The organism is Labrys sp. KB_33_2, from assembly GCF_052114505.1.
Lineage (GTDB): Bacteria > Pseudomonadota > Alphaproteobacteria > Rhizobiales > Labraceae > Labrys.
In genome coordinates this window covers 340018-569710 of sequence record NZ_JBFREW010000001.1, presented here as the reverse complement: position 1 = coordinate 569710, position 229693 = coordinate 340018, and the positions used below count along the sequence as shown (strand labels likewise).

The 229693-nt window shown below is 64.1% G+C and carries 208 protein-coding genes, 2 tRNA genes and 2 riboswitches (1 of these 212 cut by a window edge); of the genes, 116 read left to right on the top strand and 94 right to left on the bottom strand.

The window, feature by feature from the left end; translation table 11 throughout:
- Positions 1-99: 99 nt before the first annotated feature.
- The 5 genes from AB4037_RS02685 (at position 100) to AB4037_RS02665 (ending at position 4765) form a co-directional block, all read left to right on the top strand.
- Positions 100-855, top strand: coding sequence for an ABC transporter ATP-binding protein (locus tag AB4037_RS02685; RefSeq protein WP_434957554.1), 756 nt, complete (start codon positions 100-102; stop codon positions 853-855).
- Entirely contained in the window at positions 848-1570 is a 723-nt protein-coding gene (locus tag AB4037_RS02680) for an ABC transporter ATP-binding protein (RefSeq protein ID WP_434957555.1), read from the top strand. Before AB4037_RS02685 ends, AB4037_RS02680 begins: the two co-directional genes overlap by 8 nt.
- A gap of 31 nt (positions 1571-1601) precedes the next feature.
- A complete protein-coding gene (locus AB4037_RS02675; protein ID WP_434957556.1) occupies positions 1602-2819 on the top strand; it encodes an ABC transporter substrate-binding protein in 1218 nt (405 codons plus the stop codon).
- Between the two features lie 93 nt (positions 2820-2912).
- A complete protein-coding gene (locus tag AB4037_RS02670) occupies positions 2913-3800 on the top strand; it encodes a branched-chain amino acid ABC transporter permease (RefSeq protein ID WP_441770440.1) in 888 nt (295 codons plus the stop codon).
- 38 nt (positions 3801-3838) lie between these two features.
- On the top strand, positions 3839-4765 hold the full coding sequence (locus tag AB4037_RS02665) for a branched-chain amino acid ABC transporter permease (protein WP_434959680.1): 927 nt from the start codon (positions 3839-3841) through the stop codon (positions 4763-4765).
- Positions 4766-4783: 18 nt separating this feature from the next.
- Here AB4037_RS02665 and AB4037_RS02660 read toward each other — a convergent pair whose 3' ends face one another.
- Positions 4784-5983 (bottom strand): MFS transporter, encoded by a 1200-nt coding sequence (locus tag AB4037_RS02660; RefSeq protein ID WP_441770439.1) that lies wholly within the window; start codon positions 5981-5983, stop codon positions 4784-4786.
- 123 nt (positions 5984-6106) lie between these two features.
- On the opposite strand from AB4037_RS02660, the gene AB4037_RS02655 reads away from it, so the two are divergent.
- Entirely contained in the window at positions 6107-6709 is a 603-nt protein-coding gene (locus AB4037_RS02655; protein WP_434957559.1) for a TetR/AcrR family transcriptional regulator, read from the top strand.
- A 12-nt stretch (positions 6710-6721) separates the two neighbouring features.
- Here AB4037_RS02655 and AB4037_RS02650 read toward each other — a convergent pair whose 3' ends face one another.
- Together AB4037_RS02650 and AB4037_RS02645 are read right to left on the bottom strand one after the other, a co-directional pair.
- Positions 6722-7894: a Gfo/Idh/MocA family protein gene (locus AB4037_RS02650; RefSeq protein WP_441770438.1), complete on the bottom strand. Its 1173-nt coding sequence runs from the start codon at positions 7892-7894 to the stop codon at positions 6722-6724.
- 15 nt (positions 7895-7909) lie between these two features.
- A complete protein-coding gene (locus AB4037_RS02645) occupies positions 7910-8971 on the bottom strand; it encodes a sugar phosphate isomerase/epimerase family protein (RefSeq protein ID WP_434957561.1) in 1062 nt (353 codons plus the stop codon).
- Between the two features lie 282 nt (positions 8972-9253).
- Between AB4037_RS02645 and glpD the strand changes: the two genes are divergently transcribed.
- Positions 9254-10783 (top strand): glycerol-3-phosphate dehydrogenase, encoded by a 1530-nt coding sequence (glpD, locus tag AB4037_RS02640; RefSeq protein WP_441770437.1) that lies wholly within the window; start codon positions 9254-9256, stop codon positions 10781-10783.
- A 93-nt stretch (positions 10784-10876) separates the two neighbouring features.
- On the opposite strand, the gene AB4037_RS02635 is transcribed toward glpD, so the two are convergent.
- The gene (locus tag AB4037_RS02635; RefSeq protein WP_434957563.1) at positions 10877-11665 is read right to left on the bottom strand and encodes a L,D-transpeptidase; all 789 of its coding nucleotides are present in this window, start codon (positions 11663-11665) and stop codon (positions 10877-10879) included.
- A gap of 232 nt (positions 11666-11897) precedes the next feature.
- Between AB4037_RS02635 and AB4037_RS02630 the strand changes: the two genes are divergently transcribed.
- From AB4037_RS02630 to AB4037_RS02615, 4 genes are all read left to right on the top strand, one after another.
- Complete coding sequence (locus AB4037_RS02630) at positions 11898-13718, top strand: ABC-F family ATP-binding cassette domain-containing protein (protein WP_441770436.1); 1821 nt, start codon at positions 11898-11900, stop codon at positions 13716-13718.
- Between the two features lie 117 nt (positions 13719-13835).
- Positions 13836-14306: an energy transducer TonB family protein gene (locus tag AB4037_RS02625; RefSeq protein ID WP_441770435.1), complete on the top strand. Its 471-nt coding sequence runs from the start codon at positions 13836-13838 to the stop codon at positions 14304-14306.
- Positions 14307-14373: 67 nt separating this feature from the next.
- Positions 14374-14991, top strand: coding sequence for a hypothetical protein (locus tag AB4037_RS02620; RefSeq protein WP_441770434.1), 618 nt, complete (start codon positions 14374-14376; stop codon positions 14989-14991).
- A gap of 173 nt (positions 14992-15164) precedes the next feature.
- The gene (locus tag AB4037_RS02615; RefSeq protein ID WP_441770433.1) at positions 15165-16151 is read left to right on the top strand and encodes a magnesium transporter CorA family protein; all 987 of its coding nucleotides are present in this window, start codon (positions 15165-15167) and stop codon (positions 16149-16151) included.
- 28 nt (positions 16152-16179) lie between these two features.
- Here the strand turns inward: AB4037_RS02615 and AB4037_RS02610 are convergent, their stop codons facing one another.
- The 17 genes from AB4037_RS02610 to AB4037_RS02530 form a co-directional block, all read right to left on the bottom strand.
- Entirely contained in the window at positions 16180-16476 is a 297-nt protein-coding gene (locus tag AB4037_RS02610; RefSeq protein WP_434957568.1) for a hypothetical protein, read from the bottom strand.
- Positions 16477-16602: 126 nt separating this feature from the next.
- Positions 16603-19746: an efflux RND transporter permease subunit gene (locus tag AB4037_RS02605; protein WP_441770432.1), complete on the bottom strand. Its 3144-nt coding sequence runs from the start codon at positions 19744-19746 to the stop codon at positions 16603-16605.
- Positions 19747-19753: 7 nt separating this feature from the next.
- Positions 19754-21118 carry an efflux RND transporter periplasmic adaptor subunit gene (locus AB4037_RS02600; RefSeq protein ID WP_441770431.1) on the bottom strand — a complete coding sequence of 455 codons (1365 nt, stop codon included), beginning with the start codon at positions 21116-21118 and terminating at the stop codon, positions 19754-19756.
- The gene (locus tag AB4037_RS02595) at positions 21105-21809 is read right to left on the bottom strand and encodes a TetR/AcrR family transcriptional regulator (protein ID WP_434957571.1); all 705 of its coding nucleotides are present in this window, start codon (positions 21807-21809) and stop codon (positions 21105-21107) included. The genes AB4037_RS02600 and AB4037_RS02595 overlap by 14 nt, the downstream gene beginning before the upstream one ends.
- Positions 21810-22106: 297 nt before the next feature.
- On the bottom strand, positions 22107-22415 hold the full coding sequence (locus AB4037_RS02590; protein WP_441770430.1) for a Dabb family protein: 309 nt from the start codon (positions 22413-22415) through the stop codon (positions 22107-22109).
- Positions 22416-22428: 13 nt separating this feature from the next.
- Positions 22429-24042 (bottom strand): GMC family oxidoreductase, encoded by a 1614-nt coding sequence (locus AB4037_RS02585; RefSeq protein WP_434957573.1) that lies wholly within the window; start codon positions 24040-24042, stop codon positions 22429-22431.
- Positions 24043-24139: 97 nt separating this feature from the next.
- Positions 24140-24916, bottom strand: a complete 777-nt coding sequence (locus AB4037_RS02580) for a 3-ketoacyl-ACP reductase (protein ID WP_441770429.1) — start codon at positions 24914-24916, stop codon at positions 24140-24142.
- Between the two features lie 31 nt (positions 24917-24947).
- Positions 24948-26438, bottom strand: coding sequence for an FAD-dependent oxidoreductase (locus AB4037_RS02575; protein ID WP_441770428.1), 1491 nt, complete (start codon positions 26436-26438; stop codon positions 24948-24950).
- Between the two features lie 169 nt (positions 26439-26607).
- Positions 26608-27720 (bottom strand): ABC transporter ATP-binding protein, encoded by a 1113-nt coding sequence (locus AB4037_RS02570; protein WP_434957576.1) that lies wholly within the window; start codon positions 27718-27720, stop codon positions 26608-26610.
- Positions 27721-27724: 4 nt separating this feature from the next.
- Complete coding sequence (locus AB4037_RS02565; protein WP_434957577.1) at positions 27725-28660, bottom strand: carbohydrate ABC transporter permease; 936 nt, start codon at positions 28658-28660, stop codon at positions 27725-27727.
- Positions 28660-29589 carry a carbohydrate ABC transporter permease gene (locus tag AB4037_RS02560; RefSeq protein WP_434957578.1) on the bottom strand — a complete coding sequence of 310 codons (930 nt, stop codon included), beginning with the start codon at positions 29587-29589 and terminating at the stop codon, positions 28660-28662. The genes AB4037_RS02565 and AB4037_RS02560 overlap by 1 nt, the downstream gene beginning before the upstream one ends.
- A 206-nt stretch (positions 29590-29795) precedes the next feature.
- Positions 29796-31076 carry an ABC transporter substrate-binding protein gene (locus AB4037_RS02555; RefSeq protein WP_434957579.1) on the bottom strand — a complete coding sequence of 427 codons (1281 nt, stop codon included), beginning with the start codon at positions 31074-31076 and terminating at the stop codon, positions 29796-29798.
- Between the two features lie 183 nt (positions 31077-31259).
- Entirely contained in the window at positions 31260-32789 is a 1530-nt protein-coding gene (locus AB4037_RS02550; RefSeq protein WP_441770427.1) for an aldehyde dehydrogenase family protein, read from the bottom strand.
- Positions 32786-33559 (bottom strand): enoyl-CoA hydratase/isomerase family protein, encoded by a 774-nt coding sequence (locus tag AB4037_RS02545; protein ID WP_441770426.1) that lies wholly within the window; start codon positions 33557-33559, stop codon positions 32786-32788. The genes AB4037_RS02550 and AB4037_RS02545 overlap by 4 nt, the downstream gene beginning before the upstream one ends.
- Positions 33552-35150 (bottom strand): acyl CoA:acetate/3-ketoacid CoA transferase, encoded by a 1599-nt coding sequence (locus AB4037_RS02540; RefSeq protein ID WP_441770425.1) that lies wholly within the window; start codon positions 35148-35150, stop codon positions 33552-33554. The genes AB4037_RS02545 and AB4037_RS02540 overlap by 8 nt, the downstream gene beginning before the upstream one ends.
- 4 nt (positions 35151-35154) lie before the next feature.
- Positions 35155-36198, bottom strand: coding sequence for a Gfo/Idh/MocA family protein (locus tag AB4037_RS02535; protein WP_434957583.1), 1044 nt, complete (start codon positions 36196-36198; stop codon positions 35155-35157).
- Positions 36198-37256 (bottom strand): LacI family DNA-binding transcriptional regulator, encoded by a 1059-nt coding sequence (locus AB4037_RS02530; protein WP_441770424.1) that lies wholly within the window; start codon positions 37254-37256, stop codon positions 36198-36200. The genes AB4037_RS02535 and AB4037_RS02530 overlap by 1 nt, the downstream gene beginning before the upstream one ends.
- Before the next feature lie 448 nt (positions 37257-37704).
- On the opposite strand from AB4037_RS02530, the gene AB4037_RS02525 reads away from it, so the two are divergent.
- The 3 genes from AB4037_RS02525 to mbfA all read left to right on the top strand — a co-directional run bounded on the left by AB4037_RS02525 (position 37705) and on the right by mbfA (position 40553).
- Positions 37705-38868, top strand: coding sequence for a dihydrodipicolinate synthase family protein (locus tag AB4037_RS02525; protein ID WP_434957585.1), 1164 nt, complete (start codon positions 37705-37707; stop codon positions 38866-38868).
- Positions 38869-38949: 81 nt separating this feature from the next.
- Positions 38950-39525, top strand: coding sequence for a Yip1 family protein (locus tag AB4037_RS02520; RefSeq protein WP_441770423.1), 576 nt, complete (start codon positions 38950-38952; stop codon positions 39523-39525).
- A gap of 74 nt (positions 39526-39599) precedes the next feature.
- Complete coding sequence (gene mbfA, locus AB4037_RS02515; RefSeq protein ID WP_434957587.1) at positions 39600-40553, top strand: iron exporter MbfA; 954 nt, start codon at positions 39600-39602, stop codon at positions 40551-40553.
- A 40-nt stretch (positions 40554-40593) separates the two neighbouring features.
- On the opposite strand, the gene AB4037_RS02510 is transcribed toward mbfA, so the two are convergent.
- From AB4037_RS02510 to AB4037_RS02500, 3 genes are all read right to left on the bottom strand, one after another.
- Entirely contained in the window at positions 40594-42438 is a 1845-nt protein-coding gene (locus AB4037_RS02510; protein ID WP_441770422.1) for a reverse transcriptase family protein, read from the bottom strand.
- A 409-nt stretch (positions 42439-42847) separates the two neighbouring features.
- A complete protein-coding gene (locus AB4037_RS02505; RefSeq protein WP_441770421.1) occupies positions 42848-44518 on the bottom strand; it encodes an SWIM zinc finger family protein in 1671 nt (556 codons plus the stop codon).
- Positions 44515-47679, bottom strand: a complete 3165-nt coding sequence (locus AB4037_RS02500) for a hypothetical protein (protein ID WP_441770420.1) — start codon at positions 47677-47679, stop codon at positions 44515-44517. Before AB4037_RS02500 ends, AB4037_RS02505 begins: the two co-directional genes overlap by 4 nt.
- A gap of 199 nt (positions 47680-47878) precedes the next feature.
- Between AB4037_RS02500 and AB4037_RS02495 the strand changes: the two genes are divergently transcribed.
- Both AB4037_RS02495 and AB4037_RS02490 read left to right on the top strand, forming a co-directional pair.
- Positions 47879-48595: an aldolase gene (locus AB4037_RS02495; protein WP_441770419.1), complete on the top strand. Its 717-nt coding sequence runs from the start codon at positions 47879-47881 to the stop codon at positions 48593-48595.
- Positions 48592-48804, top strand: coding sequence for a hypothetical protein (locus tag AB4037_RS02490; protein WP_434957592.1), 213 nt, complete (start codon positions 48592-48594; stop codon positions 48802-48804). The genes AB4037_RS02495 and AB4037_RS02490 overlap by 4 nt, the downstream gene beginning before the upstream one ends.
- Positions 48805-49015: 211 nt before the next feature.
- Here the strand turns inward: AB4037_RS02490 and AB4037_RS02485 are convergent, their stop codons facing one another.
- Positions 49016-49180: a DUF1127 domain-containing protein gene (locus AB4037_RS02485; RefSeq protein WP_082979645.1), complete on the bottom strand. Its 165-nt coding sequence runs from the start codon at positions 49178-49180 to the stop codon at positions 49016-49018.
- Between the two features lie 333 nt (positions 49181-49513).
- On the opposite strand from AB4037_RS02485, the gene AB4037_RS02480 reads away from it, so the two are divergent.
- Positions 49514-50347, top strand: coding sequence for an ROK family protein (locus AB4037_RS02480; RefSeq protein ID WP_441770418.1), 834 nt, complete (start codon positions 49514-49516; stop codon positions 50345-50347).
- Entirely contained in the window at positions 50344-52737 is a 2394-nt protein-coding gene (locus AB4037_RS02475) for a glucan 1,4-alpha-glucosidase (RefSeq protein ID WP_441770417.1), read from the top strand. The genes AB4037_RS02480 and AB4037_RS02475 overlap by 4 nt, the downstream gene beginning before the upstream one ends.
- An 88-nt stretch (positions 52738-52825) precedes the next feature.
- Here AB4037_RS02475 and AB4037_RS02470 read toward each other — a convergent pair whose 3' ends face one another.
- Complete coding sequence (locus AB4037_RS02470; RefSeq protein ID WP_441770416.1) at positions 52826-53449, bottom strand: LysE family translocator; 624 nt, start codon at positions 53447-53449, stop codon at positions 52826-52828.
- 131 nt (positions 53450-53580) lie between these two features.
- Between AB4037_RS02470 and AB4037_RS02465 the strand changes: the two genes are divergently transcribed.
- Together AB4037_RS02465 and AB4037_RS02460 are read left to right on the top strand one after the other, a co-directional pair.
- On the top strand, positions 53581-54720 hold the full coding sequence (locus AB4037_RS02465) for an FAD-dependent monooxygenase (protein WP_434957596.1): 1140 nt from the start codon (positions 53581-53583) through the stop codon (positions 54718-54720).
- A 37-nt stretch (positions 54721-54757) separates the two neighbouring features.
- Entirely contained in the window at positions 54758-55429 is a 672-nt protein-coding gene (locus AB4037_RS02460; protein ID WP_441770415.1) for a DUF4386 family protein, read from the top strand.
- On the opposite strand, the gene AB4037_RS02455 is transcribed toward AB4037_RS02460, so the two are convergent.
- Positions 55408-56262 carry a hypothetical protein gene (locus AB4037_RS02455; protein ID WP_441770414.1) on the bottom strand — a complete coding sequence of 285 codons (855 nt, stop codon included), beginning with the start codon at positions 56260-56262 and terminating at the stop codon, positions 55408-55410. The two genes, AB4037_RS02460 and AB4037_RS02455, sit on opposite strands and share 22 nt — an antisense overlap.
- Before the next feature lie 3 nt (positions 56263-56265).
- Complete coding sequence (locus tag AB4037_RS02450) at positions 56266-57402, bottom strand: radical SAM protein (RefSeq protein WP_441770413.1); 1137 nt, start codon at positions 57400-57402, stop codon at positions 56266-56268.
- Between the two features lie 405 nt (positions 57403-57807).
- Between AB4037_RS02450 and AB4037_RS02445 the strand changes: the two genes are divergently transcribed.
- From AB4037_RS02445 to AB4037_RS02430, 4 genes are all read left to right on the top strand, one after another.
- Positions 57808-57972 (top strand): hypothetical protein, encoded by a 165-nt coding sequence (locus tag AB4037_RS02445; protein WP_441770412.1) that lies wholly within the window; start codon positions 57808-57810, stop codon positions 57970-57972.
- Positions 57973-58056: 84 nt separating this feature from the next.
- A complete protein-coding gene (locus AB4037_RS02440; RefSeq protein WP_441770531.1) occupies positions 58057-59280 on the top strand; it encodes an aminotransferase-like domain-containing protein in 1224 nt (407 codons plus the stop codon).
- A gap of 80 nt (positions 59281-59360) precedes the next feature.
- Positions 59361-59852, top strand: a complete 492-nt coding sequence (locus AB4037_RS02435) for a hypothetical protein (RefSeq protein ID WP_441770411.1) — start codon at positions 59361-59363, stop codon at positions 59850-59852.
- Between the two features lie 264 nt (positions 59853-60116).
- On the top strand, positions 60117-61058 hold the full coding sequence (locus AB4037_RS02430) for a substrate-binding domain-containing protein (protein ID WP_441770530.1): 942 nt from the start codon (positions 60117-60119) through the stop codon (positions 61056-61058).
- A 91-nt stretch (positions 61059-61149) separates the two neighbouring features.
- Here AB4037_RS02430 and AB4037_RS02425 read toward each other — a convergent pair.
- Positions 61150-61224, bottom strand: a tRNA-Gly gene (locus AB4037_RS02425).
- Positions 61225-61446: 222 nt separating this feature from the next.
- Here AB4037_RS02425 and AB4037_RS02420 point away from each other — a divergent pair.
- Positions 61447-63054 carry a peptide chain release factor 3 gene (locus tag AB4037_RS02420; protein WP_434957668.1) on the top strand — a complete coding sequence of 536 codons (1608 nt, stop codon included), beginning with the start codon at positions 61447-61449 and terminating at the stop codon, positions 63052-63054.
- Between the two features lie 174 nt (positions 63055-63228).
- Here the strand turns inward: AB4037_RS02420 and AB4037_RS02415 are convergent, their stop codons facing one another.
- Positions 63229-64293 carry an alkene reductase gene (locus tag AB4037_RS02415; RefSeq protein WP_441770410.1) on the bottom strand — a complete coding sequence of 355 codons (1065 nt, stop codon included), beginning with the start codon at positions 64291-64293 and terminating at the stop codon, positions 63229-63231.
- Between the two features lie 144 nt (positions 64294-64437).
- Here AB4037_RS02415 and AB4037_RS02410 point away from each other — a divergent pair, with 144 nt between their 5' ends.
- Entirely contained in the window at positions 64438-64737 is a 300-nt protein-coding gene (locus AB4037_RS02410) for an ArsR/SmtB family transcription factor (protein ID WP_441770409.1), read from the top strand.
- A 253-nt stretch (positions 64738-64990) separates the two neighbouring features.
- On the opposite strand, the gene ftrA is transcribed toward AB4037_RS02410, so the two are convergent.
- From ftrA to AB4037_RS02390, 4 genes are all read right to left on the bottom strand, one after another.
- Complete coding sequence (gene ftrA, locus AB4037_RS02405) at positions 64991-65989, bottom strand: transcriptional regulator FtrA (RefSeq protein WP_441770529.1); 999 nt, start codon at positions 65987-65989, stop codon at positions 64991-64993.
- Between the two features lie 129 nt (positions 65990-66118).
- Positions 66119-66973 (bottom strand): amino acid ABC transporter permease, encoded by an 855-nt coding sequence (locus tag AB4037_RS02400; RefSeq protein WP_441770408.1) that lies wholly within the window; start codon positions 66971-66973, stop codon positions 66119-66121.
- Between the two features lie 119 nt (positions 66974-67092).
- Entirely contained in the window at positions 67093-67905 is an 813-nt protein-coding gene (locus AB4037_RS02395) for a transporter substrate-binding domain-containing protein (RefSeq protein ID WP_441770407.1), read from the bottom strand.
- Between the two features lie 235 nt (positions 67906-68140).
- A complete protein-coding gene (locus tag AB4037_RS02390; protein WP_441770406.1) occupies positions 68141-69103 on the bottom strand; it encodes a lytic murein transglycosylase in 963 nt (320 codons plus the stop codon).
- Positions 69104-69453: 350 nt separating this feature from the next.
- On the opposite strand from AB4037_RS02390, the gene AB4037_RS02385 reads away from it, so the two are divergent.
- A complete protein-coding gene (locus tag AB4037_RS02385) occupies positions 69454-70392 on the top strand; it encodes a carbohydrate kinase family protein (RefSeq protein WP_441770405.1) in 939 nt (312 codons plus the stop codon).
- Positions 70389-71288 carry a pseudouridine-5'-phosphate glycosidase gene (locus AB4037_RS02380; RefSeq protein ID WP_441770404.1) on the top strand — a complete coding sequence of 300 codons (900 nt, stop codon included), beginning with the start codon at positions 70389-70391 and terminating at the stop codon, positions 71286-71288. Before AB4037_RS02385 ends, AB4037_RS02380 begins: the two co-directional genes overlap by 4 nt.
- 323 nt (positions 71289-71611) lie before the next feature.
- On the opposite strand, the gene AB4037_RS02375 is transcribed toward AB4037_RS02380, so the two are convergent.
- The 3 genes from AB4037_RS02375 to cysQ all read right to left on the bottom strand — a co-directional run bounded on the left by AB4037_RS02375 (position 71612) and on the right by cysQ (position 74776).
- Complete coding sequence (locus AB4037_RS02375; RefSeq protein ID WP_441770403.1) at positions 71612-72784, bottom strand: hypothetical protein; 1173 nt, start codon at positions 72782-72784, stop codon at positions 71612-71614.
- Positions 72785-73006: 222 nt separating this feature from the next.
- Positions 73007-73600, bottom strand: coding sequence for a DUF1134 domain-containing protein (locus AB4037_RS02370; protein ID WP_068286233.1), 594 nt, complete (start codon positions 73598-73600; stop codon positions 73007-73009).
- Positions 73601-73969: 369 nt separating this feature from the next.
- Positions 73970-74776 carry a 3'(2'),5'-bisphosphate nucleotidase CysQ gene (cysQ, locus tag AB4037_RS02365; RefSeq protein WP_441770402.1) on the bottom strand — a complete coding sequence of 269 codons (807 nt, stop codon included), beginning with the start codon at positions 74774-74776 and terminating at the stop codon, positions 73970-73972.
- A 341-nt stretch (positions 74777-75117) separates the two neighbouring features.
- Between cysQ and chpT the strand changes: the two genes are divergently transcribed.
- Genes chpT through AB4037_RS02350 form a run of 3 tightly spaced genes read left to right on the top strand, consistent with a single transcriptional unit; the run spans position 75118 to position 76516 of the window.
- Positions 75118-75762 carry a histidine phosphotransferase ChpT gene (gene chpT / locus AB4037_RS02360; RefSeq protein ID WP_434957678.1) on the top strand — a complete coding sequence of 215 codons (645 nt, stop codon included), beginning with the start codon at positions 75118-75120 and terminating at the stop codon, positions 75760-75762.
- 10 nt (positions 75763-75772) lie between these two features.
- A complete protein-coding gene (locus tag AB4037_RS02355; RefSeq protein WP_434957679.1) occupies positions 75773-76153 on the top strand; it encodes a RidA family protein in 381 nt (126 codons plus the stop codon).
- Between the two features lie 54 nt (positions 76154-76207).
- On the top strand, positions 76208-76516 hold the full coding sequence (locus AB4037_RS02350) for a hypothetical protein (RefSeq protein ID WP_434957680.1): 309 nt from the start codon (positions 76208-76210) through the stop codon (positions 76514-76516).
- 72 nt (positions 76517-76588) lie between these two features.
- Here the strand turns inward: AB4037_RS02350 and fliJ are convergent, their stop codons facing one another.
- On the bottom strand, positions 76589-76948 hold the full coding sequence (gene fliJ / locus AB4037_RS02345) for a flagellar export protein FliJ (RefSeq protein ID WP_434957681.1): 360 nt from the start codon (positions 76946-76948) through the stop codon (positions 76589-76591).
- An 851-nt stretch (positions 76949-77799) separates the two neighbouring features.
- On the opposite strand from fliJ, the gene ctrA reads away from it, so the two are divergent.
- The 8 genes from ctrA to AB4037_RS02305 all read left to right on the top strand — a co-directional run bounded on the left by ctrA (position 77800) and on the right by AB4037_RS02305 (position 85413).
- Positions 77800-78501, top strand: a complete 702-nt coding sequence (gene ctrA / locus AB4037_RS02340; protein ID WP_434957682.1) for a response regulator transcription factor CtrA — start codon at positions 77800-77802, stop codon at positions 78499-78501.
- 167 nt (positions 78502-78668) lie between these two features.
- Entirely contained in the window at positions 78669-79451 is a 783-nt protein-coding gene (locus AB4037_RS02335) for a 5'-methylthioadenosine/adenosylhomocysteine nucleosidase (protein ID WP_441770401.1), read from the top strand.
- Positions 79452-79546: 95 nt separating this feature from the next.
- On the top strand, positions 79547-80143 hold the full coding sequence (locus AB4037_RS02330; RefSeq protein ID WP_434957684.1) for a hypothetical protein: 597 nt from the start codon (positions 79547-79549) through the stop codon (positions 80141-80143).
- A 91-nt stretch (positions 80144-80234) separates the two neighbouring features.
- Positions 80235-80340, top strand: a riboswitch (glycine riboswitch).
- A gap of 157 nt (positions 80341-80497) precedes the next feature.
- Complete coding sequence (gene gcvT / locus AB4037_RS02325; RefSeq protein WP_441770400.1) at positions 80498-81649, top strand: glycine cleavage system aminomethyltransferase GcvT; 1152 nt, start codon at positions 80498-80500, stop codon at positions 81647-81649.
- Between the two features lie 24 nt (positions 81650-81673).
- Entirely contained in the window at positions 81674-82045 is a 372-nt protein-coding gene (gene gcvH, locus AB4037_RS02320) for a glycine cleavage system protein GcvH (protein ID WP_322430885.1), read from the top strand.
- 3 nt (positions 82046-82048) lie between these two features.
- Entirely contained in the window at positions 82049-83389 is a 1341-nt protein-coding gene (gene gcvPA / locus AB4037_RS02315; protein WP_441770399.1) for an aminomethyl-transferring glycine dehydrogenase subunit GcvPA, read from the top strand.
- Positions 83389-84954, top strand: a complete 1566-nt coding sequence (gene gcvPB / locus AB4037_RS02310; protein WP_441770398.1) for an aminomethyl-transferring glycine dehydrogenase subunit GcvPB — start codon at positions 83389-83391, stop codon at positions 84952-84954. Before gcvPA ends, gcvPB begins: the two co-directional genes overlap by 1 nt.
- 57 nt (positions 84955-85011) lie before the next feature.
- Positions 85012-85413: a hypothetical protein gene (locus AB4037_RS02305; protein ID WP_441770397.1), complete on the top strand. Its 402-nt coding sequence runs from the start codon at positions 85012-85014 to the stop codon at positions 85411-85413.
- Positions 85414-85432: 19 nt separating this feature from the next.
- Here AB4037_RS02305 and speD read toward each other — a convergent pair whose 3' ends face one another.
- The 8 genes from speD to AB4037_RS02265 form a co-directional block, all read right to left on the bottom strand.
- Positions 85433-85798: an adenosylmethionine decarboxylase gene (speD, locus tag AB4037_RS02300; RefSeq protein ID WP_441770396.1), complete on the bottom strand. Its 366-nt coding sequence runs from the start codon at positions 85796-85798 to the stop codon at positions 85433-85435.
- A gap of 68 nt (positions 85799-85866) precedes the next feature.
- On the bottom strand, positions 85867-87519 hold the full coding sequence (locus tag AB4037_RS02295; RefSeq protein ID WP_441770395.1) for an FAD-dependent oxidoreductase: 1653 nt from the start codon (positions 87517-87519) through the stop codon (positions 85867-85869).
- A 42-nt stretch (positions 87520-87561) separates the two neighbouring features.
- Positions 87562-89070 carry a polyamine aminopropyltransferase gene (locus AB4037_RS02290; RefSeq protein WP_441770394.1) on the bottom strand — a complete coding sequence of 503 codons (1509 nt, stop codon included), beginning with the start codon at positions 89068-89070 and terminating at the stop codon, positions 87562-87564.
- Between the two features lie 137 nt (positions 89071-89207).
- Positions 89208-89435, bottom strand: coding sequence for a DUF350 domain-containing protein (locus AB4037_RS02285; RefSeq protein ID WP_434957692.1), 228 nt, complete (start codon positions 89433-89435; stop codon positions 89208-89210).
- Between the two features lie 9 nt (positions 89436-89444).
- Positions 89445-89630: a hypothetical protein gene (locus AB4037_RS02280; protein WP_441770393.1), complete on the bottom strand. Its 186-nt coding sequence runs from the start codon at positions 89628-89630 to the stop codon at positions 89445-89447.
- A gap of 11 nt (positions 89631-89641) precedes the next feature.
- Complete coding sequence (locus tag AB4037_RS02275; protein ID WP_441770392.1) at positions 89642-91204, bottom strand: DUF4178 domain-containing protein; 1563 nt, start codon at positions 91202-91204, stop codon at positions 89642-89644.
- Positions 91204-91884: a DUF4178 domain-containing protein gene (locus tag AB4037_RS02270; RefSeq protein ID WP_441770391.1), complete on the bottom strand. Its 681-nt coding sequence runs from the start codon at positions 91882-91884 to the stop codon at positions 91204-91206. Before AB4037_RS02270 ends, AB4037_RS02275 begins: the two co-directional genes overlap by 1 nt.
- 269 nt (positions 91885-92153) lie before the next feature.
- The gene (locus AB4037_RS02265) at positions 92154-93173 is read right to left on the bottom strand and encodes an SPFH domain-containing protein (protein WP_441770390.1); all 1020 of its coding nucleotides are present in this window, start codon (positions 93171-93173) and stop codon (positions 92154-92156) included.
- A gap of 472 nt (positions 93174-93645) precedes the next feature.
- Here AB4037_RS02265 and AB4037_RS02260 point away from each other — a divergent pair, with 472 nt between their 5' ends.
- Positions 93646-95322 (top strand): electron transfer flavoprotein-ubiquinone oxidoreductase, encoded by a 1677-nt coding sequence (locus tag AB4037_RS02260; RefSeq protein WP_434957697.1) that lies wholly within the window; start codon positions 93646-93648, stop codon positions 95320-95322.
- A 21-nt stretch (positions 95323-95343) separates the two neighbouring features.
- Positions 95344-95712, top strand: a complete 369-nt coding sequence (locus AB4037_RS02255) for a hypothetical protein (RefSeq protein WP_434957698.1) — start codon at positions 95344-95346, stop codon at positions 95710-95712.
- Between the two features lie 193 nt (positions 95713-95905).
- Here AB4037_RS02255 and AB4037_RS02250 read toward each other — a convergent pair whose 3' ends face one another.
- A complete protein-coding gene (locus tag AB4037_RS02250; protein WP_441770389.1) occupies positions 95906-96667 on the bottom strand; it encodes a DeoR/GlpR family DNA-binding transcription regulator in 762 nt (253 codons plus the stop codon).
- An 80-nt stretch (positions 96668-96747) separates the two neighbouring features.
- On the opposite strand from AB4037_RS02250, the gene AB4037_RS02245 reads away from it, so the two are divergent.
- Positions 96748-97962 carry an N-acetylglucosamine-6-phosphate deacetylase gene (locus AB4037_RS02245; RefSeq protein ID WP_441770388.1) on the top strand — a complete coding sequence of 405 codons (1215 nt, stop codon included), beginning with the start codon at positions 96748-96750 and terminating at the stop codon, positions 97960-97962.
- A gap of 49 nt (positions 97963-98011) precedes the next feature.
- Here AB4037_RS02245 and AB4037_RS02240 read toward each other — a convergent pair whose 3' ends face one another.
- Positions 98012-99835, bottom strand: a complete 1824-nt coding sequence (locus AB4037_RS02240; protein WP_441770387.1) for a tetratricopeptide repeat protein — start codon at positions 99833-99835, stop codon at positions 98012-98014.
- Between the two features lie 317 nt (positions 99836-100152).
- A complete protein-coding gene (locus tag AB4037_RS02235; protein WP_434957702.1) occupies positions 100153-101388 on the bottom strand; it encodes an MFS transporter in 1236 nt (411 codons plus the stop codon).
- Positions 101389-101660: 272 nt separating this feature from the next.
- On the opposite strand from AB4037_RS02235, the gene AB4037_RS02230 reads away from it, so the two are divergent.
- From AB4037_RS02230 to AB4037_RS02195, 8 genes are all read left to right on the top strand, one after another.
- Positions 101661-103784: a tetratricopeptide repeat protein gene (locus AB4037_RS02230; RefSeq protein WP_441770386.1), complete on the top strand. Its 2124-nt coding sequence runs from the start codon at positions 101661-101663 to the stop codon at positions 103782-103784.
- Positions 103774-104694, top strand: coding sequence for a 4-(cytidine 5'-diphospho)-2-C-methyl-D-erythritol kinase (locus AB4037_RS02225; RefSeq protein WP_441770385.1), 921 nt, complete (start codon positions 103774-103776; stop codon positions 104692-104694). Before AB4037_RS02230 ends, AB4037_RS02225 begins: the two co-directional genes overlap by 11 nt.
- Before the next feature lie 79 nt (positions 104695-104773).
- A complete protein-coding gene (gene purD / locus AB4037_RS02220; RefSeq protein ID WP_441770384.1) occupies positions 104774-106045 on the top strand; it encodes a phosphoribosylamine--glycine ligase in 1272 nt (423 codons plus the stop codon).
- Between the two features lies 1 nt (position 106046).
- A complete protein-coding gene (locus AB4037_RS02215; RefSeq protein ID WP_441770383.1) occupies positions 106047-106910 on the top strand; it encodes a patatin-like phospholipase family protein in 864 nt (287 codons plus the stop codon).
- A 139-nt stretch (positions 106911-107049) separates the two neighbouring features.
- Entirely contained in the window at positions 107050-107922 is an 873-nt protein-coding gene (locus tag AB4037_RS02210) for a TIGR01459 family HAD-type hydrolase (RefSeq protein ID WP_434957707.1), read from the top strand.
- Positions 107923-107927: 5 nt separating this feature from the next.
- Positions 107928-108887: a bifunctional riboflavin kinase/FAD synthetase gene (locus tag AB4037_RS02205; RefSeq protein WP_441770382.1), complete on the top strand. Its 960-nt coding sequence runs from the start codon at positions 107928-107930 to the stop codon at positions 108885-108887.
- A complete protein-coding gene (locus AB4037_RS02200) occupies positions 108884-109654 on the top strand; it encodes a pyrroline-5-carboxylate reductase (protein WP_441770381.1) in 771 nt (256 codons plus the stop codon). The genes AB4037_RS02205 and AB4037_RS02200 overlap by 4 nt, the downstream gene beginning before the upstream one ends.
- A 106-nt stretch (positions 109655-109760) precedes the next feature.
- A complete protein-coding gene (locus AB4037_RS02195) occupies positions 109761-110450 on the top strand; it encodes a DUF4336 domain-containing protein (protein WP_441770380.1) in 690 nt (229 codons plus the stop codon).
- Between the two features lie 8 nt (positions 110451-110458).
- On the opposite strand, the gene AB4037_RS02190 is transcribed toward AB4037_RS02195, so the two are convergent.
- From AB4037_RS02190 to AB4037_RS02175, 4 genes are all read right to left on the bottom strand, one after another.
- Positions 110459-111397, bottom strand: a complete 939-nt coding sequence (locus tag AB4037_RS02190) for a DMT family transporter (protein WP_441770379.1) — start codon at positions 111395-111397, stop codon at positions 110459-110461.
- Between the two features lie 15 nt (positions 111398-111412).
- Positions 111413-111988: a TetR/AcrR family transcriptional regulator gene (locus tag AB4037_RS02185; protein ID WP_441770378.1), complete on the bottom strand. Its 576-nt coding sequence runs from the start codon at positions 111986-111988 to the stop codon at positions 111413-111415.
- Positions 111989-112077: 89 nt separating this feature from the next.
- Positions 112078-112476 carry a VOC family protein gene (locus tag AB4037_RS02180; RefSeq protein WP_434957713.1) on the bottom strand — a complete coding sequence of 133 codons (399 nt, stop codon included), beginning with the start codon at positions 112474-112476 and terminating at the stop codon, positions 112078-112080.
- 216 nt (positions 112477-112692) lie between these two features.
- Positions 112693-114528: a glycoside hydrolase family 15 protein gene (locus AB4037_RS02175; RefSeq protein WP_434957714.1), complete on the bottom strand. Its 1836-nt coding sequence runs from the start codon at positions 114526-114528 to the stop codon at positions 112693-112695.
- A gap of 505 nt (positions 114529-115033) precedes the next feature.
- On the opposite strand from AB4037_RS02175, the gene AB4037_RS02170 reads away from it, so the two are divergent.
- On the top strand, positions 115034-115657 hold the full coding sequence (locus tag AB4037_RS02170) for a LuxR C-terminal-related transcriptional regulator (protein WP_441770377.1): 624 nt from the start codon (positions 115034-115036) through the stop codon (positions 115655-115657).
- Between the two features lie 140 nt (positions 115658-115797).
- Complete coding sequence (locus AB4037_RS02165) at positions 115798-117081, top strand: hypothetical protein (protein WP_441770376.1); 1284 nt, start codon at positions 115798-115800, stop codon at positions 117079-117081.
- On the opposite strand, the gene AB4037_RS02160 is transcribed toward AB4037_RS02165, so the two are convergent.
- From AB4037_RS02160 to AB4037_RS02150, 3 genes are read right to left on the bottom strand one after another with little or no spacing between them, the layout of a single operon-like run.
- Positions 117056-117676, bottom strand: coding sequence for a hypothetical protein (locus AB4037_RS02160; RefSeq protein WP_434957717.1), 621 nt, complete (start codon positions 117674-117676; stop codon positions 117056-117058). The two genes, AB4037_RS02165 and AB4037_RS02160, sit on opposite strands and share 26 nt — an antisense overlap.
- Positions 117663-118226, bottom strand: a complete 564-nt coding sequence (locus AB4037_RS02155) for a hypothetical protein (protein WP_441770375.1) — start codon at positions 118224-118226, stop codon at positions 117663-117665. The genes AB4037_RS02160 and AB4037_RS02155 overlap by 14 nt, the downstream gene beginning before the upstream one ends.
- Complete coding sequence (locus AB4037_RS02150) at positions 118223-118831, bottom strand: hypothetical protein (RefSeq protein ID WP_441770374.1); 609 nt, start codon at positions 118829-118831, stop codon at positions 118223-118225. The genes AB4037_RS02155 and AB4037_RS02150 overlap by 4 nt, the downstream gene beginning before the upstream one ends.
- 173 nt (positions 118832-119004) lie before the next feature.
- Here AB4037_RS02150 and AB4037_RS02145 point away from each other — a divergent pair, with 173 nt between their 5' ends.
- Positions 119005-120657: an FAD-binding dehydrogenase gene (locus AB4037_RS02145; protein ID WP_441770373.1), complete on the top strand. Its 1653-nt coding sequence runs from the start codon at positions 119005-119007 to the stop codon at positions 120655-120657.
- 47 nt (positions 120658-120704) lie between these two features.
- Here the strand turns inward: AB4037_RS02145 and AB4037_RS02140 are convergent, their stop codons facing one another.
- Positions 120705-121046 (bottom strand): hypothetical protein, encoded by a 342-nt coding sequence (locus AB4037_RS02140; RefSeq protein WP_434957721.1) that lies wholly within the window; start codon positions 121044-121046, stop codon positions 120705-120707.
- A 188-nt stretch (positions 121047-121234) separates the two neighbouring features.
- On the opposite strand from AB4037_RS02140, the gene AB4037_RS02135 reads away from it, so the two are divergent.
- Positions 121235-121549 carry a DUF6665 family protein gene (locus AB4037_RS02135; RefSeq protein ID WP_434957722.1) on the top strand — a complete coding sequence of 105 codons (315 nt, stop codon included), beginning with the start codon at positions 121235-121237 and terminating at the stop codon, positions 121547-121549.
- Between the two features lie 13 nt (positions 121550-121562).
- Here AB4037_RS02135 and AB4037_RS02130 read toward each other — a convergent pair whose 3' ends face one another.
- Positions 121563-122258 carry a GntR family transcriptional regulator gene (locus tag AB4037_RS02130; protein ID WP_441770372.1) on the bottom strand — a complete coding sequence of 232 codons (696 nt, stop codon included), beginning with the start codon at positions 122256-122258 and terminating at the stop codon, positions 121563-121565.
- A 437-nt stretch (positions 122259-122695) separates the two neighbouring features.
- Here AB4037_RS02130 and AB4037_RS02125 point away from each other — a divergent pair, with 437 nt between their 5' ends.
- The 8 genes from AB4037_RS02125 (at position 122696) to AB4037_RS02090 (ending at position 131385) form a co-directional block, all read left to right on the top strand.
- Entirely contained in the window at positions 122696-123430 is a 735-nt protein-coding gene (locus AB4037_RS02125) for a DUF969 domain-containing protein (protein ID WP_441770371.1), read from the top strand.
- 1 nt (position 123431) lies between these two features.
- A complete protein-coding gene (locus tag AB4037_RS02120) occupies positions 123432-124385 on the top strand; it encodes a DUF979 domain-containing protein (protein ID WP_441770370.1) in 954 nt (317 codons plus the stop codon).
- A 23-nt stretch (positions 124386-124408) separates the two neighbouring features.
- Positions 124409-125092: a pyroglutamyl-peptidase I gene (pcp, locus tag AB4037_RS02115; protein ID WP_434957726.1), complete on the top strand. Its 684-nt coding sequence runs from the start codon at positions 124409-124411 to the stop codon at positions 125090-125092.
- A gap of 45 nt (positions 125093-125137) precedes the next feature.
- Complete coding sequence (locus tag AB4037_RS02110; RefSeq protein WP_441770369.1) at positions 125138-125914, top strand: LamB/YcsF family protein; 777 nt, start codon at positions 125138-125140, stop codon at positions 125912-125914.
- Positions 125914-127602 (top strand): carboxyltransferase domain-containing protein, encoded by a 1689-nt coding sequence (locus AB4037_RS02105; protein ID WP_441770368.1) that lies wholly within the window; start codon positions 125914-125916, stop codon positions 127600-127602. Before AB4037_RS02110 ends, AB4037_RS02105 begins: the two co-directional genes overlap by 1 nt.
- 49 nt (positions 127603-127651) lie before the next feature.
- The gene (locus AB4037_RS02100) at positions 127652-129376 is read left to right on the top strand and encodes an acetyl/propionyl/methylcrotonyl-CoA carboxylase subunit alpha (protein ID WP_441770528.1); all 1725 of its coding nucleotides are present in this window, start codon (positions 127652-127654) and stop codon (positions 129374-129376) included.
- Between the two features lie 215 nt (positions 129377-129591).
- On the top strand, positions 129592-130263 hold the full coding sequence (locus AB4037_RS02095; protein ID WP_441770367.1) for a hypothetical protein: 672 nt from the start codon (positions 129592-129594) through the stop codon (positions 130261-130263).
- Between the two features lie 216 nt (positions 130264-130479).
- Positions 130480-131385: a S1C family serine protease gene (locus AB4037_RS02090; RefSeq protein ID WP_441770366.1), complete on the top strand. Its 906-nt coding sequence runs from the start codon at positions 130480-130482 to the stop codon at positions 131383-131385.
- 139 nt (positions 131386-131524) lie between these two features.
- Here AB4037_RS02090 and yghU read toward each other — a convergent pair whose 3' ends face one another.
- Positions 131525-132400 (bottom strand): glutathione-dependent disulfide-bond oxidoreductase, encoded by an 876-nt coding sequence (gene yghU / locus AB4037_RS02085; RefSeq protein ID WP_441770365.1) that lies wholly within the window; start codon positions 132398-132400, stop codon positions 131525-131527.
- A 311-nt stretch (positions 132401-132711) separates the two neighbouring features.
- Here yghU and ileS point away from each other — a divergent pair, with 311 nt between their 5' ends.
- From ileS to AB4037_RS02070, 3 genes are all read left to right on the top strand, one after another.
- Positions 132712-135801, top strand: a complete 3090-nt coding sequence (gene ileS / locus AB4037_RS02080) for an isoleucine--tRNA ligase (RefSeq protein WP_441770364.1) — start codon at positions 132712-132714, stop codon at positions 135799-135801.
- A complete protein-coding gene (gene lspA / locus AB4037_RS02075) occupies positions 135798-136304 on the top strand; it encodes a signal peptidase II (RefSeq protein WP_441770363.1) in 507 nt (168 codons plus the stop codon). The genes ileS and lspA overlap by 4 nt, the downstream gene beginning before the upstream one ends.
- 122 nt (positions 136305-136426) lie before the next feature.
- Entirely contained in the window at positions 136427-137056 is a 630-nt protein-coding gene (locus AB4037_RS02070) for a hypothetical protein (RefSeq protein ID WP_441770362.1), read from the top strand.
- A 91-nt stretch (positions 137057-137147) separates the two neighbouring features.
- On the opposite strand, the gene mutL is transcribed toward AB4037_RS02070, so the two are convergent.
- From mutL to AB4037_RS02040, 6 genes are all read right to left on the bottom strand, one after another.
- Positions 137148-138950: a DNA mismatch repair endonuclease MutL gene (gene mutL, locus AB4037_RS02065; RefSeq protein ID WP_441770361.1), complete on the bottom strand. Its 1803-nt coding sequence runs from the start codon at positions 138948-138950 to the stop codon at positions 137148-137150.
- Positions 138951-139233: 283 nt separating this feature from the next.
- Positions 139234-139659 (bottom strand): hypothetical protein, encoded by a 426-nt coding sequence (locus AB4037_RS02060; RefSeq protein ID WP_434957736.1) that lies wholly within the window; start codon positions 139657-139659, stop codon positions 139234-139236.
- A 217-nt stretch (positions 139660-139876) separates the two neighbouring features.
- On the bottom strand, positions 139877-141118 hold the full coding sequence (locus AB4037_RS02055; protein ID WP_441770360.1) for a M16 family metallopeptidase: 1242 nt from the start codon (positions 141116-141118) through the stop codon (positions 139877-139879).
- A 279-nt stretch (positions 141119-141397) separates the two neighbouring features.
- On the bottom strand, positions 141398-142705 hold the full coding sequence (locus AB4037_RS02050; RefSeq protein WP_441770359.1) for a M16 family metallopeptidase: 1308 nt from the start codon (positions 142703-142705) through the stop codon (positions 141398-141400).
- A gap of 411 nt (positions 142706-143116) precedes the next feature.
- On the bottom strand, positions 143117-143677 hold the full coding sequence (rsmD, locus tag AB4037_RS02045; protein WP_434957739.1) for a 16S rRNA (guanine(966)-N(2))-methyltransferase RsmD: 561 nt from the start codon (positions 143675-143677) through the stop codon (positions 143117-143119).
- Positions 143678-143688: 11 nt separating this feature from the next.
- The gene (locus tag AB4037_RS02040) at positions 143689-146079 is read right to left on the bottom strand and encodes a pseudouridine synthase (RefSeq protein ID WP_441770358.1); all 2391 of its coding nucleotides are present in this window, start codon (positions 146077-146079) and stop codon (positions 143689-143691) included.
- A gap of 130 nt (positions 146080-146209) precedes the next feature.
- Here AB4037_RS02040 and AB4037_RS02035 point away from each other — a divergent pair, with 130 nt between their 5' ends.
- Complete coding sequence (locus tag AB4037_RS02035; RefSeq protein WP_434957741.1) at positions 146210-146653, top strand: nucleoside deaminase; 444 nt, start codon at positions 146210-146212, stop codon at positions 146651-146653.
- A 39-nt stretch (positions 146654-146692) separates the two neighbouring features.
- Here the strand turns inward: AB4037_RS02035 and AB4037_RS02030 are convergent, their stop codons facing one another.
- Entirely contained in the window at positions 146693-148174 is a 1482-nt protein-coding gene (locus tag AB4037_RS02030; protein WP_441770357.1) for a sulfatase-like hydrolase/transferase, read from the bottom strand.
- 548 nt (positions 148175-148722) lie between these two features.
- Positions 148723-149628 (bottom strand): arginase family protein, encoded by a 906-nt coding sequence (locus tag AB4037_RS02025; RefSeq protein WP_441770356.1) that lies wholly within the window; start codon positions 149626-149628, stop codon positions 148723-148725.
- Positions 149629-149882: 254 nt separating this feature from the next.
- Between AB4037_RS02025 and hisS the strand changes: the two genes are divergently transcribed.
- From hisS to hisG, 4 genes are all read left to right on the top strand, one after another.
- A complete protein-coding gene (gene hisS / locus AB4037_RS02020; RefSeq protein ID WP_434957743.1) occupies positions 149883-151358 on the top strand; it encodes a histidine--tRNA ligase in 1476 nt (491 codons plus the stop codon).
- Positions 151359-151503: 145 nt separating this feature from the next.
- The gene (locus AB4037_RS02015; RefSeq protein WP_434957744.1) at positions 151504-151791 is read left to right on the top strand and encodes a GIY-YIG nuclease family protein; all 288 of its coding nucleotides are present in this window, start codon (positions 151504-151506) and stop codon (positions 151789-151791) included.
- Positions 151792-151929: 138 nt separating this feature from the next.
- The gene (locus AB4037_RS02010; protein ID WP_441770355.1) at positions 151930-153045 is read left to right on the top strand and encodes an ATP phosphoribosyltransferase regulatory subunit; all 1116 of its coding nucleotides are present in this window, start codon (positions 151930-151932) and stop codon (positions 153043-153045) included.
- A complete protein-coding gene (gene hisG / locus AB4037_RS02005; protein WP_441770354.1) occupies positions 153045-154031 on the top strand; it encodes an ATP phosphoribosyltransferase in 987 nt (328 codons plus the stop codon). The genes AB4037_RS02010 and hisG overlap by 1 nt, the downstream gene beginning before the upstream one ends.
- A 91-nt stretch (positions 154032-154122) precedes the next feature.
- Here hisG and AB4037_RS02000 read toward each other — a convergent pair whose 3' ends face one another.
- The 8 genes from AB4037_RS02000 to AB4037_RS01965 all read right to left on the bottom strand — a co-directional run bounded on the left by AB4037_RS02000 (position 154123) and on the right by AB4037_RS01965 (position 162446).
- Positions 154123-155040: a dihydrodipicolinate synthase family protein gene (locus tag AB4037_RS02000; RefSeq protein WP_441770353.1), complete on the bottom strand. Its 918-nt coding sequence runs from the start codon at positions 155038-155040 to the stop codon at positions 154123-154125.
- Positions 155037-156041, bottom strand: a complete 1005-nt coding sequence (locus tag AB4037_RS01995; RefSeq protein ID WP_441770352.1) for an ABC transporter ATP-binding protein — start codon at positions 156039-156041, stop codon at positions 155037-155039. Before AB4037_RS01995 ends, AB4037_RS02000 begins: the two co-directional genes overlap by 4 nt.
- 1 nt (position 156042) lies before the next feature.
- The gene (locus tag AB4037_RS01990) at positions 156043-157053 is read right to left on the bottom strand and encodes an ABC transporter ATP-binding protein (RefSeq protein ID WP_434959688.1); all 1011 of its coding nucleotides are present in this window, start codon (positions 157051-157053) and stop codon (positions 156043-156045) included.
- 8 nt (positions 157054-157061) lie between these two features.
- Positions 157062-158006, bottom strand: coding sequence for a dihydrodipicolinate synthase family protein (locus AB4037_RS01985; protein ID WP_434957748.1), 945 nt, complete (start codon positions 158004-158006; stop codon positions 157062-157064).
- A 17-nt stretch (positions 158007-158023) separates the two neighbouring features.
- Positions 158024-158905, bottom strand: a complete 882-nt coding sequence (locus tag AB4037_RS01980; protein ID WP_441770351.1) for an ABC transporter permease — start codon at positions 158903-158905, stop codon at positions 158024-158026.
- 1 nt (position 158906) lies between these two features.
- The gene (locus tag AB4037_RS01975) at positions 158907-159866 is read right to left on the bottom strand and encodes an ABC transporter permease (RefSeq protein ID WP_434957750.1); all 960 of its coding nucleotides are present in this window, start codon (positions 159864-159866) and stop codon (positions 158907-158909) included.
- Positions 159867-160084: 218 nt separating this feature from the next.
- Positions 160085-161662 carry an ABC transporter substrate-binding protein gene (locus AB4037_RS01970; RefSeq protein WP_441770350.1) on the bottom strand — a complete coding sequence of 526 codons (1578 nt, stop codon included), beginning with the start codon at positions 161660-161662 and terminating at the stop codon, positions 160085-160087.
- 49 nt (positions 161663-161711) lie between these two features.
- Positions 161712-162446, bottom strand: coding sequence for a FadR/GntR family transcriptional regulator (locus AB4037_RS01965; protein ID WP_434959689.1), 735 nt, complete (start codon positions 162444-162446; stop codon positions 161712-161714).
- A gap of 98 nt (positions 162447-162544) precedes the next feature.
- On the opposite strand from AB4037_RS01965, the gene AB4037_RS01960 reads away from it, so the two are divergent.
- The 3 genes from AB4037_RS01960 to AB4037_RS01950 all read left to right on the top strand — a co-directional run bounded on the left by AB4037_RS01960 (position 162545) and on the right by AB4037_RS01950 (position 165486).
- Positions 162545-163513 carry a Gfo/Idh/MocA family protein gene (locus AB4037_RS01960; RefSeq protein WP_434957752.1) on the top strand — a complete coding sequence of 323 codons (969 nt, stop codon included), beginning with the start codon at positions 162545-162547 and terminating at the stop codon, positions 163511-163513.
- Entirely contained in the window at positions 163510-164505 is a 996-nt protein-coding gene (locus AB4037_RS01955) for a Gfo/Idh/MocA family protein (RefSeq protein WP_434957753.1), read from the top strand. Before AB4037_RS01960 ends, AB4037_RS01955 begins: the two co-directional genes overlap by 4 nt.
- A gap of 129 nt (positions 164506-164634) precedes the next feature.
- Positions 164635-165486: an oxidoreductase gene (locus AB4037_RS01950; RefSeq protein WP_441770349.1), complete on the top strand. Its 852-nt coding sequence runs from the start codon at positions 164635-164637 to the stop codon at positions 165484-165486.
- An 88-nt stretch (positions 165487-165574) separates the two neighbouring features.
- Here AB4037_RS01950 and AB4037_RS01945 read toward each other — a convergent pair whose 3' ends face one another.
- Entirely contained in the window at positions 165575-166024 is a 450-nt protein-coding gene (locus AB4037_RS01945) for a hypothetical protein (protein ID WP_441770348.1), read from the bottom strand.
- A gap of 348 nt (positions 166025-166372) precedes the next feature.
- Between AB4037_RS01945 and AB4037_RS01940 the strand changes: the two genes are divergently transcribed.
- The 5 genes from AB4037_RS01940 to AB4037_RS01920 all read left to right on the top strand — a co-directional run bounded on the left by AB4037_RS01940 (position 166373) and on the right by AB4037_RS01920 (position 169489).
- A complete protein-coding gene (locus AB4037_RS01940; protein ID WP_434957756.1) occupies positions 166373-166996 on the top strand; it encodes a Maf family nucleotide pyrophosphatase in 624 nt (207 codons plus the stop codon).
- On the top strand, positions 166993-167208 hold the full coding sequence (gene yacG, locus AB4037_RS01935; RefSeq protein WP_434957757.1) for a DNA gyrase inhibitor YacG: 216 nt from the start codon (positions 166993-166995) through the stop codon (positions 167206-167208). The genes AB4037_RS01940 and yacG overlap by 4 nt, the downstream gene beginning before the upstream one ends.
- The gene (locus AB4037_RS01930) at positions 167205-168275 is read left to right on the top strand and encodes an Ldh family oxidoreductase (protein ID WP_441770347.1); all 1071 of its coding nucleotides are present in this window, start codon (positions 167205-167207) and stop codon (positions 168273-168275) included. The genes yacG and AB4037_RS01930 overlap by 4 nt, the downstream gene beginning before the upstream one ends.
- 80 nt (positions 168276-168355) lie before the next feature.
- Positions 168356-168829 (top strand): nuclear transport factor 2 family protein, encoded by a 474-nt coding sequence (locus AB4037_RS01925; protein WP_441770346.1) that lies wholly within the window; start codon positions 168356-168358, stop codon positions 168827-168829.
- A 102-nt stretch (positions 168830-168931) separates the two neighbouring features.
- Positions 168932-169489: a TetR/AcrR family transcriptional regulator gene (locus tag AB4037_RS01920; RefSeq protein ID WP_441770345.1), complete on the top strand. Its 558-nt coding sequence runs from the start codon at positions 168932-168934 to the stop codon at positions 169487-169489.
- Between the two features lie 5 nt (positions 169490-169494).
- Here AB4037_RS01920 and AB4037_RS01915 read toward each other — a convergent pair whose 3' ends face one another.
- Positions 169495-169959: an Lrp/AsnC family transcriptional regulator gene (locus tag AB4037_RS01915; RefSeq protein ID WP_434957761.1), complete on the bottom strand. Its 465-nt coding sequence runs from the start codon at positions 169957-169959 to the stop codon at positions 169495-169497.
- A gap of 182 nt (positions 169960-170141) precedes the next feature.
- Between AB4037_RS01915 and AB4037_RS01910 the strand changes: the two genes are divergently transcribed.
- From AB4037_RS01910 to AB4037_RS01900, 3 genes are read left to right on the top strand one after another with little or no spacing between them, the layout of a single operon-like run.
- Positions 170142-170861: an aspartate/glutamate racemase family protein gene (locus AB4037_RS01910; protein WP_434957762.1), complete on the top strand. Its 720-nt coding sequence runs from the start codon at positions 170142-170144 to the stop codon at positions 170859-170861.
- 25 nt (positions 170862-170886) lie between these two features.
- Positions 170887-171417, top strand: a complete 531-nt coding sequence (locus AB4037_RS01905; protein ID WP_434957763.1) for an L-2-amino-thiazoline-4-carboxylic acid hydrolase — start codon at positions 170887-170889, stop codon at positions 171415-171417.
- Positions 171414-172661: a Zn-dependent hydrolase gene (locus AB4037_RS01900; protein WP_441770344.1), complete on the top strand. Its 1248-nt coding sequence runs from the start codon at positions 171414-171416 to the stop codon at positions 172659-172661. The genes AB4037_RS01905 and AB4037_RS01900 overlap by 4 nt, the downstream gene beginning before the upstream one ends.
- 68 nt (positions 172662-172729) lie before the next feature.
- Here AB4037_RS01900 and AB4037_RS01895 read toward each other — a convergent pair whose 3' ends face one another.
- From AB4037_RS01895 to AB4037_RS01885, 3 genes are all read right to left on the bottom strand, one after another.
- A complete protein-coding gene (locus AB4037_RS01895) occupies positions 172730-174064 on the bottom strand; it encodes an SGNH/GDSL hydrolase family protein (RefSeq protein ID WP_441770343.1) in 1335 nt (444 codons plus the stop codon).
- Between the two features lie 281 nt (positions 174065-174345).
- A complete protein-coding gene (locus tag AB4037_RS01890) occupies positions 174346-175635 on the bottom strand; it encodes an NAD(P)/FAD-dependent oxidoreductase (protein WP_441770527.1) in 1290 nt (429 codons plus the stop codon).
- A gap of 113 nt (positions 175636-175748) precedes the next feature.
- Entirely contained in the window at positions 175749-177182 is a 1434-nt protein-coding gene (locus tag AB4037_RS01885; protein ID WP_434957766.1) for a glutamine synthetase family protein, read from the bottom strand.
- Between the two features lie 350 nt (positions 177183-177532).
- On the opposite strand from AB4037_RS01885, the gene AB4037_RS01880 reads away from it, so the two are divergent.
- From AB4037_RS01880 to AB4037_RS01850, 7 genes are all read left to right on the top strand, one after another.
- Entirely contained in the window at positions 177533-178720 is a 1188-nt protein-coding gene (locus AB4037_RS01880; RefSeq protein ID WP_441770342.1) for an ABC transporter ATP-binding protein, read from the top strand.
- A gap of 12 nt (positions 178721-178732) precedes the next feature.
- The gene (locus AB4037_RS01875; protein WP_441770341.1) at positions 178733-179671 is read left to right on the top strand and encodes an ABC transporter permease subunit; all 939 of its coding nucleotides are present in this window, start codon (positions 178733-178735) and stop codon (positions 179669-179671) included.
- Positions 179668-180486: an ABC transporter permease subunit gene (locus tag AB4037_RS01870; RefSeq protein WP_434957769.1), complete on the top strand. Its 819-nt coding sequence runs from the start codon at positions 179668-179670 to the stop codon at positions 180484-180486. Before AB4037_RS01875 ends, AB4037_RS01870 begins: the two co-directional genes overlap by 4 nt.
- A gap of 548 nt (positions 180487-181034) precedes the next feature.
- Positions 181035-182183, top strand: coding sequence for an ABC transporter ATP-binding protein (locus AB4037_RS01865; protein ID WP_441770340.1), 1149 nt, complete (start codon positions 181035-181037; stop codon positions 182181-182183).
- Entirely contained in the window at positions 182183-183013 is an 831-nt protein-coding gene (locus tag AB4037_RS01860) for a carbohydrate ABC transporter permease (protein ID WP_434957771.1), read from the top strand. Before AB4037_RS01865 ends, AB4037_RS01860 begins: the two co-directional genes overlap by 1 nt.
- A gap of 57 nt (positions 183014-183070) precedes the next feature.
- Positions 183071-184366: an extracellular solute-binding protein gene (locus AB4037_RS01855; protein ID WP_441770339.1), complete on the top strand. Its 1296-nt coding sequence runs from the start codon at positions 183071-183073 to the stop codon at positions 184364-184366.
- 158 nt (positions 184367-184524) lie between these two features.
- Positions 184525-185430: a carbohydrate ABC transporter permease gene (locus AB4037_RS01850; protein ID WP_434957773.1), complete on the top strand. Its 906-nt coding sequence runs from the start codon at positions 184525-184527 to the stop codon at positions 185428-185430.
- Positions 185431-185438: 8 nt separating this feature from the next.
- Here AB4037_RS01850 and AB4037_RS01845 read toward each other — a convergent pair whose 3' ends face one another.
- From AB4037_RS01845 to AB4037_RS01835, 3 genes are all read right to left on the bottom strand, one after another.
- Positions 185439-187322, bottom strand: coding sequence for an AsmA family protein (locus tag AB4037_RS01845; protein ID WP_441770338.1), 1884 nt, complete (start codon positions 187320-187322; stop codon positions 185439-185441).
- On the bottom strand, positions 187319-187633 hold the full coding sequence (locus AB4037_RS01840; protein WP_434957775.1) for a hypothetical protein: 315 nt from the start codon (positions 187631-187633) through the stop codon (positions 187319-187321). Before AB4037_RS01840 ends, AB4037_RS01845 begins: the two co-directional genes overlap by 4 nt.
- 93 nt (positions 187634-187726) lie before the next feature.
- Positions 187727-188401 carry a hypothetical protein gene (locus tag AB4037_RS01835; protein WP_441770337.1) on the bottom strand — a complete coding sequence of 225 codons (675 nt, stop codon included), beginning with the start codon at positions 188399-188401 and terminating at the stop codon, positions 187727-187729.
- 265 nt (positions 188402-188666) lie between these two features.
- Between AB4037_RS01835 and AB4037_RS01830 the strand changes: the two genes are divergently transcribed.
- The 11 genes from AB4037_RS01830 (at position 188667) to AB4037_RS01780 (ending at position 200860) form a co-directional block, all read left to right on the top strand.
- A complete protein-coding gene (locus AB4037_RS01830) occupies positions 188667-190748 on the top strand; it encodes an acetoacetate--CoA ligase (RefSeq protein ID WP_441770336.1) in 2082 nt (693 codons plus the stop codon).
- Positions 190749-190893: 145 nt separating this feature from the next.
- On the top strand, positions 190894-191295 hold the full coding sequence (locus tag AB4037_RS01825; protein ID WP_441770335.1) for a DUF2946 family protein: 402 nt from the start codon (positions 190894-190896) through the stop codon (positions 191293-191295).
- An 89-nt stretch (positions 191296-191384) separates the two neighbouring features.
- Entirely contained in the window at positions 191385-192755 is a 1371-nt protein-coding gene (locus AB4037_RS01820; protein WP_441770334.1) for a PepSY-associated TM helix domain-containing protein, read from the top strand.
- A 92-nt stretch (positions 192756-192847) separates the two neighbouring features.
- Complete coding sequence (gene copC / locus AB4037_RS01815; RefSeq protein ID WP_441770333.1) at positions 192848-193240, top strand: copper homeostasis periplasmic binding protein CopC; 393 nt, start codon at positions 192848-192850, stop codon at positions 193238-193240.
- Entirely contained in the window at positions 193240-194121 is an 882-nt protein-coding gene (copD, locus tag AB4037_RS01810) for a copper homeostasis membrane protein CopD (RefSeq protein ID WP_441770332.1), read from the top strand. The genes copC and copD overlap by 1 nt, the downstream gene beginning before the upstream one ends.
- Before the next feature lie 101 nt (positions 194122-194222).
- Positions 194223-194852 carry a hypothetical protein gene (locus tag AB4037_RS01805; protein ID WP_434957782.1) on the top strand — a complete coding sequence of 210 codons (630 nt, stop codon included), beginning with the start codon at positions 194223-194225 and terminating at the stop codon, positions 194850-194852.
- 90 nt (positions 194853-194942) lie between these two features.
- The gene (locus AB4037_RS01800; protein ID WP_441770331.1) at positions 194943-195656 is read left to right on the top strand and encodes a type 1 glutamine amidotransferase; all 714 of its coding nucleotides are present in this window, start codon (positions 194943-194945) and stop codon (positions 195654-195656) included.
- A gap of 120 nt (positions 195657-195776) precedes the next feature.
- Positions 195777-197243, top strand: a complete 1467-nt coding sequence (locus AB4037_RS01795) for an FAD-linked oxidase C-terminal domain-containing protein (protein WP_441770330.1) — start codon at positions 195777-195779, stop codon at positions 197241-197243.
- Positions 197240-198418: a glycolate oxidase subunit GlcE gene (glcE, locus tag AB4037_RS01790; RefSeq protein WP_441770329.1), complete on the top strand. Its 1179-nt coding sequence runs from the start codon at positions 197240-197242 to the stop codon at positions 198416-198418. Before AB4037_RS01795 ends, glcE begins: the two co-directional genes overlap by 4 nt.
- 2 nt (positions 198419-198420) lie before the next feature.
- Positions 198421-199716, top strand: coding sequence for a glycolate oxidase subunit GlcF (gene glcF / locus AB4037_RS01785; protein WP_434957786.1), 1296 nt, complete (start codon positions 198421-198423; stop codon positions 199714-199716).
- 106 nt (positions 199717-199822) lie between these two features.
- Positions 199823-200860 carry an alpha/beta hydrolase gene (locus AB4037_RS01780; RefSeq protein WP_441770328.1) on the top strand — a complete coding sequence of 346 codons (1038 nt, stop codon included), beginning with the start codon at positions 199823-199825 and terminating at the stop codon, positions 200858-200860.
- 165 nt (positions 200861-201025) lie between these two features.
- Here the strand turns inward: AB4037_RS01780 and AB4037_RS01775 are convergent, their stop codons facing one another.
- Positions 201026-201415, bottom strand: a complete 390-nt coding sequence (locus AB4037_RS01775; RefSeq protein WP_434957788.1) for an ArsR/SmtB family transcription factor — start codon at positions 201413-201415, stop codon at positions 201026-201028.
- A gap of 80 nt (positions 201416-201495) precedes the next feature.
- On the opposite strand from AB4037_RS01775, the gene AB4037_RS01770 reads away from it, so the two are divergent.
- Positions 201496-202944: an MFS transporter gene (locus tag AB4037_RS01770; protein ID WP_441770327.1), complete on the top strand. Its 1449-nt coding sequence runs from the start codon at positions 201496-201498 to the stop codon at positions 202942-202944.
- Between the two features lie 269 nt (positions 202945-203213).
- Entirely contained in the window at positions 203214-205406 is a 2193-nt protein-coding gene (locus tag AB4037_RS01765) for a malate synthase G (RefSeq protein ID WP_441770326.1), read from the top strand.
- Positions 205407-205453: 47 nt separating this feature from the next.
- Here the strand turns inward: AB4037_RS01765 and AB4037_RS01760 are convergent, their stop codons facing one another.
- Entirely contained in the window at positions 205454-206107 is a 654-nt protein-coding gene (locus AB4037_RS01760; protein WP_434957792.1) for a tetratricopeptide repeat protein, read from the bottom strand.
- A gap of 178 nt (positions 206108-206285) precedes the next feature.
- Positions 206286-207041, bottom strand: a complete 756-nt coding sequence (locus tag AB4037_RS01755) for a DUF3053 family protein (RefSeq protein ID WP_441770325.1) — start codon at positions 207039-207041, stop codon at positions 206286-206288.
- Between the two features lie 374 nt (positions 207042-207415).
- On the opposite strand from AB4037_RS01755, the gene AB4037_RS01750 reads away from it, so the two are divergent.
- Entirely contained in the window at positions 207416-208294 is an 879-nt protein-coding gene (locus AB4037_RS01750; protein ID WP_434957794.1) for a DUF975 family protein, read from the top strand.
- Positions 208295-208430: 136 nt separating this feature from the next.
- Positions 208431-209696 carry a hypothetical protein gene (locus tag AB4037_RS01745; protein WP_441770324.1) on the top strand — a complete coding sequence of 422 codons (1266 nt, stop codon included), beginning with the start codon at positions 208431-208433 and terminating at the stop codon, positions 209694-209696.
- Here the strand turns inward: AB4037_RS01745 and AB4037_RS01740 are convergent.
- Together AB4037_RS01740 and bluB are read right to left on the bottom strand one after the other, a co-directional pair.
- On the bottom strand, positions 209689-210369 hold the full coding sequence (locus tag AB4037_RS01740; RefSeq protein WP_434957796.1) for a TerB family tellurite resistance protein: 681 nt from the start codon (positions 210367-210369) through the stop codon (positions 209689-209691). The genes AB4037_RS01745 and AB4037_RS01740 overlap by 8 nt on opposite strands.
- A gap of 27 nt (positions 210370-210396) precedes the next feature.
- Positions 210397-211131: a 5,6-dimethylbenzimidazole synthase gene (gene bluB / locus AB4037_RS01735; RefSeq protein ID WP_441770323.1), complete on the bottom strand. Its 735-nt coding sequence runs from the start codon at positions 211129-211131 to the stop codon at positions 210397-210399.
- A gap of 43 nt (positions 211132-211174) precedes the next feature.
- Positions 211175-211355: riboswitch (cobalamin riboswitch) on the bottom strand.
- Between the two features lie 137 nt (positions 211356-211492).
- Between bluB and AB4037_RS01730 the strand changes: the two genes are divergently transcribed.
- The 9 genes from AB4037_RS01730 (at position 211493) to AB4037_RS01690 (ending at position 220122) form a co-directional block, all read left to right on the top strand.
- Positions 211493-212113 carry a cupin domain-containing protein gene (locus AB4037_RS01730; protein WP_434957798.1) on the top strand — a complete coding sequence of 207 codons (621 nt, stop codon included), beginning with the start codon at positions 211493-211495 and terminating at the stop codon, positions 212111-212113.
- A 137-nt stretch (positions 212114-212250) separates the two neighbouring features.
- Positions 212251-213192 (top strand): ABC transporter substrate-binding protein, encoded by a 942-nt coding sequence (locus AB4037_RS01725; protein ID WP_441770322.1) that lies wholly within the window; start codon positions 212251-212253, stop codon positions 213190-213192.
- An 87-nt stretch (positions 213193-213279) separates the two neighbouring features.
- Positions 213280-214098, top strand: coding sequence for an ATP-binding cassette domain-containing protein (locus AB4037_RS01720; protein WP_441770321.1), 819 nt, complete (start codon positions 213280-213282; stop codon positions 214096-214098).
- Positions 214095-215102, top strand: a complete 1008-nt coding sequence (locus AB4037_RS01715; RefSeq protein WP_441770320.1) for an ABC transporter permease — start codon at positions 214095-214097, stop codon at positions 215100-215102. The genes AB4037_RS01720 and AB4037_RS01715 overlap by 4 nt, the downstream gene beginning before the upstream one ends.
- 2 nt (positions 215103-215104) lie before the next feature.
- Positions 215105-216193, top strand: coding sequence for a phosphotriesterase family protein (locus tag AB4037_RS01710; protein ID WP_434957802.1), 1089 nt, complete (start codon positions 215105-215107; stop codon positions 216191-216193).
- A gap of 130 nt (positions 216194-216323) precedes the next feature.
- Complete coding sequence (locus tag AB4037_RS01705; protein ID WP_441770319.1) at positions 216324-217112, top strand: glutamine amidotransferase; 789 nt, start codon at positions 216324-216326, stop codon at positions 217110-217112.
- A 3-nt stretch (positions 217113-217115) separates the two neighbouring features.
- Positions 217116-218030, top strand: coding sequence for a ribokinase (locus tag AB4037_RS01700; protein WP_441770318.1), 915 nt, complete (start codon positions 217116-217118; stop codon positions 218028-218030).
- The gene (locus AB4037_RS01695) at positions 218027-218869 is read left to right on the top strand and encodes a BtpA/SgcQ family protein (RefSeq protein ID WP_441770317.1); all 843 of its coding nucleotides are present in this window, start codon (positions 218027-218029) and stop codon (positions 218867-218869) included. The genes AB4037_RS01700 and AB4037_RS01695 overlap by 4 nt, the downstream gene beginning before the upstream one ends.
- Positions 218866-220122 (top strand): Zn-dependent hydrolase, encoded by a 1257-nt coding sequence (locus AB4037_RS01690; RefSeq protein WP_441770316.1) that lies wholly within the window; start codon positions 218866-218868, stop codon positions 220120-220122. The genes AB4037_RS01695 and AB4037_RS01690 overlap by 4 nt, the downstream gene beginning before the upstream one ends.
- Positions 220123-220170: 48 nt before the next feature.
- Here the strand turns inward: AB4037_RS01690 and AB4037_RS01685 are convergent, their stop codons facing one another.
- Complete coding sequence (locus AB4037_RS01685; RefSeq protein ID WP_441770315.1) at positions 220171-220905, bottom strand: hypothetical protein; 735 nt, start codon at positions 220903-220905, stop codon at positions 220171-220173.
- Positions 220906-221101: 196 nt separating this feature from the next.
- Positions 221102-224128 carry a PAS domain-containing protein gene (locus AB4037_RS01680; protein WP_441770314.1) on the bottom strand — a complete coding sequence of 1009 codons (3027 nt, stop codon included), beginning with the start codon at positions 224126-224128 and terminating at the stop codon, positions 221102-221104.
- Positions 224129-224311: 183 nt separating this feature from the next.
- Here AB4037_RS01680 and AB4037_RS01675 point away from each other — a divergent pair, with 183 nt between their 5' ends.
- The 4 genes from AB4037_RS01675 to AB4037_RS01660 all read left to right on the top strand — a co-directional run bounded on the left by AB4037_RS01675 (position 224312) and on the right by AB4037_RS01660 (position 226464).
- Positions 224312-224692, top strand: a complete 381-nt coding sequence (locus AB4037_RS01675) for a phasin (RefSeq protein ID WP_434957809.1) — start codon at positions 224312-224314, stop codon at positions 224690-224692.
- Positions 224693-225263: 571 nt separating this feature from the next.
- On the top strand, positions 225264-225713 hold the full coding sequence (locus tag AB4037_RS01670) for a phasin (RefSeq protein WP_149253972.1): 450 nt from the start codon (positions 225264-225266) through the stop codon (positions 225711-225713).
- 130 nt (positions 225714-225843) lie between these two features.
- Positions 225844-225920: transfer RNA gene (locus tag AB4037_RS01665), tRNA-His, on the top strand.
- A gap of 346 nt (positions 225921-226266) precedes the next feature.
- Positions 226267-226464: a hypothetical protein gene (locus AB4037_RS01660; protein ID WP_434957810.1), complete on the top strand. Its 198-nt coding sequence runs from the start codon at positions 226267-226269 to the stop codon at positions 226462-226464.
- A gap of 490 nt (positions 226465-226954) precedes the next feature.
- On the opposite strand, the gene AB4037_RS01655 is transcribed toward AB4037_RS01660, so the two are convergent.
- The 4 genes from AB4037_RS01655 to AB4037_RS01640 all read right to left on the bottom strand — a co-directional run.
- Positions 226955-227164, bottom strand: coding sequence for a cold-shock protein (locus AB4037_RS01655; RefSeq protein ID WP_149253971.1), 210 nt, complete (start codon positions 227162-227164; stop codon positions 226955-226957).
- A 233-nt stretch (positions 227165-227397) separates the two neighbouring features.
- On the bottom strand, positions 227398-228390 hold the full coding sequence (locus AB4037_RS01650; RefSeq protein ID WP_441770313.1) for an FCD domain-containing protein: 993 nt from the start codon (positions 228388-228390) through the stop codon (positions 227398-227400).
- A gap of 33 nt (positions 228391-228423) precedes the next feature.
- Positions 228424-229293: a substrate-binding domain-containing protein gene (locus AB4037_RS01645; RefSeq protein ID WP_441770312.1), complete on the bottom strand. Its 870-nt coding sequence runs from the start codon at positions 229291-229293 to the stop codon at positions 228424-228426.
- A gap of 25 nt (positions 229294-229318) precedes the next feature.
- Positions 229319-229693, bottom strand: the end of a protein-coding gene (locus AB4037_RS01640) for a mandelate racemase/muconate lactonizing enzyme family protein (protein ID WP_441770311.1). Its footprint extends 738 nt past the window's final position; 375 of the gene's 1113 nt are visible here — the last part of the coding sequence; its start codon lies beyond the right edge, outside the window; the stop codon is at positions 229319-229321.

The window sequence follows — 229693 nt, the reverse complement described above, 5'->3', positions numbered from 1 at the left end:
GGAGGAATCTGCAGAATATCAAACGCTTGCAAAGTTTCCCGATATTACCCATTCGTGGGCAATATCGGGAAACTTTGCTTAGGGGAAACGCTCCGCTTGATGGCAAAAGATACAGTCCTGAAAGCCGAAGGCCTGACCAAGGACTTCAGGGGATTCCGGGCAGTCGACGGTGTCGATCTCTCGGTCATGCGCGGAACGGTCCATGCTCTCATCGGTCCGAACGGCGCCGGCAAGACGACCTGTTTCAATCTCTTGACCAAGTTCCTGTCCCCGTCGGCCGGACGCATTACCTATAAGGGCCAGGACATTACCGGCATGAAGCCGGCCGCCGTAGCCCGGCTCGGCCTGGTCCGCTCCTTCCAGATCTCGGCTGTGTTCGGCGAGATGAGCGTGAGCGACAATATCCGCATCGCCCTGCAGCGCCGGCGCGGGCATTCCTATGATTTCTGGCGCTCGCAGCGTGTCCTCGCCGATATGAACCAGGAGGCGGCCGAACTCGCCGAGAGCGTCGGCCTGTCGTCCTTCCTGGCTACGCCGGCCAAGGAACTCTCCTACGGCCGCAAGCGCGCCCTGGAACTCGCAACGACCCTGGCGCTCGATCCGGAAATGCTGTTGCTCGACGAACCGATGGCCGGCATGGGCCATGAGGATGTCGAGCGCACCACCGAGCTCATCCGCAAGATCGCGGCAAGCCGCACCATCCTGATGGTCGAGCACAATCTCTCGGTGGTCGCCACCCTGTCCAATACCATCACGGTGCTGGCGCGCGGCAAGGTGCTGGCGCAGGGCGACTACAAATCCGTCTCCGGCGATCCGCGGGTGGTCGAGGCCTATATCGGGAGTGGCCATGCCTGATTCGGCGAACATCCCTGCCCCCCTGCTCCGGGTACGCGGCCTCGAGGCCTGGTATGGCGAGTCCCATGTGCTGCACGGCATCGATTTCGACGTTAACCCCGGCGAGGTGGTGACGCTGCTCGGTCGCAACGGCGCCGGCAAGACCACCACGATGAAATCGATCATCGGCGTTATGGCCAAGCGAAAGGGCTCGATCCATTTCGGCGGGCAGGAAACCATTGGCCTCGGCTCTCGCCATATCGCCCGTATGGGCATCGGCTATTGCCCGGAAGAGCGCGGCATCTTCGCCAGCCTCTCGGTGAAGGAAAATCTCGAACTGCCGCCGGTGGTGAAGCCCGGCGGCCTGACGGTGGACGAGATCTTCACCCTGTTCCCCAACCTCAAGCAGCGCCTCGCCAGCCAGGGCACCAAGCTCTCGGGCGGCGAGCAGCAGATGCTGGCCATCGGCCGCATCCTGCGCACCGGCGCCAATCTCCTGCTGCTCGACGAGCCGACCGAGGGCCTCGCACCGGTGATCGTCGAGCAGATCGGGCACACCATCGCCAGCCTCAAGCAGCGCGGCTTCACCATCATCCTGGTCGAACAGAATTTCCGCTTCGCCTCGACCGTGGCGGATCGCCACTATGTCGTCGAGCAGGGCAAGGTGATCGACATGATCCCCAATGCCGAGCTGGAAGCCAGCAGCGACAAATTGCACGCCTATCTGGGCGTGTGACGCCAATCAAAAAGCTGAACGGGAGACGCTCATGATTTCAAAACGGACCCTGCTCGCAGCAGCAGCCCTCGCCACCATGTTCATGGGTTCGGCGCTCGGGCCGGCAAGCGCGGAGGACATCGCGGTCAAGCTCGGCATCCTCAACGATCGGTCCGGCGTCTATGCCGACCTCTCCGGCGAGGGCTCGGTGATCGCCGCCAAGATGGCGGTGGAGGACTTCAAGGCCGCCGAGAAGGGCCTTAAGGTCGAGATCGTCTCGGCCGATCACCAGAACAAGCCCGATATCGGCGCCGGCATTGCCCGCCAATGGTACGACCAGGATGGCGTCGACGCCATCTTCGACGTGCCGACCTCCTCGGTGGCACTCGCCGTCAGCCAGGTGACCAAGGAAAAGAACAAGATCTTCATCGACTCCGGCGCCGGCTCCACCGAGATCACTGGAAAGCAGTGCACGCCCAATACGCTTTTGTGGACCTACGACACCTATGCTCTGGCCAAGGGTACGGGCGGGGCCATGGTCAAGCAGGGCGGCGACAGCTGGTTCTTCATCACGGCCGACTATGCCTTCGGCAAGTCACTGGAGGAAAATGCCTCTGCCATCGTGAAGGCTGCGGGCGGCAAGGTGGTCGGCTCGATCAAGGCGCCCTTCCCGACCTCCGATTTCTCCTCCTTCCTGCTGCAGGCCCAGTCCTCCGGCGCCAAGGTGATCGGGCTCGCCAATGCCGGCGGTGACACCGTCAACGCCATCAAGCAGGCCGCCGAATTCGGCATCACCCAGGGCGGCCAGAGCCTGGCGGGCCTGTTGATCTTTATCTCCGACGTGCATGCGCTCGGCCTGCAGGCGGCCCAGGGCCTGGTGCTGACGGAAGCCTTCTACTGGGATCTCAACGACGGCACCCGCGCCTGGTCGAAGCGCTTTGCCGAACAGAGCGGCGGCAAGATGCCGACCATGGTGCATGCCGGCGTCTATGCCGGTGTCCTGCACTATCTCAAGGGCATCGAGGCCGCCAAGTCCAAGGACGCCGCGGCAGTGATGGCCAAGATGAAGGCAACGCCGACCGACGATCCCCTGTTCGGCAAGGGCGAAGTGCGCAAGGATGGCCGCGTGACCCACGACATGTATCTGTTCCAGGTCAAGAAGCCCGACGAATCCAAGGGGCCGTGGGACTACTACAAGCTGCTCGCCACCATTCCGGCGGCCGAGGCCTTCCAACCCATGGCCGAGGCCGGCTGTCCGCTGGTGAAGTAGTAATAGGGCCGTTCGGCGCATTGCGGATCATGCTATGCGCCTTTCGTTCCCTCTCGCCGATGACGAAGCAGACGACGGTGAAGGACCCATAAGGTGACGACGATATTCGGCATTCCCCTGCAGGGCATCATGGCCCAGCTCGCGCTGGGCCTGATCAATGGCTCCTTCTACGCATTGCTCAGCCTGGGCCTCGCCATCATCTTCGGCCTGCTCAACGTCATCAACTTCGCCCATGGCGCCCTTTACATGATGGGGGCCTTCGCGGCTTGGATGCTGTTCAACTATGCCGGCATCGGTTTCTGGCCGGCGCTCATCCTGGCGCCGCTCGGCGTCGGCCTGGTCGGCATCGCGATCGAACGGGTCTTCATCTCCAGGCTCTACCAGCTCGATCATCTCTACGGCCTGCTGCTCACCTTCGGCCTGGCGCTGATCATCCAGGGCCTGTTCCGCAACTACTACGGCGTTTCCGGCGTGCCCTACACCCTGCCGGCGGCCCTGACGGGGCCCGTCAATCTCGGCTTTATGGTGCTGCCGAAAAGCCGCGTCTTCGTGATCGCCTTCTCGCTGGCCATCTGCCTCGCGACCTGGCTGGTGATCGAGAAGACGCGCCTGGGCGCCTATCTGCGCGCCGCGACCGAGAATCCCAAGCTGGTCGAGGCCTTCGGCATCAACGTGCCCTTGCTGAGGATGCTGACCTACGGCTTCGGGGTCGGCCTCGCCGGGCTTGCCGGTGTGCTGGCGGCGACCACCAGCAACGTCAATCCCAATATGGGCTCCGATCTCATCATCGTGGTCTTCGCGGTGGTGGTGATCGGCGGCATGGGCTCGATCCTCGGCTCGGTGGTGACAGGCTTCGGCCTTGGGCTGATCGAGGGCATCGTCAAGAATTTCTACCAGCAGGGATCGGCCACCGTAGTCTTCGTGGTGATGGTCATCGTGCTGCTCGTGCGGCCCGCCGGCCTGTTCGGGAGGGCCTCATGATGGCCTCCTCCAGCCAGCCGGCTGCCGCGACCCGCACAATGCCCCTGATCGGGGATCGCGGCGTCATGCTGCTCATCGTCGCACTGATCGCCGTCGCGCCCTTCGTCGCCTATCCGGTCTTCGTGATGAAGGTGCTGTGCTTCGGCCTGTTCGCCTGCGCCTTCAACCTTCTGCTCGGCTATGGCGGCCTGCTCTCCTTCGGCCACGCCGCCTTTTTCGGCATGGCGAGCTATGCCAGCGCCCATGCCGCCAAGGTCTGGGGCCTGACGCCGGAACTGGCGATCCTCAGCGGAGGTGCCGTGGCCGCCATCCTCGGCCTCGCGGTCGGCTCGCTCGCCATCCGGCGCCAGGGCATCTATTTCGCCATGATCACCCTGGCCCTGGCCCAGATGGTGTATTTCTTCGCCCTGCAGGCGCCCTTCACCGGCGGCGAGGACGGCATCCAGGCGGTACCACGCGGCAAGCTGTTCGGTCTCATCGACCTTTCCGACGACAAGGCCCTCTATGTCCTGGTTGCCGTGATCGTGCTCCTGGGCCTGTTCGCCATCCACCGCATCGTGCATTCGCCCTTCGGGCAGGTGATGAAGGCGATCCGCGACAACGAGCCCCGTGCCCTCTCGCTGGGCTATGACGCCGAGCGCTTCAAGCTGATGATGTTCACCCTGTCGGCTACCCTGGCCGGCATTGCCGGCGCCACCAAGGCGCTGGTGTTCCAACTCGCCTCGCTGACGGACGTGCACTGGACGATGTCGGGCGAAGTCGTGCTGATGGCGCTGGTCGGCGGCACCGGCACGTTGTTCGGCCCGATGCTCGGCGCGCTGATCGTGGTGGCGATGGAAACCTATCTCGCCCCGCTCGGCTCCTGGGTGACGGTGGCCCAGGGCGCGGTCTTCGTCATCTGCGTGCTCGCCTTCCGCGACGGGCTCGCCGGCACTTTGGCCAAGCTGCTGCGCAAGGCCGGCTAGGCAGTATTGCCACCCTCCTCAATCGGGGCCGCGGTGCTCCAGCCGTTCCGTTGCGAAGGCGGCCAGTCCGGCGATGCCGAGAGCGGCACCGGTCGCGGCCGTAAACATCCAGCCGCCGGAGTGATAGGTCAGCGTACCCAGCACCGATCCCAGCGCCCCGCCGACGAACACCGTGGTCATATAGAGGGCATTGATGCGCCCCCGAACCGCTGGGGCGGTCGAGAAGATGGTGCGCTGGCTCACGATCTGGTTGGTCTGCACCGCTGCGTCGATCACCAGCGTCGCAACGATCAGCACCAGAAGAGACAGGATGTGCTCCCCCAAAGCCGTGGCGAGAAAGGCCAGCGCCAGAGAAGCCATCGCGCCGTAGGTCGCCATGCGCCCATGCCCATGATCGGCAAGGCGCCCCGCCAGCGGCGCTGCCAGCGCTCCACCCGCCCCGGCGAGAGCGAAGAGACCGATCGCATAGTCGGACATGCCGAAACGTTCCGTCAGCATCAGGGGCGCGGCGGTCCAGAACAGGTTGAAGGCTGAGAACAACAGCATCTGGTAGAGGGCGCGGCGGCGGAGGATCGGCGTGTTCCGCACGAGGCCCGGCAGCGAGGCCAGCACGGCCCCGTAATGGCTCGTGCCGGACGGCTGATAGCGTGGCATCATGCGCCAGAGAACAGCGCCGATGCCGATCATCAGCCCAGCGGAGACGAGGAAGACCGCCCGCCAATTCAGATAGGCCGCCACGAAAAGCGCGGCGGGCCTTGCCAGCATGATGCCGGTGATCAGACCGGCCATCACCAGGCCGACCGCGCGGCCACGCCGCTCGGGCGGAACGAAATGAGTGATGAAGGGCACCAGGATCTGGGCACCAGCCGAGAATATGCCGATGGCGAGCGATGCGAACAGGAAAGCCACGACACCTTGTGCGACAGCCGCGAGGAGCAGGCTGGCGGCCGCGCAAACGAGCGTCGCCAATGCCAGAACCTTGTTCTCGATGAGATCGGCCAGGGGGACCAGCAGGATGAGCCCCAGCCCATAACCGATCTGGGTGAGGCTGACGATGGCGCCAGCCAGATCAGGGCCGATACCGATCTCGGGTGCGATCTTGGCGACCAGCGGCTGGGCATAATAGAGATTGCCGACGATGGCCCCGGTTGCGACCGCCAGGGTCAGGACCAAGGCGGGAGCAGCCTGCCGAACGGCGGTGGGGGCAGTATTTTCCATCTGATGCATCGGGTTCACGGCAAGCGGTTTCACGGCGAGTACTCGCCGATTAATGAAACGATACGTATCGTTATGATTGAATAAAACGATACGTTTCGTTATGTCAAGATGGGGAGGCACCGCATGGAGACGACAACCACGCAGCCAAGGCGCCGCTCGATCGGCGCCCGTCGCAATCCGCACACCGAGACCGCCATCATCGAGGCCGCACGAGAGCTTCTCGCGGATCGAGGCTATGCGGGGTTTTCCATCGAGGAGGCCGCCCGGCGAGCCGGTGCCGGCAAGGCCACCGTCTATCGCTGGTGGCCGACCAAGGCCGACCTGTTCATGGCAGCCTATGGAGCCGAAAAGGCGCGGGCGATAAGCCTGCCGGACACGGGCAGCCTGGTCGAGGATCTCGTACAGCATACCGCCGATCTATGGCGCTTCTGGCGAACTCCCCCCGGCGGCGCCTTCAGGGCCCTGCTCGCCGAAGCGCAAGCGAGCGAAGCGGCGGGCTCGCGCCTGCGCAACGAGTTTCTGCCCGTGCTGTTCCGGCCAGCGCGCCGTCTCTTCGAGCGGGCAGCGGCGCGCGGCGAATTTCCTGCCCGATTGATCGATGAACGCATCGCATTGTGGGCAGGATTCAACTGGTACCATCTGCTGACCTGGCAGATCGACGCCGACGAGGCACTCCTGCGTCGGATCGAAACACTGGTCGCCTCCGGCGGAAATGGCGCCGGATAGGGTTCCGGCCGGTTACGCTTTCACCCAGACGCCACCCTTCTTGGAGGATTTCACAGCCGCCTCGATGAAGGCCATGCCGGCGATGCCGTCGTCGATGCCCGGGAAGAGCACGGCCGGATCGAGGGCTTCACCGCCGCGGGCGGCCCGGATGGCACGGGCGATCTCGGTATAGATGTTGGCAAAGCCTTCGAGATAGCCTTCGGGATGGCCCGGAGGCACGCGTGTCATCCGCGCCGCATCCTCGCCGGCTGCGGCCGAGCCCCGGGTGATGATACGGGTCGGCTCGCCGTGCGGGGTGAAATAGAGATAGTTCGGATTGTCCTGGCGCCAATGGAACCCCGCCTTCTCGCCATAGACGCGCAGCATCAGGCCATTCTCGTTACCCGGCGCCACCTGGCTTGCCCACAGCGCCCCGCGCGCGCCATTGGCATAGCGCAGCAGGATCTGCACATTGTCGTCGAGAGCGCGGCCAGGCACGAAGGAAGTCAGTTCGGCCAGCAATTCCGAAACCTCCAGGCCGCCGACAAACTGGGCCAGGTTGAAGGCATGGGTGCCGATATCGCCGATGGCGCCGCCGGCGCCGGAGCGCTTGGGATCAGTGCGCCAATCGGCCTGCTTCTGGCCGCTCTGCTCGATCGGCGTGGTCAACCAGTCCTGCGGGTATTCGACCTGGATCAGGCGGATAGGCCCCAATTGCCCCGACTTCACCATCTCACGCGCCGCGCGGATAAGAGGATAGCCGGTGTAATTATGCGTCACCGCGAAGATCACGCCCTTGTCGGCGGCGAGCTTCTTCAGGCGCAGGGCGTCCTTCAACGTGGTGGTCACCGGCTTGTCGCAGATGACATGGATGCCCGCCTTGATGAAGGCTTCCGCCGCCGGGGCGTGCATATGGTTGGGCGTGACGATGGAGACAGCCTCGATGCCGTCCTTGCGGCGCTTTTCCTTGCGCGCCATTGTCTCGAAATCGGGGTAGATCCGGTCTGCAGCGAGCCCGAGCGCCTCGCCGGAACGCTGGGCCTTCTCCGGCGTGGACGACAGGGCGCCCGCCACCAGCACGTAATCATCGTCCATGCGGGCGGCGAGGCGATGCACGGCGCCGATGAAGGCACCCTCCCCGCCACCGACCATGCCATAGCGCACGCGCCCGCCTGCCTTGCTGTCCGAACGGCCCTCGATCGCCATCGTATTTCCCTCTGCTTATCGGTTGAGGCCGAGCATGCGCCGGACCGCCTTGCGATCGGTGCCACCGCCGGCGAAATCGTCGAAGGCCTTCTCAGTCACGCGGATGATATGGGCGGCGATGAAGGGCGCCCCTTCCGCCGCACCGTCTTCGGGATGCTTGAGACAGCATTCCCATTCGAGCACGGCCCAGGAGGCATAATCATATTGCGCGAGTTTGGAGAAGACACCGGTGAAGTCGACCTGCCCGTCGCCCAGCGAGCGGAAGCGTCCTGCCCTCTCCGTCCAGGAGGCATAACCCGAATAGACGCCCTGGCGACCCGTCGGGTTGAACTCGGCATCCTTGGCGTGAAAGGCCTTGATGCGCTCGTGATAGATATCGATGAAGGCGAGATAGTCGAGCTGCTGCAGCACGAAATGCGACGGGTCATAGTTGATGTTGGCGCGCTTGTGCCCTTTCAGGCGGTCGACGAAACGCTCGAAGGTCGCGCCGTCGAACAGGTCCTCGCCGGGATGCAGTTCATAGCAGACGTCGACCCCTACGGCGTCATAGGCATCGAGGATGGGTTTCCAGCGCTTGGCCAGTTCGCCGAACGCCTCGTCGATGAGGCCGGCCGGCCGTTGCGGCCAGGGATAGGCGAAAGGCCAGGCCAAGGCACCGGAGAAGGTGACGCTGGCATCGAGGCCGAGATGGCGGGAGGCGGTTGCGGCAGCCTTCAATTGCTCCACGGCCCAGGCCTGCCGCTCTTTCGGTTTGCCGCGCACCTCCGGCGGCGCAAAGCCGTCGAAGGCCTCGTTATAGGCCGGATGTACGGCAACCAGCTGGCCCTGCAGATGGGTCGACAATTCGGTGATGGCAAGGCCATGCTTGGCAACCACGCCGGCGACCTCATCGCAATAGGCCTTCGATTCCGCCGCCTTCTTCAGATCGAACAGACGGCTGTCCCAACTCGGGATCTGTACGCCCTTATAACCCAGCGAGGCAGCCCATTTGCAGATGGAATCGAGGGAGTTGAAGGGCGCGGCGTCGCCCGCGAACTGGGCGAGAAAGATCGCCGGTCCCTTGATCGTGGCCGCCATGACTGCGTCTCCTGCGGTGATGCCTTTGGGCCGGAGAGTCCGGAGCGACTACGGATGCCGCCTCACTCTTTCGGCTTGGGACCATTTGTCTGACCCGTCCCTCGGCTTGCCTCACCATGGCAAATCCTTTTGGACTGCGCAACGGCGATTTGATGTACGTACCCCAGGAAGCAGTGATGGCTTGCCTTGCCCTTCGGGGCAGCGCAGGTTGTAGCCCACCGAGCCCCTTGGTTCGCATCACCGGGAGGACGGGAGCGGCGGCACTCGACAGGAGGCGCGAAGGTGGAAGGCGCATTCGATCTGGCCATCATCGGCGGCGGCATCAATGGCTGCGGCATTGCCCGTGATGCGGCGGGACGCGGGCTCAAGGTTTTTCTGTGCGAGCAGGACGATTTTGCCTCAGGCACCTCCTCCAAGGCCACCAAACTGATCCATGGCGGCTTGCGCTATCTGGAATATTACGAGTTCCGGCTGGTGCGCGAAGCACTGATGGAGCGTGAGGTGCTCTGGCGGATTGCCCCGCACATCATCTGGCCGCTGCGTTTCGTGCTGCCCTATCACCAGGGCTTACGCCCAGCCTGGATGCTCAGAGTGGGCCTGTTCCTCTATGACCATCTGGGCGGCCGCAAATTGCTGCCGCCCACGCGCACGCTCGATCTCACCCGCGACGTGACGGGCGGACCGCTCAAGCCGGGCGCGCAGGAAAAGGGTTTCGAATATTCGGACTGCTGGGTCGAGGATGCCCGCATGGTCGTCCTGAACGCGCGGGACGCCGCCGATCGCGGCGCCGTCATCTTGCCGCGCACCCGCGCCATCTCGGCCCTGCGTGGCCCCGACGGCTGGACTCTCACCGTAGAGGATACGCTCACCGGTTCGCGCCAGACGGTGATCACCAGAGCGCTCGTCAACGCCGCCGGTCCATGGGTCGCCGATGTACTGGAAAACAAGCTCGGCCTTGCCAGCAAGGCCCATGTGCGCATGGTCCAGGGATCGCACATCGTCGTTCCCCGCCTTTACGACCATGACCGCTGCTACATCTTCCAGAATGCCGACAACCGCATCATCTTCGCCATCCCCTATGAGCACGACTTCACACTGATCGGCACGACGGACCGCGATTATCACGCCGATCCCGCCACCGTGAAAGCGAGCGAGGAAGAAATCGACTATCTCTGCCGAGCCGCCAGCGAATATTTCACGCAAGCCGTAACGCCGCAGGACGTGGTGTGGACCTATTCAGGCGTGCGACCGCTCTATGACGACGGCGCCAGCGCGGCCCAGGCCGCCACGCGCGATTACGTGCTGGTGCTCGACGATGAGGCCGGCGCGCCGCTGCTGTCGATCTTCGGCGGCAAGATCACCACCTATCGTCGCCTCGCCGAGCATGCGCTGGAGAAACTGGAGAGATACACGGCCCCCGCCGCCAATGCCAAACGCGGCTGGTCGGCCACCGCGGCACTGCCGGGCGGCGACATTCCCGTGCTCGGTTTCGATGCCTATGTCGCGGACCTGAAGTCGCGCTTCACCTGGCTCGATGCGGACCATGCCCGGCGTCTCGCCCGTGCCTATGGCACCAAGGCGGAACTGCTGCTCGGCCAGGCCCGCTCCTACGCAGATCTCGGCCGCGACTTCGGCGGCACGTTGATGGAGGCCGAGGTCGACTATCTCATGCAGCACGAATGGGCCCAGCGCGCGGAAGACGTGCTCTGGCGCCGCTCTAAACTCGGCCTGCGCATGACGGCCGAGCAGGCTGAAGCACTCGATTTTTATATGCGGGAGCAGGAGCGAGGGCGTGCGCAAACGACATCCTGAGGATGCGGCCACATCATCCATCTCGCCAAAAGCAAAGGCCGGGCATCGACCCGGCCTCGCGTGAACGCCGCAAATCGGCGGATTTTATCTGCCTCAGGCTTCCGACATGCCCGGACCGAGGACGACCACGCGGCCACCGAGGGGCGCGCGCTTGTAAAGGTCGATCGCGTCCTGGACGATCATGCGGATGCAGCCCGAAGAGGCATTGTGGCCAATGCTGTAAGGCTCGTTGGTGCCGTGGATACGATAGAGCGTATCCTTGTTATCCTGCCACAGATACAGCGCGCGGCCGGTGATCGGATTACGCGGCCCGCCGCGCACGCCCACACCACTCTGCAATTGCGCCAGGCTGCCCCTCAGGTCGGGCCGACGGGCGATCATTTCCTTGGGCGGATACCAATCGGGCCATTCGCGCTTGTAGCGGATTTCTGCCGAGCCCGACCAGCCAAAGCCCTGCTTGCCGACGCCGACGCCGTAGCGCATGGCCCGTCCGCCACCCATGACGTAGTAGAGATAATGCGCCCTGGGATCGACAACGATGGTGCCGGCTGGCTCGCTGGTCGGATAATCGACCTCGGCTCGCAGGAATTGGGGACCGATACGCTTCGTATCCACGGCCGACACGACGAATTTACCGTCAGTCGTCTGACCGTAGATCGCCTTGTAGTCATAGGTCCCCTCGGGGGTGAGGGGCTGTTCGGGCTGCGTGATCTCATCGATCGGCCGGCCATCAACCGGCACCGCCGGCAGCGTTGCCGGATCAGCCGAAGCTACGACCACCGGCTTGATTGCGGCTGAATCGGTCACGCAACTGGCCAGGCTTAGGCCCAGTCCAGTCAGCGAAGCGCCCATGAGAAAGGCGCGGCGGGAGAGAGACGACATTACACATCCTACTGGGATCGGGAGAACCGGCACATACAATAAGCAAGACTTCAGTGTTCGGCTGTGCCTTTGCTGCAACGTTCCGAATTTCTTTATCTCGCGTTCTCGTGAACGTACCGCCGTTCACATTGGCTTCATCTACGCCCCGCAGACTGGCTGGGACGTGCTTTAGGACACAGTGCGCACCGAATGAAGGCTTGACCCGTCTCGTGCCCGCCTGCACAAGGCGCGCATGGCTCCTCCCCTGCTCTTCCTGCGCGACGTCCATCTCACCTTTGGCGGCACCCCGACCCTGGAGGGAGCCGACATATCGATCGCCCCCGGCGAGAGGCTCTGCCTCGTCGGCCGCAACGGCTCGGGCAAGTCGACGTTGCTCAAGATCGCCGCCGGCCTGATCGAGGCCGATCGCGGCGAACGTTTCGTGCATCCCGGCGCCACGGTGCGCTATCTGCCGCAGGAGCCGGATTTCAGAGGTTTTACCACCACACTCGCCTATGTCGAGGCAGGCCTCGGGCCGGGTGACGACAATTACCGCGCCCTCTATCTGCTCAACGAACTCGGCCTGACCGGCGAGGAGAGCCCCGAAAACCTTTCCGGCGGCGAGGCCCGGCGTGCGGCGCTTGCCCGGGTGCTCGCCCCCGAGCCGGACATCCTGCTGCTCGACGAGCCGACCAACCATCTCGACCTGCCCGCCATCGAATGGCTGGAAAAGGAAATCGGCTCGCTGCGCTCGGCCCTGGTGCTGATCAGCCATGACCGCCGCTTCCTCGAAAACCTGTCGCGCGCCACCGTCTGGCTCGACCGTGGCCTGACCCGCCGCATTGATCGTGGTTTCGCCTTCTTCGAGGAGTGGCGCGACCAGGTGCTGGAGGAAGAAGAGCGCGACCGCCAGAAACTCGACCGCAAGATCGTGGCGGAAGAGCATTGGGTGCGCTACGGCGTGACCGCCCGGCGCAAGCGCAATGTCCGGCGTATGGCCAACCTCAGCGCCCTCCGCCAGGAGCGACGTGATGCCCGCCGTGTCACCGGCACGGTGAAGCTGACCACGACGGAGGGCGAGGAAAGCGGCAAGCTCATCGCCGAGGCTGTCGGCGTGAACAAGAGTTGGGGCGGCCCGCCGATCGTCAAGGATTTCTCCATCCGCATCGCCCGCGGTGACAGGATTGGCATCGTCGGCCCCAATGGCGCCGGCAAGACCACCCTGCTCAACCTCTTGACCGGCGCCATCCCGCCCGACAGCGGCGTGGTGAAGCTCGGAGCCAGCCTGCAGATGGTGACGCTGGACCAGCGCCGCGAGAGCCTGGATCCGCAGACGACCCTCAGCGATACACTTACGGGCGGCGGCTCGGACTATGTCGAGGTCGGGGGCGAGCGCAAACATGTGATCGGCTATATGCGCGACTTCCTGTTTCCACCGGAGCAGGCGCGCACCCCGGTTTCGGTGCTTTCGGGCGGCGAGCGCGGCCGGCTGATGCTGGCACGCGCCCTTGCCAAGCCCTCCAACTTCCTGGTGCTGGACGAGCCGACCAACGATCTCGACCTGGAGACGCTCGATCTCCTGCAGGAGATGATCGGAGACTATCAGGGCACGGCCATCGTCATCAGCCATGACCGCGACTTTCTCGATCGGGTCTCGACCTCGATCCTGATGAGCGAGGGCGATGGGCGCTGGACGGAATATGCCGGCGGCTATAGCGACATGGTCGCCCAGCGCGGCGCCGGCGTGGCTCGTAAACCGGTGGAGAAGACCGAGGCGCCCAGACAGGCGCCGACGGACCAAGCGGCGGCCCGCTCAGCGCCGGAACGCACCGGCAAGCGCAAGCTTTCGTTCAAAGAAAAGCACGCCCTCGAAACCCTGCCCCGCAAGATCGAGCAGCTTGCCACCAAGGCTGCGAACCTGCAGGAGCGGCTGGCTGACCCTGACCTGTTTGCCAAGGATTCGAAGAAATTCGCCGAGATCGGCCAGCAACTCGCTAAGGTGGAAGCCGAGAAGACGCAGGCCGAGGAAGAATGGCTGACCCTGGAGATGCTGCGTGAGGAAATCGAGGGCTGACAGGCAATCTGCACGGCCCGCCTGCGCCGATAAGAATTATTCCATAATGAATTCAAAAGCTTGCAATCTTTCGGGAAAAGCAACAAGGGTGTTCGCCTGAGCTTTCTGGAAAAATCCATGTCTGCCTTCCAACGTCTTGCGCTGATCCTGGCTTTGCTTGGAGCGCCTCTGGCCACCTCGCCCGTTTGGGCCCAGTCCAAGCCGGCACCCACTCCTCCACCGATCACCGATGCCAAGAGCTGGCATACCGCTCTGCTCAGGCAGGTGTGGGCCAATACCCAGTTTCCTACCCTGCCTCAGCCGCCCTTGAAGGAAGGCGAAGTGCCGCCTCCTTTGCCATCCGCGCAGGTCACGGTCGGCTTTGTCCTCGATCGTGACGGACGCGTGTTGTCGGCCAGGGTGGTCCAGGGTTCAGGCAAGAGCGAGTTCGACCAGGCTGCGCTGGAAGCGCTCAAACGAGCTACGCCCTTTCCCAAACCGCCGGCCAATGTGACGGGAGAGAACTTCTCGCTTCAGCTCCCGATTCATTTCATGGGCGGGCCACAGCCACAGAATAAACCCAAGGCCAAGCCGCCCCGCGCAAATTGAGCGCGACAGCCCCGGCATCGTGCTTCATCCTGTCGGCCGCGCCGAGGACGATGCGACGGGATCGAGCATGATGGGAGCAGCGGAACCGTCCGGACCTGGGAATATCGGCCGTCGGCCGACGCAGGCCGAGCTGGACCAGGCCTTGGCGGATGTTGCGATTACACCCATCCCGCACGCGGCTCCGGCGATCGACGAGGTGCTTGCCCGGTTTCGCCAGACCTATTGCAATGGCAACGCCTTGTTCGCGGCTTTCGAAATCGGTGCCGAACCGGCTTTGGATTGGCATATCGGACGCAACCAGCTGCATCTTGATACCATCCTGGCGTGTCTCCTGGTCCACCCAGCCATCCGAGCCGGCCTCCCGGATCTGATAATTGATCCCTCGCCGCTTCCCGATATCGAATTCGAGCTCCATGACAGCCTCGAGGCGGATACGCTGCTCGCCCGGGCGCTCTATCATGGCGGCGCGTACTGGCACGCCACCGGTTCGGGCATGCCGGAAAAGGCATTGGCCTTGCGTTTTTGTGATGCCCTGTTCGAGCTGCGCTTCGACGAGATCGCATTCTATACCAGCAGCACGGCCTGGACCGACTGGTTCTACGACATTGCTTGGGACAAGACTTTCGTCGTTCTTGACAAGCGCCATCGGCGGCTCTTCCTGCTGGCTGTGACCGATACCGATTGAAATCACGCTGCCGTCATCTTTCCCATCTAGAGCAAAATGCGTTCGGGTTGACACGTTCCGTTGGCTGAACTTACTGAAAACAGAGCATTTTGCGGTTCTTGGCGATTCCGTCTAATCGCAAAAACGCTCTAGCGGGATGGGCAATCCTCCACTCCCTTATCGCAGGGCCTGTCATGATCACCACGCATCGCTTGTGCCCGACGACCAAGGACAGGCTGCTGCCCCATACACTGCAACCCGGCGAGCCCCTCCCGGGGGATGTCTTGTGGATCGACCTGCTCAACCCGACACGTGAGGAGGACCAGCAGGTCGAGACGCTGCTCGGCATCTCCATTCCCACCCATGAGGACATGGACGATATCGAGCCCTCCGAACTCATCTGGTCGGAGAACGGCACGCGCTACATGACCACGCGCCTCCTGGTGAACGTCAACACCAGCGAGCCGGCCATTTCAGCGGCAACCTTCATTCTCACTGCCAGCGTGCTGGTGACGGTACGCTACAGCGAGCCGAAGTCCTTCACCACCTATACCGGCCATGCGGTCAAGCCCGGCGGCTGCGGGGGCGGTCCCGAAGCGATCATGGCGGGGCTGATCGACGCCATCATCGACCGTGCAGCCGAAGTGCTGCAGGATACCGGCGAGCGGCTCGACGCGCTCTCCCGCAGCGTGTTCAAGGACGCCGTCAAGCAAGGCAATCGCAACGCCACCCTGCAACGTACCTTGCAGGCCCTTGGACGGCATGGCGATCTCGTCTCGAAATGCCGTGAAAGCCTGGTCTCGATCGAGCGGGTACTATTGTGGTTCTCGGCTGGCCTCAAAGCCGCCAAGGTCCCCTCGGAACTGCGCGAGGAAGTCAAGATGACACTGCGCGACCTGCAATCGCTCGAGGAACACGCGACCTTTCAGTCGGGGAAGATCCAGTTCCTGCTCGACGCCACCCTCGGCCTGGTCAATCTCGAGCAGAACAACATCATCAAGCTTTTTTCGGTGATGGCTGTGATCTTCATGCCGCCGACGCTGGTAGCCTCGGTCTACGGCATGAATTTCGAGAGAATGCCGGAACTCAAATGGGCGCATGGCTACCCCATGGCCCTGATCCTAATGGTGGTGGTCGCTATCGCCCCCTATGTGCTGTTCCGCTGGAAGAACTGGCTGTAGCGCCAGGCCATTCCACAGCGGCGATTTGCTACTTCTTTGCCACGGACCTCGCCAACGCGGCCCGGCCGCGCGAAGTGAGGCAATAGCCGATGGCGCGATAGCCTGCCTTGATCACCGCAATCGAATCCATCTGGCTGGGCAATTCCGATCGTGTCTTCTGCGAACCGTCCGGTAGATGGAACACGGCCTCGCACCAGCCGAACTTCCGGCACATATGTCCGGCCTGCCCGCTGATCGAAGGCCTCAACTCCCCCGCTTCCAGGGCCGTCAGATAGGACCGTTCACGAGGCGTCGGATCGCGGTCCGGCAAAGGCATGAAATTCATGAGATTCCCGATCGTCGCTTTCGATGATGCCGGGGCATCCCGAATCTTGGAAAACCTGGGCCTGATGACGCCGGGGCAAGCGGCCAGCGCCTCATCCAGGGCGGTGTCGAACGCATGCCATGTCCCCTATTCCGCCGCCGCGGCCGTGCCCCTACCGCCGTGACCGCTATCCAGAGCCACAGGCGCGCCGGCTTCCCCTGCCTCATCCTTCGGCCCCACCAGGGGCCCGAACAGGAAGGAAATGCCGCGCGTGAGATCGTCCATGACCGCATAGAAGGACGGCACGAAGATCAACGACAGCAAGGTGGAGACGATCAGGCCGCCGATCACGGCGATCGCCATCGGCGAACGGAACTCGCCGCCATCCCCGTGCCCCAGCGCTGTCGGAATCATGCCGGCCACCATGGCGATGGTGGTCATCACGATCGGTCGCGCGCGTTTGCGCCCGGCATCGATGATGGCGTCATGGCGATGCATGCCATGCTTGACCCGTTCGACCGCGAAGTCGACCAGCATGATGGCGTTCTTGGTGACGATGCCCATCAGCATCAGGATGCCGATCACCACCGGCATCGAGATCGAGTTGTGGGTAGCGAGCAGCGCCAGGACCACACCGAGCATCGACAACGGCAAGGAGAGCAGGATGGTGATGGCGTGGAAGGGGCTGCCGAGCAGCAGCACCAGCACACCCGCTACCATCAGCAGGCCCGTCCCCATCGCCATCGCAAAGCCCGAAAACACCTCTGCCATCACTTCGGCGTCACCAGTGGGTGCAAAGACCACGCCCTTGGGCAGGTTCTTGGCCTCCGGCAGTTCCATGGCCAGATCCAGCGCCTCGCCGATCTCCAGCCCCTTGCGCAAGTCGGCGCCGATCTTGATCTGCCGCTGACGGTCGTTGCGCTCGATCGAGGTCGGCCCCTGGCCGAACTCGACGTCGGCCACCGCGGAGAGCGGCACGCTGCCGCCCGAGGCGGTCGTCAGGCTGAGCGCCTCGATCAGGCCGAGATTGCCACGGGACTCTTCGGTCAACTGCACGCGGATCGGCACCAGCCGGTCCCCCGCATTGAACTTGGCCAGATTGGCGTCAATGTCGCCGATGGTCGCCACACGCACCGCCTCCGAGATCTGTTCGGTGGTGATACCATAACGCGCGGCATCGTCGGTTCGCGGCAGGATACGCACCTCCGGCCGCTCGAGGCCGGTATTGGCGGCGACATTGTTGAAGCCGGGCACATGGCGCATCGCGCCTTCGAGGCGCGATGCCGCCAGGGCAAGCGCCTTCGGATCATCGCTCTTCAGCGCCAGGTTGACGTCACGCTCACCATTGTCCTTGACGCGCCAGGCACGCAAATCGGGAATGGCGGTAAGGATATGGGCGATGTCATCCTGGATGGCGAGTTGGTGGCGCGCCCGATCCTCGCGCTTGGAAAGCTTGACATAAATGGCGGCCCGGCGCGGATCGAGTCCGCCGGTCGGCGAGGTGCCGCCGATGACGAAGACCTGAACGACTTCCGGAACCTTACGGATCTCGGCAACGATCTGGTCGGTCTTGGCCTGGGTGCTCTCGAGCTTGCCGCCTGGCGGAATCTCGGCGGAGATGACCACGCGTGCATTGTCCTCCGGCGGGATGAAGCCCTCGGGCAAAAAGCCCATCAGCCTGAAGGTCAGGATCAGCAGCCCAAAGCCGGCCAGGATGGTGAGATAGGGAGAGAACCAACGCGCCAGCGTCATCTCCAGGAAGCGGGTATAGGCCCGCATGATCCAGCCATCCCGCGGCTCGACATGAGCGTGCGGCCTGAGGAAATAGGCGGTCATCATCGGTGTTATCAGGCGCGCGACAAGGAGCGAGAAGAACACCGCTACCGCTACCGTCAGGCCGAACTGCTTGAAATACTGGCCGACGATACCGCCCATGAAGCTCACGGGCGCGAAGATGGCGATGATGGTCATGGTGATCGCCATCACGGCAAGACCGATCTCGTCCGCCGCCTCGATGGAGGCGCGGTAGGGCGACTTGCCCATCTTCATGTGCCGGACGATGTTCTCGATCTCTACGATGGCGTCATCGACCAGGATACCCGTGACCAGCGTGATGGCGAGCAGGCTGACGAGGTTGAGCGAGAAACCCATCACGCTCATCGCCCAGAAGGTCGGGATGGCCGAGAGCGGCAAGGCAATGGCGGCGATCAGCGTAGCCCGCCAGTCGCGCAGGAAAATCAGCACGACGATGACGGCGAGGATGGCGCCTTCCACCAGCGTCTGCATCGCCGCTTCAAAATTGCCATAGGTCGAGGCGACACCATCGTCCACCACCGCATAGCTGACCTCGGGGTGGGCCGTGTGCAGCGCCTGGATCCTGGCGGCGACCGCTGCGGCCACCACCGTGTCGCTGGCACCCTTGGACCGGAAGATCGAGAAGGCGACGATTGGCGTCGACCCATTCAGCCGGGCGAATGACGTCTGATCCGCATAGGCATCGGTGATGTTGGCGATCTCGTTGAGCCGTACCTGCCGCCCACCGGGCAGCGTGATCTTGGTATCCTTGAGTTCATCGATCGTATGGGCGCCGGCCAGGGTACGAATGGCCTGCTCACGATTGCCGACCTCACCCTTGCCGCCCGACAGATCGACCGTCGTCGCCCTCAGCACGCGATTGACGTCGGCAGCGGTGATGCCGAGCGATAGCAGCCGATCGGGATCGACGGCCACCCGGATCTCGCGTGTCACGCCGCCTATGCGGTCGATGCGGCCGACGCCGCGCAGGCTCTGCAGGTCTCGCTTCACCACATTGTCGACATGCCAGGACAATTGTTCCAGCGTCATGCCGGGTGCCGTGGCCGAATAGGTCATGATCGACTGCGACTCGATTTCGAGGCGCGAGATCACCGGCTCCTCGATATCGCGCGGCAGTTCGGTGCGGATCTTGGTCACCGCATCCTTGACGTCGTTGAGCACGCGGTCCGTGTTGGTGCCCAGCCAGAACTCGATGGCAACCGTCGAGGTTGAGTCCGTAATGGTCGACTGCACATGCTTGACGCCGGCGACGCCGGTGACGGCGTCCTCGATCTTACGCGTCACCTGCGTCTCCAGCTCGGAAGGTGCGGCACCGACCTGGGTTACCGTCACAGTGATGACGGGGATATCGATATTGGGGAATTTGGTGATCGGCAGGTTCTGGAACGAGACCCAACCGAGCGCCATCAGCACCACGAACAGGACGATCGAAGGCACCGGATTGCGGATGGACCAGGCCGAGACGTTGAACGACATCGGTGCCTCACTTGGACTCGGTCGCGGGCTGGGCTGCATCAGCCCCGTTGACGGCGCTGACCCTGTCACCGTCGCGCACGAAGGTGCCGGCAGTGGCGATCACCGTATCGCCCGCCTTGACGCCTTCGACCACCTCGGCCTGCTTTTCGGTACGCAGGCCGAGCTTGACGGGCGTGGTCGCCACGACACCGTCACGCACGACCTGCACCGTCGCGCCATCCTCGGTATAGAGCACGGCCGATTGCGGCACGAGCACGCCGGTATGACTGGCAACCGCTACGCTGGCGCGGCTAAAGGCGCCGATCGTCAGGCCCGGCGCCTGGTCGATGGCGATACGCACGCGGCCCAGGCGTGTGACGGAATTGACCTCAGGCGAAACCAGGCGCACGCGAGCCGCGAAAGGCTCCTTGCGGCCCGCCGTCGCCACCTCGGCCGTCATGCCCGGCCGGATGCGCGCCAGCGTCGCCTCCGATACGTCCGCCGCGAGTTCGATGTCACCGTCGCGAATGATGCGGAACAGGGGATCACCGGACGCCGACGCGATCGCACCGATACGAGCGACCCGGCGGCTGATCACGCCTGCCGCCGGTGCGCGCACCTTGGTGTGCTCCAGACGCACCATCAATTCGGAACGCTGCGCATCGGCGAGCTTCTTGTCGGCCCTGGCGACGGTCAGGGCATGTTCGGCCGCTCCCGCACGCGCGTCCGCCATCTTGGCGGCGGCCTCGCGCTGGTCGAGCTGTTCGGCTGTCGTATTGCCGGTCCGGACCAGCGCCTTGGAGCGCGCAAAGGCACTGGCGGTCTGTTCCCGATTGGCATTGGCTTCGGCTATGGCGCTCTCGGCCTGCGCGATCGCGGCCTCCGCCCTGGCGGTCTGAGCCTCATTCTGGGCGAGCGAGGTATCGATGGTGGTGGTCGAGAGCTCAGCCAGCATTTGGCCTTCGCTGACGCGATCGCCTTCCTCCACCATGATCTTGTCGACGGCATAGCCTTCGATCTGGGGCGACACCAGAATCTCCTCGCGCGCCGCCAGATTGCCGGTCACCACCGCCTGCTCGGTGATGGCTCCGGTCACGGCCGGCGTCACGGTGACGGCTGGCGGCTTGGCGTCCACCACAGGCGGTGGCGGCGGGTTGAGGCGGGCCATCAGGGGCTCGCGATAGGCATAGAGAGCCGCAGCCACGGCGATGACGACAAGCACCAGGATGGTAAGTTTCGTATACCAGGGAGTTCGCTGATAATCGGTCGGTGCATGCTGGGCATGCCCCGACAGACGCACCGCCGTGAGGCTCGCCTCATCGACAAAGCCCCCCTCCCGCCGCTGCCGCTCGCCATCGCGTTCGGGCCGGTTCTGCTTTTCAACCGCGGACATGGAGCTGTTCCTCTGAAACGGGCTGCTCGCCCGGAGAATCTGAAATCGCAGGCAAAGGACGATCGAGCGGGATCTTTCCCGACATCAAGGCGTCCATAACGTTCACCAACAGCCGAAAACCGTCCTCGACATCGAAATCCGGCTCCAGGGCGCGACGGGTGAACATGCCGTCTCCCATGGCCGAAAGCACGGTGATCACAGCCGCGCTGTCCACCGATGTGGGGATCTGGCCTGAGGTCTTGGCCGCCTCCAGGATCGCGACCATGAAGTCGTTCACTTCCTTGTCGACGGCCGCGCACATCTCCGCCACCTGTGGGTTGCGGCTGGCCTCCGCCCAGATTTCCATGAACTGGACGCAGCGCTCGCGCGGCGTTTCGAGGAAATGCTTGCGCCCCAGCGCGACGAAGGACCCCATGACATCGCTGGAACGCGCCACATTCATGAAATCGGCACTGAAACGTTCGCGATCGCGCTCAATCAGGCCCGACACCAAGGCCTCCTTGGAGGGAAAGTAGCGGTAGAGATTGCCGGCGCTCATGCCGGCTTCCCTGGCAACGTCCTGCATGGTGGTGCGATGGAATCCTGTGCGCTGGATGCACACCTCGAAGGCATCGAGAATGTGAGTTCGACGCGCGTCGATTCCCTTTGCCACCGCGGGTGGCGGCACCACCACCCCTGCTTCGATCGCCACTATCACAACCCCGAACGAGAATGAACGTTCATTCTCAGTATCAGAGATTGTACAAGAAACCAAGTCACACCCGTATGGACGGGCGGGATGATGCTTCCCATCCGGCGGCGGAATTAAGGCGAAAGACGTACGCCTGCGCGGAAACGGCGGCCAAATCCACGCGAATCAGCGCAAAAAGCCCCTCCGCGGTGCGAAAAGGGCTTGGCATTGCGGTTAACAATCGGTTGTGACGCTGGCACTCCGCATGGCCGGACCGAGAGGCCGACCGGAGCGCCAACAGGAATGTAACTCCCGCGGTCAGGCTTCGAAGTCGAGCACCAGCAGGCCATCGACACCGCCTTGCGTCGCGGCGACGAGCGCCTGGGCCACCTTGGCGTGATGCGGATGGGGCAGATAGGCGTCGCGGGCCGCTGCGTCGACGAAGTCCACGGTGAAGGCATGGCCATAGCCGCGCGCCAGGCCTTCGGGGCTGTTGTCGGCGCCGACTTCTATCTGCAGGATTCCCGGAATCTCGGTTTTCATGCCGCGAATGGCCGACAGCAGTGCCACGACCTCAGCTTGCGGCAGATCCGTCCGCAAACGGGCAAGAACGATATGGCGGATCATGGTGTTCTCCTGCTCAAGATCCGAAATTGACGGCGGGGAGCGGTTGCCTGCCCGCGATGAGATCGGCGCCCTTCTCTCCGATCATGATGGTGGGCGCGTTGGTGTTGGAAGAGTTGACGATCGGCATGACCGAGGCGTCGCAGACACGCAAGCCCTCGAGCCCCCTTACCTTGAGCTCGGGCGTCACCACGGCCATGTCGTCGACACCCATCTTGCAGGTGCCGGCGGGGTGGTGGTCGGTCTTGCTGGTCCGGCAGGCATAGTCACTCAATTCCGCCTCGCTGACCTTGTCCGGCCCCGGCATGCGTTCGGCCAGAATGAAAGGGGCGAGTGCCTTCTGGCGCAGGATCTCGCGCGCCATGCGCAGCCCTTCCAGAGACATTGCCTTGTCGTAGGGATCCGACCAATAATTGGGATCGATGAGGGGATGGTCGGCGGGATCGGCGGATCTGAGCCGCACGGTGCCGCGCGAACGCGGCTGCAGGAAGGCAGAGTTCAAGGTGACGCCGGCATTGCGCAGCCGGGCGACACCGGCCTCGATGCCTGAGCCCGAGCCGAGATGGAACTGGATGTCGGGCGAGCGGGCAGCCTTGTCGGCATAGGCAAAGCCACCGGTCTCGAACAGGGTCGAAGCCACCGGCCCTTTCTTGAACAGGAGATATTGCAGCCCGGCCCAGGCGGTGCGGTGGGGCTTGGCGACGTTGTCATAGGTGTGGTCGCCGGTGCATTCGGCGATGACATAGAGATCGAGATGGTCCTGCAAATTCTCGCCGACGCCGGGCAGATCGTGCACCACATCGATGCCAACCTCTTTGAGGTGGGCCGCCGGCCCGATGCCGGACAGCATGAGCAGGCGCGGCGAACCGATGGCGCCGGAGGCGACGATGACCTCGCGCTCGCAGCGTATCTCGCTCCTACCGTCCTTCCCGGCGATCTCGACACCGACCGCCCGCCCCTTCTCGACGAGGATACGCGTCACCATGCCATCGGTGCGGACGGTGAGGTTCGGCCGCTTGCCTTCGATCGGCTTCAGATAGGCGGCCGCGGCGGAAGAGCGCCGGGCATTGCGCACCGTGACCTGGTAATGGCCGACACCCTCCTGGCTGGCGCCGTTGAAATCGGCATTGTAAGGCAAGCCATATTCCTGGCCGGCACGGATGAAGGCCTCGTTGATCGGCAAGGGATTGATGGGAATGGAGACGCCGAGCGGTCCGCCGGCGGCATGGTAGCTGTCGATGAATCGCTGATTGTCCTCGGCCCGTTTGAAATAGGGCAGCACCTCGGCATAGCTCCAGCCTTGGCAGCGATGCACATAGGCCCAGATGTCATAATCGCGCGGATTGCCGCGGGTATAGATCTGCGCATTGATCGAGGAGCCGCCCCCCAGCACCTTGGCCTGGGTGTACCAGAGCACCCGTCCGTCCAGATGCTTCTGGGGCACCGTGGACCAGCCCCAACTCGCGATGCCCTTGGTCATCTTGGCAAAGCCCGCCGGCATGTGGAAGAAGGGATGGCTGTCGCGCCCGCCCGCTTCGATCAGCAGAACCTTGACTGCCGTATCCTCGCTCAGCCGCGCCGCCAGGGCGCAGCCAGCCGGCCCCGCCCCTACGATGATGTAATCGGTCATAGGACACTCCCGGGTGCGCGGACGTCCCGTCCGCTCTTCGTCTCCGCAAGTGCGCCGTTTCGACGAGCGGGCAAGGTGCCCGCGCACCCGGACGTCATCACAGCCTCGAGATCGAGAGTGCGCCGTCGCAGGCGATGGCACTGCCAGTGGCGAAACCGAAGGAACTGCCGGCAAGCGCCAGCGCCATCTGGGCGACGTCGGCCCCTTCCCCCCAGCGCCGGGCCGGCACCAGCCCCCCGTCGATGATGGCCTGGTATTTGTCGGCGACCGCAGCCGTCATCTCGGTGCGGATCACGCCCGGACGGATCTCGAACACGGGGATGCTGTCCGGTGCCAACCGGACGGCAAGGTTCTTCACCCACATGGAAAGCGCGGCCTTGGAGACGCAATAATCAGCCCGCTCGGGCGAAGCCATTTCGGCGCTGACCGAGGTGATGAACAGGATGGAGCGGTTGCGTACGGGCTTTTGCGGCGGGGGCAGCTTCAGCATGGTGCGGGCCACCACCTGGCTGAGAAACATTGCCCCGCGCATGTTGACGTTCATCACCCGGTCGAAATTGCCGGGTTCGAGATCGAGGAGGTCGCCGCGTACCGGCGAGCCGATGCCGGCATTGGAGACGAAGCAGTCGAGCCGGCCATAGCTCGACAGCACCTCGTCGACCAGCCCCTGATGGCTGGTGAGATCCGCGACGTCGTTCTGGAAGAACAGCGCCGCACCGCCCGCCTGGCCGATCGCCAGTTCGGCATCGCCGATATCGTCATTGTCGACGATGTCGGTGAAGGCGATGTCATAGCCGCCTTCGGCAAAGGCCACCGCGATGGCAAGGCCGATGCCGCGCCGGGCACCGGTGACAAGGACGACGGGACGGCTCATCGGTTCAGCTCCGTTTCACGAATATGCTTGTTCACAAATATGCTTGCTCACGAATGTGCTTGGCGGTCCGCAGGGACAAAGCCGCCACCGTCAGGGATGGATTGACGGCAGCCGAAGTTACCAGGGTCGAGGCGTCGGCGACGAACAAATTGGGATGGTCGAAGGCACGGCCGAAGGGATCGAGCGGCGCCTCTGCTGGATCGGCACCGATGCGGATGGTACCGCATTGATGCGACGGCGTCTTGCGGTCGAACAGATGGGTGAGCACGATCGGAAAACCCGCCTGCTTCAGGGCCCGGCGCATCGCCACCTTCAGCCCCTCATGCGCGGTCATGTTGGAACGCCGCCATTCCAGCACGATTTTCTCACCGTCCAGCCGGACGCGGCTGGAGGGATCCGGCAAGTCCTCGCTCATGATCAGGAAATCGATGGTCTTGCGCGCCACGGCATTCAGCACGAATTCGGGCACCTTGCGCAGGTCCGATTTCAGGATGGTGCCGGAGACACGCCCGAGCAATTGCACATTGCCGAGCGGTGGGCCGCCTTTGCCGTCACCGAGATAGAAATCATTGAGCGCGAAGGTCTTCTGGTAGATCGAATCGTTGTTGAAGCGCGGATCGATCCCGATCATCGCCGACAGATTGTGGTTCATGAAATGCCGGCCGACCATGCCTGAGCTGTTGGCGAGCCCCTCAGGCGAGGAGGCCAGCAGGATCGCCGCCGAGCGCACAGCCCCGGCCGCCAGCACGACGAGGCGCGGCGTGACGCGCTTGAGCTCGCCGCCTTCCAGATATTCCACCGCCTCGATGCGCCGGCCATCGGCGGCCGGGATCAGCCGACGAACCTCGCAATGGTTCTGCAGCCGCACATTGGCATGTTCGAGCGCCGGCAGCAGCGCGCAGGTCTCCGCATCCATCTTGCCGGTGCGGGCGTCCGGAAAGGCATCCCATGGCGTGCGGCCATGCGAGAGCCATTTGTCGATATCGACACCGAGCGGCAGGGAGAAGGGCTTCAACCCAACGCGGGAGAGGCGTTCGCGCACCTCGGCGATCGCCCGTTCGTCCGGCACGGGCGGAAAGGCAAAGTCGCCGGTGCGCGGCGGTTCCGTCGGGTCCTCGCCAGCCCTGCCCCGCACCTGGTAGAGCCGCTCGGCCTCGTCGTAATAGGGTGCGAGTTCGTTGTAGCGGAACGGCCAGGCCGGAGCATCGCCATCGGCATGGGCGATGCCGTCGAAATCTTCGGCACGATAACGCAGCAGCACCGCGCCGTAGAATTTCGTATTGCCGCCGTTGCAGTAATAATTGCCCGGATTGAACGGATTGCCGTCGCTGTCGTACCAGCTCTCCTGCGGGCGAAAAAAACCCCGCTGGAAGATCGCGCGCGCATCGCGGTTCTCCGGCCGGTCCGGCAATTGGCCGCCCTTGTCCAGGATGAGGATCTCGGCCCCGCTCGGCGCCAGGGCATGAGCCATCGTCGCTCCGCCCATGCCGGCGCCGATGATGACGATGTCAGGCGAAGGCATGAAGGCTCCTGGATCAAAACAAGGGTTGGGCGAGATGGCGAAGGCGACGAGAAAACTCTGCGCTTGTGCCCCCTCTCCCCGTAAGAACGGGGCGAAGGGGCGGCTGGCGTCGCGTTTTTGTGTCAGGGCGCCGCCCTCCTCAACAAATGAGGGAGGGGTGTAACGAGCTCTACAACCTCTTCCCGCTCGCCGGATCGAACACCACCGCCTTGTCGAGGTTGAAGGCGAAAGGCAGTTCCTGGCCCGGCGCCACCATGGCGTCGGAACGCATGCGCGCCGTGACCTCCTTGCCGCCGAGATGGGTGACGACGAAAGTGTCGGCGCCGGCCGGCTCAACCACGTCGACCACCGCATTGACCATCTCTATCGCCTTGGAGTTGCGGTCAGCGCCGTCATGGTCGGTGATCGCCTCGGGCCGGATGCCGAAGATCAGCTCGCGGCCATCCTCCAGCGACACCTCGGCGATATCCTCGGGTACCGGCAGGCTGACGCCGCCTCCGCTCTTGTTGAGGATCTTCAGCACCGTCCTGCCATTCTCCCGCGCCGCCTTGGCCTGGATCAGGTTCATGGCCGGCGAGCCCATGAAATCGGCGACGAAGAGATTGTTGGGCTTGTTGTAGATCTCGGCGGGCGTGCCGACCTGCTGCAACTCGCCATCCTTGAGCACGGCTATCTTGGTGGCGAGCGTCATCGCCTCGATCTGGTCATGGGTGACATAGACGATGGTCTTGCCCGTGGTGGCGTGCAGGCGCTTGATCTCGACGCGCATGTCGACACGCAACTTGGCGTCGAGGTTGGAGAGGGGCTCGTCGAACAGGAAGAGCTTGGGGTCGCGTACCAGGGCACGGCCCATGGCGACGCGCTGACGCTGGCCGCCCGAGAGCTGCGAGGGCCTGCGGTCGAGGAGATGGCCGATCTGCAAGGTCTTGGCGACCTGCGCCACCGCCGTGTCGCGTTCGGGCTTGGCGACGCCGCGCATCTCCATGCCGAAGGCGATGTTCTGGCCCACGGTCATGTTGGGATAGAGCGCGTAGCTCTGGAACACCATGGCGATGTCGCGCTTGGATGGATGCAGGCCGTTGATCTTGTTGTTGTCGACCCGGATCTCGCCTTCGGTGATGTTCTCCAGCCCCGCTATGGTATTGAGCAGGGTCGACTTGCCGCAGCCGGACGGCCCGACCAGCACGAGGAAACCACCCTTGTCGAGGTCAAGATTGATCCCCTTGAGGATTTCGACGGCGCCGTAGCGCTTCTTGAGATTGTTGATTTCCAGGAACGCCATTGGGTCAGCCTTTCACAGCGCCCGCCATCAGGCCACGCACGAAATAGCGGCCGGCGACGATATAGACGAAGAGGGTGGGAAGCGCCGCGATCATCGCAGCCGCCATATTGACGTTGTATTCGACCGCGCCGGTGGTGGTGTTGACCACGTTGTTGAGCGCCGCCGTCATCGGCATCACGTCGCCGGTGCCGGCGAAGGCGGAGGCGAACAGGAAGTCGTTCCAGATGTTGGTGAACTGGTAGATCACCGTGACCACGAAGATCGGGATCGAATTGGGCAGCAGGATGCGCCGGAAGATCTGGAAAAAGCTGGCTCCATCGACCATCGCCGCCCGCACGAGTTCGTTGGGGAACGCCTCGTAGTAATTGCGGAAGAACAAGGTGGTGAAACCGAGGCCATAGACCACATGCACGAAGACGAGGTTGAAGGTCGAGGAACCGAAGCCGAGCGAGGTACCGATCGTCGACTGCAGGAAGGTGCCGACGCCGCCGAACTGACCCAGTACCGTCGCCATCGGCAGCAGCACCGACTGGAACGGGATGAAGCAGGCGAACAGCATCATGGCGAAGACGATCTTATGGCCGGGGAAGCGCCATTTCGTCAGCACATAGCCGTTGAGCGCACCAAGGATGGTGGAGATCGCCACTGCCGGCACCACCATCTTGATCGAATTCCAGAAATAGCCCTTGATCCCCGCACAGGTGAGGCCGACGCAGGTCTCGTTCCAGGCCTTCAGCCAGGGCTGCACCGTCGGCGCGCCTGGTAGAGCGAGCATGTTGCCGCCCTGGATCTCGTCCATGGTCTTGAACGAGGTGGTCAGCATCACGAACAGGGGCACGAGATAGACGAAGGCGAAAATCAGCAACAGGCCGTAGATCACGACGCGGCTGACCCAATTGGAGCCGACCGGCCCCGAAACGTCCCGGGTGGCGGCGCTCATCACTTCTTCTCCCGCAATTCGGAATAGAGATAGGGCACGATGATGGCGCTTATCGTCATCAGCATGATCACGGCACTGGCCGAGCCGATCGCCATCTGATTGCGCTTGAAGGTGTACTCATACATGAAGTTGGACGGCAGCCAGGCCGAGCCGCCTGGCCCGCCGGAGGTCAGGGCGACCACGAGGTCGTAGGACTTGATCGCCATGTGGGCCAGCACGATGAAGGCGGACAGGAAGACCGGGCGCAGGATCGGGATGACGATGCGCCAATAGACCTGGAAGGTGGAGGCGCCGTCGATCTGGGCCGCCTTGAGGATCTCGCCGTCGACGCCGCGCAGCCCTGCCAGGAACATCGCCATCACGAAGCCCGAGGCTTGCCAGACGCCGGCGATCACCACCGTGTAGATCACCCGGTCCTTGTTCTTGATCCAGTCGAAATGGAAGCTGGTCCAGCCCAGATTGTGCAGCGTTGCCTCCAGGCCGAGACCGGGGTCGAGGAACCATTTCCAGGCCACGCCGGTGACGATGAAGGAAAGCGCCATCGGGTAGAGATAGATCGGCCGCAGGATGCCCTCGCCCCGGATGCGCTGGTCGAGAAGGATGGCGATGAACAGGCCCAGCACCATGCAGATGCCGATATAGAGCACGCCGAAAACAGCCATGTTGGTGATCGAATAGTACCAGCTCGACGGCGGGTCGCTTTCGAAAGTCCAGCCCCACAGGCGCTGATAGGCGAGGCCTCCCGTCAGCTCATAGCTCGGAAAGGTCTTGGAATTGGTGAAGGACAGATAGACCGTCCACAGGATGAACCCATAAACGAACACCAGGATCGCGGCGAAGCTCGGCGCCAGCACGATCTTGGGCAAGGCATCCTGAAGTTTCTCGCGCAAACCCGGGCGAGGCGGCGCGCTTGTCGTAGCCAATGTCATGAAGGTTCCCCGCTTTTTTGTTCTTGTGCCCCGAGAGCCGAGAGTGTTCTGCGATTAGACGGACTCACCAAGAATCGCAAAGACGCGCCAAAACAAGAAGTTAGAGCAAACAAGCGTTCAGTCATGAACGCTCTTTGCTCGAGTCGACCGGGCGCAATAGGGGCGCCCGGTCGGTTCGCTTCCCATGGAAACGCTTGCTTCAGCGCTTACTTGGCTTCGTCGATGGCCTTGACGAGCTGGGTGACAGCCTCGTCCGAGGTCTTGATCTGGCCGTTGAAGAACTTGTCCACCACGTCCTTGTAAGCGGTGGCGACGGCCGGCGTCGCGCCATAGCCTTGGGCGAGCGAGCCGAACAGCGTACCGCCGTCATTGGCCTTCTTCAGATCGGCGATACCCTTCTTGCCGCAGGCGTCGAAGTCGGTGTCCGGCACGTCGGTGCGGGCGGGAACCGAACCCTTGACCACGTTGAAGGACGACTGGAACGACTTGGACAGCGTTGCCTTGGCGAGCGCGAGCTGGGCTTCCTTGCGATCAGCAGGAACCGCGAACATGCCGAACATGTCGGAGTTGTAGACGACGCTGCCGTCGGTGCCCGGGAAGCGCATGCAGATATAGTCGGTGCCCGGGGTCTTGCTGGCGGCCTTGAACTCGCCCTTGGCCCAGTCACCCATCACCTGTACCAAGGCATCGCCCTTAATCACCATGGCGGTGGTCAGGTTCCAGTCGCGGCCCGAGAAGTTGGGGTCGACATAGGTCTTGAGCTTGGCCAGGTTGTCGAAGGCCTTCTTCATGGTGTCCGATTTCAGCGAGGCTTCGTCGAGGTCGTTCATCGCCTTCTTGTAGAACTCGGGGCCGCCCGTGGAGAGCACGACCGAGTCGAACATGGTGGCTTCCTGCCAATCCTGGCCGCCGAGTGCGAGCGGCGTGACGCCTGCAGCCTTGGCCTTGTCGAGCAGGGCGATGAAGTCGTCAAAGGTCTTCGGTTCGGTGCCACCGATCTTGTCCATCACGGCCTTGTTGATCCACAGCCAGTTGACCGAGTGGACGTTGACCGGGACGGCGACCCACTTGCCGTCATAGACGGCGAATTTCTGCAACGGTGCCGGCACTGCCTTGTCCCAGCCTTCCGACTTGGCGAGCTCGGTCAGGTCGCCCATCTTGCCGGCGGCGGCATAGTCGAGCACGGTATAGCCCAGCATCTGGGACGCCGTCGGATTGTTGCCGGCTGCGACCATGGCCTTCAGCGCGGTCATGGCGGCATCGCCACCGCCGCCTGCGACCGGGACGTCCTTCCAGGCATAGCCCTCCTTGGCCAGATCCTGCTTGAGGACGTTGAGCGCGGCTGCCTCGCCGCCCGACGTCCACCAGTGCAGCATCTGCACTTCCTTGGTCTGTGCCTGCGCCGCGCTGACGAGACCAAGGCTGGCGAAGCCGAGGCCGGCGGCGGCGAGCGCTACGCCTGCGATCAGTTTGGTACGAACGGTCATCTAATCCTCCCATGACCTTATGATGCCGGATACGTTCCGGCGACGTCTCATTCCAAGCCTCGAAGACGCAGATGCATCCTCGGCTTGAACACCTGCCGATTTTCTCTTCTCCAAATCAGGGATTTGAAGAAAATCGGCAGAAGGCACCAAGAGGCATTTTCAATACCTCTTGGTCTCGATCGCCTACCGCGGCAGCCACCAGGCCGTGCGCGGTCCGCAATGAAGATGCATCGTCTTTTCCTCGGTGTAATCAGCCACGGCATTGCGGCCGAGTTCCCGTCCGATCCCCGATTGCCGGAAACCGCCGAAGGGCAGCTCGGCAGCCCCGTCCATGAAGGTGTTGGTCCAAACCGTCCCGGCCTTGAGGCGCCTGGAGATGCCGACGGCCGTGTCGAAATCCCGGCTCCATACGCTGGCCGACAAACCGTAATCGACACCATTGGCGATGGAAACGGCCTCGTCGGCACTGGTGAAACGCATCACGGTCGCCACCGGCCCGAACACCTCGTCGCGGGCAATCGCCATCGAGGCGCGCGCGCCGGCAACCACCGTCGTTGCCATGAACTGGCCGGCGTCGCTTTCCAGGCGGTCTCCTCCCAGGGCTATTTCGGCTCCCTCCGCCCTGGCGGCGGCGACATGGCCCTCGACCTGGGCCAGATGCTGCGGCGAAATCAGCGCCCCGACGAGGGTTGCCGGATCCAGGGGATCGCCGACCACGACCTGGCGAGAGCGCTTGACGAATTCGGCCTCGAACTCGGCAGCGATGTCCTGATGTACGAGCAGGCGACTGCCGGCATTGCAGCATTCGCCTGCGTTGAAATAGGAGCCGAACACCGCGGCATCGAGCGCCGCGTCGAGATCGGCATCGGGGAAGATCAATTGCGGATTCTTGCCGCCGAGTTCCATGGACAGCTTCTTCAGCGTACCCGAGGCCGCCGCCATCGCCGCCTTGCCGACCCGGGTCGAACCGGTGAAGGAGACCATATCGACACGGCCATCCGTGGTCATCGGCCCGCCGATCTCGGGACCGTAGCCGGAGAGGATGTTGACCACCCCCTCGGGCAGGCCGGCCTCGGCCAGCAAATGGCCGAGCAGCAGGGTCGAGCCCGAAGTCATCTCGCTCGGCTTGACCACCGCGGTGCAACCGGCGGCCAGGGCGAAGGGCAGCTTCTGGCTGACGATCAGGAAGGGGAAGTTCCAGGGCGTGATGATGGACACCACCCCGACCGGCTCGCGCATCACCAGGCCGAGCTTGTTGGCGCCGATGGTGTTGTAGCTCTCGCCATGCAAATCGCGGGCAAGGCCCGCCGCATAGCGCCAGATGTCGACGGCTCCGGCCATCTCGCCGCGGGCCTGGCTGATCGGTTTGCCGGCTTCGAGGCTGTCGAGCGTGGCGAAGATCTCGAGCTTTTCCTCGATCAGGTCGGCGACCTTGTGGAGGAAGCGCGAGCGCTCCGCTCCGGTCAACGAGGGCCATGGCCCGTTATCGAAGGCTTGGCGCGCCGCGTCGAGGGCGCGATCGAGATCGGCAGCCCCCGCTTGCGGATAAAGGCCCACCCGCTCGCCATGGCCGGGGCTGAGTCGTTCGATGGTCCGCCCCTCGGCGGCGGGCCCGAAGGTTCCGGCAATGAAAAGCTGGTGCTCACGGGGGATGCCGGCGAGCGCGGCGGCGAAACGGGCCTTGTCGAGGCGGATGGCAATCGTCACGGTCATCTTCCCTTGAAATCGGGCGTTCGCTTCTCGACGAAGCTGGCGACGCCCTCCTTGAGATCGTCGGTGTAGGAGACCAACGATCCGGCGAGGATCTCGATGGCGGCGGCGGCATCCTCGCCTTCCGCCGCATTGATCATCTGCTTGGCGACGGCATTGGCGATCGGTGCGCGCACCGCAATCTTCCGAGCAAGTTCGCGCGCCTGTTCGAGCCCCTGCCCCTTGGGTGCGATCTCGTCGATCAGTCCGAGTTGCAACGCCCGCTCGGCCGTGACGATCTCGCCGGTCAGGGCAAGGCGGCGCACCGCGGCAGCGCCAAAGCGGGTGACGAGGCGCTGCGTGCCCGACCAGCCTGGCACCATGCCGATGCCGGTCTCGGGCAGGCCGAACTTGGCCTGTTCCTCGGCGATGCGGATATCGGCAGTCGCCGCCAATTCGAGGCCCCCGCCTAGCGCATGCCCGTTGATGGCCGCGATTAGCGGCGCGCGCAGCCGCGTCAGGCGGTCGAAGACGCGATGGCCGTCGCGCACCCATTGCTGGCCCATGTCGAGGGGCGAAAGCTTGCCCCAGGCGGCAATGTCGCCGCCCGCGCAAAAACCCTTGCCCTCACCGGTGAGGATGGCGGCACGGATGGAACCATGCCGGTCGATCCGTTCGGCCGCGATGGCAAGCCCGGATATCATCGTCTCGTCGAGTGCGTTGAGTTTTTCGGGCCGGGCCAGCGTGATGACGGCGACGCCGTCTTCGATATCGAGACGGACGGGATCAGACATCGGCCTGCCCTCCTCCGATATCCAGCCCGATCGGCTCCGGCCGGAACAAGGCCGCATCCATCACCTTGAGGTCGTCGGAGACCAGCAGCGCGAACTCGGCCTGGGCCAGGACATCGCGCTCGAGGTCAACGCCGGGTGCGATCTCCGTGACCACGATGCCCTTCTGCGTCAGCTTGAGCACGCAGCGCTCAGTGACATAGGTGATGTCCTGCCCCTGGGCGACAGCGCGGCGACCGGAGAAGGAGACATGTTCGACCGTCTCGACCAGTTTCCTGACCTTGCCTTCCTTGGCGATGACCAGCGCGCCGTTCTCGACGGCCAGGCCGGCGGCGGCCGTGAAGAAGCCGGAGAAGATGATGCGCCGGGCCCGAGCGGTGATGTCGACGAAGCCTCCGGCCCCCGCCGTCACATGCGGACGCACGCCGAGCTTGGAGACGTTGACGCTGCCCTCGCGGTCGATCTGCAGGAAGGAGAGCAGCGAGGCATCGAACCCCGCGCCCTGAAAATAGGTGAACTGATAGGGCGAAGGCATGATCGCCTCGGCGTTGGAGGCACAGCCGAACTGGAAGTCGGTGAGCGGTACGCCGCCGACGGCCCCCTGTTCGATCACCCAGGTCACCTCGCCATGACGGCCTTCCTCGATCAGGATGCGCGGCACGTTGGCCGAAATGCCGAAGCCGATATTGACGGCATCGCCGTAGCGCAATTCCTGCGCCACCCGACGGGCAATCACTTTGGAGACGCCGAATTCGGGGATCTCGAAGCTCGACAGCGGCCGGAAGATCTCGCCCGAGATCGCCGGCTCGTAGGGTGTCTGCGTCGTCTGCATCTGGTCCGGCGCGACCACGATGGCATCCACGAGCACGCCGGGCACCAGCACGTTCTGCGGCTTGAGCGTGCCGCTCTCGGCGAGGCGTTTCACCTGGGCGATGACGATGCCGCCATTGTTGCGTACGGCCAGCGCCTGGTCGAGCGGACCGAGATAGCCGCCCTCATGTTCGTAGGAGAGATTGCCGCGCTCATCGGCCGTGGTGGCTCGAATGATGGCGACCTCGGGAATGATGGTCTTGAAATACAGCCAGTTCTCGCCGTCGAATTCGACCTGGCGCACGATCGGCGCTTCCATGGCCCGCTTGTTCATGGCGCAGCCCTCGCGAGCGGGATCGACGAAAGTGTCCATGCCGATCTTGGTCAGCACGCCGGGGCGCTTGGCCGCCGCCTCGCGATGCATGTCGAACAGGATGCCGGAGGGGATGTTGTAGGCGGGGATCTCATTGCCGGTGATCATCTTCCAGATCGCCGGCGGCTCTGCCGAAGAGGGGCCGGAAGGATAGGAGCCACCCAGGATACAGGAGAGCAGACCGGGCTTGGCGATATGATCGACGCCCTTGATGCCCCACATGTCGCCTGCCGCGATGGGGTGCAGCGTGGTGAGGTTGCGCGGATGGCCGGAGGCTTCGAAGCGGCGGCCGATGGCAGCCAGCATTGCGTCCGGACAGCCGAGGCCGGACGAGGAGGAGACGGTCACCACGGCGCCGTCGGGGATGAGCGCGGCAGCCTGGTCGGCGGAGAGGACTTTCGGGAAGGCCATCGGATCAGAGCCCCGGCTCGACAGCGACTTCGCGGCCTGTTTTGGCGGATTTCAGCACGGCCAGGGCCAGCGCCATCGAGCGGATACCGTCCTCGCCTGTGGCCGATGGCGTGCCCTTCCCGCGCACGGCGTTCTGGAAATTGGCGACGCTGCGGACATAGAGGTTTTCCGGCTCGAACGGCAGCTTGTGCTCGCCGGATGCATTGCGCAGCACCACTTCGCCGACGGGCTTTTGCGTCATGCAATTGGTACCGATCAGAGAGCCTTCGCTGCCGTGCACTTCGAAGCCCGTATTGGCATAGGCCGTGGTGAAGGCGTCGTGGAACTGCGCCAGCAATCCGCTCTCGAAGCGCACCACGCCCATGACGCCGTCCTCGATGCCGGCACCACCCATGCCACCCTGCTGGGTGAAGGCCGTTGCCGCTACCGGCTCTTCGCCGAGCACGAAACGCAGCGTGTCGGCATCGTGCACGGTGATGTCCATCACCACGCCAGAGCCGGCCTTGGCATCCTTGATGCGCCAGCCCTGCAGATGGGGCGGCAGATAGACAGCGTGGAAGACCCGGGCAAACAACGGCTTGCCGATCCGGCCCGTAGCAACGGCATCGCGCATGACGCGGAACGCCGCTGCATTGCGCAGATGGTGATTGGTGGCCATGACGACGCCGGCTTCCTTGCAGGCGGCGACCATCCGATGCGCATCGGAAAGCTTGAGGGCAAGCGGCTTTTCGCACAGCACATGGATGCCGGCCTTAGCGGCTGCCAAGGTCTGCGCCTTGTGCTTCTCGTTGGTGGTGGCGATGTAGACGGCGTCGATATCCTTGGCGAGCAGCGTCGCCAGGCTCCGGGTCGAATGGGGAATGCCGTTTGCCTTGGCATAGGCCCTGCCGCGCTCGGCATCGGAAGACATCACGCTGACGACTTCGCCGCCGGTTTCGCGGATCGCTCCGATCATCCATTCCTTGGCGATCGTCGTGGCGCCGACGATCCCCCAGCGCAAGCCCCTTTTTGAAGCTGCCACGTTCTTACCCGACGTTGGCTGGGCCATTATGCCGTCTCCTTCAAGATAGTATGTCCATGAGCGCCGCAGGATTCACGCACCACCAGACGGGTCGTGCCGATGAAGGACATCGCCTCCGGATCGGCCCCATCGATCAGGCCGAGCAGGCTGCGGGCCGCGCGGGTACCCATGACCCTGGTATCGGCGTTGACGGTGGTGAGGGGGGGCGCATTGTGCTTGGCCTCGACGATATCGTCGAAGCCGATCACCGCGAAATCGGTGCCGACGCGGATGCCGCGCAAGCCCAAGGCGCGGGTCGCCCCCATCGCCACGATGTCGTTGTAGCAGAAGGCGGCCGTCGCCTTGTGGGCACTCGCCAGGGCAGCGGCGATCGCCTCGGCGCCCCCGGCGCGCGTCGGCATCGCTTCGAAGATCAGTTCGCCGCGCAGCGGCAGACCAGCGGCGATCAGGGCGTCCTGATAGCCGGAAATGCGCTCTTTCTGCGTGGTCATGGTGCCGAAGCCGCCGAGAAAGGCGATGGAGCGGTGGCCGAGATTGATGAGGTGACTTACGGCCTCGCGCGAGCCGGTGCGGTTGTCGGGACCGATATAGGGCAAGGTGCTGCCCTCGACCCGCCGCATGGTCAGCACCATCGGCAGGGAGCGCGGCAGGGTCTCGGCCAGCGACCAGACATCGGTACCGCGAGCCGGGCTCATGATGATGCCGGCGACCCCGTGCTCTCGCAGGGATTGCAGCACACGGGTCTGCCGCTCGACGTCTTCGTTGGTGTTGGCCAGGATGGGCACGAAGCCCATATTGTGCAGCCCATCCTCGATGCCGACCGCAAGCTCGGTGAAGAAGGGATTCATCAGATCGGAGATCACCATGCCCACGAAACTCGAACGGGCGGTGCGCAGACTCGCAGCCGAGCGGTTGTAGACATAGCCGAGCTGGTCGATGGCCCGCATGACGCGGTCGCGTGTGGCCGACTTGACGAGGGGAGAGTCCTTGAGCACCAGCGACACGGTCGACTTCGACACGCCGACCGCCCTGGCGATATCGACGATCGTCGTGGCCCGGCTTACGCCGCGCTTGCCTCCGCCCATCCTCACGCTCCCTCGGCTGGCCTCTTGAAGCGGGCCAGTGATCTATATTTTTGGAACGTTCCTACATCCATGTCAATACCGCTTTCGCTTGGTCAAGAACCCATTGAAATGAAAGGATAAATATCCTCATCAATGAAATATTCTTGACTTTGGAACGTTCTAATTGACATGCTTATTCCCAAGGCCGCGACGCCATGGCCACTTTTTGCCAGTATCTTGGGACGATGTGTCGGATCCTGCTTTGCAGCAGATTCCCCGCCAGGACCCAGCCATCGGGCGAAAAGTGCCCCAAGCGAATTCCTTCCGGTCGAGTCCCTGCTCGACCAGAAGGAATTCGCGGGATTTCAAAGGCTTGCAGAATTTCCCGAGAGTGCCCACGAAGGAGCACTATCGGGAAATTCTGCTGGGCGTCGAAGAAGCCGGACGAGAGAGGAACGAGGAGAGGCCGATGAGCGCGCTGATATTGCCCACTGTCGATGGCGGCCTGGAGGCCTATCATTATGGCCCCTCCTCCCCCTACCCCCTCGTCCATACCGGCAATTTCCCACGCACCCTTTATGCAGCCGCCCATGTCGTCGCCGATCCGCGGCGGCTGGACGACCCCTGGCGCAGCCCCGCCATCGATTGGGAAGCGACGTTGCGGTTTCGCCGCCATCTATGGGGGCTCGGCTTCAAGATCGCGGAGGCGATGGACACGTCGCAGCGCGGTCTGGGCCTGGACTGGGCCGCCGCCGCCGAACTGATCGAGCGCTCGCTGGCCGAAGCTCGCAGCATGCCCGGTGCGGACCTGGCCTGCGGGGCCGGCACCGACCAGCTCACCCCTGAAACCGCCACCACGCTCGACGACGTCATCCGTGCCTATGAGGAACAGATCGCCCATGTCGAGAAGCATGGCGGACGCATCATCCTGATGGCGAGCCGGGCCCTGTGCCGCCTTGCCAAGGGACCCGACGACTACCTCACCGTCTATGGACGGCTGATCGAGCAGACACGCGACAAGGTGATCCTGCACTGGCTCGGCGAAGCGTTCGACCCGGCACTCGCAGGCTATTGGGGCTCGCAGGCCTTCGAGCCCGCCATGCAGACGGTGCTGGAACTGATCCGCAGCCACGCCGGCAAGATCGACGGCATCAAGATTTCCCTTCTCGACGCCAGCAAGGAAATCACCATGCGCCGGCTGCTGCCGGAGGGCGTGGCGATGTATACCGGCGACGATTTCAACTATGCCGAACTGATGCAGGGCGACCTGCAGGGCTTCTCGCATGGATTGCTGGGCATCTTCGATCCGATCGCGCCGGCCGCCGCCGCTGCGATGGACCGCCTCGCGGCGGGCAACGCCGAGGGCTATCGCATCATTCTCGATCCCACCGTGACGCTGGCGCGCCGCCTGTTCGAGGCGCCGACCCAGTTCTACAAGAGCGGGGTGGTGTTCCTGTCCTGGCTCAACGGCTTCCAGTCGCATTTCCGCATGGTGGGCGGCGCCGAGTCGGCCCGCGGCATCGCGCATTACGCCGATATCTTCCGCCTGGCCGACAAGGCCCAGCTCCTCATCGATCCCGAGAAAGCGGCCCATCGCATGAAGCTGCTCTGTGCCCTGAACGGTATTGGATAACTCTCCAAGCACCTGCGACGGACCATGACGGCGCTGCGCCCCGTGCTATGCAAAGGGCGATCGATCGGAGTTGTCATCACCATGGTCATGGACATCGGGGCGCGGGCGCGGAACCTTTTGCTGTCGCCGTCAGCCGAATGGCGAAATATCGCTGCCGAGGCGACCAGCGTCGAGCGTATCTATCGGAACTATGTGCTCTATCTCGCCGCCATCGGCCCGATTGCCGGCTTCATCGGCACTTCGCTGATCGGCGTCGGCGGTCTGCGCATCGGCTTGGCCTCGGGCCTCTGCCTGGCCGTCCTGCGCTACCTCGTTTCCCTCGCCATGCTCCATGCCATGGCTATCGTCATCAACCGCCTGGCTCCCCATTTCGGCGGCAGACCCGACTTCCTCGGCGCCTTCAAACTTGCCGCCTACAGCATGACCGCAGCGTGGCTCGCCAACGTCTTCACCGTCATTCCGGCGTTGGGACTGTTTGCTATCGTCGGCCTCTACAGCGTCTATCTCCTCTTCACCGGCATTCCAGTGCTGACGCGAGCGCCGGTCTTGAAGGTACCGATCTATACGATTGCAGTGGTGTTGATCGGCATTCTTCTCAATTTCCTGATGGGTTCTGTGCTGGCGTGGCTGTTCGTGCCCCCGTTTTTCCCGGGATAGGGATTGGGCTCGACACAAGCCGAGGAGAGGGATAGAAGGAACTTAATTTAGAACCATTCTAATCTGAGTTCGCCATGAAACGCTTTGCCGACCTGAACGAGGCCGAGATCCTCGCGCTCGCCATCTCCAACGAGGAGGAGGATGCGCGCATCTATCTGCAGTTCGCCAATCGCCTGCGCACCGATTTTCCGGGCTCCGCCAAGATCTTCGAGGCAATGGCACAAGAAGAGCACGGCCATCGCCACCGCTTGCTGGAGACCTATACAGCCAAGTTCGGTGATACCCTGCCCTATATCACCCGCCAGGATGTCAGCGGCTTCCTCAAGCGCAACCCGATCTGGCTGCTCGACAATCTGCGCATCGACGCGGTGCGCGAACAGGCCGAGGCCATGGAGCTGGAAGCCGCCCAATTCTATGCCAAGGCGGCGGAACGGGCCCATGACGTCGAAATCCGCACCCTGCTGGCCGATCTCGCAGAAGAAGAAAAGCGCCACGAAAGCCTGGCCGAGACGCTGGAGTCCAAGCTGCCGGCCGATCAGAAACGCAGCGAGGAAGAAACCTCCCGGCGCCTTTTCGTGCTGCAGATCGTGCAGCCTGCCCTGGCCGGGCTGATCGACGGTTCGATCTCCACTCTCGCCCCGATCTTCGCCGCCGCCTTCGCCACCCTGAACTCCTGGGACGCCTTCCTGGTCGGCATGGCCGCCTCGATCGGCGCCGGCATCAGCATGGGCTTGACCGAGGCCCTGTCGGACGACGGCGAGATCACCGGGCGCGGCCATCCCTGGGTGCGCGGCGCCGCGTGCGGCGTGATGACCACCGTGGGCGGCCTCGGCCACACCCTGCCCTACCTCATCCCCGACTTCTGGGTGGCGACCGGCGTCGCCGGCTGCGTGGTCGTGCTGGAGCTCATCGCCATCGCCTGGATCCGCACCCGCTTCATGGCCACGCCCTTTACCTCGGCGATCGTGCAGGTGGTCCTCGGTGGCATCCTGGTTTTGCTCACTGGCATCCTGATCGGCAGCCAGTGAGGACAGGGCGAAGGCAACGATCGTTGTAGCCGCTCTGTCTTCAACCCTGCTTCCACAGCCAGCGCAGATAGATGAATAGGCCGATGCCGCTGATAAACGGCCCGATCACCGGGATGAGGGCGGGGACAATCAGGATCGCGGCAATCACCAGCAGGCGCTGCGGCGTGAAGCGCGGCCTCTTGCCGGCTGGCGGCTCGCGGCGTGTCTCCCGCCGGTCCGCCGTCTGGCCCACCGAAGACGCCGCCGTCTCGGCGGAAGGCCGCCGCAGGGCACTTTGCACGGCAGGCCGGGCTTCCGCCTGACGCCGGGCCTGTTCGGCCTTCCTGGCCTCTTCGCGCGCGAGAGCCGCCAGTACGGGATCGAGAGCCGGCGCTGGCCTTTCCGCCGGCAACCAATGATGGCCAGCCGGCGCGCGCCCGGCCGCGGCGGCGGCGCGGAAAGCCACTGCACCGCCCGGCTGCTTCGGTCTTGCAGCCGGGACGGCATACGCCGCGGCGATGCGGCGCGCGCGCTCCAGCAGGGCGGCACCCTGCTGCGGATCCACCATGGCCGCGAACTGGCCGAAGCCGAGCAGGGAGCGCACAACATCCTTGCCGGGACCGAAATGGCGGCCAGCCGGACCGTGTTTTTCCACCTGCTGCAGCACGGCGCGATAGCGGCGCAGCAAGGGACGGGGAACGGCGACCCGTTCGTTGACGGTCAGTCCCGTGACCTCCTGATGCCCCGAGCGGCGCATGATGCGGGTCTTGTCGGGATGGACGGTGAAGCCCTCGGCGGTGACAATGCTCTGCACCGCCTTCAGCAAGGTGCCAATCTTGCGCACCGCCTCGCCCGAGCCCGAAAAAGTAAGGTCGTCGGCATAGCGGCTATAGGTAAAGCCGAGTTCGTTGGCGAGGCCGTCCAGCCGGCGATCGAGATAGCGGCAGATGACATTGGTGATCGCGGGGCTGGTCGGCGCGCCCTGGGGCAAGAGGCGCCTGCCGTCGCCGACGAAATGGCGCTCGCCGTCGAGATGGACCTCGTCGACCATCGCCTCGGTGCAGAGCAGCGCGAGCAGGATCGCTGCTTTTTCCGCATACCCTAGGGACCGGAACATGCCCTTCACCCGTGCATAGGTGAGGGTCGGGAAGAAATCCTTGAGGTCGAGATTGACAACCACGTCCTTGCCGACATGGTTGCGGGCATTGGTGAGGATCGAACGCTCGGGCACGAAACCATGCGCCGCCTCGTGCAGGCCGACGCGAGCGAGGATGTTGTCGAGCACCCAATATTGCGCCCGCTTCAGCCTTGGCATCGGCGCCGAGATCAGGCGCTCTCCACCAGTCTTTTTGGGAATACGGAAACGCTGATAATGGCTGACGGAAGAGACTTTGCGACTGAAGGTGAGAAAGCGCAGCTCTGAAAGGGGAATACCGATGCCGTCCGCCAGGGCCTTGGCATCTGCGATATCGGGTAGTCCCGGCAGGAGCGGCCGCCTGATCGGATCGGCGCTGAGACCGGCGGAGACGCCCTCCCCCAGATAAAGCACTTCGCGCTGGCGCCGCAGATGCCAAGCCTCGGCCCGGTCCTGCCGGGCCTGGGCATGGCGGCGCCTGGTCTCGGCCCGCCGTGCCAGGGCCTCGGCCTTGCGGCGCTTGTGCATCTCCTTGATCGCCCGCTCCGGATCGCTCCACAGGGCGTTCTGGCGCTGAAGCTCACCGAGTTCGCGCAGGGCCTCGCCGCGCTCGCGTATCGCCGCGGCCGCCGGGCTCGGCGCGGCCGTGCCATCCGGCCAGAAGCCGAGCCGGATCATCTCTTCGAGAATGACCTCGTCCTTGGACGATACGCGGATGCGGTCATAGAGTTCCTGCCGGGTCAGGCTTCCCGGTGCGACGGTCTGGTTCACGTCGCCTCCCGCCATTGGGGACGAAGGAACGCGTCGGCGCGGGGAACCGGAAGGGGCGCAGGCCGGGCTGCCTTCGTCTCATCCAAGGACTGGATCAATCCACTCGAAGCGGGGACGCCTACCGGTGCGCTATTGGGTTCAAGGAACCCAATCTGCAATAGCGCACCGGTAGGCGTCCCCCGCCCAGTGAAGATTGGGCCAGTGATGCGTGAACGGTCATGTTGCAAGGACGGCGATACGCCGCCCGGGTTGCAAGGTCCTGACCGGCCCGCGCCCTTCCGATAGGTGAGGTAAGCGCATCCGCTCACCGATTTCAAGCCATGTCGCCGTTCCCGGCGGAACAGCGGCGAGAAAGCTCCAACGTGACGGCGCGCCGTCCCTGGCGACGGCTCGGTAAACAAGGGAAGCCTCATGCCGCGCCCCCCTTGTCCTGGGCCACGCCCTCGACCTCGGCATGGAAGATGCGCCTGAGCGCCAGCATGTGCTCGCAAGGCCCGCGCATCATCTTGTTGTGGCCGTAGAAATGACAGCTGCAGCGTGCCTCGACCAGGCGATCGTCAGCGTCGATCGTGAGCGCGACACTCTCCTTGCGGGCGTTGTCGAGCACGGTGCCGGTGACGACGCGGCGGCCCTGATTGCGGTCGACGCCGGCGATGGTGACGAGATTGGCCTCGACCAGGCGATCGGCGTTGGCCTCCTGCTCGCTGGCGAAACGCAGTTCCGACAGCGCCAGGGGCTCGCGCGTGAGTTCGCGCCGGCGATAGACCCCCTTGTCGAGGTCGAACATCACCCGCCCCGCCTGGGTATAGGCGGCCAGAGCGGCCTGGACGATACCCTCCTCCAGCCCGAGGTCACGGGCGAGGTCCCGCGCCGGCGCGGCATGCCGGTCTCCGAGTGCGGCGAATACGCGCCGGGCCGTATCGGCATCCACCTTGTGGCGGGGGGCCAGCAGATCGAACTGACCGGCCGAGGACCAGTCATTGGCCGTCCAGCCGGAGAGGCCGAGGGTGAAGCGGATCCCGCCGAAATCGACCACGAAGAAAGAGGGAAGCCCCGTGCCGGTGAGGTGCACGCGCACGCTGCGGGCAAGCGGCAGCACCCGTTCCAGGATGGCGAGGCGGCGCCGGCCCCAGAGCCGGATCTCGCCTCCTTCCCGACCCCGATAGATCGAGCGCCGGAAGGTGAGGCGCTCGCCCCAGGGCTCGACCAGGACCTCTACCGGCGCATCGGGCTTGAGCAGGAAGCGCAACGAGCGTGGGCCGACGCGCTCCTTCCGGCGCGCGAGGCTGGTGAGGATATTGGCAAGATCCATCGGATTGAGGTCGAAGACATGCGCCGGCAGGGTCATGGCGCTCGATACCTGCAGGAAGCCCCGGACCCAGCTATCGGGGAGGTCGATCTTCTCCTCGCGGAAGCCGTTGTCGTCGGCGGTCTGCACTTCGAAGCCGGACGGATCGATGCTCAGCGTGGTGTCGCGATAGGTCCTGATCTTCTGGAATTCGTCATAGAGCGCATGGCTGTAGTCGATATTGGTGGTGCCATAGGCCATCTCGCCGAGTTGCTCGAACACGTCGTGATCGCAGGACAGGCGCCCATAGCTGGACTCATCCAGGCTGAAGCATTCGAAGAAGATCTCGTCCGGATGCACGGTGATGACCGGATCCAGCACGATCCAGGCATCGCGATTTTGCTTGTAGAGATAGTTGAAATAGGCCTGCCGCGCCGTGAAGAATGGCTTCATCAAGCGCTGGCTCTCGTCATCGAGCGTGCGAATGCGCTTTTGCAGCGTTTCGATGCGCGGCTTCAATTCCTCGCGGCGGGTGGCCGCCTCGGCCAGCAAGGCCGCCTCGTTCTGCTTCAACCATTCGAAATAGGCCGTGCGATCGCGCGGCTTGAACCTGAGATCCGACACCACGACATGGTGCAGCGCGGAGATCGCCTCGCGAAAGGCGAGGTGGCGCGCGACCTTCCCGGTGAAGAAGGTCGGCTGGCGCAGCGTATCGGGCGCGAAGCCGAAAGTGGACGCCCCCGCATCTGTACTGGCGCGGCTTTCGCCGAGAAAACGGTAGACGAAATTCATGCCGCGCTCTCCTGCGAGGCTGAAGGAACCGCCAGACGGGCCGGTGTAAAACGAATCGGGGCTTGGGCGATCGGCAAGGCGATATCCGGCCACCGGCGGGCAATCTCGGTGAGGATGGCGAGCGCCGGCGCCCGGTCCTTGGCAACAGCGCTGAGGGTCAAATCATGTAAGAGGCGCCAGATCGCCTGCGCCCTTTCATGGCTTTCGAGCGCCTCCCGCCGGAGCGCTGCGAACACGCGGTCCTTGGCGATCCGGCCACGATTGATCTGCATCAGAATGATGCGAGCCTGCGTCAGGAAGGTCGCGAACAAGGTGGGATTCGCAAGGCTCTGTCCGGTGATCAGTTCGGTGACGAAGAGATGGAAGCTGCCCGAGGGGTGTTCGAGCACGCGCGCGAGCACCATGCCGGCATCGCCCGTATCGAGGCTCCGGCGCAGCAATTGGCGTGCACTCTCCTGCACGGCCGGCGAGGTGGAATCGGCCATCACCGCCAATGCGGCAGCCGGCAAGGCGCCATCGGGCCAGGCCAGCAGCCGCCGTGTAGCGGGCTCGCGTATGTCATCCCACTCGCTTTCGACCAGCAGCACCGCATCCTCGGGTGCTGCCAGGAAGCGGGCCTGGTCGGTCTCGAAGGCATTGAGGGCGAAGGCGCGCACCGCCGCGAAGGGATGATTGCCGAGCCGGGCAAGCTGCTTGACGGAAAAGCGCGAAGCATCGCTCTGCGTGATCGCCCGGGTGCCGAGCAGCCGCGCACCCTTGGCCCGTGCCTGCAACAGGCGCCAGAGCGTCGATGTATCGATGCCGGTGAGAAAATCGGGCAGGCTTGCGGCGAACAGCTCGACCATATCGGCCGCATGCCCGTCGGAAGGTTCGGCCCGGAACAGGCCATCGATCAGCCTGTCCCTGAGAGCCTCCGCAAAGCCGCGATTGTGCACAGCAAGCCGGGCCACCAGTGGGCGGGCCGCCGCGCGCAGATCCGCGTGGGCCCCGGTGGCGGCCGCGAGGATGGTCTGGCTTTGCGCTTCGAGTTCAGCGTCTTCGAGCCGGGCGAGCAGGCGCATGGAGGCGGACCGCACCGGCAGCGATTCGGCTGCGAGGACGGCATCCCAGAAGGGGCGCGGCAGCTCGCCAGGGCGAATCGGCGTAACGGCGAGCAGTTCGATCGCAGCCCCCTGCACCACGCTGGCCTTGTGGCCCGTCAATGCCTCGATTGCGGCCGGGGGCAGCGGGCAGTCATGGGCGGGCCATAGAGCAGGCAGCAAAGACAGGGCAAAGCGCAGGCCGACGATCTGGCACTCGTCCGGTTCGACCGGCAAGGTTCCGAGCCAGGCTGCGAAATCCTCGGTCAGGCGGACCCGCTGCTGCCGGCTCGGCGGGCGCTGTTCCAGCCAATCGCGGCTCGCCTGCTGCATGCGCGCCTGCGTGGTGAGCAGGGCCGCCAATGCCAAAGCCGGTTCGGACCAGGGCCATTCGGGACGCGCGGCGATCGCCCGTATCGCCAGCATATGGGCCTCGGCGAGGTCGGCCTGCATCAGGGCCGCGATCAAGGCGGCATCGGCCTTGTCATCGTCGACGAGGCGGCGCGCCAATGATACCGCCAGGCCCAGCACCTCGATATAGGGAGAGGTCAGCAGGTCAGGGATCGCGGCGGCATCCATCGCCGCCGGCCGCGCCGGCCCTTCCTGCAGGGCCTGGACGGCAAAGAGTGCCGCGGCCTGGTAGCGTGCCCCTGCCGCCACCCGCAGCAGGCGCTGCGGCTGGGTGTCCCACAAGGCCGGAAACGCCTCCCCGCGCCCATCCGCACCCGCTTCGTCGGCAACCGAGAAGCTCAGCCTGTTGGGACGGAAGCGCACGCCGGGTTGATTGCGGTGAAGCAGTTGGCCAAGACTCCAGATCCGCCGCAGGGCCGGATGATAGAGCGTGCGCCGCTGATACCGCCCGTCGACCTGCACGAAATGCTGCTGCTCGTAGGCCTTCTCGCCATCGGCATCGCTGAAAGCCAGCAGCAGCTCGCACGCCATCGCGGTGAAAGCGTCCTGGCCGAGTTCACCGCGCTTGCGCAGGCTGCGCCAGGCCCGGCGCTTGAAATAAAGCAGCGTCTGTTCCGACAGCGCGACGCGCGGCGTGGCGCTGGCCTGCTCCTCACTGAGCTTCAGGGGCTTGCGCTCGCCCGGGAGCCAGACCTGGCCGCGATAGGCATAACGATACATCGGCGAGGCCAGCTCGAACTGGCGGGCCGTCGCCGCAAAAAGCGGACCATCATCGGTGAGGTCGGCATATTTGAACAGGCGCCGCAGCACCTGCACGAAGGGAGGCCGGGCGGAGATGGCGGCGAGCCCCGCCAGCAGGGCCTTCCGGGCGGCGGCATCGACGAGCGCGCGATGGGCAAGGGCAATCAGGAACTGGTTGGCGAAGCCCGGCTGCATCGCTGCCACCGCAAGCAGCGTATCGACCAGGGCATGGCCATCGGCGGCGGCGATGGCGGCCTCGATGGCCGCAGCCTGCGCCGCATTGCCGGCCCTGGGCAGCGCAAGGCGCGGCGGCTGCCGGGCCGGACCGAGGAGATCGCTGGCGAGAGCGTAGGCGGCATAGTCGCGCGTTATCGCGCTGATATTGGTCTCGGCGATCCCGGCCAAAAGCCCGGCCGCATCCGGGCCGCCGCAGCGCGCCAGGGCATGCACCAGGCTGTAGCTCGCCTCGTTTGGGCCAAGCTTTTCGGTCATGGCCGCGAGCTGCGGCCAGGCGGCCCTCAGACGGATAACGCCGATGCGCCAGAACAGGCGATCGCGCTCCTTGGCGGGCCAGGGCGAACGCAGGCAGGACGCGAGCTGGTTCAGCAACTCGCCATCGCGGCCGCCCACCGGCGCCTCACCAGGCGCTTGGGAGGTCGCCACAGGCTTGGCTTCCTCGCCCATGCGGCGATAGCCGTCATTCACCTTCGAAATGACGACGCTGTCATAAAGCTTTTCTGCCGATGACAACGCGACCGGGGAAAGTGTCTTCGTACCATCTCGCAGCGTCGCCCCACGCCTGCCATATCGAAAATTGACCAGATAACGTTCTTCGACTTGCTGACGCTCGAGATCGACGAGATCCACCTCGTAGATCTTGTCGGATGTCCCCTCTTTCATCCATAGGCGGACAGAACGGACGAGTTTCATTACCACCCCATGGATGCATTCTTCGATGAAGGTGTGGCAAGTTCCGCCTCCGGCGTCAATCGGCTGCGCGCATCAGGCGATCCCGAGGAAACACTGCCGGAAAGTGCGCGCGGCACCTTCAGCGCGGCATCATGGCCGTTGCGGTCAGCCCGCCGGCACGGGATAAGAAAGCTTACCATCCCGTGATCGGACGAATGCAATGCCTGATATCGACGTCTTCCGCCGCGAACTCGCGGCCGCCTTCCGCCTTGCCGCGAAGTTCGACTTCAACGAAGGCATCTGCAATCATTTCTCGGTGCAGGTCCCGGGTGCCGACGAGCGCTACCTCTTCAATCCCTACGGTGTCCACTGGTCGGAAATGCGTCCGGCCGATCTTCTGCTCGTTGATGGACAGGGGCAGATCCTGGAGGGCGAAGGCGAGCTGGAGGCGACCGCGCGCAACATCCACATTGCCGGGCACCGCGCCAATCCACGTCATCTTTGCCTGCTGCACACCCATATGCCCTGGGCCACCAGCCTGACCATGATCGAGGGGGGGCGGCTCGAAATGGCGCATCAGACGGCGGCCCGCTTCTACGGCCGAACTGCCTATAACGATGAATTCGGCGGCTTCGCCTCGGGCAAGAAGGAAGGCGAGCGCATCGCCAGTTCCGCCAAGTCGGACCAGAAGGCCGATATCGTCTTCCTGGCCCATCATGGCGTCATCGTCGGCGGCCCCTCCGTCGCCACCGCCTTCGACGATCTCTATTACCTCGACCGCGCCTGCCGCCAGCAGGTGCTGGCGATGTCGACCGGCCGGCCGCTCAAGCTCATTCCACAGCAGGTCATCGAGAGCACGGCGCGCGAATGGACTGATGTCCTCGACCACCAGGCCAAGCTGCATTTCGAGGCGCTGATGCGGATCAACGGCCTGTGACGGCGCTACGCTGGGTGCGTATCCGCCAGAACGGCCGGGCAGAATTGTGGAAGCTCGACAAGCCGCTTACCGAGGGCGGCGTTGCCACTTTCTATCGTGGCCGGCTCTTCGAACAGAAGGGTGGTGAGCGGGTGAAGCTGGACGAGGAGGTCAAGTTTACCGAGGCCGAACCGGCCTTGGCCTGGTTTGAACGCCAGCAAGCCTCCTAGAATCACTTCTGCGCTGCGTGAGCTATGCGCTGAGCGCGGATGGCCCTACGGATGCCTCTGTATAACCAAGAGGTACGCTATCCCCTTCCTTTCGCAAGTGCAGCATAAGCGCCCCTGCATTTCCTGGGGAACCGGCTCAAGCAAGGACAAAGAAAAAGCCGCCGGGAATCATCCCGGCGGCTTTGCATTCCGTAACGGATGCTAAGCTCGATTAGCGAGCAGCGCCGCGAGCGATTTCCTCGATACGGCCGCGGAAGATGCCGAGATCAGCAAGCTCACGGTCATCGAGAGCCGAGAGAGCCTGAAGGGTACGGCGATAATTGCGATAGGCCGTGAAACGAGAAGCGATCGAAGAGACGAAACCGAAGAGAACCATGACACTTACTTTCCGAAGAGATTGATTTGTTGCAGTGCATATACTCCTCTTTTGCACCGCACGGTAAAAAATCGCACAGACCGGCGCGTATGCCCGGTATGCGGCGCTTGCATGGATTTTGTGCATAGCGCTTAGCAATAGGGCAACATTCCGCCTCAATCGAATGCCGGCGCCCAAACGGGGACGGATTCCGCCTCCGAATTGCCGCAGGGGTAACCAAGCTGGTAGGATCGCCACCAAAATAAAGCCGGCAACACAAGCCAGCCACAATTGCGCCTTTCCATCGACGAAGCCCAGTAAGGCTGGGGTCGCCGTCAATCAGGGAGCTTGCCCGTGGCCAAGGAGACATCCGACATCCTCGCCATCGACATTGGAGGCACCGGCCTCAAGGCGGCGATCATCAATCCGGGCGGCCAGATGCAAGGAGAACGGGTGCGCGTTGCCACGCCCCATCCCTGCCCGCCCGATCTATTGGTCGAGACCCTGGCGGAGCTGGTCGCGTCCCTTCCCGCCTATAGCCGGATCTCGGTGGGCTTTCCTGGCGTGATCAGGCATGGCCGCGTCCTCACCGCCCCCCACCTTGCTCCCGATGGCTGGGACGGTTTCCCGCTCGGGCAGAAACTTTCGGCACGGCTCGGCGACAAGCCGATACGGCTGATCAACGATGCGGAAGTCCAGGGCCTCGGCCTGATCAGAGGCAAGGGCATCGAGCTTACCTTAACCCTGGGCACCGGAGCGGGGACGGCGGTGTTCCGTGACGGCGAGCTGATGCCGCATATGGAGCTGGCCCACCACCCGATTACCCGCTCCAAGACCTATGACGACTATATCGGCGAGGCAGCACGGGAGAAGATCGGCAACAAGCGCTGGAACAAGCGGTTGAAGCATGTCATCGACGTGCTTTTCGTGCTGTTCCACTATGACCACCTCTATCTCGGCGGCGGCAACACCAAGCATGTGAAACTCGCGCTACCGGCCAACGTCACGCTCGGCTCCAACGATGCCGGCCTCGACGGAGGTGCGGCGCTCTGGCGCCTGAAGAATTTCCACGAATCCGAAGAAGCGCCGGTGCCCCGCAAGGCTAAACCTTCCAGCAAGACCAAGCCTCCCGGCAAATCTCGACCACCCCGCAAGGCCGAATCGATCGGCAAAAAGGGCAAGGCATGAGCGAAACCAATCCGCCCCCCGGTGCCCCGGGCGTCGAGCCACGCTGGACCTCGGCCGCCAAGAGCGGCATCGGCACTGCCGGTTCCGCGTCGAGCCGTGTCTGGTTCGCCCTCAGCCACGGCATCCTCAATGAGATCTACTATCCGCGCATCGACCTCGCCTGCATCAGGGATTGCGGCCTCCTGGTCACGGCGGCAGACTATTTTTCCGAGGAAAAGCGCGACGCCGACGGCGACATCCGCATGGAGAGCGACGGCATCCCGATCTTCGAACTCGTCAACACGGCGCAGGACGGGCGTTATCGCATCAGCAAGACTGTGCTGGCCGACCCCTTCCGCGACAGCCTGTTGCAGGACATTCGATTCGAGGCTCTAAAGGGCGAGACCGAGGATTACGGCCTGCACGTGCTGCTGTCGCCGCACCTCGTCAACCAGGGCAGCCACAACACCGCCTGGGTCGACGACTACAAGGGGCACGGCCTGCTGATGGCCAGCGGCAGCTACGGTTATTCGCTCGCCCTCGCCGCCTCGGTTCCCTGGCAGGCCCGCTCGGCCGGCTATGTCGGTTTTTCCGACGGCTGGCAGACCCTCAAACGAGGCGAAGGCGTCAACCCCACCTGGCTCCGCGCCGAGGATGGCAATGTCGCGCTGAGCGGCACGCTCGACCTTCGCGGCAGCCAGGGCCGTGTGCTGCTCAGCCTCGGCCTGGGCCTCAGGCCGGAGGAAGCGGCTCTCAACGCCATCGCCAGCCTGCAGCAAGGGTTCGAGCCCGCGCGCCGGCGCGTGCGCACCATCTGGCAGGGCTGGCAGGCGGGCCTCGAGGATCTCGACCATATCAGCCCCGCTCGAGGCACCAGCTACCGCACCAGCACCGCCGTGCTTGCCGCCCATCGCACCGGTGCCTTCACGGGCGGCGCCATCGCCAGCCTGTCGACGCCCTGGGGCTACAACAAGGGTGACAACGATCTCGGCGGCTACCACCTGATCTGGCCGCGCGACCTCGTCGAGACGGCCGGAGGGTTCCTGGCGGCCGGCAGCCCGGCCGATGCGCGCGGCATCCTCGACTATCTCGCCGCCATCCAGGAGGGCGACGGCCATTGGGCCCAGAACAACTGGACCGACGGCCATCCCTATTGGGACGGCATCCAGATGGACGAGACCGCCTTCCCCATCCTGCTCTACGACATGCTCGTGCGGGCCGGCAGTCTCGATGCCACCGATGCCAGGCGCTTCGTACCGATGGTGGAGCGCGCCGCGAGCTTCGTGCTGCGTAACGGGCCGGTCACCGACGAGGATCGCTGGGAAGAGGACGCCGGCTATTCACCCTTCACGCTTGCCGTCGAAATCGCCGCTTTGCTCGCCGCTGCCGACGCCATGGACGCGGCGGATCGCCCGGATGCCGCCGCGTTGCTGCGCGAGACGGCCGACGCATGGCATGCCGAAATCGACGACTGGACCTTTGCCATCGATACCGACCTTGCCAGGGCGCTCGGCATTCCCGGCTATTATGTCCGCATCGGCCCCGGCGACACCGAGGACGGGCCGGGCCTCGGCGGCAATGTCGCCATCAAGAACCGTTCCGCCCAGGAGGCCGTGCTCAGCGCCAAGATGCTTCTCAGTCCCGACGCCCTCGCCTTGGTGCGGTTCGGCCTGCGTGCCGCCGACGACCCGCGCATGGTGGCGACCGTGAAGGCGATCGACCATCTCCTGAAAAAGGATCTGCCCAGTGGCCCCTGCTGGTATCGCTACAACAATGACGGCTATGGCGAGCATGAGGACGGATCTGCCTTCGACGGCACCGGCGTCGGCCGGCTCTGGCCGCTCCTGACCGGTGAACGCGCCCATTACGAACTCGCTGCCGGCAGGCCTGAAGAGGCCCGGCGCCTGCTGGCAGCGCTCGAAGCCTCGGCGGGGCCTGGCGGCCAATTGCCCGAACAGATCTGGGACGGCGCCGACCGGCCGGAGCACGAACTCTTCCTCGGCAAGCCGACCGGCAGCGCCATGCCGCTGGTCTGGGCCCATGGCGAGCATATCAAGCTGCTGCGCTCGCTGCGGGATGGGGCCGTGTTCGACACCCCACCCCAGACGGTCGAGCGTTATCTGAAGCGCAAGATTACGAGCAACCGCCGCTTCTGGCGGCTCAACCACCAGCGCCGAGCCATTGCCCCCGGCCAGGTCCTGCGCATCGAACTCGCCGACCTTTCGGCAATTCGCTGGAGCTTCGACGGCTGGGCCAGCCATGACGAAGGCCGAACCCATGATGCGGGCCTGTCCCTCCATGTGCTCGACCTGCCGACCTCGGCCCTGCCTGATGGCGCCGAGATCCGCTTCCGCCTCGCGCCGATCGGCGGCCCCTGGCTGGAGGAGGACTATCGGGTGACGGTGGGGTAGAAAAAGCGCAACTTCCTCGAATGTATTTGCCCTTTACCACGAAGGCCGCGCCGCCCCTCGCTCTTACAAATGAGGCGAGCAACTGCCTTCACGAACCCACCCCCGTCAGGGCCGAGGCCAACATCCAGACAGCGACCAGCGCCAGCATGAAGGCGTAGGCAAAGCCCTGGATGCGCAAGGCCCGGGGCGAGGAGAAGCGCCGGGCCAGCCACATCGCGCCGAGTGCCCAGACGAAATGCGAGACCAGACTGAGGATGGTGAGGGCGACGGCGATGATCAGGGCATTGGCGACCAGCTCTTTATCGGGCAATTGGAACTGGGCGTAGATGATGAGCAGGAGCGTCAACCCCTTCACGTTCAGGCCCTGTACCAGCATGCCACCCCCAAACCCCATCGGCGATGCGTCGGTGGCCGTCGACGCGCTGAGTGCCGAACCCCGTGCCATCTCGAAGGCGATATAGAGAACGACCAGTGCCCCGACGACCTGCACCATGGTGAGCAGACCGGGATAGTTGACCAGGAAGCCGGTGACACCCAGGCCAACCAGGAAAGCGGGCAGGAACACCATCAGGTCCATGCCGAGGATCATCGGCACCGATCGCATCAGGCCGTGGCGGCCTCCCGCCGCCGCGCAGAGGAAATTCGTCGGCCCGGGGCTGAACATCAGCGGAAAGACCAGCAGGAACAGCTTGACGAAAGCTTCGACACTCACCGAATGGCTCCGCCGTCATCATGTCGAGAGTTCATCACCACCCCTTTTTCCGTTTTACAGCCGCCCGCGCCCATACGACAATCAACCCCGTTCAGGCCTGCGGACACCCGGTTCGAACGGATCATACAAACATGTCGGGATTTCCCGAAGTCATCATCATCGGTGGGGGCATAGGCGGACTGGCCGTCGCCAACGCCTTGACGCAGGCGGGAATGAGCTGGGAGATTCACGAGCGGTCGCCACACATCGGAATGGGCGGCACCGGCCTGACATTGTGGCCCAACGCGCTCAGGGCGCTCGGTCGGCTCGGCCTCGACCGCGGCGTCCAGACCTTGGCCGACCCGCTGGAGTTGGGCGAGATCTATGACTGGCGGCAAAGACCATTGAAAACCATCCCGCTGACGCCGGTGCGCGAGCGTAGCGGCCTGCCTCTGCTCTGCCTGCGCCGGGTCGACCTCTATGCCGAGTTGCTGCGTCCGCTCGATCCAGCCAGGATCCATACGGGCAGCCGCTGCGTCGGCTATCAGCGTCAGGCCGAGGGCGCTAGCCTGACCTTCGAGGACGGTTCGGCACGTCGCGCTCCCCTGGTGGTGGCGGCCGACGGCGTGCGATCCTTCCTGCGCGATGCCATGATCGGCTTCTCGCCGCTGCGCTATGTCGGCTGGATGACCTGGCGCGGCGTCGCCAAACTGCCTGCCGGCACCTTCCCGAAGGGCCGCTACCGCGAGTTCTTCGGCCGCGGCAGCCGCTTCGGCGTATTCTGGATCCGCGACGACTATGTCTATTGGTACGGCACGCTGAACAGCGCCGTGCACGACAAGCCTGCCATCCATCCCGCGCACAAGGCCGAGGCCCTGGCGCATTTCGCGGACTGGCCGCCCCTCGCCCATAGCGTGATCGGCGCGACCGATCCGGAGGATCTGGTGCGAACCGGCGTCTATGACACCCTGCCGCTCCCCCGCTGGACCGACGGTGCCCTCGCTTTGCTCGGCGATGCCGCTCACCCGATGACGCCCGATCTCGGCCAGGGCGCCTGCCAGGCCATCGAGGACGCCCTGGCCCTGGTGCACTGCATCAAAGCCGGCTCGGAGCTTTCGGCGGCCTTGTCGACCTACCAGGGTATCGGGCTGGCGCGCACCTCGCCCCTCGTCGCGCGCTCGCGCAAGATAGGCAAGATGCGGCAATGGCAGACGCCGGTGACGGCCACACTGCGCAACACCATCATGCGACTGATGCCGCAAGGCGCCATCCTCAAACTGTTCGAAACCTGATGGCCGATGGCGGTAACAATCGAACAGGGGCACTCGGATGAATAGAACCGCCAGCATCGTGTGCCTCATCTGCGCCCTCAGCTATGCGGCGACCGGCGCCACCTTCTTTCTCGATCCGACCTCGCAATTCAAGACCGGCACGCTGGAGTACTGGAATGCGCTGGCAGGGGCGCCGTTCGGGCGCCAGGCCTTCCTGATGGCCTTCGCCCTGGCCGGTCTCACCGCTTTCTGCGCCATGAGCGAAGTGCAGCGCCTGATAGGCCCGGCGAGCGGCCTCGCCCGGCTCGCAGCCTCGCTCGGCCAGCTCGGCTTCGGTGTCACCGCCATCAGCTATGTCCGCCTGCTCGGCGGCGAGGCCCAGCGCGCCCAGGCCTTCGCAGCAGGTACGGATGCCGTGAGGCAGTCGATCACCTCCTTCTCACTCGTCCTCGATCCGCAAGGCTGGCTGATCTTCTTCCTGAGTGGCGTAAGCCTCCTGCTGTTCGGTGCTCTGGGCTGGCGGCTCGGCACGATCCCCAAGGTCCTGGCCCTGCTCGGCATGGCCGGCGGCCTGCTCTATGTCGTCGCCTTCATCGCACGCGCCAACCAGCAGATGCTGATCGTCGATGTCGCCGCAGGCCTCGGTGGCGTCATCATCGGCCCGCTTTGGTGGGCCGGCCTCTCCCTGCGCTTCCTCAGATCCGGCGATCAGACCTCGGCGAGGCGGTAGGGCTCGAGGCCCTCGCGTTCGACCTTGCGCTGCCACTCCCTTAGGGCGCGCACATGGTAGAACGGAACGTGGCGGGACCAGATGTCGCGCCAGCGCGTAAACACCGGCCTTATGCCCCTGATTGTCCGCAGTACCGGCTCGTCACCGGCCTTGTCCCATTGCCGGGACACGGTGCAGAAGCCACCATGGGTGCAAAGCGCCAGATTGAACAGGAGGCGGTAGAGCGGCCTCGGCAGAAGACGGCCGAGATGTCGGCGCCAGGTCGGGCCGGCGTCCACTTCTGTCCCGTCGGCGAAATCGGTCAGCAGCACTTCCGCCTCGACCCGGATCCGAGCCAGGCGCGCGATGCGGACGACGAAACCCACGCAGCTCTGGTCGAGCAGATCGAAGCTGAGTTCACCCTCGCCCTTGCCGCGCTGGAGCGCCTCGATGCTGGCGCAGATGCCCGCGAAGGCCGGCCGGGACAGGATGACGCGCGTGATCAGCGGGTTCCAGGCGACACGGTCATATTTGTCCGGCAGCAGCAGCATGCCGGGCATGCGCAGGCCAGGGAAATCATCCGGCTCGATACCGGTGCTCTCATCAGGAAAGAAGCCGATAGGGCGAACACCGCCCTCTTCATCCACGAGCCGAACGAAAGCATGGCCGTGATTGCTCACCAGTCCCGGCACCTCCGACTTGCAGACGGAGACGATCTCCAGGACCGGTGTTTCAGGGCGTTCGGCCTCGGCCAGCCAGCGCACGGGTCGAAGCTCCGTCCACAGGGCCCGCTCGTCGATCGGGCCCCGCTTGCCGAGATCCAGGCGATCGGCCTTGCGCTGCCGGCAAAGCATGGTTCATTCCGCGGCCACTGCCCAATCGGCCCGCCGCAAATAGCTCCGATCGGAGACGACATGCAGGTTGCGCGCCTCGAAGCCGGCCACGAACTCCTCGTGGCTGGCGAAATAATGCATGAACTGCTCGCCCGACATCACCTCCTCGAAGGTCGGCGTCGCCTCGGCAACGCCGCGGACCCGTTCGAACATGGTGTCGAGTTCCGCCTGCTTGAAATCGAGATAGGCGCCCGGCGAGATCTGGACCAGGGTCGAGGTGAAGCAGCACGCCGTCTCGACGCAATCGGTCTGGATATCCGGCGGCACGCGTCCATTGGCGAAGACCCAGGCCATCCGATCGGGGAAGGCCAGCAGATAGATGGCGGCGATCAGTTCGAAATTGCCCTGTGTGTCGAAATCAAACTCGCTGGCGGGCCGGTTGTCGCTCGCCTGTGTCAGGATCGGATTCCAGGCCGGCATGCCGATGATCAAGGGCTCGACCGCATCGCCATAATGCTCGATCAGCCGGCGGCCATGCAGGATGACGGACAGGATATCGGCCTCGGTGACCTTCGACAGGCCGATCATCGCCCCGAGCCCGGCCTGCAGGCCGGCACGTATGGCCAATTCCTGGGAGCGCAGCCGGTGCAGGAAGCCGACGGGCTCGTCCGTCTTTTTCTGCAGGCGCAATTGTTCGTCGACACCCCAGGCTTTCGGTCCGCTCGGAATATGATAGCCGTAGAGTTCGCGGTCATAGGTCTCCTGCCAGGTCAGCACGCAATCGAGCCCCTCCTGTCTGAGATCGCGATAGTGCTGCTCATGCATCGGCACAAGGCAGACCGAGACGCGCGCCTCCGGATTGACGGCCGAAGTTTCTTCCTTGAGGCCGCGCACCAGCCCCTTGAGATGCTGCTGCAACAGGGTCAGGTCGTCGCCGCCCGCGATTTCGAAATGGGAGAAGCCCTTGCGCGCCAGAATGCGCGCCTGCTCGCGGATGGCGGTTTCGGTGATGGAAAGGCGCACCATTTCCCTGTTGTCGGCGCGCCAGCCACAGAAACGGCAGGTGCTCGCGCAAAAGGACGTCACCTCGATCGGCACCATCGTCGCCACGCTCTGGCCGAAGGTTCTCTGGCGTTGCCTGCGGGCCGCCTCCACAACCATTGCACGAAGTTTCTGATCCGGATTGCGGCGTATAAGATGAAGAAGAGTGGCCGTCTCCTCAGGCAATAGGCCTGTCGACGACTCCCTATTCTCCAAGATTCTCGAGATAAGATCGACTCTATCGACCATCTCCATATCATCAGATACTTTATTTTCTTTAAATATTTCTATCGAATTGTCAAAAATAGAGAGATAGAACGAAGAAGAAATTGGATCAATCATCAGATTCCCTCCAACTTAATTCGCAGAATTAAGATAAAATCATGAATTCGCGCGACATGCAATGTCCTCTTAATGTTGTTTTCAGCGCCAACTAGTGTTATCGCGCCAGTAAAACAAGGATAATAGTACCAGTACAGCCTTTCCATGCCGCGATTCGGCCGGCCCGAAATCTGAAACTGATCCATGATCCCGACAGAAACCCATTCGACGGATCTGGTAGGTGATCGACTGCCTCCTTCACGCGTGGTGCCGACCTGCCTCGTGCAACAAGTGAAAAAATATGTCAGCATTGTTGACATATTTTTTCCCAAGGAGGATGCTGCACGCAACATGAGCATCGCGCCCTGAAAACGGGCAGGCTTTTTCCAATTGGAGGCGATGCTCTGGTTGTGTGGCGGCATGCGTCTTGCTGCCGTTTGTCAGGAGAACAGGATCTTGGACTGGGAAGCGATCTTCGCCACGCGGGCGGGACGGATGCGTGCCTCGGAAATCCGCGAACTTTTGAAACTGCTGGAACAGCCGGACATCATTTCCTTCGCCGGCGGCATTCCCGACCCCGCCCTGTTTCCGAGCGAGGCCTTCCGGACGGCCTATGCCAGCGTGCTCGGCGATGCCAGCGCAGGCGCGGCACTGCAATATTCCACCAGCGAGGGCTTCCCGCCCTTGCGCGACTGGGTGGTCAGGCAGATGCAGCGTATCGGTGTTACCTGTGGGCCGGACAACATCCTCATCACCTCCGGTTCTCAGCAGGCGCTCGATTATCTCGGCAAGCTGCTCATCTCGCCCGGCGATACCGCCCTTGTCACCTGGCCGACCTACCTCGGCGCTCTGCAGGCCTTCAACGCCTATGAGCCGCGCTATGACAGGCTGGCGCCGGTGGAGGGCAACATGACCCCTTCCGCCTATGCCGACGCCGCCGCGAAGGCCGGCGGGCGGGTGAAATTCGCCTATCTGACGCCGGATTTCGCCAATCCGACCGGCGAGACGCTGGACCGGGCCGGGCGCGAACGCGTGCTCGATCTCGCCCGCGAACTCGACATCGTGGTGATCGAGGACACGGCCTATCAATCCCTGCGCTATGACGGCGCCGATGTGCCGTCGATCCTGGCGCTCGACATTGCCCGCGAGGGCCATATCGACGCCACCCGTACCATCTCCTGCGGCAGCTTCTCCAAGACGCTGGCGCCGGGCCTGCGCATGGGCTGGATCTGCGCCGCAGCCGGTGTAATCAAGAAGCTGGTGCTGATGAAACAGGCTTCCGACCTGCACAGCCCCACCATCAACCAGATGGCGATGCACCATGTGGCAGAACATGCCTTCCCCGCCCAGGTCGAGAAGATCCGCGGCGCCTATCGCCATCGGCGCGACCGCATGCTGGCGGCCCTCGAACGCCACATGCCTGAGGGCGTGCGCTGGTCGCGCCCCGAAGGCGGCATGTTCGTGTGGGTGACGCTGCCCGACGGCATGGACGGCGCCCGCCTCCTGGCCCGCGCCATCGAGACCGCCCGCATTGCCTTCGTGCCGGGCCAGGCCTTCCACGCCGACGGCTCGGGCGCCAACACGATCAGGCTGAGCTTCTCGCTGGCCAATGACGCTGCGATCGACCAGGGCATCGAGCGACTCGGCCGCGTCATTCGCGAAGCTGGCGCGGCCTGATCGCAGCGACCCTGTTTCCTCTGTCCCTCGCTCCGGAATGTGCTTAAATCCGGAGCGGGTACAGTCCACGGAACGGGATCATGACGGCAGAACCGACGAGACCGGCATTTTCCAACCGCCTGCTGGATTGGATCGGCCTCGGCCTGCTCTATGCCGTGCTCCTGGCCGTCCCGTTTTTCGGCGCGCGCTGGCTCGGCGAGATGCTGCCCTCGATCTTCCATCCGATTGGCCGCATCATCGCCAATGCCGTGGTGATGCCGTTCTTCTATCTGTGCCTGCATCTCATCCTCCGGCGCTTCGGCGCTCGGGTGCAGAACTTCATCATGCTAGTGGTGCTGATCTACGGCATCGCCACCTATATCGAACTCCAGCGCGCTTTGCGGACCGGCGACAACAATGCCTGGTTCAGCGCCTTCATCGCCGCGGTCTATACGCTCGGCTTCGCCGCCCTCACCATCAACAGCCTGATCGCCTGGCGGCGCGAAAAGCGGGCCGAGCGCCTGGTGGCAGAGCGTGAAGAGGCGGAACGGCAAGCCGAAGCCTTCGCCAAGGCCCGGCAGATCGGACCCTGACACGGCCCCGTGCAGGCCAGGGCCAGGCGATCGCGCCGCCCTCGATCTGCTGAAGAAGGCTCGATCCCAGGCGGCCTCGGGCGATCGAAAAACCTGCCAGCACAAGAATGATGGAATCTGCGGCATCTGGCAGTGCCCGCCGATGTAGGATGCTTCGTCGGGGATGCGCTTACCGATCTTTCAGACTGGTGGCGGCATCATCACAACAACGAACAATCACATCGGGAGGAAATGATGCGACTGAAAGTTCTGGCCGGACGGATGATGCGTTGGGGGCTCGGCGCCGGCGCCGCGCTGTGCATAGCGTTCTCGTCTGCGCCGTCCCCGGCCGAGGCGGCCTCCAAGACATTCTACTGGATCTCGCACGGCTCGGCCGCCGACCCCGTCTGGACCTATTTCCTGGCCGGCGCCGAGCAATGGGCCAAGGACACCGGCAACAAGGTCAACACCTCCTTCCACAATGGTGATGTCGCCTCCCAACAGGAAGCCATCCGCGCCGCCATCGCAGCCGGCGCCGACGGCATCGTCACGGCGAGCCCCGCGGCCGGCAGCCTGGTGCAGCCGGTCGAGGAGGCCAATGCCAAGAAGATCCCGGTGATCGCCTTCAACTCCGACGACAAGACCGTACGCTTTTCCACCTTCGTGGGCGGGGACAATGTCAAGGCCGGCGCCGACCATGCTCGCTACCTCGTCGACAAGGGACTGGTGAAATCGGGCGATTTCGTCTGGATGCCGGTGGAAGTGCCGGGCGCGACCTATGGCGCCGACCAGGAAAAGGGCATCGCCAGCGTGTTCAAGCCGCTGAATATCCGCTGGGAGATCACCGACGCCACGCTCGATCAGGCCGATATCATCTCCCGCATGAGCGACTACCTCACGGCCAACCGCAGCAAGATCAAGGCGATTCTCCCCCTCGGCGACCTCGTCTCCGGCAGCATCAAGCGCGTGTTCGACCAGGTCGGCGTGAAGCCGGGCGCGATTCCGGTGGTCGGCTGGGGCAATTCGCTCGATACCGCCAGCGAGGTGCAGGACGGCTATGTGATGGCGGCGGCCTGGCAGGACCCTCAGGCCCAGAGCTATCTCGCCCTCTCGCTCGCCGCGATGCAGGCCGGCGGAATCAAGCCCGGCTTCGACATCACCACCGGCTCCATGTACGAAAAGGACAAGGCCGCCGACTTCATCGCCCTGATGGGTGGCAAGAAGTAGGAAGTCACGGAACAACTGGCCAGCCATTGGCCCGAAAAGCAAAAAGCGGCCCCGAAGGACCGCTTTTTTGTTGTTTCCCCGAAGGGTCCACTGGAGCGGGAGAAGGGATTCGAACCCTCGACCCCAACCTTGGCAAGGTTGTGCTCTACCCCTGAGCTACTCCCGCATCCGTGGGCCGCAGATGCTCGTTGCATCGGCGTGGGCGCTCTATGCCAAAGCCCGTGACGGATTGCAACAGGCAAGTTTCAGTTTTTTTGCATTGCGTGATCAATCCACAGGCCGCGCTTATATCGCCGGGGGTGACGCGAGCCCCGTTTCGTGCCAAAAGCGCGCCAATTCCCGATGATCGCCCCCGCTTCTGGGCCTCAAACTTTTCTGCGGTTCCGCCTTGAACGATCTGTCACACACTTCGGCCATCACCCCGCTCGCCCGCGAAGTCGAGCGGCGGCGCACCTTCGCCATCATTTCCCACCCGGACGCCGGCAAGACCACGCTGACGGAAAAGCTGCTGTTGTTCGGCGGGGCGATTCAGCTGGCCGGCCAGGTCAAGGCCAAGGCAGAAAAGCGCAATACCCGCTCGGACTGGATGTCGATCGAGCGCGAGCGCGGCATTTCGGTGGTCACCTCGGTGATGACCTTCGAATATGAGGGCCTCGTCTTCAACCTGCTCGACACGCCGGGCCACGAAGACTTCTCGGAAGATACCTATCGCACGCTCACGGCCGTCGATTCGGCGGTAATGGTGATCGACGCGGCCAAGGGCATCGAGGCGCGCACGCGCAAATTGTTCGAGGTCTGCCGCCTGCGCGACATTCCCATCGTCACCTTCATCAACAAGATGGACCGCGAGGGGCGCGACCCCTTCGAGCTACTCGACGAGATCGAGAAGACGCTGGCCCTCTCCACCGTGCCGATGACCTGGCCACTCGGCCGCGGCCGCGACTTCGCCGGTACCTATGACCTGGCCGCCAGCCATGTCCGCCTGCTCGACAAGGACACCGCGCCGATTCCAGTCGAGGCTGGCGATGCGGCCGCCCTCGCCCGCGCCGTGCCTTCCATCGACGCCGAAGCAGCATCCGAGGAGATCGCGCTGGTTCAGGAAGCCTGCGGCGAGTTCGATCTCGCCGCCTTCCGCGAAGGCCATATGACGCCGGTGTTCTTCGGCTCGGCCATCAAGAATTTCGGCGTGGGCGACCTGCTCAAGGGCCTGGGCGATTACGCGCCCCAGCCGCGCGACCAGGAGGCGGCCACCCGCATGGTCGAGGCGACGGAGGACAATTTGTCCGCCTTCGTCTTCAAGATCCAGGCCAACATGGATCCCAATCACCGTGACCGCATCGCCTTCGTACGGCTGTGCTCGGGCAAGCTGACGCGCGGCATGAAGGTGAAGCAGGTGCGTACCGGCAAGTCGATGAGCCTCAACGCGCCACAATTCTTCTTCGCCCAGGATCGCGCTCTGGCCGAGGAAGCCTATGCGGGCGATGTGGTCGGCATTCCCAACCACGGTGCCCTGCGCATAGGCGACACGCTCACCGAGCGCGAAGAGATCGCCTTCCTCGGCGTACCCAGCTTCGCCCCGGAAATCCTGCGCCGGGTGCGCCTGCCCGACGCCATGAAGGCCAAGAAGCTCAAGGACGCCCTGCAGGACCTCGCTGAGGAAGGCGTGGTGCAGGTGTTCCGTCCGCGCGACGGCTCCCCTGCCCTGGTCGGCGTGGTCGGCGCCCTGCAGCTCGACGTGCTGCAGGGTCGGCTCGCCGCCGAGTACGGGCTGGAGATCCGCTTCGAGCCCTCCGAATTCGCGCTGGCGCGCTGGGTTTCGGCACCGACGAAGCAAGAGCTCGACAGTTTCCTCACTTCCCACAACTTCTCGATCGCCGACGATCTCGACGGCGATCCGGTGTTCATGGCCAAATCCGCCTTCGACCTGCGCTATCAGGGCGAAAGGTCACCGGCCATCGTCTTCGCCGACATCAAGGACGTGAAGAAGGCTAAGTAAAGGAACGCGGAGATCCTAGAGCAAAGCGCGTTTAGACGGAAACGCTGTTCTTGGTGATTCCACCAAATCGCAAAACGCTTTAGCGACATGCCTGCATGTCGCGATGTCCGCTCTTGGAAACGCTGCGCGTGCAGGACAGGAAGAGCGGACTGGAAGTCCGCGCTCCCAGGAGGATCACGCCGGCACTTCTTCCAGCGCCGGATAGTCCGTATAGCCCTCGGCGCCCTTGGCATAGAAGGTCGCGGCATTCCACGGGGTGAGTGGTGCGCCGAGCGACAGGCGCTTGGGCAGGTCCGGATTGGAGATGAAGAGCTTGCCGAAAGCCGCCGCATCGGCTGCGCCGCTCTCGACCAGGGCCTCCGCATCTGCGGCCGTCAACTTTTCGTTGGCGATGAAGACGCCCTTGAAATTGCTGCGGATCACCGGAGCAACGCTGGAACCATCGGCGTATTCGCGAGCGCAGATGAAGGCGATCCCGCGGGCGTCCAATTGCCGGGCGACATAGCCGAACAGGGCCGGCGCGTCGGAATCGCCCATCGAATGCGAATCGCCGCGCGGGGCGAGATGCATGCCAACCCGGTCGGCACCCCAAACCGAAATCACCGCGTCGGTGACCTCGAGCATCAGCCGCGCCCGGTTCTCGATCGAGCCGCCATAGGCGTCGGTGCGCTTGTTGGTGGAATCCTGCAGGAATTGGTCGAGCAGATAGCCGTTGGCGCCGTGGATCTCGACGCCGTCGAAGCCGGCCTCCTTGGCATTGGCAGCGCCCTGGCGATAGGCCTCAACGATAGCGGGGATCTCGTCGAGTTCGAGTGCACGCGGCGTGACATAGGGCTTTTCGGGCTTGATGAGGCTGACATGGCCTGCAGGCGCGATGGCGCTCGGCGCTACCGGCAGGGCCCCGTCGAGATAGACAGGATCGGAAATGCGACCGACATGCCAAAGCTGCAGGGCGATGCGCCCGCCGGCCTCGTGCACGGCCTTGGTGATGACCCTCCAGCCCTCGACCTGCTCCCGCGACCAGATACCGGGGGTATCGGGATAGCCCACGCCCATCGGCGTGACGGCGGTGGCTTCGGTCAGGATCAGGCCGGCCGAGGCGCGTTGGACATAGTAATCGCGCATCAGCGTGTTGGGCACGCGGCCTGCGCTGGCGCGGGTGCGGGTCAACGGGGCCATGACGACGCGGTTGGGCAGGTCGAGCGCGCCGATACGAATGGGATCAAGTAAGGAGGGCATTGGAAGAACCTTGTTCCAAATGGCTTTTCTGGGTGATCGATTGACACTCCTGCACCTGGCTTACACAGACTTAACTGGTGGTCGGCTCGCCGAGGCGTTAAAGTTTCAAAGTTCGATGTTCGTCGAATATAGGTAGAAGAAGCCATGAAGCAACACCCTCACCCCGATGTGAACAACATCAATCTGATCGGCGTTCTGGCCGCCCTCGGTGATCCGGTGCGGCTGCACATCGTCACCACGCTGCTCGCGGAGGGCGAGAAGGGATCGACGGAATTCGATTGCCAGGTCGCCAATTCGACGCTGAGCCATCACATCAAACAGTTGCGCGAGGCCGGCATCGTCAGCCACCGCAAGGAAGGCACGCGCTGCTTCGTGGCCCTGCGTCCGGACGTCGAGGACAAATTCCCGGGTTTGCTGCAATCCGTGCTGAAATTTGCCGACTAAACTTCTTAGATCGCAGGCTTTCAGCCCATAGGCGCTCACTTTGTGGAACTCGGTGCTTATCTGGTGGGTCGATCTCCAGATCGACCATCTTGGAAGCGCCGTGCTTGCCGGCAGGAAGATGCCGATCTGGAGATCGGCACACCTCGTTTCAGGCGCCTCCACTCGTAAAGTTAGCGCCTATGGGCTTCCAGCCTGCCTTGGACAAGCTCCGGCTAGGAAGAAGCAGGCTGGAAGCCTGCAATCTCAGGAAGAGCTACCCGCCGTAAAAGCGCGCCCGATAGGCCGCAGGACTGACGCCCACGCGACGCCGGAAATGATGGCGCATCGTCTCCAGCGAATTGAAGCCGCAGCTTGCGGCAACGTCACCGAGCGAGGCGCCGAGATTGCGCTCGAGCTGTTCCCGAGCCAGCCGCACGCGCTCGGCCACCAGCCATTCTCCCGGCGGCAACCCCGTCGTCTCCTCGAAACGGCGCTGGAAGGTGCGCTGGCTCATGCCGGAACGAGCGGCAATCGCCTCGATACGATGGGGGAGGGCCAAATTCTGCCGCAGCCAGTCGATCAACGGGGCGAGCCGGGCGGACTCGCGCTCACGTGGCACCGGCCGTTCGATGAACTGGGCCTGGCCGCCATCGCGATGCGGGGGCACCACCAGCCGGCGCGCCACGGTGTTGGCGGCATCCGGCCCGAAGTCCCGCCGGATCACATGCAGGCACAGATCCAGCGCCGCCGCGCTGCCGGCAGCGGTGAGAACGTCGCCGAGGTCGACATAAAGCCGGTCCGGGTCGAGCACGATACTGGGATGGCGAGCGCCGATATCAGCCGCATAGCGCCAATGCGTGGTCGCCTCCCGGCCATCGAGCAGGCCGCAGGCGGCGAGCACGGCGATACCGGAACACAGCGACATCAGGCGGGCACCGCGCCGATGCACGGATTTGAGACAGGCGATCAGATCCGCCGGCACCGGCGTGTCGATACCACGCCAGCCCGGCACGATGACGAGATCGGCCTCGTCCAGCAGTTCCAGGCCGGCATGCGGTTCCACCGTCAGCCCGCCTGCCGCCCGCAACGGGCCGGGCTCGATGGCGCAGGTGGCATAGCGATACCAGAAAGGCCCCATCTCGGGGCGCGGCAGGCCGAACACCTCATAGGCCACCCCGAACTCGAAGGTGCACAGGCCATCATAGACGAGCACGGCCACGAGGGGACCGGCGGGAGAGGAAACATCTGGCATGATCTTGACGGAATGTGCCAGTTCGGCCAGGACGGTGCAAGGGACTGTAGGTTTCCAACCTCCTTGGAGGGTCGATCTCCAGATCGACCTCTTTATCCGCACACTCAGCGTTTCCAAGAGGTCAATCTGGAGATTGACCCTCCAGTACCCCTAATCCTGCCGAACCTCGTTACGACGCATGCGCTGCTCCAGCCGGCGCACCAGGAGGGTCAGGCCGATGGTCATCACCAGATAGAAGAAGGCCACCACCGTATAGGTCTCGAAGAAGCGGAAGGTGGAAGCGGTATAGGTTTTGCCGTTCTGGGTGATGTCGGCGATGCCGAGCACGGACACCAGCGAGGAATCCTTCAGCATGGAGACGAGGTCGTTGCCGAGCGGCGGCGTCATCGTCTTGAAGGCCTGCGGCAGCACGACCAGGCGCATGGTCTTGAAGCGCGTAAGGCCGAGGGCCTGCGCGGCTTCGAACTGTCCTGCGGGGATGGATTGGATACCGCCGCGCACGATCTCGGCGATGAAGGCCGAATAGGCCAGGGTCAGCGCGAAGATCGCGCGCCACTCGAAACTAAAATCGCGGATGGTGATCTCCGGCATGAAACCGGCGGCGATGGCTGGGCCGAACAGCGCGACATAGCCTTCGATCAGTGCCGGGCCGACCGCAAAAGCGATATAATAGAGCAGCACGATCATGGGCACGCCGCGCATGACCTCGACATAGGCCTTGAGCGCCTCCCCGAGCCAGCGCGAGTGCGACACCAGGCCCAGCGCAAGAATGGTGCCGAGAACCAATGAAGCGGCGAAGGCGATCACGGTCACCCGGATGGTGACGAAGAGCCCCTGCCCGACCACGCCGAAGATGATGCGATATTGCTCGCTGGCCAGGCCGCCGATCAGGACGGCGGCCCCGAGCACGACGAGGATCACCAGCCACCAGGGCACTTTCGACAGGAAGGAGGGCGGCGGCGGTGGCGCATGGCGGGGCGTGCCGGCGGCGGAAGATGTCGTCATCTGCAGAAAGGAAGATCCGGAAGTGAGGCAGGCGGCCCGAGGATCGGACCGATGGGCGTTTTCGTCATCGCTTCGTTCCGCCCGCCATGACGCCATGGCACCAGACGGCCGACACCGGCTCAGTTCGCGGTCTTGTAGTCGAAGAACCACTTCTTATCGAGAGCCTTGGTCGTCCCGTCGGCCTTCATGGCAGCCAGGGCAGCGTTGACAGGACCGATGAGATCGGAACCCTGCTTGAGGATGAAGCCGAACTCGTCATGCCCAAGGCCATTGCCGACGATCTTGAAGCTGTCGGGCGAAGCGGCGATGTTGCCTTCGGCGCCGGCCTTGTCCATCAGCACCGTATCGACATCGCCCGATTTAAGCGCCTGTACCGAGGCCCCGAACGTCTCGAACAGCTTGAGGCGTGGGCTCTTGTCGTTGCCGCCAAGCAGATCGGTGACCGAGACGAAGAAATTGGTGGTGCCGGACTGGGCACCGACGAACAGCTTGTCGTCGGTTGCGAAGCCCTTGGCGTCGGTGAAGCGCTTCTCATCGGCCCGCACCAGCATGAACTGCTCGGACACCAAATAGGGGTCGGTGAAGGCGACCTGCTTCTTGCGCTCATCGGTGATGGAGATGCCGTCCATGCCGATGTCGAACTGGCCGTTCTGCACGGCCTGGATCATGGCGTCCCAGGACGAGGTCTTCCATTCGATCTTGGCATTGAGGCGCTTGCCGACCTCGTTGATCGCATCATATTCCCAGCCGATGCCCTGCCCCGTCTTCGGATCGGTAAAGTTCAGCGGAAAATAGGCGTTCTCGGTGACGGCGACGATGGTGCGGCCCTTGAGATCGGGCAGCGTCTGGGCCTCGGCCGGTCCCTGGGTCAATCCAAGGGGAACGGCCATGGCAGCGAGGGCGCCAAGGGCAAGAAAGGTGCGGCGAAGCATCGGGAAACTCCGGTGTGGCGGGCTCAAGCCGCAACCTTGCCACGCGGGTTTCATGCCGAACAGGGGATTTTCACGGTCCCACATGGAAAAGGCCGGTCTCGGGACCTAATACGGTTCACTTAAGGGACAAACGCTCCGAATTGTGATTGCCGGGTCGAGCCCGGCAATGACAAAGATCGTGCAAACTCGAAGACGCTTAAGTGAACTGCATTGGGTCTCGGGACCGGCCTTTTGCCTATTCCGCGATCTTCGTGGCCAGCAACGCCACCGTCTTGCGATAGAGCTCGCTGCCGTTCCAAGCTTTGAGGGCATCGAAATTCGGCTCGCCAGGGTTCCAGCCAGCGCCGCGCTGCCAGCGGCCTGACAGGAACTTGGCCACGGAACCGATTACGTCGGCTTGGCTCTTGACCAGATCCTTGTGGCCATCGCCGTCAAAATCCACCGCATGCTTGAGATAGGAAGTCGGCATGAACTGGACTTGGCCGATCTCGCCCGCCCAGGCGCCGCGCATTTCGTGCAGCGGCACGTCGCCCTTGTCTACGATCGTGAGGGCGGCAAACAATTCGGGGCGGAACCTGTCACCGCGGCGGCAATCGAAGGCGAGGGTCGCCAACGAGCGGATGCTCTCGAACTTGCCGACATTGGCACCGAAATCGGTCTCGAGCGCCCACAGGGAAGCGATGATCGGCGCCTGCACGCCATATTCGGCCTCGGCCTTGTCGAACACCGCCTGGTACTTCTTGATCACCTGCTTGCCGCGCTTGATGCGGTAGGCATTGACCATGCGGCCCGAGAATTCCTCGAAGGTCTGAGAAAAGGTCTTCCGTTGGGCGCGATCGAGCCCGATCACCTTGGGATCGTAGCTGACGCCGTCCAGAGCCGCCATTCCCTGAGTGCCGATGCCCCGGGCCAGCGCATCCTTCTTGAAATTCTCAAGCCAGGCCGGGAAGCCGGCGGGATCGGTGGGCGTGGTGCAAACCTGGACTTGAGTCTGGGGCTGCGGCTGTGCCTGCCCCTGGGGCTGTGCGGCGGGCTGCGTCCCGGATTGCGGCTGGGCTTGGGGAGCGAGTTGACCTTGAGGCTGCTGTTCGGCCTGAGGCTGTGGCTGGGCTTGGGGCGGCGAAGGTTGCGGCTCCGTCTGGGCCAGGGCTGGCGAGGCCATCAGCAACAGGGCAGCAAGCAGGGGGGCAGTGCGCATGAAACCATCTCGGAGGGAAGAAGAGCCACAAAAGCCAAACAAGAATGCGCAAAATGTGGCGGTTGCCGGGAAAGAGCAAGGCCTAGGCGGATTCCCTCTGGTCGAGCCCGTGGCCCGACCAGAGGGAATCTGCTGGATCTCAAACGCCTGCAGAATTTCCTGATAGTGCCCGTTCGTGGGTGCTATCAGGAAATTCTGCTCGACCGGAAGGCGCGCTTCTCATGGCTGCAATCGTGGCATGACGCAAGAGGAAAGCGGCAACCGGCGGAGCGTCGCATTGTTGCGGGCACGAATCTGTGGCACGGGAGGCGCTTTAGGGCATCTCGAAGAGCTGCCCGTCGTGAGGAAGCATGGCCTATCGTCCCGTTCTGTGTGCAGGGGGCTGCGTCATCGACCGCGTCGGCGAGACCGCCGATGCGAAGGAGCGCCTCTACACCTCGAACATCGGCTCGATGCGTACCAGCTTGGGTGGCGTTGCCCGTAACGTGGCGGAGAATCTGGCGCGCCTGGGCGTCGATGTCGGCCTCGTGTCGCTGGTCGGTGACGACCTGGAGGGGCGTCGCGTCGTGGAGGAAAGCAGCCGGGCCGGCATCGACATGACCAGCGTCACCACTGCAAGCGGGGGGACGACCGCCTCCTACACCGCCATCTTCAGCGGCGAGGGTGAGCTGGTGATCGGTCTCGCCGACATGGCGATTTTCGACAGGATCGCGCCCGAAGCCATCGCCACCCGGCTGGCTGCCTTCCCTTCGGATGGCTATGTGTTCGCCGATGCCAACCTGCCGCCAGCTGCATTGCAGGCCGTGGCAGAAGCCAAGGGTGCCCGTCCCCTCGCCTGCGTGCCCGTCTCGGTACAGAAACTGGCCAAGCTCGTACCCATCCTGGCTGCGATCGACATCCTCTTCCTCAATCTCTACGAGGCGCGCGCCCTGCTCGGGAGCGAGGACGAAGCGGAGGATCTGGCTGCCAGGCTCGCTGCCGGCCCGGTGCCGCGCGGACTGCTCACGCTCGGTCCCCGAGGGGCTCTCGCCTGGGAGGGGGGCAAGGTCACGCCGATCGTGGCGCTTCCCTCCCGCCCGACCAACGTCAACGGTGCCGGGGATGCGCTGGCCGGCGGCACGCTGGCGCGCCTTGCCGCCGGCGACACCTTTCTCACGGCAGCCCGTCGCGCCATGGCCGCCGCCGCCCTTACGGTCGAATCACCCCAGACTGTGCGCTCCGATCTCACCATGCAGGCCGTGCTGGCCCGCCACGCCCTTTCCCATCCCCTCGAAACGATAGAGCCATGACCTCCATTACCCATTCGCCCGCCGTCGCCGCAGCCCTCCGCGAGGGCAAGCCGGTGGTTGCCCTCGAGTCCACCATCATCACCCATGGCATGCCATGGCCCCAGAATGTCGAGACAGCCCGCAAGGTCGAAGCTGCCGTCAGGGCTGGAGGCGCCGAACCGGCGACCATCGCGGTGCTGGACGGCGTCATCCATGCCGGGCTCGAGGACAGCCAGCTCGAAGCCATGGGCCAGGCCACGGGCTTCCTGAAGCTCAGCCGCGCCGATCTCGGCTATGCCGTGGCCACCAGGAAGAACGGCTCCACCACGGTGGCAGCCACCATGATCGCCGCCGACCGTGCCGGTATCCGCGTCTTCGCCACGGGCGGCATCGGCGGCGTGCACCGCGGCGTCGAGAAGACCTATGACATCTCGGCCGATCTGCAGGAACTGGCGCGCACGCCGGTTTGCGTCGTCTGCGCCGGCGCCAAGGCCATTCTCGACCTGCCTAAAACCTTGGAAACGCTGGAAACGCTCGGCGTGTCGGTTGTCGGCTACGGCTCCGACGAATTCCCCGCCTTCTGGAGCCGCAAGAGCGGCCTGGCGGCGCCGATGCGCCTCGATGATCCCGCCGACATCGCCGCCCTGATCCGCGCCCGCGCCGAATTGCGCCTCGATGGCGGCGTGCTGGTCGGCAATCCCATCCCGCTGGCCGACGAGATCGCTGCCAATGAGATCAATCCCGCCATCGAGGCGGCCGTGGACGAAGCCGATGCCATGGGCATTTCCGGCAAGGCTCTCACGCCGTTCCTGCTCTCGCGCATGCTTGACCTCACCCAGGGGCGCAGCCTGATCGCCAACATCGCCCTGGTGGAAAACAATGCGCGCCTGGCGGCGAAGATCGCCGCCGCGCTTTAAGCCGAGATCATTATACCGGGTCGCGAAAAGAGTGACTCACGGCAAGCCGATACGGGAGGCGACATTTGGGGGGGCGGGTCTGATGACCACCCCTTTCAAGATGTTGAGTTCTGAAGTCCAGATAGAGCGGCGCAACCCCTCATCCGCTTGCCAGCACCTTCTCCCCTTGCGGGTATCGTCCACTCCACTTGGAGTGGACTGGGTGCCCCGAGGGGGCGGATGAGGGGTCGCAATGCCCTATCCAGCCTTCGCCGGGTTTTAGATTCGAAAGACCTTGAAAGGCGTCGGTATAACTACAAGCCGAGAATGCATGGGCAACGCCGTCAGCGGGGCGCGGCTTCCCGGCTGTCTGCAGCCTGCGGCTCGTTCGCCGCCAGATCGTTCGCCGCCTGGCGCTCTGGTCCGGGCACCACGCCGACGGCCCTGCGGGTCGCCGCCTCGCGGGCGATCTCGGCAGCGACCTGTGCCATTTCACGCCGCAGCAGGCTGTTGTCGGCTTCGATGCGCAGCCAGGATTCATGAGCCTCTTCGCGAAGAGCGGCAAGTTCGGCCTGCAAGCGAGCCCGCTCGATCTTGAGGGCACCGATTTCTTCCTCGGCCGCGCTCGGCTCCGCGCTGCGGCGCAGGCGATTGAGCTCGGCGATCAGTTCGGCCTCCCGTCCGGCCGCCAGCGCAAGCCGCGCATCGCGCTCGGCCAGCAGGGCGTCCTTGCGGCGCAGGTCTGCCTCCCAATCCGAGAACCGGACCTGACTGTCCGATTTCTCCGTTTCGGCCACCTGCCTCCTGTCGGCCATCGTCTGCAATTCGCGCTGCAACGAGGCCGTGCGCGCCTCGAGGGCGGCGATCGCAGTATCGCGCCGCATCAACTCGATGGACTGGGTGGCGAGGCGATCATCCTTGCCGGACGCCAGTTCCAGCACTTCCTGCAATTCATGCTGATGCAGAACCGCGCCATCTTCCGCCGCGGCGAGCTTGGTGCGAAGAGCGACCACTTCGATGCGCAGGCTGTCATTGCTTCCCTGCGCCGAGGCAAGTTCGCGGCCGTGATCGAGCGCTTCGTCGTCGCGTAGCGCAATGGTTACCCGCGCTGCTGCCAGTTCTGCCTTGAGTGCCGCAACATCCTGCTGGGCGGCGAGCACGCCGCGCTGGGCGTTGGCCGCACCCTCTTCCATCTGGGCGAGCCTGGCAGCATCAACTCCGAGCAGGGTTTCGAGCCGGCGCAGCCGCTCGGTCTGCCGCCCATGTTCAGCCATGAGCTGATGGCGCCGGGCTCTCTCGTTCTCGACCTTCTGCTCAAGGCGGCGATGCCGTATGGCCGCTTCCGCGCGGACGTGATCCTGAGCAGCCCGAACCTGCGCCATCGACAGGGGCAGCGCCGTTTCCATTTCACGGCGGATCAAGCGACGCGCACGGCCCCAGATCGCGGGCACCATGGCCAATGCGGCCAGGGCGGCGAGCGCTCCTCCCAGGAAAAAGGCAATCGCATAATCGAGCACGGCAGAGTCTCAGTACGGCGATATCTTCGCTGTACTATACGTCAATTCGACGACATTGCAGGGCGAAAACGCACAGCGTGCTTAAAATCGCACTTCGATGTCCCGCCAGCATCCATGACGTGCGGTTTGCCTAGATGATCTGATGGCAGCGCTGGCATCGGCATTTTTCTGCCAAGATGAAAGCCAGCAACCGCCCTCAGGATCCCGCAAGGTTGTGCGTGATCAGAAGGGATTCCACGTCGCGGACGGCGTGAATTTGAGATAACCTAGATTGATGCCGAGGCGGGCTCCGACGCCGGACTTGATGGGCACCACCATCATATTGCCATCGCCCAGCGCGGTCATGCCAAAGCCACCGATAATATAGGCTGAACCGGCGATTCCGGGGAAGCGGCTGTAGATCTCGTCGATCCGGTCCATATTGTAGACCAGCATCATGGTGCGCGCGCCGTCGCCGCCGAAATCCCACCCGACGGAGGGGCCCTGCCAGTAGACCTTGCGGTCGCCGACATTGCGGGTGAACATCGTGCCCTCGCCGTAGCGAAGCCCTCCGATGAAGGCGCCCGAGCCTTCCTGGCCGAGGATGTAGCCGTTGGGCTCACCCCAGCGCGCCACGGCCTTCTGAATGGTGAGCGCCAGGTCCCTCGACACGGTGCCGAAGAAACGATGGCCTGAATTGACGAGTTCGTTGGAGGAGATGCGCTCCGGCCGCTCCGACTGCGCAAGCGCCAGAGACGGGGAGACGAAGCCGGTCGCGGACAGAGCCATGCCGGCCATCATGGTAAGAGCCTTGCGGCGGGGAAGAATATCGTTCATCGCGAGCCTCGTTGGCTGAGGGTCTGGCCTCTGTGAGCCCTATTTTGTGGCCCATCAGCGTTAACAAATTGCTTCCAAGGGCAAAGTGCGTCTGCAAGGCAGCGCTGCCTTGCCCTCGTTCTTCGTTTCGACGCGTCCGCGCGGGTCCCGGTGAGGCCACCAGATCGCAGGAGGCTTTGGCGATACGACCATGCGATTCCAACAGGCAAAACGCCCGGAAGCATGGCTAGATTTACGCAGGATTGAGGCAAGGAGGCCTGCAGGATTGCACCGACCCGGGATCGAGCGGGGCCGCCGCAAGGGCTCGACCGTGGCTATTTACGGGGAGCGAGCTTATTTGCCAGGAGTGTCTTGCTTGGGAGGCGTGTCTTATTTGCGGGGAGTATCTTGGCCCCAGGCCACGAAGGCGACATTGCGGAAGCCGGCCTCGGTCTTGCCATAGAGAAAATCTTCGCCATCGGGCATCAGAACCTGCCCCCCAGCAGCGGAGAGCACGGCATGGCCGGCGGCGACATCCCATTCCATGGTCGGCCCGAAGCGCGGATAGACATCGGCGACGCCTTCCGCAACCCGGCAGAACTTCAGCGATGACCCCGCCTCGCGCCGGTCGGCAATGGGGTATTCAGCCAGAAAAGCCTCGCTCTTGGCGTCAGGATGCGAACGGCTGCACAGGGCCGTCAGTCCTTCGGCCGGGTAGGCCCGCGTGGAGATCGACTCTTCGACGCCGTCCTGCACGCGCCACGCCGTGTCGCCGCCAGCGTAAAGCGTATCCACAGCCGGCGCGAACACGCAGCCCGCCACCGGCCTGCCATCTTCGATCAGGGCGATGTTGACGGTGAACTCGCCGTTGCGGTGAAGGAATTCCTTGGTGCCATCAAGCGGGTCGACCAGGATGAAGCGGGTTCCGACCTCGGGAATTACGCCCTTGGCCGCGCACTCTTCCGCCACCACCGGCACATCAGGCATCACATCCGCCAGCCTTCGCAGGATGATCGCCTCGGCCAGTTCGTCGGCCTCCGTCACGGGCGAGCGGTCATCCTTGATGCGGGCAGTGCATTCCTTGGCATAGACCTGCATGATGGCGACGCCCGCTTCACGGGCAATGTCGGCAAAGACACGCGCAATGGCATCGGGCGTGGAAGCGAGCGGGGACGAGGACTGAGCGGTCTGGTTCAAAGGGGCCTCCGATAACAGGGCCTGTTTAGTCTCATGGACACCATGCCGCAAGAATATTGGGTCTGCCTTGCCTTTCCGCATCCCTTCGAGATCGCTCTTCTGGGTTGTACAAAGCGCGGAACGGAACGGCGGTATGCCCAGGCAGAGTCTCCCGATATCGCCCGCGAACGGGCGATATCGGGAAGCACGGCAACCGTTTGAGATTGTGCCGATTCCCCCTGATCGAGCCTGGCTCGATCAGGGGGAATCGGCTTAGCGCCTTCACATCCCGTGCGGCAGAGTCTATCTGAAAACCTTATTTCCGAGACCTGATTCTCTCTTGATTTACCCTGGGTGCTGCGATGACCGCTGGTTTTCAACTCGATGCGCTTGATCTGGCCGCCCTGCTCTGCTCTCGCGTGTGCCATGATGTGATCAATCCGGTCGGCGCCATCGTCAACGGGCTCGAGGTCCTCGAGGACGAGGACGATGCCTCGATGAAGGCCTTCGCCCTCGACCTGATCAAGAAAAGCTCCAGGAATGCCTCGGCCCGCCTGCAATTTGCACGGATCGCCTTCGGTGCCGCCGGCTCGGCCGGAGCCTCGATCGACCTCGGCGATGCCGAGAATGTGGCCAGGGGCTTCATCCAGGACGAGAAGGTGACGCTCAGCTGGTCGGCGCCGCGCCAGTTCATGCCCAAGAACAAGGTCAAGCTGCTGCTGAACCTGCTCGTGGTCGCCACCACCACCATTCCGCGCGGCGGCTCCATCAATGCCAAGGTGACGGGAGATCCCGAGGCTCCGACCTTCGAGGTGATCTCGCTCGGGGGCAATTCGCGCATTCCGCCCGGCCTGATCAACCTTCTCGCGGGCGAGCCGGAGAACGGCACGCTCGATAGCCATCTGATCCAGCCCTATTATACCGGGCTGATCGCCCGCGCCGCCGGCATGTCCGTCGCCGTCGAGACGATCGATGGCGGCGTGCGCATCGCGGCCACGCCGGTGTGAGGAAATATCCATGCCCCGCAAACTGATCTCGACCGGCTCCCCGCTCGAACGCAGCGCCGGCTATTCCCGCGCCGTGGTGCAGGGCGACTGGTGCTTCGTTTCAGGCACCACCGGCTATGATTATGCCAGCATGACGCTGCCGGAAGATGTCGCCGCCCAGACCGAAAACACGTTGGCGACCATCGAAAAGGCGCTGGCCGAGGGCGGCTTTGCCATGAGCGAGGTGGTGCGCGCGACTTATTATGTGACCGGCACCGAGCATGTGGAGACCGTGATGGCGGTGACTGGCCGGGTCTTCGGCGAGATCAGGCCGGCAGCCACAATGCTGATCTGCGATCTCATCAAGCCAGAGATCAAGGTTGAAATCGAGGTTACGGCATTTCGCGGCTGACGCACTTTGCTCTAGGATCCCCACCGAGAAGGCCGATTGCAGGGAGTATGTCTCATGCGCAGCGTGCTGATCCGCCTGTGTCTGGCTGCGGCCCTGCTGACCGTCGGCCAGGGATGGTGGCCGGTGCTGGCGCAGGACAATCAGGCCAAACCGGCGGAGCCTCCGGCTCCTTCCCAGCCTGTTGCCCCTGACGACCGCGTGTTTTCCTTCATCGCCGGTCACCCCGATTGTACTGAAATCACCGATGAATGCATCATTTGTGCGGTGGTGAACGGCAAGCCGATGTGCTCGACCCCGGGTATCGCCTGTGTGCGCAAGGATCTGCGCTGCACCAGTACCAAGCCGCCGACACCCAAGCAGTGAGCGGCGGCCCCGTATCATCCCGATGGTACCCAAGCCGGAGGCCGGCCGGGCCTGTACGTCCAGCGTCGGTATCTATTGAGCGGCGATGCTGCGCTCGCTTGCCTTCTCGCGGTCATCGAGCGTCTCGACCATCTTCAGATCCTCCAGGGCATCGGCGAGCGCGCTCCTGGCATCTTCCAGCTTGACCTTCAGATCATCGGCAGAGCCACGCAGATTGTCCCGACGCGCAGTCGCTGCGCGGGCATAGGTCGGATAGGCAAAATGGCTTGGATCGGTGATGCCGGCCTTGGCTTCCTCAGCCTTGATTTCGCGGTCCAGTTCGGCTGCCATGCGCTCGAACTCAGCCACCATGGTTTCGATCTGGACGACCTGGCGGCGTCTCTCGTCTGCCTGGAAGCGCTTGAGACGAATAAGGGTATCGCGCGACTTCATTACTCATTACTCCATCAGCCGCATCGGCCCGCCGCCCTATGGTGGAGGATAGGCCGCACAATCGGATCGCCAAGCCATCGGCCCGGCGAAGACCCACACCATCCGGCATGGACGTGAATTCTTCCTTACTCGCCGCAAAAAAGCCGCGAACCAAGGCGGGACAGTCGACAGTCAAGAAAATCGTGCGCCATGATTTACCAAGTCGATACATCACTTCTCCATGCGGCGGCCGCTTTTCTTAAGATTTCTCCTGGGATCGGCCGACTGCGGAAAGACTACCGGCTCCGGTCGGCACTATGCTTCACACTGGGCAGCGACGGCAGAATTAATACTGCGTTCACTTGTTTCTAACAGCTTGAAGAAGCAAGCAGATTCGATGAAGCGGCCCCGCAATGAACCGACCAGCCTCTTTCCTCGCCGATGAAGCAGCCGCCGCTCTCGCCATGGGACGGGGCACTCGAGGAAAGCTGTTGATTCGTTCTAAATCCCTAAGAACCTGCCCCGACGGTAACCATTAATTTACCTGCCTCGTTAATGATCCCTAACAACGGTCAACGAACTCACCGCCACGTTTGTCCAAATCCTGCGGCGAATGGGTGAGTCGGTTGAATCGCTTAGGCAGGTTTCTTCATGTGAATGTTGACGCTTGCTGCTCACCGAATCTGTCTTTCAGGCAATGTGTTACAGGGAGTTTTGTACCTTGTTTTCAAGTTTCGCTTGCATGAGAGAATCACAATTTGTTAACCATGCCTGCGTAGCGTCGCGGTTGATCATCGACGAGGTGACTTCACCGTGCCGTCTGCGCATTCGCGACGGCGGTCGACCCTCCGAGGCCGCAGTGGGGGATTGAGATGCGCGTACTTCTTGTCGAAGACGATAGCGCCACGGCGCAAAGCATTGAGCTGATGCTCAAGTCAGAGAGTTTCAACGTCTATACGACGGATCTGGGCGAGGAAGGTGTCGATCTCGGCAAGTTGTACGATTACGACATCATTCTGCTCGACCTGAACCTTCCCGACATGTCGGGCTACGAGGTTCTGCGCTCCCTCAGGGTGGCCAAGGTCAAGACGCCGATCCTGATTCTATCAGGCCTTGCCGGCATCGAGGATAAGGTGAAGGGTCTCGGCTTCGGCGCCGACGACTATCTGACCAAACCTTTCCACAAGGATGAGCTGGTTGCGCGCATCCACGCCATCGTCCGCCGTTCCAAGGGCCATGCCCAGTCGGTGATCGCCACCGGCGACCTCGTGGTCAATCTCGACACCAAGACGGTCGAGGTCCATGGCTCGCGTGTGCATCTGACCGGCAAGGAATATCAGATGCTGGAGCTGCTCTCGCTGCGCAAGGGCACCACGCTGACCAAGGAGATGTTCCTCAACCATCTCTATGGCGGCATGGACGAACCCGAGCTGAAGATCATCGATGTCTTCATCTGCAAGCTGCGCAAGAAGCTCGCCAACGCCACCAACGGGTCCAATTACATCGAGACCGTCTGGGGTCGCGGCTATGTGCTGCGCGAGCCCAACGAGATCGAAGAGCGCATCGCGGTCTGACGCCGCGCCTCCCCCATGAACGAGACGAGGTGGCCGGGCTCAGTCCCGGCCTTTTCTTTTGGCAAGGCCGGCGGCCGCCTCGGAATGGCTTGACATCAAGACGATGAACGAATGGCCTATGGTGCCTGTTCCCGCCTTCGCCGAACCGCCCTCCCCCGGAAGCCCCCATGACAATCTCTTCTACCTCGCCCCTCGGCATTCTCGTCCCGCTCGCCGAGGAGGCCGAAGCGCTTTTCGCCCTGATGAAGCAGGACGGCGCCACACAGACACTGCGCATCGGCGGCAGGGATTATCACAGCGGCCATCTCTTCGGCCGTCCCTGCGTGCTGACGCTCTCGCGGGTCGGCAAGGTCGCCGCCGCCACCGCCACTGCGGGCCTCATCCATGCCTATCAGGTCGGCGCCATCCTCAATGTCGGCGTGGCCGGCGGCGCGGCCCGATCGGTGAAGGTCGGCGATATCGTGGTCGGTGATGCGATGCTCCAGCACGATCTCGACGCGAGGCCGATCTTCCCGCGCTATGAGGTACCCTTGACGGGCATGTCCCGCTTTGCCGCCGATGCCGCCATCAGCAACAGCCTGTCGCGGGCGATCGAGACCTTCCTGGCCGAGGATCTGCCGCAGCTCTCCGCCGAGATTCGCGAACGGTTCGCTCTCGCCGCCCCCCGCCTCCATCGCGGCCTGATCATCAGCGGCGACCAGTTCGTCAACGGCCATGCCGCGGTCGCAGCCCTGCGCAACGACATTCCGGACGCTTTCGCCATCGAGATGGAAAGCGGAGCGATTGGCCAGATCTGCCACGACTATGGTGTGCCCTGTGCCGTGCTGCGTACCATCTCCGACAGCGCCGACGACAATGCCCATGTCGATTTTCCGGCTTTCCTCGCCACAGTCGCCAGTTTTTACTCCCATCACATCCTGCGCCGCTTCCTGCAGCACACGGACTGGTAATCGGACCGAAGGGCCTGTGCATGCGCGCGCCTGCCGGACTGGCCGAAGCCGAACGGCATGCTATAAGGACGCCGTGCATTCAGCGGAGCGTGACGATGGTTGGCAGTCAGTATGGCGTCTGGGCGGCTCGTAGCGCCCTGTTGGCAGGTGTGGTCGCCCCGGCGCTCCTTCTCGGCGGCTGCACCAGCAGCATGATCACCGGTGTCTATGGCACGCCGACGGAAACGGCTGCGCCAACGCAGACGCAGACCGCCTCCCAAGCGCCGCTGCGGGTGGATTTCGACCCCGATACCGAATGCCCGCAGATCAACATTCCTACCGGTGCTGCGGCCTATGGCCCTCCCAGCGCGCAATTCTCGATCACCAATTTCGCCCGTGAGTGCGACCTTGCCAGCGGCAATACCGTTACCATCAAGATCGGCGTGGAGGGCCATGTCGCCTCGGCCGGGGGCGGCGGCTATTCGGCGCCGGTGCGCATCACCATCCGCGACCGCGACGAGAAGCCCGTCTACACCAAGGTGATCCGCGTCTCAGCCGCGGCGACGCCTGGCGGCGGCCCGGGCAGTTTCCGGGTGGTCGATACCTCGGCACCGATCACCATCGGCCTCGAACAGCCACTCAGTTCCTATGACATCGTGGTCGGTTTCGACGGCAAGGGCGGCACGGTCACCAAGAAAAAGCGGCGGGGCTGAGCGCCTTAAAATTCCTCAGACCTTTTCTCATCGCGCCGTATTCTGTTGGGTTGACGACAGGTGAGGCCAGGGATAGCTTCCCGGCATTCGGCCGATCCCCGCGGAAGAGTTCGGTCTGATTCTCTTGGGAATCACGGACCGGCGCCGAAGGAGCAACCGCCCCGGAAACTCTCAGGCACCCGGACCGCGGGGGAACGAAACTCTGGAAAGCGGCACGAATGCGCAAGCATTCGGGCTCACCGAAGGGCGTAAGTGGTTCCCCAGGGTGCGGAATCGCGAAATCTCTCAGGTAACCGCGACAGAGGGGGCACAACCGGACATTCGTCCGGCGTGCACCCTTTTGCCGGAGTCCCCATGGCCGAGCCAGCCGCAAGCCCAGATCCGCAAACGCTCCTGAAGACTCCTCTTCATGCCGAGCATGTCGCCCTCGGCGCGCGCATGGTGCCGTTTGCCGGCTACGACATGCCGGTCCAGTATCCCACCGGAATCATCGCCGAGCACAACCACACGCGCAGCGCCGCCGGCCTGTTCGACGTATCGCATATGGGGCAGGCCTATCTCATCGCCGACAGCCATGACGCCGTCGCTGCCGCCCTGGAAACCCTGGTGCCGGCCGATATTCTCAATCTCGCCCCCGGTCGCCAGCGCTATACCCAGTTCCTGAACGATGAGGGCGGCACACTCGACGATTTGATGGTGGCGCGCTCGACCGACCCCGCCGAAGACGGCAAGCTCGCCCTGGTGGTCAATGCCGGCTGCAAGGAAGCCGATTTTGCGCTCCTGCGCGATAAGATCGGCGACAGCGCCCAACTGGTCGTCGCCGCCGACTATGCCCTGCTCGCGCTGCAGGGCCCTCTCGCTGCCGCCGTGCTGGCGGATCATTGCCCGGACGCTGCAGCCATGCCCTTCATGGCCTCCCACCGCTCGACCTTCGACGGCATTGCGGTCGGCCTCTCCCGCTCGGGCTATACCGGCGAGGACGGCTACGAGATTTCGGTTCCCAACGACAAGGCCGTTGCGCTCTGGCGCACGCTTCTCGCGGACGAACGGGTCAAGCCGATCGGCCTCGGCGCCCGCGACTCGCTGCGCCTGGAAGCCGGCCTGTGCCTCTATGGCCATGAACTCGATCCCACGATCTCGCCGATCGAGGCCGGTCTTCTCTGGTCGATCCAGAAGCGCCGGCGCGAACAGGGCGGCTTTCCCGGCGCTTCCCGCATCCAGCGCGAAATCGCGGAAGGGCCCGCTCGCATCCGCGTCGGCCTCAAGCCGGAAGGGCGCTCGCCCGTACGCGAGGGCGCGGCCCTGAAGAACCAGGCCGGCGAGACCGTCGGCATCGTCACCTCGGGCGGCTTCGGCCCCACCGTGGCCGGCCCCATTGCCATCGGCTATGTGGCCCCTGCCCTGGCGGCCGAAGGCACCGGCCTCACCGTCGAATTGCGCGGCAAGGATGTGCCGATCCAGGTCGTACCGCTGCCCTTCGCCCCGCACCGCTTCCACCGTTCCTGAGCTATCCAGAGATTGAGGAAAACCATGGCCACGATCAAGTTCACCAGCGACCACGAATATGTGTCCGTCGAGGGCGACGTCGCCACGATCGGCATCACCGACTACGCCCAGTCGCAGCTCGGCGACGTGGTGTTCGTCGAGCTTCCGGCCACCGGCAAAGTGCTCAAGCAGGGCGACGAAGCCGCGGTGGTTGAATCGGTGAAGGCCGCCAGCGAAGTCTATGCCCCGGTATCCGGCACAGTGATCGAGGCGAACGAAGGCCTGCCCGACTCTCCCTCCACGGTGAACGAGGACCCGCTCGGCAAGGGCTGGTTCATCAAGATAAAGCTCTCCAATCCGGCCGAGCTCGATGCCCTCATGGACGATGCGGCCTACAAGGCCCATATCGGAGCCTGATCCATGCGCTATCTACCCCTGACCGCCGATGATCGCAGCGCCATGCTGGCGAAGATCGGCGTCAACGGCATCGACGATCTCTTCGCCAACGTCCCCGCCGACAAGCTTCTGAAGGCGCCCCCCGTTCTGCCCAATACCAAGAGCGAAATGGCGGTCGAGAAGATCATGACCGCCTTCGCCTCGCGCAATGTGACGGCGTCCTCGGTGCCCTTCTTCGTCGGGGCCGGCGCCTACAAGCACCACGTGCCGGCAACCGTCGACCATCTGATCCAGCGTTCGGAATTCCTCACCTCCTACACGCCCTATCAGCCCGAGATCGCCCAGGGCACGCTGCAATATCTCTACGAGTTCCAGACCCAGGTCGCGTTGCTGACCGGCATGGAAGTCGCCAATGCCTCGATGTATGACGGCTCGACCGGCACGGCCGAGGCCGTGCTGATGGCCCATCGCGTCACGCGCCGCTCCAAGGCGATCCTCTCCGGCGGCCTGCATCCGCACTACACCGATGTGGTGCACACCATCTCGAAAATGGCCGGCCATCACGAAGTGGCCATGCCTGCCGACGTCGACGGCAGCGAGGATCTGATCGCTGAGATCGACGGGGAAACCTCCTGCGTGGTGGTGCAGAACCCGGACGTCTTCGGCAATCTGCGCGACCTTACTCCGATCGCCGAAGCGGCGCACAAGGCCGGCGCCCTCTTGATCGCGGTGTTCACCGAAGCGGTTTCGCTCGGCCTCGTCAAATCGCCGGGCGAAATGGGCGCCGACATCGTGGTCGGCGAAGGCCAGTCGATCGGCAATGCCCTCAATTATGGTGGGCCCTATATCGGCCTGTTCGCGACCAGGCACAAATATGTACGCCAGATGCCGGGCCGCCTGTGCGGCCAGACGGTGGACGCCGAGGGCCGGCGCGGTTTCGTGCTGACCCTGTCCACCCGCGAGCAGCATATCCGCCGCGACAAGGCGACCTCCAACATCTGCACCAATTCCGGCCTGTGCGTGCTCGCCTTCACCATCCACATGGCGCTGCTCGGCGAGAAGGGCCTGCGCAAGCTCGCCCGCGTCAACCACGCCAATGCAGTGAAGCTGGCCGACATGCTGGCCAAGGTGAAGGGTATCGAGATCATCCAGAAGAGCTTCTTCAACGAATTCGCCATTCGGGTGCCCGGCAGTGCCGCCTCGCTCTTAGAAAAGCTGGCCGCCAGGGGGATTCTGGGAGGCGTGCCCTATTCGCGGCTGTCGCCCAATGCCGAGCTGAAGGATCTGTTGATCATCGCTTCCACCGAAGTGAATACCGACGAGGACCGCACCGCCCTCGTGAGCGCCCTGAAGGAGCTGGTCTGATGTTGAACCGTCAGGGACGCCCCTCCTCCCCCGGCGATGGCGCCGAGGCTTCCCATCCCACCTTCACCGGCAACCGCGCGCTCATCATCGAGGAAGCTTTGCTGTTCGAGACCGGCCGCACCGACGTGACCGGCGTCGACGTCGAGGAGGTCGAGGAGTTCGAGCCGAGGCTCGGTTCTTTCGAGCGCAAGGATCCGATCGGCCTGCCCGGTTTCTCCGAGCCGGAGGCGATGCGCCATTTCGTGCGCCTGAGCCAGAAGAATTTCGGCATCGATACCGGGCTTTTCCCGCTCGGCTCCTGCACCATGAAGCACAATCCGCGCCTCAACGAGAAGGTAGCGCGACTGCCAGGCTTTGCCGATATCCATCCGCTGCAGCCGATCTCGACCGTGCCCGGCGCGCTGGCGGTGATCGACCATCTCGCCCATTATCTGAAGACCCTCACCGGCATGCCGGCCGTAGCGATGAGCCCGAAGGCCGGGGCACATGGCGAGCTTTGCGGCATGATGGCGATCAAGGCCGCCATCGCGGCCAGGGGCGAAGGCGGTACGCGCAAGGTCGTGCTGGTGCCCGACTCGGCCCATGGCACCAATCCGGCCACTGCCGCTTTGATCGGCTTTTCGGTGGAATCCATCCCCGTGCGCGAGGACGGCACCGTCGATCCGGCCGAAATCAAGAAGGCTTTGGGGCCGCACGTCGCCGCGATCATGCTGACCAACCCCAACACCTGCGGCCTGTTCGAGCGTGATATCCGTGCCATCGCCGATGTGGTGCACGAGGCGGGCGCCTATTTCTACTGCGACGGCGCCAATTTCAACGCCATCGTCGGCAAGGTCCGCCCCGGCGATCTCGGCGTCGATGCCATGCATATCAACCTGCACAAGACCTTCTCGACGCCCCATGGCGGCGGTGGGCCGGGCGCGGGGCCGGTGGTGCTTTCCGACAAGCTCGCGCCCTTCGCGCCCTTCCCCTATGTCGTCAATGCCCGCGTGCTGGTCGAGCGGGCCGAAGAGGTGATGAATGGCGAGACGCCCTTCGGCCGCCTCACCGCCTTCCACGGCCAGATGGGCATGTTCACGCGGGCGCTGACCTATATGCTCTCGCATGGCACCGACGGCATGCAGCAGGCCTCGGAGGACGCGGTGCTGTCCGCCAACTATATCCGCGCCAGTCTGCAGGATTTGATGTCCGCCCCCTTCGGCGACCAGCCCTGCATGCACGAAGCGTTGTTCGACGACACCTGGCTCAAGGACACCGGCGTGACCACGCTCGATTTCGCCAAGGCGATGATCGACGAGGGCTATCATCCGATGACCATGTATTTCCCTCTGGTGGTGCACGGCGCCATGCTGATCGAGCCGACGGAGAGCGAATCCAAGGCCTCGCTCGACCTCTTCATCGCCACGCTGCGCGACCTTGCTTTGGCCGCCAGGCGCGGCGAGACGGAGCGCTTCTCCGGCGCCCCCTATCACGCACCGCGCCGGCGCCTGGACGAAACCAGGGCCGCCCGCCAGCCCGTGCTGCGCTGGACGCCGCCGGAGCCGATCAAGGACGCAGCGGAATAGGATCATCATTCCCGCCGGTCACAAGTCCGGCGGGATTTTCACATCATCGGGCAAGGCATGGGCTTCTTCCAGCTCTTCATTGACCGTCATCTCGATACCGAGACGATCAAAGGCGCTGTCCGGCACTATTTCGAGCCGGACCGGACGATCGCCTATTTCGGCTCCAAGGACGAGATGATCGAGAGCTGGGATGCGGGTAGCGACACGCCGCTCGACGTCCATGTCATCGTGCGGCCCCTGAGCGAAACCTATCCTTTCCTGATGGAAATCTGGCAGCCCGGCGCTGACTCGATCGAGGAGGAGCGGCGCTTCGCCCTCTATTTTTCGAAGGCCGCGGATTGCCGCTCAATCATCACAGACGAGGAACTGAACCCCTATAGCTGGTATTGCGTGCATCCATCGGGAACGATCGAGACGATCTACCTCACCGATGCCGATATGGGCACCGAGGAGGGCTGATGCCTGCAGGGCAATTGCCCTATCCCCGCCGATGCTCGCTTACCTTCACCCGCCCTGGCGCGAAATGGGCCTCCAGCACCGGCAGGGCACGGCGGGGGTCGCAGCGCCCGCACATGAAGATGTCGAGGGCGGCATAGCCGGTCTCGGGCCAGGTGTGGATGCTGATATGGGACTCGGCGAGCAAGGCGACGCCGGTGATGCCGCCGGTGTCGCCGAAGCCGTGCAGCTTGACGCCGAGCACCGTGGCCCCGCAGGCGGCCGCGGCCTCGCGCAAGGCGTGCTCGATGCCCGCGGCGTCGATGAGGCCCTGGCAGTCCCAGAAATCGATGAGCAGATGCAGGCCGGGGGCAAAGGCCCGGGCCTGGACGGCGGCTCCGTCCGCCATCAGAGCCCTCCCCGTCTCCGAGGTTTGTGCCTGCACTGCCAATGGCTTTCCCTGCTCTGCCCGCGCCATCACAGCACCGTTTCGAAGGGATGGCCACTATAGGCCATGGCCTTCTCCGCCGCACGCACGCCATGCGTATAGGCTTCCTCGAAGATGGAAACGCCGCTCATGTCGGAATGGGCGGTGAAGATCGGCGGCCGCTGCTGCAGTCCGGCCCGCCGCTGCCCGCCCCAGATGAAGCCCGGCACCGGCCGGATCATGGCGTGTCCCCAGATCCAGACATCGGCCCGCTCGACATGGCCTTCGAGCTCGGGATGCACGGCAAGGAGTTCCTTCAGGAAGACCGCCTGCCATTCCGCCAGGGGACGGGCAAGAGCCTCGCGGCGGGCGTCCTCGGGCGGCAGATGGCTGATCGGCCAGTAATAGGTCAGCACCGTCTTGGTCGGGCGCATCTGCGTGATCTGATGGGTGGCGACGACATAGCCGAGCAGGGGGCTGTCGAATACGACATTGTCCCAGCTCAGATTGGCGCCGGTGCCGCCGGGCAGGCGGCTCAGCGTAATGTTGGCGACCGCCCAGGGCGCATAGGAGAAGCCGGCGGCAAGGTTCTGGTCGCGCAGCAGCCGCGCTGTGACGAAATGCGGCGTCGCCAGGATGGCGGCCTTCGCCTCGATGCGGAAGACCTTGTCTTGAGCCGCGTCCCAGACGTCGACGGCGACGCCGCCCTCTCCGGTCTCGACGGCGTAGGCCAGAGAGCGCGTCCGTATGCGGGGACCGAGCGCTTCGGCGAGGCGGCGCGCGAGATAGCCATTGCCCTCCGGCCAGGTGACCAGGCCCTGGTCCTCGGCATCGGCGCCGCGGCCATTGCGGGCAGCGAAATAATGGATGCCGGCCCAGGCCGACACGTCGCGCGAGCGCGTGCCGTAGTCGTCGCGGCAGCAATAGTCGACATACCAGGCCAGGGACGGCGAGCGATACCCCTCCCGCTCCATCCAGGCCGTCATGGTGATGCCGTCGAGCGCCATCAAATCGGCATCCTGCGAGCTCAGATCGAGCGGAATGGCGAAGGCGCGCCGGCCGTCACTGCCGATACGCTGGCGAAACGCCTTCATCGCGGCAAAGAAGCGCTTGCCGTCGGCCTCTTCATCGGCGTCGAGACCGATAGCGGGCATCAGGCCTTCCTGCCAGCGCCCATAGCGATAGAGCCGCTCCGAGGGATCCGCGCAGAGGGCATATTCGTCATAGATGGCCGTGCCCTTGGCGTCATAGCCGGTGATGATGCCGAAATCCCGGAACAACGCCCTGACAGCCCTCGCCTCCTCGGTGAGCAGCGGCACGTAATGGGCACCCCAGGGGAAGGCACAGACCTCGTTGCGGCCGCCGGCGGCATTGCCGCCGGGTGAAACCTCGAGATCGAGCAGCAGGAAATCGTCATAGCCGGCCTTGGCCAGGCGGTAGCCCGCGCCGAGACCTGCGATCCCCCCGCCCACGATGACGACACCCGTCCTGCGGGTCTCACGGGCAACCGCGAAGGACCCGCTTCGCAGCCTGTGGCCGATACGGGAAGACGCCCCCACCAGTTCCCCCGGCACGGGACCGCCCTCGCCGCCGCCCGGCGGGCCCCCGCCCGCCAGCAAGTCTCCGCCGACCAGGCCCGCACCGGCCAGGCCGAGCGAGGCGGCCCCCAAAGCGAGGAATTGCTTGCGGCTGATCCGGGTCACGGTGAAGGTCGCCCTGAAAGCGGTAAGCTCGAAGCCGAATGTCTAATAAATGAGGTAATTGCCCCACTCCTCGTCGAAATAGCGCACCAGCGGCTGGTCATCGAGGCGCTGGATGGCGGTGGCGACATGGGCCATGTCGGGCGGGAACTGAAACATCGCCTGCATGGTCGTGAGGTCGAGGAAGCGCAGCCCCTCGGGCAGGCGGTCCGGCTGATGATAGGGCGAGAAGGAGCCGATGATGAAGCCCCACTCCCCGAAAGAGGGCACGAAGAGGTGATAGGCCGCGGTCTGATAGCCGGCCGCCGCCAGCGTGTTGTTGACACACCAGAAGGATTTGCGCGCGACCAAAGGCGAGGTGCTCTGGATCACCACCAGGCCATCTTGGTTCAGCGCCGATTTCAAGAGGCGGTAGAAGGTGAGCGAATAGAGCTTGCCGATCGAGAAATTGGATGGGTCGGGCAGATCGATGATCACCGCGTCGAAGCGCATCTCGGCCGGTTTCTGCTCGCGCAGCCAGAGGAAGGCGTCGGCGTTGATGAGGGTTAGCTTGGGCGAGGACAGCGAACCCCCATTCAGGCCCGTCATCATCTCGTTGTGTGAGAACAGCCGAGTCACGGCCGGATCGAGATCGACCATGGTGACCGCCTCGACCGCCGGATATTTCAGGACCTCCCGCAGCGCCAGCCCGTCGCCGCCGCCGATGATCAGCACCCTGCGCGGTGCCTTGAGCGCGCTCATCACCGGATGCACCAGCGCCTCGTGGTAGCGATATTCATCGAGTGAGGAGAATTGCAGGTTCGAATTGAGGAAGAGGCGGACGTCGCGCTGCTGGCGCGTGACCACGATGCGCTGATAGGGCGTGGATTCGGCGTAAACAACCGTGCCCGGATAGGCACTCGCCTCCGCTACCGACTGGATGCGTTCGGACCAGACGAAGCCGGCGCCGAGCGCGATCAGAACGACAAAGGCAGCCACCTTGTGCGCGCCGCGGCGGAGTATCGGCGCCTTGATCGCATACAGCACCCAGATCGCCACCAGGGTGTTGAGGATGCCGAACAGGAAGGCCGAGCGGATCAGGCCGAGATAGGGCACCAGCACCAGCGGAAACAGCAGGGAGGCGAAGAGCGCACCGATATAGTCGAAGGTGAAGACCTTGGAGACCAGGTCCTTGAAGGCGAGCCGCCCTTCCAGGATGCGCAGCAGCAGCGGAATCTCGATGCCGACCAGGATGCCGATCACCCCGACCAGGGAATAGAGCCAGAGGCGGAAAGAGGCGACATGGTCGAACAGGATGAAGAGGGCAGCAGCCGAACTGCCACCGACCGCCCCGACCAGCAACTCGATACGGACGAAATGGCCGAGCAGGTCGCGCTCGATATAGCGTGAGAGCCAGGAGCCGACACCCATGGCGAAGAGATAGGTACCGATGATGGTGGAGAACTGCGTGACGGAATCGCCGAGCAGATAGCTCGCCAGCGTGCCGGCGATCAGTTCGTAGATCAGCCCGCAGGTTGCGATCACGAAGGCCGAGAAGAGCAGCAGGATTTCCACGAACGCGCCTTACCCCAATCTGCTTCGAGACTGCTTCTTCCTGGGACCACAGGAGTCTCGCCTGCTCTTTCTATCGGCCTGCCTCTGCGCTTCCAAGTGCAGGCGAGACGCCTGCGGTCCCTGGAGCATTAGGGCCATCAGCCATGGATGGCCGAGGCGATGATGATGGCGATGCCGAGCGCCACGGCGCCCAGGAAGATCGCCAGCGCCGTGTTCCGTTTCTCGCACAATTCCTTCCAGACCTGCACCTTCGGGGTCAGCAGGTCGAGCAGCCAGAAGGCGATGACGAAGACGACGAGGCCGATGCCGGAATAGACCAGCGAGGCAACCACATATTTCAGTTCGATCAGGCCCGAGACATCCATGAAAGCCCCCTATTTATGATATGAATAGCCGCCGCCGGAGCTTCTACCGCCGCCGAACCAGCCGGAGGAGCCGCCATCGTCGCTGCTCCTGATGCCGCGGCTGGTCGTCTGTTTGCCGTGCCACATAGTGGCCAGCGAATAGCCGCCGAAATTGCCGAGGGTCATGCCGAACACGACCGCAGCGGCGTAGATCATCTGCATCCTGCTCACGTGTCCTCGCTTTTGGAACTGCTGCTGGAATCATCGCTGGACGAGGAACTATCGTCGTCATCGTCGTCGCTCGACGACCACCAATTGCCGGTTCCGGAATCGGAGTCGCTGCTGGCGCCGCCGGCGATGAAGCCTCCCGCCGCCAGACTGCCGGAAACCGAGGGCGCTTCCTCTTCGATGCCACCCTGTTCCCAGCGGTTCTGTTCGAAACGCCTGTCCCGGAAGAAACCGAAGCCGGCACCAACGGCCAGGAGGCCGACGGCACCGAGATAGTTCGACCAGATCGGCACGTCGTGGCGGACCATCACGGTGAACGTCTCCGAAGGCAGGGGCTTGGGCGGTGCGGGGGCGATGGCGGGCTGCGAGGCAGGTGTACTGCCGGCCTGGCCATTGTTGCGCAGCCAGGTCTGCAAATAATCCTCCCGCGCGACCATCGGCGTGGTCTCCGCCACCTTGCTGAACAGGCCGGCATTGGCATCGATCAGCAATTTGTAGGTGCCCGCCGGCACCGGCGCCAGCAATTCGCTGGTGCGCTCGGTGACCCGCCCGCTGCTGTAATTCTCCAACCCCTGGGTGGCGCGATAGCTGCGATTGGTCTCGACATTGACCAGAGCGACGTCGAGCTCCAGCCAGTCATCCTTCAGTTCGGCGCTGGTCTCGAACTCGACATTGCCACGGCCGTCGAGGCGGAACGGCTCGGAAGCGAAGGTCTTGCCCTTGTCGGCGGAGGTCAGGGTGAAGGTCTGCGAGGCGACCTGGCGCCCGGGCGAGAGGGCGAGCGAGCCGAACTGCAGCAGCGTCGCCACGCCGAGCGCGGCGAGCGGTACCCTCAGCCAGCGCCGGTGCGGATTGGGCTGGTTGACGCCGGGTCCATGGCGTTCGTCCGCAAGCGGCAGCTTGAAGGCTTCGGCCACCTGACTGGGTTCGAGATAGATGCCTTCGGAGACGATGATTTCCTCGTCGTTGCTCTCCACCATCAGCCGATGAGGCGACGCGATATAATCAGCCGTCTCGGTGACATCCGCCGTGGAAGCCCGCCAATAGAACTCGCCGGCGACATATTTGGTGCGCGCCTGCCCCTTGCTGAAGAAGGCATAGCGGCGCCCCTCGACCGTGAGGTCGATGGTGCTGCCGGCCGCCGGCACGTCGCGGGTGAGCATCTTCACCACGGTCCAATGGCCGGCTTCCCGAACCAGGAAGCGATAGCCCCGATAGGGATTGAAGAGCAGATATTCGATCCACTCGTAATATCCCGTCCGGTCGCTCCGGCGCATATAGCCGACGACCTCCCATTCGACGTCCTGCAACCGCCCGCGGGTGCCGATCGGAATCTCCGAGGGTTCGAGCGCGGCCTCGGCCTTCTGGATGATGCGCAGATTCTCGTCGGCGACGTCGATCAGCGAGGAGCACTGGCTGCAGGTGGCGCTGATCGACTGGCCGACGGCGCGCAGCGTCACCGACCCGCCGCAATTGGGGCAGGCAAAGGTTCGCGGCCGACCGGGAGGCCGCGGCGCAGGCACGGATGGTGCCGATGGTGGCGGTGCGAGAGGCTCCTCCATCACCAGCCCTCCAGCGGCCTGAGATTGGAGAAGCGCAAGGCATCCCATTCGAGATAGCGACCCAAATAGGCACTGGCCTCCTCGCCATCATGTTCGAGCGTGGCGAATTCGCCATCGGCACCGACACAATCGATCGACACGGTGCGCCGGCCCTTGGGGGCTGCGAAAGGCAATTCGCCTTCCGAGCCCAGGCAGGTCGCCAGCTTGATGTCGACGGCCCTGAGCTGAACGCCATTCACCGACACCGAAAAGCCCGGCCTTATGTCGGCAGCGCCATTCTCGCTCGCCGTCAGCAGCGGCCGGCAGCGATCCAGCGCCTCGCGCACGCCGCCCCAGGAGGTCTCCTCCGCCTCCAAGCTCACCGAGAAGAAGCCTTGCGCCTCGCCGATCCAGCCTTCCCGGCCGTCATCCATCAGCATGTGCCATTCATTCCACAGCCCGTCGCTCCAGCCGATCTTCAGGCGCCCGATAATGGTGAAGGACTGCCCGTCGAAGACACCGCCGGTGCCGAGCTGAAGGGGGCTCATGTCGTCGGGCAGCGCCGCCATCACGCCGAGCGACGTCACGTCGACATCGGTTCGCACCACCATGGACTGGCAATAGGCACAGACGGCATAGACCGACTGCGCCGACCGGAACACGACATCCGCTCCGCAGGAAGGGCAGGCGAATTTACGCATTGGGCCTCGTATGGATCACGGGATTGACCGGCCTGTTCGGCCAGATGACCGTTCCGAAATTAGGGCTTCGTCATCCCCGGCGAGGCCATAGGCCGAGGGAAGGGGATCCAAGGGCCGATAGGTGTGATTCATGGCCCCTGGATCCCCTTCCCTTCGCTCTCCCTCGCTACGCTCGTGAGTAGCTCAGCCGGGGATGACAGGCTCTTCAATTCGTTTATCGGCAAACGGTTCTCAAGCAGAGTTTCCCGGCGAGCGGGGCGAAGTCCGGCCTATTTGATCCGTGACAGCAGTTCGGCCTTCTTGGCGTCGAATTCCTGCTGGGTCAGGATGCCCTTGGCCAGCAGCCCGCCGAGCTTTTCCAGGAGCTGGATCGGATCCTCCGCCGGCTGCGCAGGCGCGGCCGGCTGTGCGGGCGCTGACGGGGCCGGCGCCGCATTGGCAAAGCCCTGCGCCATGGCCTGGCCTATCGCCATGCCGGCGCCGAGCCCTGCCCCAGCCCCTGCGAGGCCACCCGGATTCTCGGCCGCCAGCGGGATGGATTCGGCCGTCTGGAACTGGGCGTAGCGATTGAGGTCGCCCAGCATGTTCATCGAACTCGCCTTGTCGAGGATACGCTGCAGTTCCTCCGGCAGCGACAGGCTCTGGACGTAGAAGCTCTTGACGTCGATGCCATAGTCACGCAGCGCCGGGCGGATCGCTTCCGCCAGCTTCTGCGAGAAGGCCTCCTGATTGGCGGCCATGTCGATGAAGGCGACATTGCTCTGGCCGAGCGTCGAGGCGATGGCGGTGAGCACGGCGCCGCGAAGCTGGCCCTCGATCATCTCGGAGGTGCAGCGCTCGGCCGTACCGACCAGGCGCGACCAGAACGCGCCGACATCGCCGATGGCATAGGAATAATTGCCAAAGGCGCGGATGCGGATCGGGCCATATTCCTTGTCGCGGATGGTGAGGGGCTGGGTGGTGCCCCATTTGCGGTCGATCTGATCCTTGGTGTCGAAGAAATAGACGTCCGACTTGAAAGGCGATTCGAAGAACTTGTCCCAGTTCTTCAGATAGGTCAGCACCGGCAGGGTCTGCGTGGTGAGCGTATAGGTGCCGGGGCCGAAAATATCGGCGATCTTGCCTTCGTTGAAGAAGGCCGCCTTCTGCGTCTCGCGCACCACGAGCTGGGCGCCGTTCTGGATTTCCATGCCGGACATCGGGAAGCGGTAGGCCAACAGCCCCGGCTCCTCGGCCGTCCATTGGATGACATCGATAAATTGCTTGGAGATGAAGTCTAGAATGCCCATGCCCGTATGCTCCATACCGACGGATCGCAAGCCGCAGACAGCCTACTCTACCTAGCACGCGTGGCAATGGGAAAGGGTAACCCAAGGGACAGGCATCATGCGCGTCAGTATAGAACCGGCAGGAGCCCCCACCCGAGAACGGCGCACGCCTCAATCGCCTGTTTGCGGGAGAATATGACAATCAGTGACGGATCAAGGGCATCGCCGCGGTCGATATAGTCTTTTCGTGTCTTCCTGCCTGCCGGTCTACCGGCAATGCTGATGTCATGTCGAACCCTGCGACGGGAGAAGATACCGTGACCCTGAACCCTGCTGCATGCGGATGGAACCGGCGGCGCCGGCGAACGTGACATTAACGCACCAATTGGTTACTTAATTCAGGAAACCCTGGCAGCTTTGTTTGCACCGATTCCAAAAACGTGAAAAAAGCACGGGCACTCCAAGCTATTTCAAAACCACCGGAGACTTCTCGATGACCGACAGTGCCGATCTCGGCCCCCGCGAGGCGATGGAATATGATGTCGTCGTGGTCGGCGCCGGACCTGCCGGCCTGGCGGCCGCGATCCATTTCAAGCAGCTCAACCCCGAGACCAGCGTGGTGGTGGTGGAGAAGGGCTCGGAGGTCGGCGCCCATATCCTCTCCGGCGCGGTGATCGATCCCATCGGTCTCGACAAGCTGCTGCCCGAATGGCGCGAGGCGGAGGACCGCCCGCTGGTGACGGAGGTCACCGAGGACCAGTTCTACTATCTCGGCCCATCCGGCGCCCTGCGCCTGCCCAATTTCGGCATGCCCAAGCTGATGTCGAACCATGGCAATTTCGTCGGCTCGCTCGGCAATGTCTGCCGCTGGCTGGCTGTTCAGGCCGAAGCGCTGGGTGTCGAGATCTACCCGGGCTTTGCCGCCGCCGAAGTGCTCTATGACGACAAGGGTGCGGTGATGGGCGTCGCCACCGGCGACATGGGCATCGGCCGCGACGGCCAGCCCAAATCCGGCTTCACCCGCGGCATGGAACTGCACGGCAAATACACCCTCTTCGCCGAGGGCGCCCGCGGTAGCCTGACCAAGACGCTGATCGCCAAGTTCAATCTGGCCGACGGCCGCGAACCCCAGAAATACGGCATCGGCATCAAGGAACTCTGGCAGATCGATCCGGCCAAGCATGTCCCCGGCCGGGTGCAGCATTCCTTTGGCTGGCCACTGGATTCGAAGACGGGCGGCGGCTCCTTCCTCTACCATCTGGAGAACAACCAGGTGGTGGTGGGTTTCGTCATCCACCTCAACTACACCAACCCCTATCTCTCGCCCTTCGACGAGTTCCAGCGCTTCAAGCACCATCCGCTGATCGCACCGACCTTCGAGGGCGGCAAGCGCATCGCCTATGGCGCACGCGCCATCACTGAGGGCGGCTACCAGTCGGTGCCCAAGCTCTCCTTCCCCGGCGGCGCCCTGATCGGCTGCGCGGCCGGCTTCGTCAACGTGCCGCGCATCAAGGGCAGCCACAATGCCGTGCTGTCGGGCATGCAGGCGGCCGAGCATATTTCCAAGGCGCTGGCCGAGGGCCGCTCGCATGACGAGCCTGCCTCCTATGAGGCGGCCTGGCGTTCCAGCGAGATCGGCCGCGACCTCTACAAGGTGCGCAACGTCAAGCCGCTGTGGTCCAAGCTCGGCACCATCGCCGGCGTGGTGCTTGGCGGCATCGACATGCACCTCAACGAAAAGCTCGGCTTCTCCCTGTTCGGCACGCTCAAGCATGGCAAGCCCGACTACGCCACGCTGAAGCCGATCGCCGAAAGCAAGCCGATCAACTATCCCAAGCCCGATGGCAAGCTGTCCTTCGACAAGCTTTCCTCTGTCTTCCTGTCCTCGACCAATCACGAGGAAGACCAGCCTGTTCATCTCACATTGAAGGATCCCAAGGTTCCGATCGAAAAGAACCTGCCCCTCTATGGCGAACCGGCCCGGCTCTATTGCCCGGCCGGCGTCTACGAGGTTGTCTATGGCGACGAGGCAGCCAAGAAGGATCCGCGTTTCGTGATCAACGCGCAGAACTGCGTGCACTGCAAGACCTGCGACATCAAGGATCCCGCCCAGAACATCAACTGGGTGACGCCGGAAGGCGGCGGCGGCCCGAACTATCCGAACATGTAAGCGGATCTCGGAGCTGTCTTTATGAAAACCTTCCTTTATGCCGGCCTCGGGATCGTTCTCCTGGGTGTCGGCCTCTATCTGCAGTTCGGCACGGTTGGGGTTTCCCCGGCCGACCGGTTGCGCTGCGAGCAGGCCATCGAGAAGATCTATGGCGACAGCGACGAAGCCAAATACACGCTCCTGCCCAAATGCGGCGAGCCGGGCATGGTCGCCATGATGGATGCGAGGGCCGGGGGGGCCGGCGCCGAACAGGCTGCTCAGGCGATCGCGACCGCCAATCGCAGCGATCTTATCGGCATACTGCTCAATTGCGCTCTGATCGGCGCCGGTATCGGCGCCTTGGGCGCGGCCGCCGCTGCCTCCCGACAGTCGAAAAAGCGGGCCGCATAACGGAGCGAAAATGGGGGGCGGGTCTTCATGCCCGGCTTCCTATGAAGCGGCAGCGCAGGCGGGTCCGAAGACCCGCCCCCAAGAGCAAAGCGCGTTCACGACTGAACGCTTTTTCGCTCTAACTCATTGTTTCGACGCGTCTTTGCGGTTCTTGGTGACTCCGTCGAATCGCAAAACGCTTTAGAGCAACGCCTCAAGCGTAGATGGCCTTGATGGCGGCCTTCTCCAGCAGATCGCGGGTGCGGGGCGTATCTTCGGTGACGAGCGTGTCGATCGACGATAGCGCAGCGAAATGGTGTGCCGCCGCGGTGCCGATTTTATCCGGGGTCGCCACTGCGACGATCTCGGCAGCCGCCTTCATCATGGCGGCCTTGATCGCGGCCTCGTCATAGCCGGCGGTGGTCAGCCCGAACTCCTCATGAATGCCGTGCACGCCGATGAAGCACAGATCGGCATTGATGGCGTGAAGCTGATCGAGCACGCGCGCGCCCAGGACCATCTGGCTGCGCTTGTCGAAGACGCCGCCGAGCAGGATGACCTCAAGATGCGGATGCTCGGTGGTTGATGTCGCCACCAGCGGACTGTTGGTGACGATGGTGGCCCTGAGATCGCGCGGCAATTGCCTCGCCACTTCGAGATTGGTGGTACCGCCGTCGATGACGACCACCTGATCCGGCAGCACGAGCTGCGCCGCCGCCCTGGCCAGGCGCGTCTTCAAGGCGGCCGCGATCTTGTAGCGCCCCTGGAAGGGCAATCCTCCCGGCGAGACCGGCAGGGCAGCACCGTGGACACGCTTGATCAGGCCTTCCGCCGCCATGTCCCGGAAGTCGCGCCGGATGGTGTCCTCGGAAACCTCGAAATGCGCCGAGACCTCCTGCGTCGACAGCCTGCCCTTGGCCTCCAGCTTCGACAGGACGAAGGCGCGCCTCTCGTCAGGCGTTGATTCGATGGGCAAGGCGATTCCTCAATTGCACGTTTGTGACGATATCGCTAGATACATGCATTCCTATCACAACAGCTATCGCCGGATCCAGCATGAAAGAGCTTCTCCTGAAGGGGAACGTTATCCTCGAAGATGCCATTCTCGAAGACGCCGTGATCCACTGCGTAGACGGCCGGATAGAAGCGATCGAGCCGCCTGCTTCCAAGCATGAAGGCAAGGAATGTCTGGATTTCAGCGGCCGCTACCTGTCGCCGGGTTTCGTCGACATTCACGTGCATGGCGGCGCCGGCGCCGACTATATGGACGGCACGGTGGAAGCCGTGCGGCGAACGAATATCGCCCATGCCAGGCACGGCACCACCTCGATCTTCCCGACCACCACGACGGGGTCCTTCGCCCAGCTCGATGCGATGGTGAAAGCGTGCGAAAACGTGCAAGCCTCCTGGACACCTTCGGATGGCGCCCGCATCGCCGGCATCCATTTCTACGGTCCCTATTTTGCGGAAGACAAGGTCGGCATCCACGCGCCCGAGGGCCGGCGTGATCCAGTGCGGGAGGAATATGAATATTTCCTCGGCCGGGAGATCATCAAGATCGCCACCTGCGCCTCCGAGCTGCCCGGCGCCCTCGATTTCTTCGACCATGCCCGCGAACGGGGCTGCTTCATCACCTGCGGCCATTCCAACGCCCGCTGGGATGAACTCGAGGCGGCCTTCGCGCATGGCATGCGCCATGTCGACCATTTCTGGTGCGCCATGAGCTCGGTCGCCTCCCTGCGCAAGCGTTTCGGCACGCCGATGCAGGCGGGCATGGAGCAATATGTCCTCGCCAACCCAGAGATGAGCACCGAGGTGATCGCCGACGGCATCCACCTCTCCGACGACTTGCTGCGCTTCGCCTTCCGCCTGATCGGGCCGCTGCGCTGCTGCCTCGTCACCGATGCCAACCGCGCCATGGACATGCCGCCGGGCAAATATCGCTTCGGCTCTAGCGAGGATGGCAGCTGGGTCTGGAGCGACGGCCATTCCGTCCGAGGCGAGGACGGCAGCCTGGCAAGCTCGATGCATGGCATGGACCGCATGGTGAAGACCATGGCGCACGCCGTTGGCAAGGACCTCCCCGCTGTCATCCGCATGGCCTCGCTGACGCCGGCCGAGCTTGCGGGCATCGCCGGCCAAGTCGGCAGCCTCGCGCCAGGCAAGTGCGCGGACATCGTGGTTCTGAGCGCGGAGCTGGAGGTCGAGCGGGTGTTCATCGGCGGCGAGCCCCTGCCTGCCGCATATGCGAGGCCCGATCAGGCGGCCTGAACCCGGACCACCTGCTCACGCTGCGCGCAACAGCGGGCAGCGTGAGCGATCAGGGCGAGGATGATGCCGACGACGGCTGGCTCCGCGTGCTCGTAAAGACGAAATCCTCGGGAGGCAGCGAGCCGTAGACGAAGGGTTCCTGCCGATTGTCGGTTCGCGACATCACATCGCTGGTCACGAAGCGAAACAGCTTGTTGATCTCCAGCCCTGGTTCCACCACCCGTCTGGCAAAGGCCTCGGCGAAGGCGCTGTGCTGGCTATCGCCATCCTCGGCCACCGTGCCCTCCTTGGCCGAATAGACCACCAGCGTCGCCCCCGAGGGCTCGACCCGTGAGAGACCGCGCCCGACCGAACGGGTGGGCGTGGTCATCGTCATCTGTGCGGCGAAGGGATTGTTGCGGCAGGCATCCAGCACCACCAGCTTCAGGCGCCGCGCGCCGCTCAGCGCCGACAGCACACGCTGGAGGCTGACGGTCTCGTCGGGGATATCGCGATCGGACTGCAGGCGGGCATCGACGGGTATGAGATAGTTCTGCCCCGTCAGCTCCATGCCATGGCCGGCATAATAGAGGATGGCCCAGTCGGCCGCGTCGGCCTTGGCGGAAAAGGACCGGAGGGCGTCGACCATGCCGGCGCGCCCGAGATCGTAGGCGACCGTGACGTCCTGCACGCCGGCCGTCCGCAGAGCCCCGGCGATGAGATCGGCGTCTCGCCTGGGATTGGGCAGTTGCGACACCCCCGCATAGCGCGAATTGCCGATGACGAGCGCGACCCGCCGCGAGCCTTCCGCAGCAGCCTTCTGCGTGGGTACAGGCTCATTCTTCTTGCTGGCCCCGGCCTGCTGCACCGCCTTCGAGGCACGAAAGAGCGTCACATAGCGCTGGACATTGGGCAGGTTCGGATTGATCGAGAAGGCCATCTCCATGTCGGACAGGCCAGCTTCTCTCTCCTCGAGGCGCCAATGCGCCAGCCCGCGATTGAGGTAGGCCTCGGCATAGTCGCGCCGTGCCGCGATGGCCGTATCGCAATCCGTCAGTGCCTCCCGCAGCGCTCCCTTCGCCAGATAGAGCGCGCAACGGCCCGAATGGAATTCCGCCATGCCCGAATTCAGGGCGATCGCCTTGCTGACATCGGCAATGGCTTCGTCGATCTTCCCTTTGGCGTAATGCAGGTTCGCCCGGTTGTTATAGGCATTGAAATTGCCGCCATCAGCCGCGATCGCCTTGTCGAAATCGGCCATGGCGAGGTCGTAGCGCTTGAGATTGACGTAGGAATTGCCGCGATTGTTGTAGATCAGCGAGACACCCTGCTTCAGCGCGATCGCCTTGGTATAGTCGGCGACGGCCTTGTCGTGGCGGCCGAGCCGCTGCTGCAGATTGCCACGATTGGCAAAAGCAGGCCCCATGCCCGGATCGAGATCGACTGCGCGCGAATAATCGGCGACGGCGTTTTCGACATCGTCCTGCTCCGAGCGGGAATTGGCGCGGTAGAAATAGACTTCCGCCGATCCCGGCTTGATGGCGATGGCCTTGTCGTAATCGTCGATCGCCGAATTATGGTCGCCGAGCTCGGCATAGCTCAAGCCACGAAAGACATAAGCGAGGTAGCTCTTGCCGTTATGCCGGATCGAGGCGCCGAGATCGTTGATCGCCAGACCATATTGCTTCTGCCGGTAATAAGCGCGCCCACGCTGCAGATAGGCGGTAGCCTGGCTGCCGGGCGTCACCGCGATGCGATTGATGGCGGTGGTGCAGGCAGGAATGGCAACAGCCGGATCATCCGAGGCGCAGCCGCCTTTGGGAGCTGCGAACGCCGGCGCGGCCAACCATAGGGGCATAGCAGCAACCAAGATCATCAGGCGAAATGCGTTCATGATCCCGCTCCCCGGCGCCCGTCTCGATTCTACTAGAGTAAAAGTGCGATTTCTCCGAACCGCACTTTTACTCTAACTCTTTGTTTCCAAGCCAATCCAACGGATCGGCTAGAGCGTCTTTGCGATTCCAGGTGACTCGGTCAAATCGCAAAACGCATTAGCGGCACGACGACGACATAGTCGCTCGCCTCCCCCTTGTCTGTATCGCGCCGAACATGACCGTCAACCAAACGCAGGTCGATACCTTTGTTCACCTGAAGCTGTCTCCTCGTATCCGGCATCGAGGCAGGCGCGTTTGCGAACTGCCGGCTCCTTCATCATCGCAGGCGGCTGCTCCCTAGCCGCACCGCGCATCCGATGGCGAGCCCGATCAGGAGCAGTGTGAATCCGACCACGGCCGGCCATCCTCCTACACTCCAGAACCAGCCACCGGTCGAGCCCACGATGCTGGCGCCGAGATAATAGGCGAGCATGTAGAGCGAGGCGGCATGGCCCTTGCTGTCACCGCCCAGCCGGCCGACCCAGCCGCTCGCTACCGCATGGCAGGCAAACTGGCCCGCCGTCAGCACCGCGATGCCGGCAATGATGCCGGTGAGGGTCGAGGAGAGCGTGAGGCCGATGCCAACAGCCATGGTCACGAGGCTGGCGATCAGCACCGGTGCCCGCCCCAGCCGGTCGGCCGCCATGCCGCCGAGCGAGGAAGAGATGGTACCGAACAGATAGACGGTGAAGATCAGGCTGGTCTGCGTCGGGCTGAGATCGAAGGGCGGTGCCATCAGCCGGAACCCGGCGTAATTGTAGACGGTCACGAAGCTGCCGAAACCACAAAAGGCGATGGCGAACAGCAGGGGCTTCGCCAGCACGGCGCCGGGTCTTTCCCGGCCGAAATGCGAAAGCCATGCCCTGAGGTGATAGCGAAGATCGAAGCCCTTGCGCGGTGTGAAATGCCGCGAGGGCGGCAGGAGCAGCACGAAACCGAGCGCCAGGACGAGGCCGCCGATGCCGACGATCGCCAGAGCGAAGCGCCAGGTCAGGAATTCGGCGAGGATGCCGGTCAGTACCCGGCCCGACATGCCGCCGAGTGCAGTGCCGGCGATGTAGAGCCCCATGGCGAAGCCGAGGCCATCAGGCTCGATCTCCTCGGCCAGATAGGCGATGGCGATGGCCGGCACCCCGCCAATGGCCAGCCCCTCGACCGCGCGCAAGGCGAGGATGGCGTGCCATCCCGACGTGACCGCCACGGCAAGATTGAGCAGGCTGGCGAGACCGATGGATGCGAACATCAACTCGCGTCGACCGAAGCGCTCGGACACCGCCGCAGCAGCGAAGATGGCAAAGGCGAGAGCGCCGGTGGTCAGCGATAGGGCGAGTGAACTCTGGGCTGCACCGACATGGAATTCCTCGGCCAGCAGCGGCAACAGCGGCTGTACGCAATAGATCAGCGAAAACGTGCCAAAACCGGCGAGAAACAAAGCGAGGCTGATCTTGCGGTAGGTGGCCGAACCACGTGCGACATGGGGCACGGGCGAGGAACAAGCGGCGGGAACTGACATGCCCAAGGCGTCGTCCCGTAAGGTGAGCTTGTCAAGCGCCGATCCCGGACCAACCCAAGAGGGACGGGCGATACCCCTGCACAAAGCCGCTATCTGGAGTTGTCATGCCTGGCGCCGAGGGCTGAAAGCTCGTCGGGCCCACATGCAAAATCGCGGTTTTCGAGCCCCAGACGGGTTGTTCCCTCGCCTCAAAGCAGCCATGGTAGCGGCGAATAATTCGCGACTGCGTCGCCTGTGTCGAGGCGGCCGGCTGATTCGGAGTTTTCTTAGCAGTGCCCCTGTCTTCCCGCACGTCTTTTTCCGCCGCTTTGCTGGCGATCGCCTTCTCGACGACCCTGATGGCGCCGGCATTGGCGGCCAAGGCGGTCGAGCGCCCGTTCCGGCCGACCTCCGCCTCCGGCAGCCTGTTGGCCGGGCGACTGGCCGCCAATGTGCGTGACGACGACAACGCGGCCTCCTTCTATGCCAAGGCGCTGAGCAGCGGCCTGTTCAAGGACGAACAGGCTCGCCAGGAGCTGACCAATCGTACCTTCATTGCGCTGCTGACCTCGGGCGAGATGGACAAGGCCGTCACTTTCGCCCGGCGCGTCGTGGCGATCGACAAAAAGAACCCGATCGCCCATCTCGTACTCGGTATCCGGGCGCTGAAGGGCCGGGACTACACCAAGGCCCGCGACGAACTCGCCTTCACGCTCGACAAGCCTATCCTGCAGCTGGCGACGCCCCTGATCTCGACCTGGACCTATGCGGGTGCCGGCCAGACTAAGAAAGGCGTGGTGGCCGGCGACGACATTTCGTCCAATGACGGCTTTTCCACCTTCAAGAATTTCTCCACCGGCATGATGCTCGACATGGCGGGCATGCGGGATGAGGCGATCGCCCGGCTCAAGGACGCCCATGAGCGCGACGCCAATGCTGTCTCCATCGTCGACGCCTATGCGCGCGCGCTGGTGCGTGCCGGCAAGAAGGACGACGCACTCAAGGTGCTGGACGCCTATTCGGCCAAGGTGCCGCGCCAGCCGATCGTCACGGCGCTGACCACCGACATCAAGGCCGGCAAACGCATCGGCCCGGCCGTGACATCAGCCCAGCAGGGCGCCGCCGATATTCTGGTTTCGGTCGCCGCCGGCATCGCCAAGCAAGGCGGCGCCGACTATGCTGTGGTGTTCTACCGTCTGGCGCTCTATCTGGAGCCCAACAACGCCACTGCCCTGATCGGCCTCGCCGAGCTTTACAGCGATCTCAAGCAGCCCCAGACTGCCGAAACCCTGTTCAAGGCCGTGCCTGCCTCCTCGCCGCTCAAGCGCAACGCTGAGATCGAGCTTGCCACCACGCTGGACGAGCTCGACAAAACGGATGAGGGCGTTGCGCATCTCAGGAAGATCATCTCGGCCAATCCGCAGGATCTCGACGCCATCATCTCGCTCGGCGGCATCTTCAATCAGCGCAAGCGCTGGGAAGAGGCTGCGGTAGCGTTCTCGCAGGCGGTCGACGCAATCGGCAAGCCCACCCGCAATGACTGGCCCACCTTTTACTATCGCGGCATCGCCTATGAGCGCACCAAGCAGTGGCCGAAGGCCGAGGCCGATTTCAAGAAGGCTCTCGAGCTCTTTCCCGACCAGCCATCGGTGCTGAACTATCTCGGCTATTCCTGGATCGATCAGGGTATCCATCTCCAGGAAGGCATGGAGATGATCAAGAAGGCGGTCGATCAGCGTCCCGATGACGGCTACATCGTCGACAGTCTCGGCTGGGCCAATTACAAGCTCGGCCAATATGACGAGGCGGTCGAACAGCTGGAGCGCGCCGTCTCCCTCAAGCCGAGCGACCCCACCATCAACGACCATCTCGGCGATGCCTATTGGAAGATCGGGCGCAAGCTGGAGGCGACCTTCCAGTGGCGCCACGCCCTCGACGCCAAGCCCGAACCTGACGAGAAGGCCAAGATCGAGCAGAAGATGAAGGACGGCATGCGGGACACGGCCTCGGCCGATGCCGGCAAGGCCGGTGACGCGGCCAAGTCCCCTGACGCAGACAAGTCCCCTGACGCACCCAAGCCCGTGGATGCACCCAAGCCTGCGGATGAGGCAAAACCTGCTGATGCTCCGAAGGCACCGGATGCCGCCCAACCCTCGCAGCCCGAAAAGCCAGCCGAGCCCAGCAAGCCGACCGGTGCCGACAAGCCCGTAGAAGCGCCCAAACCGGCGGATGCGCCTAAGCCCGCAGACGAGACGAAACCGGCCGACACCCCCAAGCCGGCCGACGCGCCCAAGCCGATGGAAGCTCCCAAGCCCGACGATACACCTAAGCCTGCTGACGCACCCAAGCCGACGGACGCGCCTAAGCCGGCAGAGCCCGTAAAGCCTGCCGCACCGTCCAACAACAATGGTGGCTGACGTTCCGGCGGCCGGAGAGGCGGGAGCCTCGCCTGTCCGGCTGAACGAGAAAGCCCGCGCCAAGGTCAATCTGACCTTGGCCGTTCTGGGGCGGCGCGCGGACGGCTTTCATGTGCTCGACAGCCTGGTCGCTTTTGCCGATATCGCTGACGAGCTCAGTCTCGAACCGGGCCTCGGCCTTTCCCTGGAAGTCTTTGGTCCCCGCGCGAATGAGGCCGGTACCACCACCGACAATCTCGTGCTCAAGGCCGCCAGGGCCCTCGCCGAGAGGCGTGATGGCCTCACTCTCGGGCATTTCAGACTCGACAAGCGCCTGCCGGCAGCGGCCGGCATCGGTGGCGGCTCGTCCGACGCCGCGGCGGCCCTGCGTCTCATCGCTCGAACCAACGGCCTGCCGCTGACCGACCAGAATATCCTGGCCGCCGCCCGCGCCACGGGCTCGGACGTGCTGGTCTGCCTGGAAGGTATGAGCCGCTGGATGCGTGGTGCGGGGGAAACCCTGTCCGCTCCAGTCCCTCTGCCGTTCCTGCCCGCCGTCCTCGTCAATCCGGGGGTTGCCACGCCGACGGCGGACGTCTTCCGTGCCCTTGCCCGCCCTGCAGGCTCGGTCGCTTCTGCGGATCTTTCCCTGGCCGCAGCCATAGAGGGCGAGCGCGACCCGATGGCATTGATCGACAATCTCGGCCAGGGGCGCAACGACCTCGAGCCGCCAGCCCTTGCCCTCCGCCCAACCATCGGCGAGGCGCTCGCCGCCCTGCGTGACCAGCCTGCCTGCCGCCTCGCCCGCATGTCGGGCTCGGGCGCTACCGTGTTCGGTCTGTTCCAGACGGCCGAGGCCGCAACGGCGGCAAGACAGGCGATCGCAGAGCATCGGCCGGGTTGGTGGGTGGTGGACACGGTCATCGGCTGACGCTTCGACATTGCATCACGGCGCCCGATCGGGCAAAGGTCCGGCCAATGAGTTTCAGCACTTCGAGCAGGCGGTGACGATGAACATTCTTCTGATCGGATCGGGCGGGCGCGAACATGCCCTGGCCTGGGCTGTTTCGGCGAGCCCGCTTTGCGAGAGGCTCTATGCCGCGCCCGGCAATCCCGGCATGGAGGAATGTGCGATCTGCGCCGCCGTCGACGCGACCGACCATCAGGCCGTCATCGCCTTCTGCCGCGAGAACGAGATCGACTTCGTGGTCGTGGGTCCGGAGGCTCCGCTGGTTGCCGGCCTGGTCGACGATCTCGCTGCTGCCGGCATCAAGGCCTTCGGCCCTTCCAAGGCCGCCGCCCAGCTCGAGGGCTCCAAGGGCTACACCAAGGACCTCTGCCAGGAATTCTCCATCCCGACCGCTGCCTACCGCCGCATCACCGACGCTGCCGCCGCGCGCGCCTATGTCCGCGAACAGGGTGCACCGATCGTGATCAAGGCCGATGGCCTGGCCGCCGGCAAAGGTGTGGTGGTGGCGATGACCCTGGAAGAGGCTCTCGCCGCCGTCGATGCCATCTTCGCTGGCAGCGTCGGAGAAGCCGGCCACGAGGTAGTGGTCGAGCAGTTCCTCGACGGGGAGGAGGCGAGCTTCTTCGCCCTGTGCGACGGTACCACCGCCATTCCCCTCATCTCCGCGCAGGACCACAAGCGCGCCTTCGATGGGGACAAAGGCCCAAATACCGGCGGTATGGGTGCCTACTCCCCTGCCCCCATCATGACGCCCGAGATGGAAGAGCGCGTGATGGAGACCATCATTCGCCCCACGGTCCAGGCCATGGCCGCCCGTGGCACGCCCTTCAAGGGCGTGCTCTTCGCCGGCCTGATGATTACCAAGGACGGGCCTGAGCTGATCGAATACAATGTCCGCTTCGGCGATCCGGAAACGCAGGTGTTGATGCCGCGGCTGCGCTCGGATCTCTTGCCGGCCCTGATCGCTTCGGCCGACGGCGTGCTCTCCACCATCTCGCTGCGCTGGAAGACCGATGCGGCGCTGTGCGTTGTGATGGCGACCAAGGGCTATCCCGGCAGCTTCCTCCGTGGTTCGGAAATCCGGGGCCTCGCCAAGGCGGCCTCGCTCGACGAGGTGTTGGTCTTCCATGCCGGCACCAAGCGCTCGGGCGATCACATCCTGGCCAATGGCGGGCGCGTGCTCGGCATCACTGCCAGCGGCAAGAGCGTGGCAGAGGCGCAGAAGCGCGCCTATGAGGCCGTCGATCTCGTCGACTGGCCCGAAGGTTTCAGCCGCCGCGATATCGGCTGGCGCGCCATAGGCAAGGCCTGACATGACGACCACGGTCAAGAGTTCCGCCAAGACCGTGACCAAGACCGTGGCATTGGCCCTGGGTGGTGGCGGAGCACGCGGCCTCGCCCATATCCCCATGCTGGAGGTCTTCGACGAACTCGGCATCCGGCCGGTCGCCATGGCCGGCACCTCGATGGGAGCGATCTACGCCGCCGCCTATGCCGCCGGCCTCTCGGCCGCCGAACTCCATGCCTATACGCTCGCCACGCTCGCCGACCGGCGCGGCACCCGCAGCAAGCTGATGGCGGCCCGCACCGGGCGGCTGGCCGATCTGTTCTCCGGCCTCGGCAATCCGGTGATGATCGATGCCGAAGCCTTCTGCGAAGCCTTTCTCCCTGAAGCCGTCCCCCAGACCTTCTCCGAGCTTGCCGTCCCGCTCACCATCGTGGCCACCGACTATTACGGTCGTCGCGAAAGGGCGTTCACCTCGGGCCCGTTGCGCCAAGCCGTCGCCGCCTCCATGGCGATCCCTGGCGCAATCCGGCCGGTGCGCATCGACGGCCAGGTGCTGATCGACGGCGCCACCGTCAATCCGCTGCCGCTCGACCATCTCGCCGGCAAGGCCGATATCCTCGTGGGCATCGATGTCTCCGGCGCGGCCACCATCGCCATGGAGACCGATATGCCCGGCACCTTGGAGGCGATGTTCGGCGCCCTGCAGATCATGCAGGCGGCGATCGTCGACGCCAAGGCCGCCCATTATCGTCCCGACATCCTGATCCGGCCCAATGTCGGCAGCATCCGCGCCCTCGATTTCGCCCGTTCCAGCGTGGTCTTTCGCCTGGCGCGGCCAGCCAAGGATGAATTGAAGAGACGCCTCGGCGAACTTATGGAAAGCCCATAAGGCGTAAACCGGGCCGGCGGCCCAGCGAGCGCACAAGCCTGCGCGGCCCCTTGTCTCTTCCCAGCCCGGCTTCGAGGGCTTATGTGAGGGACACCGACATCCTGCCGCCCCTGACTTCATTCGACCGAAAGGCCCTGTCTTGGCTTCCTCGCCCCGTCTCATCCATGGCTTTCGCGAGATTGCCAGCGCCTATGACCTGATCTTCTGCGACATCTGGGGCGTCATCCACAATGGCCACAGGGTGTTCGACGGCGTTGCCGATGCGCTCATCGCCTATCGCCGGCAGGGCGGCACCGTGGTGCTGGTCTCCAATGCGCCGCGGCCGGCCCAGTCGGTGATGCCGCAGCTCGACCGGCTCGGCCTGCCTCGCGAATGCTGGGATGCCATCGTCACCTCGGGCGACGTGACACGGGCGCAGATCGCCGCCGTGGCAGCCAAAAAGGTCTTCCATCTCGGCCCGGATCGCGACAGGCCGCTTTATGAGGGCCTCGGCATTCGTTTCGCCGACACGGCCGAGGCAGCCGAAGTGGTTGTGTGCACCGGCCTGTTCGACGACACCACGGAGACGCCGGAGACCTACAGGGACATGCTGGCTGGCTTCAAGGCACGTGATGTGCCGATGATCTGCGCCAATCCTGACCTCATCGTCGATCGCGGCGGCACCATCATCTATTGCGCCGGGGCGCTAGCAGAAGCCTATCGCGCCGTCGGCGGCGAGGTGGCCATTTGCGGCAAGCCCTACAAGCCCATCTATGACGCCGCCTTCGAGGCCGCCGCCTCGCTCCGCGGCAAACCGACACCCTCCGAGCGCACTTTGGCCATCGGCGATTCGGTCCGGACCGACCTCGCCGGCGCAGCCGCCATCGGTTGCGGCGCGCTGTTCATCTCCGGCGGTATCCATGCGCTCGAAGCCGGTCACGAAGGCGATGGCGTCGACCCCGAGGCGCTTGCCGCCTTCCTCGCCGACAAGGGCGTCATTCCCGACGCGGTCATGCCGCGGCTGATCTGGTAGACATCATGGCCTTCGAGCAGTTTCTCGATCCCGTCACCTTACCCTCGCGTCTCACCGGCGCCGCCATCGCGATCGGCAATTTCGATGGCGTGCATCGCGGCCACCTGGCGGTAATCGAGGCAGTCGAGGCTCTCGCCAGAGGTTCGCAGCCGGGACCCCATCATCGGCCGCGCCCCGCCATCGCCCTCAGTTTCGAGCCGCATCCGCGCAGCCTGTTCCGGCCGGACGAACCCTTGTTCCGGCTGACCCCGCCCGCCTTGAAGGCCCGCCTCCTGGAGAATGCCGGCCTTGACGCCCTGGTCACCCTCACCTTCGACCGGGCGCTTGCCGGCATGACGGCGGAGGAATTCCTGGAAGAACTGGTGGTGCGGCGGCTCGGCGCCCATGCCGTCGCCGTGGGTTACGACTTTCATTTCGGCAAGGACCGACGCGGCACCCCTGAATTCCTGGTGCAGCATGGCCGCGCCCTCGGCCTCGACATCGCCATCGTGGCGCCGACGCGCGAGAGCGGCGAGGCGGTGTCCTCCTCGGCCATTCGCCGTGCCCTGGCGGCGGGCGACATCCCGCGCGCCAATCGCCTGCTCGGCCATGAATGGTCGGTGCTATCAACCGTTGTCCACGGCGAGAAACGAGGCCGCGAGCTCGGCTTTCCCACGGCAAACATGGCGCTCGATCCGCAATGCGGCCTGGCTCTCGGCATCTACGCCGTGCGTGCGATGATCGATGGCGTCGTGCATGCCGGTGTCGCCAGCTTCGGCCGACGCCCGACCTTCGATAATGGCCCGCCCCTGCTGGAAACCTTCGTGTTCGATTATTCCGGCGATCTCTATGGCAAGGAAATCGAGATCGCCTTTGTCGGCTATATCCGCGGCGAGCTGAAATTCGATTCGATCGAGGCGCTGGTCGAGCGCATGAACGAGGATAGCCGCATCGCCCGGCAGATGACGGCACCGGACGCACCATGAAACTCGGATTCATCGGTACGGGCGCGCTGGCATCGGCGATCGTGACCGGCCTCAAATCCGTCGCCGACAATGACGTGTCGGTTCTCCTGTCGCCCCGCAACGAGGCTATTGCCGCCGACCTGGCGTCGCGCTTTGCAGATGTTCGGATCGCAGCCGACAATCAGGCCGTCCTCGACGCCTGCGACACCATCATGCTCGCCGTCCGGCCCCAGATCGCACATGACGTGCTGCCGAGCCTGCGGTTCCATCCGGACCATCGCATCATCAGCCTGATCGCCACCTTGTCCCGCGAGGAGATCACTTCGCTGGTCTCTCCCGCCACGCATGTCACCAAGGCGCTGCCGATGCCGATGGTCGCCCAGCGACAGGGCCCTACGATCATCTATCCGCCCGATCCCGACGTCGTGGCCTTCTTCGCCCGGCTGGGCAAGACGATCGCGGTGGCGGATGTCGGCGAGTTCGATGCGTTGAGCGTCGCCACCGCCACCTTCGCCACCTATTTCAAATATCTCGATACGCTTCACGGCTGGCTGCAGGGCCATGGCGTTGCCGATCCGACGGCCCGCGACTATGTCGCTGCCCTCTTCAAGGCCCTGGCTCACGCTCCGGAAGCCGCGCCCGATGCTGATTTCATGCATCTGGCGCAGGAATATGCCACACGCGGCGGCATCAACGAGCAGGTCCTGCGCGAACTGACCGATCGCAAGCTCTTCGAGACTTTCGCCGAGAGCCTCGACGGCGTGCATCGGCGCATTACCGCGCCCTGAGCGTTCCCTCGGACGAGTTCAATATCGGTCACGCCGCCATATGGCTGTGGCAAGCTTGGTTGATCATGCGCAAAGCCCCCAAGGGGGAAAGGCGGGATATCGACAAATGCTGGAGGATTTCGGCGACGGGATTTGGATTGCGAATGGCCCGACCACCTCGGTGGCCGGCTTTCATTATCCCACCCGCATGGCCGTGATCCGATTATCGGGCGGCGGTCTCTTCGTCTGGTCTCCGATCACCCTTTCGCAAGATCTGCGCGCGCAGGTCGATAAACTGGGCGAGGTGCGTTACCTGGTGCCGCCCAATTCCCTGCACCACCTGTTCCTGGGCGATTGGCAGCGCGCCTATCCGAAGGCCGAAGTCTATGCGCCGTCTGGCCTCAGGGCCAAGCGCAAGGACATCCGATTCGACGGCGATCTCGGCGAGGCCCCCATGCCAGCCTGGGCTGGTGACATCGACCATGTCCTCGTGCCGGGCAATCTGATCACGACCGAGGCGTTGTTTTTCCATCATGCTAGCAGGACCGCCCTATTCACCGATCTCATCCAGCATTTCGACGCCACTTGGTTCGACGGCTGGCGGGCAGTGGTGGCGAAACTCGACCTCATGGTCGCCGCCGAGCCATCGGTGCCCCGGAAGTTCCGTGTGGCCTTCGTGAACCGGCCCGCCGCGCGCGATGCCATCAAGCGCATTCTGGCATGGCCGACCGAGAAGGTGCTGATGGCGCATGGCAAGCCTGTAACCGGGGACGGCCAGGCTTTCCTCGGCAGGGCTTTCACCTGGCTGGTCAAATGATCCGCCGATCAGGCGTCGGGGGTCCGGCGAGCCATGATGGCCGGCGACCGCGCCACGATGACGATACCGGCCAGGGACACCACCAGCCCCGCAACCATGGCCCATGACAGCGGCTCGCCAAACATCAGCCAGGCCCAGATCATCGTCACCGGCGGGCTCAGATAGAGAACCGAGGTGACACGGGTGGGCGACGACTTGCGAAGCGCGATGTAGTAGAGGCTCCAGGCGCCGAAGGTCGCGACGAAAACCAGCCAGAGGATGCCGCCGACAAAGCCGGGATCGAGCCTGGGCAATACGCCGCCCTCATGCCAGGCGAACAACGCAAAGATCGCGGACGCCGACAGGCACTGGATGCACAGGCTCTGATGCACCGGCATGGCGCCGGCCGGGCTGCGCTTCTGCAGCAAGGTCGCCAGGGCCAGCGACAGCGTGCCGAGGACCGGCAGGCCATAGGCCCAGAGCGGCACGTGCCCCATGTCGAGGGACCAGCCCGAAGCGATCAGGACGCCTGCCAGCCCGAGAATGGAACCGAGCCACTGGCGTGCGCTCAGGCCTTGCCCAAGCACCGGCCATGACAACAGCGCCACCGCCAGCGGCAGCATGTCTGCGATCAGGGCGACAAGGCCGGTTGGGACCCCGAAGGCGATCGCCAAGGCGAAACCGGCGAGGTAGCCCGACATGGCCAAAGCGCCGAACAGGATCTGCCGCCAAATGTCTTTCCAGCGCAGCGGCGGCCCGATCGCGAGTGCGAAGGGCAGCAGGACGAGGCCGGAGACCAGGCTTCGCCACAGCAGGATCAGGAAGATCGGAGCATGGTCGATGGCAAACCGCACCCCGACGAATCCGGCGCTCCACGAGACCACCAAGGCGGCCTCGAGCACGAGCAGCGTGGCGACCGCCAAAACCCGGTTCTCCCGGCGACAGGGCGCGGTGACGGCGTCGCTCATCGGTGCGGCCCAGCCTCAGAATTGATCGAGAATCGAGGCGGCGATCCTGCGCGCGGTTTTCAGGCGCCCGTCATGGCCGTCCAGCCCCGCCCGCGCCATCGCGCCTTCGAGCATGAAGGAAAGATGCTCGGCGGTCTTGTCGATCGCCGTGCCTGCGTCCGGCCGCATCTCGCCGAGATAGGCCTTGAACAGCCGCTCGACCTCTTCCTTCTGCGAGGCGACTGACGCGCGGCCGGGATCGCCGACGGGAAGTTCCGCGGCCGCATTCAGGAGCCCGCAGCCTCGGAATCCCCAGGCATAGGCCCCGCTCGCATGGTCCAGATAGGAATCGAAGATCGCGAGCACCCGTTCCTGGGGGGTCGCTGCAGCCTTGAGTCGTTCCTGATAGATCCCCCGCCATTCGGCATGGCGCCCCTGGAGATAGGCGTTCACGAGATCCGCCTTCGAGGAGAAATTGTTGTAGAGGCTCATCTTGGCGACCCCCGCGCGTGCCGTGATGGCATCGATCCCCGTGGCACCGACCCCTTCGCTATAGAAGAGTTCAGCTGCCGCCTTCAGCAGACGCTCCCTGGCTGGCATTCTGTCGGTCATGAGCTCGGCTCCAAAATTATGTAGACCGATCTACCTAATTTTGTCTTCTGTCAAGTTCCTTCTTGACGACGGGACGCCCCCGCGAGTGCCTACTCTTCGGATTTACAGACAGCCTCGATGCGATGACCGTCCGGATCGATCACGAAAGCGGCAAAATAGGTCGGGCCGTAATGAGCACGAAGACCGGGCGCACCATTGTCGAGGCCGCCATGCACGAGGGCCGCCTGGTGAAATTGCGAAACGGCCGGGCGGCTGGAGGCGCCAAAAGCGAGGTGAAAGCCCGCTCCCGGCGAGCGCGCACTCTTGGCACGCAGCTTGATCGTGAATTTGTCGCCACCGCCGGGCATCCCGTAGCCGACCGCCTGATCCGGATCACCCGGCTCTAAGTCCTCCCAGACCCGCATATAACCGAGCGCTCCGAGAACGGCGTCGTAGAATGCCGCGGAACGCTGGATGTCCGCGACGCCGAAGGAGATATGATGCAGCATGTCGGGCTTCCCTGAAGCAAAGTGCGATTTCTCCGAACCACACTTTTCTCTAACTCTTTGTTTCCAAGCCAATCCAACGGATTGGCTAGAGCGTCTTTGCGATTCTGGGTGACTGCGTCTAATCGCAAAACGCTTTAGCCAGCGGCCGGTCGACGCCGGCGGGAATCACCCGGCGATCATAATGCGTCATGTCTCCCGAGTGCCTGCCGGTGATGATCAGACGGCATCCGCCTGCGACACGGCCTCTCCGCTCGCCTCGACCCGCTCTTCGGCGGGACCGGTATGCCGCGCAAGATTGAGGGCAGTGTTGATCAGCCCGATATGGCTGAAGGCCTGCGGAAAGTTGCCGAGCATGCGCTCTGCGATCGGATCATATTCCTCCGACAGCAGCCCCACATCGTTGCAAAGGCCCACCAGCCGCTCATAGAGGCGGCGCGCGTCGTCCTCGCGGCCCTGCAGCACGTAGACATCCGCCAGCCAGAAGGTGCAGACCAGGAAGGCACCCTCGCCCGGCGGCAAGCCGTCATCGACGTGGTCGGTGTTGTAGCGCAACAGGAAACCATCCCGCATGAGCATGTTCTCGACCGCCTTGACCGTGCCGATCACCCGAGGGTCATCCGCCGGCAGGAAGCCGACAAGCGGGATCTGCAGGAGACTGGCGTCGATCGTCCTGGAGCCATAGGCCTGCACGAAACTATCGAGATTGGTATCGAAGGCCTTGCTGCAGACATCTTGGTGAATCTCGTCAGCCACGCGCTGGCAGTGCTCGGCAAAGGCAGGCCTGTCGCCGGATTTGATCGCCATATTGGCAGCCCGGTGGAAGGCGACCCAGGCCATCACCTTGGAATGGGTGAAATGCTGCGCCCCGCCGCGCACCTCCCAGATCCCCTCGTCAGGGCGGCGCCAGGCCGTTTCGAGGAAGTTCATGATGACTTCGCTGAGCGCCCGCGTCCTGGGGTGACGCGCCAGGCCGCCCGCGGCCGCCTGCATCATGGCATCAGCGACCTCGCCATAGACGTCGAGTTGGAATTGCTCGGCGGCGGCATTGCCAATCCGCACCGGCCGCGAGCCCTCATAGCCGCTGAGCCAATGGGGCTCCCATTCCAGCAGGTTCCGCTCGCCCGACAGGCCATACATGATCTGCATCTGCTCGGGCGCGCCAGCGATAGCCCGCATCAGCCATTCACGCCAGGCGGAAGCCTCCTCGTAATAGCCGAGCTTCATGAAGGCCTGCAGCGTCATGGTAGCATCGCGCAGCCAGCAATAGCGGTAATCCCAGTTGCGCGGGCCGCCGATCTGTTCAGGCAGCGAGGTGGTGGCTGCCGCCACGATGCCGCCCGTCGGCATATAAGTGAGTGCCTTCAGGGTGATCAGCGAGCGTTTGACGACATCGGTCCAGGCACCGACCGATGGGCAGCGCCCGGCAAAATCGCGCCAATAGCTCTCCGTATTCGTCAGCGCGGTCTGGACATCCGGCTGGGCTAGAGGCGGCGTCGTGGAAGGACTGTAGGTCAGGACGAACGGCACCTGTTCACCGGCGCTGACCTTGAACGTGCCAGCGGTATGCAGATCTTCGCCTTCCAGGGGCACCGGGGTCGAGAGAATCAGCCGATCGGGTCCGGCCACGGCCGTGATGGTGCCGTCATCGGCCCGGGTCACCCAGGGCACGGTGCGGCCATAGTCGAAGCGCACGACGAAATCGATGCTGAAATCGACGCTGCCCTTCTGGCCGACCACCAGCCGGATGAGGTCGTTGCTGCCATCGCGTAACGGCATGAAGTCGATCAAGGTGGCGACGCCCTCCTCCGTTTCGAACGTCGTTTCCAGGATGAGGGTATCGGGCCGATAGCGGCGGCTGACGCGGGCCTTCCTGTCGGTGGCGGCAATACGCCAGCGCCCATTCTCCGACGTGCCGAGCAAGGCCGCAAAACTGGCGGGCGAGTCGAAGCGGGGAAAGCAAAGCCAGTCGATGGAACCGTCGCGGGAGACGAGGGCTGCCGTTTCGCAATCGCCGATCAGGGCGTAGTCTTCAATCCGAGACGTCAAGGGCATCACTCCTTTTGACAAACGGGGATGAGGCTTGGCTATTCTCTTGTCCTGAATGCGGCGATTTAGCGCCAAAAACGCAATTCATCCCCGATTTGGTCCGTTCAGGCTCCGGCACCACCCTGTCCCTGGTTCGGCATGGCGGCAATCGCCCACACTCTTTCTTTAGCTCGTCGCTCTCGACCATGACTACCCCTGCCCTTTGCCGCGAGTTCGTCAATTTGATGCCTCGGCGGGGTTTCGCAGCACGCAGCCGCGCGAGAGACCCAAAGAAAGCCACGAAAGTATAGGCTGGTAACGGGATAGTATGATTAACACATCACGCGAGGTAAAATATTACTTTTGTGGCAAAAATAATCTAATCCTAAAGACTTAATTTCAATGGATTGAAGTTATGAAGATTACAATATATAGGTGAATTATATACTTTTATTAAAGCATGCCTTCGGCAACGAGAGTATATTAACTATCCTTGAAACAAGGAGGAAAATAGACTTACTGAGGAATCCGCATGAGCGATCTGCAATATGTTGGCAATATAGCCTTGATCAGCAGCAATGTATTAATACGAGATTGCCTCGATTTTATTCTTACTCTTAATTTTCCACAATACAGAATACAAGTATTTTCTGCCGTAGATGAATGGGGCATTTCTTCTTCGCCTGTGCAGACGCGATTGGTGATCCTGCACGACCGGGGGTATGTGGATGCCTCAAGGACCCTGGCGACCGCGCGCGCCAATGACCCCCACATTCCCGTGCTCGTCCTCGCGAATGCCAGCGACGCGGCAAGCATCGTCCAGGCTATCGACCTGGGCGCCAGAGGCTATGTCCCCAGCTCCTTGCCCGTCAGCGATCTAATCTTTGCGGTGAACCGCATCCTGGCGGGAGGAACGTTCGTTCCGCCTGAAACGAAGTTCGGCAAACAGGCATGGAAGCCCCTGACGCCTCGGCAATTGTCCATTGTCGCCGCCATCCGGCAAGGCAAGACCAATGCGCAAATAGGAAAAGAGCTCGGCATCAGCGAAAGCACCGTCAAGGTGCATGTCCGCCGAATCATGAAGCAGATGCAGGTCATCAACCGGACGGCTATCGCCCATCGATCGAAGGACATTCTGTCCACCGACGAGGATTAGGGCGTTTCGGCTTAAACGCACCTTGCTCTAGAGGCAGTGGTGCCGATACAGATGCGAGGGCCTTGGCGAGCACAGCCTTCGATTGCTATGGTTCGCACCGAAATGGGCACCGCGGCGTGTCGGCATCGTGAGGTTGCAAATTGTCGGCGCTCGCCAAGCTTCCACCCACATGGATGGCGCTGCTGCAGCGCTACTGGCCGCATTTGATGGCGCTCTGGCTGGTTGGCGTGTTGGCCGAGGACGTGTTGACCGAAATCGCCGTACGTGTCGGCTTCCTCAACCAACTGGCGGGGCTCTCGACGCTCACATTGGTGGTGCTGGTCAAGCTGGTGGTGATCGTCGCCCTGTTCGAGATCGTCCGACCGGGGCTGCCCTCGCTGCAAGCCGCGGCCAAGGCCGCCGAAACATCGCAAGCCGACAGGCCCGAAGGAGAATCGGCCGGCTTCACTACGGCGCTCTCCCTGGCCTTGGTTCCCTTCTTCGCCTTCTACGCAGCCTGGGGCTTTCTCGGCGACACGGTCCGCGAATATTCCAAGCTCGCGCTCGACCTCACCCCCTTTGGCCAGAACGCGCGTATCCTCGAGGTGAGTGGCGGCTGGCTCCTTCTGGCCTCCGTGGCCCTCGCCTGGCTGGTACGGCTCGGCGCCAAGCAGATGCACAAGCGCTCCAAACATGTGTTCTGGCCGTTTCTGATCGTGGTGTGCGAAGCGAATTGGGCTTTCATTGCGCTCTATGTGCTGTCCAACTGGCACAATGAGATCATGGCGTGGGTCTCGCGCGTGCCCGAGACCTTGAATGGCTGGCTGTTCCCAGCCGCGCGAGCCGCGGCGGCCGCGCATGCCGCGGCGATCGCACCGCCCGTGGAGTATGCGCCCGCCTCGTGGTTCGACATGCTGTCGGCCCTGTTTATCTATGCGCTCTATCCCATGGTCTGGCTGACGCTGGCCGCCCTGGTCTACGGCTATGACATCGGCCGGGCAGGCCTGCCGGTTGAAGGTCGCTGGAGCAAAGCAATCGGGCATTGGGGCCGATTGCCCAAGTTCTTGCGCGATTTTCTCACCCATTTCGTGGCTGGTACAGCCAAGCGCTACCGCGCGCTTGCAGAGGGCGTCGGCCTGACCTTCGGCACGGGCCTTACCCTCGTCGTCACCGTCATCGTCGCCTTCCGTCTCCTCGACTGGAGCGCGGCCTGGGCTTGGTACGGTGCTGCACGCCTGATCGGGCCGCATGAAATCGGCCTTTGGCAGATCATCGCCCATGCCCTCTCCATCTTGCTGGGCAGTCCAAGTGCGCCCGGCAACGGAGCGTTGGTCATGCCCTTGAAGATCACCCTGCTCGCCGCAGGACTGGAGACGGGCTTTGCTCAGGGACGGCAGTGGCGTAGCGCCCGTCGGCCGATCAGCGCAATTCCAGCGGGAAGCTGAGGGCGTCCGGCAGGGCCGAACGGAAGGAGAGGCGCGCAGAAAGCCCCGCAGCGGCCTCGGCCGGGATCAGGAACTTCTCTTCGACCAAAGTTGGCTGGCCATCCAGCCCGATGGAGCGAGAGGCTTCCAGGCACCCCGCCACGGGCGTCGCCGTCGGCTCCAGCGCGCGGCTGATGTCGCGGGACAGGACGAAGGATAGCGGGCTCCAGCGCTGCCCCCCGCCATCGACCAGGGTCAGGCTGCAGCCCATCCAGGCCGACTGCCGATCCGCTTCATCGATGATCTTCCCGTCAGGTACCGCCTTGAGGCGAACAATGAGAAGCTTTCGGTCTTTCGATAGGGGCAACCGCGCGCCTTCGCCGCCATCGACGAGTTGTGCCGATGCGAGCGACCAGGTAGCGCGGGCATAGGGAGCGGCCTCACCCGGCTTGACAGCAGCGATACGAAACTCATGCGAAGCGAGATAGTCCGTGATGTCGACCCGAGCACCGAAGGCGAAAACGGCGACAAAAAGCACGGGTATCGCAATCATGCTGCGCCAATACCAGCGCGCCGCGGGCCGGCCTTCGGGAGCTGCCTGTTCAGAGAGGGTCACGGCCGATCTCCAGGACGGTACGACGGATGGCGGTGCCCTCGTCCAGCGCCACGGCGAGCTGGGATGTGAGCCGGGGAAAGACTTCCCGCGAGACCACCAGTTCCGCACCCGCGAGTTCATCGGCTGGCAGTTCGAACACGAAAAGGCCACGCTGCTGCAGGCCGGGCTGCAATTCCTTGCCGGAGAGCAACTGAGACATGCCTTCGATCCGGGGGCTCTGCATATAGGTCCGCCCGCTTGCTCCCCGAAGCGCGACACCACCCAGCATCAGAGAGCGCTGTTTGGCCGACACGTCGGCGGCGACCACCGCCCAGATGCCGCCGGTGCCACGCTCGACCCTCTTGCCATAGCGCTGGAAGATCAGCAGCTCGGACAGGATCAGCCTGTCCACCTTGAGACTGAACTCGCTGGTCCCGGCGCGCGTCCCCTGCCGGCCGGCCGTCTCGATCGGGCCAGTAAGGACGGCATAGCCAGGCATCGTCCAGCGCAGCAGCGCCAGCACGGCAATGCCGATCAGTACGATCGCCACGGTGACGGCGGCATTCTTCATCCCGGGCTCCCGGCGGCATCAAGCGGTACGCTTACGCGCGCGACGTCATGCGGGTTGAACCAGCCCGGGGCACCATAGAGATTGTCCCTTGGCTTGAAGGTCGCGCCGGCAACGGTGAGCTCCAGAGCCTTGGGCAAAGCACCATCGCCCGGCAGGGTCCAGACGGCCTGCAGGCGTTCCGGCAGGCGAGGCTGCAAATCCATGAGCCGCTCCTTGTCGCGGACGAGGTAGAAATCCGGTCCCTCGGCATTGGCCACATTGGTGAGCTTCAGGATGCCGGCGACGGCATTGGAAGTGCGCTCTGTCCGGTTGGTGAGCACGAGCTCGAGCACCACGGCCCGGCGCCCGGCCTTGATCGGGCGACCGTCGGGCAACGCCGTGGCGAGGGCGGCCGAGTTCGGCGTGACGAGCCAGCGCCCCGCCTCGACCGCCTGCCCGGCCCTCATGACCGGCACTTGCTCGGGATTGCGCAGGTGATAGAGCGAGGCGCCCAGCGAAATCGCGGCCGCTGCAAAACCGCCGATGCCGGTCAGCACCTTCGCCTTGAGGCTCTGGCGTGAAAACCCGGCGCGCAGCTTCGACAAAGTCCCGTTTGTATCGGCCATGAAACCGACTTAGTCGCTGAACGTCGCCTGGGCAAGATGCCGCGAACGGGGAGAAGACCGGACTCGCGCGCATTTTCTGCGCCATGCACGCGTCATGATCGTCACATTCACCGGGTTCTGCCGTCGCGGCATTCAGAGCATGATGTCTGATGTCGCGAGTCGCGGGAGGGAAGATGGCCGATGCGGATGCCATTGTCGTGGGGGCGGGCCTGGCCGGGCTAGTCGCGGCCACCGAGCTCACCACCGCCGGAAAGCGGGTAATCCTGCTCGACCAGGAGCCGCGCCAGAATCTGGGCGGCCAGGCCTTCTGGTCGCTCGGCGGCCTCTTCCTGGTCGACAGCCCCGAGCAGCGCCGCCTCGGCATCAAGGACAGTTTCGAGCTCGCCTTGCAGGACTGGATCGGCACGGCAGCCTTCGACCGCGAGGAGGATTACTGGCCCCGGCGCTGGGCCGAGGCCTATCTCGCCTTCGCGGCCGGAGAGAAACGTGCCTGGCTGCGATCGATGGGCCATCGGATTTTCCCGGTCGTCGGCTGGGCCGAACGCGGCGGCGGCAGTGCCGGTGGCCCGGGCAATTCGGTGCCGCGCTTCCACCTCACCTGGGGCACGGGTCCGGGCGTGGTCGAGCCTTTCGAAAGGCTCGCATTGGCGGCCGAATCGGAAGGCAGGCTGGCGCTGCGGTTTCGCCATCGCGTCGACGGCCTGATTCGGAGCAGCGGTGCGATCACCGGCGTGGAAGGCAGCCTGCTCGCTCCCAGCGAAGTCCCGCGCGGGGTCGCCACATCACGCGAGGTGGTGAGTCACTTCTCCCTGACCGCACCGGTGACGATCATCGCCAGCGGCGGTATCGGCGGCGACCTCGATCTGGTGCGCCGCCATTGGCCGCGGCGCCTCGGCCAACCACCCGAGACGATGGTCACCGGTGTCCCCGCTTATGTCGACGGGCGCATGCTCGCCCTCGCGGCACAGGCCGGGGCACGGCTGATCAATCGCGACCGCATGTGGCACTATGTCGAAGGTCTCAGGAACTGGGATCCGATCTGGCCCGGGCACGGCATCCGCATCCTCCCCGGCCCCTCCTCGCTCTGGCTCGACGCGCGCGGCAACCGCCTGCCCGGCCCGCTCTATCCGGGCTTCGACACACTGGGAACGCTGACCCATTTACGCACCACCGGCTTCGACCATAGCTGGTTCATCCTGACCCAGAGCATCATCCGCAAGGAATTCGCACTGTCGGGCTCGGAGCAGAACCCCGACCTCACCGGCCGCGACTGGAAATTGACGCTACGCCGCGCCATCGGCCGGCGGGCGACCGGACCGGTGGAGGCCTTCAAGCAGCATGGCGCCGATTTCGTGGTGGACGAGGATCTCGAACGCCTCGTCGCCGGCATGAACACCCTAACGAAAGAACCCCTGCTCGACGCCACCGCGATACGGCAGCTGATCGAGGCGCGCGACCGCGACCTTGCCAACGGCTTCGGCAAGGACGGCCAGATCATGGCTATCCGCAATGCCCGACATTATCTCGGCGACCGGCTGATCCGCACGGCACGGCCGCACGCTTTGCTCGATCCCGCCCACGGGCCCCTGATTGCGGTCAAGCTCAACATCCTCACGCGCAAGACTCTGGGAGGCCTGGAAACCGATCTCGACGGCCGGGTCTTCGGCGAGGATCTCGCTCCTCTGCCCGGTCTTTATGCCGCCGGCGAAGCCGCCGGGTTCGGCGGTGGTGGCATGCACGGCTATCGGGCCCTGGAAGGCTCCTTCCTCGGCGGCTGCCTGTTCAGCGGCCGGCAGGCTGGCCGTGCGGCGGCGGGCGCGGTGTAGTCGCGGATCTGTCTTGGGTGCGCCTCAGGCGCTGCCGAGGAAGCGGCTCACAGGCCGCCGAGGAAGCGGCCGAGATCGACGATGCCGACCGAATAGGCAAGCTGGACCAGGCAAATCGCGGCCGCGACTGCGGCAAGCGCCGTTCGCGGCAACCAGCGCTGCGCCCAAGGCCCGTCATTCCATAAGAGCCTGGCCGTGATGGCCAGGCCGATGCCGGCCAGCACAAGGCCGAGAATGTTGAAGCGCGACTGCGAGACCAATTGCCCGTTCACCGAGAAGCTCTCGGAGGTCCCCACGAACAGCCAGAGAGGCAGAATGCCAAGGACAAGGCCCGCCAATGGCGGGCGCAGACGCTGAAAGGGGGTCTGCGCTGCAAGGGGAAGCTCCATGTCACATCCCTCATGAAGACTGAACCGGGCAGCAGGCACGCTGCCAGCCCATAATTGACCTTGGGAGAAGGCACTCGCTGTTCCAAAAGGGACAGGCGCCGGCAGCACCCTCGCCCCCAGGGCTTCCCGGCGCCAGTTTGCCGCTCGACGATATCGACAAGCGTTCCAGGCGGCGGCAGAATGCCGGCATGAGCATTCGCCTGCCCCAGAACCTCTCCCCTGCTGCCGCGCGTACAGCCCTCGATGTCCTCGGCGCCGAAATCCACGTGGAGAAGGCCGCATCGCTGGGGCGCGCGGGCGAGGCCGCCGGCCGGGCCATGGCGGCGCTGCTGCGTGCGGCGCCCGACGATCCAGACCGCCCAAATCTGTTGGCTGAGGCCGTCGACGCGGTCTATGGCTATTTCATCCAGAGGGAGCTGATGGGCATGGCCTCCCATGGCGGTGTCATCCGCGAGCTCAAGATACCGCCCGAAGTGCTGGCGAGACTGGGCGTCAGGCGCTGACGCGTCCGATCACTTACAAGTCACCGATGCTGCCATCAGCCAGGCGCCGCGCATAGACGGCAAGGACCAGGCGCTCGGAATGGACGAGGTAATCGCCGAGCAATGCCGCCGCCTTTTCGAAACTGCCAGCTTCAGCCAGTTCGAGAATGGCGAGGTTCCTGTCGACGAAGGGAGCGTGCAGGAATTCGGCATCCTGCAGCATGCCGAAGGCGAGCCGCAGCTCGGCCAGGACCTGGGCGAACAACAGGTTCAACCTTTCGCTGTCGGCCAGTTCCACTACGGCCATATGAAAGGCCATGTTGGCGGTACCCACTCCAGGCCAGTCATCCGCCACCCGGCAACGCATGGCCTCTTCGAATGCATCGCGCATGCGCTTCTTGGCAGGATGGCGCGGATAGGCCTGCGCGAGAGCCTGACACTCGATCAGGCGCCGGACCCGGTAGATGTCGATGATCGAGGCGATGCTCGGCACCGCCACGAACACACCGCGATTGGGAACATGCCTGAGCAGGCCATCCTTCGTCAGCACCCGGAAGACCTCGCGCAGCGTGTTGCGGGAAATGGCAAGATCATCGCTGAGCGCCTGCTCGGACAGCCGCTGCCCGGGCGCGAGTTCGCCTTGGGTGATCTTGCGCCGCAATTGCTCGGCGACGCGTTCGCCGAGCGTCAGGGCGAATGCCGCGGGACGGGGATCACCCGGCGGGGTCATGGGCGGTGCCTGGTGCCATTGTCCGATCTTCACTCAACGCTGCCATTCCGACTGTCCATGACGCCGGGCTGGATTGTAGGGCAATCCTGGGGATTCACAACGAGGCAGCGCCAAGATCTCGACAGGGATGGACCGTGGAGCTCCCCTTTGAGCGGAAGATGCGCTGGCCGGCGAGCCACACAAGGCCATCCCTGCGCAGACTGAAGCCCACCTGCCACCGGCTGCGGATTGGGCAGACCTGCCGCCTGCCCTTTCGGCCCCGCTTTTTGATCGCTCGGGAGCATCGACATATTGTTGAACAATATTAGTGTTACGTTCAATCAAAATGCTTGATCAAGCCATCAATTTAGATGATATTGCCGACAGATCGGAAAATATCCCCCTACAAGAACCGATCATATTTCCAGACCATCCAATGTCCCCGGGGAGCGAACACCGTGCCTAGTGACATCAGCCTATGGCCTCTCATCGGCGTGGCCATCATCGTCGTGGGCTTCGTCCTGCGCTTCAATCCCATGCTCGTCGTGATCGTTGCCGCCATCGGCACGGCTCTCGCGGCGAGCTTTCCGCCGCTGCAGGTTCTCTCGGCCATCGGCACCGGCTTCCTGAAAACGCGCAATCTGGCGGTGATCCTGCTGCTCCCGCTCGCCGTGGTCGGCCTGCTTGAACGCCATGGCCTGCGCCAGCATGCACAGGCCTGGATCAGCAAGATCCGCTCGGCGACATCGGGCCGCCTCCTCATCGTCTATCTGGCCGCCCGGCAATTGACCGCTGCGGTGGGCTTGACCAGTCTTGGCGGCCATCCTCAGATGGTAAGGCCGCTGATCGCGCCCATGGCGGAGGGTGCGGCCGAGGTTCGGCATGGCTCGCTCACCGAGCGCGTGCGCCATAAGATCAGGGCCTTTGCGGCCGCTACCGACAATGTCGGCCTGTTTTTCGGCGAGGACATCTTCGTCGCTTTCGGCGCCATCGTGCTCATGACGACATTCCTAAGAGAGGCTGGCGTCGAGGTCGAGCCGCTCCATGTCGCCCTATGGGGCATTCCCACTGCTGCCACCGCCTTTGTCATTCATGCGTTCCGACTGTCTCGCCTCGATGCGGCTATCGCCCGCGAGCTGGCCGAAGCGCCGTCCGAAACCGGCCTGCGGCCTGAAACGCAGTCGGAGGGCTGACATGATCCTCTCGCTTTCCCACCTGTTCTATCTCGTCGGGGCAATCCTGGCCGTCACAGCCGCCATGACCCTGGCCGACCGCAACCATCCCAAACGCTTCAGCAGTGCCCTGTTCTGGGGTCTCTATGCGTTGGCCTTTCTGGTCGGAGATTTCCTGCCGCCGGCCGTGGTCGGCGTGGGTGTTGCCGCCCTGGCGCTGATCGCGGGGCTCGGCGGAGTCGGCGCCGGCCACCACAGCATTCCTAGCGTCGCCGAAGCGGTGGCCAGTGCAAAGCGGCTCGGCAACAAGCTGTTCGTGCCGGCGCTCGCCATTCCGCTGCTGACCGTGGCGATCACGCTTTCGGGCCATTACGTCACCATCGGCGGCACGCCGCTGTTCGATCCCAAGAATACCACCCTGCTCGCCCTCGGCCTCGCCTGCATCGTCGCGCTGGGGCTCGCCTGCTGGCTGACGCGCGAAACGCCGGCACAGGGCCTGCGCGAATCCCGCCGTCTCACCGATGCGCTCGGCTGGGCCCTGGTCCTGCCCCAGATGCTGGGTATGCTTGGCCTGGTCTTCTCCGATGCCGGCGTCGGCAAGGCGGTCGCCCATCTCACCACCAGCTATGTCAACATGGACCTGCGCCTGGTGGCAGTCGCCCTCTATGTCGTCGGCATGGCATTGTTTACCGTGATCATGGGCAATGGCTTCGCCGCCTTCCCGGTGATGACGGGCGGGGTCGCCGTGCCGGTCCTGATCGGTGTCTATCACGGCAATCCGGCGGTCATCGCCGCCATCGGCATGCTGTCGGGCTATTGCGGTACGCTGATGACCCCCATGGCCGCCAATTTCAACATCGTGCCGGCCGCGCTCCTGGAAATCGACAAGAACGCGGTCATCCGTGCGCAAATTCCGACGGCGCTAGCCCTGCTCGCCGCCAATATCGTACTGCTCTATGTCCTGATGCCCCTGTAGGACATTATTCGCGGAAAGCCGTCATGAGCCCCAAAAAGCCGCCAGACAAGACGCCGCCAAACGTGTTGATCACCGGCTTCGAGGCGTTTGAAGACGATGAGACCAACGCCTCCTGGGAGATTGCCCGGGCGTTGGACGGCTGGATCTGCAAGGGAGCTCGCGTCCGCGCCGTGCAATTGCCCTGCGTGTTCGGGGCAGCCATCGAGCGACTGGACGAGGCTCTGAGGCAATGGCAGCCCCGTCTCGTCGTCAGCCTCGGGCAGGCGAGCGGGCGCCCCGAGATCACGCCCGAGCGCGTTGCTGTTAATCTCGACGATGCGCGCATTCCCGACAATGAAGGCCGCCAGCCGATCGATATCCCGGTGATATCAGGTGCGCCGGCCGCCTATTTTTCTTCCCTGCCGGTCAAGGCGATCGTGCGGGACCTCCGGGCGGCGGGGCTGCCGGCCTCGCTGTCCAACTCCGCCGGCACCTTCGTGTGCAACCACATCTTCTACGCCCTGATGCATCGGCTGGCGACACAACGCCCACTCGCCAAGACGCGAGGCGGGTTCGTGCACGTGCCCTGTCTGCCCGAGCATGCCGCACGCCGGCCTGGACTGCCGAGCTTGGCGCTGGGGACGCAGGTCGAGGCTATCAGACATCTCACGCACACCGCCCTCACCGTCCAAGAGGACGTGCGAGAGAGTGGCGGACAAATCCATTGAGCCGCCAGGCATCTGAGCAGCAAAAATTATCGGGAGCTTCGTGCCATGAACATCGACCTCAACAGCGATCTCGGCGAAAGCTTCGGCGCCTGGCGCATGGGTGATGACGAGGCGGTGCTCGGCATCGTCTCCAGCGCCAATGTGGCCTGCGGCTTTCATGCCGGCGATCCCACCGGCATCCTCGCCACGCTGCGGGCCGCCAAGGCCAAGGGCGTGACGGTCGGGGCGCACATCGCCTATCCCGATCTCGGCGGCTTCGGGCGGCGCAACATGGATGTCGCCAGCGAGGACCTGATCGCCGACGCCATCTACCAGATCGGCGCGCTCAAGGGCCTGGCCACCGCTGCCGGCACCACCGTGCGCTACGTCAAGCCACATGGCGCCCTCTACAACACCATCGCCAAGGACCGGCGGCAGGCCGAGGCCATCATCGAGGCGATCCGGCAGATCGATCCCGAGCTCACGCTGGTGGCCCTGGCCGGATCTCCCCTCATCGGCTGGGCTCGCGCCGCCGGCCTCACCGTGGTCGCCGAGGCCTTCGCAGACAGGGGCTATATGCCCGATGGCTCGCTGGTGTCGCGCCGCGAGCCCGGCGCGGTGCTGCACGACCCGCAGGAGGTGGCGGCGCGCATGCTCCACCTGGTGACGGAAGGCACGGTTCCCGCGATCGACGGCAGCGCGGTCCGCATCGAGGCGGATTCGATCTGCGTCCATGGCGACAGCCCCGGCGCCGTCGCCATGGCACGCGAAATCCGCGCCTTGCTGGAGCGATCGGGCGTAGCCATTCGCTCCTTCATGGCCTCGACGGGCGGAGAGCGTTGATGCGCTTCCTGCCGGTCAATCTCGATGCCCTCATGGTTGAGCTCCCAGACCTGCCGCAGACATTGGCTTTGCAGGCCTCCCTGGGCGCCGAGCCCATCGCCGGCATCGAGGATATCGTGCCCGCGGCCCGGACCCTGCTGGTGCGCTACCGTCCAGCGGCGATCACGCAACGGGACCTGATCACCGCCATCGGCCAGCGACGCCTCGATGCCGATGTCGAACAAAGCGGTACTCTGATCGAGATCCCGGTCCGCTACGATGGGGAGGATCTCGCCGAAGTCGCCGATTTCCTCAAAATTCCGGTCGAGGAGGTGATCCGGCGCCATACCGGCAGCGAATACGCAGTGGCCTTCACCGGCTTCGCACCGGGTTTTGCCTATCTCAGCGGCGGCCATCCGAGCTTCGATCTGCCCCGGCGTGCCACGCCGCGCCCGCGCTTGGCCGCAGGCTCCGTGGGCCTGGCCGGTCGCTTCAGCGCCGTCTATCCGCAGGCGAGCCCCGGCGGCTGGCAGATCATCGGCGTGACGGACCTGCCGATGTGGGACCTTGCACGCGAGCGCCCCGCTCTGCTGCAGCCCGGCGATCGTGTGCGCTTCGTCGAGGTTGGCGAAGGTAAGAGCCCCCACCCCCTCTCACCATCGGGGAGAGGGGAGATGGCGAGACCTGCACCCCTCTCCCCGGTGGGGAGAGGGGCCGGGGGTGAGGGAAACGACCCCACCTCCCCCCTCTTCGAGGTCATCAAGCCAAGCCCCCAGATGCTGTTCCAGGATCTGGGTCGCCCCGGCCAGGCGCGGCAGGGTGTCAGCGTTTCCGGCGCCATGGACCGCGCCGCCCTGCGCAGTGCCAACCGGCTGGTCGGCAACCCCGGCCCAATGCCAGGCCTCGAGATTGCCTATGGCGGCTGCGAACTTCTCTGCCTCGGCGAAACGGTGGTCGCCGTCACCGGTGCCGACGGGCCGCTCACTTTGACCACCGCCGAAGGCTCCCGCCACCCCGTGCCGCGTCACGCCGCCATCGCGCTTGCCACCGGCGACAGACTGCATTTCGGGGAGCCGCAGGCCGGCATGCGCTTTTACCTCGCCGTGCGCGGCGGTTTCGCCATTGCCCCGGTACTGGGCAGCGCCGCCACCGACACGCTCGCCCAGATCGGGCCGCCGGCCGTCGTGGTCGGCGATCGCCTATCCGGACTCACGCCGCCGCCCGGCGCCGTGACGGCGTTGCCGGATGTGCCACCCGTGCTGCCTAGGCTCGGCGAACCCGTCATTCTCGACGTCGTCATGGGGCCGCGCAGCGACTGGCTCTCCGAGGCAGCGCTCGAGGATTTTGCGAACCAGTCCTGGTCGGTGACGCCCCAGTCCAATCGCATCGGCATCCGCCTCTACGGCGAGCGGGCGCTGAAGCGCGCGCCGGCAAGCGAGGGCAAGGAACTGCCGAGCGAGGGCACGATCCAGGGCTCGGTCCAGGTGCCGCCCTCAGGCCAGCCGGTGCTGTTCCTCGCCGATCATCCGCTGACCGGCGGCTATCCCGTCATCGCGGCGGTCGCCCCCTACCATCTCGACCGCGCCGGCCAGATTCCCATCGGAGGGCAGATCCGTTTCCGGCCGATCACCCAATTTGCCGAAACGTCTTGCGACCTGGCGGAATCGCCTGGAGTCGCAAAGGCGCGTCGAACCAAAAAACCAGAGTAAACAAGCCTTTCCGCTTTAACGCGCTTTGCTCAAGGGGACGATAATGCCCATCAAGAAGGTCCTGATCGCCAATCGAGGCGAGATCGCCGTGCGCGTGATACGGGCCTGCGCCGATTACGGCGTCGCCTCGGTCGCGGTCTATGCCGATGCCGACATCGACGCGCTGCACGCCCGCATGGCGGACGAGGCCTATGGCCTGGAAGGCGACAAGCCAGCCGAGACCTATCTCGACATCGACAAGCTCATCGCCATCGCCCGCCGCAGCGGCGCCGATGCCGTGCATCCAGGCTATGGCTTCCTCTCCGAGCGCGCCGGTTTTGCGCAGGCCGTCATCGATGCCGGCCTGACCTGGATCGGCCCGCCTCCATCGGCCATCGAGCAATTGGGCGACAAGGTACAGGCCCGCAAGCTCGCCATGGCGGTCGGAGCGCCCCTGGTCGCCGGCACCGCCGATCCCGTTGGTGGCCCCGACGAAGTTCTCGCCTTTGCCGAACAGCACGGCCTGCCGATCGCCATCAAGGCCGCCTTCGGTGGCGGCGGGCGCGGGCTGAAAGTCGCCTGGCGCATGGACGAGGTCGCCGAACTCTATGACTCGGCCGTACGCGAGGCCGTCACCGCCTTCGGCCGCGGCGAATGCTTCGTCGAGCAATATCTCGATCGCCCCCGCCATATCGAAGCTCAGGTGATCGCCGACAGCCATGGCAATGTCGTGGTGCTCGGCACGCGCGACTGCTCGCTGCAGCGCCGCAACCAGAAGCTGGTGGAAGAAGCCCCGGCGCCCTTCCTCAGCGACGAGCAGCGCGCCCGCATTCACCAGGCGGCGCGCGATATCTGCGCCAAGGCCGGCTATGTCAGCGCCGGCACGGTGGAATTCCTGCTGAGCGCCTCGGATGCGATCTCCTTCCTGGAGGTCAACACCCGTCTGCAGGTGGAGCATCCGGTAACGGAGGAGACGGCGGGCATCGATCTGGTGGTCGAGCAGTTGCGCGTCGCCGACGGTCATCCTCTCAGCATCAGCGAAACGCCGGCGCCACGAGGCCATGCCCTGGAGTTCCGCATCAATGCCGAGGATGTCGGACGCGGCTTCCTGCCGACGCCGGGCCTCATCACCGCCTTCGAGCCGCCCTCCGGCCCCGGCGTCCGCCTGGATACCGGCGTCACTACCGGCTCGACCATTCCCGGCAGCTTCGATTCCCTGATGGCCAAGCTCATCGTCACCGGCGCGACGCGGGGCGAGGCCATTGCGCGAGCCCGGCGCGCCCTCGCCGAGTTCCGCATCGAGGGGGTCGCCTCGGTCCTGCCCTTCCATCGCACGGTGATCGGCCATACCGACTTTACCGGTGAGCGGGATTTCAAGGTCCACACCCGCTGGATCGAGACCGACTTTGCCGCCACCCTTGCAGCCGCCACGCGGCCAGAACCGCTGCCGGCGGCGACATTGCTGCGCACCGCCGTGGAGATCGACGGCCGGCGCGTCACTCTGGGTCTGCCCCCCGCCTTGCTGGGCGGCCTCCAGGCCGTGCCATCAGCGGCGCCGGCAGCAGCCGCGCAAGCCGAAGTCTCGCCCGATGCTGTGGTCGCGCCGATGGCCGGCACACTGCGCTCCTGGCAAGTGGAAGACGGCGCCGAGGTCGCGGAGGGCGATGTCGTCGCCGTGATGGAGGCGATGAAGATGGAAATGCAGGTCAAGGCACACAGGACCGGAAAGCTGGCGCAGGAAGTCCAAGCTGGTGCCACCGTGACGGCCGGCATGGTGATGGCGCGCATTGGATAGGACAACGATCTATAGGAAAGGCACGGATAGCCTTCTCCCCCTTGCGGGACCGGGCACTTCCGATAGAAGTGCCATGGGTGGCCGAGCGTAGCGAGGTCAGATGAGCGGTCGCACCATTCTTTAAGTACTGTCGCGAAACCCCTCATCCGCCCCTTCGGAGCACCTTCTCCCACAAGGGGAGAAGGCTATCCGCGCCTGTCTGGAAAGAGCCTGCCGTGATTCCCTGGAAACACCTCGACACCGCGACGATCCCCAATGGCGGCGCAGAACTGCGCCTCAAGCAGCGCGGTAGTGAATTCTCGATCAGGCTCGGCAGCATCGAGCTGATGAACAGCCGGCTCAGCGGCTCGGAAGAGGCGCTGGCGACGATGACCGCCGAGCGCCTGGCGGCACGCAAGCATCCGCGCATCCTGATCGGCGGGCTCGGCATGGGCTTCACCCTGCGCGCCGCCCTGGCAAGCTTTCCCGAGGATGCCGAGATCGTGGTCGCCGAACTGGTGCCCTCCGTCGTCACCTGGGCCCGGGGGCCCATGGCCGAGATCTTCGCAGGCAGCCTCGATGATCGGCGCGTCAGCATCGAGCTCGGCGATGTCGACAGAATGATCCGCTCCGGGCGCCGTTTCGACGCGATCCTGCTCGACGTCGACAACGGTCCGGAAGGGCTGACCCATGCCGGCAATGATCGCCTCTACAGCCTGGAAGGCCTCGCGGCGGCACGGGGAGCACTGACCGCAGGCGGCCTGCTGGCCGTGTGGTCGCAAGGTTCTTCCTCGGCCTTTGCCCGGCGGCTGCATCAAGCGGGCTTTGCGGTGGACGAAGTTCGCGTGCGCGCCAACAAGGGGCGCAGCGGCGCCCGGCACGTGATCTGGTTCGCGAAACGGAGCTGAGTGCGGTCCGGCCGATACGGCGCGAAACTCGCCAGGAAGAAGCCTTCAAGCGACCAGATCGGCCAGCCGCGATCGGCCTCCCGTCATCATGGCGCTTCCCCTTATGCCCTTGCAGCACGACGCCAGGCTGCATACCTCTAGGAAATCTTCATTGCCCGGATTGCGGGTATTGCGCATGCTGCCTTGCTGCAGGCGCCCTTCACCAAGATGAAAGCGATGACACTTCGTTCGATCATGCGCTCGGTCGTGGCCGTGCGGGCCAGGATTCCACAGGACGCCTTCACCGCGGCTGCGCTCGGCACCGAGCGTGAAGGCAGTGGCGTGGTCATCCGCGACGACGGGCTGGTGCTCACCATCGGCTATCTCGTCACCGAAGCCGACGAGGTCTGGCTGACCACGCAGGAGGGGCGTGTGGTTCCCGCCCATGTCCTGGCCTATGACCAGACAACAGGCTTCGGCCTGTTGCAGGCGCTCGGCCAACTCGGCCTGCCGGCCCTGGGGCTTGGCAGTTCCGGCAAGACGGCGGTCGGCGAGGAAGCCGTTTTCGTCGACGGCACGGGGCGCCATGTCGAGGCCCGCATCGTGGCCAAGCAGGAATTTGCAGGCTATTGGGAATATCTGCTCGATGAGGCGATCTTCATCGCACCCGCCCATCCTGCCTGGGGCGGTGCGGCGCTGGTTGGCGAAGACGGCAGGCTGCTGGGCATAGGCTCCCTGCTCCTGCAGATGGAACGGGGCGGCGAGGATTTCGACATCAACATGGTCGTGCCCATCGACCTCCTGCCGCCCATTCTCGACGATCTCCTGACGCGTGGCCAGGTCGATAAGCCGCCGCGTCCCTGGCTCGGCGCCTTCTCGGCGGAAAGCAACGGCAAGGTCGTGGTCGCCAGCGTGGCCAAGGGCTCACCGGCGGCCAAGGCGGGACTGAAGGCGGGCGACGTCATTTCGGACATCCGCAACGAGGAAGTCCAGGGCCTTGCCGACTTCTATCGCAAGGTGTGGAGCGGCGGGCCCGCGGGCGTAGAAGTGCCGATGCGCGTGCTGCGCGGTGGCCGGGAGAGCTGGCTTCGCGTCAAATCGGCCGATCGCAACGCCTTCCTGCGCAAACCGCCCTTGCAGTGAGGCCGACCCGTCCTGGGATCGCAGGCATCCTTGCCTGCTCTTCCCATCCATCTGTCGCAGTACTTCAAGAGCAGGCAATCGTGACAATTTTCGATGAAGATTGTCACTGAGACGCCGACGATCCCGAGAGAGCCGCGCCTCAGCCCGCGGCTTCCAGCTTGTCCTGCGTCTTCGTCTCGAAATCGCTGGCGTCGTGCCGCTCGCGCAACTGGCTCGCCGGCTCGCCCGAGGTGCGGTTGACCATTCGCCCGCGCTGCACGGCCGGACGCAGGAAGATCGCCTCGGCCCAGCGCTGCACGTTCTTGTAGTCCTCGACCTGCAGGAACTCGGCCGCGCCATACTGCCAGCCCCTGGCGAGGCCGCCATACCAGGGCCACACCGCCATGTCTGCGATGGTGTAGTCGCTGCCGGCCAGATATTCCACCTGCGCCAGACGGCGATCGAGCACATCGAGCTGGCGCTTGACCTCCATGGCGAAACGATCGATGGCGTATTCGATCTTGGTCGGCGCATAGGCGTAGAAATGGCCAAAGCCGCCGCCGAGATAGGGGGCGCTGCCCATTTGCCAGAACAGCCACGACATGCACTCCGCGCGCGCGGCGGCATCCTTGGGCAGGAATTCCCCGAACTTCTCGGCGAGATAGAACAGGATCGAGCCGGATTCGAACACCCGGATCGGTTCGGCGCCGCTGCGATCGAGCAATGCCGGGATCTTGGAGTTCGGGTTGACGTCGACGAAGCCCGAGCCGAACTGGTCGCCCTTGCCGATCTCGATCAGCCAGGCATCATATTCGGCGCCCTTGTGGCCGCGAGCCAGCAATTCCTCCAGCAGGATGGTGACCTTGACGCCGTTCGGCGTGCCTAGCGAATAGAGCTGGAGGGGATGACGGCCGACCGGCAATTCCTTGTCATGGGTGGGGCCCGCAATCGGCCGGTTGATATTGGCGAACGCACCGCCATTCGCCTTGTTCCAGGTCCAGATCTTCGGGGGCGTGTAGTCGGACGAACCGGTCATTCTCGAACTCCAGATCAGAGCATGTCAGTGAAAGGGCCAGCAAGCGCAAAGGCTGCCTTCATGGCAGATAGGGAGGGGCTGAAGCTCATGCTAGGGCAACGTAGGCGGCTCTGCCCCAGAAAATCCCGGCCTCTCCTTCCCTCCGCGCTTTATCCCGAGCGCAGAGCCTGCTATCACGCGCGCTATGAATTACGCGTTGCGCATAGCCCGAATTATCGTCCCGGCTTCCGCGTGCGGGCTCGGCTGAGCTCCGCGGAAGGTCCGGGTTTGCGCCGCTTTTCCTTTTCCTCCGTATCGACGGACCACTGTTCATGACCGATGTTGCGTCCCCCTCCAGCGAGACCGCCGAAGCCTCGAAGGCGAGTCCTGAGGGTTTCGACTATTCCAAGACCCTGTTCCTGCCGCAGACGGCCTTCCCCATGCGCGGCGGCTTGCCGCAGAAGGAGCCTGAGATCCTGGCGCGCTGGCAGAGTCAGAATCTGCGCCAGCGCCTGCGCGAGGCTTCGGCCGGCCGGCCGAAATTCGTGCTGCATGACGGCCCGCCCTATGCCAATGGCAACATCCATATCGGTCACGCGCTCAACAAGATCCTGAAGGATTTGGTGGCGCGCTCCCAGCAGATGCTCGGCTTCGATTCCAACTATGTGCCGGGCTGGGACTGCCACGGCCTGCCGATCGAATGGAAGATCGAGGAGCAGTACCGCGCCAAGGGCAAGAACAAGGACGAGGTGCCACTGGTCGAGTTCCGCCGCGAATGCCGGGCCTTCGCCGAGCATTGGGTTGGCGTGCAGCGCGAGGAGTTCAAGCGCCTGGGCGTCGAGGGCGACTGGGCTCATCCCTATCTCACCATGGCCTTCTCAGCCGAGGCGCAGATCGCCCGCGAGATCATGAAATTCGCCATGAGCGACCAACTCTATCGTGGCTCCAAGCCGGTGATGTGGTCGGTGGTGGAGAAGACCTCGCTCGCCGAAGCCGAGATCGAGTATGAGGATCATACCTCCGACATGATCTGGGCGAAATTCCCGGTGCGCTCGGGGGCCACGCGCGACGAGGTGGCCAAGGCTGCCTTCGTGGCCTGGACCACCACGCCCTGGACCATTCCCGGCAACCGCGCCATCGCCTACTCGAGCCGCGTCGCCTATGGCCTCTACCGCGTCACTGCTGCACCCGAGAACAATTGGGCTAAGGCAGGCGACAGCTTCATCCTGGCCGACAAGCTCGCCGAAGAGGTGTTCAAGGCCGCCAAAGTGGAGGCCTATGAGCGCGTGGGCGGCGTCGAGGCCGGTGAACTCGCGAGCCTTACGGCCGCCCATCCGCTGGCGGGCTTCGACCACTTCTATGGCTTTGTCGTGCCCCTGCTCGAGGGCGAGCATGTCACCGACGAGGCGGGCACCGGCTTTGTGCACACCGCCCCCAGCCATGGCCGCGAGGACTTCGACGTCTGGACCGCGCATCAGCGGGAACTGAACGCCCGCGGCATCAGCACCTATATCCCCTATCCCGTGGATGGCGACAGCTTCTACACCGCTGATGCTCCGGGCTTTGCCGGCAAGCGCGTCATCACCGAGAAGGGCGACAAGGGTGATGCCAACGACGCGGTGATCAAGGCGCTGGTGGCCGAAGGCAACCTCGTGGCCCGCGGCCGCATCAAACATCAGTACCCGCATTCCTGGCGCTCGAAGAAGCCGGTGATCTTCCGCAACACGCCGCAATGGTTCATCGCGATGGACAAGCCCATCGATGTCGTGCCGCCAGGCACGGTGCCGGCAGCGACGCCGGTCCGCATGGAAGGCGGCGCTCTGCGCAACGATATCGGGCCGACGCTCGGCGACGGCTCCTCGCTGCGCGAACTCGCGCTTAACGCCATCCGGCAGACGCAATGGGTGCCGGCCACCGGCGAGAACCGCATCACCGGCATGATCGCCAACCGCCCGGACTGGGTGGTCTCGCGCCAGCGTGCCTGGGGCGTGCCGATCGCCGTGTTCATGCGCGACAAGCCGGGCGGCGCCGTCGAGATCCTCAAGGATGAGGCCGTCAACCAGGCCATCGCCGCGGCGTTCGAGGCCGAAGGCGCCGATGCCTGGTACCAGGAAGGAGCCGCCGAGCGCTTCCTCGGCGCGCGGGCCGGCGAAGGTTGGGTCAAGGTCGACGACATCCTCGACGTCTGGTTCGATTCAGGCTCCACCCACGCCTTCACGCTCGAGGATCCCAGGCACTTCCCAGGCCTTGCCGGCATCCAGCGCAAGATCGACGGTGGCGATGATACCGTGATGTATCTGGAAGGCTCCGACCAGCATCGCGGCTGGTTCCATTCCTCGCTCCTGGAAAGCTGCGGCACGCGCGGACGGGCGCCCTACGACATCGTCCTCACCCATGGTTTCACCATGGCGGAGGACGGCAAGAAGATGTCGAAGTCCCTGAAGAACGGCGTCGATCCCCAGGACGTGATCAAGCGCTCGGGCGCCGACATCCTGCGCCTGTGGGTGGCAACCTCCGACTATACGGACGACCAGCGCATCGGCCCCGAAATCCTCAAGACGGTGGAGGATACCTATCGCAAGTTGCGCAACACCATGCGCTGGATGCTGGGTACGCTCGCCCATTTCGAGGCCGGTGACACCGTTGCCGCCGCCGAGATGCCGGAACTCGAGCGGCTGATGCTGCACCGGCTGGCCGAACTCGATCGCGAAGTGCGCACCGCCTATGAAAGCTATGACTACAAGCGCGTGGTCGCACTGCTCGCGACCTTCATGACGGCGGACCTGTCGGCCTTTTACTTCGACGTGCGCAAGGACGCGCTCTATTGCGATCCGAAATCGTCCCTGCGCCGTCGGGCGGCGCTGAGTGTGGTCGACAAGCTCTTCACCTGCCTGGCCACGTGGCTGGCGCCGGTGCTGTGCTTCACCATGGAAGAATCCTGGACCTCGCGCTTCGGTGAACAAGCTTCCGTGCATTTGCAGCCCTTCGCGGCGGCCGATCCGGCCTGGATCGATCCGGCACTCGCCGAAAAGTGGGACCTGGTGCGCGAGGCACGCCGCGTGGTCACCGGCGCTTTGGAGCATGAACGCGCCGCCAAGCGCATCGGCTCCTCGCTGGAAGCCGCGCCAACAGTCCATGTCGCCGACGAGGCGACGCTGGCGGTGCTGCGCAGCGTCGATTTCGAGGATGTCTGCATCGTCTCAGGGTTGACGCTGGTGGCCGGCGAGGGTCCCGCCGAGGCCTATCGCCTCGACGGCGTCCCCGGTATCGCGGTGGTTCCCAGCCGGGCGGGTGGCGTCAAATGCGCGCGCTCCTGGCGCTATTTCGATCCCAGTACCGCTGATCCCGCCTTCCCCAACATCACGCCGCGCGATGCGGCGGCGATGCGTGAATGGCAGGCGGCGGCAGGGGCTCAGCAATGAAGTCCTGGTTTATCGGACGGCATTCATTCCTTGGCGTGGTGGCGGCAATTCTTGCCGTCGCCATCGACCAGGGCCAGAAATATTGGGCGCTCTATATCCACGACATCGCCAATTCAGGCCCGGTCGACTGGACTCCCAATCTGCAATTCGTGCTGGTGTGGAACCGCGGCGTTTCCTATGGCATGTTCCAGCAGGAAACCGAGTTCGGCCGCTGGGCGCTGATATCCTTCCGCATCGCCGCGGTGGTGCTGTTGCTGGCCTGGCTTGCCCGGATATCCACGAAAATCGGCGCGGTCGCCATCGGCCTGATCATCGGCGGCGCACTCGGAAATGCCATAGACGGCGTGCTCTACGGCGCCGTCGCCGACTTCTTCCTGCTCCATGCCGGCGATTTTTCCTGGTATGTCTTCAACCTGGCCGATGTCGCCATCGTTGCGGGCGTGGCCCTGCTGTTGTATGACATGGTGGTGAACAAAGAGCCACAGACGCACGGGTCCTCCTGACTTTTCAGGTACTGGTTGCCCGAAAGTGTATCGGTTTCTTGGTTTTGACGCATTTTTCGGGCAGTAGAGCGAAGATCTCTCCCGGAATTTGCACCGAAATCTAGCAGTGATTGGGATATAGGATGCGGACAAAGATTTGGCTTGGCCTGGCTGCGGCGACGGCACTGGTTGCCCTGGCGCCGGCCGGCGCAGCGAATGCGCAGTCCCTTGGGCAGAACTTCTTCCAGAAGATGCTCGGCACCGGCGACGATGCCCCGGCTATCAACTATTCCGACCGTGCGCCGCTGGCAAAACCGGGCAAGCTCGACCTGCCGCCGCCTGGTACGGCCGCGACTTCCGACAATGATCCGAACTGGCCGGTGGACCCAGACTACAAGAAGCGCAAGGCCTCCGGCGTCATTCCGCGCGGCAAGGCCGAGCATGGCGATGGCCGTCTCTCCCCTGATGAGATGGCGGCTGGCCGCGTTCCAGGTTCTGGCGCTCCCACCGAGCCCGAACCCTTCGATGCCGCCAAGGCCAGTTCCCGGCCTTTGAAGCCCAGCGAATTGCAGAAGCGCCTCAATCTTGGCGAGGACACCACACCGCTCGCCGCCGGCGTCGAGCCGCCGCGCCGCTCGCTGACCGAGCCGCCGGTGGGCTACCGCAAGCCGCTCGCCTCGGCGCCGCTGGCCGGCAATGAGCCCCTGCCCTCCGAAGGCAACAAGAGCGAGTCCTGGTACGACCGAGTGTTCAAGACCCAAAAGGTCAAGTAAGAAGCGCTCAAGCAAGCACAATGCCGATGGCCGGTCCAGCTCCATCTCTCGATGGAGCTGGACCGGCCTTTTCTTTTATATACCGCCGAGCTTATCGCCGCCCGAACAGGGCCTCGATGTCGCTGAGCTTCAGCGTCACATAGGTCGGCCGGCCGTGATTGCACTGGCCGGAATTGGGCGTGATCTCCATCTCGCGGAGCAGCGCATCCATCTCGGCTGGCAACAGGCGTCGCCCGGCCCGCACGGAACCGTGACAGGCCATGGTGGCGGCGACATGGTCCAGGCGCCGTTCCAGCACGATCTCCGACCCCCATTCGGCAAAGCCGTCGGCGAGGTCGCGGATGAGCGCAGCCGGATCGGTCGTGCCCAGTGCGGCCGGCGTAGCCCGGACTAGCAGGGCACCCGACCCGAACGGTTCCACCACCAGGCCGAGGGCCGCCAGATCCTCACCCGCTGCCGTCAGGCGCTCGACATCGGCGGGATCGAGATCCACGACTTCCGGGATCAGCAGCAATTGCGACTTGGCGCCGGCAGCCGCGCGCTCCCGCTTCAAGCGCTCATAGACGAGGCGCTCATGGGCGGCATGCTGGTCGACGATGACGACGCCCTCCCGGGTCTGCGCCACGATATAGGTCTCATGTAGCTGGGCGCGCGCCGCGCCAAGCGGCCGGTCGAGGCTGTCGGGCGCGGGAGATACCACCGTGGCCCGCGCATCGGCGGAAGGCAGCACCAGCGTGTCGAATCCGGCCTGGGCCGGCGCGGCAAAGCCGCTTCCACCGCCGCCCGTGCCGCCCCCCCCCGGGCGAGGCGCTGCGGGCGAAGCCCGCCAGTCCCAGTCGAGATCGGCGGGGCGCTCGAGACTGCGCGCAAGCAGGCCGAGGGCGACATCGGCATTGCCGCTCGAGCTGCGGCCGGACTCGCGTTCCAGCGCAGAGCGGATGGCCGAGACGATCAGGCCGCGCACCAGGCCACCGTCCCGGAAGCGGACCTCGGCCTTGGCCGGATGGACATTCACGTCGACATTCTGCGGGGCAATGTCGAGGAAGAGGGCCAGAACCGGAAAACGGTCCTTGGGGAGATGATCGGCATAGGCGCCGCGTACGGCGCCCAGCAGCAGCTTGTCGCGCACCGGCCGCCCGTTGACGAATAGATATTGATGCTGCCCCGTACCCCGATTGAAAGTCGGCAAGCCGATATGGCCATGCAAGCGAGTATCGCCGCGCGTCACGTCGATGGCGATCGCATTGTCGATGAAATCGGCCCCCAGCAAGGTACCCAGGCGCGTCTCCTCGTCACCACCAGGCCAGGTCGAGGGCGAATGATCTTCGCCCGCGAGGGTAAAGGCAATGGCGGGATTGGCCATGGCGAGGCGCTTGACGATATCGCCGATCGCCGCCGCCTCGGTACGCTGGGTCTTGAGGAATTTCAGACGGGCCGGCGTGGCATAGAAGAGATCGCGCACCTCGATGCGAGTGCCCTCCCCGATGGCGGCCGGGCGGATCGCCTGGTGCTCGCCCGCCTCGATGGCGATCATCGCCCCCGTCGCGGCGCCACGCTCGCGTGTGGTGATGCTGAGGCGCGACACCGAGGCGATGGACGGCAAGGCTTCGCCGCGAAAGCCCAGCGTGTTGATAGCGAGCAAATCTTCCGTCGGCAGTTTGGAGGTGGCATGCCGCTGCACGGCCAAGGCCAGATCCTCGGACGACATGCCCGAACCATCATCGACGATGCGGATCAGGCGCTGCCCGCCTCCCTCGGTGACGACCTCGATCCGACTGGCACCGGCATCGATGGCGTTCTCCACCAATTCCTTCACGGCGCTTGCCGGCCGCTCCACCACTTCGCCGGCAGCGATGCGGTCGATCAGGATCTGGGGAAGAGCGCGGATGGCCATGGGGCGAATCGTCCATCGGCGACTGATTTTCACCAGTGAGAAATCAGGCGCGAAATCAAAGACTTGATACATTCTCTCCCCCACCTGGGGAACGAATGCATCACGTGCTTGAGACAATACACCATGGGACCGGCCATCGGAACGGCCGGCAGACGTGCCTCAGACTCCAAGGCGTTTTGCGATGAGACGGACTCGCTTCACCGAGACGCTCCAGCCAATCCGTAGGATTGGCTGGAAACGAGGAGCTAAAGCGTACAGGCGTTCAGTCATGAACGTGCTTTGCTCATTGCACGTCGACATTGACGACGACGTCGAGCACCTTGCCGTCGGGAAAAGCCTTGCGATAGGCAAATTGATCGGGACCATGATAGCCGGGGGCAGAGCTGTAGAGTACTTGCCAGACCGGCACACGCTTCGAATTGCAGCCGGCACTGGAATTGCCGGCCTCATAGGGCGAAAAGTCGCGCGCCCGGCGGATGCTCGCCCGGCCATAGGCTGCCTGCTTGGTGACATGGGCCGCAACGCCGGGCACTTCCCTGCAGGCGGGGGTGATGTAGGAAAATTGATCGATCTTGCTGACGCGCCCGGACGACACGGCAACGGCAGCGCCGCTGACGTCGGAACCACGCGAAGTTCCAGAACCACTGGTCGCACAGCTTGCTGCCATCAGGCCAACAAGGACGACAGCCGAAACACTCCAAAGCGTCATGACATCCTCCCGCATCAGCGACCCCCGCCGCTTCTCGACGAGCGACAGGGTGATGCAGACAGCCCCTTCGTGCAATAGTCAGTGTGACGTAAGCAGAACGATTTAACCTTGCCCGGCGAGAAGAGAACGATCGGGACGGCTCGCTTTTCTCGCCATTTCTTGCGGATCACCGCTATTTTCTTGGCGCTGCTCCGTTGGCCTCGCCGAAAAGCTCGGCTTAGGACAATCCCTCCGGACGCCCGACGGCGACGACGAAGGGCTTGCCGCCCCCGAACATGCGTCGAGCCACGCGCTTGGTATCGTCCAGTGTCACCGCTTCGACCAAGCCGTTGCGGCGGTCGATGAAATCGATGCCGAGCTGCTCGATCTGGATCATGGTGAGCTGGTTGGCGATCTTGGTCGATGAATCGAAGCGCAGCGCATAAGAGCCGGTGATGTATTTCTTGGCGCTTTCCAATTCGGCGGCGGCGGGCCCATTGCGGGCGAGTTCGGCCATCTCAGCCTCGATGATGGCGAGACTTTCGGCAGCCTTGTCATTGCGGGTGGCGACGCCACCACCGACGAAGGCAGCCCGGGCAAGTGCGCCGAGCTGGGTGGAGACCGAATAGGCCAGGCCCCTCTCCTCCCGCACTTTCTGGAACAGGCGCGAAGAGAAGCTGCCGCCACCGTAGATGTGATTGAGCAGGAAGGCGGCCATGAAGTCTGGATCGTCGCGCTTCACGCCGGGCGTAGCGAATTGCAGCACCGTCTGCGGCACGTCGAGGTCAATAATCTTGCGCACGCCCAAGCCGGCGAGTTCCGCTTCGGGCACCGGCTGCAGCAGGGCCGTGGTCGGTAGCGAGCCGAACACCGTGTCCAGCATTTCCTCGGCGTCATGGGCATCAATGGCGCCGACGATGGACACCGTCAGCCCATCCTTTGCCAGCAGGCGCCGATGCTGCGCCGCGATCTCGTCGCGGCTGACGGCGCCGACGCTCTCCAGGGTGCCGCGCGACGGGCGGCCATAGGGATGGTCGGGGAAAAGCCCTGCAAAAAAAGCCAGCGATGCCATGGCGTTGGGATCACCGGCCTCGCGGCGCAAGCTGGCAAGCAGGCTCTGGCGCACGCGCTCGACCGCGGCTTCCTCGAAGCGCGGTTCGCTGACGGCATAGTGCAGAAGATCGAAGGCGAAGGCCTTGCGGTCGGCCAGGGTGCGCAGCGAACCATTGATCTGGTCGCGCGCGGCATGGAACGACAACTCGACCGCATTCTCCTCCATCAGGCGCTGGAAGGCCTCGTCGTCATGGGGACCGGCGCCCTCGTCGAACAGCGCCGACATGATATGGGCCAGGCCTGGCCGGTCGGCCGGATCCTGTGCGGCTCCCCCCTTGAAGGCGAAGTCGATTGCGATGACGGGCACGGCATAGTCCTCGACCAGCCAGGCTTCAATGCCAAGGGGCGAGACGATCTTCTGGATCATGGAAACACTCGTTCACAAAAGCCGATCGTCATGGCCGGCAAAGCCGGCAATGACGGCAAGAGCGTCTGGCGATCTGGCGGAACCGTCAAGAATCGCAAAGACGCGTTGAAACAAAGAGTTAGAGCAAAAAGACGTTTCCACTTAAACGCGTTTTGCTCCTGGACTGACGCGCCGCTGCAAGACTGTCCCGCCATTGGAGGCGCGGCGAAGCAATCCAGATAATCAAATGCGGCGCGGCCGGATTGCTTGGCTGCGCCCGCGATGGCGGTTCGAAACGGATCAGGCCTGCCCTTCGAGCAGGCCGACCACCGACTTGCCCTCCAGCAGGACGGCACGGCCCAGTTCCGGCAGCCGCCCGGCCGGCACAGCGGCGATGCGCTGCGGCCAGAGCTGCAGATCCTCCACCTTGCCGCCGACGGACAGGGTGGCGCCATAATAGCGCGCCAAGGTCGACTGATTGTCCTGGGCATAGATCGCATCGGCGACAAGGCGTGTCTTGGCACGCTCCAGTTCCGCCTCGCTGACGCCCTCCTCGACGACACGGCCGATCTCCTCGTCAACAGCCGCCTCCAGCGCTTCGAAGCTGACGCCTGGCATCGGGATGGCCCAGACGCCGAAGCGCGTCTCGTCCACGGCGGAGCCGCCATAAAAGGCGCCGGCCGCCGACGCCACCTTCTTGTCGACCACCAGGGCGCGATAAAGCCGCGAGGTCTGCCCGCCGCCAAGGATCTGCGACAGAAGATCGAGCGCCTCGCCCTCGCCATTGCGGGCCTGGATATAGGAAGGAGCGCGCCAATGACGCTGATAGATCGGCTGCTCCACCCGCTTGTCGGCCAGACGAACGCGGCGGTCGGCACGCTGCCTGGGTTCCTGCGGTCGCCGGCGTGGCGGCGGATCGGCGCGCCGGGCCACCGGGCCGTAATGGCTCTCGGCCAGTTCGCGCACCTCCTCGGCCGTCACGTCACCGGCCACGATCAGCGTGGCATTGTTCGGCGTGTAGAAACGGTTGTGGAAATCGATGGCGTCCTGCCGGGTCAAGCCCTCGATCTCGTCCTCCCAGCCGATGATCGGCGTACCATAGGGATGGTGCGTGAACAGGGTCGAGGCAATCTCCTCGGCCAATTGGGAATTGGGATCGTTGTCGACGCGCATCTTGCGCTCTTCGAGCACGACATTGCGCTCGGGATTGACGACCTCGTCGGTGAGGGCCAGCCCGGTCATGCGGTCGGCCTCGAACGCCATCATGGCGCCGAGATGCTCCTTGGCCACCCGCTGGAAATAGGCGGTATAGTCATAAGAGGTGAAAGCGTTCTCCTGCCCGCCGAGTTCGGCGACCTGCTTGGAAAAGCCACCCGGATTCTTCTCCGTGCCCTTGAACATCAGATGTTCAAGGAAATGCGCGATGCCCGACTTGCTCTTGGGTTCGTCCGCCCCACCCACCTTGTACCAGACCATGTGGGTGACCACCGGCGCACGGCGGTCGGGAATGACCACGACATGCAGGCCGTTGGGAAGCGTGAAATCCGTGATCGCCGGGCCCTGGGCATGGGAAGCACCGCCGAGACCGGGGATAAGCGCAAGCGTCATAGAAGGTCCGATCGGGAGGGAAAGCGAAGGGGTCCACCCAATATGGGTAGAAAACGGGTGAAGTGAAGTATCCCTTACCTCCTGGAGCATGGACCTAGCAAGGTATAGGTCAGAAGAAAGCCATCCTCCTGGCTTCTGCGATCCTTTTCTGCATGCTTCTCCAGATTGCGTATGTCGCCGATGCGCCCGTTCACGCCGCCATCTCGATGCTAGCAGGCATGCCGCGGCGCAGAGAGTTGGCCACCATGCACATCGCCCTTGCCCGCTCGATCACCGGTTGCTGATCGGACCCGTTACGCATGCGGCAACGCACTTCCAGTGTCACAGCCGTCGCGATAGCCTTTTCCCTCTCCGTGATGTCGTCGGACTAGGGCAGCAAGGCAGGGGGAGCGGAAGCGACTGAAGTAGCGGTCAGCCCGGCTCGTAGCTGAAGAAGGTCAGCCTGGTGCCCGTATAATCGCGCTGATCGGCCAGGGCGAAGGAGGGCGGCGCTTCCAGAGGCGCATCCGTCGCTTCCTCGACCACGCACAAGGCTCCCTTGGCCAGCCAGCCGCCATTGGCGAGGCTGGCGAGGGCAAGGGAAGCCAGCCCCTTGCCATAGGGTGGGTCGAGGAAGGCAAGCGAGAAGGGCTCGCTCGGGCCGATCATGCCGAGCTTGGTGGCGTCCCGGCGAAACAGCCGGGTGCGTCCGCCCAGGGACATCGCCTCGATATTGCCGCGGATCAGGCCGCGTGCCTCCGCGCCCTCGTCGACGAAGGTGGCAAAGCTGGCGCCACGCGACAGAGCCTCGAAACCGAGAGCCCCGGTGCCGGCGAACAAGTCGATCACCCGGGCATCGCGCACGGGATTGTCATAGCCATGGGCCAGGATGTTGAACAGGGTTTCACGCAGGCGATCCGAAGTCGGCCGGATCGCGTCCGACTTCGGTGTCGCCAATTGCTTGCCGCGAAATTGCCCGCCGACGATACGCATCGACCAGCCCGTCAACGCCCCCGGCGCGGCGAGCCGCCCGGCTTACCGCCGGGACGCGGCTTGGAGGGACGCTCACCGCCTTCATTGCGATCCCTGAAGGGGGCACGCGGCTTGAACGGACGATCACCGCTCCCCTCATCACGCGAGCGAAAAGGTTTGCGCGGACGCTCGCCATCTCCATCGCGGGAGGGAGTGCGCGGCTTGAAGGGACGATCACCACCCTCTTCGCCCCGCGGGCGGAAAGGCTTGCGCGGACGCTCGCCATCTCCATCGCGGGAGGGAGTGCGCGGCTTGAAGGGACGATCACCACCCTCTTCGCCCCGCGGGCGGAAAGGCTTGCGCGGGCGCTCGCCACCTTCGTCGCGGTCACGGAAGGACGGACGCGGCTTGAACGGACGATCACCGCCCTCTTCGCTGCGCGCACGGAACGGCTTGTGTGGACGCTCGCCACCTTCGTCGCGGTCACGGAAGGACGGACGCGGCTTGAACGGACGGTCGCCGCCCTCCTCGCTGCGCGCACGGAACGGCTTGCGCGGACGCTCGCCACCTTCGTCGCGATCACGGAAGGACGGACGCGGCTTGAAGGGACGGTCACCGCCCTCTTCGCTGCTGGCACGGAACGGCTTGCGCGGACGCTCGCCACCTTCGTCGCGATCACGGAAAGCGGGGCGCGGCTTGAAGGGACGGTCACCGCCCTCTTCGCTGCGGGCACGGAACGGCTTGCGCGGACGCTCGCCACCTTCGTCGCGATCACGGAAAGCGGGGCGCGGCTTGAAGGGACGATCGCCGCCCGCCTCGTCACGCGAGCGGACAGGCTTGCGCCGGGCCGGCTTGTCATCAGGAAGGTCGGTAACGCGCTGAACGAGCACACGGCGGCCATGTCGATCCTCGACCAAACTGCCGCGCATCACGCGTTCCTTGCCCCCTTCCTCGGACTTGACCCGCAGCCCGCGCACCGGACCGCCTTTGGCGGGCTTGGCTGCAGCCTTGGCCGGTTTCTCGCCGACGGCTTCATGGATCGGTGCTTCGAATTCGCAGCCGGCCTCGGCAATCAGGTCGGGACCGAGCTGATCCATCAGAACCCGGGTCTTCACTTCCTCGACGGCACCCTCGGCAAGATCGCCGAGTTGGAACGGCCCATAGGAAACTCGGATCAGACGGTTGACCTCCAGACCAATGGAGCCCAGCACATTCTTGACTTCGCGGTTCTTGCCTTCGCGCAGCCCCAGAGTCAGCCAGGAATTGGACCCCTGCTCCTTGTCGAGGCGAGCCTCGATGCGTCCGTAGTCGACGCCGTCGATCGTCAGCCCTTCGAACAGTGCGTCGAGCTGGACCTGGTCGGTCTCGCCGAAGGCCCGCACGCGATAGCGCCGCAGCCAGCCGGTCTTAGGCAATTCGAGCTGACGCGCCAAACCGCCGTCATTGGTCAGCAGCAGCAGGCCTTCGGTGTTGATGTCGAGCCGGCCGATCGACATCACGCGCGGCAGGGACGGATCGAGGTTCTCGAACACGGTAGGACGCCCTTCGGGATCCTTTTCCGTGGTCACCAGGCCGCGCGGCTTGTGATAGAGCCACAACCGCGTGCGCTCACGCCGGGGCAGGAGCTTGCCGTCGACCGTGATCTTGTCATCAGCCAGAACGTTGAGCGCCGCGCTGGTCAGCACTTCGCCATTGACGGCAACCCGGCCTTCCTCGATCCAGGTCTCGGCGTCGCGGCGCGATCCGAGGCCAGCTCGTGCGATCACCTTGGCGACGCGCTCGCCGGCAAAGGCGCCTGCCTCGGCTGCGGCCGCAGCTTCGGCCTTGGGCTCGGCACGACGCGGCGGACGCTTCGGGCTGCGTTTTTCCTGCCCGCGTTCTTCCTGCCGATCATCGAAACGCGGCTCGAAAGCCTTGCGGCCGCCCTCCCGCGGTTCGACGGAAGTATCGAAGCGGCGCGGCGCGAAGGGCCGTTCCCCGTCGCCGGTGCTCCGGCCGGGCTTGCGGCTGAAGGAGCGCTCGCCACCCTCCCCGCGCTCTGCATCGCGGCGCGGCCGAAAGCCACCCTCCACGCGCTCGCTGCGGTCCTCGAAGCGGCGAGGCTTGGGACGCTCCTCGCCGCCGTCGCGCTCGCGGAACGGGCGGCGGGCGGGGCGGGCCTGGAAATCCCCACCTTCCCGCGGCGTGGAACGGGCCGGACGACGCTCGCCATCCTGTCGTTCGGCAAAGGAACGGGCCGGACGCTCCCGGCGGCTCTCGCCGCCCTCGTCGCGATCCCGGAAGGAACGGCGTGGGGGCGCGTCGCCATCCACACCGCGCCGACGAGGTCCAGCGTCAGAGGAGGTCTTTTTGGGGCCAAATGGCTTCTTGCCCCCGCTTGGGGGCTTGCGGCCGCCGCCGCCAGATCGTTTATCGTCGGACATGGATTGTTGCTGGAATGGCCCCCGCTACCATCGTATCGGAGGGTATTCCAAAACTCCTTGAAAAGAGGGGCGTCCTTCCGATCCGCAGGGATCGTGAAACGCTTTAGCAGAAAAGGCGGCTTGTCACGAGATGAAGCGCTCGATCATGGAACTGGCGCTGGAGGAAGCACGTGCTGCCGCAGGTCGCGGGGAGGTACCCGTCGGCGCGGTTGTCGTCAAGGACGGAGTGGTGCTTTCGCGCGAAGGAAACCGCACCTTGGCGCTAAAGGACCCCACCGCCCATGCCGAAATGCTTGCCATCCGCGCTGCCGCGCAGGTGCTGGGCAGCGAGCGCCTCATCGGCGCCGACCTCTATGTCACGCTCGAACCCTGCCCGATGTGTACAGCCGCAATCTCCTTTGCCCGCATCCGGCGACTCTATTTCGGCTGCGACGATCCCAAGGGCGGCGCAGTGGAGAACGGCGTGCAATTCTATGCTTCCCCCACCTGTCATCACCGTCCCGAAGTCTATTCCGGCATTCACGCCAGCGCGTCGCGCACCTTGCTGCAGGATTTCTTCCGCCAGCGACGTTGACCCGCGTCCACTTTCCGGTGCGACGCTCTGTAAAATCCGTCAGGAGCCCAGATGTCCGGGCTCCCTCGGCACGCCCTTCAGCGAAAGATGTTCTGGAGGCTCGGCCGGCGAGCCGTCGCTGGCATAGTGGGATATCTGGTATTCGTCGCCCGGCAGGCGCTCGACCTTCATATATTTGGCCTGGCCGAAGGGCATGGTGCCGTTCACATAAAAGACCGACGGATCATATTGCTTGATCGCAACCGTCTTGCCCATCGCTTGCGCCGTCAATTGCATGAGCTGGAACTGGGTGGGACGATCGAGTTGGCGGAAGGCGTTGGCGATCGCCGAGTCCGGTCTGTTGGTCATCAGCATCACTGGCACGACTGCCGTCCGCAGGTGGCGGATCAGGTGTCCCCACAGCCCATCCTCGCCCATCAGCTCGTTATGATCGGAGGTGACGAAGATATAGACCGGATCCTTCTCGGCCAGCATGGTGTCGATGATATCGCTGGTGCTGCGGTCCCAGCACTGCAGGCCGGTGTCGTAGCGTGCCCGCCGCGCCTCGTCCGCATTGGCGTCGGGTGGCGAGAATACCTGGAACTCGCCCGCATATTTCTTGCAATTGTCGAGATAAGGCTCGTGATCGGCGCGCTGATGGACATAGACGAAGCGCCGCGCGGCCGGCGGCACGCCCTTGACGTCGTCGGCAAGCGACTCCTCGGCCGATTTTTCGGCCGTTTCGTCATAGGTCTCCACCGTCTTCGACTCACGGGCATGCCGGGCTCCACCGGCAATCTGCATGGTGTGAATAGCCTGTGCCGAATAGTAATAGCTGGCGAAATCGCGATCCTTGGCGATGTCGAAAACGTTCACCGGCTGCCGTTCCGGCAAATTGGGGAAATAAACGAGCCTCAGAGCGGAGGGAACGCTGGCAAGCGTTGCCACGCCGCCGGAAAAGCCAATCTTGGCAAACATCCGCCACCCTGCCGGCGGCTCCCTGAACAGGTGATCGAGACGGGGGGTGGTCTGTCGTGCCGCGCCGAAAAGCGACATCCGCACCGGATTGATGGATTCCCCCATCACGAACACGACGGTCGCCCGGCCCTCCGGTATCTCGGCCTCGCCGAAGACATGATCGGCCAGGCCATTGAGGGAAGCCGGAGGCGCGGGCGCCCGGCTGGCGCGATACGCCAGCACGCCCGCATTGGCACTGGAGATGAAGGAAGCGGAATAGGTATTGGCCTGCACCACACTCGGCAATTTGTGCAGTTCCCATCGCGCCGCGACGCCGCCGAGCGCCAATACGAGCAGGAAGGAGAATGCCCAGGATCGACCGGTCCGCAAGGGGCGAAGCAGCGTGAGCACCCCGAGCAAGACGGCCGTTGCCAGTGCCAGAAGTATCGGCAGCAGGAATTCGCTCTGGACCTGCAACCCGGTCGAAACGGAATCGGCCGTATCGCTGAAAAACAGCCTGACCTGCTCGGGCGTGAGCGGCGCCCCGAAATAGGCGAGAGAACTTAGCCAGATGGCCTGATTCAAGAACACCACGACAATGATGAGTATTCTGAACCATGTGCCGGCCGAGAGGGCGAAGAGCACAGAAAATGACAATAATGTTACAAAATATTCCCTTGTCCGGAACGGAGCGATATCCCACCCGAAATAAGAAAATATTACATCAGGAATACTCAAGAGAGCAACCACAAGGCCAATCTCTAGTATCTTTTTAGCAAAGATTCGTGAAAATGAAGCCATGTAAACCGCGTGCATCAAGATTATATTCTTAGATCCGATGCACCTGCCGAGCGCATCTGTATCGGTCCGGCTGAAGATTTAATCCAAATTGCTTAAAAACAGAACAATAATGACAAAATTAGGAACTGCCCCGTGCATTGGCAAGGGCCGCATCAAACGCTGTCACCCCAGCGTCACTCCTGCTAACCTTCAGGTTCTCAAATTCTGGAGGTCACCATGGGCGGGTTCGCGATCATACATTGGCTCATCCTGATCGCGTTTCTTCTCGCCTTCATCTATGTGGTGCGTATCGTCACGCGACGCCGCTGAAACGCCGTTTCGCTCCGGCCCGGTCAGGCTTCGGTCGCCAGGACATCGACGAGCCATTCGATCAATGCCTTCCCGGCTGCGTGTCCGGGATCGCGGCTGGGATCGTAGATCGTCACCTGCAGGCCAAGAGCGCCCCGTTTCAGGGCGGTGGCGAGCAGCGCAGCCGCCTCCTTCCAGTCGAGGCCGTCCGCCTGCGGGGAGTCGACCGCCGGCATCAGCCGGCTGTCGATGGCGTCGACGTCGAAATGGATCCAGAACCCTTCCCTGTCGGCATCGATCAGGTTCAGGGCTGCGTTGACGCAGGCCTCCATCCCCTCGTCGCGAAGCCGTTCCAAGGGCCTGTAGACCATGCCGGACTCGGCAATAGCCGGAATAGAGCTCGGAGGCACCCCCTCGTGATCGCGATTGGCCAGGGCGGCGACCCGCCGTGTCGTTACATAGGGCCAGCGCCCTTCCAGGTCGGTCAGGGCCGACGGACCCCATCCGGTCACCAAGGCCAGATCCATGCCGGCACCGCCGCCCGTGGCCGATTGCTCGGGCAGGTAGAAATCCGTATGGCCGTCGACATAGAGGAGAGCGGCCTCACGCTGCCGCGCCAGGCCGAGCATCGAACCGATCAGGATGCTGCAATCGCCGCCGAGGACCAGGGGAAAATACCCGGCCTCGACAGCCTCTTCCACGGCATCGGCCAGACGTATGGAATATTCGGCAATGGCGTCGATGTTGCGGATATTGATGCGACGTTGGTCGTCGCGGCTATAGGGCGGCGGCTCCACCGTGACGACGTGCTCCGCTGCCAGCCGGTCATGCAGGCCGAGCTGGCGCAACGTTGCCGGGGCATGCCGCGTTCCCGGCTCCGCATCGTCGCCCAGCGCCATCAATCCCAGATTGCTGGGGGCCTCGATGATCGCCAGCCGTCGTTTCGTCATGCCGTCCAGCCTCCCCACCACGATCATTCAGCACGCCCAAGAGATTCTTCCTGATATTGCCCATTCGTGGGTGATATCGGGAGGCTGTGCTTAGGGTTCCGCTATTTGACCCAGCAAGGCAAGACACAGACTGCGTCTTCATCGCAGGCTTTTGACCGGCAATTGCGGATCGCCAGCGATAATTCTTGCGCCAAAACTTGCCCCAGCCGGTTTTGCTGCCTAAACAGCGGCAAGAATTTTGAAGGTTTGCAGCGATGTCGGGCGAGAAGAAGCAGAAATTGAAGGCAAGACAGGCACGCGGTTTTGTCGACCGCAATGCCGGCGAGATCGCGGCAACGCGCGCCATGGTTTCGGTGATCCAGGAAGTCTATGAGCGCTATGGCTTCGACCCGGTCGAGACGCCCTTCGTCGAATATACCGATGCGCTCGGCAAATTCCTGCCTGACCAGGACCGGCCCAATGAAGGCGTGTTTTCCTTCCAGGACGATGACGAGCAGTGGCTGTCGCTGCGCTATGACCTGACCGCACCGCTCGCCCGCTACGTCGCCGAGAATTTCGACGCCCTGCCCAAACCCTATCGCAGCTATCGCGCCGGTTATGTCTTCCGCAACGAAAAGCCCGGCCCCGGCCGCTTCCGCCAGTTCATGCAATTCGATGCCGACACCGTGGGCTCGGCTTCTGTCGCGGCCGATGCCGAGATCTGCATGATGGCCGCCGACACCATGGAGAAGCTCGGCATACCCCGCGGCTCCTATGTGGTGCGCGTCAACAACCGCAAGGTCCTCGACGGCATCATGGAGGCGATCGGTCTCGCCGGCGATGAGAACGCCGCTGGCCGTCTTACTGTGCTGCGCGCCATCGACAAGTTCGATAGGCTGGGCCTGGAGGGCGTCAGGGCGCTGCTCGGCGCCGGCCGCAAGGACGAGTCCGGCGACTTCACCAAGGGCGCCGGCCTCGATGACAGCCAGGCACAGACCATCCTCGATTATGTGGCGGGGCAGAGTGGCAGCAACGCCGACACGCTGGCGCGGATCCGTCCGCTGGTCTCGGGCTCGGCCACGGGCAGCGAGGGCGTCGAGGAACTCGCGCGTATTGCCGAGCTGGTCGAAAAATCGGGCTACGACACCGACCGCATCCTGATCGACACCTCGATCGTGCGCGGCCTCGAATATTACACCGGTCCTGTCTACGAGGTGGAACTCACCTTTGAGGTCAAGGACGAACAGGGCCGGCCGGTGCGCTTCGGTTCGGTCGCCGGCGGCGGGCGCTATGACGGCCTCGTCGCCCGCTTCCGCGGCGAGCCGGTACCGGCGACGGGCTTTTCCATCGGTGTCTCTCGCCTGCTCTCGGCCCTGACCGCGCTCGGCCGCGTCGACACGGCCGGTGTCGCCGGACCTGTGGTGGTCTGCGTGATGGATCAGACCCGTCTCGCCGATTATCAGGCGATGGCCAACGAATTGCGCCAGGCCGGCATCCGCGCCGAGGTCTATCTCGGCGGTTCTGGCATGAAGGCCCAGCTCAAATATGCCGACCGCCGCAAGGCCCCGGTTGCGGTGATTCAGGGCTCGGACGAGGCCGAGAAGGGTGAGGTCCAGCTCAAGGACCTGGCGCTCGGCGCCGAAATGGCCAAGGGCATCGAAGGCAACACCGAATGGCGCGAGGCACGGGTCGCCCAGCGCCTGGTTCCGCGGGCCGAGTTGGTCAAGGTGGTGAAGGAGATGCTGGGGTAGGCGACACGCTGTCATCCCCGGCGAGCGAAGCGAGGGAAGGGGATCCAGGGGCCGAGAATGCGTTCTAGCCTCAGGATTGCTTTTTCCGGCGACAACCCCGCCAGAAATGGTAGGAAAGCCCAAATACTGGAGCGGGCGCGCGCGATTGTACTTCGTCTACATGCTCGCCAGCCAACGCAACGGAACCCTCTATGTCGGTGTGACAAACGATCTTCATCGACGTATCGAGCAACACCGCTCCGGCACTGTTCCAGGTTTCACAAGGAAATACCGTGTTTACACTCTCGTTTGGTTCGAGATTTTCGAACGCATCGACGAAGCCATTATGAGAAAGAAGCAGCTCAAGGGATGGAATCGCGCCTGGAAACTCAAGCTCATCGAGGATGCAAATCCTCAATGGCTCGATATGGAATATAGCATACCGAACGAATGAGGCTGCGGCCCCTGGCTCCCCTTCCCTCGCTTCGCTCGCCGGGGATGACAACTCGCATAAACCTCGTTTGCCCTTTCCAGTCGCACCCCGCCGCCTGCCCTGCTAGAAGACCCCCGACATTCACTATGGACCGCCGGCATGCCCCATCCCGCCTATGAAGCTTTCGACGCGCTCGCCTCGCGCTCGGGCTATCAGCTGGTCGATCCGCCGATCCTGCAGCCGGCGGGCCTGTTCCTCGATCTGCTCGGCGAGGACATGCGCCGCCGCGCCTTCCTGACCACCGATGCCGAGGGCGGAGAATTCTGCCTCAGGCCCGATTTCACCATTCCGGTGTCGCTGCATCATCTCAAGGCCGTAAAAGCCGGGGATGTCGGCGCCTATGCCTATCGCGGCCCGGTGTTCCGCTTCCGCACCGACGGTCCGAGCGAATTCCTGCAGGCCGGGTTCGAGAATTTCGGCCGCAACGACAAGCCGGCCGCCGATGCCGAAATGCTGGCCATCGCACTGGAAGCGGCTGGCGATCTCGGCCTTGCCAGACCAGACATCCGCATGGGCGATGCCGGCATCGTCACCGCCATGCTCGATGCACTCGATTTGCCGCCGGTATGGCGCCGGCGCCTGACCAGCGACCTCAGGCGCTCCAAGGACCTCGACGAAGACCTTGCCCGCCTCGGCAGTTCCGCGCCCAAGAATGGCGCTGCCGCCTATGCCGGCTTCCTCGCGGCCCTCGAAGGCTCAGACCCGGGTTCGGCCCGTGCCGCCGTCGCCGACCTCCTGTCGATCGCCGGCATCCAGCCGATTGGCGGGCGCAGCGTAGACGAGATCGCCGACCGCTTCCTGGAACAGGCGGCGCTGTCTTCCGGTCTTGGCGTCGATGCCGACAAGGTGGCGATCACCCGGCGGATCTTTGCCGTCACCGGCGATCCCGACAGCGCCAGCACCGAATTACGTGCCATCGCCGGCGAAGCCAGGCTCGACCTCAACGCGGCTCTCGATGCCTTCGACGAACGCACCGGCTTCTTCGCTGCCCGCGATATCGACGTTGTCAGGATCAAGTTCGCCACCGGCTTCGGGCGCCGCCTCGATTATTATACCGGCTTCGTCTTCGAGCTGACCGATCCGGCAGAGCCGGAAGCCGCGGCCCGCGTCGGCGGCGGACGCTACGACCAGTTGATGGCGCAGCTCGGCGCCGCCGAGGCCGTGCCGGCGGTGGGCTGTTCGATCTGGCTCGACCGGTTCGGCGGAGACGCATGATGACTAACCCTCCTCCCTCCCCGCTGCTTCTGGGCATCCCGTCGAAGGGCCGGCTGCAGGAAAACTGCACTTCCTTCTTCGAGCGCGCCGGCATCCGTTTCGTGCAAGAACGCGGTGCACGCGACTATCGCGGTTCCGTGCCCGGCATGGACGATGTGGAGGTGCTGTTCCTCTCGGCCTCCGAGATAGCCGGCCAGCTCGCCTCGGGCGCCATCCATTTCGGCGTCACCGGCGAGGACCTGGTGCGCGAGAACATTCCGCGCGCCGATGAACGCGTCACGCTCGTACAGCCGCTCGGCTTCGGCCAGGCCAATGTCGTGGTCGCGGTGCCCCAAGCCTGGATCGACGTGCGCTCCATGGCCGACATCGAGGACGTCGCCGCGAGCTTTCGCCAGCGCCATGGCCGCCGTCTCAAGGTCGCGACCAAATATATCAACCTCACCCGCGCCTTCTTCTCGGCGCACGGCGTCGCCGACTATTTGATCGTCGAGAGCCTCGGCGCCACCGAAGGTGCACCGGCCTCCGGGGCAGCCGATCTCATCGTCGACATCACCACCACCGGATCGACACTCACCGCTAATGCGCTGAAGGTGATCGAGGACGGCATCATGCTGAAGAGCCAGGCCAATCTCGTTGCCTCGCTCGGTGCCGACTGGAACGAGCGTGCCCGCGCCGGCGCGGCCGCCATGCTCGGCCGCCTCGCCGCCAAGGCCAAGGGCAGCGCCCAGCGCGAGATCCGCTGCCTCCTGCGCGGAGTCAACCAGCAGCATCTGCGGGATGCCGGCGAGCTCTTCGGCGCCAGCGCTCCCTTCGGCCTGCCAGCCCAGGGCCAGCCCCTCACCTTCCTCGTCCCGGCCGGACAGGTCTTCGACTTCGCCGCCTGGCTGACGGCACAAGGCGCTGCCTCGATCGCAGTGACCAGCCTCGATTTCGTCTTCGAGCCGCAGAGCGCGCTTTACGCGGAGCTGGAAAAGAAGCTGGGATAATCCCTGGGATCGCATCTCTGCCGGCTCCTGGAAACATCGCAGTTTCAGGACAGAAAGAGCAGGCAGGCGTACCTGCGATCCCCGAAAGAATTCACGCCTCGAACAGTTCCGGCAGGAGCGCCTTGGCGACGGGACGCAATCGCTCTGCCTCGCTCTCGGCAATCCAGCGGTAGGGACGCCTGAGGCGCGGGCCGACCGGGCCCCAGGCGCCGATAGCCGCCAGGAGCTTGTCCAGTGCGGCGTTGGAATAGCCGAGGTCGCGCCTGAAGGGTACGATGTGCTCATCCATGAAGCGGCGGAGCCGCCGCTCCAGATCGAGTGCGGCCTCAATGTCGTCCGTCATGCCATCGGTCCAGGCCTGCGCACCGCGGGGGCTGAGGCAAGCGACGTTGGAAAAGGCGCCGGCCGCCACGCCCGCCTTGATGCCGGTGGCGAGATGATGGCCGGGAACGAAAAGCGCGATGCCGGCCAGATGCCGGCGCGCAGCGGCGTACCAGGCTTCATCCCCATCGGCGAGCTTGATGGCCTTGACGGATGGCACCGCCCGCGCGAGCCCACCGAGCGCCTCCGGCGGCAGGACGCGCTTGGCATGCGGCGGATTGTAGAGCACCAGCGGCAGGCTCCGCGCCGCCTCCGCCATCATATCCAGGAAATCGATCGCTTCCTCGTCGGTCACCGGCCACCAGTCCGGCAGGATGATTTGGATCGCCACCGGTTGCAACCCGGCCGCCCGCCGCACCCGCTCCAGCGACTGGCGGGGATCGCCCTGGCAGGCGCCGATCACGAAGGGCATGCCGGCCGCTTGGCATTTTTCAGCCAGCAAAGCCTGGATCGCCTCATATTCGGCTTCGGTCTGGTTGTGGAACTCGCCGGCCGTGCCGTTGGAGTAGATGCCGTCGACGCCGGCCGCGATCAGGAGGTCGATCTCTTCTCCGAGGCGGCCGAAGTCGATCGCATCGTCGGGTGCGATCGGCAGCAGCAGAGTCGCCCAATTGCCGCGAAGGGTCATGCGCTGATGTCCTGGCGAATACAGGCCTTGAAATGACCCGGCTCGACTTCCTCGAGCTTGGGGATTTCACGGGCGCAGGCCTCGATGGCGTGCGGGCAACGGGTGCGGAAGACGCAGCCCGAGGGCGGATTGGCGACGGAGGGAATGTCGCCCTTCAGGATCTGGCGCTCGCGCGGCCGATCTGGGTCCGGTTCCGGGATCGCCGACAGCAGCGCCCGCGTATAGGGGTGCTTGGGCGCCTCATAGAGCCGGTCGCAAGGCGCGATTTCCATGATGCGGCCGAGATAGAGCACGATGACGCGGTCGGCGATGAACTCCACCACGGCAAGGTCATGTGAAATGAACAGCATGGTCAGGCCGAGGCGGACCTGGAGATCGCGCAGGAGATTGACGATCTGGGCCTGGATCGAGACGTCGAGGGCAGAGACCGGCTCGTCGGCGACGATCAGGTCCGGTTCGAGGATCAGCGCCCGCGCGATGCCGATACGCTGGCGCTGACCGCCGGAAAATTCGTGAGGGTAGCGATCGAGCGCATCGGGCGGCAATTCGACCGCTTCGAGGGTGGCGCGAGCCTTGCCGAGGCGCTCGCGCCGGGTGCCGATGCTCTGAATGGAAAGCCCCTCCATCAGGATCTCTCCGATGGTCATGCGTGGCGACAGGCTGGCGAAGGGGTCCTGGAAAATATACTGCATGCGCCGGCGCTGCCGGCGCAGATGCCCGGCCGACAGGCGGGCGATGTCGTTGCCGTCGAACAGAATCTCGCCGGCGCTCGGCTCTATCAGGCGCAAAATCGAACGTCCGATCGTGGTCTTGCCGGAGCCGGACTCACCGACAAGCCCGACCACCTCGCCGCGCTTGACCTCGAAGGAAATATCCTCGAGCACCCGTACCGGCGCTGATCGACCGGAGCCACCGTACTGCTTGGCAAGTCCACGCACACTGAGAAGCGGCGTGAGCGCACTGAGAAGCGATGAAGATGGGCCGAGAGAAGACGTCTCCATGTCACAACTCCTGCGAACGGATGCAGCGGCTGGCATGCCCGGCCCCGATTTCGGCCAGCGCCGGCATGGCCTCGCGGCAGGCCGGCAAAGCAAGGGAGCAGCGGGGCGCGAAGGCACAGCCCTGCGGCATGGTGGCAAGGCTGGGAACGGCGCCGGGAATGGCGGCCAGGCGCCCGCCGGCCTTCTTGAGCCGCGTCGCCTCGCCCAGCCTCGGCACAGAGGCCAGCAGGCCCTTGGTGTAAGGATGTCGGGGATGTCTGAAGACATCGCGAACGGAACCCTGCTCGACGATGCGGCCGGCATACATCACCGCGACACGATGGGCGATTTCGGCGACCACGCCGAGATTATGGGTAACGAACAGGACGCCCATGCCTTTCTCCGCCTGCAGGCGCTGCAAGAGGTCGAGGATCTGGGCCTGGATGGTAACGTCGAGCGCCGTCGTCGGCTCGTCGGCGAACAGCAGCACGGGGTCGCAGGCGAGCGCCATGGCGATGGTGGCCCTCTGGCGCATGCCGCCGGAGAGCTCGTGTGGATATTGGCGGGCCCGGCGGGTGGGATCGGGGATGCCCACCTTGTCGAGCAACTCGACGGCGGCGGCCATGGCCGCCTTGCGCGACCAGCCCTTGTGCACGCGAAGTGGCTCGGCGATCTGATCCCCGATGGTATAGACCGGATTGAGGCTGGTCATCGGCTCCTGGAAGATCATGCCGATCTCGTTGCCGCGGATGCGCCGCCGCGCCTCGGCATCCAAGGCGACGAGATCGCGAGTGGTGCCATCCCTGCCCCGGAACCGCATCGTCCCGCCGGCCACGCGTGCGATCTTGCCGGGCAGCAGCCCCATGATGGACTGGCCGGTCACCGATTTGCCGGAGCCGGACTCACCCACCAGCGCCAGCGTTTCGCCGATGCCGATGGCGAGGTCGAGATCCGACACAGCCGGCACTTCGCGCCCGCTGACGCGGAACACCGTGTTCAGGCCTTCGATGGCAAGGATCGGCTGCGCGGCCATCGCCATGCTCAGCTCAACAGGCCGGTCTGGCGCAGGATCGTCTCGATCGTGGCCGCCTCGGCTTCGTTCAGCGCCCGCTGCGGACGCGCCATCTCATTGGTTTCGATGATGCCGAGCCGGCGCATCGCCGTCTTGAAGGCACCGACGCCTGCCGAACCGGCGCTGACGCGCGGGGCCGCGACCCAGACCATCTCGAACAGGCGGCAGAGGCGCTCCTGTTCCTGGCGCGCACCTGCCCAGTCACCCTTGCGGCAGAGGTCATAGAGCCGGACATAGCCGGCTGGGTCGACATTGGCGAGGCCGGGCACGATGCCATGGGCGCCCATCAGCAAGGCACTGTCGCAGACGATTTCCGAGCCCGTCATCATCATGATCTCGGGACGGTCGGCGAGATCCATCAGGGCATAGCGGAAATTGCCGTCGTCGCCGCTCGAATCCTTCAGGCCGACGATGCTGCCTTCCCGGGCCAGCGTCACCACCGTATGGCGGTCGAGCTTGAAATGCACGCAGACCGGTATGTCGTAGGCGACCACCGGCACGTCGATCGCCTGGCGCAGATAGCGGAAGTGGTCGATCACCTCCGGCGCGCTCGTACGGGCATAGAAGGGAGCGGTGGCGACCACGGCGCTCACCCCGATCGACTGGGCCGTCCTAGCATGGGCGATGACGCGATCGGTGGTGGGATCGACGACGCCGGCCAGGACCGGCACCCGGCCGTTGACGGTTTCGACCGCGAATTCCAATACCATCCGGCGCGTCGCCTCGTCGTGAAAGACGACCTCGCTGGTCGAGCCCAGCACGAAGAGGGCGTGCACGCCGCCGGCGATCAGATGCTCAATCACCCGGGCGAAGGAGGGATAATCCACTTGGAGATCGGCGGTCAGGGGCGTGACGACCGGCGGCACGACGCCATGAAACAAAGGGGATGGAAACAGAGGGGATGCGGGGGACATGGAGAACCTTTTTGCAATCAGTTGAGTTCGGAACGAGGATCGAAGGCATCGCGCAGGCCGTCGCCGACAAAATTGATGGCGAGCACGGTGAGGACGAGGGCGCCTCCGGCGAACAGCCATTGCCAGGGGTATTGCTCCAGCACGACGGTGCTGCGGGCGGCGTTCAGCATGTTGCCCCAGCTCGCTTCCGGTGGCGGAATGCCGAGGCCGAGAAAAGAAAGGCCGGCCTCCAGCAGGATGGCGGCGGCGAACTGCAGGGCGGCATAGACGACGAGGATGTCGATCGTGTTCGGCAGGCCGTGGCGCCAGAGCAGATGGCCGAGCGAGGCACCCATGCCGCGCGCGGCGATGACGAAGTCGCGCTCGCGCAGTTCCATCAGCCTGGCCCGTACCATGCGCGCCAGGACCGGCCAGGACAGTAGCGAGATCACGGCAATGGTGGAGACGATGCCGGCGCCGGTGATCGAGGCGATCACCAACAACAGGATCACCGGCGGCAGTGTCATGGCAAGGTCGACCAGGCGCATGACCACGGCGTCGACGATGCGCCCGGCCATGGCGGCGAGCGCGCCGACAACGTAGCCGATTACCAGCGAGATCACCACCGAGCTGCCTGCCACCAACAGGGAGATGCGGCCGCCGCGCAGGACGCGCGCGAGAATATCGCGCCCGACACCGTCCGTGCCAAACCAATGGACAGCGCTGGGGCCCTTGTTGATGGCCAGGAGATCGATATCGTTGGGCTTGTAGCGCAGCAGCCAGGGATGGAAGACCACCAGCCCCAGCATGATCAGCAGAATGGCCAGGCCCACCAGCGTGACTGAGTTGGCGGCAAAGCGTCTCATCGCCCGAGCGAGCGGGCCGTTGCCGCGGGACCGGAGCTGTGTCGAAACCGCCATCTCAAGCAACCTTGATGCGCGGATCAACAGCCGCATAGGCGACGTCGGTGAGGATGTTGACGACGATGACGCAGGCGCCCACCACCAGGGTCGCCCCCATGATCACCGGATAGTCCCGGGTCGAGACCGCGTTGACCAGCAGCAGGCCCATGCCGGGCCAGTTGAACACGCTTTCCAGGAAGATCGCGCCGCCCACGGCAATGCCGATGGTGGAGCCGATCAGCGTGACCACCGGCAGCAGGGCGTTGCGCAGCGCATGCTTGACGATGACCCAGAACTCCTTGACGCCCTTGGCGCGGGCGGTGCGCACATAGTCCTGGTTGAGAACTTCCAAGAGCGAGGCGCGCATGTAGCGCATGATCAGGGCAGCATGGCCGATCGACAGCAGCAGGGCCGGCAGGATGAGATGGCGCAGCAGGTCTCCCACCGAAAAGGGCGCGCCCGGGGTGAGCATGCCGCCCGAGGGTGCCCAACGCAGCAGCACCGAGAAGACGTAGAGACCGACCAGGGCCGTCAGGAAGGCTGGACTGGAGATGCCGAAGAAGGCAGCGATCGACAGACTCACATCCGTCGGTGAGTTGCGCCTGACAGCACCGAGAATGCCCGTGGCGATACCGACGACGATGGCGATCGCCAGGCCTGCTCCCATCAGCAGCAGTGTCGGTCCGATACGGTCGCCGATCAGGCCCAGCACGGTGTCGCCATTGCGCTGCAGCGAGAAACCCAGGTCCCCCCTGGCGGCGCTGGCGAGCCAGGCGGCGTATTGCACCGGCAAAGGCCGGTCGAGCCCGAGCCGGCTGCGCACGGCTGCCATTTCCTCCTGCGACATCGCGACATTCGGATTGATATAGGCGTCGATCGGATCGCCGGGCGCCAGGCGCAGCAGCACGAAGACCAGCAGGCTGAGGGCGACGAGCATGGCGGCCCCGACCAGCAGGCGATTGAGGTAATAGCGCAGCATGGCGTTCCTCGTTGGGAGCGGGGTTTGATCTATCGAGGTTCCAGGATAGCGCGCGAGAATCCTTCCCCGACTTCGGGGAAGGTGTCGACGCGTAGCGTCGACGGAAGGGGGAGAGTGGTGTAGGTGATCGGAAGAAGGCGAGACCGCACCACTCTACCCCACCCGAGCCGGCTCTGCCGGCCCACCCTCCCCGAAGTCGGGGAGGGATTCTCGCCTCTCTATTCCACCGCCCATTTCTCCGGATGAGCCGCATAAGGCCCACCGCCGGGAGCGGGCAGCCACACGAAATTCTTGAGCTTGCTCGAAGCCACGCCATAGCGGTTGGCGACCCAGAGCGTCGCCCAGGGCAGGTCCGCATTCATCGCCTTGCACACCGCCTGGTAGCGTTCGGCCTGCTTGGCGTCATCGGCCTCGTTCAAGGCCGCGTCGAAGGCCCCACTCACCGACGGCATCTTGATGCGCAGGAAATTGGCGCCCTGCGGCGGGATCTGCTTCTCGTTGAGGCCCATGTTGAGGCCGCCGGGATCCGGGCCGTTGCGCAGGCCGGCATAGACCAGCGGGAATTGCGACCAATCCGGCTTCTGGGCATAGATGGTGCCGTTATAGGTCGGCGTGTCGACGGCACGCGGCACCACGTTGATGCCGACCTGGGACAACATGGCCTGCACGGCGGCAAGCACATTGGTGGCCTGTGGGGTATTGTAATAGGTCAGCAGGGTGATCGGCTTGTCGCCATTGATCTTGTCCCAGCCGGCCTCGGCCAGCAATTGCTTGGCCTTTTCAGGATCATAGGCATAGGGGTCGAGATCGGCTGACTGAAGCCGGTCCGCGACATAGCCGCAATTGGCTGTTTTGGCGGCCCCGCCATAGAGGCTCTGGACGATCGCATCGCGGTTGATGGCATGCATCACCGCCTGGCGCACCTTGAGGTCCTTCCACAGGGGCGCTTCCTGGTTGAAGCCGAGATAATTGACCACGAAGGAATTGCCGTCGATGACGCGATAGGCTTCGTTGCCCTTGAAGGAGGCGGCGTCATCGGCCTCCACATAGCTGAAGCTGATCTCCCCGGCGCGCAGGGCCGCTACGGCTGCCGCCGTATTGGCGAAATAGCGATTGATGATGCGCCCTGTCACCGGTTTGCCGCCGCGATAATCGTCATTGGCGGCGAGTTCGACATATTGGTCTGTGACATAGCGCGAGAACTTGTAGGGGCCGGTGCCAACAGGCGTCTTCGACCACCAGGGGTTCTTGGCGAGCGTCTCCGCCGGAATGTCCTTGAGCGCGTGCTGGGGCAGCATCATCAACTGGGTCAGCGTGTCGAGCAGGCCGGCATTGGGGGCCGACAGCTTGAGGACCACGGTACGGGGATCCGGGGTCTCGACCGCCTGGATCGCCGCCAGGCGGGCGGCGAAGACCGAGCCGCTAGCGCCGTTCTTGGCGATTTCGATGGTGAATTTCACATCTGCCGAGGTGAAGGGCTGACCGTCATGCCATTTGGTGTCGGCCAGGGTAAAGCTGTAGGAGAGCCGGTCGGCACTGACATCGAACTTGGTGGCCAACGCCCCCTCGATCTTCTCCAGCTTGCCGTCATAGATGACTAGAGGCTCGAAATAGAGATTGAGCCAGGTGAAGCCACCGGTGGCCGCCAGGGGGTTGAAATTGCCCTGGAACCCGCCCGGGCCGACATCGAAAGCGCCGGTTATCGCCGGACTGTCGGCGGCTTGGGCCTGTCCGGCGGCAGGTATTGCCATGATCGTCGCGGCCAAAAGCGCGAGCGCAATCTTCCTCAGTGCCATGATCTCTCCCCTCGTCTCTTGTTGTTTGATCGCGCCGGCCGCAAGGCCCTCAATCGGGCGTCGGCGCTGTCTTCCTGGTCGCAAGCAGGCGGGCGATGCCGTCATAATGCTGGTCGAGGCGGCTGCGGGCGGCCTCGACGTCCCGCGCGGCCACGGCGGCATAGATGTCGTAATGATCCTGCCAGGTGGCCATCGGATCGATATTGGCCAGGTTGACGAAATCCGAGGCCTTGTAGAAGGCCAGCCAGAACACATCGATCAGGCTGGTCAGCATGCGATTGTCCTGGCAGCGGAACAGCAAATTGTGGAAGCGCTGGTCTTCCGCGGCGAAGCTCTGATTGCGCTCGGCGGCCTGGCGCATCTGCTCGACCGTCTGGCGCAATTCCTCGACGTCGTCCTCGCCGATCAACGCAATCGTCTTGGCGATCAGGCCGACTTCCAGCACGCGGCGGATCTCCAGCACCTCCTCGACCTCGCGCAAGGCTCCGCCCAGGCCATAAGCGAGATTGTCGAGCAGCGGCGCAAAGGAGAAGGCCTTGACGAAGACGCCGATACCGCGGCGCGTTTCCAGGATACCGACCGACTCCAATGCCTTGATCGCTTCGCGCACCGAATTGCGGCTGACGCCCAATTGCTGCCCGAGGAAGCCTTCCGGCGGCAGCGCCGAACCGGGCCCGAGCTGATTGTCGGCGATATAGCTCTTCAGGCTCTCCTGCACGGAGACATGCAGAAGCGGCGGCCGGTCGAGCGGCTTGATCGCCTTCACCTTGCCTGCCCTCGTCATGTCTACAGCCATTTGCCCGCCTCGTTGTCCGTTGCTTGATAGTGATTGACTTGTAGGATATCTGTCAAGTCAATCTTCAAAAGATGGAGGAAGCGACCATGCGCATCGCCCTGGCCGGCGTCGGACATTGGCATGCGAGCATGCAACGGGAGGCGGCCCATCATGCCGGAGCTACCGTTACGGGCGTCTGGGACGAGGATGCCGACATCGCAGCGCGCTTTGCCCTGGAAAACGGCATTCAGGCCTATCTTTTCTTCGAAGCCGTGGTGGCGGCCCGGCCGGATCTCGTGGTGTTGATGGGCAGGCCGGCAGGTTTGGTGGAGCGCGCGCTTGCCCTGGTCGATGCGGGCCTGCCCGTGCTGCTGGAGAAGCCGGCAGCGCTAAAAGCGTCCGAACTCGAACCGCTCAGGGACCGCGGCCGGCATGGCGCCTTCATCGCCGTGCCGCTTCCCAATCGTTGCAGCCCGATCTGGGCGCGCATGACAGAACTTGCCGCAAGCGACCGGCTTGGCAGACTTTCCCACGCCCAGTTCCGCCTCGTGAACGGGCCGCCGGAGCGCTATCGCATCGATGGCGTGCCCTGGCTGCTGGCGCCGCAGGCCAGCGGCGGCGGCGCCTTGCGCAATCTCGGTATCCACGGCATCGACGCCGCGCTGGCCCTGGCGGGTGACAGCGACCTGGAACTGGTTTCCGCCTCTCTCGGCCATCTGCATGGCGAGGCGGTCGAGGACTATGCGGTGGTGACCCTGCGTAGCCGCCAGGGCCTGATCGTCACGGTGGAGGCCGGCTACACCTACGCCTCGATGGCGGCGGGCGGCGACTTCGAATGGCGGGTCTCCAGCGCAAACGCCTACCTCGTCGACCGCGGAGACCATTGCCGCATCACGACGCTCGACGACGAGGTCACACGCGAAGAACCGCCCCTTCCGCCAGGCGAGCGCTACAGAGCCTTCATGGCAGATACGCTCGGCCGCCTGTCGCGGGGCGAGGCCCCACTCGTCGGCATCGAGGATTATTGGCGGGCCATGGCAATGATCGACGAGGCCTATGGGACGGCGATGGCATGATCGGCATCGGCATCATCGGCGCAGGCCATTTCGGCACGGTTCACGCCAAGGCGATCGCCGCAACCCGGGGCCTGCGTGTCGCAGCCGTCTGCCGCGAAGACGCCGCGGCGGCGCAGACCTTCGCCCGCGAACATGGTGGCAACGTCCACACCGACTGGCGGGCAGTGCTCGACGATCCCGCCGTCGACGCCGTCGTCATTGCCACGCCCCATCAGTTGCACGCCGAGATGGCCGTGGCGGCGGCTGAGGCCGGCAAGCATATCCTCCTGGAAAAGCCAATGGCGCCGACGATCGCCGAATGCGACACCATCAATGCTGCGGCTCAGCAGGCCGACATTCAACTGATGGTGGGCCATGTCATGCATTTCGCCCGTCCTTGCCTCATCGCCCGGGAGATTCTCGACAGCGGGACGCTCGGCCAGCCGGTGCTCGGCAGCAGCTGGATGATCAAATTGTGGATGGAAGCCAACCGGCGCCCCTGGCATCTCTCCCACGCATCGGGCGGCGGCATGCTGATGACGGCCGGTATTCATGCCCTCGACCGCCTGGTCTGGCTGATGGGCGGCGAGATCGCCGCGGTGAGCGCTCTCTCCGGTACCTGGTTCCACCGGCAGGAGGCTGACGACAGTGCCTTGATGCTGCTGCGCTTCACGGATGGGCGCATCGGCCAGGTCGCCAGCATCGGCTATCGCGATGGCGCCGTGAGCTTCGCCATGGATCTCGTCTGCGAAGGCGGCACGCTACGCATCGATTTCGAGCACGGCGTCTCGATCGGGCGTGGCGGCACGTGGACCCCGATCGCCCATTCCGCCGATCCCGACTGGATGCAGCGTGCCGTCGAAGCCGAATGGCGGGCCATGGCGGCGGCCATCGAGGGAAACACGCCGGTTCCCGTCGATGGGGCCTATGCACGACACCTGATCGCCTGCCTCGACGCTGCCAACCGCGCCAACACCGAAAGGCGGGAGATAGTCCTGACCCGATATGGTTAAAAAAAGGACAATTAAAAGCCGGCTATTCATCAGCCAAACTATATGGCCTATATGATTTTACCGCGCTTATTGAGACAGGCCCCTGCTTCTATGTAAGATGCCTCACCTTTGCTTTCCAAAGAGATTGTCATGTCAGAAATTGCAAAGCCCGTCTGGTTCATCACCGGCTGCTCCACCGGTTTCGGCCGCGAACTGGCGCGCCATACGCTTTCGCTGGGCTATCCCACCGTGGTCACGGCCCGCAACCCTGCCCAGCTCGAGGACTTCGTCATGGAGTTCGGGGACACGGCGCTGGTGCTCAAGCTCGACGTGACGAAGCAGGCCGATATCGATGCCGCCCTGGCCGTGGCACTGGAGCGGTTCGGCCGCATCGACGTCCTCGTGAACAATGCGGGCATCGGCTATTTCGGCTCGTTCGAGGAAAGCGACCTCGGCGAGGTCCACAAGATGTTCGACATCAATGTCTGGGGCCTGACGGCGATGACGCGTGCTGCGCTTCCGGCGATGCGCGAGCAGCGCTCGGGAACCATCGTGAACATCTCCTCGCTCGGCGGGCTTCGGGCGGCCCCCTCCGTCAGCTTCTACACCGCCACCAAATTCGCGGTGGAGGCCCTGTCGGAAGCCCTGTCCCAGGAGGTCGCTCCGCTCGGCCTCAAGGTGCTGATCGTCGAGCCCGGCCCGTTCCGGACCGATTGGGCCGGGCGCTCGGCCAACGAGGCGCCGCAGACCATCGACGCCTATCGCGAGACCTCCGGCGCCCGCCAGAGCCAGATTCGCGGCTATAGCGGCCATCAGCCTGGCGACCCCGTGCGCGCCGCCCAGGCGATCATCAAGGCCGTCGAAGCCGACAGCCCGCCCCTGCGCCTGCTGCTCGGCAACATCGCACTCGAAGGCGCGCGTACCAAGATCGCCCAACTCACGCAGAACTTCGATGCCTGGGAAGAGGTGACCAAGGGCGCCGATTATCCCGAAGGACAGTAAGCGGAACGGCGCCATTCATGCGCGCCGCCTCCGGCCTTGCCTAAGGCGTCGTGCGATTTGACGGGATCGCCGAGAATCGCAAGGCGCCCTAGCGATAGCGAGCCACGCATTGCATCAGCGCGCTCAACGCCGACGATGTGCCGTTCAGGGTGACCGAGAAGGACTTGTTGCCGCGAGGCTGGAAATAGAGGACCCGGCCGCCGCGGATCTCCTGGAAGAGCTGGGTCGAGTCGGCCAGCGGAATTAGCAGCCGGGTCGGCGCCGTGGCTTTGGCGCCACTGGCACGCGAGCGGTAATTGTCGACCCAATAGGTGACATCGCCGCGCGAATCCCTGACCCAGTTCCAGTTCGGATTCTCGATGACCATGCCCCAGGCCGTCTCGCGGGTCAGCAGGAAATGCACCGCCGCTCCCCTGGAGTATTTGCCGCTGGAAGCGCAATATTCGAAGCGGCCATTGCTGGCATTGGCTTCGATCACCCATTGCCCCAGGTCGTAACGGCCGATGACCTCGCTTTTCGCGCTTCCGATCGGGAGCATAGCAATACTCGCCGCCACGAAAGCGATATAACCTTTATGTTGCATGCCAGCCCCTTCCCTGTTCACGATTCAATCGAAATCGTCGGAGATCATTCGAGCTTGCTTTCGTGCTCGGCAAGAACTCCTCAGCCCCTCGCAATGAAATACATGCCACGGCATTTATAAGTGTCGGGAGGACTTAGTATAGATGCGGGGTCAACCTCTGTTCCCTGCGGAACTTTTTATAAACCGACTGCGCTTTTCGAATGACGCTTCCTCCCAGGAAGACAAACCGCAGCCCCAGGGCCTGGGTTCTAATTCTCAGCCAACTCTGGTCCAAACAGGACGAATCCTGCTATTGCGCCTGTCATGACTGACCGTCCCAAGCTCGTCCTCGCTTCCGCCAGCCCGCGCCGTCATGCCCTGCTCGAGCAGGCAGGTTGCGAGCCGGATGCCTTGCTGCCCACCGATATCGATGAAACGCCCCGGCGTGGCGAGGCGGCGCGCATGCTGGTGCAGCGGCTTGCCAGGGGCAAGCTCGAGGCGGCCCTGACCACTCTCGCCAGCCGGCCCGATCTTGCCGGCGCCTATACGGTGTCGGCCGACACGGTGGTGGCCTGCACCGGGCGGATCCTGCCAAAGGCCGAGACCCGCGAGGATGCCGAAGCCTGCCTCAGCCTGTTGTCGGGCCGCAGCCATATCGTGATGACCGGTGTCGCCGTCGCCGATCCGCATGGCACAATCCGGACCCGGCTGGTGGAAACACGGGTGCGCTTCAAGCATCTGTCGCACGACGAGCTCAATGCCTATCTCGATTCCCGCGAATGGCACGGCAAGGCGGGCGGCTACGCCATCCAAGGCCGCGCCGGCGTGTTCGTATTGCGACTTGTCGGATCCTACACCAATGTCGTCGGCCTGCCGCTCTATGAGACGGTGAGCCTTCTCGAAGGGGCGGGCTTCCCGGTCCGTGGTACCTGGAGGGACGAATTGTGAGCGAACCGACCCCAACCCCTCTGCGCAAGCGCAAATGCCCGATCTGCGGCAAGCCCAGCGTCGAGGCCAGCAAGCCTTTCTGCTCGAAGCGTTGCGCCGACATCGACCTGTCGCGCTGGCTGAAGGGCGTCTACGCCATTCCCGGCGAGGAGACCGACAAAGTCGATCCGAGCGACCAGGATGATTATCCGAAGACAGAGCATGACCGATGAGCGAACCGCAGCGTTATACGAGTAGCAGCCTCGAACCCTTTCTCGAATCCGCCCTCCTGGCCGGCGGAGCCGACGTGCCCTCGGCACGGGCCGCCACCCGCGCCATGATGCATGCCTCGCGCCTCGGCGTGGACAGCCATGGCGTCCGACTGCTGCCCTATTACCTCTCGGTGCTGGCCAGTGGCGAGATCAACGGCCATCCGCAGCTCGAAGTATCACGCGGCGAAGGTGCGACGGCCATTCTCGATGCGGATGGCGCCATCGGACACCTGGCCTGCTACCGGGCCATGGAAGTGGCCGTCGACATCGCCAGGACGCAGGGCATCGGCGCCGTCACCATCCAGCGCTCCTCCCATATGGGCGCTGCCGGTGCCTATCCGATGTGGGCTGCCGAACAGGGTTTCATCGGCTTGCTCACCGCCAATTCCGACGCAGCCGTGCGGCTGTTCGACGGGCGTGACGCCTTCCATGGCACCAGCCCGATCGCCATCGGCGCCCCGGTCCCCGGCCAGCGCCCCTGGCTGATGGACATGGCGACCAGCGCAATCCCGCAAAACCGCGTGCTGCTTTACCGTTCGCTCGGCCTCACTCTGCCTCAGGGCGTGGCCGTCGACGAGAAGGGCGTCAACACCACAGATCCCGAAGCGGCCCGCGTGCTCTCACCGGTAGGCGGCGAGCAGGGTTTCAAGGGCGCCGCGCTCGCCGGGCTGGTGGAGATCCTGTCCGCCCCCCTCACCGGCATGGCACTCTCCACCGAGCTGGTGCCGATGTACGGCCAGCCCTCGACCGGCGCTCCACGCGACATGGGAGGCTTCGCCCTCGCCATCAATCCTTCGGCCTTCATCGCACCCGAGATCTATGGCGCGATCATGACACGCTACCTCGCCAATATCCGCGCCGCCATGCCGGCCGAGGGCGCGAGCGGCAAGCCGATGGCGCCGGGTGATCGCGAATGGGCCGTGGAGGAAGAACGGGCGCGCAAGGGTGTGCCGGTCGATCCCGTCAGCGAGGAGGCCTTCGTCGAGCTCGCCGCCAAATATGGGCTGACCTTGCCGCAGAAGGCGTGAAGTCCGCGCTCCAAGGAAGTTCTTGACTCTTGTACCGATTGGTCCGCATTGTACCAACCGGTACAGATAAGGAAATTGCCATGCCCGAACAACGCGCGCCGCTGCCTCCCTTCACCCGGGAAGCGGCGATACAAAAGATCCGCGCCGCCGAGGATGGCTGGAACAGTTGCAATCCCGAGCGCGTCTCGCTCGCCTACACGACTGACAGCCGCTGGCGTAACCGCTCCGATTTCCTGACCGGACGCACGGAGATCGTGAGCTTCCTCACTCGCAAATGGCAGCGTGAGCAGGACTATCGCCTGATCAAGGAGTTGTGGGCCTATGGCGACAACCGCATTGGCGTGCGCTTTGCCTACGAATGGCATGACGATGCCGGCAATTGGTTCCGCTCCTATGGCAACGAGAACTGGGAATTCGACGAGAACGGCCTGATGGCAGTGCGCCATGCGTCCATCAACGATGTGCCGATCCGCGAGAGCGAGCGCAAGTTCCGCTGGGATCGCAGCGCTCCGCGCCCCGCCGACCATCCCGGACTCAGCGATCTCGGCCTTTAGAGCAAAACGACTTCTCTCCGAATAGTCGTTTTGCTCTAACTCTTTGTTTTGACGCTTTTTCTTAATCGAAAAGTCTGTCAACTTTTCTGGAAAACGCTCTAGATGAAGACGGTCCGCGAGCGCGCCGACATCCTGCCCGCCCTCACCGAGGTCTTTCGCAGCCATGGTTATGAGGGCGCCAGTCTCGCCCTCATCGGCCAGCAGACGGGCCTTGGCAAGGGCAGCCTCTACAACTTCTTCCCGGGCGGGAAGGAGGAGATGGCGGGCGCCGTGCTCGACCATATCGACGGCTGGTTCCGCACTCATGTCTTCGAGCCATTGCGGACCACTGCGGATCCTGAAGTGGCGATCGCGGCCATGTTCGAGGCGACGGACCGCTATTTCCATTCGGGCGGGCGTGTCTGCATCGTCGGCGTGTTTGCCCTGTCGGATGTGCGTGACCGTTTCGCAGAGCGCATCAACGGCTATTTCGCCGAATGGCGCGACGCGCTGGCGCAAGCCCTGCAGCGCCTCGGCAAAGATCCGGATTCCGCAAGCGAACTTGCTGAGGACATCGTCGCCGGCATCCAGGGGGCGCTGGTGACGGCGCGCGCCCTCGGCAACCCCTCCCTGTTCGGCCGCAGGCTGGCGCGGCTGAAAGCGCTCATTCCGTTGCGCTGAAGCCTTCAGGCATTGGACAGCGGCAGCACCGTAGTGTCCTTGAACATCTCCATCGAGATATAGGAAGAGATGTCGTTGAATTGCAGCTTGGCGACCAGCTTCTTGTAGACCAGGTCGAGGCTTTCGACGTCGGGCAGCACGATCTTGAGCAGATAGTCGATATCCCCCGTGAGGCGGTGCATTTCGACGATCTCCGGCGTGTCGGCGACGAGAGCGCGAAAACGCTCCAGCCAATCCAGTGAGTGGTTCGCCGTGCGGACCATGACATAGACCGTGGTCGGCAGCCCCACCTTCTTGCGATCGAGCAGCGCCGCGCGCCGCACAATGTAGCCCTCCTCCTCCAGGCGCTTGACGCGCCGCCAGCAAGCCGAGGGCGATAGATGAGTCTTCTCGGCGAGATCGGCGAGAGGATGGTCGGCCTGGAGCTGCAGCAGGGCCAGGATCTGTTTGTCCCGATGGTCGAGCTTCATGACTCCCTCACGCATCCAGATTGTGTAGAAGAAATCTACGACGCAAAATCTTTGCCTGTTCTAATTTCAGACGCAATATACTTGTTCCTTCAGCATCCCAAACGCCCAAAAAATGCAAACCATTTTCATCCATTTCGAGGCATTATTCAGGCATGATAATCAACCCCGGATGGGAGACGGATATGCGGAAAATCGGCCTGATCGGCGGCATGAGCTTCGAGAGTTCGGCGATCTATTACAAGCTCATCAACGAGGCAGTGCGCGCTCGGCGCGGCGACCTGCATTCGGCCGAGGTCATGCTGCATTCGGTGAATTTCCAGGATATCGTCGACATGCAGAAGGCCGGACGCTGGGATGTGGCGGCCGAGAGGCTGGCAAGCGTGGCCCGCGACCTCGAAGGCGCCGGTGCCGGCTGCGTGCTGATCTGCACCAACACCATGCATCTGGTTGCCCGCCCGGTGCAGGAGGCGATCGCCTGTCCGCTGATCGACATCATCGACGAAACCGCCAAGGCATTGACCGCAGCCGGCCGCAGCCGGCCTCTCCTGCTCGCCACCCGTTACACCATGGAACACGGCTTCTACGCCGACCGCATGGGCCAGCATGGCATCGAGGTGATGGTTCCCGATGCCGAGGGCCGGGCCATCGTGCATGATGTAATCTTCTCCGAACTCTGCGCCGGATTGGTGAAGGATAGCTCGCGCCGCAAGCTCGAGGCCCTGATCGAGCGGGCCAAGGCCGAAGGCGCCGACAGCGTGATCCTTGGCTGCACCGAGATCTGCCTGATCCTCTCCCCCGACAGCCTCGGCCTGCCCGGCTTCGACTCCACCACGATCCACGCGGCCGCCGCCGTCGATTTTTCGCTTGCGCCAGGCCCCAACGCTGCCCAACTGGCAGCATGATGGATCAGCGAACAGGAGGCAGGTCATGAAGCAGGCAGCAGATCCCGACAGGACGGAAAGCGCGAAGGCCGTCATGGAGGGCGAGATCGGCATTCTCGCCCGCCGGCGGATCGAGGCCGGCATCATCGCGCCGATCTATGAGGAAATGCGTGAACGCCTCGGCGAGGAACTGGCGCAGTCGATCCTTGATTCCGCCATCCGCAAGGCCGCCATCGCGGCCGGCCGCAGCTTTGCCGCCAAGACCCCGGGCGGCACCGATCTGCGCAGTTTCCAGGATTTGCAGGCCCTGTGGACCCAGGACGACGCGCTGGTGATCGAGGTAGTCAAGGCCACCGACACCGAGTTCGACTACAACGTCCATCGTTGCCGCTATGCCGAGACCTACAAGGAGATGGGGCTCGGCAAGATCGGGCACCTGTTGTCCTGCAACCGCGACGGCGTGTTCTGCACGGGCTACGATCCGCGTATCACACTCGAGCGCACGCAGACGATCATGGACGGCTCCAGCCACTGCAATTTCCGCTACAAGCTGCAAGAAGCCGCCAAGGCGGAATGATGGACCAGCCTCTCGCCAGCCGGATCGGCCCGACGCCCCTCCTCGATGCGGCGCAGCTCAATGCCGATATCGAGGCCACCGCCCGTTTCGGTGGCACAGGGAATGGCGGCGTCTCCCGCCTCACGCTGACGCCGGAGGACAAGGCCGTCCGGGACTGGTTCGTTGCCCGCGCCAGCGAGCTCGGCTGCAGCGTGACCATCGATCCGATCGGCAATCTGTTCGCTTCCTATCCCGGGCGCAATGCCGCCCTGCCCGCCATCATGACCGGCAGCCACCTCGACACCCAGCCAGGTGGCGGGCGCTATGACGGCATCCTCGGCGTGCTGGCCGGGTTCGCCGCTCTCCGCGCCCTGAAGAGCTCAGGCCTTGTCACCGAGCACCCGCTGACGGTGGTGAACTGGACCAATGAGGAAGGCTCGCGCTTTTCCCCGGCCATGTTCGGCTCGGGCGTGCATGCCGGCGCCATCGCGCTCGACGAGGCGCTCGCGATCCGCGACCAGTCCGGCGTCAGTGTCGGCCAGGCCCTCGACTCCATCGGCTATCGCGGCAGCCGATCCCATACGGAGAATCCGGCCGCCTATGTCGAACTCCACATCGAACAAGGACCCGTTCTGGAGGCCGAGGGGATCGCGATCGGCGCCGTCACCGGCGTGCAGGGCCTGCGCTGGTTCGACGTGGAGATCAAAGGCACCGAATCCCATGCCGGCTCGACCCCGATGGCGAACCGGCGCGATGCGCTGACCGCCGCCGCCCGCCTGATCCTCGATGTCGAGGCGATCGGCCGCGCCCATGCCCCCGGCGTGCTGACGGTCGGCCGCGCCGGTGTCTTCCCGAACTCCCGCAATGTCGTTCCGGGTCGGGTCAGCCTGCAGATCGACATGCGCCATCCCGGCAAAGCCGGGCTGGAAGCTATGGAAACAGCATTGCGACAGGCCGTTGCCGGCCAGACCGACAGCCGCATCGAGCGGATCTGGGCCAAGAAACCGGTCGCTTTCGATCCCGCCTGCATCGATGCTGTCCGCCAGGCCGCCGCCGATTGCGGCCTGTCCTGCCGCGACATCGCATCCGGCGCCGGCCATGACGCCGCCCATCTGGCGACCCTCGCGCCGACGGCGATGATCTTCATCCCGTCCCGCGACGGGCTTTCCCACAATGAACGCGAATATTCATCGCCCCGGCAATGCGCCGACGGCGCCGAGGTGCTGCTGCGCACCCTTCTCAAACTCGACCGTCGGCTGGCCTAGCGCCACCCGTCAGACGCCGTAGAGCGTCCCCGGCGCAATAGCGCCGCCGGGGCCTTTGCATCTCTCTGCTACTGCTTGGGTACCAGCACACCGAGATCGACGGCCTTGGCCATGGCCTCGTAGCCGGCGTCGTTGGGATGCAGGTGGTCGCCGCAATCATAGGCAGGATTGATGCGACTGGAATCCTTTGTATCCTGCAATACCTTGTCGAAGTCGATCAGCCCGTCCGCCGTCTTGTTGGCCCGGATCCAGGCATTCACCTCCTGGCGGATCTTTTCCTTCTCCGGCGTGTAGTAACCGGCGGTCGGCAACCCCTTGAAGGTGTCGACGAAGGGCGAGAGGGTGACGCCGACGAAACGGATGCCATGGGCATGGGCGCGATCGATGATCTGCTTGTAGCCGGCGATCACGTCCTCGGCCGTCGGTTCGGGATCGGCCGGGGTGATGGCATCCTTGCCCGGCCAGCCGATATCGTTGATCCCCATCATCATCACCACGGTCGAAACCTTGGGATGGCTGAGCACCGACATGTCGAACCGGCTTAGGGCGTTGGTTCCCATGCCGTTGGAGAGCACGCGATTGCCCGAATAGGCTTCGTTGACCACCGCAACATCCTGATGCCCCTCGGCCTGCAGCCGCTCGGCGATATGATCGGGCCAGCGATTGTTCTTGTCCGGCGAAGAACAGGCGCCATCGGTGATGGAATCGCCGAAGAATACGATGGCCTTCGACTCCGGCTTGGCCGTGGTCAGGATACGGCTGAGCAGCAGGCGCGACTTGTTGGTGCTCACCGCCTTAAAATCGGCCTCCTTGGTCTTGTCGCCGGGCTCTGACACATAGCCGGTCTGGGCCCCATCCCAATGAACGGAGGTGATGCCGGCCCTGTTGGGCAGGTAGAAGCTGACCGCCAGGCTCGACAGGGCCTTGACCGGCAGATCCACGGGGTCGCTGAGCAGGGGCGCGCCGGGCGGAATGACGGCCGATGGCTTACCGCCGAAAGTCAACGGCTTCACGGAGCCCTCGTCGATGGCGCTGCCGCCCTTGGACAGCGCCACGCTGGCCGAGCCAATCGCAACCGGACGCGTGCCGAACTCGTTGGAGATGACGACACGCACCTGTTCGCCCCCGACGCTGATGCGTGCGATCTGGCGGACGGTCTGATCGCCGAGCACCTCGGGCACATCGAAGGGCGCCGGCAATTCCTCGGCCCAGCGTGGGGCTGGCGTGGCGGCCCATGTCGTGATCCAAGGCTCCGGGCCTTCCGCGCTTGCCGGGGTCGCAGCCACGGCCAGGGTCAGTGTCCCCGCGACAAATGAAGTCCTGGCGGCCCATCCGATCAATCTGGCATGCGTGATCCGATGCAGACTTAATCCGGGCCAATAATAATCCGAATAGGAAACCATGGCGCTTTCCATCCCGCTTTGACAATATTGTAGAATGACGTTGTCTTGATTGCGTATAGAGATGAAGTATCCGGCATTGCAGCCCGGGAGACTTCTAAAGCGCCGGGAGAGTGTGACGTTTTCCTGGATCTTGCAAGCTGAATACCGGCCGGCATGCTCGCACCGGCCCGATGGGCGAGAGGCCGGAGCGTGGCGGTCGACGTGTCGGATCCCTGTGTGGAACCGCTTAAACCTGGCATGGGGCAAAACGCGTTCCGCTCGAACACGCCTCGCCCGGGGGCTCAGAGCCGGTCCCTCAGCGCATAATAGCTCATGCCGGCCACCAGGGTCGGCCAGCGCAGCAGGCGCCCGCCCGGGAAGGGCGGTGTCGGCAATGCTGCCAGGCGGTCGAACTCGCCGAGGGTGGCGGCGGTGACATCCGCCAGGATCTTGCCGAAATAGGGCGCCAGCATCACCCCCTGCCCCGAATAGCCCGAGGCCGTCAGCACGTTGGGCGCCAGCCGCCGCACGAAGGGCAGACGCGTAGCGGTGATGCCGAGCGTGCCGCCCCAGGCATAGTCGATGCGCTTGTCGGCAAGCTGGGGGAAGACCTTGAGCATGCGCTTGCGTACGAAGGCCTTCATGTCGGCCGGAAAGCCCGAGCGATAGTTCTCGCCGCCGCCGAAGATCAGGCGTCGATCAGCCGACAGGCGATAATAGTTCACCACGAAGCGGCTGTCGGCCACGGCATAATCGTTGGCGATCAAGGCCCTGGCTTCATTGTCCGAGAAAGGTTCGGTCGCCAAGATGAAATTGTTGATCGGCATCACCCGCGCCTCGGTATAGGCGTCGAGCCCGGAGAGGTAGCCATCGCCCGCCAGGATCAGCCAGTCGGCGGAAACGCTGCCTTGCGCAGTACGGACCACCGCCCTGCTGCCCTCGGCCCGGTAGCTGACGGCACGCGAACGCTCGAAGATCCGCACACCGGCGCCAATCGCGGCCGCGCCCAGCCCCAGAGCCAGGTTCAGTGGATGGAGATGGCCGCCATCATGATCGACGAAGCCACCGTAATAACCGGTCGCACCGAGGACGGCGTCGAGCTCGGCCTTGCCGATGGCCTCGACCTTGTCATAGCCGTAGACCGTCCTGAGCTTCTCGGCATAAGCGTGCGACATCGCCACATAATGCGGCTTGTGGTCGGCGATCAGGATGCCCTGCTTGTAGTCGCAGGCGATCTGGTGCCTGACGATCAGGCCCTTGAGATGGGCCTTGGCGTCCTCCGCCATCCGCCATAACGCTTTGGCGCCGTCCAGGCCCGCCAGTTTCTCCAGATAATCCTGGTCGCGGCGCTGGCCCGAATGAACCTGGCCGCCATTGCGCCCCGAGGCTCCCGAGCCGATCTCGGCAGCCTCGAGCACGATCACCGAAAGCCCTTTTTCGGCGAAGGCGAGCGCGGCGCCGAGCCCGGTATAGCCGGCGCCGACGATACAGACATCGGCCCGCTCCTCGCCTAGGAGCTGAGGCTGGGCGGGAAGGCGGTTGGCGGTGGCGGTGTAATAGGAATTGGCCGGATGGCCGGTGTTGTCGGTCATGATCCTGGGAGCGCGGACATCCTGTCCGCCCTTGGAAACGTTATGCCAAGCGATGGGAAGAGCGGACATCGCGACATGCCGGCATGTCGCTGTGAAAGTCCGCGCTTCGAATTCTACACGTTCAAGAGCAAATGCTCGCGTTCCCAGGGGCTGATCACCTTCATGAAGGTCTCGTGTTCCTGGCGTTTGATCGCGGCATAGGCGGTGACGAAGGAAGTCCCCATCACCTGGCGGATCGCCTCGCTCTCGTCCATTTCCGCGACCGCCTCGAGCAGGCTCTGGGGCAGCTCGAAATCGCGGTTCTTGGCATCCGACTCGATCGGCGCCGTCGCATCGAGTTCTTCGGTCATGCCGAGATAGCCGGCCGCCAGGCTCGCGGCGATGGCGAGATAGGGATTAGCGTCCGAGGAAGGAACCCGGTTCTCGACGCGCCTTGCGTCGGGGCCCGAGGGCGGCACACGCAGGCCCGCCGTGCGGTTGTCATAGCCCCATTGCACGTTGATCGGTGCCATGGAATCGCGCGTCAGCCGGCGGTAGGAGTTCACATAGGGCGCCAGCATGCACATGATCGCCGGCAGATATTTCTGCTGGCCGGCCAGGAAGGAGAAGAACAGCGGGGTCGGCCCGCCCGTCTCCGGATCGGAGAAGATGTTCTGGCCGCTTTCGGCGTCGACGATCGACTGGTGGATGTGCAGCGCCGAGCCCGGCTCGCCCGACATGGGCTTGGCCATGAAGGTGGCATAGATCTTGTGCTGCAGCGAGGCCTCGCGGATGGTGCGCTTGAACAGGAAGACCTGGTCGGCCAGTTCAAGCGGATCGCCATGGCGCAGATTGATCTCCATCTGCGCCACGCCGTCCTCGTGGATCAGCGTGTCGATCTCCAGGCCCTGATGTTCCGAATATTTGTAGATGTCCTCGAACAGGGCGTCGAATTCGTTGACGGCCGAAATCGAATAGCCCTGACGTCCAAGTTCCGGGCGGCCGGATCGGCCGATCGGCGGCTTCAGCGGATAGTCGGGATCGGTGTTGGGCTCGACCAGATAGAACTCGATCTCCGGCGCCACCACCGGCTGCCAGCCCTTCTTGCGGTAGAGTTCGCGGATGCGGCGCAGCACCTGGCGGGGCGCCTGCTCGACGGGGCGGCCGTCGCGCGTCATCGCGTCGTGAATGACCTGCGCTGTCGGATCCATCGCCCACGGCACCGCGGTCAGGGTCGACCAATCAGGCTGCATGAACATGTCGGTATCGGCTTCCACCGCGTCCACCAGACCGTCATAGGCGGGATATTCGCCGGTGATGCACTGATAGAAAATCGAAAGCGGCAGGTTCATCACCGGCGAGGCCAGGAATTTCGACACCGGCATGATCTTGCCGCGGGCCACCCCGCCCTGGTCTGGAACGAGGCACTCGATTTCCTCGATATTGCGGGCGCGAAACCAGTCTCTCGCGTTCTCCATACCGGAGATGCCACGCGCGGATTCGATATCCGGCACGCTAGAATGCTCGGGCTTGTCTGACTTTTTCTTTTTGCTCATCGTCGCACACATGCGGCTTCCACCCCGCAGGAAATGCGGAGCGGCGACCCGAAACAAGCGCCGGCGACCTGTTTGACAGCCCACGAGGGGCCATCACGCGACTAACCTCCGGTTCGGGCCCTTGGTTTAGGAGGGCGGAGGCGCACGCGCCGCGCATCGGGGAAGACGCGCAAAAGAGGCATCGGTGGACCGACGCTGGCGCACACTGCCTTTAGCCGCGTCCAAAAGTCAAATGGGTTGGCCAAAAAATGTGATCACAAAAAATGTGATCACATTTTTGCGTTGAATCGCATTTCCCCTGTAGACCACCGCCGACTTCCCGGTCTAGGCTGGAACCAATCACCACAAACAGATGGGATACCATGCGTGATACAGGCGGGGATGGCGCTACGGCGCCCGTGAAGTCGCAGAAGGCGATCGGGGGCGTTCGCCGGAAATTCCAACCCTGGTCCGATCCAACCGCCGTTCCCCTCATTCGCTTCGAGAACGTCACCAAGCGTTTTGGCGATTTCGTGGCGGTGAACGACGTTTCGCTGGACATCCATCAACGTGAATTCTTCTCCCTGCTCGGCCCCTCTGGCTGCGGCAAGACCACCTTGATGCGCATGCTGGCCGGCTTCGAACAGCCGACGGGCGGACGCATCACCCTGGCGGGCAAGGATCTGGCCGGCGTCCCGCCCTATGAACGCCCGGTCAACATGATGTTCCAGTCCTACGCGCTGTTCCCGCATATGAGCGTGGCCGACAATATCGCCTTCGGCCTGAAGATGGACAAGATGCCCAAGGCCGAGATCGACACGCGCGTCGGGCAGATGCTGAAGCTGGTCAAGCTGGAGAAATTCGCCAGCCGCAAGCCGCACCAGCTCTCCGGCGGCCAGCGCCAGCGTGTCGCCCTTGCCCGTGCCGTCGCCAAACAGCCCAAGGTGCTGCTGCTCGACGAGCCACTGGGCGCCCTCGACAAGAAATTGCGCGAGGAAACCCAGTTTGAGCTGATGGACATCCAGGTCGAGCTCGGCATCACCTTCGTCATCGTCACGCACGACCAGGAAGAGGCGATGACGATGTCCGACCGCATCGCGGTCATGGACCATGGCAAGCTGGTGCAAGTGGCGCCGCCCGGCGAAATCTACGAGCAGCCCAATTCACGCTATGTCGCCGACTTCATCGGCAACATCAACATCCTCGAAGGCAAGATTTCCGCCCAGAACGGCAGTTCCCTCACCATTACTTCGCCGAGCAGCCAGGCCTTCAGTGTCGACAGCGCCGAAAGCTGCTCCGTCGGCCAGAACGTCTTCCTGGCCATCCGCCCCGAAAAGATGCGCATCTCGCTCGATGCGCCCACCACACCGGGCAATTGGCTGGCGGGAGAGGTCTTCGACATCGGCTATCTCGGCGACTGGACCAATTATCTCGTCGACATCGCCGGCACCGGCCAGCGCATCCGGGTGTCGCAGGCCAATATGAGCCGCTTCGTCGAGCGCCCGATCACCTGGGAAGACAAGGTTCATGTCAGCTTTGCGCCGGATGCCGGCGTCGTCCTGACCAAATAGGAGGGCGGCGGGATGACCGACAAGACCCGAAAGGGCTTCTTCTCCGGACGCACCGGGGTGATCGCCATTCCCTATCTGTGGTTGACGATCTTCTTCGCCCTGCCCTTCCTGATGGTGCTGAAGATCTCGCTGAGCCAGACGGCGCTGGGACAGCCGCCCTATACACCGGTCTTCAATTTCGACGGCACCTGGCAGAGCTTTACGGGCTTCATCTCCGAGCTGAACCTCGACAATTACTGGACGATGTTCAACATCTGGGGCGAGGACGGCGATACGCTCTATCTGAAAGCCTACCTGTCCAGCGTGATGATCGCCTTGGTCTCGACGATCCTCTTGCTGATCGTCGGCTATCCCATCGCCTATGGCATGGCGCGTGCCCCCAAGAGCGTGCGTCCAACCCTGCTGATGCTGGTGATCCTGCCGTTCTGGACCTCGTTCCTGATCCGCGTCTATGCCTGGATCGGCATTCTCAAGCCGGAGGGCCTGCTCAACCTGGCGCTGATCAAGCTCGGCATCATCGACCAGCCCCTGCAGATCCTCAACACCAATTGGGCGATTTTCATCGGCATCGTCTATTCCTACCTGCCCTTCATGATCCTGCCGCTCTATTCGACCCTGGAGAAAATGGATGACACTCTCCTGGAAGCGGCGGCCGATCTCGGCTGCAAGCCGATCAAGGCCTTCTGGCTGGTGACCTTCCCGCTCTCCCTGCCCGGCGTGATCGCCGGCTGCATGCTCTGCTTCATTCCGGCGGTCGGCGAATTCGTCATCCCGGATCTGCTCGGCGGATCTTCCACGCTGATGATCGGCAAGCAGATGTGGGACCTGTTCTTCTCCAACCGCGACTGGCCGGCGGCCTCCGCCGTCGCCGTGATCCTGTTGATTATCCTGGTCGTGCCGATCACCTATTATCAGCACAGCCAAGCCAAGGCGCTGGAGACCGACCGATGAGAAAGGGTTCCTCCTGGTTCAGCATGACCTCGGTCGCCCTCGGCCTGGCCTTCCTCTACCTGCCGATCGTGATCCTGGTGATCTATTCGTTCAACGACTCCAAGCTGGTGACGGTCTGGGGCGGCTGGTCGACGCGCTGGTACGTCGAACTCTTCCACGACGAAGCCTTCATGAACGCCGCCAAGATCACGCTGATCGTGGCCGCCGTATCAGCCACCATCGCCACCATACTCGGCACGCTCGCCGCCGTGGTTCTGGTGCGCATGGGACGCTTCCGCGGCCGCATGACTTTTTCGGCCATGGTCTATGCGCCGCTGGTGATGCCCGAGATCATCATCGGCCTGTCATTGCTGTTGTTCTTCATCTCGCTGGGCATCGACCGCGGCTTTTGGACCATCACCCTGGCCCATGTCACACTCACCATGTGCTTCGTGACCGTGGTGGTGCAGTCGCGTCTGCTCAGCTTCGACCGCTCCATCGAAGAGGCGGCCCTGGATCTGGGCTGCCATCCCTTCAAAGCCTTCTTCCTGATCACGCTGCCGATCATCGCGCCGGCCGTGATCTCGGGCTGGATGCTGGCCTTCACCTTGTCGCTCGATGATCTCGTGCTCGCCAGCTTCACTTCCGGCCCGGGCTGGAACACGCTGCCGATGCGCATCTATTCGTCCGTGCGCCTCGGCGTGACGCCGGAGATCAATGCCGCCTGCACGCTGATGCTGGCCGTGGTCGCCCTCGGGGTGGTGGCCGCCGCCATCTATACCAGCCGTGCGGAGAAGGAGCGCGAACGCGCCGAGAGGTTGGCCGCAGCCGGCTGATCCGGCCCAACCATCAGCAGCCCGAAGCTTCAGGCCCTCGCCCCCTCCACGGGGCGGGGGCCTTGTCATTTACGGGCATGTCCCAACGTGGCAATGGCCGAACCACCCATCGCTTCACTGTAGATTCACGGGCCGAGACAGATTCTAACATTTTCTAACATAATCGCTCTTGCGATGTTATATTTTGTTGAATAGCATGCCTCATCAATCGTGGAGTCGGGGCTCGCCTCTGATGACGAATACGACATCAGACCAGGTGAATAACCGCCGCGCACCTCAGTTTTTGGGTGTTCCCCGTCAGAAAAAGGGAGCAACATCAAAGAAATGAGGAGCAAAATTGTACCAGGGAATGGAACATTGGTAGTCGGAATCGTTGCTTTACATGTTTGATTCTGTTCTTTCCTGTGTCTCGACGCCCGCCCCTCTTGAACGTCGCCGCAGCGTCTTGTGATCTGGCGAAACCGCCGAGACTCGCAAAGACGCGTCAAAACAGGGAGTTAGAGCAAAAAGGCGTTTTCAGTTAAACGCGCTTTGCTTGGGAAGGCACCATGGCGTCCATCGAACTCGATCATGTTTCCAAACTCTACGCCAATGGCGCCTATGGCGTACGCAACGTCGACCTGACCATACCGGACGGCGAGTTCGTCATCTTCCTCGGCCCCTCCGGCTGCGGCAAGTCGACGACGCTGCGCATGATCGCCGGGCTCGAAGGCATTTCTTCCGGCGATCTGCGCATCGGCGGCAAGAGCATGACCCATGTCGCCCCACGCGACCGCAACATCGCGGTGGTGTTCCAGAGCTACGCCCTCTATCCGCATATGAGCGTGCGCCAGAACATGGCATTCGGCTTGAAAATGCGCGGCGTTGACGCCACCACCATTGATGCCAAGATCGCCGACGCCGCTCACTTGCTCGGCCTGCAGAATCTGCTTGGCCGCAAGCCGGCGGCGCTTTCGGGCGGCCAGCGCCAGCGCGTCGCCCTCGGCCGCGCCATCGTGCGCGAACCCGCCGCCTTCCTGCTCGACGAACCGCTTTCCAACCTCGACGCCCAGCTTCGGGCCGAGATGAGGCTCGAGCTCATCAAGCTCCATCGCCGCCTCGGCCGCACCATCGTGCATGTCACGCATGACCAGGTCGAGGCGATGACGATGGGAGACCGCATCTGCATCATGCGCGAAGGCCAGCTGGTCCAGGCCGGGCGACCGCTCGAGGTCTACGCCAACCCGGCCAACACCTTCGTCGCCCGCTTCCTGGCGACCCCGCCGATGAACCTGATCCCGGCCAGGCTGGAGAGTGCGCCAGCGGAGGGCCTTGCAGTGGTGACCGACGCGGGCGCGAAGCTGAGCGTGCCGGCCCGCCACCACGGAGCCTATGGTGGCCAGGCCGGCCGCCGCGTCATCCTCGGCATCCGGGCCGAGGATTTCTACGAAACCCAGCAGCAGCCCGAGTGGCAGAAGATGCCGATCCGTGTGGTCGCCATCGAAGCCCTCGGCGCCGAGAACATCCTGATCGGACAGATCGCCGGCGAGCAGGAGACCGGTGACAGACCGCTGGAGATCGCGGCGCGGCTCGGGCGCAATTTCACCGCCCCGATCGGATCGACGGTGGAACTCTATGTCGATGCGCTGCCCATGCACCTGTTTGACCCCGAAACCGAACAGGTGATCGCCAGGCCGGCGCTGACGGGAGGGATGTGATGACGATGCGCAGCGACAGCCAGACCGTTCCCTTCCGCCGACGTTTCGGCTTGCATTTCGGCCTTGTCCTCGTCTGCGCCCTCATCCTGCTGCCGCCACTCTGGGTGCTCAGGACCAGCTTCCTGCCCGAGCAGCTCTCCTATAGCAACGAGTTGATGCCGGCCTTCACCACCGAGAACTATGCGGCGCTGATCTCCAGCCGTTTCGGCGGTTCCTATCTCAACAGCCTCATCGTGGCACTCGGTTCAGTGCTGGTTGCCCTGCCCTTCGCGGCGACCACCGGCTATGCCTTCGCCCGCTTCCGCACCGGCGGGCGCTGGGCACGCTTCATCGTGCTGGCCACCCAGATGCTGCCGCCGGTGGCGCTGGTACTGCCGACCTTCACCCTCTTCCGCAGCCTGGAACTCTCCAATTCGCTGACCGGGCTGATCATCGTCTACGCCGCCCTCAACCTGCCCTTCCTAACCTGGATCCTGATGGGTTTCTTCGAGGGCGTCCCGATCGACCTCGAATGGGCCGCCATGACCGACGGTGCCACCGCCTGGGGTGCGTTCTGGCGCATCGTGCTGCCGGTGTCGCTGCCCGGCATCGCCGCCGCCGGCGTACTCGGCTTCATCCTGGCCTGGAACGAGTTCCTGTTCGCGCTGGTGCTGAGCGGGCCGACCACGGCGACGATACCGGTGGCACTCGCCGCGCTGCAGACCTCCAACGGCGTGCAGATCGCCAAGGTCTCGGCCGGCGTCATCCTCGCCATCCTGCCCCTGGTGATCGCCTCGCGCTTCATCCAGCGCTTCATCGTCCAGGGACTGACCTTCGGCAGCGTCAAATAAGCCAGCAATATGGAGAGCGGCGACAAAGCCGCACATTACGGAGAGAGGGATAGAGCCATGATCTGGAGCGAAAATCGCCTGAAGACGACCCTGCTGGCGGCTGCCGGCGCGGCGATGCTGCTGGGGGCGTCGCTGTCGTCGGCCGCCGCCGAGACCGTCACTCTGCGCGCCCTGATGGAGGACGTACCGGAGACCAAGATCATCGAGGCGTTGCTACCGGAATTCGAAAAGAAGACCGGCATCAAGGTCGAGTTCGAGAAGATCGGCTATCCCGACATGCACGACAAGCTGGTGGCCCAGCTCACCGGGCCGCAGAGCTACTACAATCTGCTGGAGGTCGATTTCCTCTGGGCCGGCGAATTCCCTGCCGCCAACTGGCTGGTCGACCTCAAGCCTCTGGCAGAAAAGAGCAAATACGACCTCGGGGCCTTCATCCCTTCCACCATCGAGTTGCTCGGCGGCAGCCAGGACAAGCTCCATCTCATACCGATGTACAATTATTCGATGGGCCTGCTCTATCGCAAGGACCTCATCGCCGACGAGAAGCTGAAGGCGGCCTATAAGAGCGCTACCGGCAAGGAGCTTGCTCTGCCCGCCACGCTGGAAGACTATGTGGCGATCTCCAAATTCATGAAGGCCAATGCCAAGGTCGCGGGTGCGGCGATGCAGGGCCAGCGCGGCGATCCGAACAGCATGGAATTCTCCAACTATCTGTTCTCGGCGGGCGGGGCCTATCGCGACGCTGGCGGCAAGGCCAATTTGAACACGCCGGAGGCCAAGAAGGCACTCGACCTCTATGTCGACAATATCCAGAACGGAGCCCAGCAAGGCGCGATCTCGGCCACGCTCGACGACACCATGCGCCTGATGTGTTCAGGCTCGGCCTTCAGCATGGTGACCTATTGGTGGATGCTGCCGCAGATGGACGATGCCGCCAAATGTCCGACGGTGGCCGGCAAGGTCGGCCTTGCGGTGATGCCCGGCGGCCATGGCGAGAGCGGCGGCTGGGGCTGGGGCATTCCCAAGAACACCACACCGGAAGAGCAGGAAGCGGCCTGGACCTTCATCCAGTGGGTGCAGAGCAAGGAGGTCTCGGTGAAGCGGGCCCTGCAGGGCCACGCGCCGGTGCGCAGCGATGTCTACAAGGACGCCGAAGTGCTGAAGAAATACCCCTTCTACCAGACGGCCGAATCCGTGGTGGCGAGCGGCAAGTCCTTCCCTATCTTCACCTATTCGGCCCAGTACGAGGACGTGCTCGGCACGCAGCTCTCGCTTGCGGCCGGCGGCCAGGCGACATCCGAAGCGGCTCTGAAGGCGGCCTCGGACGGCTTGCAGCAATTGCTCGACAAGTGACCTTCTTCCGGCGCGGTCCTTCGGCCGCGCCGGTTCTACAGACCTGAGCAAAGTGCGATTCTCTAAATTGCATCTTTTCTCTAAATCCTTGTTTTGACGCGTTTTCTTGATCGAAAAGTCTATCAACTTTTTTGGAAAACGCTCCAGCGGTGTAACAGATGAGCGCGATGGGATTGGCCGGACGCAGCCGGGAATGGCGGATCGGATGGGCTTTCGCCCTGCCCGGCCTCTTGCTGCTCGCTATCGTGATGGGCTTTCCGCTCGTTTATGCCTGTATCCTGTCGATCTCGTCGATGACGCTGATCAAACCCAGCCTGATGCCGCTGGTCGGCTTCAAGAATTTCGCGTCGATGCTGGCCGACCCGCTGTTCTGGAACGCTCTATGGCTCACGGTACGTTATTCGGCCATCACGGTGATCGGCGAATTCGTGATCGGGCTCGGCATCGCCTTGATGCTCAACCGCACCGTGCACATGAAGCCGGTCTATTTTGCCATCCTCACCATCCCGATGGCGATGTCGCCCATCTCGGTGGCGCTGATCTGGCGCATGCTGCTACAGCCCAATCTCGGCATCGCCAATCATCTGATGGAAAGCTTCGGCCTGCCCCGGCTCGACTGGCTGGGCACGCCGGGCATGGCGCTATGGACAATGGCGGCCATCGACATCTGGCAGCAGATGTCCTTCGTGGTGCTGATCCTGGCCGCGGGCCTTGCCGCCCTGCCGCGCGACCCCTACGAGGCGGCCGAGGTCGACGGTGCCAGGGCCTGGCAGCAATTCTTCTACATCACCCTGCCAATGCTGCGGCCGGTGGCGGCCATCACCATCATCATCCAGCTAATCAACGAATTCCGCACCTATGACCTGCCCTATGTGCTCACCAAGGGCGGGCCCGGCAACGCCACCGAGGTGCTGAGCTTCTTCGCCTATCGCCGGGCTTTTCTCGGCCTGTCGCTCAATGAAGGTGCGGCAGCGGCCTTCGTGCTGCTGGTGATCGTGCTCGTCCTCACGGTGATCTTCTTTGCCGTATTGGAACGCTCGCAAGCCAGCGAATCGGGGCGCTGAAACGTCTCCTACTGCGCCGCCGAGGCAGGTGGATTCTTGCCGGTGTCCTGCGTGACGTCGCGGCCCGGCCGGATGAAGCTGCGCAGCAGAGGAGCGGCGGCACCCGAACGGCGGATCAGCGCCTCGGTATCGGGCTCGACCACCGGCACCTCCCACCCCCCATAGACGCGGAAAGGCAGTCGGAAGGGATTGGCGGCATCGGCGTCGCTCCAATTGGCCACGCCAGCCATGTCGAGGCTGCGCAGGGCGATATTGGCATCCCCCGTCAGCGAAACTGAAAGGGAGCCGTTCTCCATGCGGCAGTCGGCGGTCTTGGCCATGCCGTCGGCGATTTTGAAGCTCGCCTTGGCAAGGTCGAAGGTGGTGCGGCCGCCATAGGAAGATTCAAAACGGGCAGAGAGCGGCCGCCGCTCGATCTTCTGCATCAGGCTGGCGAGATCGATGCCGACTAAAGAGCCTCCGGAGACGCTGATATTGGCCTGTCCCTGCAGCGAGCGCGACAGCTCGGCGATGGAAGCGCCGGTGCCGTTCACCGCCATCGTTCCCGTGCCGGTTCCTTCCAGACGCCGAAAGGCGAAGAGATCGCCCAGCGCACTGCCCATGTCGATGCCTTCGAAGCTGGCAGTCGCGGCGAGTACGGTCATTTTGTCAGCGGGCTTGAGCGCGATATTGCCCTTGAGCGTGCCGCCATAGGCGACAGCCTCGCTGAGGGCGAGTTCGAGCTGGCCGTTGCGGGTGGAGACGGTGGCCGCAGCACGGCCGAGATGGACCTTGTCGATGGTTGTCTCGCCGGCGGAAATGCGCAGATCGAGATCACTGACCAGCAGACTGTTGATGCTGATATGATCGGCACGCCATTTGCGTGGCCGACCGTCCGCGAGCTGGAGTTCGTTGGAATAGGCACTCAGATCGAGCGTATCGGCGGCAAGCGTGCCGCTGACCTTCGGGCGCTCCCTGCCGAATTCGACGGTGAGCGAGCCTTCGGCTTCATTGCCGTCGAGCGAGAGTTGCACCTCGTTGAGGGAAATGGCGCTGCGGTCGAGCGACAGCGGCGACTGCAGGTCATAAGCGGCAAGGCTGTGTCCGGCGGGCAAGGCAAATCCGAGCCAGCGCAGCGTGTCACGCAGTGAAGCGCCGCTGGCCGAGACCTTGCCGTCAAGCCGCCCCTCCCCGTCCAGCATGCCGCTGGCGGCAAGGTTGAGCGTGTCACCCTTGATGCGTGCCCGCAGATCCGACTTGCCGCCGGCAATCAAGCTGGCGGGATCGGCAAGCGCCACGGCGATCTCGGTCTCACGGTCACGCCAATTGATTATGCCGGCCGCCGACATCGCGTCACTGCGGCCCGCCCAGGCGAAAGTAACATCGCCGACCGAAACGGAGGTCGCCCGGCCCGAGGCATTGTCGTTATAACGAATGGTGCCGTCCACGAGCCGGATGGTCTTGACCGGCATCGGCTTGTCGAAGTGCCCGGCAGCCGCCTCGGCCAGCACACCTTCCTTGAATTCCCAAGAGCGCGCGCCACCCTTGCCCGCGGTAAGGCCAATGCTGGCGCGCTTGAGCATCAGGCTTGATATCTCGATGCGTCCGATCACTAGCGGCGCCAGGCGGAGCGTGCCCTGCATCTTGTCGGCCACCAGCAATGGCGGCAGGCCCTCATGCCCGGACAAGCCCTCCTGCCCGGGAATGGTCACCTTCTCGATCATCAGCGTCGGCAGCGGCGCCCAGGCCAGATGCACCTGCCCCTCGATAATGGGCGTGCGGCCGGTCAGGGCGACGATTTCGCGGGTGAACGTGTCACGCAACACGCTTTCCGGCGTCAGCCAAGGAACGGTCAACACCAGTGCAACAAGCGCAGCGGCGATAGCGGCCAGGGATAGCCCAATACGCTTCATGCCGTTTCCGCGCCTCGCTCGATCAAAGAGTGGTTGGTGACATTTGCCATGCGCCCGGGCGACGGAGCTGAATCACAAACTCGATCCATTATAAATGGCAGTCCATCATGGTAAAAGCGAGGCTTGGTTGTGGCAAAGCCGCCATGCGGGAAAAGCGGCGCAGCAGGTCGTCGACCAAGCACAGTTTTCTGGCGCGGTCCACGGATGCGTCGCGCCTGAAAACTCTGCAAATGTTCGATATTTTGCAAATTCCTCCTGATCGTGCCCATGGGCACGATCAGGAGGAATTTGCTTAGACGGGTACGATACAATCGCGTGCCTCCAATCCCGCCATGATGGGTCGGCATGGTTAAGAAAGCCGGAAGAGAGAGGCACCGTGTTCGGCCCTGCGGCTCGTGCATTTCTCATCCGGCAGGCGCGCCGATCACATATACCACGTGAAACGGCTCCTGCCCCGGTTCCCCAAGCGATACCCGCTCGCGCCGCCAGGGCCATGCCGAGGCCACCAGATTGGCTTCGAAAGCCGCCGACTGGGTGGCCGACCACAGGCCGGCGATACCGCCCGGTGCGAGGGCCCGAACAATGCGGGCAATTCCCTCGCCTGAATAGAGCGCGTGGTTCGGCTCGTGCACCACATAATCGGGGCCGTTGTCGGTATCGAGCAGGATGGCATCGAAACCGCCGGGCTTAGCGGCAATGATCTCGGCGACGCTACCAGTGTGCACGATCACGCGGCCGTCCGCCAGCGGATGCTCGGCGAGCGGGGCAAGGACGCCCCGATTCCAGGCGACGACCTCGGGCAGGAGTTCGCAGACCAGGATGCGCGCCCGAGGGCCGACGGCGTCGAGCGTCGCCCTCAGCGTGTAGCCCATGCCGAGGCCGCCGATCAGGATGCGCGGTTCCTCCTCGCCCAGACACTGGCAGACGGTTCGAGCCAATGCGATCTCCGAGCGGGGATCATGGTTCGACATCAGCTCCCAGCCGTTGAAACGGATGTCAAACAGACCGCCGCGCCGGCGCAAGGCGATCTGGTCGCCATCCGCCGTCACCACGCTGTCGAGTTCCGTCCAGATCTCCATCGGCCCTGCTCCCCGGCCCGAGAAGCGGCCCTTATAGCAAGAGTAATGGCAAAGGGGCGGTCTTTGGAGCGGTCGGGATGAATATCGCCGAGCCTCACCGGCACGCCTTCTTTGGCAAGCTCGAGATAAATACATGCCTTGCCGATATCCCGGCGAAACCATCAAGCCTCTTCCTTAGCGAGCAAAATCGTCATACTGCAGTTGCGAAGAGCGATGCGCGCTGTGGCTTAGGGAAGCGCCGAAGCAAAGGGAAACAGCCGAGGACATGGTCAAGGAAACCACTGCCAAGGAAACCACCAGCAAGGAAACGACGGCCAAGGACGACAAGGCCCGGAAACCATCCAAGCCAGTGTCCGACGAAGCGCTGGCGGATGCCGCAGAGGCGCCTGCCGAACCGGCCGACGACAAGCCGTTATGGATCCCCTCGCCGGCGCGTGTCGCGGGAACGCAGGTCGCGGCCTTCATCGCCACCGCCAATGCCCGGCATGGCCTGTCGCTGAAGACTTATCACGACCTGCATCGCTGGTCCGTCGAGAGCGCCGCCGACTTCTGGAACCTGATCTGGGACGACAGCGGCATCAAGGGCGAGAAGGGCGAGCGGCTCACCAGCGATCTCGACGACATGCTCAAGGCGCGCTTCTTCCCGGATGCCAGGCTGAATTTCGCCGAGAACCTGCTGCCACTTAGCGACGACGAGCCCGCCTTGATCTTCCAGGGTGAGGACAAGGCAAGCCTGACCCTGAGCTGGCGCGAGCTCACCGACCTCGTCTCGCGCCTGCAGCAGGCGATGCGTGCCGAGGGGGTCCAGGTGGGTGACCGTGTCGCCGCCATGATGCCAAACCGTCCGGAGACGGTGGCAATCATGTTGGCAGCCGCCTCGATCGGCGCAATCTTCTCCTCCTGCTCGCCCGATTTCGGCGAGCGCGGCGTGCTCGACCGCTTCGGTCAGATCGCCCCCAAGCTGTTCTTCGCCATCGACGGCTACTGGTATGCTGGCAAGCGCATCGACAACGGCGCCAAGGTGATCGCGATCACCGCAGAACTCGGCTGCAAGACGGTGGTGGTGCCTTATCTCGGCGAGGCCGAGACGGTGGCGGCCAAGATCCCGGAAGGCACCACACTGGCCATCCTCACCGCGCCCTACCGGGCCAAGCCGGTGGTATTCGAGCCGCTGCCCTTCAACCAACCCCTGTTCATCCTCTATTCCTCCGGCACCACGGGCGTGCCCAAATGCATCGTGCACGGCGCCGGCGGCTCGCTCCTGCAGCTCGTCAAGGAGCATCGCCTGCAATGCGATTTGCGGCCGGGCGAGCGCAGCTTCTACTTCACTACTTGCGGCTGGATGATGTGGAACTGGCTGATCGCAGGCCTGGCCAATGGCGAGACGCTGCTGCTCTATGACGGCTCGCCCTTCCACCCCGAGGCGAGCGTGCTGTTCGATTTCGTCACACGCGAGAAGGGCGTGATGTTCGGCACCTCGGCCAAATATATCGATGCGGCCCACAAGGCCGGGCTGAGCCCGCGCCAGACTCACGACCTGAACGGGCTGAGGCTGATGACCTCGACCGGCTCGCCCTTGTCGCCCGAGGGCTTCCGCTGGGTCTATGAGGACGTGAAGGCCGATCTCCACCTCGCCTCCATCTCGGGCGGAACAGATATCGTCTCCTGTTTCGTGCTGGGCGATCCCACCGGGGCGGTGTGGTCAGGCGAGATCCAGGCGCCGGGCCTGGGCATGGCGGTCGACGTGTGGAACGACGACGGCAAGAGCGTGCGCGAGGAAAAAGGCGAGCTGGTGTGCACCCGTCCCTTCCCCTCCATGCCGGTGATGTTCTGGAACGATGAAGGGGGCCACAAATACCGAGCGGCCTATTTCGAGCGCTTCGACAACATCTGGCACCATGGCGATTTTGCCGAATGGACGGTTCATGGTGGGCTGATCATCCATGGCCGTTCGGACGCCACGCTCAATCCGGGCGGGGTGCGCATCGGCACCGCCGAACTCTATGCCCAGGTGGAGAAGATCCCGGACGTGCTGGAATCGCTCGCCATCGGCCAGGATTGGGAAGGTGACGTGCGCATCGTGCTGTTCGTGCGCCTGCGCGAGGGCGTGGCCCTGGACGATACCCTCATCGACCGCATCAAGCGCCAGATCCGCACCGGTGCCTCGCCACGCCATGTGCCGGCCAAGATCATCGCCGTCGCCGATATCCCGCGCACCAAGTCCGGCAAGATCACCGAGCTTGCCGTGCGTGACATCGTCGCCGGCCGCACCGTCAAGAACCAGGAGGCCCTGGCCAATCCCGAGGCGCTGGCCCTCTACAAGGACCTGCCGGCGCTGAGGGATTGACCCCCGCGGGTCGGCATGCACCGACTCGACTTAAGATACGCGACAAAGTTGTTTCTTGCCGGGCCGAGCCCGGCAATGACAAGATGATCATGGCGCCGGCATTCATCCGGCGCGCCTCGGCAAGACCCATCAGGAACCGGCAGCAGTGCTCGCTTCGCGCATAAGCAGGGACATCACGAAGGCCGCCATCACGGCCCTCGCTGTCTATGCGCTGCTGGTCAACAGCCTGCTGATGGGCGTGCTGATGGCCCCGCAATTGCGGGCCGATACGCTCGACCGCAATCTCGCCGCGCTCGAAATCGTCTGCGCCGGCGACGGCATGGGCATCACCGATGCGGGGTCTGGCCCGCCCGCAGACCATCGCGGCCATGAGGCCGAGTGCTGCATACTTTGCCCCGGCTTCGGCGGGCCTGCCTCGCCGGCCGGCATCGACCTGCCGCGGCGCCTGGCCGTCCTGGCGGCCCTCGCCCCCTGGGCGGCGGACACCCACATTCCTCCTTCCCTGCATCGCACGGCCGCCCAGCCGCGCGGACCACCGATGGCGTGACCTGAGAACGACCTCCCTTTTGTTTTCGGCCTGACGCCGTACGCAGCCCCTTGGCTATGCGCGGGCGAAGGGCAACTCAGGACACAACCATGACCGTCTCCCATGGCGCGGACGCCCTCGCGGTCGCTCCGCCTTCGCGCCTGTCGCTACAGCGCGCCATCTGGCGCTGGCATTTCTATGCCGGCCTGCTTTGCGTCCCCTTCATGATCCTGCTGGCCGTCACCGGCTCGCTCTATCTGTTCAAGGACGAGATCAACCACACGCTCTTTGCCTACCGCACCATCGTCGCCAATCCCGGTACGCCGGCCTTGTCGCCGGAAGAGCTGGTCGACAAGGCCCTCGAAGGCAAGCCCGAGGCCGCCGCCACCGCCTATACCGAGCCCGCGGACGCAACCTCCTCGGCCAAGGCCACTTACAAGGACGACGGCGGCAAACATTATGTCTACCTCGATCCCTATAGCGGCGCGGTGCTCGATACCGTGCGCGCCGACCGGGAGCCGATGTGGCTGATCAAGAAGATCCACAGCCTGGAACTGTTCGGCACCTTCACCAACCGGCTGATCGAGGCCGTCGGCGGCTTTGCCCTTATCCTGGTGACGACGGGGATCTATCTGTGGTGGCCCCGCGGCCAGAGCGGCGGCGTGGTGAGCCTTCGCGGCACGCCGGCACGCCGGGTGTGGTGGCGTGACCTCCACGCCGTCACCGGCGCCTTCGCCGGACTGGTGATCTTCTTCCTGGCGGCTAGCGGCCTGCCCTGGGCCGGGTTCTGGGGCAAGCAGCTCAATGGCTTCGCGACCCAGGCGGGGCTGGGCTACCCTACCCAGCTCTGGGACGAGACGCCGACGTCCACCGTGCCGCTACAGGACGTCGTCAGCAAGGCCGGCTGGACGGTGGAGAATTCGCCGGTGCCCCAATCGGCCCAGCCCTACACCCATGCGATCGGGCTCGACCGCGCGGTTGCCGTCGCGCGCGGTTTGGGCATCGCACCCGGCTTCGAGATGGTGCTGCCGACCGAAGAAAACGGCGTCTACACCGCGGCGATCTTCCCGGACGAATTGGCCAAGGAGCGCACCATCCATATCGACCAATATTCGGGCAAACCGATCGTCGATCTCAAATTCGCGGATTTCGGCGGCGTCGCCAAGGCGATCGAATTCGGCATCAACGTGCATCAGGGCCAGCAATGGGGCCTCGCCAACCAGCTGGTGATGCTGGCGACCTGCCTTGCCAGCATCCTCGCCAGCGTCTCCGGCGTGATGATGTGGTGGAAGCGCCGCCCGAGCGGCAGGCTCGGCGTGCCGCCCTATCCCAGCGATCCCCGCGTCTATCGCGGCCTGTGGATCGTGGCCATCGCCGTCGGCCTCGCCTTTCCCATCACGGGGCTCGCCATCGCCGTGATGGTGGCGCTCGATCTCCTGGTCATCCGCACCGTGCCGCCTTTGCGCCGCGCCTTTGCCTGAACGGCGCCATTCGCAGCTTCGAGGCGGCGGGGTCTGCCTTCACCGCCTCGCTATCGCTTCCATCCTGCCCCGCCGATGATGGCGGACTAACCATGAAAGTTCACATCATGTCTCTCATGCGCAATCTCTCGCTTCTTTCGCTCACCGCCGCCCTCAGCCTGACGGCAGCCGGCTCGGCTCTGGCCCACGCCCATCTGAAATCCGCGGCACCGGCCGACAATGCCGTGGTCGCGGCTGCGCCCGCCGCATTGGAACTGCATTTCAGCGAAGGCGTCGATCTCAAATTCTCAGGTGTCAGCCTGACCGGTCCGGATCAGAAAGCCGTCGCCACCGGCGATCCCACCCATTTCGGCAATGACGAGGCCAGCCTCTCCGTGCCCGTTACAGCCAAGCTCGCGCCGGGCAAATATACGGTGCAATGGCATGTCCTTTCCAAGGATGGCCATAAGGTCAAGGGCAGCTATTCCTTCGACGTGAAGCCCTGATGGATCTCGAAACCGCTCTCCAGGCCTGCCGCTTCCTGCATTATGCCGCAGCGATGGCCCTGTTCGGTACCAGCGCCTTCCTCGCCATACTGGCGCCGAAGCAACTGGCCGAACGGCTCGTAGAGCGGTTGAGAATTATACTGGTCGTGGCGGCCGGCCTTGCCGCCGCGACCACCCTGGCTTGGCTCCTGCTGAAAACCGGCGAGATCGGTGACGGTTGGGCCAACACGCTCGATCCAGCCCTGATCACCTCGGTGCTGACCGACAGCAGCTTCGGTCGCGCCTGGCAATGGCGCCTCGTCTTTGCCGCGTGTCTGCCGGCCGTGTTTCTGCTTGGGCCGCGCCGGTTGCCCGCACTTGCCCTCTGCTCGGGCCTGCTTCTCGCCAGCCTCGCCTTGACCGGTCACTCCGCCATGCTGAGCGGCTGGCCTGGCCTGCTGCAGAGGGGCAACCACATGCTGCATCTGCTCGCGGCAGGCGCCTGGCTCGGTGCCCTCATCCCTCTCCTGCCTTGCCTGATCATGCTCGGGGATGCCTTTCCTGCCCCTCCCGCCACCCAGGCGCTTCGCCGTTTTTCGACCGCCGGCCATGTCGCGGTGTCGCTCGTGGTCGTCACCGGCATCGCCAATACCACCCTCGTGCTCGGCCGCGCACCGACGGATTGGTCCTCCCCCTACCAGGCCCTGCTCGCCGCCAAGATCGGCCTCGTCGGTGTCATGATCGCGATCGCCCTGATCAACCGTTACTTCCTTGTTCCCCGAATCCGCCTGGCGCGGACGAGGTCGCTGCGGCTGCTGAGCTGTCTCACCGTCGCGGAATTGCTGCTCGGATCCGGCGTACTCGTCCTCGTCAGTCTCTTCGGCATGATCGAGCCGACTTGACAGGCACGCCGTATCACGGTTTGCCTTGCCGGAGAGCTGCCCTCGGGGGCAGAGGCAGTCGAAGGCAGGGCCGGATGCCGGGCAGGAATACAACAAGCGGAGTGCTCAGCCTCGCCGGCCGCCTCATCGGAGCCCTGCTGCTTGCCCTGCTGGCGACCTCCGCCTTCGCCCATCGCCAAACGTCCGATGGCGATGGTACGGGGGCAGGCATTCCCATCCCCAATCTCACCCATGGCCAGATGGCGGTCATAGCCGACAATATGCCGGCGATTCTCGCCGTCGCCGACCGCCAGACCGGCCTCGACGAGACCGCGCGCCGGCTACGCGCCTTCGTCGACTGGCAGTATTTCTTCTGTTTCCGTGGCCTGGTACCCGGCAGCCTGAAGGACGAGGAAAGCCCCTTCAACGAATGCAGTCATGCCTATCTCGCCGGCACCCAGGCCCTGCTGCTCGAACTCAGGCAGACCCGCGGAGACCGCGCTGACGTGCGCGCCCTCGTCGACAAGGTCGGGCTCGACATGGTCAGAAACAATGCCGCACTGGTGCTTTGCCGTTTCAGCGGCGAGGCGTTCAACACTGCCGATGTCGTATCGCCGCGCTGGAGCGAGGTGCCCGCGCATCCGCCAAGCCTGGCAACCTTCGGCGGCTTCGCCTTTCTGGTCGGCGGTGTCCTCTGGCTCGGCCTGCGGCGACGCACCGCGCCTGTTTCGGGGCCTTTGCCGGCCGGTTGAGGGTTTCGGAGCGACAATAGGGCTTGCACGAAGCGATGATTGCTTGTCGGATGGTCTGACCATTCGATTATTGACGGCTTTCATCCCGCCATGCGCATCCTCGTCCTCCAGCATCTTGCCTCCGAGCATCCCGGCATTTTCCGCTCCTTCTTCGCCCGCGACGGCATCGAATGGGATGCCGTCGAACTCGACGAAGGCGGCACCATCCCCGCGCTCGATCCCTATGATGCGCTCTGGGTCATGGGGGGTGCCATGGATGTGTGGGACGTCGACCAGTTTCCCTGGCTGGTCGAGGAGAAGCGTGTCATTCGCCGCTGGGTGCGCGAACTCGGCAAGCCCTATCTCGGCATCTGCCTCGGCCATCAGCTTCTCGCCGACGCGCTTGGCGGGACCTGCGGGCCGCAGACACCGCCCGAGGTCGGCGTCTTCGATGTGGATGTAACGGAAGCCGGCCAGGCCGACCCGTTGTTCGAAGGCTTCGCGCCGTGCTTCCGCGCCCTGCAATGGCATTCGGTGCGCGTCGCCCAGCCGCCCGAGGGCGCCGCGGTGCTGGCCTCTTCGCCCCTTTGCTCGGTTCAGGCCATTCGTGCCGCGCCACGGGCCTGGGGCATGCAGTATCATGTCGAAGCCGAAAACGCCGCCGTGCAGCAATGGGGCTGCGTGCCCGAATACAGGACCGCGCTCGAGCGCACCAATGGCGAAGGCGCCATGGAGCGCCTGCAGGCCGACATCGCTGCCCATGCCGAGGGCTTCGAGGCCAACGCGGCCATTGTCTATCGAAATTTCATGCGGCTCGCGCGATAATGGCGGCAAAAATTCAATAAAGCATGCATGGTTACTACCTCGAGGCCGTAAAAATGGCCCCTGGTAGGGCCTGACACATCGGCGCGATGCCGGATTCGGCATCGCTGGAGGAAACCAACCATGCCTGAAGGCACGCCATCGACCACCGGCATTCCGATGCCGCCTCCCGACCCCGCCATCCTGGCGCGGCGGCAGGCTGTCATCGATGGCCTGGCCAAGCTGGTGCCCGCGGCGAACCTGATCATCAGCGAGGACGAGCGCCGCGCCTATGAGACCGACGCCTTCACCGCCTATCGGGCCGTACCGCTCGCCGTGGTGCTGCCCGAGACCACCGAGGAAGTCGCGGCGATCCTGAGATTCCTCAACCAGGAGGGCGTTCCCGTGATCCCGCGCGGCGCCGGTACCTCGCTCGCCGGCGGTGCCCTGCCCCAGGCGGACGCCGTGGTCGTCGGCCTCTCCAAGATGAGCAAGGTGCTGGAACTGCGTTTGCCGGACAGGCTTGCGCGCGTGCAGGCCGGCATCACCAATCTCGGCATTTCCGGCGCCGTGGCGCATGAGGGCTTCTTCTACGCGCCCGACCCTTCCAGCCAGCTCGCCTGCACCATCGCCGGCAACATCGCCATGAATTCCGGCGGCGCCCATTGCCTGAAATATGGCGTCACCACCAACAACATCCTCGGCGTACGCCTGGTGACGATGGCAGGCGAGATTCTCGACATCGGCGGCGACGCCATGGATGCCGACGGCTATGACCTGCTCGGCATCGTCATCGGCTCAGAAGGCCAGTTCGGCATCGTCACCGAGGCGGTGGTGCGCATCCTGCCGATGGCCGAGGGCGCCCGGCCCATGCTGGTGGGCTTTGCCGCGCCCGAGGAGGCGGGGCGCTGCGTCGCCGCCATCATCGCCTCTGGCATCATTCCCGTCGCCATCGAATATATGGACAGGCTCGCCATCGAGATCACCGAGGACTTTGCCCATGCCGGCTACCCCCGCGATGCCGGCGCCATGCTGATCATCGAGGTCGAAGGTTCGGACGCCGAGATCGACCGGCTGCTCGACCTGATCTCGACCATGGCGCGCCAGCACGGAGCCACCACCATCAAGATCTCGAAGTCGGAGGCCGAAAGCGCGGCGATCTGGAAGGGACGGAAATCGGCTTTCGGTGCCACCGGCCGCATCGCCGACTATATCTGCATGGATGGCACCATCCCGACCGGCCAACTGCCGATGGTGCTCAAGCGCATCGATGAGATCACCGCAGCCCATGGGCTGCGCGTCGCCAACGTCTTTCATGCCGGCGACGGCAATCTGCATCCCCTCGTACTCTACAATGTCAACGACGCCGACCAGCGCGAAAAGGCCGAGGCCTGTGGCTTCGACATCTTGCGCCTATGCGTGGAAGCCGGCGGCTGCCTGACCGGTGAACACGGCGTCGGCATCGAGAAGCGCGACCTGATGCGCGAGCAGTTCGATCAGGTCGATCTCGACCAGCAACGCGACCTCAAGCTCGCCTTCGATCCCAAATGGCTGCTCAACCCGGCCAAGGTCTTCCCGCTCGACATGAAGCCGGGAGGCTGGGCGGCATGACGGCGTTCTCCCCTACCAGCGAAGCTGAGCTGGCCGGCATCGTCACCGAGGCCTTCCGGAACAAAATTCCACTCGCCGTGACCGGCGGCGGCTCGAAGGCCGGCATCGGCAGGCCTGTGGATGCCTCCGCCATCCTGGAAACACGCGGCATCACCGGCATCACGCTCTATGAACCGACCGAGATGGTGATCGGCGCCCGGGCCGGCACCTCCCTGGCCGAGCTCACCGCAACCCTCGACGCCCGCGGCCAGATGCTGCCCTTCGAGCCGGGCGACTGGCGCCGCCTGCTCGGCACCGCCCCGACCGAGCCGACGATCGGCGGCCTGGTCGGCGCCAATCTCTCCGGTCCGCGCCGGATCGTCACGGGTGCCTGTCGCGACAGCCTGATCGGCGTCCGCTTCGTCAACGGCAAGGGCGAGACGGTCAAGAGTGGCGGACGGGTGATGAAGAACGTCACCGGCTACGACCTGACCAAGCTGATGGCGGGATCCTGGGGCACGCTGGGCATCCTTTCCGAGGTGATCTTCAAGGTCCTGCCCAAGCCGGAGGCCAGCACCAGCCTGGTCTGGCAAGGTCTTGACGACAACCGGGCCATCGAACTGATGTCCTCGGGCCTCGGCAGCCCCTTCGAGGTCTCGGCCGCCGCCCATGTCCCGGCCGACCTCTATGCGGGCACGGCTCTGACCGTGCTCCGGCTGGAGAATTTCGAAAGTTCCGTCGCCTATCGGCGGGACCAGCTCGGCCGCCTGCTCACGCGCTTCGGCGACCATGCCGTGCTCGACCGTGACGATTGCCGCAGTTTCTGGTTCGATATCGCCGATGTCGCGCCGCTGGCGCAGCAGGACGGCATGATCTGGCGCCTCTCGGTGGCCCCTTCCAAGGCTGCCGCCCTCGGGGCCTCGCTGCGCTGGCTCGGCGAGATCAAGCTGTTCTACGATTGGGGCGGCGGCCTGATCTGGCTGCTGGCCCCCGAAACGACGGAATTTGCCAAGGCGATCGCCTCGGCAACCAAGGCCGAGGGCGGCCATGCCATGCTGATCAAGGCCAGCGCCGATTTCCGGGCTGAGGCCTTCCATTTCGGCGCGCAGGAGGGCCCGCTCGCCGCCCTGAGCGCCAGGGTGAAGCAGGCCTTCGACCCCGCCAACATCCTCAATACCGGGCGCCTGGGAGGCTGACCGTGCAGACGAATTTCTCGCTCGCCCAACTCGCCGATCCGCATATGAAGGAATCCGAGCAGATCCTGCGCACCTGCGTGCATTGCGGCTTCTGCACCGCTACCTGCCCAACCTATGTGCTGCTCGGCGACGAGCTCGATTCTCCGCGCGGGCGCATCTACCTGATCAAGGACATGCTGGAAGGCGGCAAGCCGGCCACGGCCGAGGTGGTCAAACATGTCGACCGCTGCCTGTCCTGCCTGTCCTGCATGACGACCTGCCCCTCGGGCGTCAATTACATGCATCTGGTCGACCACGCCCGCGCCCATATCGACAAGACCTATCGCCGCCCGGCCAGCGAAGCCCTCTTGCGCACGCTGATGGCCAAGGTCCTGCCCAACCGCCGGGCCTTTCGCTGGAGTATGGCGCTGGCGCGGCTCGGCCGTCCCTTTGCGGGCCTCGCGGCGAGGCTTCCCCAGGGCAAGCGGCTGGCCGCCATGCTGGCTCTCGCACCGACGTCCCTGCCATCAGCCTCCTCTGCCACACGCCCCGGCAGTTTCGCGCCGAAGACCGCCAGGAAAGGCCGCGTCGCGCTCCTCACCGGCTGCGCCCAGGCCGAGCTCGCCCCCGGCATCAACGAGGCCGCGATCCGCCTGCTCAACCGGCATGGCATCGAGGTGGTGCTGCCCAAGGGCGAGGGCTGCTGCGGCGCGCTCGTCCACCACATGGGCAAGGAAAAGGACGCCCTCGCCTACGCCAAGGCCAATATCGACGCCTGGACAGCGGAAATGGCCAAAGGACTCGACGCCATCCTGATCACTACGTCGGGATGCGGCACCACCATCAAGGATTACGGCTTCATGCTGCGCGGCGACCCCGCCTATGCGCAGAAGGCGGCCGCGGTTTCCTCCATCGCCAAGGACATCAGCGAATATCTGGAGACGCTGCCGCCCCTGCCGGTGACGGTCGAGACCGGCCAAAGCGTCACCTACCATGCGGCTTGCTCGCTGCAACACGGCCAGCAGATCAAGACCGCGCCCAAGACCTTGCTCAAGCGCGCCGGTTTCCAGGTGAAGGAGGCGGCGGAGGCCCATCTGTGCTGCGGCTCGGCCGGCACCTACAACATGTTGCAGCCCGAGATTTCCGAGCGCCTGCGCGAACGCAAGCTCGGTAATATCGCGGCCACCAGGCCACAGATCATCGCCGCCGGCAATATCGGCTGCATGACGCAGCTGGCGCTGGGGACCACGACGCCGATCGTGCATACGGTGGAACTCCTGGATTGGGCGACCGGAGGACCGAAACCGAAGGGGCTGTAATTTCTGGGATCGCAGGCTTCCAGCCTGCTCTTGCCTTGCCTGCATGCGCGATGTTTCCAAGAGCAGGCTGGAAGCCTGCGATCCCAGGACAAGGATGGAGAACTCGATGACGAAGCTCGGCAGCCTGTTCCTCGCCATGCTCCTTGCCTTGACTGCCAGCGCCTTCGCTCAGGACGAGCGAGCCCCCAACGAAAAGCCGGTCAAGGTCATCGCCGACGGGCGCATTGCCGTTCCCGGCGGCGGCGAACTGCCGCTCTATGTCTCGGCGGACTGGTCCAAGCCATTGCCGCAGGTCGATCGCGCCGTCCTGGTGCTGCATGGGAGGCTGCGCGATGCGGATGTCTATTTCCGCTCCGCCCTCAAGGCCCAGGCTGCCGCCAGGCCGGCAGGGCAGACAGCCTTGATGATCGCACCGCAATTCCTTGCCGAAACGGATGTGAAAGCCTTCGACCTGCCGCCCGATATCCTGCGCTGGACACTGACGAGCTGGCAGGGTGGCGAGGACGCCCTCGGCCCCAGGCCGGTGAGCTCGTTTGCAGCCCTCGACGCCATCCTGGCCCGCCTCGCCGACCGTCGGCTGTTCCCGCATTTGCGGGAAGTGGTGGTCGCCGGCCATTCCGGCGGTGGGCAGGTGGTGCAGCGCTACGCCATTGCCGGCAAGGGCGAAAGCACCCTAGTCGCGATGGGCATCGGCGTGCGCTATGTCGTCGCCAATCCCTCTTCCTACGCCTATTTCTCGTCTGAACGGCCAGCGCCTGATATCGCCGCCTCCTGCCCGGGCTTCGACGACTGGAAATACGGCATGCAGGCCCGCCCGGCCTATCTTGCCTCCCCCTCGCCGGATATGCTGGAGAGGACCTATACCGCCCGGCGCGTGATCTATCTGCTCGGCACGGAGGATACCGATCCCAATCATCCCGCGCTCGACAAGACCTGCATGGCCGAAGCCCAGGGTCCTTATCGCCTGGCCCGCGGCGAGGCCTATGTCTCGACGATGCGCCAACGCGACGGCGGTACGCCCCGTCACAGCCTGTGGCTGGTGCAGGGTGTGGGCCATAGTGGCGACAAGATGCTGACGTCGTCCTGCGGCCTCGCCGCCCTGTTCGACCTGCCGGGCTGTCCGACAGCGAAGGCGTCGCCCTGAAGGCTGTTTGCTTCCGCTCTCACGACAACCACGTTTCGGCCATCACCGAAGCATCCCAGTCTCCGCGCTGCTAGATTCGGGCATCTCAAAAGCATTTCGCTCTCGGAGATCTCCCATGCGGTATTCTGAATTCCAAATCTCTGCGCAGCTCTCGAAAGCCCACTCTCAACTCGGTGTGGCCTCGACCTCGGCAACGAGCCAGGCTAGGAGGCCGGGAAATTTCGCCTCGATATCCGCCCGGCGCAGATAGGTCTTACGGCAATTGCCATAGTCGACCATGCCGATCAGGCCAGCCTCGCGCAGCATGCGGAAATGATAGGTACGGGTCGCCTTGGTCACCGGCAAGCCAAAGGACGAGCAGCCGATCTCCGTGCCATCGGGGGCAAGGACGAGCGTCGCCACCACGCGTCGCCGATGCGGATCGGCAAGGGCTGCCAATACGGGGCCGAGAGTGATCTCCTCGCGGCTTGGAGGATCGTCCTGGTCAGGTATTGCCGCCTCCGTTGCGATCCAAGCCCCATCCGAAGAAGTCGTCCCGCGTTGGCTGATTGCCAATGGGTGCACTTCCAGGTATGAATAATATCATACTTAAATGACATCGCAGATGCGATAAATTTTCAAGAAGAGATTTCATCATGACAAGCCTGCAGCCGGCTGTATCGGAACCATGCGCAGCAGGAAGCGAGCCGGTTTGGGCCTCGGCAGCCGGGTCGACCGGTTCCGGGCTCGGCAGGCCGATCCGCCCAGCGGCTCGGCTGACCGCTCTCAGCCTCGGGGTTGCGCTGGTGCAGCTCGACGTCAGCATCGTCAATGTCGGCCTCGACCAGATGCGCGGCCTGATGGCGGGCGGCGTCGCCGGGCTGCAATGGGTGGTGAACGGCTATACGCTCGCCTTTGCCGGGCTCCTGCTCACCGGCGGCGCGCTCGGAGACCGGTTCGGTGCCAAGCGCCTCTATCTTCTCGGTCTCGCGCTGTTCACGCTTGCCTCGCTCGCCTGCGGCCTCGCACCGAGCGGCACCACTCTCATCGCCGCTCGCGTGCTGCAGGGCATCGGCGCCGCCCTGTTGATGCCTCCTTCGCTGGCCCTGGTTGTTCATGCCTATCGCGACCCCTCCGAGCGCGCCAAGGCCATCGGCGTCTGGGGCTCCGTCGGCGGTCTTGCCATGGTGGCCGGCCCTGTCCTCGGCGGACTGTTGATCGCCCTGTTCGGCTGGCGCAGCATCTTCCTGATCAACCTGCCCGTCGGCCTGCTCGCCCTTTGGATGGCGTATCGCTTTACCGAGGAGACGCGCGAGCGCCATGCTCGCGCCATCGATTTGCCGGGCCAGGTTCTCGGCATCATCACCGTGGTGGCGCTGACGGCGGCGATCATCGAGGGAGAGCCCCTGGGCTGGAGTCACCCTGTCATTCTCGGCGCTGTTGCCGTCTTCCTCCTGGCGGGCGCACTATTCCTGGCCGTTGAATCCCGTACGGCGGAACCCATGATGCCGCTCAGCCTGTTCCGCAACCCGATCTTCACGGCCGCAGCCCTGGTCGGTACCCTGCTCAATGTCAGCTTCTACGGCACCATCTTCCTGCTCAGCCTGTATTTCCAGGACGGTCTCGGCATGTCGCCACTGAACGCAGGCCTCGCCTTCCTGCCGATGACCGGTCTCATCGCGATCACCAATATCCTGTCGGGACGCGTTGCCGTGCGTTGGGGCAATCGGTTGCCCATCGTGCTCGGCCTCGCCATCGACACTTTCGGTTTCGTCGTCCTCGCGCTGCAGCTGCGAGGTGATGCCGGCTACGGTCATATCTGGTGGCCGCTGCTGCTCATCGGCTGCGGCATGGCGCTCGCCGTGCCCGCTATGATCGGCGCCCTGCTCGCCACGGTCGAGAAGACCCGGGCTGGTATTGCCTCCGGCGTTCTCAACGCCCTGCGTCAAACCGGAGGAGCGGTCGGCGTGGCGGTGTTCGGCGTGATCGGCGCCGGCGGCAGCTCCCTCTCCGGCATGACCACGGCGATGTGGGTTGCCGCCATCGGCCTCTTCATCGTCATGCTGCTCGCCGCCTTGTGCATCAAGCGAACACCCGCGCCATAAGACAAACATGCCTACGCGACGGCGAGCGTGGACAAGCCCCCCGCCGCACCCGCAGACAGGCAAATCGTGAGAAAAGTGGTGGGCCGCCAGAATGAAGCCCCGAATCCACTGCCAAACTGCGGATTCGCCGAAACGCCCATTGCCTTAGGACGATGAGGCCGTCGCAAGGTTTCCGTCAGATGGAAATTCGATACCCAACCGTGGATGTTTGGCGTATCCACACGGAACCCGCCATGATCATGACAATTGCTGACTGATAAGGGAGCACCATGAACGATACGGCTGAAGCCGGACACTCGGCCACTCGCGTGGCGCGCGGCGATTTGCTTGTCGCGCCCGAGCTTGCATCCTTTCTGGAGCAGGAGGCCCTGCCCGGCACCGGTATAGAGGCGCAGGCCTTCTGGGATGGGTTCTCAGCGCTGGTCCGTGAGTTCGGACCGCGCAACAAGGCGCTCTTGCAGCGGCGCGACGAACTGCAGGCTCAGATCGACGCCTGGCATCTCGCGCGCCACGGCCAGCCACATGACCGCAATGCCTACAAGGCTTTCCTCACCGAGATTGGCTATCTGCTGCCGGAGGGCGACAACTTCACCATCGCGACCGAGAACGTGGATCCCGAGATCGCCACGGTCGCAGGTCCCCAACTCGTTGTGCCGATCACCAATGCGCGATTCGCGCTGAACGCCGCCAATGCGCGCTGGGGCAGCCTCTATGACAGCCTCTACGGCACCGACGCAGGGGGCGGGCCACCGCCGGCCGGCAGCTATAACCGGGGCCGCGGCGCCCGCGTCGTGGCCAAGGCACGGGTTTTTCTCGACGAGGCCTTCCCACTCGAGGGCACGAGCCATGCGGATGCCCGGCGCTATCATGTCCACAACGGCGCGCTTCTTGTCGACGACATGCCACTGGTCGAGCCGGAGAAATTCATCGGCTATCGCGGCCATCCGCGCGCGCCCGACGCCGTGCTGCTTCGCAACAACGGATTGCACGTCCAACTGATCTTCAACCGGGCCCACTCGATCGGTAGTCGCGATCAGGCCGGTCTTGCCGACATCCGGCTGGAAAGCGCCATCTCGGCGATCATGGATTGCGAGGATTCGGTTGCCTGCGTCGATGCCGAGGACAAGGTGGTCGCCTACCGCAACTGGCTGGGGCTGATGCGGGGCAACCTGACGGAGACCTTCCGCAAGGACGGTGCCGAGATGACGCGTAAGCTGAACCCAGACCTGACCTTCACGGCACCCAATGGCGGCGAAGTCACGATCAAGGGCCGGGCGCTGATGCTGGTGCGCAATGTCGGCCATCTCATGACCAATCCAGCCATCCTCGACCAGGATGGCGGAGAAGTCTTCGAGGGCCTGATGGATGCGATGGTGACCACGCTGATCGCAATGCATGACCTGAAAAAGTCCGAGGGCCTGCGCAATTCGGTCGCCGGCTCGGTCTATGTCGTCAAGCCCAAGATGCACGGGCCCGACGAGGTCGCCTTCGCCGACGAGGTCTTCGCCCATGTCGAAGCGGTGCTGGGCCTGCCCAAGCACACGGTCAAGTTGGGGGTGATGGACGAAGAACGGCGCACCAGCGTCAACCTGATGGAGTGCATCCGGGCGGCGAAGCATCGCATCGTCTTCATCAATACCGGTTTCCTCGATCGCACCGGGGACGAGATCCATACCTCGATGGAGGCCGGCCCGTTCAGCCGCAAGGACTTCATCAAGCGCAAGGACTGGATCGTCGCCTACGAAAACCAGAACGTCGACATCGGCCTGCAATGCGGCTTTTCGGGCAAGGCCCAGATCGGCAAGGGCATGTGGGCGATGCCGGACCGGATGGCGGCCATGCTGGAAGCCAAGATCGAGCACCCCAAGGCCGGCGCCAATTGCGCCTGGGTGCCGAGCCCGACGGCGGCAACGCTCCATGCCCTGCATTACCACAAGATCAACGTCTTCGCGGTGCAGGCCGCGCTGGCGAAAGGCGGCAGGCGCGCCTATGTCGAGACGATCCTCGAAATTCCGGTCGCAAGCTACCAGAAGTGGCTGCCCGAGCAGATCCGCCGTGAGGTCGAGAACAATGCGCAGGGCATCCTCGGCTATGTCGTGCGTTGGATCGATCAGGGCATCGGGTGTTCGAAGGTGCCAGATATCAACGATGTCGGGCTGATGGAGGATCGCGCGACCTGCCGCATCTCGGCGCAGCATGTCGCCAACTGGCTTCACCACGGCATCGTCGATGAGGACGAGGTCAGGCAGATCATGCGTCGCATGGCGGAGGTCGTGGATCGCCAGAACGCCGGCGATCCCCACTACCGTGCGATGGCTCCCGCTTTCGACGGGGTGGCATTCCGTGCGGCATGCGATCTGGTCTTCGAGGGCCGCTCGCAGCCGTCGGGCTATACCGAGCCGCTGCTTCATGCGCGCCGGCGCGAATTCAAGGCAGCCCAGGCGCTTAGTTCTGCTGAGTGAAAGAAGCATCCTTACCCTCTTCTCCCGAGGAGGGTAAGGAAGGCTGGTTATCCCAGCTCGGACAGGGTCTGCCTGGCCTCCACATGCTCGGGGTCGAGCTCGACCAGCCTCTCGAAGATCTTCCGGGCTTCCTCGCTCTTGCCGAGGGCGCGTGCCGAACGGCCAAGGCCGACAAGGGCCTCCGGCGAGGAGGGCCTCAAGGCCACGGCCTGCTGGTAATGGGCAGCGGCCGGCTCGGCCCGTTCATTGTGCAAGAGGAGATCGCCAAGGCCGATATGGGCTTCGGCATGGTTCGGTTCGAGCTTCAGGCAGGCAAGATAGGCCTGCAGCGCCTCGTCGCCTCGCTCGAGCGAGGCAAGCAGATTGCCGTAATTATAATGGGTGTCGGCCGCCTTGGGATCGAGCTTCAAGGACGAACGGAAGCAATATTCCGCACGCGAGGCATTGCCGAGGCCACGATTGGCGAGGCCCAGCCGCATCTGTGCGTCGGCGCTGCCGGGATTGATCTCGACCGCCCGGCGGAGCACCTTCTCAGCCTCGTCATGCACGCCGCGCTGCAGCAAGAGCGTGCCAAGCAGGTTCAGGGCGTTGAAATCCCCGGCGCGACTGGCCAGGATCTCGCGATAGCCGGCCTCGGCGGCATCGAGCCGGCCTTCGCGATGATGCTCGACGGCTTTCTTCAACTTTGCTTCGGCGGCCATGCTGCGGTGTCCGGGTGGGGCGGGAGGGATTGCCGGACCTTGTGGCGGATCGGGCTGCAAAGGTCAATCCAGACCCGCACCTAAGCGTTTTGCGATTTGGTAGATTCACCGAAAATCGCAAAAGCACAGCGAAACAAGAGCTTAGAGCAAATGGACGCCAACTCTCGAGGTGTTTTGCTCAGAGGGCGTCGAATGCTTTGTTCAATCCGTCCTGCCTGGCATAGAGATCCTTCAGGATGCCCTGCATCTGCGCCAGGATCGCCGGATCGTCGGTGAGCAGACCGTTGCCTTGTACCTGGATCTTGCTCTGGTTCTGCCGCACGAAGGTGACGAGCTTCTTCATCTGGTCGGTCACCCCCGTCCATTGCGGCTCCAGATTTGCCCAGTCGCGACCGCGCTTGGACACAGTACGATCATAGGCCTTGTCGTAGACGGCCTTCAAATCATCCGGCAACTGCAACCGGGCCCTGGCCGTATCCGCCGTGTCGACCAAAATCTTGGTTTCCCTGCCTCGTTGCAGGAAGCTTGCACTGAACTTGTCGAGCAAAGTCGGATCGGCGATCAACTCCGGTGCGCCGGGCATGCGCATGGCCTTGTTGCCGTTGCGACCCACGCCCGTGCGCTGGTTCATGCCATCGAAGAACGCCTGCATGACCTTGAAGCTGTCCGCGTAAGGGCCGAAGGCTTCTTCCTGGCGGGGTGTCATGACCGGAAATGTCGTCTCATCCTTGTTATCGACCAAGCGGGCCTGCAAAAACTCCATATAGGCCTTGCGCTGCTCTGGCTCCTTGCTGAAGCAAGCCGCTAGAAGCAGGCACAGCCCGATGGACAGCCACAACGGCGATTTGCGAAGCATGGTTTTCACGTGACCCTTGATTGGAAATGAGTGGATAGGGCTATGGAACAGCTGCCCTTGTTTTGGCAATAGGCTCATCCGCCGAAATTACCTTCCAAGAATGTTGGGAATTTCTTCGGTAACTGTCCTTACGGAATCGCTCCAATGATCTCGGACAATGACGCTCCTGACGTGCGTCTTCTGCCAGATCAGAGCACAGAACATTGTCATTCTCGCGAGAATAACCCTACGTATTGGCGAGCCGCGCCCCCGCTTGGTTGATATGGGGGTGTAGTCGACTACTCCTTGTCCACGACACCTGGATGTAACGTACGGGACTCTGTTTCTCCATCGGAGCCGCTAGGATAGCTTGCGTCAGGGCCCCCAGCCTGCCGAAATGCATACTCACTTCTATTGAATTGTGTTGGCGCCTTGCTCGTATAGGCTGGCGCGAGTGCGCTCCGGAATTGATCATGAGCAAAGGAACTCTCATGTCCGTCGTCTCGCCGTCATCCGACCAGCCAGGAAGCAAGCCTCTAGGCATCGGACAGATCATCGCCGATGCCTTCAGCGTCAGCCTGAGGAATTATGGCTGGGTGTTCCTGCTCCAGCTCGCGGTGTTCGCCATTTTCTTCGGCTTGCTCGGCTCGTTTTTCTGGGCGGCATTGAGCGGTGACCGGTTGGCGGCCCAATTGGCGATCCAAAGGAACATCGCCTTATTCTACCTGCTGCTCCTGGCGGCGGGCTTCCTGTCGCTCGCCTTCTATTGCGCGATGATCCGCTTGCTTCATGATCGTTACGCCGATCCCGCCAAACCTTTCATGGCAGCCTGCTTGGCCGGCGCCAGGAGATTCCTGCCCGTCTTCGGTTTATTGCTGATCTATATTCTTGCCTACATCGCGTTCTACCTCATCGCCGCTTTGATCAGCCTTGTGTTCCTTGGCATTGGCGCTCCGCCCGGCTTCCTCATCGTCGCTGCGTTGATCATCGGCATTCTTGGTCTCTTCCTGGTCTTTCCCTACCTTCTTTCCTTCGTCATCTGCATCAACGAGGATGTGGGGCCAATCCGCGCGCTCCGCCGCAGCCGCTATCTCAGCGCCGGATACCGCTGGCCTCTTTTCGGCATGATGCTCCTCACCTGGGTGATCTGGCTCGCTTATCTCGTGGTCGTGAATGTCCTGGCTCGCATATTCGGTCCCGGCGGCGGCATCGCGGCTTTGATCATGATGCTGCTGATTTTGCCCCTGATGTATGCGTGGCTGATCGGGGTCTATTCGATCGCGGCCTATCGCCTGCGCCTGCTCAAGGACGGAATCGATTTGACCGGCTCCGTCGCGAATGTGTTCGATTGAGACCTCGTGCCTAGAAAAGTTCCCTCCTCTTAGACTCGGGCCGCGAAGCCGTTGCGGCGCTCGCGGCCTCTGCTAATCCAACGATCTTTCAGGCGGGCGGCATCCGATTCCCGGTATGCGCCCTGCCGATCCGGGAATGACGATGCGCTATTTGCTGACATGGGCCGCGGCCGTCACGATGACGGTGGTGTTCTCCTTCGCACCGGCCAGGGCCGACAGCCCGGCCTCGGCCCTGTTCCAGAGCTATCTCGGCCAGGGGCGTATCAGCGAAGCGGACGAACAGATGCTGGCCCTCGCCACCAAGGCCAGCAGCAATGCCGACGCCAGGCTCGGCCTCGGCATGGTGCGCACGGCGCGGGCGCTCGAACATTTGTCGCAGGCCCTCTACAAATATGGCTTCGCCACCGAAATGCCGGCGATGCGGGTGCTCGGCCTCTCGGGCACCGTCTTCAGCACCAATCCCGATCCGCAGCCCATCACCTATAAGGACTTTCGCGGCATCCTCGCCACGTTCCTGGCCGATCTCGAAAAGGCCGACCAGACCCTGGCTGAGGTCGGCGACAGCCCCGCCAAGCTGACGGTCGATCTTTCCGTCACCCGCTTCGACTGGAACGGCGACGGCATCATCGACGAGCGCGACCATATCGGAGCAGCCATTTCCGACATCGACGATGCCGGCAAGCCCAAGCCCTTCATCGTCGCCTTCGACACTGCCGACGCCAAATGGCTGCGTGGCTACTGCAATTTCCTGATGGCCCTGACCAAGACCCTGTTGTCGCACGACATGTCGCGCAGCTGGGACGCGGGCTTCGGCAGCCTGTTTCCACATGCCGTCAGCGGCCTTGCCAAGGCCAATGGCGGCGATGGTGGCGACGGATTGGGCATGACCCTGTTCGGCACGAGCAAGCGTGACACCGACGCTATCGCCGATCTGATCAGCCTGGTGCATACGATCGACTGGCCGGTGGCCGACAAGGCGATGTGGCTGGAGGTGCGCGACCATATCAAGACGGTAATCCGGCTCAACCGTGAGACCTGGGCGCTGATCGGCAAGGAGACCGACGACGATCACGAATGGCTGCCCGGCCCGCGGCAGAAGAGCGGCGTCCTGCCCTCCCTCGACGTAACGCAGGAGCGTATCGACTCATGGCTTGCGCTGCTCGGCCAGGTCGAGCAGGTGCTGGACGGCAAGCTGCTGATGCCGCATTGGCGTTTCACCAAGGGCGTCAATCTCGCCAGGGTCTTCGAGCAGCCCGGCAATTTCGACCTGGTGCTGTGGATCACCGGCCCAGGCGCCTTGCCTTTCCTCGACAATGGCAAGGTGATGGATGCAGAGGCCTGGGGCCAGGCGACCAGTATCTTCGGCGGCGACGTCGCGAGCTACGCCTTCTATTTCAATTGAGCGGGCGCCCGGCCGCGGCATCCGGCGCAAGCAGGCGTCTCTTCAGGCGAACGATCGCCTCGCGCTGCAAATCGCTGGCCTCGCCATAGGCATTGGCGACCTCGCCCAGCATATCGATAAGCTGTTGGCGCTCCGGCAGGGACAGGCGCGCCCGCAGAAGGGGCGCCAATTCCTCGGCGACCGGCGTGAACACCCGACCGCGATCCGTCAATTGCAAGGCCTGCTCATAGACATGCTCGCGATCGCCGATCCCGAGTGGATCGGCCATAAGAGCGAGGATCGTGTCCCGCTCGGCCCGGGTCAGCAAGCCATTGGTGCGGACAAGCTGGATCATCAGGACGACGGCCGCGAGCCTCGGATCATCGATGGTCTTGAGAGAGGCGCGCTCGAGCGCCTGCGGCCGAACCGTGTCGGAACCCCGGTCGAGCGGAAGGGGGACAACTTTCGGCACGGTCTCGAGGCGGCGGCCCGCCGCCGGCTTGCGGGCCTTGCCGCGCAACAGCCAGAACAGACCGACGAGGGCGGCCACGAATGCCCCGATCAGGATCGCCCTCGGCCCCTCCAGCAAGACCAGGCTGGTAATCAGCAGTGCGATAATCCAGATCGCATTCTTACGCAGGAAATCCATCGGCCGTGCCACCCGATCGAGACGGCGCGCATCTGCGCCGGCCACCCCAAAGCGTCTTTGCGCTTTGCTCTATCAACCAGCATTCCCCATAGCCGTCCGCATGGCGGCGAGCAAGGGATGGTCGGGCCGCTGGCCGTCCCAGGCGTCGAAGCTCAGCACGGCCTCCGGCGGCAGGCGCTGGCGCCAGCCCTTCACTTCCAGCTCCGGCCGGGCATAGGCTTCGTGCACATAACCAAGGCACAGATAGGCGACCGGAATTACGCGCTCGGGAATGCCCAGTGCCGCACGCAGGCGCACGGGATCGACGATGCTGACCCAACCGACCCCAACGCCCTCGGCCCGTGCCGCCAGCCAGATGTTCTGCACCGCGCAGACAGTGGAGTAGCGGTCCATGGCCATGTCATGGGTGCGGCCGAGCACCACGGGGCCGGCGCGGTCTGGATCGCAGGTGATGCACAGATTGACCGGGGAATCGAGGATGCCGGCAAGCTTCAGCGAGCGGTATTGCGCCTGCTTCTGCGGCGGAAACATCGCCAACGCTTCCGCATTGGCCTCCTCGAAGAGGGCCTGCACCTTGCCCCGGGCCTCAGGGCACCGCAGCACCAGGAAACTCCAGGGCTGCATGAAGCCGACCGACGGCGCATGATGCCCGGCCACGAGGATGCGCGCGAGGACATCGTCCGGAACGGGCTGCGGACTGAATTGGCTGCGGACGTCCCGCCTGGTGAAGATGGCGCGATAGACGGCGTCGCGTTCGGCCGGTGAAAACGGCCCGGAGGGCGCAAGCGCTCCCGTGGATGGGTCCATCGTCATTCCCCTTGCGATGGCAATCGCCGCGCCGTCCACGCGCGCCGATCTATCGCCTCCGGCCGGTCTTCTGACTCGGGATCCACCCATCCGGACGCCTTCCCCGCAGAGCGAGTGGCCTGAAACCTGCCCGGATAGTCCCCCTTACAGCGTTGGGCACGTCGCGGCTTCAAACCGCGTTCCCGATTCTCCCGCAAGCGGGCACCGAAGGTCTTGCGGATGTAGCATGGGAGGTGCCGACTGCCCAGCCGTTTGGGACGCTGATGCCGAGCGGCCGGCGGCGAAGTGGACAGGGTGCAGGCTTGTGGCCTAGAATCGTCGGCTAGGCTTTCGGGCAATGAAGCATCCTGGCAATCGCGCAATGAACAAGATCGACCTCAAACGACGCGCCGGCGATCACCCCGATCCCCTGGAACAGGCCAATCCCGTGCGGCTCGGCACCCGCCTTCGCCTGGCCCGGCAGACAAGGGGGCTGACGCTGAAGGCCCTGGCGACGGCCGCGGACTGTTCGGAAAGCCTGCTGTCCAAGATCGAGAACGGCAAGGCCTCCCCTTCCCTGCCCATGCTGCATCGCCTCGTGGAGGTCCTCGGCACCAATATCGGCTGGATGTTCGAGGAATCGGATAGCGAAGAGGGTATCGTCTTTCGCGCCGGCTCGCGCCCCCTGATCTCGCTGGACCCGCTCCGCCGGGGCGAGGGCATCTCGCTGGAACGGGTGATCCCCTATTCGCCCGGTCATCTCCTCCAATGCAACATCCACCACATCGAGGCCGGCGGCGAGAGCGCCGGGCCGATCCAGCACCAGGGCGAGGAAGTCGGCTATGTGCTGACCGGAACCGTGGAGCTGATGGTCGGTGAGCGTACCTTCAAGCTCTCTGCCGGCGATACCTTCGTGTTCAAGTCGGAATTGCCTCATTGGTACCGCAACACCGGAACGGAGCGCGCGAGCATCTTCTGGGTCAACACGCCTGCCACCTTCTAACGCCTCACGCCGTCGGCGTTTCAAGAATCCCCGAGACCGCCATTCAAGTAACTTGACATGAATTCAAGTCTCTTGAATGATGCTGATGTCAGAACTGAGAATGAGCCCGGCACGGGCCATCCATGAAGGGAACTGAAATGCGGCTTTCAAAATATCTCGCCGGCTGCTCGGCAGCGGCAGCCCTGGCGCTGTCCCTAGGATCGGTGTCCGCTTTGGCCGACACCTTCGCCCTGGTCACCATCAACCAGCAGGCCCTGTTCTTCAACCAAATCAACGAAGGCGCTGAGGCCGCCGCCAAGGCGGCCGGCGCCAAGCTCGTCATCTTCAACGCCAACAATGTTCCGAGCGCCCAGAACGATGCGATCGAGAACTACATCACCCAGAAGGTCGACGGCATCATCCTGATCGCCATCGACGTCAACGGCGTGAAGCCCGCCATCACCTCCGCCAAGAAGGCCGGCATCCCCGTCATCGCCATCGATGCCCAGATCCCCGACGGCGACAATGTCTCCTTCGTCGGCGTGGATAATCTCAAGGCCGGCGAGGACATCGGCAAGTTCTACGCCGACTACGTCAAGTCCAAGCTGGATGGCACCGCCAAGATCGGCGTGGTCGGCGCTCTCAATTCCTACATCCAGAACCAGCGGCTGGATGGCTTCAAGAAGGCGGTGACGGCCAGCGGCCTCAAGGTCACCTTCCTCGACACCGTCGACGGCCAGAACGTGCAGGACGTGGCGCTGAGCGCGGCCGAGAACCTGATGACGGCCAATTCCGACATGACCACGCTCTATGCCACCGGCGAACCGGCCCTTCTCGGCACCGTGTCCGCCGTGACCAGCCAGGGGCGCACCGAAGGCGTCAAGGTCTTCGGCTGGGACCTGACCAAGCAGGCCATCGAAGGCATCGACCAGGGCTGGGTCACCGGCGTGATCCAGCAGGATCCGGCCGGCGAGGGCAAGGCCGCGGTGGAAGCCCTGGCCAAGCTCAAGAAGGGCGAGAAGGTCGAGCCGATCATCAACGTTCCCGTGACGATCGTGACCAAGGAGAACGTCGACAAGTTCCGGGGCATGTTCAAGTAACGGGCTGACAGGCCCCCCACGCATAGTTGGGCCCAGGCCCGCTGCTCTTCGAGCCGCGGGCGGGGCATCTCATTGCCAGGCGGAACCATGATGGACAGTGGCGAACCCTACCGCGTCAAGATGACCGGTATCTCCAAGCGATACAACACGATCCAGACCCTGGACGACGTATCGCTGATGCTCAGGCCCGGCGAGGTGCTGGGACTGGTCGGCGACAATGGCGCCGGTAAATCGACCCTGAGCAAGGTGCTTTCGGGCGCCGTGATCCCCGACACCGGCGCGATCGAGATCGACGGCAAGGTGCAGTCCTTCGCCTCCCCTGCCGATGCCCGCGCGGCGCGGGTGGAGATGGTCTATCAGGACCTGTCGCTGTGCGACAGCGTCGATGTCGCCGGCAATCTCTTCCTCGGCCGCGAGCCCAGGCACCGCATCCTCGGCGTTCCCTTCCTCGACCAGCGCCGCATGCACGACCAGGCCCGCGACATGCTCGACAAGCTCGGCATCGTCATCGCCGATACCAGGCTGAAGGTCGAGAACCTCTCCGGTGGCCAGCGCCAGTCGATCGCCATCGGCCGCGCCGCTTCCTTCAATCCCTCCGTGCTGATCATGGACGAGCCTACGGCCGCCCTGGCCGTCGCCGAAGTCGAGGCGGTGCTCGAACTGATCCGCACCGTCAGCGCCCGCGGCGTCAGCGTCATCCTGATCACCCACCGCCTGCAGGACCTCTTCCTCGTCTGCGACCGCATCCAGGTGATGTATGAGGGTCGCAACGTCGCCGAGCGCCGGATCGAGGACACCAATATCGAAGAGGTGGTCAACCTCATCGTCGGCCGCAAATTCAACGCCCGCTCCGCCGGCGCCGCCCAAAAGAACGGCTCTCCCCAGGACAACGGAGCCCGCGCATGACGGCCTCATCCACCACCCCCGCCCATCGCCCCCGCGTCCACAAGGCGCGCTGGCGCGACAAGGCGATGGCGAATGGCAGCATCATTTCGATCGCCCTGTTCTTCATCTTCGTCTGCCTGGTCTTCTCGATCTGGACCGACGCCTTCCTCACCACCCCCAACCTGCTCAACATCGTGCGCCAGTCGGCACCGCTGCTGATCGTGGCGGCCGCAATGACCTTCGTGATCACGACGGGCGGCATCGATCTTTCGGTCGGCTCGGTGCTGGCGCTCGCGGCGACTCTGTCGGCGGCCTCGCTGCAGGCCGGGATTCCCTGGCCCCTCGTCATCGTGCTGATGCTGGCAATGGGCGGCGTGATCGGCGCCATACAGGGCTTCTTCATCGCCTATGAACGCATTCCCGCCTTCATCGTCACCCTGGCGGGCCTGTCGGTGATCCGAGGCCTCGCTCTCCTGATCACCGCCGGCTATTCGATCCCGGTCGAGGCCCAGAGCCCCTTCACTGCGATCGGGCGCGCCTGGTTCCTCGGCGTGCCCGTGCCCGCCCTGATCGCCCTCGTGGTGCTGGTGATCGCCTTCCTCGTCTTCAACCGGACGCCCTTCGGCCGCTATGTCACCGGCGTCGGCGCCAATGCCGAGGCTGTCCGGCGCTCCGGCATCAACACCCGCTTCGTGGTGCTGTGTGTCTATATCCTCTCCAGCATGGCGGCCGCCGCGGCCGGCGTCATCCTGGCGGCGCGCCTTGGCTCCGGCTCCTCCAATGCCGGCCAGGGTTTCGAGCTCGACGTCATCGCCGCGGTGGTCCTGGGCGGCACCAGCCTGTTCGGCGGGCGCGGCACCGTTGTCGGCACGGTGCTGGGCGCCCTGACGGTGGCGGTCATCGCCAACGGCCTGGTGCTGGCGCATATGTCACCCTTCCTGACTCCTATCGTCACCGGCTCGATCATCCTGATCGCCATCTGGCTCAATTTCCGCCTGTTCAAGGGCGCGATGAGGAGCCATTGAGCATGGATCACCTGTTCCAGCCCCGTCCCGCCGAACGCAAGCCGATCGGCATCCGATCCGGCACCGCCATGACCGTGCTCGGCCCGGTGCCGGTGGACGACCTCGGCATCACCCTGATGCACGAGCACATCCTGCTCGATGGCGCCCGCACCTGGAAATGCCCCTGCCATCCGGACGAGAAAGCGATCGCCGAGCAGGCGGTGAATATCGAGATCATCGGCGAGTTGCGGATGAACCCCTATATGAATCGCGACAATGTCTCGCTCGACGACAGTGACCTCGCTTTGTCCGAGCTCAAGCGCTTCCAGGCGCTCGGCGGCCATACGGTGATCGAGGCCACCAATATCGGCATCGGCCGGGCACCCGAGAAGCTGGCACGCATCTCCCGCGCTTCCGGCATGAAGATTATCATGGGTACCGGCTTCTATCTGGAGCCGACCCATCCGGACTGGCTGAAGGCAATGGATGTCGAGGCGGTGACGCAGTTCATCGTCAACGATGTCGGCGGCGGGCAAGAGCAGCCGCAGATCATGGCGGGGATCATCGGTGAGGTCGGCGTCAGCAAGGACTTCACGGCGGAGGAGGAAAAGTCGCTGCGCGCCTCGGCGCGCGCAGCCGGGATCACCGGCCTGCCGCTCTCCATCCATCTGCCGGGCTGGGAGCGTCTCGGCCATCGCGTGCTTGACATTGTCGAGGCCGAGGGCGCCGATCCCAGGCATACCGTGCTCTGCCACATGAATCCGAGCCATGCCGACCTGCCCTATCAGCGGGCCCTGGCCGAGCGCGGCGCCTTCCTCGAATACGACATGATCGGCATGGACTATTATTTTGCCGACCAGGACGCCCAGTCCCCTTCCGACGAGCAGAACGCCACCGCGATCCGCGCGCTGGTCGACATGGGCTTCACCGACCGCCTGCTGCTGTCGCAGGACGTCTTCCTGAAGATCATGCTCACCCGCTATGGCGGCTTCGGCTACGGCTTCATCCTCAAGCATTTCGTGCCCCGCCTCCTGCGCCACGGCGTGGAGCAGGCCGCGATCGACCGCGTGCTCGTCGACAATCCCAAATCCGTGTTCTCCGCCGCGGCGTGAGCCCACGACCCCTTTTCCTGGAGCAAAGCGCTTTTTATCGAAAACGCACTTTTGCTCTAACTCTTTGTTCGAACGCGTCTTTGCGATTCTTGGTGATCCCACCAAATCGCAAAACGCTATAGGAGTGACCATGTCCAAGAAGAAGATCCTGCTCGCCGGCGAATCCTGGGTCTCGACCTCGACCCATATCAAGGGCTTCGACCAGTTCCCGACCGCCACCTACCACACCGGCGCCGATGAGCTTCTCGCCGCCCTGAAGGACGGCGCCTTCGACGTGACCTTCATGCCTGCGCATGAGGCCCAGCGCCATTTCCCGCAGACGATCGAGGCGCTTTCCGCCTATGACGCCGTCGTGCTATCCGACATCGGCGCAAACACGCTGCTGCTCCATCCCGATACCTGGATCCACTCCAAGCCCACCCCGAACCGCCTGCGCCTTCTGCGTGACTATGTGCAGAACGGCGGCGGCCTGTTGATGTTCGGCGGCTATTTCAGCTTCCAGGGCATCAATGGCGGCGCGCGTTACCGCAAGACGCCGGTGGAGGACGTGCTGCCGGTCGAATGCCTTGCTTTCGACGACCGCGTGGAAGTGCCCGAGGGCTACGCCCCCGTCGTCACCGGCGCGGCCGATCATCCGATCCTGCAGGGTCTCGGCACGGAATGGCCCATCCTGCTCGGCTACAACGAGGTGACGCTCAAGTCGGGCGCCGAGGTGCTCGCCACGGTCTCGTCCGACTATGGTTCCCAGCCGCTGCTGGTGACCGGCACCTACGGCAAGGGCCGCACCGTGGCCTGGACGTCCGATGTCGGCCCGCATTGGCTGCCGCCGGGCTTCATCGCCTGGGACGGCTACAAGAAACTGTTCGAGCAGATGCTGGCTTGGGCGACCGAGAAGAATCGGGCGACCACGAAGGGCTGAACCATGGCAGTGCATGTCGTCGGCAATGTCTGTGTCGACACGACCTTCCGGCTGGAGCGTTTCCCGGTTCCCGGCGAAACGCTCAATGCCTCCGGTCACGCCGACGGCATCGGCGGCAAGGGCGCCAACCAGGCCATTGCCGCCTCCCGCACAGGCGCGGACGTGACGCTGTGGGCGGCTGTTGGCGACGACCTGGCGGGAGGCTGGATCACCGATCGTCTCACCGCGGAAAGTCTCGCCGGCCGCCTCACCGCCAAGCCCCTGCCCACGGATCGCTCGGCGGTGCTGGTGGAAACCGGCGGCGAGAACATCATCGTCACCGGAAGCCTGTGTGCCGAAGCCTTCGATCCCGACGCGGAAACGGATATCGCCGAGCGGATTGCGCCCGGCGATATTGTGGTGATGCAGGGCAACCTGTCGCCCCGGGCCACTTCGGCTTGTCTTGATATGGCCAGGCACCGCGGCGCCTGCACCATTCTCAATCCCAGCCCTCTCCCCGCCGAAACAGGCCCGGCACTGCCGTCGGCCGATATCGTCATCGTCAATGAGGGGGAAGCCCAGGCGCTGACCCGCTGCGACGATCCCGAGCAGGCCGCCGCTGAACTCCTCCGCCAGAAAGCCGGCATCGTCCTCGTCACCCTCGGCCCCCGCGGCTGCCTCATTGCCGAGGGCAGGACCGGAAGCATTCGCCGCCTGCCAGCCCCGGCGGTCACCGCTATCGATACCAGCGGCGCGGGCGATGTCTTCTGCGGCATCTTCGCCGGCGGCATCGATCTCGGCATGGCGCCCGTCGAGGCGACCAGCCTCGCCATTGCCGCCGCTGCCATCGCGGTTGGCCGCAGCGGCACATCGGAGTCCTGCCCCAGCCGGGCGGAGATCCGCGACCTCATCAGGAAATTGGAAACGGAAAAGCCATGACACCCTCCTCCAAACCCATCGGCCAGGCTGCCGGCGATGCGCTGACCAGCCTCTATGGCAGAACCAAGGTCGTCATCGGCGTGGTGCATCTCGCCCCGCTTCCCGGCTCCCCGCGCTATCAGGGCGAAGCGATCGAAGCCATCTATCAGCGCGGCCTCGACGATGCGAAAGCCTATCTGCATGGCGGCTGCGAGGGCGTGATCGTCGAGAATCATGGCGACATCCCCTTCGCCAAGCCCGACGACATCGGCCCCGAGACATCGGCTTATATGTCGGTGATCTCCGACCGCATCCGGCGCGAACTCGGACGCCCCATCGGCGTCAACGTGCTGGCCAATGCCGCCATCCCCGCCCTTTCCATCGCCAGCGCCGCCGGCGCGGGCTTCATTCGAGTCAACCAATGGGCCAACGCCTACGTCGCCAATGAAGGCTTCGTCGAGGGCGAGGCTGCCCGCGCCATGCGCTTCCGGGCCAAATTGCGCGCCAACGGCATCCGCATCTTCGCCGACGCCCATGTGAAGCACGGCTCTCACGCCATCGTCGCCGACCGACCGGTGGAGGAACTGGTGAAGGATCTCGTCTTCTTCGACGCCGATGCCATCATCGCCACCGGCCAGCGTACCGGCCATGCCGCGGATCTTGGCTATATCCGCATGATCAAGGAGGCAGCCGGCCTGCCGACCCTCGTCGGCAGTGGCGTTACCCCGGACAATGCCAACGACATCCTCTCGATCGTCGACGGCGTGATCATCGCCAGCGCCCTCAAGCATGACGGCGTATGGTGGAACCCGGTCGACCCCGCCCGTGTGACCGCTTTCATCGCCGGGCTGGCCCGATGACATCTCCGGCTATCAATGCCGAACGATTGCAGCAGCGTCTCGAGGCCTTCGCCCGCATCGGTGCCACGCCGGCGGGCGGCGTCAACCGCCAGGCCCTCAGCCCGGAGGATCGCGCCGCGCGGCGCCTGCTGGCCGAACTGGCCCAGGCCCGAGGCTTCGGGGTCTTCCAGGACGCCATGGCCAATCTCTTCATCCGCCGCGGCGGGCGTGACGACAGCCTGCCGCCTTTGCTGATCGGCAGCCATCTCGACAGTCAGCCCACCGGCGGGCGCTATGACGGAGCGCTCGGCACACTGTCGGCCTTCGAGGCACTCGAAGCATTGGAGGATGCAGGCCTGCAGACGCCGGGTCCCCTCGAGGCAGTCGCCTGGACCAATGAGGAAGGCAGCCGCTTCGCACCCGGCGTGATGGGATCGATGGCCTTTGCCGGCGCTGCGGATCCGGCGCAATGGCAGTTCCTGACCGGGAGCGACGGCGCCTCCTTCTCGGGCGAGTTGGCCGCGACGCTTGCATCCCTGCCTGAAGCGGCCCTGCGCCCCCTCGGCCCCCCCCTGTCGGGCTATATCGAGCTGCATATCGAGCAGGGCCCCTCGCTCGAAAAGGAAGGTCTCGCCATCGGCGTGGTCACGGGCGTCCAGGGCACGCGCTGGCTCAAGGTCACCGTCACCGGCGAGGCCGGCCATGCCGGCACCACGCCGCTACCTTATCGCCGCGACCCGATGGTGGCGGCCGTCGGCATGATGTATCAACTCCAGATCAGCGTGATGCCCTCCGATGCCGATGCGAGGCTGACGGTCGGGCGGATCGCCACCATCCCGGGATCGGTCAACGCCATACCCAAGGCCGTGATCTTCAGCCTCGACCTGCGTCATCCCTCGGCTGGCCGGCTCGAAGCCATCGAGGGCGAGGTGCGGGCCATCTGCCGCGCCGAGGGTGAGAAGCAGGGCTGCTCGGTCGAGATCGCCACCGCCTTCGACATGCCGCCCGGTGTCTTCGCGCCAGAGATGATCGACACCATCGAGGCAACGGCCAACCGTTTGTGCCTGCCCAGCAAGAGGATGGTCTCGGGCGCCTTTCACGACGCGCTGTTCCTTGCCCGCGTGGCGCCGACGGCAATGATCTTCGTACCGTGCCGAGACGGCATCAGCCATAACGAGGCCGAGCATGTCGAGCCTGCGAGCATAAGGGACGGTGCTCGGCTGCTGCTCGAAGCGACGATCGCGGTGGCGCATGGATCGGCAAGGACGGCGTGAAGAAACCTGGTCGGGAAAGAGCACGCTATATGAATAGGACAGGCTGCTCTATTTGATGAATTGGCCCTGCCAGTCTTTAGGACGCCAGTCGGGCTCATCGACCCAGAGCTTGAACGTCAGGGGCTTGTCCGTATCGCCGTTGACGGCAAGGCGGCGGGCATCGCGCAGGGCGATGGCTTCATCGTAAAGTGCCATGTCGCTATCCATAAAGCGGACTTCGACGACATAGTGAGGCGGGGCATCGGCCGGCCGTTGCGCGGTGAGGGCTGCGGGCTCCATCATCCCCGGTCGCACATCGCTATGATTGACCAGGGCAATGGCGACCACGAGGCCGGCTTCATTGCACGGCACCCATTCGCCGAGCTTCTCCTGCGTCTTGTTGGGACCGTTTTTGCCGAAATTCTCCGCCACAATGGCGGCATTGTAATTGAGGCGCTTCCAACCCGCCTTGTCGAACCTCGCAGCGATCTCCTGCGCCAGAGCCATCATTTGATCGAACGACAGTGGTTCACGCGGCAATGTCGCGGCAAAATTCGTCAGAAAGCCAGCCGTCTGCCCGAAAAAGACGTCACGTCCGGCCGGCAAGGAGACCGCACAATCGCCTTTCTCATAGCGCAGGATATAGCCATCAGGCTCGGCCGGCCGATCGGCGAAGGCATGCAGAAACATAAATCCCATATCGGGTAATTCGGCCCCGGCTTGCCCGAGATGGGGCTTGGGATCGATGGTCGGATTGGCGACAAAGAACTGGCCAGCCGCCTGACCCAATTGGGCGGTGACCATGATGATTGGCCTCGCGGCTCCAGGCTCTACAGAGGCCGCTTCTTGGGCGAAAGCTCGGGCGCCGGCAAGGAGCTGAAAAGTCAAGACAGGCACGACGAAGGCCACCGTCAGAAACGCCCGGCAAGAAGTTTTCGTCGTGGGCAAGGAACCCATACCGGCTCGCTCCTCCAAACTCACCAATTTCGGCTGGAGCCCCCTACTCCGCCAACACCCGCGTCGAGGGGAAGGTCACTTCCACCAGCGTTCCCGAATTCTTGGTGGACTGGATGGTGAAGCTCGCCCTGTTGGCTTCCACCAACGCCTTGGTCAGGGGCAAGCCAAGACCCGTGCCGCCCAGGGTGGTCGAGGCGACCTGGCGGAAAGGTTCCATGGCGATGGTGAGCTCGCGTTCGGTCATGCCGACGCCGGTATCGCGCACACGCAGCACGGCTTCGCCACGCTCCGACAGTGTGGTGGAGATGATCGCCTGGCCGCCCGCTTGGGTGAACTTGATCGAGTTGGACAGCAAATTGAGCACGATCTGGCGGATGCTGCGCCCATCGGCCACGACATTGGGCAAGTTCCCGGCCAGCGCCATGCGGATGATGATGCGGTCGCGGCTGGCCTGGGGCTGCATCAGGCTGACCGACTGCTGCACCACCTCGTTGAGATTGACGCTGGAGAAGCTGAGGTCGAGCTTGCCGGCCTCGATCTTGGAGAGATCGAGCAGATCGTTGACCAGGCTGATGACGTGCTCGCCGGAGGTGTGGATATCACGGGCATAGGAGCGGTAGCGCTCGTTGCCCATTGGACCGAAACGCTCCTCCATCATCACCTCGGCAAAGCCGATGATGGCGTTGAGCGGTGTGCGCACCTCATGCGAGATCTTGGCAAGGAAATCCGATTTCTGCGAAGAGGCTTCCTCGGCCTGACGTTTGGCGGCCGTCAGCTCGCTTTCGGCCTTCTTGAAGCTGGTGACGTCGCGCAGTACGGCGCAAAAGCGCTTGGCCTCCTCACCCGTCTTCTCGCTCCCGAGCCGGCCGATGGTCATGAACAGCGGCACGGCGCCACCCTGGCGCACGCGGCCGATCACCTCGCGGCCGTCGTTGAGCAGGCTCGCCACACCGTTGGAGCGTAGGCTGTCGAGATAGTCGAAGGCCGCGCGGTGGCTCTCCGGCGCGAACAGCAGCAGGAGGTCCTTGCCGATGATCTCGCGCTGCTCATAGCCGAACAATGCCTCGGCGCTGCGGTTGATGCTGACGATGCGTCCTTGCTCGTCGAGAATCACCACGCCGTCGGTCGCCGTGTCGAGCACGGCTTGAAGTTCGTCGGCACGGCGTTCGGCCGCATGCAGCTTGTCGGCACCGACCTCGCCGAGCGGACGGCGAACGGAAATGAGTAGAGCGCTCTCCCCATCCCAATGCGTGGTCTGCACGCGGCCGTCGACGGCGATGGTCTCGCCCGAAGCGGTTTTCAGGAGCACGCCGGGATTGGCATCCTCGCCCGTGGCAACGGGTCCGCTGCCGGCAAAGACATGGTCGAGGCCGCCGACCTGGCGGATCGCCTCGACATCGGGATAGCCCAGCAGTTCGAGCATGGTCCGATTGGCAAATTGCAGTTCCTCGCCGCGCGCGATGAAGATACCGATCGGAAGCCGGTCGATCAGGGCGACCGGCACCTTGTCGAGACGCCCGAGCTTGATCGGGCGCGCCACCGGCTCTGGCTCGCCTGCGGGCAGCGTTTCGGGCGAGACTGCCTCCGGTTCGGAAGCGGCGTCCTCCAGCCAGCGGATCTCATCGGCGCTCAGGGCCGGCGCAACGGCGGGGTCGGCGGGCTTGGGATCGGGCTGCGCCAGGGCTATCACGGCGCCGGGCTTTTCAAGGCGCGTTTCCGGTTCCGCGTGAGCGACCGGTTGCTCCAGACCAGCGTGATCGGGTTCAGCGGCCGGGGGCGCTTCCTGCTTCGCCGGTTCGACCCGACGTTCACCCTCGATACGCGCCCCCAAGGCCTTGGCAATCTCGTGGAAAGCGGTCCGTTCCGTCGCCGTCAGGCTGTGCCGCTCCGGCCCGGACCGTTCGGATATATGTTTTTCAGATACAGGCCGCTCGGGTGCGTGTTTTTCTTGGGTCACCTTGCTCGGCAAGCGTACCACATTGCTGTCGGCATTCCGCGGGGGCGTACGAACCGACAATGGTTCAGGAGCGGGTGCCGGTTCCTGCCCATCCGCCGGTTCGGCATCCTGCCAGACGACCGCGGCTTTCGCCGGCGGCACTTCAGCCTCGATCGGGGTGGATAGCGCCCGCGGCATACCGGCAATGCCGAAACCACGGAAACCGGCGAACTGACCTTCGCCCTGGAATTGCGGCGAAGCGCTCAGGCTGATCGGCGTTTCCTGTCGGGTGGCAGCATCGGGCCAGAGCACGGACAGCCCGGTCCAGGTCTGGCGCCCGGCAAGGGCCGAGACGATGGCCGTGCTGTCGCGCAGACCATGCGCCGCTGCGATATCGGCGAAGCGCCGGCCGGTCCAGTCGGCGGCCCGCTGGCCCAGGGCCTGCGCCAGTTCGGCCGATACGGAGACGAAACGTCCCTCGGCATCGGTCTGGAAGACGAAGCGAAGAGGTTTGGTGCGAGCGATGGGCAACGGCTCGGCTGGCTTGTTGTGCGCGGGCTCCACGGGCGAGGACAGCGGAGCGTCCGGCCTTGCCGGCTCGCTGCGCTCGCCTTCGGCTTCGACCCAGCGCCAGGCGCCGTTCTGTTCGAAGGGCTTGGCCGCAGCCGACTCACCGGACGGAATTGCCTCCGTCCCTGCGGCCGGCAAGGGCGGCAGCGTATCCGTCACCGAGGGCGGAGCCCAGCTCTGCTGCCGCCGTCCGCGCGGCAGATCGAGCGATTGCACGAGCAGTCCCAGAAACCCTTCCGGACCGTCGAAGGATCGGCAGGCACAGGACAGGGTGTCGAGCGCGCCCATGCCGGGCAGGCGCAGGCGATCGAGCCGCATGGCCCCCGGCCTCGGGAGTTTGCGGGCGATGGCCGCGATCTGCGGCGAGAGCGAAACCAGGGCGGAACTCGATTGCTGACGCAGGATGTCCGCCGGCGCCAGGCCCAGGCTCTGGGCTGCGGCGCGGTTGGCCCAGGCAAGCGCACGCCCGTCCAGATGCCAGACGAAGGCTGGGCGCGGGTCGTCCATCAGCGCCTGCAGGCGCTGATCGGCCATCAAAGCCGTCCGCAACATCGCCTCGATCATGCCGTTTTCCAAGAACCTGCCGAAATGACTAACAAAGTATGAATACAGATGGAAAACAAAAGGGTAAATCGCCGGCCCGCCGTCATCCCCCACTGATCTCAGGCATGGTTAAAACGCCAAGCCTGCGCTATCGTCACCTGCACCGTCACCGGCCTGGGGGCGGGGGCAACGGAGGATACGCCAATGACAACCAAGCCGCCGAACTTCGAAATTCCGTCCGAGATGCGCGACATGGCGGAAAAGAGCGTCGATCAGGCCAAGAAGGCATTCGACGGTTTCATGGGCGCGGCCTACAAGGCAGCCGGTACCCTCGAAGGCACCAGCGATGCAATTCAGACCGGCGGCAAGGATATCGGCCGCAAGGCCCTGACCTATGCCGAACAGAACGTGGCGGCTGCTCTGGACTTCGCCTCGAACCTCGTCAAGGCCAGGGACCCTCAACAGGTACTGCAACTGCAGAGCGACTTCATCAAGGCGCAGCTCCAGGCTTTCGGCGAGCAGGCCAAGGATATTGGTGCCACGGCCAGCAAGGTGGCTTCGGACGTCGCCAAGCCGAAGAAATAGAGATTATCAAGACAGCCGGGCCGGGATTGCCCTGACGGGCAGCCCCGGCAGTGCCGCATTCCTATCTCAACTGGCGCGGGTGCGAGGTAATATATTGCTTGGAACCCGCACGCTAATAATTCCAAATAACTGAACTATTCTTGGCGACCCTGCAAAAAGACAGCCCTGTCTTGCAATCACGGCATATCTCTTCGTCGCGGTGATACGCAATACTTTCCGCAGCGTAACGTTGCACCTCTCCTCTATGGCGGCAAAGCGCTAATTCGGCCACCAATTGTCATAAAAGTGGCAATTGCAGCGCAATATCGGGTAAAAACCCGTCAATCACCCTTGATCTGACCAAGCGAAAAATTCACCAATAGGCATAATTTTGGGCATGAATCGCCCAAAAATTGCGCTTTGATCTGACGATTGTGCACTGCAACAAAGTTATTGCATCGCACAAAGGCATTTGATATAGATTGCGGCAGGTGAGGTCGCCGCTCGTTGCAGCACGTCATGCCGACGCTTCCTCAAAGTCGTTTCGTTAAGTCCACTAATCCAATTTCACCCTTATCCCAAGGAGCGTTCTATGGTTGCCGCCAAGAACAAGACTGAAACTGAGCTGGCCTTCGAAAATCTCTCCAAGCTGGAAATCCCTGCTTCCGTCCGTGACTTCGCCGAGAAGGGCGCCGCCCAGGCCAAGGACACCTATGCCAAGATCAAGGTTGCTGCCGAGGAAGCCTCCAGTGCTTTCGAAGGCGCTTATAGCACCGCTTCCAAGGGCGCTTCGACCCTCGGCCTGAAGGTTCTGGAGTCGGCTCGCACCAACACCAACGCTTCCTTCGATCATGCCATCGCCCTGTTCGGCGTGAAGACCTTCTCCGACGTGATCGAGCTCAACACCGCTTTCCTGCGCAAGCAGGCTGAAGCCGTCTCCGCTCAGACCAAGGAATTCGGCGAGCTCGCCCAGAAGGTTGCCAACGAGGCGATCGCTCCGGTCAAGGCTCAGGTCGAGAAGACCTTCAAGAGCGTCGCCTGATTTTTCGGCACGTACGGCTCTTTCGAGGCCCGGACATGGTCCGGGCCTTTTCTTTGAGTGGGACGGATTAAAAAATCCCGCGCCCCACACTTGAAATAGCGGATCGATCCCGCTAAACGCATGCCCAGATGCAGTTGTAGCTCAGTTGGTTAGAGCGTCGGATTGTGGCTCCGGAGGTCGGTGGTTCGAGACCACCCAACTGTACCATCGCAAGGCTTGATGCCGTGGTGGTGCTTGCGACGTGACCGTCGAGAAATTTCTCCGGTTTGACGTCATTTAAATCAGGTCAAGTCGAGTTCACGCGGATCATGCTGCGCGTCTTGCCTCGACAGCCCGGCAAAACTCAATTTCACTCATGCGATCGATGAAGATTCCCACACCAGCGCGACAATAGACCATTCGATGGCTATTTTGCGCGGATAGACTCATTTCCATCACCATAACAGCCATATCGGGCCCGGAAGGAATCACGACCAAAGCAGGCTCGATATCCCTGCTGGCCGGCGACGAAACTTCTTTCACCGGTACCCGCCACTCTCATCATCGGGCACAGTTGGTCTATGCGGCGAGCGGCGGCGTCTCCGACACCACCGATCGCCGCGGCACCTGGGTTGTGCTGCCGAACAGCGCCGTGTGGGTGCCTGCCCATGTCGGCATGCGGCTGTCACGCGAGTTCCGTGTCGTGGAAATCTCACCATTCGTGCGTGAATCGATTCTCAGGCTCGACGGCGGCAGGGCCTGCTCGTGCTGATTTTGCCGGGCGCCTTTCGGCGTTGCTCGTCGAGGAACTGGTCTTCTTACCCACGAACCGCTCGGCCCGCCCTTGCCGCGGGCAGCGCAGTTCGGCCAACTCAGCGGAAGACCGTCTCCTGTCAGTACCTCAGCCCATGACGGCTACCAGGGCGATCACGCTGGCGAGCCCGAGCAACCTGCCGAGTAAGAAGGGACTTAGGAGGTCCGCCTAGTCGGCGAACGCTGGTCGCGTCGGAAGTCGCTGGGGTCGTCACAGATTGTTCTCGGCTTTGGACGTCGATGGCTCGGCCGCCGCCGGCGCTGCGCCGGGATCACCCATTCGAACCGTCGGGACGGCATGGGAGAACAACCTTTGTCGAGAACACGCCAGCCGTTCTGGCAGAGCCCTCAGGCAATAAAAAACGCCCCCGGCTATCGCCGGAGGCGTCAAACGAGCGTTCGCCCGTCTTGAATTGAATCAGACGCGTCCTGCGACGCGCCCGCAGGGCTTAGGCAGCCTGGAGGCGATCAGCCGACATCTTGCCGGAACGACGATCCTCGACCAGCTCATAGCTGACCTTCTGGCCTTCCTGCAGATCACGCAGGCCGGCGCGCTCCACGGCGCTGATGTGAACGAAAACATCCTTCGAGCCGTCATCCGGCTGAATGAAGCCATAACCCTTCTGGGAGTTGAACCACTTAACGGTACCTGTGCTCATGACGAACCTTTCCTATGGGCACGATCGAACTTCCTGCAACCGACCGGCGGCACGAAGCTCCATGGGTCGAAATTGGTAGGAAGGTCATCAGCGAGCGTGGTCGCAAAACCACACAGCCAAAACGTCCGGCCGAGATCGATGGGCTTTTATGCTGATATCGGCGCAAAAATGCAAGCGTGACCGTGCCCGTCATATTTGACATTGATTTCGCCTCGAATCGAGCCGTTTTCAGGTCAAATCGGGTCAAGATAGGGGTATAACTGCTTCGGACCAAGTGTGGGCAGATCCACAAGGCGTGCTGGATTCTCGCCACGCGAGTGCCACAAATGGCTTTTTAGGGCGAGTGCCGCCTCTTCCACTCGCCCCCCGGCAAGATGTTCCAGCACAGTTTTATGCATCCCGATCATCTGAGGAATGTCGGTGCGCTCGCCATAATTGCCGAAAGACAGATGTACCGAAATCAGCGGTAATTGACAGCGATAAAGCGTGGCACGCAACTCCTCATTGGCACAGCGCAGCACGATGTCCTGATGCAGATCCGTTTCGAGCCGGTGCAACAAGGATGCATCCGATCGCGCCTCGGCGGTGTGCGCCTGCGACACCCGTTCGAGTCTTTCCTCGATTATCGACGGTTCGAGCCCTGGCGCGGCCTGCCGAAGGGCGGCCGGCTCCAGCAGGATGCGCATTTCGTAGAGCTCGTCGATTCGAGCCGGTGTCAGCGGACCCGCATACCAGCGCGCATTGGCCTCCTGGCGCACCAGGCCGACGCGTTCGAGCCTCAGCAGGAGTTCATGGGCAACGGTGCGGCTGACGCCGAAATGCTCTGCCAGTGCGAGGGTACGAATCTGGAAGCGTCCGAACAGCAGGCATGACGCGACCTGGCGCTCCAGCGTGGGATAGATCAGGCTGCGCCAGTTGCGCTGCCCGAGCTCACTGCCAAGGCCCTCCGGCAGCGTGACGTGGCCGGCGAGATCACCCGGCCTTGCCGGCACCGCTTGGCTGAGGCCTACGACCACCCCCCGCAGCGCCGGCCTGCGATGGACCAGGCGTTCCGCCTCCAGGCGGGTCAGCGCGACCACGGCCGGCATGCGGCCGACACCGAACAGATCGGTGACCGCCTTTTCCCGGATGACGAACCCGGCCGGCAGCGCACCGGAGCGAATATGGGAGGCCAGCGTTTCGCCGACGATCTCGTTCAACCGTCGTCTTGTCGCCGGGATGCCCATGCCGCCCCTCCCCTCGCATCGTGCGTCACGCGCTCAACGGTAGCCCGCTTCCGACAGGGCCCGGATCCGGGCTGCATTGTCGCGGTCGACGATGGCGGCTCCGGCATCGAGGCTTGCCGGCATCAAGCCATACCGCAGATTGAGCACGAGCTGAATCACCGGATAGAAGCCCTGCGCATAGGGTTGCTGGTCGATGGTGAAGGCAAGCTGTCCCGCTGCGATCAGCCGCAATATGGCGGGCGACAGGTCGAAGCCGGCGACATAAAGCGCCCGGCCTTCCTGTTCCGCCGCCAGCCCGGCTGCTTCGGTGTCGGCCTGCCCGGTGGCGAGAATCGCCGAAATGCCGGGCTCTCTGGCCAGAACCGCCAGGATATGCCGGGTGGCCTCCTCGACCTGATGGCCGGTTACCGTCTCGATCCACTCGATGCCAGATCTTTCCAGGGCGGCCTTGATGCCGTCGCGTCGTTCCTCCAGCGCCGAGATGCCGGCATCGTGGAGAGTGAGCAGCACGCGGCTGCCTGGAGCGATGGAAGCGGCTGCCCGCCGGCCAAGGGTCCGGCCGGCCGCGCCGAAATCCTGCGCGATACCGCTGAGCGTGCCGGCGCTGCCGCTGCCCTGGTCGATGTTGAAGGCCACCACCGGAATGCCCCTGGCATGGGCCTCGGCGACCACGGGAGCGAAGGCGGCGCCGTTGAAGGCGACGAGTGCCAGCCCGTCCACACCATCAGTCATGCCCCGCCGTGCGAGCTCGGCCATTTCCTCGGTGTCCACCCCCTTGGTTCCCGTGAACACCGCTTCGACATCCATCAGGGCGGCAGCATCCATCATGCCCTTGCGGACGGGGCGAAAGAAATCCTCGTCACAGGTCACGGCGATGAACTGGAGCCTCAGCCGCCTTGCCATGACATTCCTCCTTCCCCTCTTTCGATCAGCGCGCCGTGATCCGCCTCGCCGACCCCTCGGCCTGCAAGGCGGCAAGGGCCCCTTCGTCCCAGTCGATACCCAGACCCGGCTCTGGGGAGGGCAGCGCATAGCCGGCTTCGATGCGCATTGTTTTGCCCGTCACGCCGTCGAGTTGGGGAATGTATTCCACCCAGCGTGCATTGGGCACGGCACAGCACAGACCGACATGCAGTTCCATCAGGAAATGCGGGCAGACCGCGACATTGAAGCTCTCCGCCATATGCGCCACCTTGAGCCAGGGCGTGATGCCGCCGATGCGGGCGACATCGACCTGCACCACCGAGCAGGCGCGCCGCTGCAGATAATCGCGAAAATGGGACGGGCTGTAGATGCTTTCCCC

Coding starts and splice junctions, on each gene's coding strand:
- AB4037_RS02685 (WP_434957554.1), top strand. CDS start 100: ATGGCAAAAGATACAGTCCTGAAAGCCGAAGGCCTGACCAAGGACTTC.
- AB4037_RS02680 (WP_434957555.1), top strand. CDS start 848: ATGCCTGATTCGGCGAACATCCCTGCCCCCCTGCTCCGGGTACGCGGC.
- AB4037_RS02675 (WP_434957556.1), top strand. CDS start 1,602: ATGATTTCAAAACGGACCCTGCTCGCAGCAGCAGCCCTCGCCACCATG.
- AB4037_RS02665 (WP_434959680.1), top strand. CDS start 3,839: ATGCCCCTGATCGGGGATCGCGGCGTCATGCTGCTCATCGTCGCACTG.
- AB4037_RS02660 (WP_441770439.1), bottom strand. CDS start 5,983: ATGGAAAATACTGCCCCCACCGCCGTTCGGCAGGCTGCTCCCGCCTTG.
- AB4037_RS02655 (WP_434957559.1), top strand. CDS start 6,107: ATGGAGACGACAACCACGCAGCCAAGGCGCCGCTCGATCGGCGCCCGT.
- AB4037_RS02650 (WP_441770438.1), bottom strand. CDS start 7,894: ATGGCGATCGAGGGCCGTTCGGACAGCAAGGCAGGCGGGCGCGTGCGC.
- AB4037_RS02645 (WP_434957561.1), bottom strand. CDS start 8,971: ATGGCGGCCACGATCAAGGGACCGGCGATCTTTCTCGCCCAGTTCGCG.
- AB4037_RS02635 (WP_434957563.1), bottom strand. CDS start 11,665: ATGTCGTCTCTCTCCCGCCGCGCCTTTCTCATGGGCGCTTCGCTGACT.
- AB4037_RS02630 (WP_441770436.1), top strand. CDS start 11,898: ATGGCTCCTCCCCTGCTCTTCCTGCGCGACGTCCATCTCACCTTTGGC.
- AB4037_RS02625 (WP_441770435.1), top strand. CDS start 13,836: ATGTCTGCCTTCCAACGTCTTGCGCTGATCCTGGCTTTGCTTGGAGCG.
- AB4037_RS02620 (WP_441770434.1), top strand. CDS start 14,374: ATGATGGGAGCAGCGGAACCGTCCGGACCTGGGAATATCGGCCGTCGG.
- AB4037_RS02615 (WP_441770433.1), top strand. CDS start 15,165: ATGATCACCACGCATCGCTTGTGCCCGACGACCAAGGACAGGCTGCTG.
- AB4037_RS02610 (WP_434957568.1), bottom strand. CDS start 16,476: ATGAATTTCATGCCTTTGCCGGACCGCGATCCGACGCCTCGTGAACGG.
- AB4037_RS02605 (WP_441770432.1), bottom strand. CDS start 19,746: ATGTCGTTCAACGTCTCGGCCTGGTCCATCCGCAATCCGGTGCCTTCG.
- AB4037_RS02600 (WP_441770431.1), bottom strand. CDS start 21,118: ATGTCCGCGGTTGAAAAGCAGAACCGGCCCGAACGCGATGGCGAGCGG.
- AB4037_RS02590 (WP_441770430.1), bottom strand. CDS start 22,415: ATGATCCGCCATATCGTTCTTGCCCGTTTGCGGACGGATCTGCCGCAA.
- AB4037_RS02585 (WP_434957573.1), bottom strand. CDS start 24,042: ATGACCGATTACATCATCGTAGGGGCGGGGCCGGCTGGCTGCGCCCTG.
- AB4037_RS02580 (WP_441770429.1), bottom strand. CDS start 24,916: ATGAGCCGTCCCGTCGTCCTTGTCACCGGTGCCCGGCGCGGCATCGGC.
- AB4037_RS02575 (WP_441770428.1), bottom strand. CDS start 26,438: ATGCCTTCGCCTGACATCGTCATCATCGGCGCCGGCATGGGCGGAGCG.
- AB4037_RS02570 (WP_434957576.1), bottom strand. CDS start 27,720: ATGGCGTTCCTGGAAATCAACAATCTCAAGAAGCGCTACGGCGCCGTC.
- AB4037_RS02565 (WP_434957577.1), bottom strand. CDS start 28,660: ATGAGCGCCGCCACCCGGGACGTTTCGGGGCCGGTCGGCTCCAATTGG.
- AB4037_RS02560 (WP_434957578.1), bottom strand. CDS start 29,589: ATGACATTGGCTACGACAAGCGCGCCGCCTCGCCCGGGTTTGCGCGAG.
- AB4037_RS02555 (WP_434957579.1), bottom strand. CDS start 31,076: ATGACCGTTCGTACCAAACTGATCGCAGGCGTAGCGCTCGCCGCCGCC.
- AB4037_RS02550 (WP_441770427.1), bottom strand. CDS start 32,789: ATGACCGTGACGATTGCCATCCGCCTCGACAAGGCCCGTTTCGCCGCC.
- AB4037_RS02545 (WP_441770426.1), bottom strand. CDS start 33,559: ATGTCTGATCCCGTCCGTCTCGATATCGAAGACGGCGTCGCCGTCATC.
- AB4037_RS02540 (WP_441770425.1), bottom strand. CDS start 35,150: ATGGCCTTCCCGAAAGTCCTCTCCGCCGACCAGGCTGCCGCGCTCATC.
- AB4037_RS02535 (WP_434957583.1), bottom strand. CDS start 36,198: ATGGCCCAGCCAACGTCGGGTAAGAACGTGGCAGCTTCAAAAAGGGGC.
- AB4037_RS02530 (WP_441770424.1), bottom strand. CDS start 37,256: ATGGGCGGAGGCAAGCGCGGCGTAAGCCGGGCCACGACGATCGTCGAT.
- AB4037_RS02525 (WP_434957585.1), top strand. CDS start 37,705: ATGAGCGCGCTGATATTGCCCACTGTCGATGGCGGCCTGGAGGCCTAT.
- AB4037_RS02520 (WP_441770423.1), top strand. CDS start 38,950: ATGGTCATGGACATCGGGGCGCGGGCGCGGAACCTTTTGCTGTCGCCG.
- mbfA (WP_434957587.1), top strand. CDS start 39,600: ATGAAACGCTTTGCCGACCTGAACGAGGCCGAGATCCTCGCGCTCGCC.
- AB4037_RS02505 (WP_441770421.1), bottom strand. CDS start 44,518: ATGAATTTCGTCTACCGTTTTCTCGGCGAAAGCCGCGCCAGTACAGAT.
- AB4037_RS02500 (WP_441770420.1), bottom strand. CDS start 47,679: ATGAAACTCGTCCGTTCTGTCCGCCTATGGATGAAAGAGGGGACATCC.
- AB4037_RS02495 (WP_441770419.1), top strand. CDS start 47,879: ATGCCTGATATCGACGTCTTCCGCCGCGAACTCGCGGCCGCCTTCCGC.
- AB4037_RS02485 (WP_082979645.1), bottom strand. CDS start 49,180: ATGGTTCTCTTCGGTTTCGTCTCTTCGATCGCTTCTCGTTTCACGGCC.
- AB4037_RS02475 (WP_441770417.1), top strand. CDS start 50,344: ATGAGCGAAACCAATCCGCCCCCCGGTGCCCCGGGCGTCGAGCCACGC.
- AB4037_RS02465 (WP_434957596.1), top strand. CDS start 53,581: ATGTCGGGATTTCCCGAAGTCATCATCATCGGTGGGGGCATAGGCGGA.
- AB4037_RS02460 (WP_441770415.1), top strand. CDS start 54,758: ATGAATAGAACCGCCAGCATCGTGTGCCTCATCTGCGCCCTCAGCTAT.
- AB4037_RS02455 (WP_441770414.1), bottom strand. CDS start 56,262: ATGCTTTGCCGGCAGCGCAAGGCCGATCGCCTGGATCTCGGCAAGCGG.
- AB4037_RS02450 (WP_441770413.1), bottom strand. CDS start 57,402: ATGGTTGTGGAGGCGGCCCGCAGGCAACGCCAGAGAACCTTCGGCCAG.
- AB4037_RS02445 (WP_441770412.1), top strand. CDS start 57,808: ATGATCCCGACAGAAACCCATTCGACGGATCTGGTAGGTGATCGACTG.
- AB4037_RS02435 (WP_441770411.1), top strand. CDS start 59,361: ATGACGGCAGAACCGACGAGACCGGCATTTTCCAACCGCCTGCTGGAT.
- AB4037_RS02430 (WP_441770530.1), top strand. CDS start 60,117: ATGCGTTGGGGGCTCGGCGCCGGCGCCGCGCTGTGCATAGCGTTCTCG.
- AB4037_RS02415 (WP_441770410.1), bottom strand. CDS start 64,293: ATGCCCTCCTTACTTGATCCCATTCGTATCGGCGCGCTCGACCTGCCC.
- AB4037_RS02410 (WP_441770409.1), top strand. CDS start 64,438: ATGAAGCAACACCCTCACCCCGATGTGAACAACATCAATCTGATCGGC.
- AB4037_RS02400 (WP_441770408.1), bottom strand. CDS start 66,973: ATGACGACATCTTCCGCCGCCGGCACGCCCCGCCATGCGCCACCGCCG.
- AB4037_RS02395 (WP_441770407.1), bottom strand. CDS start 67,905: ATGCTTCGCCGCACCTTTCTTGCCCTTGGCGCCCTCGCTGCCATGGCC.
- AB4037_RS02390 (WP_441770406.1), bottom strand. CDS start 69,103: ATGCGCACTGCCCCCCTGCTTGCTGCCCTGTTGCTGATGGCCTCGCCA.
- AB4037_RS02385 (WP_441770405.1), top strand. CDS start 69,454: ATGGCCTATCGTCCCGTTCTGTGTGCAGGGGGCTGCGTCATCGACCGC.
- AB4037_RS02380 (WP_441770404.1), top strand. CDS start 70,389: ATGACCTCCATTACCCATTCGCCCGCCGTCGCCGCAGCCCTCCGCGAG.
- AB4037_RS02370 (WP_068286233.1), bottom strand. CDS start 73,600: ATGAACGATATTCTTCCCCGCCGCAAGGCTCTTACCATGATGGCCGGC.
- chpT (WP_434957678.1), top strand. CDS start 75,118: ATGACCGCTGGTTTTCAACTCGATGCGCTTGATCTGGCCGCCCTGCTC.
- AB4037_RS02355 (WP_434957679.1), top strand. CDS start 75,773: ATGCCCCGCAAACTGATCTCGACCGGCTCCCCGCTCGAACGCAGCGCC.
- AB4037_RS02350 (WP_434957680.1), top strand. CDS start 76,208: ATGCGCAGCGTGCTGATCCGCCTGTGTCTGGCTGCGGCCCTGCTGACC.
- fliJ (WP_434957681.1), bottom strand. CDS start 76,948: ATGAAGTCGCGCGATACCCTTATTCGTCTCAAGCGCTTCCAGGCAGAC.
- ctrA (WP_434957682.1), top strand. CDS start 77,800: ATGCGCGTACTTCTTGTCGAAGACGATAGCGCCACGGCGCAAAGCATT.
- AB4037_RS02335 (WP_441770401.1), top strand. CDS start 78,669: ATGACAATCTCTTCTACCTCGCCCCTCGGCATTCTCGTCCCGCTCGCC.
- AB4037_RS02330 (WP_434957684.1), top strand. CDS start 79,547: ATGGTTGGCAGTCAGTATGGCGTCTGGGCGGCTCGTAGCGCCCTGTTG.
- gcvT (WP_441770400.1), top strand. CDS start 80,498: ATGGCCGAGCCAGCCGCAAGCCCAGATCCGCAAACGCTCCTGAAGACT.
- gcvH (WP_322430885.1), top strand. CDS start 81,674: ATGGCCACGATCAAGTTCACCAGCGACCACGAATATGTGTCCGTCGAG.
- gcvPA (WP_441770399.1), top strand. CDS start 82,049: ATGCGCTATCTACCCCTGACCGCCGATGATCGCAGCGCCATGCTGGCG.
- gcvPB (WP_441770398.1), top strand. CDS start 83,389: ATGTTGAACCGTCAGGGACGCCCCTCCTCCCCCGGCGATGGCGCCGAG.
- AB4037_RS02305 (WP_441770397.1), top strand. CDS start 85,012: ATGGGCTTCTTCCAGCTCTTCATTGACCGTCATCTCGATACCGAGACG.
- speD (WP_441770396.1), bottom strand. CDS start 85,798: ATGGCGGACGGAGCCGCCGTCCAGGCCCGGGCCTTTGCCCCCGGCCTG.
- AB4037_RS02285 (WP_434957692.1), bottom strand. CDS start 89,435: ATGGATGTCTCGGGCCTGATCGAACTGAAATATGTGGTTGCCTCGCTG.
- AB4037_RS02280 (WP_441770393.1), bottom strand. CDS start 89,630: ATGATCTACGCCGCTGCGGTCGTGTTCGGCATGACCCTCGGCAATTTC.
- AB4037_RS02275 (WP_441770392.1), bottom strand. CDS start 91,204: ATGGAGGAGCCTCTCGCACCGCCACCATCGGCACCATCCGTGCCTGCG.
- AB4037_RS02270 (WP_441770391.1), bottom strand. CDS start 91,884: ATGCGTAAATTCGCCTGCCCTTCCTGCGGAGCGGATGTCGTGTTCCGG.
- AB4037_RS02265 (WP_441770390.1), bottom strand. CDS start 93,173: ATGGGCATTCTAGACTTCATCTCCAAGCAATTTATCGATGTCATCCAA.
- AB4037_RS02260 (WP_434957697.1), top strand. CDS start 93,646: ATGACCGACAGTGCCGATCTCGGCCCCCGCGAGGCGATGGAATATGAT.
- AB4037_RS02255 (WP_434957698.1), top strand. CDS start 95,344: ATGAAAACCTTCCTTTATGCCGGCCTCGGGATCGTTCTCCTGGGTGTC.
- AB4037_RS02245 (WP_441770388.1), top strand. CDS start 96,748: ATGAAAGAGCTTCTCCTGAAGGGGAACGTTATCCTCGAAGATGCCATT.
- AB4037_RS02240 (WP_441770387.1), bottom strand. CDS start 99,835: ATGAACGCATTTCGCCTGATGATCTTGGTTGCTGCTATGCCCCTATGG.
- AB4037_RS02235 (WP_434957702.1), bottom strand. CDS start 101,388: ATGTCAGTTCCCGCCGCTTGTTCCTCGCCCGTGCCCCATGTCGCACGT.
- AB4037_RS02225 (WP_441770385.1), top strand. CDS start 103,774: ATGGTGGCTGACGTTCCGGCGGCCGGAGAGGCGGGAGCCTCGCCTGTC.
- purD (WP_441770384.1), top strand. CDS start 104,774: ATGAACATTCTTCTGATCGGATCGGGCGGGCGCGAACATGCCCTGGCC.
- AB4037_RS02215 (WP_441770383.1), top strand. CDS start 106,047: ATGACGACCACGGTCAAGAGTTCCGCCAAGACCGTGACCAAGACCGTG.
- AB4037_RS02205 (WP_441770382.1), top strand. CDS start 107,928: ATGGCCTTCGAGCAGTTTCTCGATCCCGTCACCTTACCCTCGCGTCTC.
- AB4037_RS02200 (WP_441770381.1), top strand. CDS start 108,884: ATGAAACTCGGATTCATCGGTACGGGCGCGCTGGCATCGGCGATCGTG.
- AB4037_RS02195 (WP_441770380.1), top strand. CDS start 109,761: ATGCTGGAGGATTTCGGCGACGGGATTTGGATTGCGAATGGCCCGACC.
- AB4037_RS02190 (WP_441770379.1), bottom strand. CDS start 111,397: ATGAGCGACGCCGTCACCGCGCCCTGTCGCCGGGAGAACCGGGTTTTG.
- AB4037_RS02185 (WP_441770378.1), bottom strand. CDS start 111,988: ATGACCGACAGAATGCCAGCCAGGGAGCGTCTGCTGAAGGCGGCAGCT.
- AB4037_RS02180 (WP_434957713.1), bottom strand. CDS start 112,476: ATGCTGCATCATATCTCCTTCGGCGTCGCGGACATCCAGCGTTCCGCG.
- AB4037_RS02175 (WP_434957714.1), bottom strand. CDS start 114,528: ATGCCCTTGACGTCTCGGATTGAAGACTACGCCCTGATCGGCGATTGC.
- AB4037_RS02170 (WP_441770377.1), top strand. CDS start 115,034: ATGAGCGATCTGCAATATGTTGGCAATATAGCCTTGATCAGCAGCAAT.
- AB4037_RS02155 (WP_441770375.1), bottom strand. CDS start 118,226: ATGAAGAATGCCGCCGTCACCGTGGCGATCGTACTGATCGGCATTGCC.
- AB4037_RS02150 (WP_441770374.1), bottom strand. CDS start 118,831: ATGGCCGATACAAACGGGACTTTGTCGAAGCTGCGCGCCGGGTTTTCA.
- AB4037_RS02145 (WP_441770373.1), top strand. CDS start 119,005: ATGGCCGATGCGGATGCCATTGTCGTGGGGGCGGGCCTGGCCGGGCTA.
- AB4037_RS02140 (WP_434957721.1), bottom strand. CDS start 121,046: ATGGAGCTTCCCCTTGCAGCGCAGACCCCCTTTCAGCGTCTGCGCCCG.
- AB4037_RS02135 (WP_434957722.1), top strand. CDS start 121,235: ATGAGCATTCGCCTGCCCCAGAACCTCTCCCCTGCTGCCGCGCGTACA.
- AB4037_RS02130 (WP_441770372.1), bottom strand. CDS start 122,258: ATGACCCCGCCGGGTGATCCCCGTCCCGCGGCATTCGCCCTGACGCTC.
- AB4037_RS02120 (WP_441770370.1), top strand. CDS start 123,432: ATGATCCTCTCGCTTTCCCACCTGTTCTATCTCGTCGGGGCAATCCTG.
- pcp (WP_434957726.1), top strand. CDS start 124,409: ATGAGCCCCAAAAAGCCGCCAGACAAGACGCCGCCAAACGTGTTGATC.
- AB4037_RS02110 (WP_441770369.1), top strand. CDS start 125,138: ATGAACATCGACCTCAACAGCGATCTCGGCGAAAGCTTCGGCGCCTGG.
- AB4037_RS02105 (WP_441770368.1), top strand. CDS start 125,914: ATGCGCTTCCTGCCGGTCAATCTCGATGCCCTCATGGTTGAGCTCCCA.
- AB4037_RS02090 (WP_441770366.1), top strand. CDS start 130,480: ATGACACTTCGTTCGATCATGCGCTCGGTCGTGGCCGTGCGGGCCAGG.
- yghU (WP_441770365.1), bottom strand. CDS start 132,400: ATGACCGGTTCGTCCGACTACACGCCCCCGAAGATCTGGACCTGGAAC.
- ileS (WP_441770364.1), top strand. CDS start 132,712: ATGACCGATGTTGCGTCCCCCTCCAGCGAGACCGCCGAAGCCTCGAAG.
- lspA (WP_441770363.1), top strand. CDS start 135,798: ATGAAGTCCTGGTTTATCGGACGGCATTCATTCCTTGGCGTGGTGGCG.
- AB4037_RS02070 (WP_441770362.1), top strand. CDS start 136,427: ATGCGGACAAAGATTTGGCTTGGCCTGGCTGCGGCGACGGCACTGGTT.
- mutL (WP_441770361.1), bottom strand. CDS start 138,950: ATGGCCATCCGCGCTCTTCCCCAGATCCTGATCGACCGCATCGCTGCC.
- AB4037_RS02060 (WP_434957736.1), bottom strand. CDS start 139,659: ATGACGCTTTGGAGTGTTTCGGCTGTCGTCCTTGTTGGCCTGATGGCA.
- AB4037_RS02055 (WP_441770360.1), bottom strand. CDS start 141,118: ATGATCCAGAAGATCGTCTCGCCCCTTGGCATTGAAGCCTGGCTGGTC.
- AB4037_RS02050 (WP_441770359.1), bottom strand. CDS start 142,705: ATGACGCTTGCGCTTATCCCCGGTCTCGGCGGTGCTTCCCATGCCCAG.
- rsmD (WP_434957739.1), bottom strand. CDS start 143,677: ATGCGTATCGTCGGCGGGCAATTTCGCGGCAAGCAATTGGCGACACCG.
- AB4037_RS02040 (WP_441770358.1), bottom strand. CDS start 146,079: ATGTCCGACGATAAACGATCTGGCGGCGGCGGCCGCAAGCCCCCAAGC.
- AB4037_RS02035 (WP_434957741.1), top strand. CDS start 146,210: ATGAAGCGCTCGATCATGGAACTGGCGCTGGAGGAAGCACGTGCTGCC.
- AB4037_RS02025 (WP_441770356.1), bottom strand. CDS start 149,628: ATGACGAAACGACGGCTGGCGATCATCGAGGCCCCCAGCAATCTGGGA.
- hisS (WP_434957743.1), top strand. CDS start 149,883: ATGTCGGGCGAGAAGAAGCAGAAATTGAAGGCAAGACAGGCACGCGGT.
- AB4037_RS02010 (WP_441770355.1), top strand. CDS start 151,930: ATGCCCCATCCCGCCTATGAAGCTTTCGACGCGCTCGCCTCGCGCTCG.
- hisG (WP_441770354.1), top strand. CDS start 153,045: ATGACTAACCCTCCTCCCTCCCCGCTGCTTCTGGGCATCCCGTCGAAG.
- AB4037_RS02000 (WP_441770353.1), bottom strand. CDS start 155,040: ATGACCCTTCGCGGCAATTGGGCGACTCTGCTGCTGCCGATCGCACCC.
- AB4037_RS01995 (WP_441770352.1), bottom strand. CDS start 156,041: ATGGAGACGTCTTCTCTCGGCCCATCTTCATCGCTTCTCAGTGCGCTC.
- AB4037_RS01990 (WP_434959688.1), bottom strand. CDS start 157,053: ATGGCCGCGCAGCCGATCCTTGCCATCGAAGGCCTGAACACGGTGTTC.
- AB4037_RS01985 (WP_434957748.1), bottom strand. CDS start 158,006: ATGTCCCCCGCATCCCCTCTGTTTCCATCCCCTTTGTTTCATGGCGTC.
- AB4037_RS01980 (WP_441770351.1), bottom strand. CDS start 158,905: ATGGCGGTTTCGACACAGCTCCGGTCCCGCGGCAACGGCCCGCTCGCT.
- AB4037_RS01975 (WP_434957750.1), bottom strand. CDS start 159,866: ATGCTGCGCTATTACCTCAATCGCCTGCTGGTCGGGGCCGCCATGCTC.
- AB4037_RS01970 (WP_441770350.1), bottom strand. CDS start 161,662: ATGGCACTGAGGAAGATTGCGCTCGCGCTTTTGGCCGCGACGATCATG.
- AB4037_RS01965 (WP_434959689.1), bottom strand. CDS start 162,446: ATGACGAGGGCAGGCAAGGTGAAGGCGATCAAGCCGCTCGACCGGCCG.
- AB4037_RS01960 (WP_434957752.1), top strand. CDS start 162,545: ATGCGCATCGCCCTGGCCGGCGTCGGACATTGGCATGCGAGCATGCAA.
- AB4037_RS01955 (WP_434957753.1), top strand. CDS start 163,510: ATGATCGGCATCGGCATCATCGGCGCAGGCCATTTCGGCACGGTTCAC.
- AB4037_RS01950 (WP_441770349.1), top strand. CDS start 164,635: ATGTCAGAAATTGCAAAGCCCGTCTGGTTCATCACCGGCTGCTCCACC.
- AB4037_RS01945 (WP_441770348.1), bottom strand. CDS start 166,024: ATGCTCCCGATCGGAAGCGCGAAAAGCGAGGTCATCGGCCGTTACGAC.
- AB4037_RS01940 (WP_434957756.1), top strand. CDS start 166,373: ATGACTGACCGTCCCAAGCTCGTCCTCGCTTCCGCCAGCCCGCGCCGT.
- AB4037_RS01930 (WP_441770347.1), top strand. CDS start 167,205: ATGAGCGAACCGCAGCGTTATACGAGTAGCAGCCTCGAACCCTTTCTC.
- AB4037_RS01925 (WP_441770346.1), top strand. CDS start 168,356: ATGCCCGAACAACGCGCGCCGCTGCCTCCCTTCACCCGGGAAGCGGCG.
- AB4037_RS01920 (WP_441770345.1), top strand. CDS start 168,932: ATGAAGACGGTCCGCGAGCGCGCCGACATCCTGCCCGCCCTCACCGAG.
- AB4037_RS01915 (WP_434957761.1), bottom strand. CDS start 169,959: ATGAAGCTCGACCATCGGGACAAACAGATCCTGGCCCTGCTGCAGCTC.
- AB4037_RS01910 (WP_434957762.1), top strand. CDS start 170,142: ATGCGGAAAATCGGCCTGATCGGCGGCATGAGCTTCGAGAGTTCGGCG.
- AB4037_RS01905 (WP_434957763.1), top strand. CDS start 170,887: ATGAAGCAGGCAGCAGATCCCGACAGGACGGAAAGCGCGAAGGCCGTC.
- AB4037_RS01900 (WP_441770344.1), top strand. CDS start 171,414: ATGATGGACCAGCCTCTCGCCAGCCGGATCGGCCCGACGCCCCTCCTC.
- AB4037_RS01895 (WP_441770343.1), bottom strand. CDS start 174,064: ATGGTTTCCTATTCGGATTATTATTGGCCCGGATTAAGTCTGCATCGG.
- AB4037_RS01890 (WP_441770527.1), bottom strand. CDS start 175,635: ATGACCGACAACACCGGCCATCCGGCCAATTCCTATTACACCGCCACC.
- AB4037_RS01885 (WP_434957766.1), bottom strand. CDS start 177,182: ATGTGTGCGACGATGAGCAAAAAGAAAAAGTCAGACAAGCCCGAGCAT.
- AB4037_RS01880 (WP_441770342.1), top strand. CDS start 177,533: ATGCGTGATACAGGCGGGGATGGCGCTACGGCGCCCGTGAAGTCGCAG.
- AB4037_RS01875 (WP_441770341.1), top strand. CDS start 178,733: ATGACCGACAAGACCCGAAAGGGCTTCTTCTCCGGACGCACCGGGGTG.
- AB4037_RS01870 (WP_434957769.1), top strand. CDS start 179,668: ATGAGAAAGGGTTCCTCCTGGTTCAGCATGACCTCGGTCGCCCTCGGC.
- AB4037_RS01865 (WP_441770340.1), top strand. CDS start 181,035: ATGGCGTCCATCGAACTCGATCATGTTTCCAAACTCTACGCCAATGGC.
- AB4037_RS01860 (WP_434957771.1), top strand. CDS start 182,183: ATGACGATGCGCAGCGACAGCCAGACCGTTCCCTTCCGCCGACGTTTC.
- AB4037_RS01855 (WP_441770339.1), top strand. CDS start 183,071: ATGATCTGGAGCGAAAATCGCCTGAAGACGACCCTGCTGGCGGCTGCC.
- AB4037_RS01850 (WP_434957773.1), top strand. CDS start 184,525: ATGAGCGCGATGGGATTGGCCGGACGCAGCCGGGAATGGCGGATCGGA.
- AB4037_RS01845 (WP_441770338.1), bottom strand. CDS start 187,322: ATGAAGCGTATTGGGCTATCCCTGGCCGCTATCGCCGCTGCGCTTGTT.
- AB4037_RS01835 (WP_441770337.1), bottom strand. CDS start 188,401: ATGGAGATCTGGACGGAACTCGACAGCGTGGTGACGGCGGATGGCGAC.
- AB4037_RS01830 (WP_441770336.1), top strand. CDS start 188,667: ATGGTCAAGGAAACCACTGCCAAGGAAACCACCAGCAAGGAAACGACG.
- AB4037_RS01820 (WP_441770334.1), top strand. CDS start 191,385: ATGACCGTCTCCCATGGCGCGGACGCCCTCGCGGTCGCTCCGCCTTCG.
- copC (WP_441770333.1), top strand. CDS start 192,848: ATGAAAGTTCACATCATGTCTCTCATGCGCAATCTCTCGCTTCTTTCG.
- copD (WP_441770332.1), top strand. CDS start 193,240: ATGGATCTCGAAACCGCTCTCCAGGCCTGCCGCTTCCTGCATTATGCC.
- AB4037_RS01800 (WP_441770331.1), top strand. CDS start 194,943: ATGCGCATCCTCGTCCTCCAGCATCTTGCCTCCGAGCATCCCGGCATT.
- AB4037_RS01795 (WP_441770330.1), top strand. CDS start 195,777: ATGCCTGAAGGCACGCCATCGACCACCGGCATTCCGATGCCGCCTCCC.
- glcE (WP_441770329.1), top strand. CDS start 197,240: ATGACGGCGTTCTCCCCTACCAGCGAAGCTGAGCTGGCCGGCATCGTC.
- AB4037_RS01780 (WP_441770328.1), top strand. CDS start 199,823: ATGACGAAGCTCGGCAGCCTGTTCCTCGCCATGCTCCTTGCCTTGACT.
- AB4037_RS01770 (WP_441770327.1), top strand. CDS start 201,496: ATGACAAGCCTGCAGCCGGCTGTATCGGAACCATGCGCAGCAGGAAGC.
- AB4037_RS01765 (WP_441770326.1), top strand. CDS start 203,214: ATGAACGATACGGCTGAAGCCGGACACTCGGCCACTCGCGTGGCGCGC.
- AB4037_RS01760 (WP_434957792.1), bottom strand. CDS start 206,107: ATGGCCGCCGAAGCAAAGTTGAAGAAAGCCGTCGAGCATCATCGCGAA.
- AB4037_RS01755 (WP_441770325.1), bottom strand. CDS start 207,041: ATGAGCCTATTGCCAAAACAAGGGCAGCTGTTCCATAGCCCTATCCAC.
- AB4037_RS01750 (WP_434957794.1), top strand. CDS start 207,416: ATGAGCAAAGGAACTCTCATGTCCGTCGTCTCGCCGTCATCCGACCAG.
- AB4037_RS01745 (WP_441770324.1), top strand. CDS start 208,431: ATGACGATGCGCTATTTGCTGACATGGGCCGCGGCCGTCACGATGACG.
- bluB (WP_441770323.1), bottom strand. CDS start 211,131: ATGGACCCATCCACGGGAGCGCTTGCGCCCTCCGGGCCGTTTTCACCG.
- AB4037_RS01730 (WP_434957798.1), top strand. CDS start 211,493: ATGAACAAGATCGACCTCAAACGACGCGCCGGCGATCACCCCGATCCC.
- AB4037_RS01725 (WP_441770322.1), top strand. CDS start 212,251: ATGCGGCTTTCAAAATATCTCGCCGGCTGCTCGGCAGCGGCAGCCCTG.
- AB4037_RS01720 (WP_441770321.1), top strand. CDS start 213,280: ATGATGGACAGTGGCGAACCCTACCGCGTCAAGATGACCGGTATCTCC.
- AB4037_RS01715 (WP_441770320.1), top strand. CDS start 214,095: ATGACGGCCTCATCCACCACCCCCGCCCATCGCCCCCGCGTCCACAAG.
- AB4037_RS01710 (WP_434957802.1), top strand. CDS start 215,105: ATGGATCACCTGTTCCAGCCCCGTCCCGCCGAACGCAAGCCGATCGGC.
- AB4037_RS01705 (WP_441770319.1), top strand. CDS start 216,324: ATGTCCAAGAAGAAGATCCTGCTCGCCGGCGAATCCTGGGTCTCGACC.
- AB4037_RS01700 (WP_441770318.1), top strand. CDS start 217,116: ATGGCAGTGCATGTCGTCGGCAATGTCTGTGTCGACACGACCTTCCGG.
- AB4037_RS01695 (WP_441770317.1), top strand. CDS start 218,027: ATGACACCCTCCTCCAAACCCATCGGCCAGGCTGCCGGCGATGCGCTG.
- AB4037_RS01690 (WP_441770316.1), top strand. CDS start 218,866: ATGACATCTCCGGCTATCAATGCCGAACGATTGCAGCAGCGTCTCGAG.
- AB4037_RS01685 (WP_441770315.1), bottom strand. CDS start 220,905: ATGGTCACCGCCCAATTGGGTCAGGCGGCTGGCCAGTTCTTTGTCGCC.
- AB4037_RS01680 (WP_441770314.1), bottom strand. CDS start 224,128: ATGATCGAGGCGATGTTGCGGACGGCTTTGATGGCCGATCAGCGCCTG.
- AB4037_RS01675 (WP_434957809.1), top strand. CDS start 224,312: ATGACAACCAAGCCGCCGAACTTCGAAATTCCGTCCGAGATGCGCGAC.
- AB4037_RS01670 (WP_149253972.1), top strand. CDS start 225,264: ATGGTTGCCGCCAAGAACAAGACTGAAACTGAGCTGGCCTTCGAAAAT.
- AB4037_RS01655 (WP_149253971.1), bottom strand. CDS start 227,164: ATGAGCACAGGTACCGTTAAGTGGTTCAACTCCCAGAAGGGTTATGGC.
- AB4037_RS01650 (WP_441770313.1), bottom strand. CDS start 228,390: ATGGGCATCCCGGCGACAAGACGACGGTTGAACGAGATCGTCGGCGAA.
- AB4037_RS01645 (WP_441770312.1), bottom strand. CDS start 229,293: ATGGCAAGGCGGCTGAGGCTCCAGTTCATCGCCGTGACCTGTGACGAG.